The 225069-nt window shown below is 51.2% G+C and carries 219 protein-coding genes and 2 tRNA genes; 133 read left to right on the top strand and 88 right to left on the bottom strand.

The window, feature by feature from the left end; all coding sequences use genetic code 11:
* From LG201_RS09445 to LG201_RS09230, 44 genes are all read left to right on the top strand, one after another.
* A partial coding sequence (locus LG201_RS09445; protein WP_449811352.1) for an EF-Tu C-terminal domain-related protein occupies positions 1-233 on the top strand: 233 nt, incomplete at its 5' end.
* Between the two features lie 66 nt (positions 234-299).
* Positions 300-375, top strand: a tRNA-Trp gene (locus LG201_RS09440).
* A gap of 18 nt (positions 376-393) precedes the next feature.
* Positions 394-741, top strand: coding sequence for a preprotein translocase subunit SecE (gene secE, locus LG201_RS09435; protein WP_226771887.1), 348 nt, complete (start codon positions 394-396; stop codon positions 739-741).
* Complete coding sequence (gene nusG, locus LG201_RS09430) at positions 741-1280, top strand: transcription termination/antitermination protein NusG (RefSeq protein ID WP_226771886.1); 540 nt, start codon at positions 741-743, stop codon at positions 1278-1280. Before secE ends, nusG begins: the two co-directional genes overlap by 1 nt.
* Before the next feature lie 147 nt (positions 1281-1427).
* On the top strand, positions 1428-1859 hold the full coding sequence (gene rplK / locus LG201_RS09425; protein ID WP_226771885.1) for a 50S ribosomal protein L11: 432 nt from the start codon (positions 1428-1430) through the stop codon (positions 1857-1859).
* Entirely contained in the window at positions 1860-2552 is a 693-nt protein-coding gene (gene rplA / locus LG201_RS09420; RefSeq protein WP_226771884.1) for a 50S ribosomal protein L1, read from the top strand.
* A gap of 237 nt (positions 2553-2789) precedes the next feature.
* The gene (gene rplJ / locus LG201_RS09415; RefSeq protein WP_226771883.1) at positions 2790-3314 is read left to right on the top strand and encodes a 50S ribosomal protein L10; all 525 of its coding nucleotides are present in this window, start codon (positions 2790-2792) and stop codon (positions 3312-3314) included.
* 31 nt (positions 3315-3345) lie between these two features.
* A complete protein-coding gene (gene rplL, locus LG201_RS09410; RefSeq protein ID WP_226757345.1) occupies positions 3346-3729 on the top strand; it encodes a 50S ribosomal protein L7/L12 in 384 nt (127 codons plus the stop codon).
* 122 nt (positions 3730-3851) lie between these two features.
* A complete protein-coding gene (gene rpoB, locus LG201_RS09405; RefSeq protein ID WP_226771882.1) occupies positions 3852-8024 on the top strand; it encodes a DNA-directed RNA polymerase subunit beta in 4173 nt (1390 codons plus the stop codon).
* Between the two features lie 12 nt (positions 8025-8036).
* Positions 8037-12272 carry a DNA-directed RNA polymerase subunit beta' gene (gene rpoC, locus LG201_RS09400; protein ID WP_226771881.1) on the top strand — a complete coding sequence of 1412 codons (4236 nt, stop codon included), beginning with the start codon at positions 8037-8039 and terminating at the stop codon, positions 12270-12272.
* A gap of 95 nt (positions 12273-12367) precedes the next feature.
* Positions 12368-12745 carry a 30S ribosomal protein S12 gene (gene rpsL / locus LG201_RS09395; RefSeq protein WP_226771880.1) on the top strand — a complete coding sequence of 126 codons (378 nt, stop codon included), beginning with the start codon at positions 12368-12370 and terminating at the stop codon, positions 12743-12745.
* Positions 12746-12781: 36 nt separating this feature from the next.
* Positions 12782-13252 carry a 30S ribosomal protein S7 gene (gene rpsG, locus LG201_RS09390; protein WP_226757348.1) on the top strand — a complete coding sequence of 157 codons (471 nt, stop codon included), beginning with the start codon at positions 12782-12784 and terminating at the stop codon, positions 13250-13252.
* A 45-nt stretch (positions 13253-13297) separates the two neighbouring features.
* A complete protein-coding gene (gene fusA / locus LG201_RS09385) occupies positions 13298-15388 on the top strand; it encodes an elongation factor G (protein WP_226771879.1) in 2091 nt (696 codons plus the stop codon).
* 24 nt (positions 15389-15412) lie between these two features.
* A complete protein-coding gene (tuf, locus tag LG201_RS09380; protein WP_226771878.1) occupies positions 15413-16603 on the top strand; it encodes an elongation factor Tu in 1191 nt (396 codons plus the stop codon).
* Between the two features lie 78 nt (positions 16604-16681).
* Positions 16682-16990: a 30S ribosomal protein S10 gene (gene rpsJ, locus LG201_RS09375; RefSeq protein WP_011478646.1), complete on the top strand. Its 309-nt coding sequence runs from the start codon at positions 16682-16684 to the stop codon at positions 16988-16990.
* 97 nt (positions 16991-17087) lie between these two features.
* Positions 17088-17732, top strand: coding sequence for a 50S ribosomal protein L3 (gene rplC, locus LG201_RS09370; protein ID WP_226771877.1), 645 nt, complete (start codon positions 17088-17090; stop codon positions 17730-17732).
* A complete protein-coding gene (gene rplD, locus LG201_RS09365) occupies positions 17732-18358 on the top strand; it encodes a 50S ribosomal protein L4 (protein WP_226771876.1) in 627 nt (208 codons plus the stop codon). The genes rplC and rplD overlap by 1 nt, the downstream gene beginning before the upstream one ends.
* A complete protein-coding gene (rplW, locus tag LG201_RS09360; protein ID WP_226771875.1) occupies positions 18355-18663 on the top strand; it encodes a 50S ribosomal protein L23 in 309 nt (102 codons plus the stop codon). Before rplD ends, rplW begins: the two co-directional genes overlap by 4 nt.
* A gap of 8 nt (positions 18664-18671) precedes the next feature.
* Positions 18672-19505, top strand: a complete 834-nt coding sequence (gene rplB, locus LG201_RS09355; protein WP_226771874.1) for a 50S ribosomal protein L2 — start codon at positions 18672-18674, stop codon at positions 19503-19505.
* Between the two features lie 5 nt (positions 19506-19510).
* The gene (gene rpsS, locus LG201_RS09350) at positions 19511-19786 is read left to right on the top strand and encodes a 30S ribosomal protein S19 (protein WP_226771873.1); all 276 of its coding nucleotides are present in this window, start codon (positions 19511-19513) and stop codon (positions 19784-19786) included.
* 10 nt (positions 19787-19796) lie between these two features.
* A complete protein-coding gene (rplV, locus tag LG201_RS09345) occupies positions 19797-20126 on the top strand; it encodes a 50S ribosomal protein L22 (RefSeq protein WP_226771872.1) in 330 nt (109 codons plus the stop codon).
* A 10-nt stretch (positions 20127-20136) separates the two neighbouring features.
* Positions 20137-20847 (top strand): 30S ribosomal protein S3, encoded by a 711-nt coding sequence (gene rpsC / locus LG201_RS09340; RefSeq protein ID WP_226771871.1) that lies wholly within the window; start codon positions 20137-20139, stop codon positions 20845-20847.
* On the top strand, positions 20831-21247 hold the full coding sequence (rplP, locus tag LG201_RS09335; RefSeq protein ID WP_226771870.1) for a 50S ribosomal protein L16: 417 nt from the start codon (positions 20831-20833) through the stop codon (positions 21245-21247). Before rpsC ends, rplP begins: the two co-directional genes overlap by 17 nt.
* Positions 21248-21249: 2 nt before the next feature.
* Positions 21250-21459, top strand: coding sequence for a 50S ribosomal protein L29 (gene rpmC / locus LG201_RS09330; RefSeq protein WP_226755569.1), 210 nt, complete (start codon positions 21250-21252; stop codon positions 21457-21459).
* A gap of 11 nt (positions 21460-21470) precedes the next feature.
* On the top strand, positions 21471-21743 hold the full coding sequence (gene rpsQ, locus LG201_RS09325) for a 30S ribosomal protein S17 (RefSeq protein ID WP_226755570.1): 273 nt from the start codon (positions 21471-21473) through the stop codon (positions 21741-21743).
* A 162-nt stretch (positions 21744-21905) separates the two neighbouring features.
* Positions 21906-22274: a 50S ribosomal protein L14 gene (gene rplN / locus LG201_RS09320; protein ID WP_226755571.1), complete on the top strand. Its 369-nt coding sequence runs from the start codon at positions 21906-21908 to the stop codon at positions 22272-22274.
* Between the two features lie 11 nt (positions 22275-22285).
* Positions 22286-22603 carry a 50S ribosomal protein L24 gene (gene rplX, locus LG201_RS09315; RefSeq protein WP_226771869.1) on the top strand — a complete coding sequence of 106 codons (318 nt, stop codon included), beginning with the start codon at positions 22286-22288 and terminating at the stop codon, positions 22601-22603.
* Between the two features lie 9 nt (positions 22604-22612).
* Entirely contained in the window at positions 22613-23152 is a 540-nt protein-coding gene (rplE, locus tag LG201_RS09310; RefSeq protein WP_226771868.1) for a 50S ribosomal protein L5, read from the top strand.
* Between the two features lie 5 nt (positions 23153-23157).
* Complete coding sequence (rpsN, locus tag LG201_RS09305) at positions 23158-23463, top strand: 30S ribosomal protein S14 (RefSeq protein WP_226771867.1); 306 nt, start codon at positions 23158-23160, stop codon at positions 23461-23463.
* Between the two features lie 14 nt (positions 23464-23477).
* On the top strand, positions 23478-23873 hold the full coding sequence (gene rpsH, locus LG201_RS09300; protein ID WP_226755575.1) for a 30S ribosomal protein S8: 396 nt from the start codon (positions 23478-23480) through the stop codon (positions 23871-23873).
* A 10-nt stretch (positions 23874-23883) separates the two neighbouring features.
* On the top strand, positions 23884-24417 hold the full coding sequence (gene rplF, locus LG201_RS09295) for a 50S ribosomal protein L6 (protein ID WP_226771866.1): 534 nt from the start codon (positions 23884-23886) through the stop codon (positions 24415-24417).
* 9 nt (positions 24418-24426) lie between these two features.
* Positions 24427-24780 carry a 50S ribosomal protein L18 gene (gene rplR / locus LG201_RS09290; protein WP_226771865.1) on the top strand — a complete coding sequence of 118 codons (354 nt, stop codon included), beginning with the start codon at positions 24427-24429 and terminating at the stop codon, positions 24778-24780.
* 15 nt (positions 24781-24795) lie between these two features.
* Positions 24796-25305, top strand: a complete 510-nt coding sequence (rpsE, locus tag LG201_RS09285; protein ID WP_089375849.1) for a 30S ribosomal protein S5 — start codon at positions 24796-24798, stop codon at positions 25303-25305.
* Positions 25306-25307: 2 nt separating this feature from the next.
* Positions 25308-25505, top strand: a complete 198-nt coding sequence (gene rpmD, locus LG201_RS09280; protein ID WP_226771958.1) for a 50S ribosomal protein L30 — start codon at positions 25308-25310, stop codon at positions 25503-25505.
* Entirely contained in the window at positions 25505-25939 is a 435-nt protein-coding gene (gene rplO / locus LG201_RS09275) for a 50S ribosomal protein L15 (protein WP_226771864.1), read from the top strand. Before rpmD ends, rplO begins: the two co-directional genes overlap by 1 nt.
* A 43-nt stretch (positions 25940-25982) precedes the next feature.
* A complete protein-coding gene (secY, locus tag LG201_RS09270; protein ID WP_226771863.1) occupies positions 25983-27269 on the top strand; it encodes a preprotein translocase subunit SecY in 1287 nt (428 codons plus the stop codon).
* 8 nt (positions 27270-27277) lie between these two features.
* Positions 27278-27496, top strand: coding sequence for a translation initiation factor IF-1 (gene infA / locus LG201_RS09265; protein WP_011478668.1), 219 nt, complete (start codon positions 27278-27280; stop codon positions 27494-27496).
* A 22-nt stretch (positions 27497-27518) separates the two neighbouring features.
* A complete protein-coding gene (gene rpmJ / locus LG201_RS09260) occupies positions 27519-27632 on the top strand; it encodes a 50S ribosomal protein L36 (protein WP_011478669.1) in 114 nt (37 codons plus the stop codon).
* Positions 27633-27762: 130 nt separating this feature from the next.
* Positions 27763-28125 carry a 30S ribosomal protein S13 gene (gene rpsM / locus LG201_RS09255; RefSeq protein WP_226771862.1) on the top strand — a complete coding sequence of 121 codons (363 nt, stop codon included), beginning with the start codon at positions 27763-27765 and terminating at the stop codon, positions 28123-28125.
* Between the two features lie 13 nt (positions 28126-28138).
* Positions 28139-28528, top strand: coding sequence for a 30S ribosomal protein S11 (gene rpsK / locus LG201_RS09250; RefSeq protein ID WP_011478671.1), 390 nt, complete (start codon positions 28139-28141; stop codon positions 28526-28528).
* A gap of 82 nt (positions 28529-28610) precedes the next feature.
* Positions 28611-29597, top strand: a complete 987-nt coding sequence (locus LG201_RS09245; protein WP_226771861.1) for a DNA-directed RNA polymerase subunit alpha — start codon at positions 28611-28613, stop codon at positions 29595-29597.
* Between the two features lie 10 nt (positions 29598-29607).
* Entirely contained in the window at positions 29608-30003 is a 396-nt protein-coding gene (rplQ, locus tag LG201_RS09240) for a 50S ribosomal protein L17 (protein WP_226771860.1), read from the top strand.
* A 399-nt stretch (positions 30004-30402) separates the two neighbouring features.
* Positions 30403-31842 (top strand): magnesium transporter, encoded by a 1440-nt coding sequence (gene mgtE / locus LG201_RS09235; protein WP_226771859.1) that lies wholly within the window; start codon positions 30403-30405, stop codon positions 31840-31842.
* On the top strand, positions 31839-33158 hold the full coding sequence (locus tag LG201_RS09230) for a mechanosensitive ion channel family protein (protein ID WP_226771858.1): 1320 nt from the start codon (positions 31839-31841) through the stop codon (positions 33156-33158). Before mgtE ends, LG201_RS09230 begins: the two co-directional genes overlap by 4 nt.
* 133 nt (positions 33159-33291) lie before the next feature.
* Here LG201_RS09230 and rpmG read toward each other — a convergent pair whose 3' ends face one another.
* The 4 genes from rpmG to coaBC form a co-directional block, all read right to left on the bottom strand.
* A complete protein-coding gene (gene rpmG / locus LG201_RS09225; RefSeq protein ID WP_067267382.1) occupies positions 33292-33447 on the bottom strand; it encodes a 50S ribosomal protein L33 in 156 nt (51 codons plus the stop codon).
* Positions 33448-33457: 10 nt separating this feature from the next.
* Entirely contained in the window at positions 33458-33694 is a 237-nt protein-coding gene (gene rpmB / locus LG201_RS09220; protein WP_226771857.1) for a 50S ribosomal protein L28, read from the bottom strand.
* Between the two features lie 86 nt (positions 33695-33780).
* Entirely contained in the window at positions 33781-34233 is a 453-nt protein-coding gene (gene dut / locus LG201_RS09215) for a dUTP diphosphatase (RefSeq protein ID WP_226771856.1), read from the bottom strand.
* Positions 34230-35438, bottom strand: a complete 1209-nt coding sequence (gene coaBC / locus LG201_RS09210; protein ID WP_226771855.1) for a bifunctional phosphopantothenoylcysteine decarboxylase/phosphopantothenate--cysteine ligase CoaBC — start codon at positions 35436-35438, stop codon at positions 34230-34232. The genes dut and coaBC overlap by 4 nt, the downstream gene beginning before the upstream one ends.
* 71 nt (positions 35439-35509) lie before the next feature.
* Between coaBC and radC the strand changes: the two genes are divergently transcribed.
* Positions 35510-36184, top strand: a complete 675-nt coding sequence (gene radC / locus LG201_RS09205; protein WP_226771854.1) for a RadC family protein — start codon at positions 35510-35512, stop codon at positions 36182-36184.
* A gap of 45 nt (positions 36185-36229) precedes the next feature.
* Here radC and LG201_RS09200 read toward each other — a convergent pair whose 3' ends face one another.
* The 4 genes from LG201_RS09200 to nirB all read right to left on the bottom strand — a co-directional run bounded on the left by LG201_RS09200 (position 36230) and on the right by nirB (position 43782).
* On the bottom strand, positions 36230-36526 hold the full coding sequence (locus tag LG201_RS09200) for a hypothetical protein (RefSeq protein ID WP_226771853.1): 297 nt from the start codon (positions 36524-36526) through the stop codon (positions 36230-36232).
* 126 nt (positions 36527-36652) lie between these two features.
* Entirely contained in the window at positions 36653-40804 is a 4152-nt protein-coding gene (locus tag LG201_RS09195; RefSeq protein ID WP_226771852.1) for a bifunctional nitrate reductase/sulfite reductase flavoprotein subunit alpha, read from the bottom strand.
* Positions 40805-40841: 37 nt separating this feature from the next.
* Positions 40842-41201: a nitrite reductase small subunit NirD gene (nirD, locus tag LG201_RS09190; RefSeq protein WP_226771851.1), complete on the bottom strand. Its 360-nt coding sequence runs from the start codon at positions 41199-41201 to the stop codon at positions 40842-40844.
* Between the two features lie 16 nt (positions 41202-41217).
* Positions 41218-43782, bottom strand: a complete 2565-nt coding sequence (nirB, locus tag LG201_RS09185) for a nitrite reductase large subunit NirB (protein ID WP_226771850.1) — start codon at positions 43780-43782, stop codon at positions 41218-41220.
* Between nirB and LG201_RS09180 the strand changes: the two genes are divergently transcribed.
* Positions 43771-44082: a hypothetical protein gene (locus tag LG201_RS09180; protein WP_226771849.1), complete on the top strand. Its 312-nt coding sequence runs from the start codon at positions 43771-43773 to the stop codon at positions 44080-44082. The genes nirB and LG201_RS09180 overlap by 12 nt on opposite strands.
* A gap of 307 nt (positions 44083-44389) precedes the next feature.
* On the opposite strand, the gene LG201_RS09175 is transcribed toward LG201_RS09180, so the two are convergent.
* The 11 genes from LG201_RS09175 to LG201_RS09125 form a co-directional block, all read right to left on the bottom strand.
* Positions 44390-46084: a bifunctional protein-serine/threonine kinase/phosphatase gene (locus tag LG201_RS09175; protein WP_226771848.1), complete on the bottom strand. Its 1695-nt coding sequence runs from the start codon at positions 46082-46084 to the stop codon at positions 44390-44392.
* 9 nt (positions 46085-46093) lie between these two features.
* Positions 46094-47305, bottom strand: coding sequence for a nitrate/nitrite transporter (locus LG201_RS09170; RefSeq protein WP_226771847.1), 1212 nt, complete (start codon positions 47303-47305; stop codon positions 46094-46096).
* Between the two features lie 169 nt (positions 47306-47474).
* Positions 47475-48227: a uroporphyrinogen-III C-methyltransferase gene (cobA, locus tag LG201_RS09165; RefSeq protein WP_226771846.1), complete on the bottom strand. Its 753-nt coding sequence runs from the start codon at positions 48225-48227 to the stop codon at positions 47475-47477.
* 242 nt (positions 48228-48469) lie between these two features.
* Positions 48470-49138, bottom strand: a complete 669-nt coding sequence (locus tag LG201_RS09160; RefSeq protein ID WP_226771845.1) for a type IV pili methyl-accepting chemotaxis transducer N-terminal domain-containing protein — start codon at positions 49136-49138, stop codon at positions 48470-48472.
* Between the two features lie 82 nt (positions 49139-49220).
* Positions 49221-50639: an alginate export family protein gene (locus LG201_RS09155; protein ID WP_226771844.1), complete on the bottom strand. Its 1419-nt coding sequence runs from the start codon at positions 50637-50639 to the stop codon at positions 49221-49223.
* A gap of 115 nt (positions 50640-50754) precedes the next feature.
* Positions 50755-51561 carry an ABC transporter ATP-binding protein gene (locus LG201_RS09150; protein ID WP_226771843.1) on the bottom strand — a complete coding sequence of 269 codons (807 nt, stop codon included), beginning with the start codon at positions 51559-51561 and terminating at the stop codon, positions 50755-50757.
* Positions 51562-51573: 12 nt separating this feature from the next.
* Entirely contained in the window at positions 51574-52464 is an 891-nt protein-coding gene (gene ntrB, locus LG201_RS09145; protein ID WP_226771842.1) for a nitrate ABC transporter permease, read from the bottom strand.
* A 38-nt stretch (positions 52465-52502) separates the two neighbouring features.
* Positions 52503-53804 carry a CmpA/NrtA family ABC transporter substrate-binding protein gene (locus tag LG201_RS09140; protein WP_226771841.1) on the bottom strand — a complete coding sequence of 434 codons (1302 nt, stop codon included), beginning with the start codon at positions 53802-53804 and terminating at the stop codon, positions 52503-52505.
* Positions 53805-54163: 359 nt separating this feature from the next.
* Positions 54164-55435: a nitrate regulatory protein gene (locus tag LG201_RS09135; RefSeq protein ID WP_226771840.1), complete on the bottom strand. Its 1272-nt coding sequence runs from the start codon at positions 55433-55435 to the stop codon at positions 54164-54166.
* Between the two features lie 273 nt (positions 55436-55708).
* The gene (locus tag LG201_RS09130; protein ID WP_226771957.1) at positions 55709-57466 is read right to left on the bottom strand and encodes an ABC transporter transmembrane domain-containing protein; all 1758 of its coding nucleotides are present in this window, start codon (positions 57464-57466) and stop codon (positions 55709-55711) included.
* Positions 57467-57581: 115 nt separating this feature from the next.
* On the bottom strand, positions 57582-57890 hold the full coding sequence (locus tag LG201_RS09125; RefSeq protein WP_226771839.1) for a hypothetical protein: 309 nt from the start codon (positions 57888-57890) through the stop codon (positions 57582-57584).
* A gap of 162 nt (positions 57891-58052) precedes the next feature.
* Here LG201_RS09125 and LG201_RS09120 point away from each other — a divergent pair, with 162 nt between their 5' ends.
* Entirely contained in the window at positions 58053-60122 is a 2070-nt protein-coding gene (locus LG201_RS09120) for a carbon starvation CstA family protein (protein ID WP_226771838.1), read from the top strand.
* Positions 60122-60310 carry a CstA-like transporter-associated (seleno)protein gene (locus LG201_RS09115; RefSeq protein ID WP_226771837.1) on the top strand — a complete coding sequence of 63 codons (189 nt, stop codon included), beginning with the start codon at positions 60122-60124 and terminating at the stop codon, positions 60308-60310. The genes LG201_RS09120 and LG201_RS09115 overlap by 1 nt, the downstream gene beginning before the upstream one ends.
* Before the next feature lie 66 nt (positions 60311-60376).
* Here LG201_RS09115 and LG201_RS09110 read toward each other — a convergent pair whose 3' ends face one another.
* The 4 genes from LG201_RS09110 to lgt form a co-directional block, all read right to left on the bottom strand.
* Positions 60377-61810 carry an aminotransferase-like domain-containing protein gene (locus tag LG201_RS09110; protein ID WP_226771836.1) on the bottom strand — a complete coding sequence of 478 codons (1434 nt, stop codon included), beginning with the start codon at positions 61808-61810 and terminating at the stop codon, positions 60377-60379.
* Positions 61811-61894: 84 nt separating this feature from the next.
* Complete coding sequence (locus LG201_RS09105) at positions 61895-62203, bottom strand: methyltransferase family protein (protein ID WP_226771835.1); 309 nt, start codon at positions 62201-62203, stop codon at positions 61895-61897.
* The gene (locus LG201_RS09100) at positions 62193-64517 is read right to left on the bottom strand and encodes an FdhF/YdeP family oxidoreductase (protein ID WP_226771834.1); all 2325 of its coding nucleotides are present in this window, start codon (positions 64515-64517) and stop codon (positions 62193-62195) included. Before LG201_RS09100 ends, LG201_RS09105 begins: the two co-directional genes overlap by 11 nt.
* Positions 64518-64733: 216 nt before the next feature.
* Positions 64734-65528 (bottom strand): prolipoprotein diacylglyceryl transferase, encoded by a 795-nt coding sequence (gene lgt / locus LG201_RS09095; protein WP_226771833.1) that lies wholly within the window; start codon positions 65526-65528, stop codon positions 64734-64736.
* A 60-nt stretch (positions 65529-65588) separates the two neighbouring features.
* On the opposite strand from lgt, the gene ilvD reads away from it, so the two are divergent.
* From ilvD to LG201_RS09080, 3 genes are all read left to right on the top strand, one after another.
* Positions 65589-67439, top strand: coding sequence for a dihydroxy-acid dehydratase (ilvD, locus tag LG201_RS09090; RefSeq protein ID WP_226771832.1), 1851 nt, complete (start codon positions 65589-65591; stop codon positions 67437-67439).
* 35 nt (positions 67440-67474) lie between these two features.
* Entirely contained in the window at positions 67475-68386 is a 912-nt protein-coding gene (locus LG201_RS09085; RefSeq protein WP_226771831.1) for a D-hexose-6-phosphate mutarotase, read from the top strand.
* Between the two features lie 106 nt (positions 68387-68492).
* Complete coding sequence (locus tag LG201_RS09080) at positions 68493-68819, top strand: c-type cytochrome (RefSeq protein ID WP_226771830.1); 327 nt, start codon at positions 68493-68495, stop codon at positions 68817-68819.
* 182 nt (positions 68820-69001) lie between these two features.
* Here the strand turns inward: LG201_RS09080 and LG201_RS09075 are convergent, their stop codons facing one another.
* Positions 69002-70924, bottom strand: coding sequence for a sigma-54-dependent Fis family transcriptional regulator (locus LG201_RS09075; RefSeq protein WP_226771829.1), 1923 nt, complete (start codon positions 70922-70924; stop codon positions 69002-69004).
* A 273-nt stretch (positions 70925-71197) separates the two neighbouring features.
* Here LG201_RS09075 and LG201_RS09070 point away from each other — a divergent pair, with 273 nt between their 5' ends.
* On the top strand, positions 71198-73084 hold the full coding sequence (locus LG201_RS09070) for a methanol/ethanol family PQQ-dependent dehydrogenase (protein ID WP_319006052.1): 1887 nt from the start codon (positions 71198-71200) through the stop codon (positions 73082-73084).
* A 231-nt stretch (positions 73085-73315) separates the two neighbouring features.
* Here LG201_RS09070 and LG201_RS09065 read toward each other — a convergent pair whose 3' ends face one another.
* Positions 73316-73915, bottom strand: coding sequence for a short chain dehydrogenase (locus LG201_RS09065; RefSeq protein ID WP_226771828.1), 600 nt, complete (start codon positions 73913-73915; stop codon positions 73316-73318).
* 105 nt (positions 73916-74020) lie between these two features.
* Between LG201_RS09065 and LG201_RS09060 the strand changes: the two genes are divergently transcribed.
* The gene (locus LG201_RS09060) at positions 74021-74905 is read left to right on the top strand and encodes a LysR family transcriptional regulator (protein ID WP_226771827.1); all 885 of its coding nucleotides are present in this window, start codon (positions 74021-74023) and stop codon (positions 74903-74905) included.
* Positions 74906-75030: 125 nt separating this feature from the next.
* Here LG201_RS09060 and LG201_RS09055 read toward each other — a convergent pair whose 3' ends face one another.
* From LG201_RS09055 to LG201_RS09005, 10 genes are all read right to left on the bottom strand, one after another.
* Entirely contained in the window at positions 75031-76434 is a 1404-nt protein-coding gene (locus tag LG201_RS09055) for an APC family permease (protein ID WP_226771826.1), read from the bottom strand.
* 83 nt (positions 76435-76517) lie between these two features.
* Entirely contained in the window at positions 76518-77432 is a 915-nt protein-coding gene (gene hemF / locus LG201_RS09050) for an oxygen-dependent coproporphyrinogen oxidase (RefSeq protein ID WP_226771825.1), read from the bottom strand.
* Between the two features lie 31 nt (positions 77433-77463).
* Complete coding sequence (locus tag LG201_RS09045) at positions 77464-78006, bottom strand: L-threonylcarbamoyladenylate synthase (protein WP_226771824.1); 543 nt, start codon at positions 78004-78006, stop codon at positions 77464-77466.
* Between the two features lie 13 nt (positions 78007-78019).
* The gene (gene purD / locus LG201_RS09040) at positions 78020-79288 is read right to left on the bottom strand and encodes a phosphoribosylamine--glycine ligase (protein WP_226771823.1); all 1269 of its coding nucleotides are present in this window, start codon (positions 79286-79288) and stop codon (positions 78020-78022) included.
* 169 nt (positions 79289-79457) lie between these two features.
* A complete protein-coding gene (gene purH / locus LG201_RS09035; protein WP_226771822.1) occupies positions 79458-81044 on the bottom strand; it encodes a bifunctional phosphoribosylaminoimidazolecarboxamide formyltransferase/IMP cyclohydrolase in 1587 nt (528 codons plus the stop codon).
* A gap of 22 nt (positions 81045-81066) precedes the next feature.
* On the bottom strand, positions 81067-81300 hold the full coding sequence (locus LG201_RS09030; RefSeq protein WP_226771821.1) for a Fis family transcriptional regulator: 234 nt from the start codon (positions 81298-81300) through the stop codon (positions 81067-81069).
* Complete coding sequence (gene dusB / locus LG201_RS09025; protein WP_226771820.1) at positions 81300-82334, bottom strand: tRNA dihydrouridine synthase DusB; 1035 nt, start codon at positions 82332-82334, stop codon at positions 81300-81302. Before dusB ends, LG201_RS09030 begins: the two co-directional genes overlap by 1 nt.
* Positions 82335-82586: 252 nt before the next feature.
* A complete protein-coding gene (locus LG201_RS14440) occupies positions 82587-84542 on the bottom strand; it encodes a methyl-accepting chemotaxis protein (protein WP_319006047.1) in 1956 nt (651 codons plus the stop codon).
* A gap of 222 nt (positions 84543-84764) precedes the next feature.
* Positions 84765-85019: a YkgJ family cysteine cluster protein gene (locus tag LG201_RS09010; protein ID WP_226771819.1), complete on the bottom strand. Its 255-nt coding sequence runs from the start codon at positions 85017-85019 to the stop codon at positions 84765-84767.
* An 8-nt stretch (positions 85020-85027) separates the two neighbouring features.
* Positions 85028-85789: a competence/damage-inducible protein A gene (locus LG201_RS09005; protein WP_226771818.1), complete on the bottom strand. Its 762-nt coding sequence runs from the start codon at positions 85787-85789 to the stop codon at positions 85028-85030.
* A gap of 118 nt (positions 85790-85907) precedes the next feature.
* Between LG201_RS09005 and LG201_RS09000 the strand changes: the two genes are divergently transcribed.
* The gene (locus tag LG201_RS09000) at positions 85908-86123 is read left to right on the top strand and encodes a (2Fe-2S)-binding protein (protein WP_226771817.1); all 216 of its coding nucleotides are present in this window, start codon (positions 85908-85910) and stop codon (positions 86121-86123) included.
* Between the two features lie 20 nt (positions 86124-86143).
* Here the strand turns inward: LG201_RS09000 and polA are convergent, their stop codons facing one another.
* Positions 86144-88894 (bottom strand): DNA polymerase I, encoded by a 2751-nt coding sequence (gene polA, locus LG201_RS08995; protein WP_226771816.1) that lies wholly within the window; start codon positions 88892-88894, stop codon positions 86144-86146.
* An 18-nt stretch (positions 88895-88912) separates the two neighbouring features.
* On the opposite strand from polA, the gene LG201_RS08990 reads away from it, so the two are divergent.
* The 4 genes from LG201_RS08990 to LG201_RS08975 all read left to right on the top strand — a co-directional run bounded on the left by LG201_RS08990 (position 88913) and on the right by LG201_RS08975 (position 91969).
* Complete coding sequence (locus LG201_RS08990; RefSeq protein WP_226771815.1) at positions 88913-89644, top strand: LOG family protein; 732 nt, start codon at positions 88913-88915, stop codon at positions 89642-89644.
* A gap of 131 nt (positions 89645-89775) precedes the next feature.
* On the top strand, positions 89776-90114 hold the full coding sequence (locus LG201_RS08985) for a DUF2782 domain-containing protein (RefSeq protein WP_226771814.1): 339 nt from the start codon (positions 89776-89778) through the stop codon (positions 90112-90114).
* A 76-nt stretch (positions 90115-90190) separates the two neighbouring features.
* Positions 90191-91141 (top strand): homoserine kinase, encoded by a 951-nt coding sequence (gene thrB / locus LG201_RS08980; protein WP_226771813.1) that lies wholly within the window; start codon positions 90191-90193, stop codon positions 91139-91141.
* Positions 91142-91180: 39 nt separating this feature from the next.
* Entirely contained in the window at positions 91181-91969 is a 789-nt protein-coding gene (locus LG201_RS08975) for a BPSS1780 family membrane protein (RefSeq protein ID WP_226771812.1), read from the top strand.
* On the opposite strand, the gene LG201_RS08970 is transcribed toward LG201_RS08975, so the two are convergent.
* From LG201_RS08970 to LG201_RS08950, 5 genes are all read right to left on the bottom strand, one after another.
* Positions 91964-94153 (bottom strand): UvrD-helicase domain-containing protein, encoded by a 2190-nt coding sequence (locus LG201_RS08970; RefSeq protein WP_404809718.1) that lies wholly within the window; start codon positions 94151-94153, stop codon positions 91964-91966. The genes LG201_RS08975 and LG201_RS08970 overlap by 6 nt on opposite strands.
* 557 nt (positions 94154-94710) lie before the next feature.
* Complete coding sequence (groL, locus tag LG201_RS08965) at positions 94711-96348, bottom strand: chaperonin GroEL (protein ID WP_226771810.1); 1638 nt, start codon at positions 96346-96348, stop codon at positions 94711-94713.
* 44 nt (positions 96349-96392) lie between these two features.
* On the bottom strand, positions 96393-96683 hold the full coding sequence (gene groES, locus LG201_RS08960) for a co-chaperone GroES (protein ID WP_226771809.1): 291 nt from the start codon (positions 96681-96683) through the stop codon (positions 96393-96395).
* Between the two features lie 386 nt (positions 96684-97069).
* Entirely contained in the window at positions 97070-98317 is a 1248-nt protein-coding gene (locus tag LG201_RS08955) for a leucine-rich repeat-containing protein kinase family protein (RefSeq protein WP_226771808.1), read from the bottom strand.
* A gap of 273 nt (positions 98318-98590) precedes the next feature.
* Positions 98591-99544 carry a LysR family transcriptional regulator gene (locus tag LG201_RS08950; protein ID WP_226771807.1) on the bottom strand — a complete coding sequence of 318 codons (954 nt, stop codon included), beginning with the start codon at positions 99542-99544 and terminating at the stop codon, positions 98591-98593.
* A gap of 24 nt (positions 99545-99568) precedes the next feature.
* On the opposite strand from LG201_RS08950, the gene LG201_RS08945 reads away from it, so the two are divergent.
* The 4 genes from LG201_RS08945 (at position 99569) to LG201_RS08930 (ending at position 102527) form a co-directional block, all read left to right on the top strand.
* Positions 99569-100291, top strand: a complete 723-nt coding sequence (locus LG201_RS08945) for an NADP-dependent oxidoreductase (RefSeq protein ID WP_226771806.1) — start codon at positions 99569-99571, stop codon at positions 100289-100291.
* Complete coding sequence (locus tag LG201_RS08940; RefSeq protein WP_226771805.1) at positions 100179-100505, top strand: zinc-binding dehydrogenase; 327 nt, start codon at positions 100179-100181, stop codon at positions 100503-100505. The genes LG201_RS08945 and LG201_RS08940 overlap by 113 nt, the downstream gene beginning before the upstream one ends.
* A gap of 29 nt (positions 100506-100534) precedes the next feature.
* Positions 100535-101404, top strand: coding sequence for an NmrA/HSCARG family protein (locus LG201_RS08935; RefSeq protein ID WP_226771804.1), 870 nt, complete (start codon positions 100535-100537; stop codon positions 101402-101404).
* 220 nt (positions 101405-101624) lie between these two features.
* The gene (locus LG201_RS08930; RefSeq protein WP_226771803.1) at positions 101625-102527 is read left to right on the top strand and encodes a pirin family protein; all 903 of its coding nucleotides are present in this window, start codon (positions 101625-101627) and stop codon (positions 102525-102527) included.
* 241 nt (positions 102528-102768) lie between these two features.
* Here the strand turns inward: LG201_RS08930 and LG201_RS08925 are convergent, their stop codons facing one another.
* The 6 genes from LG201_RS08925 to LG201_RS08900 all read right to left on the bottom strand — a co-directional run bounded on the left by LG201_RS08925 (position 102769) and on the right by LG201_RS08900 (position 109957).
* On the bottom strand, positions 102769-103302 hold the full coding sequence (locus LG201_RS08925) for an AAA family ATPase (protein ID WP_226771802.1): 534 nt from the start codon (positions 103300-103302) through the stop codon (positions 102769-102771).
* A 369-nt stretch (positions 103303-103671) separates the two neighbouring features.
* On the bottom strand, positions 103672-104172 hold the full coding sequence (locus LG201_RS08920; protein ID WP_226771801.1) for a GlcG/HbpS family heme-binding protein: 501 nt from the start codon (positions 104170-104172) through the stop codon (positions 103672-103674).
* Positions 104173-104247: 75 nt separating this feature from the next.
* Positions 104248-105054 carry an oxidoreductase gene (locus LG201_RS08915; protein WP_226771800.1) on the bottom strand — a complete coding sequence of 269 codons (807 nt, stop codon included), beginning with the start codon at positions 105052-105054 and terminating at the stop codon, positions 104248-104250.
* 41 nt (positions 105055-105095) lie between these two features.
* Positions 105096-108158, bottom strand: a complete 3063-nt coding sequence (locus LG201_RS08910) for an efflux RND transporter permease subunit (RefSeq protein WP_226771799.1) — start codon at positions 108156-108158, stop codon at positions 105096-105098.
* Entirely contained in the window at positions 108155-109276 is a 1122-nt protein-coding gene (locus LG201_RS08905; protein WP_226771798.1) for an efflux RND transporter periplasmic adaptor subunit, read from the bottom strand. The genes LG201_RS08910 and LG201_RS08905 overlap by 4 nt, the downstream gene beginning before the upstream one ends.
* Before the next feature lie 69 nt (positions 109277-109345).
* Positions 109346-109957, bottom strand: coding sequence for a TetR/AcrR family transcriptional regulator (locus tag LG201_RS08900; protein WP_226771797.1), 612 nt, complete (start codon positions 109955-109957; stop codon positions 109346-109348).
* 64 nt (positions 109958-110021) lie between these two features.
* Between LG201_RS08900 and LG201_RS08895 the strand changes: the two genes are divergently transcribed.
* Together LG201_RS08895 and LG201_RS08890 are read left to right on the top strand one after the other, a co-directional pair.
* Positions 110022-111533: an efflux transporter outer membrane subunit gene (locus tag LG201_RS08895; protein WP_226771796.1), complete on the top strand. Its 1512-nt coding sequence runs from the start codon at positions 110022-110024 to the stop codon at positions 111531-111533.
* 29 nt (positions 111534-111562) lie between these two features.
* Positions 111563-112951: a DHA2 family efflux MFS transporter permease subunit gene (locus LG201_RS08890; RefSeq protein ID WP_226771795.1), complete on the top strand. Its 1389-nt coding sequence runs from the start codon at positions 111563-111565 to the stop codon at positions 112949-112951.
* A 2-nt stretch (positions 112952-112953) separates the two neighbouring features.
* On the opposite strand, the gene LG201_RS08885 is transcribed toward LG201_RS08890, so the two are convergent.
* On the bottom strand, positions 112954-113559 hold the full coding sequence (locus tag LG201_RS08885) for a TetR/AcrR family transcriptional regulator (protein WP_226771794.1): 606 nt from the start codon (positions 113557-113559) through the stop codon (positions 112954-112956).
* Positions 113560-113720: 161 nt separating this feature from the next.
* Here LG201_RS08885 and LG201_RS08880 point away from each other — a divergent pair, with 161 nt between their 5' ends.
* On the top strand, positions 113721-114038 hold the full coding sequence (locus LG201_RS08880) for a hypothetical protein (protein WP_226771793.1): 318 nt from the start codon (positions 113721-113723) through the stop codon (positions 114036-114038).
* 255 nt (positions 114039-114293) lie between these two features.
* Here the strand turns inward: LG201_RS08880 and LG201_RS08875 are convergent, their stop codons facing one another.
* The 4 genes from LG201_RS08875 to LG201_RS08860 are packed head-to-tail and all read right to left on the bottom strand — an operon-like array spanning position 114294 to position 116034.
* Positions 114294-114773, bottom strand: coding sequence for a DoxX family protein (locus LG201_RS08875; RefSeq protein ID WP_226771955.1), 480 nt, complete (start codon positions 114771-114773; stop codon positions 114294-114296).
* A complete protein-coding gene (locus tag LG201_RS08870) occupies positions 114748-115032 on the bottom strand; it encodes an HvfC/BufC family peptide modification chaperone (RefSeq protein ID WP_226771792.1) in 285 nt (94 codons plus the stop codon). Before LG201_RS08870 ends, LG201_RS08875 begins: the two co-directional genes overlap by 26 nt.
* Positions 115005-115787 (bottom strand): multinuclear nonheme iron-dependent oxidase, encoded by a 783-nt coding sequence (locus LG201_RS08865; RefSeq protein ID WP_226771791.1) that lies wholly within the window; start codon positions 115785-115787, stop codon positions 115005-115007. Before LG201_RS08865 ends, LG201_RS08870 begins: the two co-directional genes overlap by 28 nt.
* A 10-nt stretch (positions 115788-115797) precedes the next feature.
* A complete protein-coding gene (locus tag LG201_RS08860; protein WP_226771790.1) occupies positions 115798-116034 on the bottom strand; it encodes a hypothetical protein in 237 nt (78 codons plus the stop codon).
* Between the two features lie 179 nt (positions 116035-116213).
* Between LG201_RS08860 and LG201_RS08855 the strand changes: the two genes are divergently transcribed.
* Together LG201_RS08855 and LG201_RS08850 are read left to right on the top strand one after the other, a co-directional pair.
* Positions 116214-116753, top strand: coding sequence for a sigma-70 family RNA polymerase sigma factor (locus LG201_RS08855; protein ID WP_226771789.1), 540 nt, complete (start codon positions 116214-116216; stop codon positions 116751-116753).
* The gene (locus LG201_RS08850; protein ID WP_226771788.1) at positions 116750-117391 is read left to right on the top strand and encodes a DUF1109 domain-containing protein; all 642 of its coding nucleotides are present in this window, start codon (positions 116750-116752) and stop codon (positions 117389-117391) included. Before LG201_RS08855 ends, LG201_RS08850 begins: the two co-directional genes overlap by 4 nt.
* A gap of 196 nt (positions 117392-117587) precedes the next feature.
* Here LG201_RS08850 and LG201_RS08845 read toward each other — a convergent pair whose 3' ends face one another.
* Positions 117588-118193 (bottom strand): TetR/AcrR family transcriptional regulator, encoded by a 606-nt coding sequence (locus LG201_RS08845; RefSeq protein WP_226771787.1) that lies wholly within the window; start codon positions 118191-118193, stop codon positions 117588-117590.
* 87 nt (positions 118194-118280) lie between these two features.
* On the opposite strand from LG201_RS08845, the gene LG201_RS08840 reads away from it, so the two are divergent.
* From LG201_RS08840 to LG201_RS08820, 5 genes are all read left to right on the top strand, one after another.
* A complete protein-coding gene (locus LG201_RS08840; protein ID WP_226771786.1) occupies positions 118281-119090 on the top strand; it encodes a quinoprotein dehydrogenase-associated SoxYZ-like carrier in 810 nt (269 codons plus the stop codon).
* Positions 119091-119169: 79 nt separating this feature from the next.
* Entirely contained in the window at positions 119170-119463 is a 294-nt protein-coding gene (locus LG201_RS08835) for a c-type cytochrome (protein WP_226771785.1), read from the top strand.
* Complete coding sequence (locus LG201_RS08830; protein WP_226771784.1) at positions 119460-120722, top strand: NAD(P)/FAD-dependent oxidoreductase; 1263 nt, start codon at positions 119460-119462, stop codon at positions 120720-120722. The genes LG201_RS08835 and LG201_RS08830 overlap by 4 nt, the downstream gene beginning before the upstream one ends.
* 35 nt (positions 120723-120757) lie before the next feature.
* Positions 120758-121099, top strand: a complete 342-nt coding sequence (locus LG201_RS08825) for a carboxymuconolactone decarboxylase family protein (protein ID WP_226771783.1) — start codon at positions 120758-120760, stop codon at positions 121097-121099.
* Positions 121100-121219: 120 nt separating this feature from the next.
* Positions 121220-121768: a cysteine hydrolase family protein gene (locus LG201_RS08820; protein ID WP_226771782.1), complete on the top strand. Its 549-nt coding sequence runs from the start codon at positions 121220-121222 to the stop codon at positions 121766-121768.
* 240 nt (positions 121769-122008) lie between these two features.
* Here the strand turns inward: LG201_RS08820 and LG201_RS08815 are convergent, their stop codons facing one another.
* The 5 genes from LG201_RS08815 to LG201_RS08795 form a co-directional block, all read right to left on the bottom strand.
* Positions 122009-122794, bottom strand: coding sequence for a MipA/OmpV family protein (locus LG201_RS08815; RefSeq protein WP_226771781.1), 786 nt, complete (start codon positions 122792-122794; stop codon positions 122009-122011).
* A 120-nt stretch (positions 122795-122914) separates the two neighbouring features.
* A complete protein-coding gene (locus LG201_RS08810; protein WP_226771780.1) occupies positions 122915-123352 on the bottom strand; it encodes an HIT family protein in 438 nt (145 codons plus the stop codon).
* Positions 123352-125904: a DNA topoisomerase IV subunit A gene (parC, locus tag LG201_RS08805; protein ID WP_226771779.1), complete on the bottom strand. Its 2553-nt coding sequence runs from the start codon at positions 125902-125904 to the stop codon at positions 123352-123354. The genes LG201_RS08810 and parC overlap by 1 nt, the downstream gene beginning before the upstream one ends.
* A gap of 14 nt (positions 125905-125918) precedes the next feature.
* Entirely contained in the window at positions 125919-127874 is a 1956-nt protein-coding gene (locus tag LG201_RS08800) for a DNA topoisomerase IV subunit B (RefSeq protein ID WP_226771778.1), read from the bottom strand.
* Between the two features lie 231 nt (positions 127875-128105).
* The gene (locus tag LG201_RS08795) at positions 128106-128933 is read right to left on the bottom strand and encodes a hypothetical protein (protein WP_226771777.1); all 828 of its coding nucleotides are present in this window, start codon (positions 128931-128933) and stop codon (positions 128106-128108) included.
* 79 nt (positions 128934-129012) lie between these two features.
* On the opposite strand from LG201_RS08795, the gene LG201_RS08790 reads away from it, so the two are divergent.
* Entirely contained in the window at positions 129013-129882 is an 870-nt protein-coding gene (locus tag LG201_RS08790) for an aldo/keto reductase (RefSeq protein WP_226771776.1), read from the top strand.
* Between the two features lie 16 nt (positions 129883-129898).
* Here LG201_RS08790 and LG201_RS08785 read toward each other — a convergent pair whose 3' ends face one another.
* Positions 129899-130258 carry a VOC family protein gene (locus LG201_RS08785; protein ID WP_226771775.1) on the bottom strand — a complete coding sequence of 120 codons (360 nt, stop codon included), beginning with the start codon at positions 130256-130258 and terminating at the stop codon, positions 129899-129901.
* Between the two features lie 213 nt (positions 130259-130471).
* On the opposite strand from LG201_RS08785, the gene LG201_RS08780 reads away from it, so the two are divergent.
* The 7 genes from LG201_RS08780 (at position 130472) to LG201_RS08750 (ending at position 136125) form a co-directional block, all read left to right on the top strand.
* Positions 130472-131260: an SDR family NAD(P)-dependent oxidoreductase gene (locus tag LG201_RS08780; protein ID WP_226771774.1), complete on the top strand. Its 789-nt coding sequence runs from the start codon at positions 130472-130474 to the stop codon at positions 131258-131260.
* A gap of 122 nt (positions 131261-131382) precedes the next feature.
* Complete coding sequence (locus LG201_RS08775) at positions 131383-131928, top strand: hypothetical protein (protein ID WP_226771773.1); 546 nt, start codon at positions 131383-131385, stop codon at positions 131926-131928.
* A 2-nt stretch (positions 131929-131930) separates the two neighbouring features.
* Positions 131931-133241 (top strand): adenosylmethionine--8-amino-7-oxononanoate transaminase, encoded by a 1311-nt coding sequence (gene bioA / locus LG201_RS08770; RefSeq protein ID WP_226771772.1) that lies wholly within the window; start codon positions 131931-131933, stop codon positions 133239-133241.
* A gap of 5 nt (positions 133242-133246) precedes the next feature.
* Positions 133247-134662: a D-alanyl-D-alanine carboxypeptidase/D-alanyl-D-alanine endopeptidase gene (dacB, locus tag LG201_RS08765; RefSeq protein ID WP_226771771.1), complete on the top strand. Its 1416-nt coding sequence runs from the start codon at positions 133247-133249 to the stop codon at positions 134660-134662.
* A gap of 102 nt (positions 134663-134764) precedes the next feature.
* Positions 134765-135223, top strand: a complete 459-nt coding sequence (locus tag LG201_RS08760) for an FKBP-type peptidyl-prolyl cis-trans isomerase (RefSeq protein ID WP_226771770.1) — start codon at positions 134765-134767, stop codon at positions 135221-135223.
* A gap of 87 nt (positions 135224-135310) precedes the next feature.
* On the top strand, positions 135311-135733 hold the full coding sequence (locus LG201_RS08755; protein ID WP_226771769.1) for an OsmC family protein: 423 nt from the start codon (positions 135311-135313) through the stop codon (positions 135731-135733).
* Positions 135730-136125 carry a VOC family protein gene (locus LG201_RS08750; RefSeq protein ID WP_319006046.1) on the top strand — a complete coding sequence of 132 codons (396 nt, stop codon included), beginning with the start codon at positions 135730-135732 and terminating at the stop codon, positions 136123-136125. The genes LG201_RS08755 and LG201_RS08750 overlap by 4 nt, the downstream gene beginning before the upstream one ends.
* Before the next feature lie 52 nt (positions 136126-136177).
* On the opposite strand, the gene LG201_RS08745 is transcribed toward LG201_RS08750, so the two are convergent.
* From LG201_RS08745 to LG201_RS08730, 4 genes are all read right to left on the bottom strand, one after another.
* On the bottom strand, positions 136178-138283 hold the full coding sequence (locus LG201_RS08745; RefSeq protein ID WP_226771768.1) for a TonB-dependent siderophore receptor: 2106 nt from the start codon (positions 138281-138283) through the stop codon (positions 136178-136180).
* Between the two features lie 205 nt (positions 138284-138488).
* The gene (locus LG201_RS08740) at positions 138489-138800 is read right to left on the bottom strand and encodes a DUF2322 family protein (RefSeq protein ID WP_226771767.1); all 312 of its coding nucleotides are present in this window, start codon (positions 138798-138800) and stop codon (positions 138489-138491) included.
* The gene (gene coq7 / locus LG201_RS08735) at positions 138797-139417 is read right to left on the bottom strand and encodes a 2-polyprenyl-3-methyl-6-methoxy-1,4-benzoquinone monooxygenase (RefSeq protein WP_226771766.1); all 621 of its coding nucleotides are present in this window, start codon (positions 139415-139417) and stop codon (positions 138797-138799) included. The genes LG201_RS08740 and coq7 overlap by 4 nt, the downstream gene beginning before the upstream one ends.
* A 75-nt stretch (positions 139418-139492) precedes the next feature.
* On the bottom strand, positions 139493-140923 hold the full coding sequence (locus LG201_RS08730) for a S41 family peptidase (RefSeq protein ID WP_226771765.1): 1431 nt from the start codon (positions 140921-140923) through the stop codon (positions 139493-139495).
* A 194-nt stretch (positions 140924-141117) separates the two neighbouring features.
* Here LG201_RS08730 and LG201_RS08725 point away from each other — a divergent pair, with 194 nt between their 5' ends.
* The 5 genes from LG201_RS08725 (at position 141118) to LG201_RS08705 (ending at position 144608) form a co-directional block, all read left to right on the top strand.
* On the top strand, positions 141118-141405 hold the full coding sequence (locus LG201_RS08725; protein ID WP_226771764.1) for a SelT/SelW/SelH family protein: 288 nt from the start codon (positions 141118-141120) through the stop codon (positions 141403-141405).
* A 103-nt stretch (positions 141406-141508) separates the two neighbouring features.
* On the top strand, positions 141509-142294 hold the full coding sequence (locus LG201_RS08720; RefSeq protein ID WP_226771763.1) for an EAL domain-containing protein: 786 nt from the start codon (positions 141509-141511) through the stop codon (positions 142292-142294).
* Between the two features lie 150 nt (positions 142295-142444).
* Positions 142445-142957 carry a hypothetical protein gene (locus LG201_RS08715; RefSeq protein WP_226771762.1) on the top strand — a complete coding sequence of 171 codons (513 nt, stop codon included), beginning with the start codon at positions 142445-142447 and terminating at the stop codon, positions 142955-142957.
* A gap of 109 nt (positions 142958-143066) precedes the next feature.
* Positions 143067-143678, top strand: coding sequence for a superoxide dismutase (locus tag LG201_RS08710; RefSeq protein ID WP_226771761.1), 612 nt, complete (start codon positions 143067-143069; stop codon positions 143676-143678).
* Positions 143679-143705: 27 nt separating this feature from the next.
* On the top strand, positions 143706-144608 hold the full coding sequence (locus tag LG201_RS08705) for a ZIP family metal transporter (protein WP_226771760.1): 903 nt from the start codon (positions 143706-143708) through the stop codon (positions 144606-144608).
* Positions 144609-144655: 47 nt separating this feature from the next.
* Here LG201_RS08705 and LG201_RS08700 read toward each other — a convergent pair whose 3' ends face one another.
* Positions 144656-145198 (bottom strand): C40 family peptidase, encoded by a 543-nt coding sequence (locus tag LG201_RS08700; RefSeq protein ID WP_226771953.1) that lies wholly within the window; start codon positions 145196-145198, stop codon positions 144656-144658.
* Between the two features lie 133 nt (positions 145199-145331).
* On the opposite strand from LG201_RS08700, the gene LG201_RS08695 reads away from it, so the two are divergent.
* The 6 genes from LG201_RS08695 (at position 145332) to LG201_RS08670 (ending at position 152155) form a co-directional block, all read left to right on the top strand.
* On the top strand, positions 145332-145670 hold the full coding sequence (locus LG201_RS08695) for a PgaD family protein (protein WP_226771759.1): 339 nt from the start codon (positions 145332-145334) through the stop codon (positions 145668-145670).
* Positions 145671-145696: 26 nt separating this feature from the next.
* Complete coding sequence (locus LG201_RS08690; RefSeq protein WP_226771758.1) at positions 145697-147376, top strand: ABC1 kinase family protein; 1680 nt, start codon at positions 145697-145699, stop codon at positions 147374-147376.
* 145 nt (positions 147377-147521) lie between these two features.
* Positions 147522-148943, top strand: a complete 1422-nt coding sequence (locus LG201_RS08685; protein ID WP_226771757.1) for a circularly permuted type 2 ATP-grasp protein — start codon at positions 147522-147524, stop codon at positions 148941-148943.
* Between the two features lie 4 nt (positions 148944-148947).
* Positions 148948-149898: an alpha-E domain-containing protein gene (locus tag LG201_RS08680; protein ID WP_226771756.1), complete on the top strand. Its 951-nt coding sequence runs from the start codon at positions 148948-148950 to the stop codon at positions 149896-149898.
* Between the two features lie 29 nt (positions 149899-149927).
* Positions 149928-150722, top strand: coding sequence for a transglutaminase family protein (locus LG201_RS08675; RefSeq protein ID WP_226771755.1), 795 nt, complete (start codon positions 149928-149930; stop codon positions 150720-150722).
* A 212-nt stretch (positions 150723-150934) separates the two neighbouring features.
* Positions 150935-152155 (top strand): hypothetical protein, encoded by a 1221-nt coding sequence (locus tag LG201_RS08670; RefSeq protein WP_226771754.1) that lies wholly within the window; start codon positions 150935-150937, stop codon positions 152153-152155.
* 10 nt (positions 152156-152165) lie between these two features.
* Here the strand turns inward: LG201_RS08670 and LG201_RS08665 are convergent, their stop codons facing one another.
* The gene (locus tag LG201_RS08665; protein WP_226771753.1) at positions 152166-152372 is read right to left on the bottom strand and encodes a hypothetical protein; all 207 of its coding nucleotides are present in this window, start codon (positions 152370-152372) and stop codon (positions 152166-152168) included.
* 158 nt (positions 152373-152530) lie between these two features.
* On the opposite strand from LG201_RS08665, the gene LG201_RS08660 reads away from it, so the two are divergent.
* Entirely contained in the window at positions 152531-154450 is a 1920-nt protein-coding gene (locus LG201_RS08660; protein ID WP_226771752.1) for a peptidase U32 family protein, read from the top strand.
* A 28-nt stretch (positions 154451-154478) separates the two neighbouring features.
* Here the strand turns inward: LG201_RS08660 and LG201_RS08655 are convergent, their stop codons facing one another.
* Positions 154479-155111: a TetR/AcrR family transcriptional regulator gene (locus tag LG201_RS08655; RefSeq protein WP_226771751.1), complete on the bottom strand. Its 633-nt coding sequence runs from the start codon at positions 155109-155111 to the stop codon at positions 154479-154481.
* 129 nt (positions 155112-155240) lie between these two features.
* On the opposite strand from LG201_RS08655, the gene LG201_RS08650 reads away from it, so the two are divergent.
* Positions 155241-155984: an SDR family oxidoreductase gene (locus LG201_RS08650; RefSeq protein WP_226771750.1), complete on the top strand. Its 744-nt coding sequence runs from the start codon at positions 155241-155243 to the stop codon at positions 155982-155984.
* 45 nt (positions 155985-156029) lie between these two features.
* The gene (locus LG201_RS08645; protein WP_226771749.1) at positions 156030-156266 is read left to right on the top strand and encodes a DUF2798 domain-containing protein; all 237 of its coding nucleotides are present in this window, start codon (positions 156030-156032) and stop codon (positions 156264-156266) included.
* Between the two features lie 6 nt (positions 156267-156272).
* Here LG201_RS08645 and LG201_RS08640 read toward each other — a convergent pair whose 3' ends face one another.
* Positions 156273-157253 carry a helix-turn-helix domain-containing protein gene (locus LG201_RS08640; RefSeq protein ID WP_226771748.1) on the bottom strand — a complete coding sequence of 327 codons (981 nt, stop codon included), beginning with the start codon at positions 157251-157253 and terminating at the stop codon, positions 156273-156275.
* 165 nt (positions 157254-157418) lie between these two features.
* Between LG201_RS08640 and LG201_RS08635 the strand changes: the two genes are divergently transcribed.
* Complete coding sequence (locus tag LG201_RS08635; RefSeq protein WP_226771747.1) at positions 157419-157868, top strand: hypothetical protein; 450 nt, start codon at positions 157419-157421, stop codon at positions 157866-157868.
* Here the strand turns inward: LG201_RS08635 and LG201_RS08630 are convergent.
* Together LG201_RS08630 and LG201_RS08625 are read right to left on the bottom strand one after the other, a co-directional pair.
* The gene (locus LG201_RS08630) at positions 157846-158172 is read right to left on the bottom strand and encodes a DUF1971 domain-containing protein (RefSeq protein ID WP_226771746.1); all 327 of its coding nucleotides are present in this window, start codon (positions 158170-158172) and stop codon (positions 157846-157848) included. The genes LG201_RS08635 and LG201_RS08630 overlap by 23 nt on opposite strands.
* Positions 158173-158197: 25 nt before the next feature.
* Complete coding sequence (locus LG201_RS08625; RefSeq protein WP_226771745.1) at positions 158198-159193, bottom strand: 2-hydroxyacid dehydrogenase; 996 nt, start codon at positions 159191-159193, stop codon at positions 158198-158200.
* Between the two features lie 543 nt (positions 159194-159736).
* Here LG201_RS08625 and LG201_RS14435 point away from each other — a divergent pair.
* Positions 159737-161323: a methyl-accepting chemotaxis protein gene (locus LG201_RS14435; protein ID WP_319006045.1), complete on the top strand. Its 1587-nt coding sequence runs from the start codon at positions 159737-159739 to the stop codon at positions 161321-161323.
* 50 nt (positions 161324-161373) lie between these two features.
* On the opposite strand, the gene LG201_RS08615 is transcribed toward LG201_RS14435, so the two are convergent.
* A complete protein-coding gene (locus LG201_RS08615; protein ID WP_226771744.1) occupies positions 161374-162411 on the bottom strand; it encodes an NADP(H)-dependent aldo-keto reductase in 1038 nt (345 codons plus the stop codon).
* A 138-nt stretch (positions 162412-162549) separates the two neighbouring features.
* Between LG201_RS08615 and LG201_RS08610 the strand changes: the two genes are divergently transcribed.
* The 8 genes from LG201_RS08610 (at position 162550) to LG201_RS08575 (ending at position 169588) form a co-directional block, all read left to right on the top strand.
* Positions 162550-163278, top strand: a complete 729-nt coding sequence (locus tag LG201_RS08610; protein WP_226771743.1) for a proteasome-type protease — start codon at positions 162550-162552, stop codon at positions 163276-163278.
* Between the two features lie 205 nt (positions 163279-163483).
* Positions 163484-165424: an ATP-dependent DNA helicase gene (locus LG201_RS08605; protein WP_226771742.1), complete on the top strand. Its 1941-nt coding sequence runs from the start codon at positions 163484-163486 to the stop codon at positions 165422-165424.
* Complete coding sequence (gene tsaB, locus LG201_RS08600) at positions 165421-166116, top strand: tRNA (adenosine(37)-N6)-threonylcarbamoyltransferase complex dimerization subunit type 1 TsaB (protein WP_226771741.1); 696 nt, start codon at positions 165421-165423, stop codon at positions 166114-166116. The genes LG201_RS08605 and tsaB overlap by 4 nt, the downstream gene beginning before the upstream one ends.
* Positions 166113-166574 carry a ribosomal protein S18-alanine N-acetyltransferase gene (gene rimI, locus LG201_RS08595; protein WP_226771740.1) on the top strand — a complete coding sequence of 154 codons (462 nt, stop codon included), beginning with the start codon at positions 166113-166115 and terminating at the stop codon, positions 166572-166574. The genes tsaB and rimI overlap by 4 nt, the downstream gene beginning before the upstream one ends.
* Positions 166571-167548 (top strand): uracil-DNA glycosylase, encoded by a 978-nt coding sequence (locus LG201_RS08590; RefSeq protein ID WP_319006044.1) that lies wholly within the window; start codon positions 166571-166573, stop codon positions 167546-167548. The genes rimI and LG201_RS08590 overlap by 4 nt, the downstream gene beginning before the upstream one ends.
* Before the next feature lie 63 nt (positions 167549-167611).
* A complete protein-coding gene (locus LG201_RS08585; protein WP_226771739.1) occupies positions 167612-168205 on the top strand; it encodes a LemA family protein in 594 nt (197 codons plus the stop codon).
* A gap of 18 nt (positions 168206-168223) precedes the next feature.
* Entirely contained in the window at positions 168224-169075 is an 852-nt protein-coding gene (locus tag LG201_RS08580; RefSeq protein WP_226771738.1) for a TPM domain-containing protein, read from the top strand.
* Between the two features lie 3 nt (positions 169076-169078).
* Entirely contained in the window at positions 169079-169588 is a 510-nt protein-coding gene (locus LG201_RS08575; protein WP_226771737.1) for a TPM domain-containing protein, read from the top strand.
* 145 nt (positions 169589-169733) lie between these two features.
* Here LG201_RS08575 and LG201_RS08570 read toward each other — a convergent pair whose 3' ends face one another.
* A complete protein-coding gene (locus LG201_RS08570) occupies positions 169734-170300 on the bottom strand; it encodes a hypothetical protein (protein ID WP_226771736.1) in 567 nt (188 codons plus the stop codon).
* A gap of 232 nt (positions 170301-170532) precedes the next feature.
* On the opposite strand from LG201_RS08570, the gene LG201_RS08565 reads away from it, so the two are divergent.
* From LG201_RS08565 to LG201_RS08550, 4 genes are all read left to right on the top strand, one after another.
* The gene (locus LG201_RS08565) at positions 170533-170940 is read left to right on the top strand and encodes a hypothetical protein (RefSeq protein ID WP_226771735.1); all 408 of its coding nucleotides are present in this window, start codon (positions 170533-170535) and stop codon (positions 170938-170940) included.
* A 76-nt stretch (positions 170941-171016) separates the two neighbouring features.
* Positions 171017-172750, top strand: a complete 1734-nt coding sequence (locus LG201_RS08560; RefSeq protein WP_226771734.1) for a proline--tRNA ligase — start codon at positions 171017-171019, stop codon at positions 172748-172750.
* Positions 172750-173379 (top strand): lytic transglycosylase domain-containing protein, encoded by a 630-nt coding sequence (locus LG201_RS08555; protein WP_226771733.1) that lies wholly within the window; start codon positions 172750-172752, stop codon positions 173377-173379. Before LG201_RS08560 ends, LG201_RS08555 begins: the two co-directional genes overlap by 1 nt.
* Positions 173380-173383: 4 nt before the next feature.
* Positions 173384-174502 carry a glycosyltransferase family protein gene (locus LG201_RS08550; RefSeq protein ID WP_226771732.1) on the top strand — a complete coding sequence of 373 codons (1119 nt, stop codon included), beginning with the start codon at positions 173384-173386 and terminating at the stop codon, positions 174500-174502.
* Here the strand turns inward: LG201_RS08550 and LG201_RS08545 are convergent, their stop codons facing one another.
* Together LG201_RS08545 and queA are read right to left on the bottom strand one after the other, a co-directional pair.
* The gene (locus LG201_RS08545; RefSeq protein ID WP_226771731.1) at positions 174503-176116 is read right to left on the bottom strand and encodes an inorganic phosphate transporter; all 1614 of its coding nucleotides are present in this window, start codon (positions 176114-176116) and stop codon (positions 174503-174505) included.
* A gap of 128 nt (positions 176117-176244) precedes the next feature.
* Entirely contained in the window at positions 176245-177273 is a 1029-nt protein-coding gene (queA, locus tag LG201_RS08540) for a tRNA preQ1(34) S-adenosylmethionine ribosyltransferase-isomerase QueA (protein WP_226771951.1), read from the bottom strand.
* Positions 177274-177311: 38 nt separating this feature from the next.
* On the opposite strand from queA, the gene LG201_RS08535 reads away from it, so the two are divergent.
* The 6 genes from LG201_RS08535 (at position 177312) to LG201_RS08510 (ending at position 182294) form a co-directional block, all read left to right on the top strand.
* Positions 177312-177396, top strand: a tRNA-Leu gene (locus LG201_RS08535).
* A 312-nt stretch (positions 177397-177708) separates the two neighbouring features.
* Positions 177709-178356 carry a PepSY-associated TM helix domain-containing protein gene (locus LG201_RS08530; protein ID WP_319006051.1) on the top strand — a complete coding sequence of 216 codons (648 nt, stop codon included), beginning with the start codon at positions 177709-177711 and terminating at the stop codon, positions 178354-178356.
* Positions 178357-178365: 9 nt separating this feature from the next.
* Positions 178366-178881, top strand: coding sequence for a DUF2271 domain-containing protein (locus LG201_RS08525; RefSeq protein ID WP_226771730.1), 516 nt, complete (start codon positions 178366-178368; stop codon positions 178879-178881).
* A 22-nt stretch (positions 178882-178903) separates the two neighbouring features.
* Positions 178904-179701, top strand: coding sequence for a DUF4198 domain-containing protein (locus tag LG201_RS08520; protein WP_226771729.1), 798 nt, complete (start codon positions 178904-178906; stop codon positions 179699-179701).
* Between the two features lie 2 nt (positions 179702-179703).
* Entirely contained in the window at positions 179704-180717 is a 1014-nt protein-coding gene (locus tag LG201_RS08515; protein WP_226771728.1) for an FAD:protein FMN transferase, read from the top strand.
* 2 nt (positions 180718-180719) lie between these two features.
* Positions 180720-182294, top strand: a complete 1575-nt coding sequence (locus LG201_RS08510) for a sulfite reductase subunit alpha (protein WP_226771727.1) — start codon at positions 180720-180722, stop codon at positions 182292-182294.
* A gap of 68 nt (positions 182295-182362) precedes the next feature.
* Here LG201_RS08510 and LG201_RS08505 read toward each other — a convergent pair whose 3' ends face one another.
* From LG201_RS08505 to LG201_RS08490, 4 genes are all read right to left on the bottom strand, one after another.
* Positions 182363-183787 (bottom strand): sensor domain-containing diguanylate cyclase, encoded by a 1425-nt coding sequence (locus tag LG201_RS08505; protein WP_226771726.1) that lies wholly within the window; start codon positions 183785-183787, stop codon positions 182363-182365.
* A gap of 120 nt (positions 183788-183907) precedes the next feature.
* Complete coding sequence (locus LG201_RS08500; RefSeq protein ID WP_226771725.1) at positions 183908-186256, bottom strand: CHASE2 and HATPase_c domain-containing protein; 2349 nt, start codon at positions 186254-186256, stop codon at positions 183908-183910.
* A gap of 15 nt (positions 186257-186271) precedes the next feature.
* Positions 186272-187942, bottom strand: a complete 1671-nt coding sequence (locus tag LG201_RS08495) for a FecR family protein (protein ID WP_226771724.1) — start codon at positions 187940-187942, stop codon at positions 186272-186274.
* 20 nt (positions 187943-187962) lie between these two features.
* A complete protein-coding gene (locus LG201_RS08490; RefSeq protein WP_226771723.1) occupies positions 187963-188676 on the bottom strand; it encodes a response regulator transcription factor in 714 nt (237 codons plus the stop codon).
* 361 nt (positions 188677-189037) lie between these two features.
* Here LG201_RS08490 and LG201_RS08485 point away from each other — a divergent pair, with 361 nt between their 5' ends.
* Together LG201_RS08485 and LG201_RS08480 are read left to right on the top strand one after the other, a co-directional pair.
* Positions 189038-189376, top strand: a complete 339-nt coding sequence (locus tag LG201_RS08485; protein ID WP_226771722.1) for a P-II family nitrogen regulator — start codon at positions 189038-189040, stop codon at positions 189374-189376.
* 11 nt (positions 189377-189387) lie between these two features.
* Entirely contained in the window at positions 189388-190725 is a 1338-nt protein-coding gene (locus tag LG201_RS08480) for an ammonium transporter (RefSeq protein ID WP_226771721.1), read from the top strand.
* Between the two features lie 144 nt (positions 190726-190869).
* On the opposite strand, the gene LG201_RS08475 is transcribed toward LG201_RS08480, so the two are convergent.
* The 3 genes from LG201_RS08475 to LG201_RS08465 form a co-directional block, all read right to left on the bottom strand.
* Complete coding sequence (locus LG201_RS08475; protein ID WP_226771720.1) at positions 190870-192666, bottom strand: putative bifunctional diguanylate cyclase/phosphodiesterase; 1797 nt, start codon at positions 192664-192666, stop codon at positions 190870-190872.
* Positions 192667-192819: 153 nt separating this feature from the next.
* On the bottom strand, positions 192820-193287 hold the full coding sequence (locus tag LG201_RS08470) for a GNAT family N-acetyltransferase (RefSeq protein WP_226771719.1): 468 nt from the start codon (positions 193285-193287) through the stop codon (positions 192820-192822).
* A complete protein-coding gene (locus LG201_RS08465) occupies positions 193280-193918 on the bottom strand; it encodes a helix-turn-helix domain-containing protein (protein WP_226771718.1) in 639 nt (212 codons plus the stop codon). Before LG201_RS08465 ends, LG201_RS08470 begins: the two co-directional genes overlap by 8 nt.
* Positions 193919-194106: 188 nt before the next feature.
* On the opposite strand from LG201_RS08465, the gene LG201_RS08460 reads away from it, so the two are divergent.
* The 5 genes from LG201_RS08460 to LG201_RS08440 all read left to right on the top strand — a co-directional run bounded on the left by LG201_RS08460 (position 194107) and on the right by LG201_RS08440 (position 198744).
* Entirely contained in the window at positions 194107-194823 is a 717-nt protein-coding gene (locus LG201_RS08460; protein ID WP_226771717.1) for a type 1 glutamine amidotransferase, read from the top strand.
* A 201-nt stretch (positions 194824-195024) separates the two neighbouring features.
* Positions 195025-196143: an aminomethyltransferase family protein gene (locus LG201_RS08455; RefSeq protein WP_226771716.1), complete on the top strand. Its 1119-nt coding sequence runs from the start codon at positions 195025-195027 to the stop codon at positions 196141-196143.
* Positions 196144-196145: 2 nt separating this feature from the next.
* On the top strand, positions 196146-196742 hold the full coding sequence (locus LG201_RS08450) for a dimethylamine monooxygenase subunit DmmA family protein (RefSeq protein ID WP_226771715.1): 597 nt from the start codon (positions 196146-196148) through the stop codon (positions 196740-196742).
* A complete protein-coding gene (locus LG201_RS08445) occupies positions 196739-197692 on the top strand; it encodes a PDR/VanB family oxidoreductase (protein ID WP_226771714.1) in 954 nt (317 codons plus the stop codon). The genes LG201_RS08450 and LG201_RS08445 overlap by 4 nt, the downstream gene beginning before the upstream one ends.
* 8 nt (positions 197693-197700) lie before the next feature.
* Positions 197701-198744: a heme-dependent oxidative N-demethylase family protein gene (locus LG201_RS08440; RefSeq protein WP_226771713.1), complete on the top strand. Its 1044-nt coding sequence runs from the start codon at positions 197701-197703 to the stop codon at positions 198742-198744.
* A gap of 62 nt (positions 198745-198806) precedes the next feature.
* Here LG201_RS08440 and LG201_RS08435 read toward each other — a convergent pair whose 3' ends face one another.
* Entirely contained in the window at positions 198807-200189 is a 1383-nt protein-coding gene (locus tag LG201_RS08435) for a PAS domain-containing protein (protein WP_226771712.1), read from the bottom strand.
* A 70-nt stretch (positions 200190-200259) separates the two neighbouring features.
* Between LG201_RS08435 and LG201_RS08430 the strand changes: the two genes are divergently transcribed.
* The 3 genes from LG201_RS08430 to LG201_RS08420 all read left to right on the top strand — a co-directional run bounded on the left by LG201_RS08430 (position 200260) and on the right by LG201_RS08420 (position 204573).
* Positions 200260-202035 carry a histidine kinase gene (locus LG201_RS08430; protein ID WP_226771711.1) on the top strand — a complete coding sequence of 592 codons (1776 nt, stop codon included), beginning with the start codon at positions 200260-200262 and terminating at the stop codon, positions 202033-202035.
* A gap of 70 nt (positions 202036-202105) precedes the next feature.
* A complete protein-coding gene (gene narL, locus LG201_RS08425) occupies positions 202106-202753 on the top strand; it encodes a two-component system response regulator NarL (protein WP_226771710.1) in 648 nt (215 codons plus the stop codon).
* 164 nt (positions 202754-202917) lie between these two features.
* Positions 202918-204573, top strand: coding sequence for an APC family permease (locus LG201_RS08420; RefSeq protein ID WP_226771949.1), 1656 nt, complete (start codon positions 202918-202920; stop codon positions 204571-204573).
* A gap of 104 nt (positions 204574-204677) precedes the next feature.
* Here LG201_RS08420 and LG201_RS08415 read toward each other — a convergent pair whose 3' ends face one another.
* Both LG201_RS08415 and LG201_RS08410 read right to left on the bottom strand, forming a co-directional pair.
* Positions 204678-205337, bottom strand: a complete 660-nt coding sequence (locus tag LG201_RS08415; protein ID WP_226771709.1) for a MarC family NAAT transporter — start codon at positions 205335-205337, stop codon at positions 204678-204680.
* Between the two features lie 158 nt (positions 205338-205495).
* Positions 205496-205969: a hypothetical protein gene (locus LG201_RS08410; protein WP_226771708.1), complete on the bottom strand. Its 474-nt coding sequence runs from the start codon at positions 205967-205969 to the stop codon at positions 205496-205498.
* Between the two features lie 565 nt (positions 205970-206534).
* Here LG201_RS08410 and LG201_RS08405 point away from each other — a divergent pair.
* The 9 genes from LG201_RS08405 to LG201_RS08365 all read left to right on the top strand — a co-directional run bounded on the left by LG201_RS08405 (position 206535) and on the right by LG201_RS08365 (position 217204).
* Positions 206535-207776 (top strand): FAD-dependent oxidoreductase, encoded by a 1242-nt coding sequence (locus LG201_RS08405; RefSeq protein ID WP_226771707.1) that lies wholly within the window; start codon positions 206535-206537, stop codon positions 207774-207776.
* Positions 207777-207788: 12 nt separating this feature from the next.
* On the top strand, positions 207789-208049 hold the full coding sequence (locus tag LG201_RS08400; RefSeq protein WP_226771706.1) for a sarcosine oxidase subunit delta: 261 nt from the start codon (positions 207789-207791) through the stop codon (positions 208047-208049).
* A complete protein-coding gene (locus LG201_RS08395; RefSeq protein WP_226771705.1) occupies positions 208046-210937 on the top strand; it encodes a 2Fe-2S iron-sulfur cluster-binding protein in 2892 nt (963 codons plus the stop codon). Before LG201_RS08400 ends, LG201_RS08395 begins: the two co-directional genes overlap by 4 nt.
* An 8-nt stretch (positions 210938-210945) precedes the next feature.
* Positions 210946-211611: a sarcosine oxidase subunit gamma family protein gene (locus LG201_RS08390; protein WP_226771704.1), complete on the top strand. Its 666-nt coding sequence runs from the start codon at positions 210946-210948 to the stop codon at positions 211609-211611.
* Between the two features lie 29 nt (positions 211612-211640).
* Positions 211641-213020 carry a type III glutamate--ammonia ligase gene (gene glnT, locus LG201_RS08385; protein ID WP_226771703.1) on the top strand — a complete coding sequence of 460 codons (1380 nt, stop codon included), beginning with the start codon at positions 211641-211643 and terminating at the stop codon, positions 213018-213020.
* A 24-nt stretch (positions 213021-213044) separates the two neighbouring features.
* Positions 213045-213941, top strand: a complete 897-nt coding sequence (locus LG201_RS08380) for a class II glutamine amidotransferase (RefSeq protein ID WP_226771702.1) — start codon at positions 213045-213047, stop codon at positions 213939-213941.
* The gene (locus LG201_RS08375; RefSeq protein WP_226771701.1) at positions 213929-214621 is read left to right on the top strand and encodes a GltB/FmdC/FwdC-like GXGXG domain-containing protein; all 693 of its coding nucleotides are present in this window, start codon (positions 213929-213931) and stop codon (positions 214619-214621) included. Before LG201_RS08380 ends, LG201_RS08375 begins: the two co-directional genes overlap by 13 nt.
* A gap of 2 nt (positions 214622-214623) precedes the next feature.
* Positions 214624-215958: an FMN-binding glutamate synthase family protein gene (locus LG201_RS08370; RefSeq protein WP_226771700.1), complete on the top strand. Its 1335-nt coding sequence runs from the start codon at positions 214624-214626 to the stop codon at positions 215956-215958.
* Positions 215959-216370: 412 nt separating this feature from the next.
* On the top strand, positions 216371-217204 hold the full coding sequence (locus LG201_RS08365) for a TorF family putative porin (protein WP_226771699.1): 834 nt from the start codon (positions 216371-216373) through the stop codon (positions 217202-217204).
* 120 nt (positions 217205-217324) lie between these two features.
* Here LG201_RS08365 and LG201_RS08360 read toward each other — a convergent pair whose 3' ends face one another.
* The 5 genes from LG201_RS08360 to LG201_RS08340 all read right to left on the bottom strand — a co-directional run bounded on the left by LG201_RS08360 (position 217325) and on the right by LG201_RS08340 (position 224876).
* A complete protein-coding gene (locus LG201_RS08360) occupies positions 217325-219523 on the bottom strand; it encodes a TonB-dependent receptor (RefSeq protein ID WP_226771698.1) in 2199 nt (732 codons plus the stop codon).
* Positions 219524-219723: 200 nt separating this feature from the next.
* Positions 219724-220161 (bottom strand): ASCH domain-containing protein, encoded by a 438-nt coding sequence (locus LG201_RS08355; protein WP_226771697.1) that lies wholly within the window; start codon positions 220159-220161, stop codon positions 219724-219726.
* 10 nt (positions 220162-220171) lie between these two features.
* Entirely contained in the window at positions 220172-222376 is a 2205-nt protein-coding gene (locus LG201_RS08350; protein WP_226771696.1) for an OsmC domain/YcaO domain-containing protein, read from the bottom strand.
* A 151-nt stretch (positions 222377-222527) separates the two neighbouring features.
* Positions 222528-222659 carry an RlmF-related methyltransferase gene (locus tag LG201_RS08345; protein ID WP_319006043.1) on the bottom strand — a complete coding sequence of 44 codons (132 nt, stop codon included), beginning with the start codon at positions 222657-222659 and terminating at the stop codon, positions 222528-222530.
* A gap of 93 nt (positions 222660-222752) precedes the next feature.
* On the bottom strand, positions 222753-224876 hold the full coding sequence (locus LG201_RS08340) for a P-loop ATPase, Sll1717 family (protein WP_226771694.1): 2124 nt from the start codon (positions 224874-224876) through the stop codon (positions 222753-222755).
* Positions 224877-225069: the final 193 nt, after the last annotated feature.

Raw genomic sequence — 225069 nt, 5'->3', positions numbered from 1 at the left:
GTCGTCATACACCATTCTTCAATGGCTACCGTCCACAATTCTACTTCCGTACCACAGACGTGACTGGTGCAGTAGAACTGCCAGCGGGTACTGAAATGGTCATGCCTGGTGACAACGTATCTATCACGGTAGCGCTGATCGCGCCAATCGCGATGGAAGAAGGTCTGCGCTTCGCGATTCGTGAAGGTGGCCGTACCGTTGGTGCTGGTGTCGTCGCTAAAGTACTTGAGTAATTACTCGTAAATGCCAGGGGCTGTATCAGTTGTGCAGTCCTTGTGCATTATTAAAAAGAAGCTTTTAGGCCAGTAGCTCAATTGGCAGAGTATCGGTCTCCAAAACCGAGGGTTGGGGGTTCGAGGCCCTCCTGGCCTGCCATTATATTAAGTGCAAAATATGACCGAAAAAATTAAGCTGGTAATCGCCCTGCTGCTTGTTGCTGCTGGTGTTGCCGGCTTTTATTTGCTGGCTGATCAGGCGCTGGTGTTGCGTATTCTGGCCGTACTGGCAGGGATTGTTTTTGCATTGTTATTGCTGAAGACAACTGTGCTGGGTCAGGATGCATTCACGTTTGCGCGTGAGGCAGTTATTGAAACCCGGAAAGTTGTGTGGCCTAGCCGCAAAGAGACTATTCAAACCACTATGGCTGTGTTTGGTCTGGTGATTGTCATGGCTATTTTCCTCTGGATTATTGATATTGGCTTTATGTGGGCTGTAAAGCATCTGATGGGGCGAGGCGCTTGATGAGTGATATGCGGTGGTATGCAGTGCAGGCTTTCTCTGGTTTTGAGAAGTCTGTGAAAAAGGGATTGGAAGAGCGTATTTCTCGTTCTGATGTCGGTGATATGTTCGGGGAAATTCTCGTGCCGGTAGAAGAAGTGGTCGAGATGAAGAATGGTGTCAAAAGCATCACCGAGCGCAAACTGTATCCAGGGTATGTGTTAGTGCAAATGCAGATGAGTGATCAGAGCTGGCACCTAGTTAAGAGTACGCCACGTGTTACAGCTTTTATTGGTGGTACGGCGCTTAAGCCGACGCCGATCAAGGACAAAGAAGTTGAGATCATTCTGCAGCGCATGGATGACAGTAAGAGTAATCCTACTCAGAAGCTGACCTTTGAAAAGGGTGAGTCTGTGCGGGTAATTGATGGGCCGTTTAAGGATTTCTCCGGTAGTGTGGAAGATATCAACTACGAGAAGAGCAAGCTGCGTGTTTCTGTAGTGATCTTTGGTCGTGCAACACCGGTTGAGCTGGACTTCGGTCAGATCGAAAAAGAAGTGTAAGAATTTTAAGCTGTACTCTGCCGTTTGGCAGGGTGCGGCTTTCCGCATTCCGACATGGTTGGTTTGCGACAGGCGTAGTGTAAGGCACTACATATCTAAACTGGGGAGCTTGATATCAAGCGCGATTACCCAAATTAGGAGTTCCAGATGGCAAAGAAAGTTATAGGCTATATCAAGTTGCAGATTCCTGCAGGTAAAGCCAATCCAAGTCCCCCCGTTGGTCCAGCATTGGGTCAGCGCGGTCTGAATATTATGGAATTCTGTAAGGCTTTCAATGCAGCCACGCAGAGTTTGGAGCCAGGTCTGCCAATTCCAGTCGTCATTACGGCGTTTGCAGATAAGAGCTTCACATTCATCATGAAGACGCCTCCGGCGACTATCCTGATCAAGAAGGCAGCCAAGATTGATAAGGGTTCTCCTCGTCCTCATACCGATAAGGTTGGCAAGATTACTCGCGCTCAAGCCGAGGAAATTGCAAAGACTAAGGCACCTGATTTGACGGCTGCTGATCTGGATGCTGCGGTGCGTACTATTGCAGGTAGCGCACGCAGTATGGGTATTGAAGTGGAGGGTATATAAATGGCTAAGGTTTCTAAGCGTATTGATGCCTTGCGTGCCAAGGTTGACCGTAACAAGATCTATCCAGTGGCTGAAGCTTTGACTCTGGTCAAGGAAGCTGCAACTGCCAAGTTTGATGAGTCCGTTGATGCCGTGATCAATCTGGGTATTGATGCACGTAAGTCAGACCAGTTGGTGCGTGGCGCCCTGGTATTGCCGAATGGTACGGGTAAGACCAAGCGTATCGCTGTATTTGCCCAGGGTGCTGCAGCTGAAGCGGCTAAGGCAGCTGGTGCAGATATCGTTGGTTTTGAAGATCTGGCTGAGCAAGTTAAGGGTGGTTTCCTGGACTTTGACGTTGCGATTGCAACCCCGGACGCAATGCGTATTGTTGGTACTCTAGGTCAGGTTCTTGGTCCTCGTGGTCTGATGCCTAACCCTAAGGTTGGCACTGTGACACCTGATGTCACCACTGCTGTGAAGAATGCCAAGGCTGGTCAAGTGCAGTACCGTACTGACAAGGGCGGTATCGTGCATTGCACTATTGGTCGTGCTTCTTTCGGTGTTGATGCACTGAAGGAAAATCTGGCTGCATTGCTTGATGCGCTGAGCAAAGCCAAGCCAGCTTCATCCAAGGGTGTATACCTGAAGAAGGTATCCGTCTCTAGCACCATGGGTGTTGGTGTGCGTGTGGATCAGTTTAACCTCGGTTAAACAATTGAGTGCGCCGGTGATATGCCGGCGCCAAAAAAGAACTTTGGGCCCGCAATTTCGATTGTGGGGTTATCAAAGACCGTAGGAGCCCGCAAGGGTTTAATTGAGGCAATGTTCTAGCTGAATCCAACGCAGATGGCGTAGCCCGGAACAGGATATTAATATTCCTGATGAAAGGTCGCCGTGGAAGGTGTTTGCAGATTTCTGCAAATGCTTAATTAACGGAAGGAGAAGACCTTGAGTCTTAATCTTGAGCAGAAAAAGGCAGTAGTTGCTGAGGTTAGCGAGCAAATCGCGCAGGCTCAGGCAATTGTTCTTGCTGAGTATCGTGGCATCGAAGTGGGCAACATGACCAAGTTGCGTGCTGAAGCCAGAAAATCAGGTGTTTACCTGCGTGTTATGAAAAATACGCTGGTTCGTCGCGCTGTAGACGGCACCCATTTTTCTGATTTAGCGAACGACATGGTCGGTCCATTGGTATTCGGTATTTCTACCGATCCAGTTGCTGCGGCAAAAGTAATGAGCGGTTTTGCCAAGTCTAACGACAAGTTCGTCATCAAGGCTGGCGCATTGCCAGGCAAGGTTATTGATGCAAAGGGTGTTCAAGCCCTAGCCGCCTTGCCAAGCCGTGACGAGTTGCTGGCCAAGTTGCTCGGTACTATGCAGGCTCCAGTCGCAACATTTGTACGTACGCTTAACGAAGTACCTACAAAGTTTGCACGTGGTCTTGCTGCAGTACGCGATCAAAAGCAAGCAGCCTAATCAATATCATATTTATCAGGAGTATTAACAAATGGCATTATCTAAAGCAGAAATTCTTGACGCTATCGCTTCCCTGACGGTTCTTGAACTGTCCGAACTGATCAAAGATCTGGAAGAAAAGTTTGGCGTATCCGCAGCTGCAGCTGCTGTTGCAGTAGCTGCACCAGCAGCTGGTGGCGATGCTGGTGCAGCCGCCGCTGAGAAGACAGAGTTCGACGTAGTTCTGACTTCAGCTGGCGACAACAAAGTGAACGTTATTAAGGCTGTTCGCGAACTGACTTCCCTGGGTCTGAAGGAAGCTAAAGACCTGGTTGATGCTGCTCCTAAGGCTGTTAAGGAAGGCGTTTCCAAGGCTGATGCTGAAGCTGCTGCTAAGAAGTTGGAAGAAGCTGGCGCTAAGGTTGAAGTTAAGTAATACCGCAGTAAATCGTAGTGCATGGGCTGACAGGAAACTGTCAGCCTTCACCATTTTAAGAAGTTAGAAGACAGCAGTCCTCTTGGTCTGCTGTCTTCTGCCCTCTATCCTCAGGAGATGCTATGAGCTATTCCTTTACCGAAAAGAAACGTCTGCGTAAAAGTTTCGCCAAACGCGAAAGCGTGCAGGAAGTTCCTTACCTGCTCGCCATGCAATTGGAGTCCTACGCGGCATTTTTACAAGCCGATGTTCATGCTGACAAGCGCACAGATGCAGGTCTGCAAGCAGCGTTCAGTTCGGTTTTTCCTATCGTCAGCCATTCTGGCAATGCACGGTTGGATTTTGTCAGTTATAACCTTGGTCAAGAGCCGTTTGACGTCAAGGAATGTCAGCAGCGTGGCCTGACTTACGCAGCTCCTCTGCGAGTCAAAGTCCGTCTGACTATCATGGATAAAGAAGCTTCCAAGCCTACGGTCAAGGAAGTGAAAGAGCAGGAAGTCTACATGGGCGAATTGCCTCTGATGACCGAAAATGGTTCTTTCGTGATCAATGGTACAGAGCGTGTCATCGTTTCCCAGTTGCACCGTAGTCCTGGTGTGTTCTTTGAACACGATAGAGGTAAGACCCATAGCTCGGGCAAGCTCTTGTTCTCTGCACGTATTATTCCTTACCGTGGTTCATGGTTGGACTTTGAGTTTGACCCTAAGGATTACCTGTATTTCCGTGTGGATCGCCGCCGTAAAATGCCGGTCACCATCCTGCTGAAGGCGCTGGGTTATACACCAGAGCAGATTCTGCAAACATTCTACGATTTCGATACCTTCCATATTGCTAAGAAGGGTATCCAGTTTGAACTGGTGCCTGAGCGTCTGCGTGGCGAAATCGCTAAATTCGATATCCTGGACAAAGATGGTAATGCCATTGTTGCCAAGGATAAGCGTATTACTGTCAAGCATATCCGTGAAATGGAAAAAGCGGGTATCAGCAAGATTACCGTCCCAGAAGAGTTCATCTTGGGTCGTGCGTTGTCTGCAAGTGTAGTTGATAAATCCACTGGTGAAGTGGTGGCCAATGCCAACGACGAAATCACTGAATCTGTGATGGATAAATTGCGTGAAGCTGAAGTAGCTAAGATCAGCACTTTGTATGCAAATGATCTTGATCATGGTGACTATATTTCTCAAACATTGCGTATTGATGAAATCCCGGATCAGTACAGTGCACGCGTTGCCATTTATCGCATGATGCGTCCTGGCGAGCCGCCAACTGAAGATGCGGTGCAGGCGTTGTTTGAAGGTCTGTTCTTCAATGAAGATCGTTATGATCTGTCTGTTGTTGGTCGCATGAAATTCAACCGTCGCGCCTTCCCTGAGAAGATTGAAGAGCGTACAGCGGCCTGGTTGCGTCGTTTCTATGAGAAAATCGGTCCACAAGGTGCTGAAGGTGCTGGCATACTTGCCAATGACGATATTCTGGCGGTGATTGCTGTATTGATTGAACTGCGCAATGGTCGCGGTGAAATCGATGATATTGATCACTTGGGTAATCGTCGTATCCGTTCCGTGGGTGAGTTGGCTGAAAACCAGTTCCGTGCTGGTCTGGTACGTGTGGAGCGTGCGGTAAAAGAGCGTTTGAGCCAGGCGGAATCAGATAACCTGATGCCGCATGACCTGATCAACGCCAAGCCTGTATCTAGTGCGATTCGTGAGTTCTTTGGTTCTTCACAATTGTCGCAGTTTATGGATCAAACCAATCCATTGTCTGAAATCACGCACAAACGCCGTGTTTCAGCTCTGGGACCAGGCGGCTTGACACGTGAACGTGCTGGCTTTGAAGTGCGTGACGTACATACCACGCATTATGGTCGTGTCTGTCCGATTGAAACACCAGAAGGCCCGAACATCGGTCTGATCAACTCATTGGCATTGTATGCGCGTACTAATAAGTACGGCTTCCTGGAAACGCCTTATCGCCGTGTTGAAGACAACAAGGTTAGTGCTACGATTGACTTCCTTTCCGCGATTGAGGAAAGCCAGTACATGATCGCCCAGGCTAACTCTGAGCTGGATGCAAAGGGTGGCTTCAGGGAGGAGCTGATCTCTGCGCGTTACCATAACGAATTCACGATGGCTCAGCCTGACCGTGTTCAGTACATGGACGTCGCGCCAGGCCAGATCGTTTCGGTAGCGGCATCACTCATTCCATTCCTGGAACACGATGATGCGAACCGTGCCTTGATGGGTGCCAACATGCAGCGTCAAGCTGTGCCATGTCTGCGTGCTGAAAAAGCCGTCGTGGGTACCGGCATTGAACGTACTGTTGCGGTTGACTCTGGCACTGTCGTGACTGCACGTCGTGGTGGTATTGTGGATTATGTAGATTCCAGCCGTATCGTGGTGCGTGTGCATGATGATGAAGCTGCAGCCGGTGAAGTCGGTGTTGATATATACAATCTGATCAAGTACACCCGTTCCAACCAGAATACCAATATTAACCAGCGTCCATTGGTCAACATTGGTGATGTGCTGGCGCGTGGTGATGTGATTGCCGATGGCGCATCCACTGATATGGGTGAGCTGGCACTGGGGCAAAACATGCTCGTGGCATTTATGCCATGGAATGGCTACAACTTTGAGGACTCGATCCTGATCTCGGAGCGTGTGGTAGCGGATGACCGTTACACATCCATCCATATTGAAGAGTTGTCAGTGGTTGCCCGTGATACCAAGCTGGGTGCTGAAGAAATTACCCGTGATATCTCCAACCTGTCCGAGCGTATGCTGGGCCGTCTGGATGACTCCGGTATTATTTATATCGGCGCTGAAGTTGAAGCTGGTGATGTATTGGTGGGTAAGGTGACACCTAAGGGTGAAACCCAGCTGACACCAGAAGAAAAACTGTTGCGTGCCATTTTCGGAGAGAAGGCTTCTGACGTTAAGGATACTTCCCTGCGTGTGCCTTCCGGCATGTCCGGCACCGTGATTGATGTGCAGGTGTTTACACGCGAAGGTATTGATCGTGATGCACGTGCGCAGCAAATCATTGATGACCAGCTTGGTAACTACAAGCAGGATCTGGCTGACCAGATGCGTATTGTGGAAGACGATGCTTTTGGTCGTATCCGTCGCCTGATCGAAGGTAAGGTTGCGACTGGTGGTCCACAGAAACTGAAGAAGGGCGAAACACTTTCTGCAGAATATCTGGAAAGCCTGCCACGTTACGATTGGTTTGATATTCGCCTCAGCGAAGAAGAGACCGCACGTCAACTGGAACAGCTGCGTGACAGCTTGTCACAAGCGCGTATCGAGTTCGATAGCAAGTTTGAAGAGAAGAAGCGCAAGCTGACTCAGGGCGATGAGTTGCCACCTGGTGTACAGAAGATGGTCAAGGTTTACCTGGCAGTCAAGCGTCGCATCCAGCCTGGTGACAAGATGGCCGGTCGTCACGGTAACAAGGGTGTGGTGTCCAAAATTGTGCCGATTGAAGATATGCCGCACATGGCAGACGGTACCCCTATGGATATTGTGCTGAACCCGCTGGGCGTTCCTTCACGGATGAATATCGGTCAGATTCTGGAAGTGCACCTGGGTTGGGCCGCTAAAGGCTTGGGTATTCGTATCAACGCCATGCTGCAGGCTCAAGCCAAGGCGACGGAAGTGCGTAAGTTCCTTGAGCAGATTTATAACGACACCAGTGGCAAGAGTGAAGACATCAAGTCCTTGACGGATATTGAAGTGTTCGAGCTCGCGAAGAACCTGCAAGGTGGCGTGCCGTTTGCAACCCCTGTATTTGACGGTGCAGCGGAAACAGATATCCGTGCCATGCTGGATCTGGCTTTCCCTGATGATGATGCACGTACCAAGCAGCTTCAGTTTGCTGCAGGCAAAACTCAAGTCAAACTGTTTGATGGTCGCTCCGGTGAGGCTTTTGAGCGTCCGGTCACTGTTGGCTATATGCACGTACTGAAACTGCATCACTTGGTCGATGACAAGATGCATGCCCGTTCTACGGGTCCTTACTCGCTGGTGACTCAGCAGCCACTTGGCGGTAAAGCCCAGTTTGGTGGTCAGCGTTTTGGTGAAATGGAAGTCTGGGCGCTGGAAGCCTACGGTGCTGCCTATACCTTGCAAGAAATGCTCACGGTCAAATCAGATGACGTATCTGGCCGTACCAAGGTATATGAAAACATCGTTAAGGGTGAGCATAAGATTGACGCTGGCATGCCAGAGTCCTTCAATGTGTTGGTGAAGGAAATCCGCTCGCTCGCTATCGATATTGATCTTGACCGCAACTAAGGAGAAACGCGCGTGAAAGCTCTATTAGATTTATTCAAGCAGGTCACTCAGGAAGAAGAGTTTGATGCCATCAAGATTGCCTTGGCATCTCCTGAGAAGATTCGCTCCTGGTCTTACGGTGAGGTCAAGAAGCCTGAGACTATTAACTATCGTACGTTCAAGCCTGAGCGTGACGGTTTGTTCTGCGCCAAGATTTTTGGCCCGATCAAAGACTATGAATGTTTGTGTGGTAAGTACAAGCGCCTCAAGCATCGCGGTGTAATCTGCGAGAAGTGCGGCGTTGAAGTGACCCTGTCCAAGGTGCGTCGTGAGCGTATGGCGCACATTGAGCTTGCCAGCCCGGTCGCGCATATCTGGTTCTTGAAGTCCCTGCCAAGCCGTTTGGGCATGGTGCTGGATATTGCCTTGCGTGATATTGAGCGCGTGCTCTACTTTGAGGCATACATTGTTATCGATCCAGGCATGACACCGCTAACGCGTGCTCAGTTGCTGACTGAAGATGACTACCTGGCCAAGGTGGAAGAATACGGCGATGAATTCAGTGCTGTGATGGGTGCTGAAGCTGTGCGTGAGCTCCTGCGTACCATGGACGTACACACTGAAATCGAAAGATTACGCCGCGAACTGGGTGAAACTGGTTCTGAAGCCAAGATCAAGAAGCTGGCCAAGCGTCTGAAGGTGCTGGAAGCTTTCCAGAAGTCTGGCATCAAGCCAGAATGGATGATCCTGGAAGTGTTGCCAGTATTGCCGCCAGAATTGCGCCCATTGGTGCCGCTGGATGGTGGACGTTTTGCAACTTCCGATCTGAACGATCTGTATCGCCGTGTAATTAACCGTAACAACCGTTTGAAGCGTTTGCTGGAGCTGAAGGCGCCAGAAATCATCGTGCGTAACGAAAAGCGTATGTTGCAGGAAGCGGTTGACTCCTTGTTGGATAATGGCCGTCGCGGCAAGGTCATGACTGGTGCTAACAAGCGCCCATTGAAGTCACTGGCTGACATGATCAAGGGTAAGGGCGGTCGTTTCCGTCAGAACTTGCTCGGTAAGCGTGTGGATTACTCCGGTCGTTCCGTGATCGTGGTGGGCCCGCAATTGAAGCTGCATCAGTGCGGTTTGCCGAAGAAAATGGCGCTTGAGTTGTTCAAGCCGTTTATTTTCCACAAGCTGGAAGTGTTAGGTCTAGCAACCACCATCAAGGCGGCCAAGAAGAAGGTTGAAGAGGAAGGACCAGAAGTCTGGGATATCCTTGAAGACGTGATTCGCGAGCATCCTGTATTGTTGAACCGTGCACCTACATTGCACCGTCTGGGTATTCAGGCCTTTGAGCCGACCTTGATTGAAGGTAAGGCAATTCAGTTGCACCCATTGGTGTGTGCTGCCTTCAACGCCGACTTTGACGGTGACCAGATGGCGGTTCACGTACCATTGAGCCTGGAAGCGCAAATGGAAGCACGCACACTGATGCTGGCCTCCAACAATGTGCTGTCCCCAGCCAACGGCGAACCTATCATTGTGCCTTCACAGGATATCGTGTTGGGTCTGTACTACATGACGCGTGAGAAGAAGTCTGCGCGTGGTGAAGGCATGCGTTTTGCCAATGTGTCTGAAGTCCAGCGTGTTTATGATAACGGCCTGATTGATTTGCATGCACGGATCACAGTACGTATCCGTGAATACGATGTAGATCTGGACGGTCAGAAGCATGAAAAGATTACCCGCTATGAAACTACGGTGGGTCGTGCGCTGTTGTCAGAAATTCTGCCACCAGGCCTGTCATTCAGTGTGATTGACAAGGCGCTGAAGAAAAAAGAAATCTCTCGCTTGATCAATGCCAGCTTCCGTAAGGTGGGCATTCGCGAAACGGTGATTTTCGCTGACAAACTGATGTACACAGGCTACACCTATGCAACACGTGCCGGTATCTCTATCAGTATCAACGATATGCTGGTTCCGCCTGAGAAGGAGCAGTTGATTGCTTCTGCTGAAGCTGAAGTGAAGGAAATCGAAGATCAGTACGTCTCCGGTCTGGTGACCCAGGGCGAGCGTTACAACAAGGTCGTCGATATCTGGGGTCGTGCCGGTGATAAGGTGGCCGACGCCATGATGAAGCAGTTGCGTGAAGAAACGGTCTACGAGGCTGATGGTTCGATCGCCAAGGATGCTGACGGCAAGGACATCAAGCAAGAATCCTTCAATGCGATTTACATGATGGCCGACTCTGGTGCCCGTGGTTCCGCAGCTCAGGTACGTCAGCTGGCTGGTATGCGTGGCCTGATGGCGAAGCCGGATGGTTCCATCATTGAAACGCCGATTATTGCTAACTTCCGTGATGGTTTGAACGTATTGCAGTACTTTATTTCCACCCACGGTGCGCGTAAGGGTCTGGCAGATACTGCGTTGAAAACAGCTAACTCCGGTTACCTGACGCGTCGTCTGGTTGATGTGACGCAGGATCTGGTGGTGACCGAGCATGATTGCGGCACCGTAGAAGGTCTGTTTACTAAGGCCCTGGTCAAGGGTGGTGAAGTGGTTGAGCCATTGCATGATCGTATCCTGGGTCGCGTAGCGGCATTGGATGTGGTGAATCTTGAAACTCAGGAAGTGGTGTATCCAGCGGGTACCCTGTTTACTGAGGATGAAGTTGAACAGATTGATGCCTTGGGTATTGATGAAGTCAAGGTGCGTACTGCCCTGACTTGCGATACGCGCTACGGTATTTGTGCCAAATGTTATGGTCGTGACTTGGGACGTGGTCGCCTGATCAATATGGGTGAAGCTGTTGGTGTGATTGCTGCGCAATCCATTGGTGAGCCAGGCACTCAGTTGACCATGCGTACCTTCCACATTGGGGGTGCGGTATCGCGTGCGGCTTCTGTGAGCCAGGTTGAGAGCAAGTCTAATGGTATCGTGCGCTTCACTTCCACTATGCGTTATGTCACCAATGCCAGAAGCGAGCAGGTTGTGATTTCACGTAATGGTGAAGCTATTATCCAGGACGAAAACGGCCGTGAGCGTGAGCGTCACAAGGTGCCATATGGTGCGACCTTGCAAATTACCGATGGTAAGCAAGTCAAGGCGGGTCAGGCACTGGCGACATGGGATCCACATACTCGTCCGATCATTACCGAGTACGCTGGTCGCGTGAAGTTTGAGAACGTGGAAGAAGGCGTTACCGTCGCCAAGCAGGTAGATGAAGTGACGGGCTTGTCTTCCTTGGTGGTTATCGATCCCAAGCAGCGTGCGGGTCAGTCCAAGGGTCTGCGCCCTCAGGTTAAATTGCTGGATGCCAATGGCGTTGAAGTCAAGGTCGCTGGCGGTGATGTCTCAGTTAATGTGACATTCCAGCTGGGTTGCATTATTACCGTCAAGGATGGTCAGGAAGTAGGCGTGGGTGAAGTGCTGGCACGTATCCCGCAAGAGTCTTCCAAGACCCGTGATATTACCGGTGGTCTGCCACGTGTTGCTGAGTTGTTTGAGGCGCGTTCACCTAAGGATGCTGGCTTGCTGGCTGAAGTGACAGGCACGATTTCCTTCGGTAAGGATACCAAGGGCAAGCAACGTTTGGTCATCACTGACCTAGACGGTGTGTCCAACGAGTTCCTGATTCCTAAGGACAAGCACGTGACTGCGCATGATGGTCAAGTGGTAACCAAGGGTGAAAGTATTGTTGATGGCCCGGCAGATCCTCAAGATATCTTGAGGCTGCAAGGTCGTGAGGCATTGGCGCGTTACATCATTGATGAAGTGCAGGACGTTTACCGCCTGCAGGGCGTTAAGATCAACGACAAGCATATTGAAGTCATCGTACGTCAGATGCTGCGTCGTGTTCGTATCACCGATCCTGGTGATGCCAACTTCATTCTGGGTGAGCAAGTTGAACGTGCTGATGTGCTGACAGAGAACGAACGTGTGCTGGCGGAAGATAAAGATCAGCGTCCGGCAAGTTTCGAGTATGTGTTGCTGGGCATTACCAAGGCTTCGCTATCTACCGATTCATTCATCTCTGCAGCGTCCTTCCAGGAAACAACACGAGTTCTGACCGAAGCCGCAATTCTGGGCAAACGCGACGAGCTGCGTGGCCTGAAGGAAAATGTGATTGTGGGTCGTTTGATTCCTGCAGGTACTGGTCTGGCCTACCATGAAACACGTAGGCGTAATGCCGCAGGTGTAGATTCTGCCCCTGCATTCATCGAAGAAGCTGACGAAGTGAAGGTCGAAGAAATATCAGGTAATCCTGAGGTTGCTTGACAACACATTGAACGCTAAATAAAATGCTAAGTTTTCCGGGATGGCCTTTCGCCATCCCGTAATTTTTAGCGGTTAAAATATAAAGGCTAAAGGTTATGCCAACCACCAATCAATTAGTGCGCAAGCCGCGCCAAAAAGTAGTCACCAAGAGCAAAGTTCCAGCGCTTGAGAGCTGCCCACAAAAACGTGGGGTATGTACTCGCGTTTACACAACTACTCCTAAGAAGCCTAACTCAGCCTTGCGTAAGGTTGCTAAGGTTCGTCTGACGAATGGCTATGAAGTAATTAGCTATATCGGCGGTGAAGGCCACAACCTGCAGGAGCACTCTGTTGTGCTGCTGCGTGGTGGTCGTGTGAAGGATTTGCCGGGTGTGCGTTACCACATGGTACGCGGTAGCCTAGATACTGCCGGTGTTAAAGACCGTAAGCAATCCCGCTCCAAGTACGGTGCTAAGCGCCCTAAGGCTGCTTAATCCCAGCAGCCCAAAGTTTAAGGAATCGAGAAAGCCATGCCAAGACGTAGAGAAGTTCCCAAACGTAACATCCTGCCTGATCCTAAGTTCGGTAGTCAGGAAGTTTCAAAGTTCGTTAATGTGTTGATGACCGGTGGTAAGAAATCGGTTGCAGAACGTATTCTATACGGCGCATTTGATCAGATTACACAAAAGAGTGGCAAGGATGCGCTGGAAGTATTTACTCTGGCTATCGGTAATCTGCGCCCTGTAGTTGAAGTGAAGAGCCGTCGTGTTGGTGGTGCTAACTACCAGGTGCCTGTTGAGGTGCGCCCTGCGCGTCGTAATGCACTGGCAATGCGCTGGTTGCGTGATGCAGCTCGCAAGCGCGGCGAAAAGTCCATGGGCTTGCGTCTTGCGGCAGAGTTGGTGGAAGCATCTGAAGGTCGTGGTTCTGCCATGAAGAAGCGTGAAGAAGTGCACCGTATGGCAGAAGCCAACAAGGCCTTCTCACATTTCCGCTTCTAAGCCATTTAACAAAGCAATAGTAAACAAAAGTAAAAGGTAATCGCTGTGGCTCGTAAAACTCCTATTGATCGCTACCGTAATATCGGTATTAGTGCGCACATTGACGCTGGTAAAACCACGACAACTGAACGTATTCTTTTTTATACCGGTGTAAACCACAAAATTGGTGAAGTGCATGATGGCGCTGCCACCATGGACTGGATGGAGCAGGAGCAAGAGCGCGGCATTACTATTACTTCTGCTGCTACTACTGCTTTCTGGAAGGGTATGGCTGGTAATTACCCTGAGCACCGTATTAATATTATTGATACTCCTGGCCACGTTGACTTCACGATTGAAGTTGAGCGTTCCATGCGCGTGTTGGATGCTGCCTGTATGGTGTACTGTGCGGTGGGTGGTGTGCAGCCTCAATCTGAGACTGTATGGCGCCAAGCTAACAAGTACGGTGTGCCACGTCTGGCGTTCATTAACAAGATGGACCGTACCGGTGCTAATTTCTTCAAGGTTTATGATCAGCTCAAGACACGCCTGAAGGCGAATCCTGTGCCGGTTGTCGTGCCTATTGGTGCAGAAGATACCTTCACTGGTGTGGTTGACTTGATGAAGATGAGATCGATCATTTGGGATGAAGCTAGTCAAGGTACCAAGTTTGACTATTCCGAGATTCCTGCTGATCTGGTTGAGGTATGCAACAAGTGGCGTGAAAACATGGTGGAAGCTGCTGCTGAAGCCAATGAAGAATTGATGAATAAGTACCTTGAAGACGGCGATCTGTCTGAGGCTGATGTACTTAAGGGCTTGCGTGCGCGTACTCTGGCTGGTGAAATTCAGCCTATGTTGTGCGGTTCTGCGTTCAAGAACAAGGGTGTGCAGCGTATGCTGGATGCCGTGATCGACTTCCTGCCATCGCCAGTGGATATTCCGCCGGTCAAGGGTGAAGATGACGACGGTGTGATTGTTGAGCGTAAGGCTGACGATAGTGAAAAGTTTGCTGCGCTGGCATTCAAGATCATGACTGATCCATTTGTTGGGCAGTTGATTTTCTTCCGCGTGTATTCTGGTGTGGTGAATTCGGGTGATACTGTTTACAACCCGATCAAGGGCAAAAAAGAGCGCTTGGGTCGTATCTTGCAGATGCATGCTAATCAGCGTGAGGAAATCAAGGAAGTGCGTGCCGGCGACATCGCTGCGGCTGTGGGTCTGAAGGATGCGACTACTGGTGATACTTTGTGTCACCCAGATCACATCATCATCCTTGAGCGCATGATATTCCCTGAGCCTGTGATTCACGTGGCTGTTGAGCCAAAGACCAAGGTTGACCAGGAAAAAATGGGTATTGCCCTGAACCGCCTGGCGCAAGAAGATCCGTCTTTCCGTGTTCGCACTGATGAAGAAACCAATCAAACCATTATTTCTGGTATGGGTGAGTTGCACCTGGAAATTCTGGTAGACCGTATGCGTCGCGAATTCAACGTTGAGGCTAATGTAGGTGCGCCGCAAGTGGCTTACCGTGAAGCGATCAAGAAGAAAGTTGAAGTTGAGGGCAAGTTTGTTAAGCAGTCTGGTGGTAAGGGTCAATACGGTCACGTATGGTTGATCATGGAGCCAAACGAGCCTGGTAAGGGTTTTGAGTTTGTCGACCAGATCAAGGGTGGTACCGTACCTCGTGAGTTCATCCCTGCGGTTGAAAAGGGTCTGCGCGAAACTATCCCTAGCGGTGTGTTGGCAGGCTTCCCGGTTGTGGATGTGAAGGTTACTTTGTTTGACGGTTCTTACCATGATGTTGACTCGAACGAAAACGCCTTTAAGATGGCGGCTTCGATCGGCTTCAAGGATGGTATGCGCAAGGCAGATCCAATATTGCTGGAGCCTATGATGGCGGTTGAAGTTGAAACCCCGGAAGATTATATGGGTGATGTGATGGGTGACTTGTCTTCACGTCGCGGTATGATTCAAGGTATGGAAGATAACGCAAGCGGCAAGGTGATTCGTGCTGAAGTTCCTCTGGCTGAAATGTTCGGCTACTCCACTGTAGTGCGCTCATTGTCGCAAGGTCGTGCAAGCTACAGTATGGAATTCAAGCACTATGCTGAAGCGCCAAGAAACGTGGCAGAAGCCATCATTAACAAGAAATAAGCACTATTATTAAAGGAAACGGAAATGGCAAAAGGTAAATTTGAGCGGACGAAACCGCACGTAAACGTAGGGACGATTGGTCACGTTGACCATGGTAAGACCACGCTGACAGCTGCGATCACTACCGTGTTGACCAAGAAATTTGGTGGTGAAGCCAAGGACTACTCCCAGATCGATAACGCGCCGGAAGAAAAGGCCCGTGGTATTACTATTAATACCTCCCACGTTGAGTACGAAACTGCTGCACGTCACTACGCTCACGTTGACTGTCCAGGCCACGCCGACTACGTTAAGAACATGATTACCGGTGCTGCCCAGATGGACGGCGCGATCCTGGTATGTTCCGCTGCTGACGGCCCAATGCCCCAGACACGTGAACACATCCTGCTGGCACGTCAGGTGGGCGTACCTTACATCGTCGTCTTCTTGAACAAGGCAGACATGGTGGATGACGCAGAACTGCTGGAACTGGTTGAAATGGAAGTGCGCGAGTTGCTTTCCAAATACGAATTCCCAGGTGACGACACCCCAATCATCCACGGATCAGCCAAGCTGGCCCTGGAAGGTGACCAATCCGAAATTGGCGAACCAGCCATCTTCCGTTTGGCTGACGCCCTGGATAGCTACATCCCAACCCCAGAGCGCGCTGTTGACGGCGCATTCCTGATGCCAGTAGAAGACGTATTCTCCATCTCCGGTCGTGGTACCGTAGTGACAGGTCGTATCGAGCGCGGCATCGTCAAGGTTGGTGATGAAATCGAAATTGTTGGTCTGAAGCCAACCCTGAAGACCATCTGTACCGGCGTTGAAATGTTCCGCAAACTGCTGGATCAAGGTCAAGCTGGTGACAACGTAGGCGTACTGCTGCGCGGTACCAAGCGTGAAGAAGTTGAGCGTGGTCAAGTGTTGTCTAAAGTGGGCTCCATCAAGCCACACACCAAATTCACAGCAGAAATCTACGTGTTGGGTAAAGATGAAGGTGGTCGTCATACACCATTCTTCAATGGCTACCGTCCACAATTCTACTTCCGTACCACAGACGTGACTGGTGCAGTAGAACTGCCAGCGGGTACTGAAATGGTCATGCCTGGTGACAACGTATCTATCACGGTAGCGCTGATCGCGCCAATCGCGATGGAAGAAGGTCTGCGCTTCGCGATTCGTGAAGGTGGCCGTACCGTTGGTGCTGGTGTCGTCGCTAAAGTACTTGAGTAATTAATCCCGTCAGGCCGCAAGCGTTAATGCTTGCGGCCTTTTCGCTCTTTGGAAGTACCGCTCTTTAAGGAAAGTAATATGGCAGCTCAAAAAATTCGTATCCGCCTCAAGGCATTTGATTATCGTCTGATTGATCAGTCTGCGCTTGAAATTGTTGAAACGGCTAAGCGCACTGGTGCTGTGGTCAAGGGGCCTGTGCCATTGCCAACACGTATCGAGCGTTTTGATATTCTGCGTTCACCACACGTTAACAAGACATCCCGTGATCAGTTCGAAATTCGTACTCATCAACGCCTGATGGACATTGTTGACCCAACTGACAAGACTGTTGATGCATTGATGAAGCTGGATCTTCCAGCCGGTGTTGATGTTGAAATCAAGCTGTAAGTTGTAATTTTGAAGTGGGTCGGATATAATCCGACCCTTTCGCGTACCGGGTCGGTCAATTGTAATCGGCCTTTTTAATTATTATAAGGAAACGATCATGAGCTTAGGGCTTATTGGTCGCAAGGTGGGCATGACCCGCATTTTTACCGAAGAAGGCGAAAGCATTCCGGTAACAGTGCTGGAAGTCGTTCCTAACCGTGTGACACAGATCAAGACTGTCGCAAGCGATGGCTATACAGGCCTTCAGGTTGCTTACGGCGAACGTCGTGCTAGCCGTATTGGCAAAGCATTGACAGGTCACTATGCTAAGGCTGGTGTATCTGCTGGTGCTGGCATCAAAGAATTCCCAGTCGTTGCTGATGTGCTGGCGAACTACACTGTTGGTGGGCAAGTAACTGTTGAGCTGTTTCAGGCAGGTCAGCTGGTTGATGTGACCGGTATTTCCATCGGTAAGGGTTTTGCTGGTGCCATCAAGCGTCACAACTTCAGATCTAACCGTGCTTCACACGGTAACTCCAGATCACATAATGTGCCAGGCTCTATTGGTATGGCGCAGGATCCTGGTCGTGTTTTCCCTGGTAAGCGCATGCCTGGTCATCTGGGTGCAGCCAAGACTACTGTGCAAAATCTGCAAGTGGTGCGTGTGGATGCTGAACGCAATCTCTTGTTGATTAAGGGTGCAATTCCTGGCTCTAAAGGCGGCGATGTTGTCGTGCGCGCTAGCGTGAAGGTGAAAGCATAATGGAAATTAAATTAATTGATAAGAATGGCAAGCCTGCTAAAGCTGGTTTGGCTGTTTCTGAAGCAACTTTTGGTCGTGAATTCAACGAAGCTCTGGTGCATCAGGTGGTGGTTGCCTATCAGGCAAATGCCCGTACTGCAACTCGTGCGCAGCTGGGCCGTGGCAATGTAAGTCATACGACACACAAGCCATGGAATCAGAAGGGTACTGGTCGTGCTCGTGCTGGTATGAGCTCCAGCCCGATCTGGCGTGGAGGCGGTCGTGCGTTCCCTAATAGCCCGGATGAAAATTTCAGCCATAAGGTAAACCGTAAGGCTTATCGCGCTGGTGTGCGTGCCATCTTGTCTGAATTGGTTCGTCAAGAGCGCTTGCGTGCAGTTGAAGAGTTTGTCGTTGATAGTCCAAAGACTAAGCAGTTGCTAGAGAAGATCAAGAATTTCGGTTATACCGATGGTTTGTTGGTGTTGGTAGACAGTTTTGATGAGAATCTTTACCTGTCTGCGCGTAATCTTCCGCATGTGCTCGTCATTGAAGCGCAATACATTGATCCTGTCAGTTTGGTGCGTTTCCCTAACGTGCTGGCAACCACTGGTGCGGTCAAGAAACTTGAGGAGATGCTGGCATGAGCGCGTTGACTATCCAAGAACGTTTGTTGCAAGTGATTGTTGCACCACAAATTACAGAAAAAGCGACCCGCATTGCTGATAAGTATCAGCAGATTGCATTCAAAGTGCGTACTGATGCTACCAAGTCTGAAATCAAGGCTGCAGTGGAGTTGGTATTCAAGGTTGAAGTTGATGCTGTGACTGTCGTTAATGTTGGCGGCAAGGTTAAGCGTGCTGGCCGTACCGTTGGTCGCCGCAAGGACTGGAAGAAGGCTTATGTAAGCCTGAAGCCGGGTCAAGAAATCAACTTCGCAGCGGGCGAATAGGAGAAATTATGGCACTGATTAAAGTCAAGCCGACTTCCCCAGGCCGGCGCGCTGTAGTCAAGGTGGTGACACCTGAGCTACACAAGGGCAAGCCCTATGCGCCCCTGCTGGAGAAGCAAAATAAACATGCTGGTCGTAACAATAACGGCCATATCACGATTCGTCACCAAGGTGGTGGTCATAAACAGCACTATCGTCTGGTTGATTTCCGTCGCAACAAGGATGGTATCGTGGCAAAGGTAGAGCGTCTGGAATACGATCCTAACCGTAGCGCGCATCTTGCTTTGTTGTGCTATGCGGATGGTGAGCGTCGTTACATTATTGCCCCGCGTGGTATTTTCGCTGGTGCGCAATTAGTGAGCGGTTCTGATGCGCCTATTCGTCCAGGTAATGCATTGCCATTGCGCAACATCCCAGTCGGTAGCACGATCCATTGCATTGAATTGCAACCAGGTAAGGGTGCGCAAATTGCGCGTTCTGCCGGTACTTCAGTGCAGTTGCTAGCGCGCGAAGGTAGTTATGCTCAGTTGCGTCTACGCTCTGGTGAAGTCCGCCGCGTACACGTTGACTGCAAAGCGACTATTGGCGAAGTTGGTAACGAAGAGCACTCCCTGCGTTCTATCGGTAAAGCTGGTGCTATGCGCTGGCGCGGTGTTCGTCCTACCGTTCGCGGTGTGGTGATGAATCCGGTCGATCACCCGCACGGTGGTGGTGAAGGTAAGACCGCTGCTGGTATGAATCCTGTCAGTCCATGGGGTACACCTACCAAGGGTTATCGTACGCGTAGCAACAAGCGTACTGACAACATGCGCGTCAGCCGTCGTCCTGCGAATAAGAGGTAATCAATATGGCACGTTCAATTAAAAAAGGGCCATTCGTTGATGGTCATCTGGCAAAAAAAGTAGAAGTTGCAGCCGCTACTCGTGATAGAAAACCAATCAAGACTTGGTCGCGTCGCTCTACTATTCTGCCTGATTTCATTGGTTTGACCATTGCGGTTCACAACGGCAAGCAACATGTGCCGGTGCTGATTTCAGAAAACATGGTAGGTCACAAGCTCGGCGAATTTGCGCTGACCCGTACGTTCAAGGGTCACGCTGCCGATAAAAAGGCCAAGAAGTAGGAGAATGACGATGGAAGTATCCGCAGTATTAAGAGGTGTTCATCTGTCCCCGCAGAAGGCTCGCTTGGTGGCTGATTTAATTCGTGGCAAGAAAGTAGACAATGCCCTGAGTATCTTGGCTTTCACCCCTAAAAAAGGGGCTGAGATCATCAAGAAAGTGGTTGAGTCGGCGATTGCCAATGCAGAGCACAATGAAGGCGCTGATATCGATGAGTTGAAGGTAACTTCAATTTATGTCGACAAGGGGCTGGTGCTCAAGCGTATTCGCGCTCGTGCCAAGGGTCGTGCTGGACGGATTATCAAACCAACTTGTCACATCACTGTGACAGTCGGTAACTAAAGGAATCGTTATGGGTCAGAAAATTCATCCGTTTGGTTTCCGTCTGAGTGTCCAGAAAAACTGGTCTTCTCGTTGGTATGCCAATAGTCAAAATTTCCCAGCGATGCTGAACAGCGATATCAAGGTACGTGAGTTCCTTAAGAAGAAGCTGTCGCATGCGGCTGTGAGCAAGATCGTGATTGAGCGTCCTGCAAAGAATGCAAAGATCACTATCTATAGCGCACGTCCTGGTATCGTCATTGGTAAGAAGGGCGAAGACATTGAGTCATTGCGCTCCAGTCTTCAAGGTCTGATGGGCGTACCTGTTCATCTGAATATTGAAGAGGTGCGCAAGCCTGAAATCGATGCGACACTGATTGCAGAAAGTATTGCACAACAGCTTGAAAAGCGCGTGATGTTCCGTCGCGCTATGAAGCGTGCAATGCAAAACGCCATGCGTCTGGGTGCCCAAGGCATCAAGATCATGAGTGCAGGTCGTTTGAATGGTATCGAAATTGCACGTACCGAATGGTACCGTGAAGGCCGCGTGCCTTTGCATACATTGCGTGCCGATATCGATTATGGTGTGGCTGAGGCACAAACTACCTACGGTATTATTGGTATCAAGGTTTGGGTGTTCAAGGGCGAGATTTTCGGCAATAAGGCTGATCAATCTGCTGCACCTGCCGAGCCAGAAAAGAAAGTAAGAAAGTCGGGGGCGAAAAATGCTGCAACCAGCTAGACAAAAATTCCGTAAGATGCAGAAAGGCCGTAACAAGGGCATCGCAACTACCGGTAACAAGGTAAGTTTTGGCGAGTTCGGTCTTAAAGCAGTTGGTCGTGGTCGCCTGACCGCGCGTCAGATTGAAGCGGCTCGTCGTGTGATGACTCGCCATATCAAGCGTGGTGGCCGCGTTTGGATTCGCATTTTCCCAGATCAGCCGATTTCTAAGAAGCCAGCTGAAGTGCGGATGGGTAATGGTAAGGGTAGTACCGAGTACTACGTAGCCCAGATCCAGCCAGGTAAAATGCTGTATGAAATGGACGGCGTTAGCGAAGAGCTGGCGCGTGAAGCGTTCCGTCTGGCTGCTGCCAAGCTGCCAATCGAAACTACATTCACTACTCGTCATATTGGGAGCTGAGCATGAAAGCATCCGAATTGAGAAATAAAACTGTTGAAGAGCTGAACAACGAACTGATTGAGTTGCGCCGTGCACAATTCTCTCTGCGTATGCAGCTTGCTACTCAACAGCTGAACAAAGTTGACCAGGTAGGCAAAGTACGCCGTGATATTGCTCGCGTTCGTTCTGTGCTTGCTGAAAAAGCCAAATCGGCTAATGCAAGTCAAGCTTAAGCGGAGTTATTATGAGCGAAATTCAAACTGAAAAACTTGTCCGCACCCTGAGCGGTCGTGTTGTTAGCGACAAGATGGATAAGACGGTTACTGTACTGGTTGAGCGCAAGGTTAAACACCCCTTGATCGGTAAAGTGGTACGTCGTTCCAACAAGTTCCATGCACACGATGAAAACAACGAGTGCAAAGAAGGTGATCTGGTTGTGATTGAAGAAAGCCGTCCGCTTTCCAAGACTAAAACCTGGCGTGTGAGCAAGATTGTAGAAAAAGCACGTATTGTGTAATAAATATTGCTCCCCTACTTGCAAGAGTGGCGGGGAGCAATATATAATGTCGGACTTTTCGGCGCCCAACAAGCTGGCGCCCCAATACTGACCGTGGTGCTGTCGGCCGATTTTGACAAGCGGCTGGTGTTGGTTTAACGGATTAAGTTGGAGATTATTCTCATGATTCAAATGCAGTCTCGGCTGGAAGTTGCCGATAACACTGGTGCGCGTTCTGTAATGTGCATCAAGGTGTTGGGTGGTTCTAAGCGTCGTTATGCTGGTATTGGTGACATCATCAAGGTCAGTATCAAGGATGCGGCACCACGTGGTCGCGTCAAAAAAGGCGAGGTCTATAGCGCGGTTGTTGTTCGCACAGCCAAGGGTGTTCGTCGTCCAGACGGTTCCTTGGTTAAGTTCGACACCAATGCTGCGGTATTGTTGAACAACAAGCTGGAACCGATTGGTACCCGTATTTTCGGGCCGGTGACACGTGAGCTGCGTGGCGAGCGTTTCATGAAGATCGTTTCTCTGGCACCCGAAGTTCTATAAGGAGTTGCTGGATGAGTAAGATTCGTAAGGGCGATGAAGTCGTTCTGAATACAGGAAAAGACAAAGGTAAGCGCGGTACTGTTCTGCGTGTGCTGGAGTCCGGCCATGTTTTGGTCGAGGGTATCAACATTGTGAAAAAGCATGCTAAGCCAAACCCAATGCGTGGTGTAACTGGCGGCATCATCACTAAGGAGATGCCTGTAGACATCTCTAATGTTGCTTTGTTTAATGGTGCCACCCAGAAGGGTGACCGCGTTGGCTTCAAAACATTGGACGATGGTCGTAAGGTTCGTGTATTCAAGTCCAGCGGCGAAGTCGTAGACGCATAAGGGTAAATCATGGCTCGTTTAAAAGATTTTTACAAAGACACCGTGGTTGCACAGCTTACTGAGCAGTTTGGTTACAAGTCTGTGATGCAAGTACCGCGCATTCAAAAGATCAGCATCAATATGGGTGTTGGTGAGGCGGTTGCAGACAAGAAAATCATGGAAAATGCAGTTGGTGATCTCGAAAAGATTGCTGGTCAGAAACCTGTTGTGACCAAGGCTAAGAAGTCCATCGCTGGTTTTAAGATTCGTGATGGTTACCCAGTAGGTTGCAAAGTAACTTTGCGTCGTGAACACATGTATGAATTTCTGGATCGCCTGATTACTGTGGCTATTCCTCGAATTCGTGACTTCCGTGGTATTTCTGCCAAGTCCTTTGATGGTCGTGGTAACTATAACCTTGGTGTTCGTGAACAGATTATTTTCCCGGAAATTGAATACGACAAGATCGATGCGTTGCGCGGGATGAATATCACCATCACTACCACTGCAAAGACTGATGAAGAGGCGCGTGCGCTCCTCTCCGCATTCAGCTTCCCTTTTAGGAACTAATCATCATGGCTAAAACCTGTTTGATTGAACGCGAACAAAAGCGTCGCGATACAGTAAAGAAATATGCAGCAAAGCGTGCTGAGTTGACTGCGGTTGCCAATGATGTGAATGCATCAGTTGAAGACCGTCGTGCCGCTCGCAGTAAGCTGCAAAGTCTGCCACGTAATTCTAGTCCAGTTCGCTTGCGTAATCGTTGTGCGCTGACTGGTCGTCCACGTGGTGTGTTTAGTAAATTTGGCATTGCGCGCGGCAAGCTGCGCGAGTTGATGATGCGTGGCGAAGTGCCAGGTGTCACCAAGGCTAGCTGGTAACGGAGGAATTTAGTATGAGTATGAGTGATCCGATTGCCGATATGCTGACGCGCATCCGTAATGCGCAGCGCACTAACAAGCCTGTTGTTTCTATGCCTTCTTCCAAGTTAAAGGGTGCTATTGCTAGCGTTCTTAAGGATGAAGGTTATATCGATGACTTTGGTGTGCAAGAAGTAGACGGTAAGCCACAACTGAATATCAGCCTGAAATACTACGCTGGTCGTCCTGTTATTGAAAAGATTGAACGCGTGAGCCGTCCAGGTTTGCGTATCTATCGCGGTAACCAGGATATTCCTGTTGTGATGAATGGTTTGGGTGTGACGATTGTTTCCACATCCAAAGGTGTAATGACTGATCGTAAAGCACGTGACGCCGGTATCGGTGGCGAAGTGCTGTGCGTAGTGGCTTAAGGGGAAAACTATGTCTCGTGTAGCTAAAAACCCAGTCGCTATCCCTGCTAAGGTAGAAGTTGTTCTGAGTGCTGCCAATATTGCAGTAAGCGGTCCTTTGGGCAAGCTTTCACTGGCGTTGACTGGTGATGTTGATGTGCAACGCGACGGTGATAACATCACTTTTGCAGTAGCTAAAAACAGTCAGCATGCCCGTGCAATGTCAGGTACTTTGCGTGCTCTGGTCTTTAATATGGTTGCTGGTGTTTCTCAAGGTTTTACACGTAAGCTGAACCTGGTGGGTGTGGGCTATAAAGCTCAGGCTCAAGGGGCTACGTTGAATCTAGATCTGGGGTTTTCCCATCCGGTTAATCACAAGATGCCAGAAGGCGTGACTGTTCAGACTCCAACACCTACAGAAATCGTGCTTACAGGTCCAGATAAGCAAGTGGTTGGTCAGGTTGCCGCGCAGATTCGTGCGTATCGTTCTCCAGAGCCTTATAAGGGCAAGGGTGTTCGTTACTCCGATGAAGTGGTGATTATCAAAGAAACCAAGAAGAAGTAAGGTTTAGCCATGAATATTGAAAATTCACGCCTGCGTCGTGCACGTAAAACTCGTGCCAAGATCGCTGAGTTGAAAGTCACGCGTTTGAGCGTACATCGTAGCAACGGGCATATTTATGCTCAGATCATTGCGCCTACTGGTGATCAGGTTCTTGCCAGTGCTTCAACCCTTGAGGCAGAAGTACGTAAGGATATCAAGAACGGTGGCAACATCGCTGCTGCCGTAGTTATTGGTAAGCGTATTGCTGAAAAGGCAAAGGCTGCTGGTGTCACCACCGTTGCTTTTGATCGTTCCGGCTACAAATACCACGGTCGTATCAAGGCGTTGGCAGATGCTGCGCGTGAAAACGGCTTGTCCTTCTAATAGACGGGGTTGATGATGGCAAAAGTTGAAATTGAACAGCAGCAAACCGATGGTTTGCGCGAGAAGATGATCGGCGTCAATCGTGTCACCAAAGTGGTGAAGGGCGGTCGTATCATGAGTTTTGCCGCACTGTCAGTCGTTGGTGATGGTGATGGCGGTGTAGGTATGGGCAAGGGCAAGGCGCGTGAAGTGCCAGTGGCCGTGCAAAAAGCAATGGACGAAGCCCGTCGTGGCATGATCAAGGTGAGCCTGAACAACGGTACGTTGTATCATGCCGTGACGGGTGTTCACGGTGCTGCCAAAGTGTTTATCCAGCCAGCTTCTGAAGGTACCGGTATTATCGCCGGTGGTGCAATGCGCGCTATCTTTGAAGTAATGGGTGTGACTAACGTTCTGGCTAAATGTATTGGTTCTACCAACCCATACAACGTGGTTCGTGCAACTTTGAATGGCCTGCAATCCATGAATACTCCAGCTGAAGTTGCTGCCAAGCGCGGCAAGAGTGTTGAAGAAATCAGAGGTTAATGATGGTTAAGGCAAAAAAAGCAACAGACTTGATCAAGGTCACCTTGGTTAAAAGCACCATCGGTAGAATCCAGTCTCACCGTGCATGTGTAGCAGGCCTAGGTCTGCGCCGTCTGCACCAGACAGTTGAAGTGCAAGACACTCCAGCTAATCGCGGCATGATCAATGCGGTGAGCTATCTGTTAAAGGTAGAAGCATAATGAAACTGAACTCCATTAAGCCTGCTGAAGGCGCCAAGCAGGAAAAACGCCGCGTTGGTCGTGGTATTGGCTCAGGCTTCGGCAAAACTGCTGGTCGCGGTCACAAGGGTCAAAAGTCCCGTACTGGTGGCTTCCACAAGGTCGGTTTTGAAGGCGGTCAAATGCCTTTGCAACGTCGTCTGCCTAAGCGTGGTTTCAATTCACTGACCAAGGCTGATACAGCTCATGTTCGTACAAGCGAGCTGGACAAAGTTGAAGCTGAAGTGATTGATTTGCTGGCGTTGAAGCAAGCTAACGTAATCTCCGCAACTGCACGCTCAGTCAAAGTTTATCTGTCTGGTGATGTCAGTCGTGCTGTAACTCTGCAAGGCTTGTTGCTGAGCAAGGGTGCACGTGCTGCTGTTGAAGCGGCCGGCGGTAAAATCGTCGAGTAATTGATACGTGGCTAACGATAGTATTTTTGGTGCAGTAGGTAAGATGAGTGAGCTCAAAAGCCGTTTGCTTTTCGTGCTTGGTGCTCTGATCGTTTTCCGTTTGGGTGCGCACATCCCGGTTCCTGGTATTGATCCGGATGTGCTTGCCCGCCTGTTTGAGTCGCAGAGTGGCGGTATTCTAGGCATGTTCAACATGTTCTCGGGCGGTGCCCTTGAACGGTTTACCATTTTTGCCCTGGGTATCATGCCGTATATCTCAGCTTCTATCATCATGCAGCTTTTGACCGTGGTGTCCCCACAGATGGAGCAGCTGAAAAAGGAAGGTGAGAGCGGTCGTCGCACGATTACCAAGTACACCAGATATGGCACTGTGTTTTTAGCCACTTTCCAGGCGCTGGGTATTGCGATAGCACTGGAAGGTCAGGCTGGCCTTGTGCTCGATCCAGGTTTGATGTTCCGTTTTACCACAGTGATTACACTGGTAGGCGGCACCATGTTCCTGATGTGGTTGGGTGAGCAGATTACCGAGCGTGGTATTGGTAATGGTATTTCTATTATCATCTTTGCCGGTATTGTGGCTGGTTTGCCGCATGCTATTGGCGGTACGCTGGAGTTGGCGCGTACTGGTGCATTCTCAATACCATTAGTGCTGTTCTTGTTCGTGGCTGCAATTCTCGTGACAGCGTTTGTTGTGTTTGTGGAACGAGGTCAACGCAAGATTACTGTGAATTATGCGAAGCGCCAGGTTGGACGCAAGGTATTTGGTGGTCAGACTAGCCATTTACCTTTGAAGTTGAATATGGCGGGTGTGATTCCCCCGATTTTCGCTTCGAGCATTATTCTGTTCCCGGCGACAATGGCTGGTTGGTTTGGTAGTCATGAAAGTATGTCTTGGCTGAAGGATATTGGTTCTACCTTGTCCCCAGGTCAGCCCCTGTACATTATTTTCTTTGCTACAGCGATTATTTTCTTCTGTTTCTTCTATACGGCATTGGTATTCAATCCTAAAGAAACAGCGGATAACCTGAAGAAGAGTGGTGCATTTGTTCCTGGGATCCGTCCTGGTGAGCAGACCGCCAGATATATTGACCGCATTATGGGTCGTTTGACCCTGGCTGGTGCGCTCTATATCACTGCGGTTTGTTTGTTGCCAGAGTTCCTGATTCTGAAATTTAATGTGCCTTTCTATTTTGGTGGCACTTCTTTGCTGATTATCGTGGTTGTAACTATGGACTTTATGGCCCAGGTTCAATCCCACCTGATGTCTCATCAGTATGAAGGTTTGCTGAAAAAGGCTAACTTTAAAGGTGGTGCGGGTCTCCCGAGGTAATCAGTAGTATGGCAAAAGAAGATCGTATTGAAATGCAGGGTGAGGTTCTAGAGAATCTTCCAAATGCAACATTTAGGGTCAAACTGGAAAATGGTCATGTCGTACTAGGCTATATTTCAGGCAAGATGCGTATGCACTATATCCGTATCCTGCCAGGTGACAAGGTTACCGTTGAAATGACTCCTTATGATTTATCGCGTGCGCGGATTATTTTCCGCGCCAAGTAAGATTCTAGCGAAGAGGTGAGAGATGAGAGTTCGTGCATCAGTAAAGACGTTGTGCCGTAATTGCAAGGTGGTTCGCCGCCGTGGTGTTGTGCGTGTTATTTGCACTGATCCACGTCATAAGCAACGCCAGGGTTAATTCGGTACGCAAGTTTGTAATAAATGGGGCTGGTTTTTAATCTATTTGTTAAAAGCTAGCCAAGCTGTTAAAATTTTGGGCTTTTTTGGCGATTTGATTAAACGATGCGCCATTATTTTGGAGTAGCTACATGGCTCGTATAGCAGGGGTAAATATCCCAAATCATAAACATACCGATATCGCATTAACTTCGATTTACGGTGTGGGTCGTAATACGGCAAAACAAATCTGTCTGGCTGCAGGCGTTTTGGCAACAGCAAAGATCAAAGATCTGAATGATGCTGAAGTTGAAAAGCTGCGTGATGAAGTCGCCAAGTTGCAGGTAGAAGGTGATCTGCGTCGTGAAGTGACTATGAACATCAAGCGTTTGATGGATCTGGGTTGCTATCGCGGTGTCCGCCATCGTCGTGGACTGCCAGTTCGTGGTCAACGTACTAAGACCAATGCGCGCACTCGCAAGGGTCCAATTAAGCCTATCAAGGCATCCAAGTAAGGAATAGCAAATAATGGCTAAAGCTAACGTACGCGTACGCAAGAAAGTCAAAAAGAATATTGCCGAGGGCATCGCCCACGTGCACGCTTCTTTTAACAACACGATTATTACCATTACTGACCGTCAGGGTAATGCGCTGTCTTGGGCAACTTCTGGTGGTGCTGGTTTTAAGGGCTCTCGTAAGAGTACTCCTTTTGCTGCACAGGTGGCTGCCGAGGCAGCAGGCAAGGCAGCTCAGGAATGCGGCGTGAAAAATCTTGAAGTACGCATCAAGGGTCCAGGCCCAGGCCGTGAATCTGCAGTGCGTGCACTGAATGCTGTTGGTTTCAAAATCACCAGTATCTCTGACGTGACTCCGGTTCCACATAACGGTTGCCGCCCACCCAAGAAACGCCGTATCTAAATCAGATGCATGGTCGCGACCACGATGAACTTTTTGTCGTGGTTGATTTTATTTGAAGAAATCGAGGACCGTAAGGATAGCTATGCAAAACAGTCCGACTGAATATTTGAAGCCACGTGTTGTTGATGTTGAAGTGATTTCACCCGTGCGTGCACGTGTGACACTTGAACCTATGGAACGTGGTTTTGGTTACACGCTGGGTAATGCCTTGCGTCGTGTATTGCTTTCATCCATTCCTGGCTTCGCTATTACCGAAGTCAAGATTGATGGCGTGGTGCATGAATACTCTACGCTTGATGGCGTGCAGGAAGACGTAGTAGATATCCTGCTGAACCTCAAAGGTGTTGCACTGAAGCTGAATAGCAAGAGCGAAACTACCCTGACCCTGAATAAGTCAGTGGAAGGTATCGTAACTGCTGGTGACTTTGAAACAGGTCATGATGCGGAGATTGCTAACCCTGATCATGTAATTGCTCATCTGACAAAGGGTGGCAAGATCAATCTTGAAGTTAAGGTTGAAATGGGTCGTGGTTACCAGCCTGTGCCAGTGCGTCAACAGAGTGAAGATGAAGATCGTGTACTTGGTTTTATCCAGGTGGATGCATCTTTCAGTCCAATCAACAAGGTAAGTTACCATGTTGAAAGTGCACGTGTAGAGCAACGTACAGATCTGGATAAACTGATCATGGACGTTGAAACTAATGGCGTGGTTGAGCCTGAGCAAGCCATTCGTGATGCAGCGCGCATCCTGATGGGCCAGTTGTCTGTATTTGCAGATCTGGAAGGTGCTCCTTCAGAAGTTGAAGTGAAGCATGCTCCTCAAGTTGATCCTATCCTGTTGCGTCCGGTAGATGATCTTGAGTTGACCGTGCGCTCTGCAAACTGCTTGAAGGCAGAAAACATTTATTACATTGGTGATTTGATTCAGCGTACTGAAAACGAGCTGTTGAAAGCACCAAATCTGGGCCGTAAATCTTTGAATGAGATTAAGGATGTACTGGCCTCTAAAGGCCTGACATTAGGCATGAAACTGGAAAACTGGCCACCAGCGGGCCTGGAAAAGGTGTGAGGGAATCACTATGCGTCATCGCAACAGCAATCGTAAATTAAATCGCACCAGCAGCCATCGTCAGGCTATGTTGCGCAATATGACTAACTCTCTGCTTCGTCATGAGATTATCAAGACAACCTTGCCTAAGGCAAAGGAACTGCGTCGTGTAGCAGAGCCTTTGATCACTTTGGGTAAGGAAGCTACGCTGGCTAATCGCCGCTTAGCGTTCAACCGTCTGCGTGACCGTGACATCGTTGGTAAGCTTTTCAGTGACCTTGGTCCACGTTACCAAACCCGTAATGGTGGTTACCTGCGTATCCTGAAGTGTGGTTTCCGCGTTGGTGACAATGCGCCTATGGCACTGGTCGAGTTGGTTGATCGTCCTGAGCTGGCAGTGGATGCAGAAGTTGTGACTGCTGAATAAGCATTCATTTTCTGCATCTGACAAAAAAGCCGGTCAAGTACCGGCTTTTTTGCTTTTATTGCCTAGCTGATTCCTTTTTAGCCCCGCTCTGTCAGGATAGATCTCTGCCCTAGACTCCTTTTTAGCGCATGGTGAACAATGGCTTTCACATAAGACCTGTATAAAGGCATGAGTCTGTCATTGATGTGGGCTATATCCTTAATAATGCATTGTGTGATTTTCTATCAAACTACTATTGATTAAAAATCCTGACTTTAAATCATAATACTTAAAGAATTAACTTAATATTTGGTGAAGTTGTACGATGGCTGAATATATAATTTTCTTGCTGCTCTAAATACGGGGACTGGTGTGAACCGGTAATTCCTTAACAACATTGGCATAAGTCTGCGAGCGCATATGGCGGATATTCAGGAATCGAAGGAAAGTTTACAGGAAAGCCTGCAGCAGGTGATTACACTCCTCAATAAGCACAGGCTGATTGAGGAGCTAGTCCATAAGCAGGATATGCCCAAGCAAGAGCTGGTGCAGACGCTGGTGCACAGGCAGAACCTAGCTGAGTTGCAGAAGAAGCTGGATGTACTGCACCCTGCTGACGTTGCCTATATTCTGGAAGCGCTTCCATTAGAGCAGCGTCTCGATGTCTGGGACCTGGTCAAGGCAGAGCGCGACGGTGAAATTCTGCTGGAAGTGTCGGATGCGGTACGTCAGACCCTGATTGCAGACATGGATAGCGATGAGTTACTGGCCGCCGCCGAGCAACTCGACACCGACGAACTGGCCGATCTGGCGCCTGACCTGCCCAAGGATGTATTGCAGGAGTTGCTGGAAAGCCTGGACAGTCGTAATCGTGAACGATTGCAGTCTGCATTGGGCTATCAGGACGATGCGGTGGGGGCGTTGATGGACTTTGATATCGTCACTATTCGTGAAGATATCACCCTGGAAGTGGCTCTGCGCTATTTGCGTCGTATCGGCAGCCTGCCTGATCATACCGATAAGCTGTTTGTGGTCGATAGAAATGACATCCTGCAAGGCGTGTTGCCGCTCAAGCGTTTGGTCGTGAATGACCTGGACTCAGGCGTGGCAGAAATCATGGCCGATGATGCTGTGGTATTTCACCCTGAAGACAAGGCAGATGAAGCTGCCAAGGCTTTTGAACGGTATGACCTGGTGACAGCACCTGTCGTGGATGAGAATAATCGCTTGGTTGGCCGTTTGACCGTGGATACGGTCATGGATTACATCCGTGAGGAAGCAGAAAGCGATATGCTTTCCATGGCGGGCTTGCGTGAGGAGGAGGATATTTTCTCCTCAGTCTGGAAGTCGGTGCAGAACCGCTGGACTTGGCTGGCCATTAATCTGGTAACAGCATTTGTCGCTTCCCGTGTGATTGGCCTGTTCGAGGGTTCAATTGAGAAAATCGTCGCGCTGGCGGCCTTAATGCCTATCGTGGCTGGAATTGGTGGCAACTCGGGCAATCAGACGACGACCATGATAGTGCGTGGCCTTGCGTTAGGCCAGATTTCAACCTATAACACCAAATCCATGCTGATCAAAGAGACGGGTGTGGGTTTGCTCAATGGCTTGATCTGGGGCAGTGTACTGGGCGTCATTGCTTATTTGCTTTACGGGAATATAGCATTGGGCATGGTCATGACGGCTGCCATGACGTTGAACCTCTTGCTTGCTGCGGTAATGGGCGTAATGATTCCATTGATTATGGCAACCCGCTTTAATCGTGATCCCGCAGTGGGATCCAGTGTCTTGATCACGGCAGTGACGGACAGTGGTGGTTTCTTCATCTTCCTTGGGCTTGCAACGATATTCTTGTTATGAACAACGCTACGCTTTATGCCGTATGGCAAGATCTGGTCACTGATTTTTCATCGGCTGCTGTCTTATGGCAGGTCGGTATCATCATCACCAGTTTATTGATCGCATGGTCTATCAATGGTCTGCAGCGTGCCCGGCTGACCAATCGTTCAGGCAATGTGCATCAGGCAGCGATTGATGGCATCACCCGTATTCTTTTCCCCATATCATCTTTGTTGATGGTATGGCTGGGTCAGCTGCTTATCAGTCACTGGTACAACACAAGCTTGCTTAAGCTGGCCTCTTATCTGCTGGTCGCTATGGCGGTCATACGGCTGGCGGTCTATGTGCTGCGCTATGTATTTTCTCCCAGTGGCTGGCTGCGCACAACAGAGAGTATTTTCTCTACCACGGTATGGCTAATCCTGGTGCTCCATGTCACTGGCTTATTGCCCGAGATTCTGGAGGCGCTGGATAGTGTCCATTTCACTGTGGGCAAGAGTCCTATCAGCTTGTTGCTGGTCATCCAGGGTTTGCTGACGGTGCTGGTCACGGTGTTTGTTGCCTTGTGGCTCAGCAGATTACTCGAGAACAAGTTGATGCAGGCGACCAACATCAATATCAACATGCGGGTAGTGATCACCAAAGTCATTCGTATCGCCTTCATCTTCTTTGCCGTATTGATGGCACTCTCTGCTGTTGGCCTGGATATCACCCTTCTATCAGTGTTTGGTGGGGCTTTGGGGGTTGGGCTTGGTTTTGGCCTGCAAAAGATCGCCAGTAACTATGTCAGTGGTTTTATTATCCTGTTGGATGAATCCATGAGCCTAGGTGATATTGTCGCCATCGATTCTTATTACGGCATCGTGCAGGAGCTGCGTTCCCGGTATATGGTGTTACGCCAGCTAGATGGCACGGATGTGATTATTCCGAATGAAACTCTGATTACCAGCGCCGTGATCAACCATACTGCTATTCGGCGCCGGGTGCCGATCAAAGTGCCAATACAGGTGGGTTATGATACTGACCTTAAGGAAGTCCTCGCCCTCATGGTGGAGATCGGGAGGAGGCAGAAACGTGTCATGGTGGATCCTGCGCCAGATGCCAAGCTGGTAGGGTTTGGTGAAAGTGGTATCAACCTTAATCTGACCATGTGGGTGCCTGATCCTGAGAATGGCGCAGGCAGCATTCCCTCAGACGTCTATATGGAGCTATGGGAAGAGTTCAAGCGGCGGGGGATATCCATCCCTTATCCACAGCGTGAAGTGCACGTATACGGGCATACCGTGATTCAGGAGCCGACAAACAGAGGATTGGATGCTCAGTCTTCTGGCGCTTGAGCTGGTAGCTGGCCAAATAATCTTTGATTAAGCTTGATCTCGGTTTGCTGGATAGGTGTCAAGTTTTATGGATGAGTAAAAACTCAGGCAATAAAAAAGCCCGCAATTGCGGGCTTTTTTATCAGGCTGAATATTATTTCAGCTTTGTTTCCTTGTACAGGACATGCTTGCGTACAACAGGATCAAACTTCTTGATCTCCATTTTTTCAGGCATGGTGCGCTTGTTTTTGGTCGTAGTGTAGAAGTGACCTGTACCAGCGCTGGATTCCAGTTTGATTTTTTCACGCATGATTTAGTCCTTAGATCTTTTCGCCGCTGGCACGTAGATCAGCCAGAACAGTGTCGATACCGTTCTTGTCGATAGTGCGCAGGGCAGCATTGGTAATACGTAGGCTAATCCAGCGGTTTTCGCTCTCAACCCAGAACCTGCGGTTTTGCAGGTTAGGAAGGAAACGACGCTTGGTCTTGTTATTTGCGTGGGAAACATTATTCCCAACCATCGGCTTTTTGCCGGTTACCTGACATACGCGTGCCATGGCGGACTCCGAAATTCGAAAGACCGCATTTATACCATGAAAAGCAAACGTCTTTCAAGTAAATTCAAAGATTTTTCTCTGTATTCTCAATGTTTTCCCGTACTGCCAAAACCGCCTTCGCCACGCTCGCTGGTGACGAAGTCATCCACAATATTAAAGCTGGCTTGTACTACCGGCACAATCACCAATTGGGCAATACGTTCCATCGGGTTCAATATGAAGCTCTCCTTACTCCGGTTCCAGCAGGAGACCAATAATTGGCCCTGATAGTCCGAGTCTATAAGGCCAACCAGATTGCCAAGCACGATGCCGTGTTTATGGCCCAAACCAGAACGTGGCAGGATCAACGCTGCATAATTGGGGTCTGCCAGGTGGATTGCCATGCCAGTCGGGATCATGATGGTTTCGCCCGGATGCAGGCTTTGGGTGTGCTCGATACAAGCACGCAGATCCAGGCCAGCAGAACCAGCGGTGGCATAGGCGGGCAGCATGTGCTGCAGGCGGCTGTCGAGGATTTTGATGTCTATATGAATGCTCATGAAGATTCTTTCTTGGGATGGTGATCCAGCATAGCGGCAATATGTTGCAGCAATCCGCGCGCTAGTGCCAGCTTGGGAGCTTGAGGCAAGGGGTGTGAGCCTTCATCGTCCAGCAGTATCAGGCTGCTGGCATCCTTGCCCATAGCCTCGGTGGCGATATTGGCTGCGATGAGCGGCAGTTTTTTATTTTGCCGTTTTTGCTCGGCATGTTGCAGCAGATGTTCACTTTCCGCAGCAAAGCCAACACAGAAAGGCGCATCTGGCCTGGCAGCAATGGTAGCGAGTATGTCCTGATTCAGTTTTAGCTCAATGGTCAGGGCAGCAGCGCTTTTCTTGACCTTGTGCATGCTGGCTTGCTGAGGGCTATAGTCAGCCACTGCCGCTACAGCAATAAAGATATCCTGCCCCTCGATATTTGATTCCACCGCTTCCAGCATATCTGCCGCACTAATGACTGGAATCAAGTTGGTTCCGCTAGGTGCTGTCAAGGCAACCGGGCCGCTGACCAAGGTTACCTTGGCCCCCATCTCGATGGCGGCACGCGCAATGCTGTAACCCATTTTTCCTGAGCTATGGTTGGTGATCGCGCGTACCGGGTCTATCGCTTCAATGGTTGGGCCGGCAGTAATTAGAATGCGCTTGCCTGCAAGTAGCTTGGGCTGGGTGTGGGCCAGTAGTTGCGCCACAATCTCCTCCGGTTCCAGCATACGACCCATGCCGGTTTCACCGCAGGCCTGATCACCACTGGCGGGGCCAAATATGGCAATACTATCGTGATGCAGTTGTTTGATATTGCGTTGGGTAGCCGGATTGTTCCACATTTGCTGGTTCATGGCGGGTGCCACAATGAGCTTGCAGTCACGTGCCAGGCACAGCGTGGATAAGAGATCATCCGCTGCACCATGAACCAACTTGGCAATAAAATCAGCACTGGCAGGCGCAATCAGGATGGCATCTGCCTCGCGGGACAAGTCAATATGTGCCATGCCTTTACTCGAATCGGAAACCCAGAGGTCGGTGTAGACCGGTTTGCCCGAGAGTGCCTGGAATGTCAGTGGCGTGACAAACTGGGTAGCGGCCTCAGTCATGACTACCTGCACCTCAATACCCTGTTTGACCAGCAGTCTGACCAGCTCGGCTGCTTTATAGGCAGCAATGCCACCCGTAATACCAAGCAATAACTTTTTTATGGAATAATCGTTCATCAGGGGATGTGTGAATACACTAAGTAAAACAGCTATATGAATTCATTCGATTTTATATGAAAGGCTGAACTGTGGCGATTACTGATTGGCCGGAAGGGGAACGGCCGCGGGAGAAACTGCTGGCGAATGGGGTTGCGGCACTATCGGATGCCGAGCTGCTGGCAATCTTCTTGCGCACCGGGGTGGTGGGGAAGAGTGCGGTGGATCTGGCGCGTGACCTGCTTTTGCGTTTTTCCAGTTTGAATGGCATTTTTGCGGCCAGTGTGCAGGATATTTGTCAGGTACATGGCATGGGTGCCAGTAAGTTTGTTCAGTTGCAGGCGATTTTTGAGATGAGTCGTCGTGCGCTGGCAGAGGAAATGCACAGGAGGGATGTGCTGAGCTCACCGCAACAGGTCAGGCATTATCTCAGTCTCAAGATCGGCTCCTTGCCGCGGGAAGTGTTTATCGTGTTGTTTCTGGATGCTCAAAACCGGGTGCTGGCTTATGAAGAGTTGTTCTCTGGCACGCTCACACAAACGTCAGTCTATCCGCGTGAGGTCGTCAAGCGCAGCTTGCATCACAACGCGGCGGCTGTGATTTTTGCGCATAATCATCCGTCGGGCGTGGCAGAGCCGAGCCAGGCAGATGAAATGCTGACAAACGCGCTCAAGCAGGCATTAGCGTTGGTGGATGTACGGGTGTTGGATCATTTGGTGGTTGCAGGCAATACCACGGTATCGTTTGCTGAAAGAAGGCTACTTTAAGTAGAGGGTTCAAGTAGCCTGCCAGTCCTGTATTCGCCCTTGCTTTTATCTGCCCTTGCCGCTGAGCGAGCCGCGATTGAAGTCCTTATCGCCAGGGAGAATGCAGCGAGTGCCGAAAAAACCGCCTTGTGATTTCTGTGGGCATTCACCAGACACAGCGGCCCGATTTTTTTCTTCCTCCTTGGCTTGGGCAGGATTTGCATAATTCCAGCTGCCATCAGGTTGCAGCACAATGCTTTCTCCCTTGGATGTAGTGGCGCGGATTTCCTTTTCTGCCTCTTCAGCCATGACTGGAAAAGCCAACCAGCTACATAAGGCGGCGGCAAACAACATCTGTTTCATTACATGTCTCCTCAATCTTTATTATCGCCACATGGTGATGCTGGCATTATTTTATCGTATATAGCTAGAATGACAGGTATTGCACTCGCTTAGTTCCGCTGTGACAGCCAGTGTGTCACAGGCGATTCAATACACATCCCGCACATAACGCTTGTCTTGTGCCATTCGGGACACATAGGCTACGGCATCCTCTGCGCTCATCCTGCCATGGGTCTGCACCACAGTTTTTAATGCAGCATCTACATCCTTTGCCATACGACTGGCGTCACCACATACGCAGAAGTGCGCACCCTCTTCCAGCCATGCCCATAGCGTTGCCCCATGTTCAATCATGCGGTGCTGGACATAGATTTTTTCCGCTTGATCCCGGGAGAATGCCGTATCGAATTTATGTAGATAGCCAGCTTTCTGCAGGGCCAGCAGTTCTTCCCGGTAATAAAAGTCAGTGTCCGCGTGTTGTTCGCCAAAGAATAGCCAGTTCTTGCCTGTGGCGGCGGTAGCCTGGCGTTCCTGCAGGAATGCACGAAATGGCGCAATGCCAGTGCCGGGGCCGACCATGATCAGGGGAGCATCTGGATTGTTTGGGATGCGGAAGTGTGCAGATTTTTGCAGAAAGATCGGGATCTCTGCATCTGCGGCGCGATCCGCCAGGAATGTAGAGCAGACACCGCCACGAGCATTGCCTTGATCACCATAGCGTACGGTAGACACTGTCAGGTGCACCTGGCCGGGATGTATCTTCGGGCTGGATGAGATGGAATATAAGCGTGGTTGCATGCGCTTCAATACCGCCAGCCACTCGGTGGCACTGGCTGCAATCGGGAATGCCTGCAACAGGTCGATGATTTGTTTGCCCCATAGCCATGACTTAAGCGCGGCTTGATTATCTGCTGTCATCAGTGCTGCCAGCTGTGGATCCTGGTTGCGTTCACCGACAAATTTCAGCACATCAGGGGTGATACGCGCAATGTCGTAGTGGTGGGATAAAGCCTCCACTAGCGGCAGTTCACCCAGTTCTTTGGCTGTGACCATGCTGGATGGAGACAGCTTGAGAACAGACAGTATATTGCCGACCAGTTCTGGGCAGTTGGTTGGCCAGACGCCGAGTGCGTCACCGGCCTCATAATGAAAGTCAGTATTGCTCAGGTCAAAACCGAACTGGCGTATTTCTTTCTCTGAGTCTGCTGCATTGAGGCGCTGGTTGATCACCAAGCGCGTGCGAAGCGGCTGTTGGCGGCTGTAGGTTGGTGCTGTGATAGGCGTCTCGCTTGGAATGTCGGAGGTATTGCCAGCCAGGGTCAGCGCTGATGCTGCAATGGCTTGGGAAGCATTCACGGTTGCACTGCTCATGCTCTGTACCACGGCTTCCAGCCAGGCTTGTGCTGGCTCTTCAAATTCTGGTTCGCAATCGATGCGGGCGGTCAGGCGCTGTGCACCCAAGACCTCAAGTCGCGCATCCAGCTTGCGGCCAAAACCGCAGAACTGGTCATAATTGGAATCACCAAATGCCAGTACGGCAAATTGTGTCTGTTCCAGCCTGGGAGCACTCTCGAGGGCCAATGCACTCCAGAATGCGCCGGCATTGTCAGGAGGATCACCATCTCCAAACGTGCTGGTGAGTAATAGGAGCTGGGAGGTGTTAGCTAGCTCACTGACCTGGATACTGTCCATGCTGGCCAGTGTGACGAGGTGGCCTTCAGCTTGCAGGCGTGCTGCACACTGTGTTGCAAAGGCCTCGGCATTGCCTGTCTGTGATGCCCAGAGTACCGTTACCGCGGATTGCGCGGCGATGCCAAGTGCCAGGTCATCACTCAACCAGGTGCGAGCAAACATGCCAGCCAGTATGCCGTCCACCAGCATCCGTTTGGCAGGGTTGAGAGGGGCCGTGCTGGGTAATACCGGCACGCCGCCCATTTTGCGTGATTCTTCGGTACGCAGGCCTGTGATGTAACCTTGCATATAGTGTTGCTCTTGCGGATCCAGTGTGATCTCAGGCACGGAGTCCAGGCCTAAGAGCTTGGCCAGGGCATTGATATCTTTCATGTCGAGTTCCTTTACATGGGGCTGGGCAACTGTATCGGTGCTCAGGGCGCCGTTGTCCCCGTCTTGTAGCTTCGTCTCATGGGCTGTGCTGGCGACGCGTGTCATGCTGACGGCACAGACCTTGAATTCTGGTTGCTGCGATATCGGGTCTATCGCATCGTTGGTCACGGCGTTGATGGTGAGATGTTCGCCATAGGTATCATTCCAGTGGAATGGGGCGAAAGAGTTGCCTGGGCGGACGCGGTCCGTCACTACGGCGGGTAGCACTGCATGTCCACGGCGTGAACGGATTGCCACTTGGTCCTTGTCGCGGATATCCAGTGCGGCTGCATCTTCAGGATGCAGTTCGATGAAGGGGCCAGGGTTGAGTTTATTCAGCGTGGCGATCTTGCCAGTCTTGGTCATGGTGTGCCATTGATGCTGCAAACGACCAGTGTTCAATACCAACGGGAAATCCTGGTCTGGCATTTCTGCTGCCGCGACGTGGGGACGCGCGAAGAAAACGCCTTTGCCACTCTCGGAGGCAAAGGCAATGCGTGGGATGGAGCCATCCTCATTCACCTTGAGTTTCTGATGAATGCCATCGTTGATATAGCGAATAGGCTGGCGTTCATCCTCGCTATCTGCGGTGCGAGGCCATTGCAAAGGCTGCGACCGCAGCTTGTCATGGCTGATGCCACGAATTTCATAACCGGTCTTGGGATTGGAAACCTGCTTGATTTCTTCAAATACCTCGGCTGCGGAGCTGTAGGTGAACGCTTCTGCAAACCCCATCTCACAGGCGACGCGGGCAATGATCTGCCAGTCGGCCATGGCCTCGCCCGGTGGCGTCACCGCCTGTTGCATCAAGGTCATATTGCGTTCTGAGTTGATCATGACGCCTTCTGCTTCAGCCCACAATGCACCCGGCAACAGGATATCGGCGTAATGATTGGTTTCCGTGTCGAGGAAGGCATCCTGGGTGATCACCAGTTCCGCAGCTTCAAGGCCCTCAATCACATTCTTGCGGTTGGCCACGGAGGCCACTGGATTGGTACAGATGATCCAGCATGCCTTGATCTTGCCTGCCTTCATTTGCTCAAACATGGCAATGGTGCCGCCGCCCAGCCTGGTATGCAGAGTATCTGCTGGAATCTTCCACAGATTCTCGATAAAAGCCCGGTCCTGCTCGACCAGCACAGAGCGTTGTCCTGGAAGCCCGGGACCCATATAGCCCATTTCACGGCCACCCATTGCATTGGGTTGTCCTGTGAGTGAAAACGGGCCACTACCGGGCCGACAGATGGCGCCTGTTGCCAAGTGCAGGTTGCAGATAGCATTGGTGTTCCAGGTGCCATGTGTACTCTGGTTGAGACCCATGGTCCAGCAGCTCATCCATTCCCTGGCTGTGCCTATCCATTCTGCCGCCTGGCGGATATCAGCTTCAGGCAAGCCGGTGATTTCAGCCACTTTTTCTGGGGAGTAATCCTCCAGGAATGCTGGCATCACTTCCCAGCCTTCAGTGAATTCCGCGATAAATTCGGGGTCGGTGTGCCCGTGCTTGACCAGCAAATGCAGCAGACCATTGAGCAGGGCGAGATCGGTGCCTGGCTTGATCTGCATGAAGAGGTTTGCCTTATCGGCGGTGGTGTTGCGGCGTGGGTCTACCACAATCAGCCTGGCCCCTGCCTTGACCCTGTCCATCATTCTCAGGAACAGAATAGGGTGGCAGTCTGCCATATTGGCACCAATGACGAAAAACACATCGGCCTTGTCGAAATCCTCATACGAGCCGGGTGGCCCGTCAGATCCCAGGGAAAGCTTATAACCGCTGCCAGCACTCGCCATGCACAAGCGTGAATTGGATTCGATATTATTGCTGCCCAGGTAGCCTTTAACCAGTTTATTGGCGAGATATTGCGACTCAATCGACATCTGGCCCGAGACATAAAGTGCAATTGCATCCGGACCATGGGTATCAAGAATATCGCGCAACCGCCGCGCGGCTTCCTTGATCGCGCTATTGATCTCGACACGTCCTGGTTCCTGGGTGCGATCCTGGCGCACATAGGCATGCTCCAGCCGTCCGGATTCAACCAGTGCTTGAGCACACGTATTGCCCTTGGTGCACAAACGGCCGAAATTGGATGGGTGTTGCTTGTCGCCAGTGACCTTGATCACGCGATTGTCGGCGACTTCCATGACGATGCCGCAGCCAACACCGCAATAAGGACAGACTGATTTGACTGTTGTCATGACTGTTTTTCGACCTGAGCCTTGAACTGGACCAGAACTAGGCCTGCACCCAGACGGTGCTCTCGCGCAGCTCTACCGCATAACGGTTGAGTGCTGTATCTGCATCTTCCACACACACGCCAGTACGCAACTGGTAGTGATGTTTGTAGATGGGTGATGCGACCACGGGTTCACCTGCCAGATCGCCGATCAGGCCACGTGAGAGCACGTTGGCGCCGCTGTGCGGATCGTGATTGTCTATGGCATACAGGTCATCGTTCTTCATGCGGAAAATAGCGATCTGTCGCCCATTCACCAGCGCGCATACGCCGGTGTTAGGCCAGATCTCATCCAGTGCGCAAACTGACTGCCAGGTGCCTGTCGTCGAGGGGATGGTGGTGTGTTGTAATTGGTTCATGGTGTTACTCCATTCTTTAATCGACTAGCGCCAGGATAGGGATGGTTTTTTCCAGGCGTTTTTCTTCTGGCGTGGCAGGGCGCATTTGTTCGCGTTCGCTCACGAACACGATATTGTTATCGCCGACCGTGCTGTTGACGAAACTGCGGAAGCGCTTGCGTACTTCAGGGTCAGTCACTGCGGTCTTCCATTCATCCTGGTAGTTGTCCACCACATGCTGCATTTGCGCTTCCAGTTCTGCGCCCAGGTCCAATGAGTCGTGGATGACGACATCCTTGAGGTAGTCCAGTCCGCCTTCGAGGTTGTCGCGCCAGGTGCTGGTGCGTTGCAGGCGATCAGCAGTGCGGATATAGAACATCAGGAAGCGGTCTATCATCTTGATCAAGTCTTCCTTGTTCAGATCACTGGCCAGCAGTTCTGCGTGACGTGGCTTCATGCCGCCATTGCCGCAGACGTAGAGATTCCAGCCATTCTCGGTGGCGATGATGCCCACGTCCTTGCCCTGGGCCTCGGCGCATTCACGGGTACAACCGGAGACGCCAAACTTGATCTTGTGTGGTGCGCGCAGGCCCTTGTAACGGTTCTCTAGCTGCACAGCCAGGCCCACACTGTCGTCCACGCCATAGCGGCACCAGGTCGAGCCGACGCAGCTTTTTACGGTGCGCAATGACTTGCCATAGGCGTGACCGGATTCAAAGCCCGCTGCAATCAGTTCTTCCCAGATATTGGGCAATTGCTCCACCCGTGCACCAAACATGTCCACGCGTGCACCACCGGTGACCTTGGTATACAGACTGTATTTCTTGGCAATCTGGCCGATGGCGATCAGGCCGTCGGGGGTGACTTCACCACCCGGCATACGTGGTACCACGGAGTAGCTGCCATCCTTCTGGATATTGCCGAGGAAGTAGTCATTGGAATCTTGCAGGGAAGCCAGATCCTTTTTGAGGATGAAGTCGTTCCAGCAGGAAGCCAGTACACTGGCCGCGGTTGGTTTGCAGATGTCGCAACCCAGACCTTTGCCGTGCTTGGCCAGCAGCTCATCAAATGTCCTGATCTGCTCTACGCGCACGATGTGGTAAAGCTCCTGGCGCGAGTACGGGAAGTGTTCGCACAGGTGGTTGTTCACGGCCATACCATGCTTGCGCATTTCGGCCTTCATCACTTGCGTGACCAGTGGCACGCAACCGCCGCAGGCGGTGCCTGCCTTGGTGCAGGCCTTGATCTCGCCTATGCTGCATGCACCAGCCGCCACGGCTTCGCCTATGGCACCCTTGCTGACGTTGTTGCATGAACACAGCACGGCGCTGTCGGGCAGGGCATCAACGCCGAGGCCTGGTTTTTCCTTGCCATCACTGGCAGGCAGGATGAGGAATTCTGGATTATCCGGCAGCGGCATGGCATTGAGTGCCATTTGTTGCAGGGTGCCGAATTCATCCGCATTGCCGATCAGCACGGCCCCGAGCAACGTCTTGTTATCTTCGCTGACAACGATCTTCTTGTAGATCTGGCGCAGTTCGTCCAGATAATGGAAGCTGCGGCAGCCTGGTGTCTTGCCATGGGCATCGCCGACGCTGGCGACATCAACGCCCATCAGCTTCAGCTTGGTGCTCATGTCAGCGCCCTGGAATGTAGAGGCGGTTTCGCCAAACAGGTGCGCGCATGCCGTGCGGGCCATGTCATAGCCGGGTGCCACCAGGCCGAACATTTCGCCATTCCAGCTCGCACATTCACCAATCGCATAAATATCGTGGTCGCTAGAGCGGGAGAAGTCATCAATGGCGATGCCGCCACGTGCGCCAATCGCCAGGCCGGAATCGCGTGCCAGTTCGTCGCGTGGACGTATGCCTGCTGAGAAGACGATCATGTCCGTCTCCAGCCAGGTTTCATCAAAGAACACCATGCGATGACGTGCCGTAGCGCCGTCAACGATGGCCGTTGTGTTGCGATTGGTATGCACGTGTACGCCCAGGCTTTCGATCTTGCTGCGCAGCACTTGTCCACCTGCTTCGTCTACTTGCACTGCCATCAGGCGTGGAGCAAATTCCACCACGTGGGTTTCCAGACCCATATCACACAGGGCCTTGGCACATTCCAGGCCAAGCAGGCCGCCACCAACCACCACGCCGCTCTTGGCCTTGGTGCCTGCTGCCGTCATTGCTTCCAGATCTTCAATGGTGCGGTAGACAAAGCAGTTCTCACGGTCACGCCCGGCCACACCGGGGACGAAAGGCACGGAGCCAGTGGCGAGCACCAGCTTGTCATAAGCCAGAGTGCTGCCGTCGGTGAGAGTCACTGTGTGCTGGATGCGGTCTATGCTGCTGGCTCTGGCGTTCAGGCGCAGCTCCAGGCCAGGGCGGTCATAGAAGCCTGGTTCCACCAGTGACAGGTCTTCAGCCGTACTGCCAGAGAAAAAACTGGAGAGGTGCACGCGGTCATAAGCTGGGCGTGGTTCTTCACCCAGCACCGTCACTTCTAGTTTTGCGGCGCTCAGATCAGGATGGCGCTTGACCAGCTCCTGAACAAAGTAGTGACCAACCATGCCGTTGCCAACTACAAGTATGCGGATATGTTCATTCATCGTCGTGTTTCCCATGAAATTGAAAGGCAGCCTCAACGCATTGCTAATGCGTCAAATGATGCGTTTCTGTTCTATTCGTCGCTAAAATGCAAAACGGCACCCATCACTTGCCCTGCAGCTGCCTGGGCAGTGCAAAAAAACAAGGAATGGACGCCGTTGTCCTCAAGAGGATTTCCACTTCGAGAAAACCCCTTGTTAAAAATACTCATCGCTACTGCACGAGCTTTAATTCTTAAAAAAGCAATATCCGTACCAATTTTATGGATTTATGTTTCATGCGCCTTGGCGAGGTATTTATAGGCCCAAGCAGGGAATCCTGCCATTGTTGCAAACTGGTGCATGGCACGGCAGGTATTGCCTTAATGCACCAAAAAGGTTCGTGTGCGCAAAACCGGTGCAACAGTAAGTGGGTGCCGCTACGCCAAGGTTACCCAGCAGAGCAATGTGCCCAATGTTGTGCGGAGCTCATGGCAAAAGCCTTTAATGATTTGTACTGATTATCATTCGCTTGAAAATGCTGAAAGGTAGCAGAATTAGCCTGATTAAGGCTTGCGAGCAGGGGCATCTTGATTTCGGCTACACACCATCTAAAAGTGACGGAAAGTTTTCAGGAAATAAACAATAAGTAAATCAATACCAGATTGACCAGCATTGAGCACACTGCCAGCCATTGCCACTGCTGCAAGCCAGCGCGGGAAATCAGCGGGGTACGCTGCATGGGCAGGATGGGACGCGTTTCACCCAATTCAAGAGCCAGCAGCATTTCTTCTGCGGTTTCAAAGCGTAATGCCGGGTTGCGTGCTACCGCTTTCAGGATGATGTTTTCCAGCCAGCCAGGAATGTCGGGGCGATAACGCGTGGGCGCTGCCGGTTCACCAAAGCGTGGATGCTGGAAAGGCTCAATCTCGCCGTAGGGATATTTGCGCGTCAGCAGGTAGTACAGCGTCACGCCCGCCGCGTAAATATCACTGCGTGTTGATGCCTGGCCGGTTTCAAACAACTCAGGCGCCATGAAGCTGGGCGTGCCAGGGTTGGGCATGGCTTCTTCCTGCAGATTGTTGCCGCTGGAGGCCACACCAAGATCCAGGATGCGCAGGCGGTTGTCCTTGCCCATATGCAGGTTGGCGGGTTTGATATCTCGGTGCAGGATATGCAGCCTGTGCAGGGCACCCAGGCCTCGCAATATATCAATACCAATGCGGGTGATGCCTGCTGTGGTGAAGTGATGACCATGCTCCAGTCTATGCTGCAGCGTAGCGCCTTCATGCCAGCTCATAACGTAATACAGTTTGCTGCGCTGCTCTGCATCCAGTGGCAATACTTGCGGCAAATATTGCGACATGATGCGCTTGGCCAGCCACTCTTCATTGAGTAGTGCCTGGCAGCTCAGGCGGTCTTCTTCGAGTATGGGTTGCAGGGTCTTGAGTACCCACAATTGCGCGCTCTGGCGATGCTTTACCTTGTAAACCAGGCTGGCGCGGGATTGATGCAGAATCTCCAACACCTCAAAATTGTCCAGGTGGTCACCCACCTTGAGTTTGGGTGGCAGTGTGAGCTGACGGCCTTCTGCCAGGAAATCGGTCAGGGTTTCATCGCCGGTTTCCATGACGCGAACGGTGATGACGGTGGCGTTGTCACTCCCACCGGCAGCCAGCGCCAGCCGCGTCAGTTCGTCACAGATTTTTTGCGGGTTGTCGTATAAACCCATGGTGTGATGGATCAGGCTTTGCTCCAGCGTGCCCCAGACACCATCGGTCATCAGTGCGTAGATATCGCCAGCCTGGGTGCTGCCTTCGGCATAGTCCACACTGAGCTGTTGATCCAGGCCGACCGCACGCTTGAGCACATGGCGCATATCCGGCCTGTCCCATACATGGTCGGTGGTCAGCAGCTCTAGCTGTCCTGCGCGCAGGCGATACAAGCGGCTATCGCCCACATGGCCTGAGTAATAACGTTGTCCGCGCAGCACCAGCAAGGATAACGTCGTCGCCATGCCCGCCATTTCACGGTGCTGCAAGGCTTGCGCCAATAGCCAACGATTGGCGGCAATGATCACCTTATCCAGGGCGACCGGGATTTCCCAGGTATCAGGCGTGGCATAGAAGTCGGTCAGCAGGCTGCGCACCGTCATTTCTGCCGCCTCGCGTCCCCCCGCGTTGCCACTTACGCCATCCGCGACCGCAAAAATAGCGCCTTTAAGATTGAGCGTGGCACCCGTGGGCGTCACCATTCCGGCAAAATCCTCATTGCGTTCACGTTGCCCGGTGACCGAGCTTGATCCTGTTTTAAAGCTGAGCGCCATGGTCCTGGTTTAGATCCGTGCGCTGGTGACTGCGGCAGAGCCCCAAGTGGTACGCCAGCGTTTCTTTACCAGGCTCAACCCAATCAGCGCAATCACTGCCAGGCTGGCAAATGCGGCCAAGCCGATCTGGTAATTACCCGTGAGTTGTTTGGAATAGCCCAGGCTGGATGCCAGGTAAAAACCACCTATACCGCCTGCCATGCCGATCAAGCCAGTCATGACGCCGATTTCCTTGCGGAAACGTTGTGGCACCAATTGGAACACGGCGCCATTACCCATGCCGAGTGACATCATGGCTAATACCACCACCGCAAGGCCAGCCAGCTGTTGCTTGAGTCCAAAGCTGAGGATGAAGAGGAATACGGCCGCCAGGATATACATATAGCTCAGGGTGCGGATGCCGCCGATACGATCTGCCAGATTGCCGCCGATAGGACGTACAAAAGATCCAGCAAAGACGCAGGCAGCGGTGAAGTAGCCTGCATGCACCGGGTCCAGTCCATATTGGTCATTAAAGTAGATGGTGAGCGAGGACGCCATGCCGACAAAGCCGCCAAAAGTCACGCTGTAGAAAAACATGAACCACCAGGCATCCTTGTCTTTCAGCACGGCCAGATACTGGCTCAATGACTTGCCTGCTGGTGGGTTGGGCGCATCCTTGGCAAACAGCACATAGACGACCAAGGCAATGCTCAGTGGGATGAGTGCCAGACCAAAGACATTGCTCCAGCCAAAGGCCAGTGCCAGTCCAGGTGCAAACAGGGCGGCCAGTGCCGTGCCGGAATTACCTGCACCGGCAATGCCAAGCGCCGTACCTTGATGCTCAGGGGGATACCAGCGTGAAGCCAACGGCAACGCCACCGCGAATGAAGCGCCGGCAAAACCAAGGAATACGCCTAGCAGCAAGGCTTGTTGATAGGAGTGGATGCCATTGAGCCAGGCAATCGCCAATGCTGCGAGCACGATCAGCTGGCCGATCAGCCCGGCTTTTTTGGGTTGAATCTGGTCTACCAGCACGCCCATGACCAGACGCAGTAAGGCGCCAGTTAGCACTGGCGTGGCCACCATCATGCCTTTTTGGGCTGAAGTGAGTTGCAGGTCACCTGCGATCTGCACCGCCAGCGGGCCGAGCAAGACCCAGACCATGAAGCTGAGATCGAAATAAAGAAAGGCAGAGAACAGCGTGGGTTTGTGGCCTGCCTGCCAGAAGCTTTTTTGCATGATGTGTCCTTGGATAATGGGTCTTGATAATGGCGGGTTAGTGTCCCGCGCTCATTATTGAATGGTGATGCTCTCGAATTTCTGCTGTTGCTGACTATGCCTGGCCCATAGGGATCTGGCCAGGATGCTGAAGTTATCTAATGTTGTCATGATTTGCTCCATTTGTTGCTTATGCTGCGATCGATACTGACTGCAGCAAGTCCTTGCTATGGGCCAGACGCACCACGTCGCCGATGACAATAATGGCGGGACTGCCCATGCCTGCTTGTTGCACTGCAGTTGTCAGCAGTGCCAATGTACTGGTGACGTGTTGCTGCTGAGGAAGGGAGCCGTTCTGGATGGCTGCGGCCGGGGTGTCAGGCGACATGCCGGTTTCCAGCAGTTCTCGCGTGATGGTGGCTAGATGTTTCATGCCCATGTAGATCACCAGGGTGGTGCCGCTTTCAGCCAGGGCTTTCCAGTTCTGTCCACTTTCACCATCCTGTAAATGACCGGTGACAAAGCTCACGCCATGCGTGTATGCCCGATGGGTGACCGGGATGCCCAGCGTAGCGGGGACGGCGATACCGCTGGTGATGCCGGGAATCACTTCCACCGCGATGCCTGCACTGCGCAGTTCCAGCATTTCCTCACCACCACGGCCAAACAGGAAAGGATCTCCTCCCTTGAGTCGGATAACGGTTTGTCCTTGTTCGGCCAGGGCAATCATCATGCGGTTGATGAAGTGTTGGGGGGGGGATTTGCAACCCCCGCGCTTGCCTACCTCAATCACGCGTGCTTGAGGTGCATGTTGCAAGATATCGCGGTTGACCAGGTCATCCAGCAATATCACGTCTGCGGCCTGCATGGCCTTGACTGCCTTGAGGGTGATTAGGTCAGGGTCGCCTGGGCCTGCGCCGATTAAATATACTATTCCTGCCATGTTATGGTGCCAACGCTATCAATATGATCCTGAATAAGCAAATTGTGTTCCATTGGTCTAAAGTCCTTTTATATCAATCTGGTAACGATTAATCCCCGATAACTCTCTACTTTTTATGCCTCTGATTCATGCATTGGCACCAAAACCTCATGCTGTCATGGTCGGTATTGGTGCATGCTAGTTGCGTCTGTTTCCTCATGGTGCACGGTGCTAGACCAGAGAATTCTTCATGGTGCACGGTGCTAGACCAGAGAATTCTTCATGGCAATGACAATCAATTCATCCAGCTCGCTGGTAATGTTGGTCAGCACGCTGGCGACCACGGAAAATTCCTTGCCGGCATCGCCCGCTCTCGCGGCAATGATCTTGGCGTTGATGGAAATAATCTTGGCCTGTTTGGTAATTTGCTGGATGTTATCCATCAGCTCGCGCTGCTGTTTCTGATGGCGCTGGGTGTATTGCTTGGCTTCAGCTTCATAGACCTGTGTGATGCTGTTCAGCAGATTGACCAGTGGGGTGGCACACTGCCCCAGCATATCAATCTGGGCGGTGGAACCTGGACTGCCAAGGGATGACAGTGCCAGCCTGGCATGCTGGATGAAACCGCGGATTTGTGACTCTGCCTGCAACTCACCGAAATAAATTGCTTCCAGCTCTTTGGAAAAAATGCCGGGTAATTCCCGGTTGCCTTCCACCAGGCTGATATGGGTATTTTCGAATAGGTTCAGTGCTTCCTGGGCGACGCCCTGGGCTTCTTCGTGTCCCAGCGTATAAAGAATGGTATTGAGGATGATGCGTTGTGACAGCATGCGTTGCCTGCCGGCAAGGTTGATCAGCGTGCTCAAGGTATCTGCACCAATCATCTTGTCGGTGTCAGGGCTTGTGTTGAATGTGCGTAGTGCTGATGTCATGTGTCTATCTCAGTAGGGCTGTTCACTGTCCAGGGGCCTTGGATTGATCCCAGCCCCTGGCGCTATGCATTGATACTGCTTATCAGAAGGTATACATCAAGGTGAGCCAGAGTTTTTCCGTGTCACGGACACGTCCAGCCGCGTTGTTTCCAGGTAGCAGGGTGTATTGATCGCTTTCAGTAAACTTGCCGTACTCGACCTTGGTCATCAGGTGAGGATTGACGTTGTAAGTGACGGCTGCATTCCACTCCTTGCCATACTTGTCGCCAAACCCCCCACCTACTGCATTGAAACTCTCATCAGACTTGAGCACGTGGTAGTCGGCAAAAAACAGGAAGTCACCCCATTTATAGGTCGCAGTGACAAAGGTGTCCTTGATGCCTTCAACAGGTGTGGTGAGGAACTTGTCTACCCAGCCCTGGAACAGGTGGTTAGTGCCAAACGGTGTCTGGAAAGCGTATTGACCATTGTTGCTGGAGAGCAATTCCTGGTCTGCCCGTAGTGCAAAGTTGCCATAAGCTGCGCCGCCACCTACCTTGTAGTAGTGGGCATCAATACGTGAGTCACCACCTTTGTAATCAGTCTGTTTTGCATATTCGGCGGTATAGAGCCCTTTCCAGTCTGGCGTGAAGGGATGAACACCATCCAGGCGTAGGCCAATGATCTTGTTGCCCTGATCTGCATTCTGGTTGATGTTGCCATTCTTGCCGGCTGCGATGCCGCCAGCGGCCGCGGCGTTACCAAACCATGCCCGGCCAAACCCAAGATCGTCAAAGCTGGAGAAATAGCCATATCCCACCAGCGATTCCGTTGGGGAAATGCGGTATTTCAGGTTGACGATTTCCAGGGCACCATCGTCACGCAGTTTTGTGGTGATTTGCTTGACCCGTTCAAGATGGCCCAGGTAAATCTCGGTATCTGGCAATGACTTGTTGAGCAGGGTGGCGCCGTCGAAGACCTGCATGACCTGACGGAAAGCGATGTCACCAATAAAGCGGACGTTGTCCAGGTTGATCTGCTGACGGCCAACACGCAGGCGGTTGTTCTTGATCCCTGTCCAGTCAACGAATAACTGGTTGATGCCGGTGTAGTCAGGGTCGACGATCTTGGCATAATCCAGTTTGTCCGGCTGGTTGGAAACGCTGTTGATCAAGCTGCCATTGGTGCTGTCGTTGAAGTTATCCTGAAATTTGCTGACATCAATGATCTGTCCAGCAAAACTGAAGTTCTGATAAGGCGCAGTTTGCCAGCCGACCAAGCTGCGTAGCGTGAGGCCATTGGCATCCTTGAGGGGGCTGCCCGTCGGTGCATTGCCATCCTGCTCCACGTTTTCATAACGCAGGCGGAAGCTGGTGAGGTTTTTGCCAGTTTTGATGGCGTCCATAAAGGTATATTCAGGCAATACTTCTTCTGCATGAGCTAGGGGCATGGCAGCGATGGCTAGTCCCAGCAGACTGCTAGAACAGACTTGACGCAGGGTAAATCTCGAATTACTTTGCATGTGTTGCTCCTTTTTCTCAGATGAAGGGTAACGGTAGTAGTGGCCCGTCCTGACCGACGGGCCTTTTCTTTTTGTCAGCGCATTGGCGAGTGAAGTAGTGCCGCTGCGCCTGGATCTAGGCGGCCTTGCGGGCATGCCTTTCATAAAGAAACTTCAGCACTTCACTACGCAAATGGTTGTAGTGACGATCTTCTGCCAGTTCCAAGCGTTTGCGCGGTCGTGCCAGATCAACATCCAGGATGTCACCGATGGTGGCGGCCGGGCCGTTGGTCATCATGACAATACGGTCCGAGAGCAGCACGGCTTCATCTACATCGTGCGTGACCATGACAGCAGTACAGCCGGATTTGGCCATGATGCCCATCAGCTCGTCCTGCAAGTGCGCACGGGTCAATGCATCCAGTGCGCCGAATGGCTCATCCAGCAGCAGCACCTTGGGTTCCATCGCTAATGCGCGGGCAATGCCGACACGTTGCTTCATGCCACCGGAAATTTCATTGGGTCGCTTGTCTGCAGCATGGGCCAGGCCCACCAGATCGATGGCAGCCTTGGTGCGCTGCTGTAGGTTTGCCTTACCTTCATCGGCGCCAAATACCCGTTCCACTGCCAGGTAGACGTTCTCTGAACAGGTTAGCCAGGGCAGTAATGAATGATTCTGGAACACCACGGCCCGTTCTGGGCCTGGGCCAGAAATTTCGCGCCCGGCGCAGAACAGGTTGCCTTCTGTAGGGTGTAGCAGCCCGGCAATCAGGTTCAGCACGGTTGATTTGCCACAACCCGAGTGGCCGATGATGGAGATGAATTCGCCTTCACGGATGCTGAAGTTGATGTTTTTCAGCGCTTCAAATGTACCTTTCTTGGTATAGAAGGTCATGTTGACGTTTTCTAGCTGTACGTATTTTTCTTGCGCAATCTTTTCCATGATCCGTTTTCCTTATTCGTAGCTGAAGCGCTTGGCCAGTGAAGTCAGTGCCAGTTCCAGCAGCAGACCGACAATCCCGACCACGAAGATGGCGATGATGATGTGTTCTACATTCAGGTTGTTCCACTCATCCCACACCCAGAAACCGATACCGACACCGCCAGTCAGCATTTCTGCCGCCACGATCACCAGCCAGGCTACGCCGATGGAAAGGCGTACGCCCGTCATCATGTAGGGCAGTACGAAGGGAAACAGGATTTTGGTGACTATCTTCCACTCCGACAGGTTGAGCACCTTGGCCACGTTCATATAATCCTGAGGCACTTTGCTGACACCCACTGCGGTATTGATGATCATGGGCCAGATGGCGGAGATAAAGATCACCCAGATCGCCGCTGGATTGGCCGCCTTGAATACGAGCAGGCCTATCGGTAGCCAAGCCAGCGGTGAGACTGGGCGCAGCAGGCCGATGATCGGTGCCGCCATGCGTGACATGAACTGGAAGCGGCCGATGATAAAGCCCATGGGGATGCCAACCAGTGCTGCCAGACCAAACCCCAGCGCCACCCGCTCAAGCGAGGCAACGATGTTCCAGCCTATGCCTTGATCATTGAGGCTATTGCGGTAGAAAGGATCCTTGAACAACTCCACCGCTGAATGCCAGGTCGGCATCGGCCCCGGCAGATTGGGTGACTGATGCGCGATCAACGTCCAGATCGCTCCCAGCAGGAGCAAGCCAAATAACGGTGGCAGCAGCCACTGGAAAAAGGCGCGCGACTTTAACGCCAGTGCGCTGGGGCGGGGCGCCGCAACGGGTTTGGGCGCTGCGACCGCTGTGACGATGGTTTGCTCACTTTTCATGATGGTCTTGATGTCTTCCTTGGTGATACTGACTGAGCTCATAATGGATCGCCTTGCATCAATGGTTGATAGAGGTGGCTTTAGGCCTTGATCTTGAAGCCGTTGGCATAGGCTTTCGGATCCTTGCCATCCCACACCACGCCGTCAATCAGCTTGCTCGAGCGCATGGGATCTGTCGGGACGGAAACCCCCAGCGCCTTGGCTGCTTCGGTGTAAATGTCGATACGGTTGACCTTCTTGGCAATGGCCAGGTAGTCAGGATCGGTTTTCAACAGGCCCCAACGTTTGTGCTGGGTCAGGAACCACATGCCATCTGACAGGTAAGGGAAGGTCACCTTGCCATCATTGAAGAACTTCATGTAGTTCGGGTCTTCCCACTTCTTGCCGATACCGTTGTCGTAATGGCCGAGGAAGCGGCCTTCAATGACTTCTTCCGGCGCATTGACATAGGCCTTGCCAGCAATCAGCTTGGCGACAGCCGGACGGTTGGCGGTGGCATCGATATAGCGACAGGCTTCCAGGATCGCCTTGGTCAGGGCGAGGGCGGTATTGGGGTTCTTGGCGATAAAGTCTGCAGTCGTGCCCAATACTTTTTCGGGATGATCGGTCCAGATATCTTGCGTAGTGGCTGCGGTAAAGCCGATCTTGTCGTAAATGGCACGCGCATTCCATGGTTCACCTACACAATAGCCATCCATATTGCCGATACGCATATTGGCGACCATTTGTGGTGGTGGCACGACGATGGTTTTCACGTCCTTGAGTGGGTTGATGCCATACGTTGCCAACCAGTAGTTGAGCCACATGGCATGGGTGCCGGTAGGGAAGGTCTGCGCAAAGGTGAAGTCGCGGTTTTCATTGTCCAGCAAGCGTTTCAGGGTAGGGCCACTGGTCGCGCCCTTATCCTTGAGCTGGTTGGCTAGCGTGATGCCCTGTCCATTGTGGTTCAGGGTTAACAAGACGGACATGTCTTTTTGTTGCCCACCAATGCCCATCTGCACGCCATACACCATGCCATACAGCATATGGGCTGCATGTAATTCACCATTGACCACCTTGTCTCTAATCGCAGCCCAGGAAGCCTCTTTGGATGGTGTAATCTTGATACCGTATTTCTTGTCGAAGCCCATCTGGGCGGCTACCACCACTGGCGCACAGTCCGTCAGTGGAATGAAGCCAATCTTGACTTCGGTAAGTTCTGGGGTATCCGAACCAGCTGCCCATGCCTGATTGTGGATGGCGGAAGGAACCATATTCATCATCGCTGCAGCTCCCAGTGTGCCTGCCACAGCTTGGTGGAAGAAATGACGCCTGCTCTGGTCCATGCTGTCGTGAGCTACTGTGGACTCTGGCAATGATGGTGTTTTTTTGGAATTACTCATCGTGGCTCCCTTGAATCAATTAAAAGTGAACGCTTAAAAACAAAAAAAGCGCCCTGATTGCAGACTATTTTTGTCTGTAATCAGGACGCCTTTGTCCTATGTCTTCAGGTCCTGCGCGAACCTGGTATTGAATACATTGTGCTACTTGGATATCACGGTGGATGTTGCCATCCACAACAACAACCGCCATTGGTTGCTACTGCTTAATCAAGTAGTAGCAAATGCTGTGCCAGGGTTGGATTGTTTTGTAAGTGCTATGTTTTGAAAGGGAATTTTTTTGATGGTGAACTGGGTTGTGCATTCGGTGCAAGCTGGAGATTGCACCAGCCAAGTGCGGTATGCACCATGTTAAATGGCTGTCAGGAGAGGGGTGGTTGTCTGCTCAGGATATTGTCTGCCACATCGATGATTTTGCGGTTTTGCTCCATCGCAGTGCGGCGCATGATTTTATAGGCGTCAACCTCACTGATATTCATTGTGCTCATGAGTAGACCCTTGGCTCGCTCAATCTGTTTTCTTTCCGCCAGGGCTTTCTTGGTTTCCGACAGTTCGTTTTCAATCTCGGCAATCTGCTGCGATTGCTGCTGCAGTAGCGAGATGATGGACTCCATGGGGTAAGGGTGCAGATTGTCGTGTGCCTGGAAGGTATAGGCATTTTCCACTGGAATCGACAGGTTGAAGAAGGCGCTATCCAGTGTAGCTGTCTGGTTGGCTTGATGGCGCATCTTGCCCAGGTAGTGGCGCGTGTTTGCCAGGTCGGCTCTGGCATGGCTGACCAGTGTTTCCAGTGTGTCGTGCATGTCCTTGATGAGCTCGCACTGGATATGCCAGATTTCGGTGAGGCGCTGGCTGCACAGCTCGAACCATTGATCGCCATCCTTGGCCTGCATACTTTGGCCATCTTTGGCTTGAGTAAGTTTGCGACGGTATTGTTGATGCTCAAGAGAGAGGCTGCTATTCATGGATGTGGCCCATGCCTCACGCCAGGCATCGCTGCCGAACTGGCAGAACAGCTCAAAATGCCTGTCTTGCAGGGCGATCAGCTCTAGCAGCTTGTGTTGGTGCTCCTGCTGCACAGTTCCTGAGCCGAATAGGTAGGAGCCCACTGCACGTTCCTGACCGGCAAACTCCTTCGCTTGTACCAGATTGTAAAGTGCCAGCAGGTAGGTGGAAATCTTGCTGTTGACGGCATTGTCTGTAATGTCAAAGATCAGCGAAATCAGGCTGCCGATAAAGCGGCTGAATGACTGGATGCAATCCGCAAATGAAATCTGGTGCAAGGTTACCTGGTGACGTAACGCTGTTAACTGGTCAAAACCAAGCAATGTCCATGAAAGCAGTGTGAGTTGCTTGGCATCAATCAGCGGGTTATTGCCCAGATGGCGTTGTAGCGCCTCGCGGAATTTCAGTTCCAGGCTCTGGTTTTCTGCAATGATGTCACCACGCTCCTTGCCGAAGCGCTTGCCTGCAGAGGCCAGGTACAAGCAGCTTGCTCCTCGTTCTGCTTGAAGCTGGTGAATGATCAGGCCGATATTCTCCACAAACTCAGTGCTGATGGATAAACGTTCCAGTTCATCAATATGCCTGATCTTGGCCAGGATGATGGTTTGGTCGGGGGAAATTTCTCTCATGATGTCTATTGGCTAGCAAAAATCATGCGCAATTAATATGCGCTACAACGGGTTAGGCGATGGTTGGCGAGTCCTGTATGGGCAGGGGTGGGGACACCCCGGCTATGCAGCAAGCCTAGTAAGAGATGATACACAACTATGCCCTATCTTTGCGTTGTCTATCTTCATGCTTTCCTGGCTGTCAGCGTGGTTGAAGGATCGCTGACATACGATGAGAAAGAATTGCACGCTTGTAGTGCATGCTTTCAAGGAGTGCTTGATTTGGGAGCAGCGTTACGGCTGGATATCCATCTGCAGTTTGGCCAGGCGGCTATACAGTCCGGATTGCTGCCGTAATTCGCTTGGTGGGCCGGTTTCGATGATACGGCCATTCTCAAGCACGACTACGCGGTTTGCATTCTGGATGGTGGCAAGGCGATGCGCAATTACCAGGGTAGTGCGGCCATGCATGGCGCTGTTCAGGCCTTGTTGCACCAGGATTTCAGATTCTGCATCCAGCGCGCTGGTGGCTTCATCCAGCAAGAGAATGGGCGCATTTTTGAGGATGGCGCGCGCGATGGCAATACGTTGGCGCTGGCCGCCTGACAGCCGGGTGCCACGTTCTCCCAGAAAGGTGTCATAGCCTTGCGGTAGCTTCTCGATAAACTCATCTGCCAGTGCTGCCTTGGCTGCCATCTTGACTTCTGCATCAGTGGCATAGGGTCTGCCGTAGCGTATGTTCTCTATTGCATTCGCAGAGAATATTACAGGGTCCTGCGGCACGATGGCTATCATGCTGCGCAACTGTTGCAGGCTCAGTTCGCGGATGTCCTGGCCGTTAATGCGGATATGGCCGAGGCTGATGTCGTAAAAACGCAGCAATAGCTGGAACAGGGTGGTTTTACCTGCGCCTGAGGGGCCGACCAGTGCCACAGTTTCTCCTGCTGAAATCAACAGGGAGATATGATCAAGCGAGGGCTGGCTTGGTCTGGATGGGTAGTAAAAGCTTACTTCTTCAAAAGCGATAGTCGCAGGTTCTTCCGCAGCAGGAGTCAGCGGATGCGCGGGTTCGTTAATGGCAGATTCTGTATGCAAGAGCTCCAGCAATCGTTCAGTGGCCCCCGCAGCACGCATGATGTCACCCCAGACCTCTGCCATGGTGCTGACGCTGCCTGCCACCATGACCGCATACAGAATGAACGAAGCCAGTTGTCCACCGGACATTTCACCACTACCTACCTGACGCGCGCCTATCCACAATACAAAGATGATGGCCCCGGAAATGGCGGCAATGATCACTGCAGTCATGGCGGCACGCACCCGCACGCGGCGAATTGCGGTGTTGAAGCTGACATCAATGCTCTGGCGGAAGCGGGCAATCTCGCGATGTTCCTGGGTATAGGACTGCACTGTGGGCATGGCGTTGAGGATTTCTCCTGCCATGGCCGAGCTGTCGGCAATCCGGTCCTGCGACTCACGTGACAGCCGCTTGACCGACCGGCCTATCAGCATGATGGGCAATATCAATAACAGCATTAATCCAAGGTTGAGCGAGAACAGGTAAAAGCTGGTGACGGCCAGCATCACCATGCCGCCTGTAAACTGGAACAGGCTGCGCAAGCCCATGGAGGCCGAGCTACCGACTACCGTCTGGATCAAGGTGGTATCGCCAGTCAGGCGTGAAAGTACCTCGCCTGTCTGCAGGGTTTCAAAGAACTGCGGGGATTGAGTAAGTACTCGCTGATACACGGCGCTGCGTAAATCGGCAGTAACACGTTCACCTACCCAGGAAACGGTGTAGTAGCGGCTGGCGACCATCAATGCCCAGAACCCTGCCAGGCCAAACAGGATCAGAAAGTGGCTGTTTAGATTGGTGCTGCCAGTCAGTGCGCCGGTTTTTTCTGCAGATGGCTGGCCAAAGCCAAAGTCTATGAGGTCACGAAATGCCAGCGGAACTAACAACAAGGTGGCGGATGCCAGGCTGAGCAGTATGAAAGCCAGGAGAATTTGCCAGCGATAAGGGCGCAGCAATGGCCATAGTTCACTCAGCAGTAACAAGCGTTTGGGTGGAGCGGGGGTTTGCAGGGCAACCTCAGGTTTCTGGACTTTGTTTTGATCCAGCTTGGGCAAGTGGATCAAAACAAAGTTTAATGGCAAACAGGATTAATTAACGGCCTTTGCCGCTGATAGAGCCGCGGTTGAAGTCCTTGTCGCCAGGCGGAATGCAGCGACCGATCCCAAGCACACCACCTTGGGTACCATTGGGGCAGCCCTGATTTTCAGGATATTGCTTGGCGACCTTATCTGCCTCGGCTTTTTTGGCAGTATCAATATATTCCCACTTGCCATTCGGGTGCAGCAGGATTTTGTCACCATTGGCGGTGGTGGTTTCTATGCTTTTGCCTTCTGCTGGCTCAGCCCAGACGGGGGATGCGATGGCCAGGCAAGCCAACAAACTTAAACAGGTTAATTTCATGCTTATCTCTCACTATTATTGATTTGGTCTGAATGCAAATACAGATATTGCACCGGAGTAACTAGCAATAATTGTTCCGCTGCCGAAGTGGGGCAATTAAAGCATACCATTCACTTTAGTTTTATACTTGCGAACATTCTTGATTTGCCATCATAAACCCAAATGAATAAAACCTTGAGTTCTCTAGTCTGGCTGTCGATTGCGGTGATTGGTGCTGGTGCCGTTGGTGGTATTGCGCTGCATCGTGGTGAAAGCATCAATGCCTTGTGGTTCATTGCTGCCGCAGTCTGTGTCTTTGCCATTGCCTATCGTTTCTATGCAGCCTGGATTGCGGCGAAAGTGCTGGTCGTAGACCCCAGCAGGGCGACTCCGGCTGAACGTCTGGATAATGGCCGTGATTATGTCCCCACCAATAAGTGGGTTGTATTCGGCCATCATTTTGCTGCGATCGCAGGCCCGGGTCCGTTGGTGGGGCCTACGCTGGCTGCGCAGTTCGGCTATCTGCCTGGCACCTTGTGGATATTGGTCGGTGCAGTACTTGGAGGTGCCGTGCAGGATATGGTGACCCTGTTCCTCTCAACCCGTCGCAACGGACGCAGCCTGGGCCAAATGGCACGTGACGAGCTGGGGCCTATTGGAGGTGCAGCGGCACTGATCGGTACCTTCATTATCATGGTGATTTTAATTGCCGTATTGGGCCTGGTGGTGGTCAACGCCATGAAGCACAGCCCATGGGCCACCTCCACGGTGGCGGCGACCATCCCGATTGCCATGATTGTCGGCCTCTATATGCGTCATTTCCGGCCTGGTCGTGTGTTGGAAGCCTCGGTGCTGGGCGTGGCACTGTTATTGTTTTCGGTATTTGCTGGTGGCTGGATAGACCATCATGCCAGCCTGCGTGTGATATTTGACCAGGAAGGCCTGACGCTGGCCTGGTGGGTGATGGCCTATGGGTTTGCTGCGGCCATCATGCCAGTCTGGCTATTGCTCGCACCGCGCGATTATCTTTCTACCTTCATGAAAGTGGGGACGATTTCCCTGCTGGCGATTGCCATTATTTTGCTCCAGCCTGAAGTCAAAATGCCTGCGCTGACGCAGTTTATTGATGGCTCTGGCCCGATATTTGGTGGCACGCTATTTCCCTTTGTATTTATTACGATTGCCTGTGGAGCTATTTCTGGATTCCATGCACTGATTGCTTCCGGCACCTCCCCCAAATTGCTGGCCAATGAAGGCGATATTCGCATGATTGGTTATGGCGCCATGTTGCTGGAATCATTTGTGGCGATTATGGCGATGATCGCCGCAACCGTGCTGGATCCTGGCGTGTTCTTTGCCATTAACAGCTCGGCTGGGGTGGTCGGTAAGGAGGCCGCAGATGCTGTGGCCACTATTTCAGCCTGGGGTTTCCCGGTGACCGTGGAGCAGATGGAAAGCCTGGCAAGGGATATGGGCGAATCCACCCTGTTTGCCCGGACAGGTGGAGCGCCGTCACTGGCAGTGGGGATGGCCAGTATTTTTGGCAGCGCGTTTGGTCAGAGCATGTTGGCGCTGTGGTACCACTTTGCCATCATGTTCGAGGCCATCTTTATCCTGACCACTTTGGATGCAGGCACCCGCGTGGGTCGTTTTATGTTGCAGGATATGCTGGGGAATATCTGGCCAAAAATGGGGCAGACTTCCTGGTATCCATCCGTGTTGCTGACCAGTGCGATTGTGGTGTCAGGCTGGGGGTACTTTCTTTATATCGGCGTGATAGACCCGAACGGGGGCGTCAATATTCTGTGGCCGCTATTCGGTATTTCTAACCAGATGCTGGCGGCGATTGCGTTATCGGTGGGCACTGGCATCCTCATCAAGTCTGGTCGTCTCAAGTATGCATGGGTGACCGGCCTGCCACTGGCCTGGCTGGTGTTGATCACCAGCGCTGCGGCCTGGGAAAAGATTACCAGTCCAGATATACGTGTAGGTTTTTTGGCCGCGGCCAATGATATGGCAGACAAACTCGCTGCTGGTGTCCTGCCACCGGAGAAGGTAGCCGTTGCCCCGCAGCTCATCCTGAATCAGCAACTGGACGCTGCGTTGACCTTGTTCTTTGTGGCCGTGCTGTGGATCGTGATACTTGACATGCTACGCGTGAGTTATCGTTATCTGGCAGGCAAACCTGTGCGCCCATTGAGCGAAACGCCTCACACCATGACGCAATTGGACCAGGCCTGGGTGCGCCACTGATGGCCGGGATCAGAACGCGCCTGCAACAAGCCTGGCAGCTGCTACGCCGATTGTCAGGCGATGATGCCTACGAACGTTATTTAAGGTTGTATGCGCGTCATGGGCATACCGCAGCTCCATTGTCGCGCGAGGCATTTTTTCGTGCCTGGCAGGAAGAGCAGTGGGATGGCGTCAAGCGTTGCTGCTGATAGATTAGCGGGTTAAAGGGATCTATTAAGCCTGCAGGGTATTCTCTGATGGGCAGATGCCGTCTTTCATGCTGGTTCTTCGCGCGACTCATCCCATAAGGTCACTACCATCGCGCCCACATCCCTGACTGCCTGCTCAATGGCAACAGTCCACAAATGGCTGAAGTTAAGACGGATATAGTTGGTAAGGTCTTTTTTACGCGAGAAGATGGTGCCAGGTGCCACGGTGATGCCGTTGTCAATGGCTCGCCGATAGAGCTTTAATGCGTCTATGCCCTTGGGTAATTGTATCCAGATGACATAGCCACCCCTGGGAACGGAAAGCAGGGTACCTGGCGGAAAGCTTTCTTCTATCACGGTGCGAATCAGTACGTATTGCGAGCGTAAGGTATGGCGTAACTGCTTGAGGTGCTGCTCGTAGCTGTCACGCTGCATGAATTTGGCAATTGCAATCTGTGGGGCTGAAGGCAAAGACAGGCTGTTGAGGAACATCAATCTTTCCACTTCTTGGCGATAACGCCCAGCCACGGTCCAGCCAACGCGGTAACCTGGTGCCAGTGATTTGGAAAAAGAAGAGCAATGCAGTACCAGGCCGGATTGATCAAAAGCCTTGGCTGGCTTGGGTGCCTGTTCGCAGAAATACAGCTCGTGATAGACGTCATCCTCAATCAGTGGAATCTGTTCTTCTGCCAGCAACTCCACCAATGCCTGCTTTTTCTCATCCGGCATGACAAATCCGAGTGGATTCTGAAAGTTGGTGGTGAGAATGACCGCGGCAATGCGCACATTGTTGATGGTGGCACGCAATGCATCCAGATCAATACCTGAATGTGGATCTGTACGTAGTTCAGCGACCTTCATCCCCATGCGTTCCACTGTGTGCGCCAGCGCATAATAGCCGGGAGCTTCCAGGGCAATGATGTCACCGGCTTTTGCGACTGCCTGCAGGCAGAGGGTGATGGCCTCGGTGGCACCGTGGGTGATCACGATATCATCGGGTGAGATATCCATGCCATTTTCCAGGTAGCGCCTGGCAATCTGCTGGCGCAGCATTTCATTGCCTGGGGGCAGGTCGCTTAAAATGCCCCATTCGCCTTCGTCGTCGGTCAGGGCTTTTTCGTATTGGTGGATTTTCTTGAGCGGGAACAGCTGAGGATCAGGAAAGGGCGAACCCAAGGGTACAGTACCGAATTCACGGATTGATTTCAGCGTGGTGAGTACCAGGTTGCTGGCATCGACCTCGGATAAGTTGACGTCCTTGCCTAGGGGGGATCCGCGCTTCTGCAGGCGTTTGCGCGGTGTCACATAGTAGCCGGATTGCGGATGACTGCTGATGACGCCTTCCTGCTCAAGCAGCAGGTAAGCGCGTAAGACCGTACTGATGCTGAGCGAGTATTTCTGGCTGGCCTGGCGTACGGAAAAGATTTTATCGCCAGGACGCAATACGCCTTCATCTATCATCGCACGGATGCGTGCAGCAAATGAGACGTAAAGCTTCATGGTGGCCGGACAATCGCAATCATTAATGAAGAATGAATGCCATTGTACTCCAGCCACCATGCGGCGCGGGAGGCTGCCCTTTACTTACTGCGCTTGCAATGCGCTGGAAATTTCTTCTCCGCCAGGCGTCAATGCTGCTACCAGGCGTTCTTTCTCGGTGCTGATGGTGATCAGCTCCTGCTCGGTGAGGGCTGTCATCAAGCGTTGCAAGGTGCTCATGCGTAAGCCAAGGCGTTTGCAGATGGCGGCCAGTGGCATCACAGCGCGTCCACGATCATGTTCGGCATGCAGTAACTCCAATATGCCGAGCATGAGCACCGCACTGCTGTCCAGCCCGCTGGTTTCAGGCTGGAAGTCAGTGGCTTCCTGATAATGGCTATCCTCAAGCAGCACGGGACACCTGCTTTTCTGCCGCTTTCTCGATAATCACCGGGATCGATTTCGATGTTGGTGTATGGGAGTCATCAGCCACACTTTCCAGCGGTACCAGGTTATTGGTTTCAGGGTAGTAAGCACTGAGGCAGCCCTGGGGAATGTCATAAGACACTATCAGGAAGTTATCGGCCCGACGGGTAATGTCATCCTGCCAGACGCTGACCAGGTTGACCCAGTCACCTGCCTTGAGTCCCATACGCTTGATATCTTCCGGGTTCATGAACACTACGCGACGCTGGCCGAACACACCGCGATAACGGTCATCCATGCCATAGATCGTGGTGTTGTACTGATCGTGTGAGCGTGTAGTCATGAGTACAAACAGCTTGTCGCCAAACTTCTCGCGTGCCTGGTGGATAGGGGAATTGCGTGGAATCGCCTGCACAGTGAATTCAGCTTTGCCAGAAGGTGTGATCCAGATGCGATGGCTGGACGGCACCGGCATGCGGAAGCCGCCTGGATGCTTGATGCGTTCGTTGTAATCCTTGAATGCTTCCGGCATGGTCTGCTCAATCACCTCACGGATCTTGCTGTAATCCTTGATGTATTCCAGCCAAGGTGTCTTGCTGTGCTTGAGTGTGGCATGTGCCAGGCGGGCGACGATGGCAGGCTCTGACAGCAGGTGCATGGAAGCAGGCTTGTTCATGCCATACGAGATATGCACCATGCTCATGGAATCTTCCACGGTCACGCCTTGGGGGCCGGTTTCCTGGGTGTCGATCTCGGTACGTCCCAAGCAAGGCAGGATCAGTGCTTCAGTGCCGTGTACTAGGTGGCTGCGGTTGAGCTTGGTGGTGACATGGGCAGTGAGCGTGCAGCTGCGTAGGCCATCCCAGGTACGGTCAGTGTCGGGCGTGGCAATGGAGAAGTTGCCTCCCAGGCCAAAAAACACCTTTACCTTGCCGTCTATCATGGCCTGAATGGCGGCGACTGCATCATAGCCATGGGCTTTTGGTACTTTGATGTCGAATACCTGCTCCAGGCTGGAGAGGAACTTCTCGGGCATTTTTTCATAAATGCCTACGGTACGATTACCTTGCACATTGCTGTGACCACGTACCGGGCAGAGGCCTGCGCCTTCCTTGCCTATATTGCCGCGTAACAGCATCAGGTTAACCAGGGTCTTGATGGTGGCAACCCCATGCTTGTGCTGGGTGATGCCCATGCCCCAGGTGGATATGACGCGGTTGCCAGCGACATAAATGCGCGAGATTTGCTCAATCTGTTCCAGTGAAACACCGGATTCTTCAGTGATGGCATCCCAGCTTTCCTGGCGTGCATCTTCGGCAATCTGTTCAAAACCATTGGTGTGTTGCTGGATAAACTCTAGATCGACCACACGAGCAGTGCCATTCTTGATCGCTTCATCATCCCATTGAATCACAAACTTGATCATGCCCTTGATTAGGGCCAAATCACCACCCAGCTTGGGCTGGATGAACATATCGCTGATCTTGGAGCCCTTGAATGACAACATGTCGAACGGGCTTTGTGGATCGGCAAAGCGTTCCAGGCCGCGTTCCTTCAGTGGGTTGATTGCCACAATGCGTGCGCCGCGCTTGGCGGCTTCACGCAGTTCACCCAGCATGCGGGGGTGGTTGGTGGCGGGATTCTGACCAAAGATCAGCAGTGTATCGGCGTGTTCGAAATCATGCAGGGTGACCGAGCCTTTGCCTATGCCGACAGTCGGTGGCAATGCCATGCTGGTGGATTCATGACAAAGGTTGGAGCAATCCGGGAAATTGTTGGTGCCGAATTCGCGACCAAACAACTGGTAAAGAAACGCTGCCTCGTTGCTGGCGCGGCCTGAGGTATAGAACGCAGCCTGGTCTGGATGATCCAGAGCATTCAGATGCTTGGCGACCAAATCAAATGCCTGATCCCAGGTCACTTCTTCATATTTATCGGTCACAGGGTTGTAACGCATGGGGTGGGTCAGGCGGCCTTCACCTTCCAGCGCAAAATCGCTCCACTCCATGAGTTCAGTGACGGTGTGCTTGGCAAAGAAGGAGGGAGGTACGCGCTTGGCCGTCGCTTCTGCTGCAACCGCCTTGACACCGTTCTCGCAAAACTCAAATGTCGATGTGTGTTCCTTGTCTGGCCAGGCACAGCCTGGGCAGTCAAAACCATCTGGCTGATTCTGCGATAGCAGGGTGAGGATGCCCTTGACCGGAATCTTCTGCAGCGCAAGTTGGGCTGCCACCTGCTTGATGGCGCCCCAGCCTGCAGCGGGATGGTGATAGGGTTTGATCGAGCCTTGTTGTTCCGACATTGTGCTTGTGAATCCTGAGTAATCGGCGCTGTGTGAGTAGACGAGCAGCCGGTAAAAGACAAATAGCGATTAAAGCAAATGGTAAGGGCTGGGGCGGGGGTAAACCAGATACAGAAGTGAAGGTATTTTTAGAGTACAGTTTGGAAGTTAACCATCGTGTACACCCAAATTTAATGGGGATGTACCGTGATTTTAATGGTGAGGTATCAGGCTGATTTACGCGCGGCTGGGGGAATGTTTGCGCTGGCTACTGATAAACAGCCAGATTCCGGCAATCATCATAGGTAAACTCAGCCATTGGCCCATGCTCAGACCTAGCGAGAGCAGGCCCAGGAAGTCGTCAGGCTGGCGTGTAAACTCGACAAGGAAACGGAAACTGCCATAGCCGATCAGGAACAGTGCAGAAACTGTACCCCTTGCACGTGGTTTGCTGGAATACCACCAGAGTAATATGAACAATACGATGCCTTCGAGCAGGAATTCGTAGAGCTGGGAAGGGTGACGCGCGATATTGTCTATCTGCGGGAACACCATGGCCCAAGGCAGCTCGCTGGGGCGGCCCCATAATTCACCGTTGATGAAGTTGCCCATGCGGCCTGCTCCCAGGCCGACCGGGACTAGTGGTGCTACAAAATCCATGATGCCAAAAAAAGTGAGCTGGCGTTGTCTGGCAAAGATCAACATGGCGACTAATACGCCGATGAAGCCGCCGTGGAAGGACATGCCTCCCTGCCAGAGGAACAGGATTTCAAGCGGGTGCTCCAAGTAGTATTCATGCTGGTAGAACAAGGCATAGCCCACCCTGCCACCCAGGATCACGCCCAATGCACCGTAGAATAATGCGTCATCCAGCATCTTGGGAGACCAGCCCCACCAGTTCTGGTGAGCAATGCGCCAGCGGCCCAGCCAGAGGAATGCCAGGAAGCCGGTGAGGTACATCAGGCCGTACCAGTGAATGCCGAAAGGCCCCAGGTGAATAGCGACCGGATCAAATTGCGGATGAACAAGCATTGGGATTGGCTCTTGGATTGGAGTAAAATCCAGTAATTATACGTTTAGTTTAGGGTTTTTATGCCGCAATATCGTTCCAGAACCTCCACCCACGGCCGCAATATGGCAGGCGCACGTGCGCTCTGGCGCGCTACCGGGATGAAGGACGATGATTTCAGCAAGCCAATCATCGCCATCTCCAACTCCTTCACCCAGTTTGTGCCTGGACACGTGCATTTAAAGGATTTAGGGCAGATGGTGGCCCGTGAAATTGAACGTGCCGGTGGTGTCGCCAAGGAATTCAACACGATTGCCGTCGATGACGGGATTGCCATGGGCCATAGCGGCATGCTCTATAGCTTGCCTAGCCGTGACCTGATTGCCGACAGTGTGGAATACATGGTGAATGCGCACTGTGCGGATGCGCTTGTATGTATCTCCAACTGTGACAAGATTACCCCTGGCATGTTGATGGCGGCTTTACGACTCAATATTCCTGTGGTCTTTGTTTCAGGCGGCCCGATGGAGGCTGGCAAGGTGAACTGGCAAGGTACTATGCACAAGCTGGATTTGGTCGATGCCATGGTGGCTGCTGCGGATAGCAATGTCTCCGATGAAGAGTCCGACGCGATTGAACGCTCTGCCTGCCCGACTTGCGGCTCATGTTCCGGTATGTTTACCGCCAACTCCATGAACTGCCTGACGGAAGCCTTGGGGCTGAGTCTCCCAGGGAATGGCTCCACACTGGCTACTCATGCGGCGCGCAAAGAGCTGTTCCTCAAGGCTGGCCGCTTGATCGTTGAAATCACCAAGCGTTATTACGAGCAGGATGATGAAAGCGTGCTGCCACGCAATATTGCCAACCTGCATGCATTCGAGAATGCCATGAGCCTGGATGTGGCCATGGGAGGCTCTACCAATACGGTATTGCACCTGCTGGCTGCTGCGCATGAAGCCGAGGTGGATTTCACCATGGCGGATATAGACCGTATTTCCCGCGGTGTGCCTTGTGTATGTAAAGTGGCACCCGCTACCGCCAAGTACCATATGGAAGACGTGCACCGTGCCGGCGGCGTGATGGGCATATTGAGTGAGCTAAGTCGTGCGGGCCTGATTCATCGAGACAGCCCGACAGTGCATAGCCCGTCGCTGGGTGCAGCGTTGGATAAATGGGACATTACGACGACGGAAGATGAAGATGTGAAGAAGTTTTTCCGCGCGGCGCCTGGCGGTATTTCAACGACGATTGCATTCAGCCAGTCCATGCTGTGGCCTGATCTTGATACAGACCGCGCAGAAGGCTGCATCCGTGACAAGGCGCATGCGTACTCCCAGGATGGTGGCCTGGCGGTACTCTATGGCAACATTGCGCAGGACGGCTGCATCGTCAAAACTGCGGGAGTGGATGACAGCATCCTCAAGTTCACCGGGCGTGCACGGATTTTTGAAAGCCAGGATGACGCGGTTGAAGCCATTCTTGCTGACAAGATTGTCGCAGGGGATATTGTGATTATTCGCTATGAAGGTCCACGCGGTGGTCCAGGCATGCAGGAAATGCTTTACCCTACGAGTTATCTCAAGTCCAAGGGATTGGGCAAGGACTGCGCGTTGCTGACTGATGGTCGCTTTTCCGGCGGTACTTCCGGCCTCAGTATTGGTCATGCCTCGCCAGAAGCTGCCGAAGGCGGTGCTATTGGCCTGGTTGAAGAAAATGACACCATAGAGATCGATATTCCGAACCGGAAGATACATCTGGCTGTCACTGATGAAGTGATGGCGCATCGTCGTGCTGCCATGGAAGCGCGCGGCAAGAATGCCTGGAAGCCAGTGAGCCGTCAGCGTGTGGTATCGCCAGCGTTGCGTGCCTATGCCGCCATGAGTACATCTGCCGCCAAGGGAGCGGTGCGTGACGTTAGCCAAATAGAAAAATAATAATAAGAATTCATTAATTTAATTAATAAGAGCTTATGCAATCAATACACGAATTGAATGCCCGGTACGGGGTCGGGCATAAAATACAATTCTCATCCGATCTGAATGGCCTGGTGACACTAGATATTGAAAATCCGCATGCTACTGCCAAAGTTGCTTTGCAGGGTGGACATGTCATGCAGTGGAATCCGCGCCATGCAGAAGCCCCGGTGCTGTGGTTGTCCGATCAGGCGAGATTTGTTTCCGGGCGTTCAATTCGTGGTGGTGTTCCTGTATGTTGGCCCTGGTTCGGCCCACATCCGACAGATGAAACGCTATGTCCCCATGGGTTTGCCCGCGTGGTGCCATGGGAAGTGGTTGATGCAAAGCCGGAAGACAACAATACCACCAGCGTGGTCATGCGCTTGGCCGAAAGTCGGCAGGTGGAGAAACAGTGGCCCTATTTATGTGACCTGACACTGACGATCAATATCGGCCCGGTACTGAAGATGGCACTGTCCACCACCAATAATGGCGATGTGCCGTTTGTGATTGGCGAGGCGCTGCATACCTACTTCCAGGTTAGTGATATCGAAGTCGTGAAAATCACAGGCCTGGATCATGCCGAGTATGAAGACAAGGTTGAGGATTACGCGCTCAAGCGCCAGTTTGGTGATATCAGTTTTAGTGATGAAGTGGATCGCGTTTATCTGCATACCGAGTCTACCTGCGTGCTGGAAGACCCGGGCCTGAGGCGCAAGATCATTATCGAGAAATCCGGCAGCAGTTCCACCGTGGTGTGGACGCCATGGGAGCGCAAGGCAGCGGAGATCGGGGATCTGGGCAGTCATTATGGCTGGCGGCAGATGGTCTGTGTCGAGTCTTCCAATGTCAGGGACAATGCAGTGACGGTAGCGCCGGGCGAAACCCATGTGTTGACGGTGCAGTACAGCACGGAAGGCCTGTAGTCCTGATTCATGCGCAATCGTGCATTTGTTTGATGAGTACAGGTCAACGTTGATTTACCTGAAGCGTTAGGCAATATCAACGGCAGTGATAAGCCAAGGAGGATATATGAAATCGATCATGCGCATCCTGATCGCGGTATGTGGATTGGCGCTTGCTGGCCAGGCCGCAGCGGTGGATGCCAAGGCAGCTGAGGCGCTGGCACAGAAAAGCGGATGCCTCGCTTGCCATACCGTGGCGAATAAAGTGATAGGCCCGGCTTATCGTGATGTGGCTGCCAAGTATCGGGGCGAGAAAACGGCAGAGGCCAAGTTGATTGCCAAGGTCAAGTCTGGAGGCAAGGGCGTATGGGGCCCGATTCCTATGCCGCCTAACAGCCCTCAGATCGCGGATGATGATATTAAAACCATCGTGCAGTGGATACTGACCCTGTAATCACCATGAGTGTTTTGTCCCAATAAAAAACCAGTCTACATGGCTGGTTTTTTATTGCTTGCTCTCCTGCAATTAAAATAACAAGGCAGCAAGGGGATCAGGGGGTGGGAGCCATCGTCTGATCAGGGGCGGGATTCTATGGCGAGTGTATGTTACTCATGCGCAGCATGAGTGGATGGAGTTTAGCTCATCCCTAGTGCTTTGAGCTTACGGTACAAGCGGTTGCGACTCATCCCCAGTGAGCGTGCTGCGGCAGAAATGTTGCCCTCGTGATTCTCTAACGCCCGCTTGACTGCTTCTTGGGTCATTTCATCAAGAGACCCATTTGCCTGAAATTCAGATTGCATTGGGCTGTCTGCGTTTTTAATTTGTTGCCCGGATGAAGCTAGTTCCTGCATGAAGCTGTTTGGTAGATGGCTGCGTTGTATGGGTTTGCCATCGGCGAGGGCGATCGCTGTTTTCACCACATTACGCAGTTGGCGGATATTGCCAGGCCAGGCGTGCTGTCTGAATATCTGCATGATGTCTGCGCTGATCTCACGTTGATATTGCTCGCTCTGCACGATGGTTGCCAGCAGGGCGTTGAGGTCGCTACGCTCCCGTAAGGGCGGCAGGGTAAGGCTGAGGCCGTTCAGGCGGTAATAGAGATCCTTGCGAAATTCTCCGCTGGCGACTTTGGCTTGCAGGGTCTGATTGGTGGCGCTGATCACGGCAAAATCCAGGCGCCGTGATTTGCTGCCGCCTAGCGGGGTCACGCTACGTTCCTGTAATACGCGTAAAAGCCTTGCCTGAAGCAATAGCGGCATATCGCCGATTTCATCCAGGAACAGGGTGCCACCGTTGGCCTGTTCAATTTTGCCCTGGCTGCCTTTTTGTCTGGCTCCGGTGAATGCGCCTTCTTCATAACCAAATAGTTCGGCCTCAATCAGGCCTTCAGGCAGGGCGGCGCAGTTGACCGCGATAAGGGGGCCATGGCTGCGATTGCTGCTGTAGTGAATGGCACTGGCAAATAGCTCTTTACCTACCCCGGTTTCTCCTTCGATCAGGATGGGAATATCCTGATTCATCACTAGCCTGGCTTGTGCAACGACTTGCTGGATATGCGTGTCGCTGCTGTTGAGGTGATCCAGGGTCTGCCTGCCATGCGGCTGCTTGATGCGGCTAATCGGGGAGGCTGGGTGTTCTTCCGGAGTCGCAGCATCTAGCTGCGCATGAATGATGCTGCCGTTGATCCCAGCTAGCTGCATGGGCGATTGTAATGTGGCCTGTCCAAGTGCCATGTTGAATGGCTGATGGAAGATGCCTTCAAATGTGCCGGGAAGGTTGTGGGCCTGGCACGCAAGCTGGGTCATGCCATTGCGATTGATCGCCTGCAGTGCGCCCGTGTGGGAAAAGACCGCCGTGCCTTCCCAGAGGGTGCCGATGAATTCAGGGCGGTTGTGAAAACGCAGAACCACAGGGCCTTGATGGCTGGCGCGGAATATCCGGTTCTCGATCATTTGTGCTGCCATTTTGACCAGCGCCAGCGTGTGTTGCTGATGGGCGGAAAAAGCATTGGAAACATTGAGCGTGCCAATCAGCTGATGATTGGCGCCAAAAATGGGAACGGCGTAACAGCTGAAGAGATGCAGTTGCGCTACAAAATGTTCTGCGCCCTGGACGGCTACTGGCTGTTCCTCAATGATCGCCGTACCAATCGCATTAGTGCCTCTTTCCTCTTCGCTCCATGAGTAGCCTGGGCTGAGCATAACCGCTGGTGCCATACCGACCAGGTGGTCGTGCCCCTCGCTATGCAGGATGACGCCTTTGGCATCGGTCAGCGCAATAGCGCTGTAAGAGTGGGCAATCTGTTCGTAAAGCGTGGCAATTTCGGGCCTGGCTTGTGTCAGTAGCAGGTGGTTCTGGCTATATTTTTTCTCCAGCTCCACCTTGCTCAAGGTTTCCGTCGTCAGGGGCAACGCTGCATTGATGCCTTGAGCCAGGCTGCGCTGCCAGGATTGGGCAATGGTCTTGCTCACCACGCCTTCCTGCATATTGCCGTCAGCAAGAAACTGCAGCCTTGCATGTTCGGTGGGATGCAAGGACTTGGTAGCGGGGTGATTCATGAGCAATTGACTGCGGTATCCGGGAATTGTTCCCAAATGTAGCACTTGTGCGGTTTCGGTACAACCTTGCATCGGGCAGGTGGGGCTTGGATTGTCAGAGGATGTGTAGTGTAAGGCATTATTTCATTGTTGTTTTTGGGAAATATTCCTGAGTTTGATGGGGATTGGCATAAGGATTGCTGAAATGGCCTGCAAGCCTATGGCTGAGTTGTGCAAGTTATCAGCATCGCCGTTGCGGTGGAGAACGATAGCGGCGGCAATCATTTTCATACTATGGAGAATACTTTCTTGAAATATCAACAACTCAAACTCGCAGTCGGAGCGGGCCTGATTGGCCTGCTATCGGTTCCTGCTTTTGCGGCAAATGATCTTGAAAAGCTGATGCAGGATGACAACCAATGGGTTGCACAGCGTAAAGATTATGCAAATACCGGATATAGCAGCTTGTCCCAGATCAACAAGGCCAATATCAAGAACCTGAAAATGGCCTGGACCTTTGCTACTGGCGTGAATCGTGGTCATGAAGGCGCGCCGCTGGTGGTTGGCGATATCATGTATGTAGCCACTGCATTCCCGAACAATGTGTATGCCCTTGATCTCAATAATGGTGAAAAGATCAAATGGTCTTATTTCCCCAAGCAGGATCCCTCCATTCAGTCGCTGCTGTGCTGCGATAACGTGACGCGTGGCCTGGGCTACGGTGACGGCAAGATTTTCCTGCAACAGAACGACGGTGTGCTGGTAGCCTTGGATGCCAAGACCGGTGCCAAGGTGTGGGATGTCAAAGTGGTTGATCCCAAGGAAGGGGCAACGACAACCAATGCACCTCACATCTTCAAGGATAAGGTCATTACCGGCTGTTCAGGTGGTGAGTATGGCGTACGTTGCTATCTGACTGCCTACAATATCAAGGATGGTTCGCAAGCTTGGCGTGCCTATAGCACTGGCCCGGATAGCGAAGTCTTGATCGGCAAGGACTTTAACAAGGACACCCCACAGTACAGCGCTTTGTCAGTGTATGAAGACGTGAACGGTGGTAACAAGGAAGACGGTTCTTTCAAGCCACTGGCTGCGGATAAGCTGAAGTTTCCAGAAACTGATCTGGGCGTGAAAACCTGGCACAAGCCACAAGCGACCAAGAATGGCTGGGAGCGTGGAGGTGGTGCAACCTGGGGTTGGTATTCTTATGATTCCAAGTTGAATCTGCTGTATTACTCCACTGGTAATCCTTCCGTCTGGAATCCAGACGTACGTCCTGGAGATAACAAATGGTCCATGACCATTTTCGCCCGTGATCTGGATACAGGCCTAGCGAAGTGGGGTTATCAACTGACACCACATGATGAGTGGGATTACGATGCAGTGAACGAAACCATCCTGTGGGATGCTGAAGGCAAGAAACTGGCGACGCATTTTGACCGTAACGGCTTTGGCTATACGCTGAACCGTGAAACCGGCAAGCTGGTGGCTGCTGAGAAAATTCACCCATTCGTCAACTGGGCTACTGGGATTGATCTCAAGACCGGTGTGCCGATCAAGGATCCTAAGTTCTCTACGCACCAGGATGTGAATTCCAAAGGTGTTTGCCCTGCATCCCTGGGCGTGAAGGATCAGCAACCTGCGGCCTATTCACCCAAGAGCAAGCTGTTCTACGTACCGCTTAACCACGTCTGCATGGATTACGAGCCGGTAGAAGTGAAGTATGTCGCTGGTCAGCCATGGGTGGGTGCCACATTGAGCATGTTCCCAGGCCCTGATGGCATCATGGGTGGTTTCATGGCTTGGGATGGTCTCAAGGGCAAGCAGGTCTGGTACAACAAAGAGAAGTTCTCTGTCTGGAGCGGTGCCCTGGCAACGGGGTCTGACGTAGTGTTCTACGGTACCCTCGATCGTTGGCTCAAGGCCGTGGATGGCAAAACGGGCAAAGAACTCTGGAAGTTCCGTGTCGGTTCTGGTGTGGTGGGTAATCCGATTACCTATGGCCACAAAGGCAAGCAGTACATAGGCATTCTGTCCGGCATCGGTGGCTGGGCTGGTGTTGCCATGAATCTGGGTCTGACCAACGAAAATGACGGTCTGGGCGCAGCGGGTGGATACAAGGAACTGAAGGACTGGAATGCAGCACCTGGTGGTGGTGCACTGAACGTCTTTAGCCTCTAATCCATCCTCAGTATTACCCCTGCTTTCGGGCAGGGCTCATCTCCATTTTGTAGTCCCTTAGTTGCCAGTCCTGTAAGGACTGGCTTTTTTTTGCCTGATATTGATGGAGGCTATCTGCGCAGGTGTTGGTGCAGCAGTGCATGTATCAATCGGTAAGTGAAGATGGAGTGGTGCATGCAAGCGGGCATTTATGCGGTCATCGTCAACATGCCCGATTGATCGTGCTAAAGCCTACCAAACACGATAGGTTTGACCGGTTTGGTGGCCTTCCACGCTTTTTCTATAGGCAAGGGCTACTTTTTCACCCGGTACAGGTTCTGTGCCAGGAACCCCGCCACCATAGACATCCCACGATTCTTGCAGCACATTGGGACTGACGGAATTGATACGGCGGTCATGATCCAGTTCAACGGCGGCTCCCCTAATGAATCCATCAATGGAGGCATTGACGGTGGTAAAGCTGGCGCCCCCGACGTGTGGATCATCACTCAAGCTGCCGCTAGTGAGGGTGATAGATCCACCATCATTGAGGAAGTGTTGACCAATCAGGGTCAGGTTGACTTGCCCCATCAGTTTCTCATTCAAGCCTATCTTGAATTGATCAGCGCTCATCTCCTGTAACGAGCCCCAGTGTACATTGCCTGCCACGGCAATAATGGCATCGACTTTACCCACCTGCGTAAAGAGCTGGCGAACACTGTCTTCGTTCGTAATATCGACCTGATACTGTCCCTTGTGCTTGCCTGCTTCAATAATCGCATGGCGAGGGGAAAGTTCTTTCACGATCAATTTTCCTATGGTGCCTGATGCACCGACGATCAAGACCTTCATGATGGCTCCAATAGATAAAAATAAATAACGAAGCCATTCTGTGCGTTTTATTTGTTCTGATAAATAGCATAATATTCACAACATATTTTACTGCTGGTATCAAATATGGACAGGTTGCTGAGTATGGAGGTGTTTGTTGCCGCCGTGGATATGGGCAGTTTTACGGCTGCAGCGAACGCATTCAGGATATCTCCTGCCATGGTGAGTAAACATATTGCCGCGTTGGAGAGGCGTTTAGGAGCCGCCTTGCTGGCCAGGACCACGCGAAGACAAAAACTTACCGAGATTGGTCAAAAGTATTACGAGAATTGCAAGCTGATCATCGGGCACATTGCCAATGCAGAGGCGGGCGCTGAAGCCATGGGGAGCGCGCCCAGAGGCCAGCTCAGGGTCAGTGCGTCGATGTGGTTTGGCGCATTAACCCTGGCACCGGTTATCTGTGACTACCTGCAGCAATACCCCGAGGTGAATATTGAACTGTCCTTGACGGATCGATATGTCGATATCGTAGATGAAGGCATTGATGTGGCGATTCGGGTGGGTGAGCTCAAAGACTCTTCACTGCTGGCGAGAAAGATATCAATGTTTGAAGTAGCTGTTTGCGCTTCTCCTGACTATATTGCGCTGGCAGGAAAGCCAGAAACGCCGGAAGACCTTGCCCATCATGAATGCCTGGGATTTACCAACTGGCATAGTCAGGGTGGCTGGCGGCTGATGCAGCAACAGTCCGGATCTAAAACAGGACAGATGCCAAGGTTTGAATCAGATAACGGACAGGCACTGCGAGTTGCTGCCATCAAAGGTATTGGGCTCATCATGATGCCCAAAGAATTGCTCCGGCAGGATATTGAGGCTGGGCGGCTGGTGGAGTTGATGCATGATCATCTGCCTCCTGCGCGGCCGATTCATGCTGTCTATCCAAGAGAGCGACAATTAACGCCCAAACTGACTTCCTTTGTAGACTTTCTGGTACAGGCACTTCGTCATTAAACCAGTCTGGCGATCGGCCTTGAAAGAAATGGCTGCAGGTGGGCAGGATCAGGGCACTGGCGCGTATTCTGTGCGCCTGATGGACTAGACCTTGCTGCGCGCCAGTGTCTGATGTGGGTTGTGGTTTATCGCTGTTGCTTGAGTTTGCTGTGATGCATGGAATAGAGAAAATATACCGCGATCCCGATCAAGACCCAGATGATAAAACGGTGCCAGGTCTCGGCAGGCAGGAATGCCATCAGGGCACTACAGGAAAAGATGCCTAGTACCGGGATCAATGGGTTCCAGCGGTTTTTGAACGGCCGGGGCAAGTCAGGCTGCCTGATGCGCAGGATGATGACGCCGCAGCACACCATGACAAAGCTGGCCAGGGTACCGATATTGACGGTTTCCGCCAGGGTACCTAGCGGGAAGAAACCCGCCACAATGGAGATGATGGCACCACAAAATAAGATGAGGCGCGTGGGCGTTTGACGGTCTGGATTGATTTTGGAGAATGCCGCGGGAATCAGTCCATCGCGGCTCATGGCGTACAGGATACGCGTGAGGCCATACAACAGCACCAACAACACGGTAATCAGTCCAGCCAGCACCCCCGTGGCGACTAGGGTGGATGACCATGAGTAGCCCAGTTTGCTCAGGGCATAGGCGACGGGAGAGGACACGTTGAGGTCAGAGTAATGCACCACGCCTGTCAGCACGCCTGAGACCAGTATATACACGAAGGTGCAGAACAGCAGTGACGCAATCAGGCCAATCGGCAGATCACGCTGCGGGTTCTTGGCTTCGTCAGCGGCAGTGGAAACAGCATCGAACCCAAAGTAGGCAAAGAATACCAGCGATGCGCCAGCGAGTATGCCGATATTGTTGCTGCCTTCCAGGGTCTGGAACCAGCCAAACGGCATGAAGGGATGCCAGTTATCCGTGTTGATATGGCCAATCGCAATTGCCAGGAAAATGGCAATTGTACTGAGCTTGATCACCACCATGATATTGTTGACTTGTGAGCTCTGCTTGACCCCGGTGACCAAGATCAGGGTAAGTAGCCAGATAATACCGAAAGCCGGGAGGTTGATAATGCCGCCCATGCTGGGCGCCTTGGTCCAGACATCGGGGATATGGAGGTTGAAATTGGCCAGGGTGTTGATGAAATAACCTGACCAGCCATTGGCAACTGCTGCTGCGCCCACTCCATATTCCAGCAGGAGTATCCAGCCAATGACCCAGGCAAAGAACTCGCCAAATGCCACATAGGTATAGCCGTAAGCACTGCCAGATCCGCCGATGGAGGCCGCCAGTTCTGCGTAAGCAAACCCGGCAAAGCCTGCGGCCAGGCCGGCTAGAATGAACGAGAGCACGACAGCCGGGCCAGCGTAATTGGCAGCTGCGATGCCGGTCAGCACAAAGATACCGGTGCCAATCGCGCATCCTATCCCCAATAAGGCCAGGTCAAATGCACTCAGACATTTTTTGAGACCGCTCTGGCGGTCTATCTCTACCGGTTTGGTGCGAAACAGTTGTGCAAACATGCGTTCTCCCTTTTGGTTTTTTTAGTATGCACGAATTATGCCCAAAGCTTTAGTGCTATGTATTGACCACTGTTTCTATCCCGTTACAGGGTTGAGTTGTCTGTCAGCCAGTCACGACCGGTGATGAAGTCGCTATACAGTTTTGCTTCAGCCGAACCCGCTTCCGGTGCCCAGTCATAGCGCCATTTGACGAGAGGTGGCATGGAGAGCAGGATGGACTCGGTACGCCCATTGGATTGCAGGCCAAACAGGGTGCCGCGGTCATAGACCAGGTTGAACTCAACATAACGGCCGCGACGATAGGCCTGGAAGTCTCGCTCACGCTCACCATACGGGGTATCTTTGCGGCGTTGCACAATCGGCAGGTAGGCATTGAGAAAAGCATCCCCTACGCTGCGTTGCAAGGCAAAGCTCTGCTCCAGCCCCAACTCACTGAAGTCATCAAAGAAAATACCTCCTATGCCGCGCGCTTCCTTGCGGTGCTTGAGGTAGAAGTATTCGTCGCATTCTTTCTTGAATTCTGGGTAGTACTGCTGACCAAATGGATTCAGCGCATCACGGCAAGTGCGATGGAAATGGACGGCGTCTTCCTCAAAGCCATAATAGGGCGTTAGATCCATGCCGCCGCCAAACCACCAGATCGGCTCTTCGCCAGCTTTTTCCGCCACAAAGAACCGTACATTCATATGGACGGTCGGGACAAAAGGGTTGCAGGGATGGAACACCAGTGACACCCCCATGGCCTGCCAGCTACGGCCAGCCGCTTCGGGGTGTGCCACGCTGGCAGAAGGAGGTAGCTTGTTACCCAGCACATGGGAGAAACCTATACCGGCGCGTTCGAATACATTGCCATCTTCCAGCATGCACGAGGTGCCGCCTCCACCTTCTGCTCGCTGCCAGCTATCGTGCAGAAAGCGCTTGCCGTCAACCAGCTCGATCGATTCCACGATGCGGGATTGCAGGCCTTGAAGGTAGTCGAAGATTGCATTTGAATTCATGAAGCTCTCCTGGTGAAACTGGGTGAATGGCTTAAGGGCGCAAAATCTTGCCCGTCAGCAGGTCCTGGATGGTGGAAGGTTTGCTCGCGCCACCAGTTCTGCCGGGTAGTACCTTGACGCTATGTCCAAACAGGCGGTAGCAGTCGCGAGTCGTTTTGGCTGGCACGCGGCCATTGTGGTTGGCGCTGGTGGATACCAGGGCCATGCGTGTGCTGCGGCAAAGCTGGGCGGCATATTTGTGGGCAGTCACGCGCACTGCCAATGAGGTATGGCGTCCCTTGAGCCAGGCTGGGCAATTGTCTGCCGTAGGTACCAGCCAGGTATGCGGGCCTGGCCAGCGTGAAAATAATTGCTGCTGTTGCGCTGCTGAAGGGGGGGCAATATAGGGTTTGAGCTGGGGAAAGCGGCTGGCAATCACAATCAAGCCCTTGCGCTGCGGCCTGCCCTTGATGCGCAACAGGCGTTGTACCGCCAGGCGATTGCTGGGATCGCAACCGAGTCCAAAGCAGGACTCGGTTGGATAGGCAATGACACCACCACTACGCAGGAAATGCTGTAGAGCGCGTGTCTTCATTCCTTGGGCCGGCCTAGGACTTGATGGCGCGGTAGCCAATATCGCGGCGCAGCTGCGCGCCGTCGAAGCTGATGCCATCGGCAATCTTGTAAGCCTGTGACTGCGCATACTTCACTGTCTCACCCAGTGCGGCTACACACAGGACGCGACCGCCACTAGTCACTACCTTGCCATCCTTCATGCTGGTGCCAGCATGGAATACATGGGCATCTTCCAGATGCTTGGGCAGGCCAGTGATTTCATCGCCCAGTCTTGGGGTGTCAGGATAGTTGGCAGACGCCAGCACTACGCCCAATGCACTGCGGCGATCCCATTCTGCCTGGGCTTCATGCAGTGTGCCATTGACGGCATGTTCAGCCAGTGTGACCAGGTCGCTCTTGAGGCGCAGCATGATGGGCTGGGTTTCAGGGTCACCCATGCGGCAGTTGAATTCTAGGGTCTTGACGTTACCGTCTGGCGAGATCATGAGACCCGCGTACAGAAAGCCGGTATAGGGAATGCCATCTTTTGCCATGCCTGCCACCGTAGGGGCGATGATTTCACGCATGGCCTTGGCGTGTATTTCTGGCGTGACTACCGGTGCCGGGGAGTAAGCGCCCATACCTCCAGTGTTCGGCCCGTTGTCACCATCCAGCAGGCGTTTGTGATCCTGGCTGGTGGCTAACGGCAAAATGTTTTTGCCGTCGACCATGACGATAAAACTGGCTTCTTCGCCAGTGAGAAACTCTTCAATAACAACACGCGCACCTGCGACACCCAGCTTGTTGTCAGCCAGCATGGCATTAATCGCGCTGTGGGCTTCGGCTTCATCCATGGCGACCACGACGCCCTTGCCTGCTGCCAGGCCATCTGCCTTGATCACGATAGGCGCACCCTGCTGCTTGACGTAATCATGCGCCGCGACGGCATCGGTGAAAGTCGCATAGGCTGCGGTGGGAATGTTATGCCGCACCATGAACGCCTTGGCAAAATCCTTGGAGCTTTCCAGTTGTGCAGCCGCCTGTGTCGGGCCAAAGATTTTCAGGTCAGCGGCACGAAAAGCATCGACAACCCCTTGGGATAAGGGGGCTTCAGGACCTACTATCGTGAGGCCAATCTGCTCTTGTTCAGCGAAATCGACCAGTTCTTGTACCTGGGTAATAGGGACATTCACCATGTCAGGATCCAGTGCAGTGCCAGCGTTGCCTGGTGCCACAAATACGCGGCTGATACGCTCACTCTGAGCGAGTTTCCATGCAAGTGCGTGCTCACGCCCGCCGCCGCCGATGACTAGAACTTTCATAATGATCCTTTAATTGTGTAACTTGCCAGGCCAGCGGATATTTTAACTATGCCCGGAGTTTGCTTCGAGTTATTGGTCAATCGTTGCTGGCAAGGCGCACCGCCGCAGACTGTACATATTGAGTACGGCAAATGGTGCAATGCAGCCATCGGTGATTGACCAATGACGATCAGTGACGGAAGTGGCGGATGCCGGTCAATACCATCACCAAGCCGTGTTCATCTGCTGCTGCAATCACTTCGTCATCACGGATGCTGCCGCCTGGTTGAATGACACAGGTGGCACCCGCTTCTGCCAATACATCCACGCCATCGCGGAACGGGAAGAAGGCATCGGAAGCGACCGCAGAGCCCTGCAATGACAGGCCCGCATTTTGTGCCTTGATGGCGGCAATCTTGGTGCTGTCCACACGGCTCATCTGGCCTGCGCCTACACCTAATGTCATGCCATTGCCACAGAATACAATGGCATTGGATTTCACATACTTGGCGACGCGCCAGGCAAACAACAGGTCTTCCAGCTGTTCTGGCGTGGGCTGTTTCTTGGACACGACCTTGATATCATCCAGGCTGATTTCCAGATTGTCTGCCGTCTGGATCAGCAAGCCTGACCCCACCCGCTTGGTGTCATGGGAGTTGCGGCCACGGCTCCAGGCACTGTCGCCGCCGCTAGGGAGTGCGATTTTCAGGACGCGGACATTGGCTTTGGCCTTGAACACTGCAAGTGCTTCTTCGGTATAGTCAGGGGCAATCAGCACTTCCACGAACTGCTTGGATACGGCTTCAGCAGTTGCCTGATCCAAGGTGTGATTGAAGGCGATAATGCCGCCGAATGCGGAGGTGGTATCGGTCTTGAATGCCTTGTCATAGGCCTCGAGGGCAGTGGCACCAATAGCCACGCCACAAGGGTTGGCGTGCTTGACGATGACACATGCGGTAGTGTCAAAGCTCTTGACGCACTCCCAGGCAGCATCGGCATCCGCGATGTTGTTATAGGACAATTCCTTGCCTTGTAATTGCTGAGCAGTGACCAGTGAGCCAGGCGCTGGATAGAGGTCGCGATAGAACGCGGCTTTCTGGTGGGGATTCTCGCCATAGCGTAGATCCTGCACCTTCACCAGGCGGCCATTCACCTGCCCAGGGAATTCATTACGCGTGCCATCGGCATTGAATGCGGAGAGGTAATCGCTGATCGCGCCATCATAGTTGCTGATGCGGTTGAATGCGGCAACAGACAATGCAAAGCGTGTTGCCTGGCTGGTAGCACCGCCTGTGCTCTTCATTTCAGCAATCACGCCATCGTATTGGGCCGCATCAGTCAGTACCGCCACGTCCTGCCAGTTCTTGGCAGCAGAGCGCACCATGGCTGGGCCGCCGATATCGATATTCTCGATTGCGTCTTCCAGTGTGCAGTCCGCCTTGGCAACCGTCGCTTCAAACGGATATAGGTTGACGACCAGCATATCAATATTCTGAATATCAGCTGCCTGCATCGCGGCGACATGTTCAGGCAACTCGCGTCGGCCCAACAGGCCACCGTGGATTTTGGGATGCAGGGTCTTGACCCGGCCATCCAGCATTTCCGGGAAGCCAGTGTAATCACTGACCTCAATGACCGGCACGCCATGGTCGCGGAATAGTTTCGCGGTACCGCCGGTGGAAAGAATCTCCACACCGAACGCTGCCAGCGATTGTGCAAATTCAAGAATACCGTTTTTATCAGAAACGCTGATAAGTGCTCGTTTGATGACTGCCATATTGAAAACTTCGAAGAGGAGGTTATTGAAGATTGTGTTGCTGCAGCTTTTTGCGCAGCGTATTGCGATTCAGGCCGAGAATGTCTGCAGCTTTACTTTGATTACCACCGGCACGGTTGAGTACATATTCCAGCAGGGGTTTTTCCATGCATTGCAGTACCATGTCGTACACGGCGTGTGGTGGCTGTCCGTCCAGGTCCTTGAAGTATTCTTCCAGGGCTGCACGTACACAGCTGGCGAGATCCTGACTACTCATTATGCGGCCAGTGCCTCGTCATCGGATGTTGGGGATGTCTCGGTTTCGTATTGCAAACGCGCATCGCGCTGTTTCAGCTCACCAAAAAAGTCATGGATGGATTGCAGTTGTTCTTCTATTGTCTGCAACTGATTCATGTGATGCCTGAAATTGGCAGAACCCACCAGACCCTTGGTGTACCAGGAAATATGCTTGCGTGCGACGCGCATGCCAGTCAGTTCACCATAAAACTCGTAGAGGTCATGGATGTGCTCCAGCATGACCTGGTGAATTTCTTCCACTTCAGGCGCGGGCAGATGCTCGCCAGTGGCAAGAAAATGCTCGGTTTCACGGAAAATCCAGGGGCGTCCCTGTGCTGCACGGCCTATCATGACGGCATCTGCCTGGGTGTAATCCAGGACAAACTTGGCTTTTTCGGGGGTGGTGATATCGCCGTTAGCAATCAGTGGAATCTTGATGGCTTGCTTGACGGCTGCCATGGTGTCGTATTCTGCATTGCCCGTATAAAGACAGGCGCGAGTACGGCCATGCATGGCTAGCGCCTGAATGCCGATGTCTTCTGCCATTTTGGCTACGACCACGGCGTTACGATTATTTTTATCCCAGCCGGTCCGTATTTTCAGCGTCACAGGGACATCTACGGCATTGACCACGGCCCTGAGGATTTGGGAAACCAGCGGTTCGTCCTTGAGCAGGGCTGAGCCAGCCATCACGTTACAGATCTTCTTGGCCGGGCAACCCATGTTGATATCGATGATCTGGGCACCGTTATCCACATTGTGCTTGGCGGCTTCTGCCATCATCTTGGGATCTGAGCCCGCAATCTGGACTGAGATAGGGTCAACTTCGCCTTCGTGGTTGGCGCGCCGCAGTGTTTTAGCGCTGCCATAGAGCAGGGAGTTGGAGGTCACCATTTCACTGACTGCCAGGCCTGCACCCATTTTTTTGCACAGAACGCGGAAAGGCCGGTCCGTCACACCCGCCATGGGGGCGACAACCAGATTGTTTTTCAGGGTGTAGGAACCGATCTGCACGTTAATATAACCGTATCCATGGCATGGAAAAGCTGCCCATTTTATATGCAAACCGAGGCAGAACAAAGCACATATTGAGGGCATGTCTGTGTGAAATTGTCTAATAATTCAGTCATAAGCAACGTTTTACTTTAACTAGCCAGGCTAAGTATATTGATTGATGGCAGCTTGTTTGCTGCCGCGCATGCCGTCATGGTTGGGAATTTGGCCGATATGGAATGGGATTTTTTCATCATCATTGGATGCCGCTTCTCAACTCTGGTCCAGGCGGAACACCGATACCGCCTTGTTGAGCTGTTGAGCCTGGTCATCCAGTGACTGCGCAGCTGCCATGGCTTCTTCCACCAAGGCTGCATTTTGCTGGGTGACTTCATCCATGGATGTGATGGCAATATTGATTTGCTGTATGCCGGTGCTCTGTTCTTCAGAGGCATGGACAATCTCGGACATGATGCTGGAGACACGTTGCACGGCGGCGACGACCTCCTGCATCGTATTGCCTGCATCAATGACTTGAGAAGAGCCTTGTCCTATCTTGGTCACGGATTCATCAATCAACTGCTTGATCTCCTTGGCGGCGCTGGCACTGCGTTGTGCCAGGTTGCGCACTTCCTGTGCCACCACGGCAAAGCCACGACCCTGCTCACCCGCACGCGCTGCTTCAACCGCGGCATTGAGCGCCAGAATATTGGTCTGGAAGGCAATGCCCTCAATGACCGCAGTAATTTCCGACATTTTTTGTGATTGATTACTGATCTGGGTCATAGTGCTGACAGCGCCAGAGACCGTGCTACTGGCTTTTTCCGCCGTGGTGGAAGCGGTGAATGCCAGCGAGTTGGCGGTACGTGCATTTTCCGTATTCTGGCCCACCGTTGAGGTCAGTTCCTCGATGCTGGCTGCAGTTTGTTCCAGGGACGCTGCCTGGTTTTCCGTTCTTTGCGATAAGTCGCTGTTACCAAGCGCAATCTCAGAAGAAGCATTGGAAACATATTCACTACTGGCTCGAATCTCACTGACGATGCTGCGTAATTGGTCCTGCATGACCTTCATGGCGTGCAACATGCTGGATTGATCTCCAGACTTGAGGTCGACACGGGTGCTGAGATTGCCCTCTGCGATATGGTGCGCCAGGTCCGCTGCCTCGGCAGGTTCGCCACCGATCGGGCGTATCACCATGCGATCTATCAAATACCCTAATGCCAGTGATACCAGGATTATGCTCAATAGCCCGATCATGATGGCGGTGTTGCGTAGCTTGTGCACGCCACTCAAAATCTTGTCTTCAGGTACGGCAATGGCAAAAGACCAAGGGGTTTTGCTGTGAGCAATCTGTATCGGTTGGTAAATGCGTAATATATCAGTCTGCAGGATAGGGTCTTTGATACTGTCGTGGTAGGCCTGTCCTTGTTGAATGGCTTGCCTGATCTTGTCGCCAGTGCCGCCCGTTGCCATAGGCTTGCCCACATTACTGGCATCACGGTCACCCACATAGATGCTCTGGTTGGAAAGCAGGCTGGCAAAACCGGTGTCAAAGGGTTTGATCTTACTGATTTTTTGCTGGAACTCCGATAGCAGGATGTCAACACCGGCTACACCCACCACCGTTCCATTCTTGTAAATCGGCACCGCCATGCTAGTGATGAGCACTTTTTTGCCACCAATTTCATAAGCATAGGGCTCAAGCAAGGTTTCATTGCCGCTGTTGCGCGCCAGCAGGTAGTAATCGCCGGGCCCCGGGGTGGTGTAGTCGGTTAAAGCCGTGACCTCTGTCACGCCATTCGGTCGATTCCAGTAGGGTAGGTAGCGCCCGGTGGCATCGCTGCCTGTCTGGTTGATGTATGCATTGTCTTTGCCGTCAAAGGCATTCGGTTCCCAAATCGTCCAGACGCCAATAAAGGCAGGGTTTCCTTCCAGTACGCTTTTGAGCATGCTGTCAGCCAGCTTGCGATTGGATAGCCCGGCAGCATGCAGTCCTTCCAGTGATTGTGCCAGAGTGCGCGCGGCATCAAACGCACTGTCTATCTCTGCTTTGACCTCGTTGGCATGCTGCCTGGAGAGGGCGCGAGTGTATTCAAGTGCAGATGCCTGTTGCAGGTTGGCTGCTTTATAAGTGAGCACGCCAATAGTGATGCTGAAGCCAACCAGAATCAAGGTAGTGACGATGAGCAGGACTTTGCTGCGCAGGGTTAGCGTGCTGAAAGACGACATGGGTGATGCTTTATGAAAAGGCAGTAATCGTCTTAAGCAAATAATATTCCTCACAGAAAACCAGTAGCTACTGCAACTTAATACCTATCTTAGGCACTGGTTTGGTGCGGCTAACAATGCGGTTTACCTGCTCAGAGTCTTGCAGCCTTGCGGTGATTGCTTCCTGGCTTGGGTGCATATAAGGGGGTGATGCACAGGGAATGGGCGGTGAACTCTCTCTTATCAGGGTGCTGTCAGCTGTTCCAGCTGGGTGAGCCAGGCAAAAGCCTGTGCGTTGCTGGTGCCGCACATTTCAGGCTCTGGTTGCAAGGAACTGCACACGAGCGGCCGGTCTGCCTGGCCAAAAATCATGCAGCGGTTATCGCTATCCAGTTGTATGCAACGCTCGCCCGCCCGCTTGCCATAGGGCATGCCGGGAATCGGGGAGGAAATGGATGGGGCGGTACAGCATGCTCCGCATTGTGGTCGGCATTGCATGGATGGCCCTATGCCTTGTTCAATGGTTGCCAGGGATACCCTGCAGCGGTAATCGATGCCTGGATTTCATGCATGGCGAGTTGCACAGCGTCAGGCTTGCCTTTGACCCCGAGTTCTATGCTGCGGCGTTGGTCCAGTCGGGGCAGGCTGAACAGCTTGAGGTCGGGGTAGCCAAGTGTGATGTGGTTCATGAGATCGATTAATTGGCTTTCCCCTGCATCCATCACCATGATGGATGACTCGACTAGCGACTGCTGGTGAAATAGGTGACGATAGTGCGTATCCAATATCCATTCCGTCATGGGCCAGGCCATTTCGGGGAAGCCGGGCATAAAATAGTGCTGGTTCAGCGAAAATCCTGCCACGCGATTGACCGGGTTGGGAATCAGCGCTGCCCCTTGTGGGAAGTCTGCCATCAACACACGCTTTGGATACGCAGCCGCACCGAATCTTGCCTCGATTTCTTTGACAGCGTCTGGATGTCGCACGATGGGGAGTGCTGCAGCTTCAGCAGCGGCCTGGCGTGTCTGGTCATCGGGTGTGGCACCAATGCCGCCAAAACTGAATACGATGTCCATGCTTTGCATGGAGCGCTTTAATGTTGCGGCAATCTGGCTACGCTCGTCACCCAGGTATTCGGCCCAGGATAAGCTCAGTCCGCGCGCAGCAAGCAAAGCAATAAGCTTGGCAAGATGGGCATCCTGGCGTTTGCCGGACAGAATTTCATCGCCGATGATGATGGCGCCAAAGCGCACTGTAGTCTCTGTCATGGTTCAATATTTACTTTTTATCTTTGAGTTTACTGGGCCGGTGGCAATTGCCGTCGATTGTTCATGCTTTGCAAGTTGGACGTTACAATAACAACCGTTTCTATTGAAATATATATTCATGAGCAGCAAAAACGACAATCCGGATGATGAAGTCTTGTGTTTCTGCAGCGGAACGCGACGGGGCAAGATTCGCGACCTTTACATGCAAGGCATGGATATCAAGGAGATTGCTGCCATAACCGGCGCGATGACCGGCTGTGGCGGCTGTGAGTGGGAGATTGAGTATTACCTCAAGGAGCTCCAGCAGCATGGAATCAAGCCCAATCGCGCCTGATACCCATATCTTTGGCTAACCTAGTGCGCTGCTTCCCAATTTGTTCCCACTCCCACTTCTGACAGTAACGGCACATCCAGTTTTGCCACACCTTGCATGAGCTGGGGCAATTTTTCCTTGACGAGCGGCAGCTCTGTATCCGGCACTTCCAGCACCAATTCATCGTGCACTTGCATAATGAGCTTGGTGGCGAGTTTCTCGGTTTCCAGCCAGCCTTGTACAGCAATCATCGCTAGCTTGATGAGATCGGCTGCGGTACCTTGCATGGGTGCATTGATTGCCGCGCGCTCTGCACCTGCACGGCGCATGCCGTTAGGGCTGTTGATCTCCGGTACCCATAACCTGCGCCCAAACAGTGTTTCTACATATCCCTTTTCCTTTGCCACTTCACGTGTGTTCTGCATATATTCACGTACGCCAGGGTAGCGGGCAAAATAGCGGTCAATATAGCTTTGTGCGGCGCTGCGTTCAATATTCAGGTTTTGCGCCAGGCCAAAGGCGCTCATGCCATAAATCAGGCCAAAGTTGATGACCTTGGCGTAGCGTCGTTGCTCATGGGTCACCGCATCGCGTTCTGTGCCAAAAATCTCGGCAGCGGTTGCGCGGTGAATGTCCTCACCCTTGGCAAAAGCATTCAGCAAGCCGTCATCCTGAGAGAGATGCGCCATAATACGCAGCTCGATCTGAGAGTAGTCGGCTGAGATGATGCTGCTGCCAGCTGGCGCGATAAAGGCTTCACGGATGCGGCGACCTTCTGCAGTGCGTACCGGGATGTTTTGCAGATTGGGTTCCGAGCTTGCCAGGCGGCCAGTAATGGCGACTGCCTGGCTGTAGCTGGTGTGAACGCGGCCAGTATGAGGGTTGATCATGCGTGGCAGCTTGTCCGTATAGGTGGATTTCAGCTTGGCCAACCCCCGGTATTCCAACAGCACCTTGGGCAGTGGATAGTCCAGAGCCAGTTCCTGTAGTACATCTTCGTCGGTGGATGGTGCGCCACTAGGGGTTTTCTTCAGCGGTTTGATGCCCAGTTTACCAAACAGGATTTCCTGTAATTGCTTGGGGGAACCGAGATTGAAAGGCTGGCCTGCCAGTTCATACGCCTGTTGTTCGAGTGCCACTAGTTTCTGGCCGATCTCATGGCTTTGCGTCTGTAACATGGCCTGATCTATCAGTACCCCATTACGTTCTATCGTGTAGAGAATATCCAGCACGGGCATTTCAATCTGGCGGTAGATGTATTGCAACTTATCGTCAGCTTCTACCTGGGGATAGAGTGACTCGTGCAATTGCAGCGTGATATCAGCATCTTCTGCTGCATAATCGGACGCTTGCTCAAGTGCAACCTGGCTGAACGGCACTTGTTTGGCCCCTTTGCCCGCAATTTCTTCGTACGTGATTGTCTTGACGCCCAGATGGCGCATGGCCAAATCATCCATGCCATGGGTGCGATGGCTTTCCAATACATAAGATTGCAATAGGGTGTCGTGCGCAATGCCATTGAGCTGGATGTCGTGATTGGCCAATACGTGCTTGTCATACTTGAGGTTTTGCCCGACTTTCCTGATAGCAGGGTTTTCCAGCAAGGGCTTGATGCGTGCCAGCGTGGCAGCGAAGGGTAATTGGTCTGGGGCACCGGGGTAGTCGTGAGTCAGGGGTAGATAAGCTGCTTCACCCGCGGTGACCGAAAATGACATGCCGACCAGTTTTGCATTCAGCGGGTCCAGTGAGGTGGTTTCGGTGTCGAAGCACACCAAGGGTGCCTGGCTGACTTTATCCAGCCAGGTTTGCAGGGCAGTCTCGGTCAATATCGTCTCGAAATGGCGGGTACTAACAGCAGATGCTGCAAATAGGTCAGTCGGTGGACCACCGGGTGTGATCGGGGTGGCATTAGGCGTGCTGGCAGGGATTGCCGTATCCAGCTCGCGGCGCAGGGTCTTGAATTCAAACCGGTCAAACAACTCAATCAGTTTGTCTTTATCTTGCGGGCGTGGTGCCAGGTCGCCCAGGTTCTCCTGTATGCCAACATCGCAGCGAATGGTGATTAACTCGCGTGCTGTAGGCAGCCACGGCAGGGCATTGCGCAGGTTCTGGCCAACGACGCCAGTGATATGGTCGGCATTGGCGACGATATTTTCCAAGGAGCCATATTGCTTCAGCCATTTGACAGCGGTTTTCGGCCCGACCTTCTCTACGCCGGGTACATTATCCGAGCTGTCGCCAATGAGAATCAGGTAATCAACCATCAGGCTGGGCGGTACACCAAACTTGGCTTCCACGCCGGCTTCATCCAGTATCTCATCGGTTTTCCTGAAGGCATCGCGCATAGTGTTGACCACAGTGATGTTGGCATTCACCAGCTGAGAAATATCCTTGTCGCCGGTGGAAATGATCACACGCATGCCTTCGCTTGCGGCCTGTTTTGCCAGGGCACCGATCACATCATCTGCTTCCACCCCATCCTCTACAATGAGCGGCCAGCCCATTGCTTGAATCGCACTGTGTAATGGTTCGATTTGCAGCCGCAGATCATCCGGCATGGAAGCGCGGTTGGCCTTGTATTCTGGGTAGATATCGTCACGGAAGGTTTTGCCTTTGGCATCAAAGACACAAGCGCTATAATCGGCTGGATAGTCTTTATGCAGGCGACGCAGCATATTGAGTACGCCCTGAATGGCGCCAGTGGGCTCACCAGCCTTGTTACGCAAATCTGGCATGGCATGGAAGGCGCGATAGAGGTAGGACGAACCGTCCACTAATAACAATGTTTTCATTTTTGAGTGTGGAACCTTATGTCAGCTGCAAAAAAACTTCCCAAGATTCTTGATCCCGAATTGCCCAATAAAAAGTACTCGGCGCGCGAATCATGGCGAGCTTTCGAGATTATGGCAGAATTCGTCGAGGCGACCGAGCGCATGAAGGAAATTACGCCTGCGGTGTCTATCTTCGGCAGCGCGCGTACCAAACCTGATCATCCTTATTACAAACTGACCGAGGAAATTGCGCGCCAGCTATCTGATGCGGGTTTTAGCGTAATCTCCGGCGGCGGTCCCGGGATTATGGAAGCGGCCAACAAGGGCGCTTTTCATGGCAAGTCACCCAGCATAGGCCTCAATATCGAGTTGCCGCATGAGCAGAAGGGCAACGACTTCCAGGACATCAGCCAGAACTTCCAGCATTTTTTCATGCGCAAAGTCATGTTCGTGAAATATGCCTCGGCTTATGTCGTAATGCCTGGTGGTTTTGGTACGCTAGATGAGTTGATGGAAGCGCTTACTCTCATTCAAACTGCCAAGACAAGAAGGATCCCCATTATTCTGGTGCATGAGCCTTTCTGGCGTGGCATGCTGGCGTGGTTTCGCGACACCATCATTGCCCAGGGCATGGCTTCCCCTGAAGACATGGACTTGATGCAGGTGATAGACGACCCCAAGGAAGTGGTGGAGGCAATATTCAAGCATTACGAAACCCGTGGATTTGAGCCTTCGCCTGCAGAGCAGCAGATCATGCAGTTTTATCTCTGAGGAGGTTTACGACCAATACAGAAAGAATTTGCAGGATATCTACATATATGTTGCGTATCGGCAACATGATGTCTTTGTGAGGCCTGCGCTATTTGATAGAATTGCAACAATACTAAAACCCTGAGGTTGTCATGCGTATCTATCGTAATTTACTGGTGTTGGCATTCTTGCTGCCGCTGATGGCCTCTGCAGCAGATATCCCGAAGAATCTGGAGCCGCTACCAGAAGCGCCACCTCCGCCTGCGGGCATGGAAGGGGAGAATCCAGAGCCGGAAGTCACCATTACCAAAAAGGGTGAGGATACGGTGGAAGAGTACCGCATCAATGGTGAGCTTTATATGATGAAAGTCACCCCCGCTCATGGCGTACCGTATTACCTGACCAAAGATGACCAAAACGCTGGTTGGGCACGTAATGATGGTGTGGCAGAACCCATGAGTATTCCAAAGTGGGTTTTATTCCGTTTCTAGACAATTCAATGTGTCACTAAAGAGGGCTTGATTGCCCTCTTTGATTATTCATCCAGCAGGTTTCTGAAAAAGTTTTATGTCCGTATTCACTACCGTTACTTTCGAACAGATGCAGCAATGGCTAAAGGCTTATTCCCTGGGCGAGCTGTTAGATCTGCAAGGTATTGCATCCGGCATTACCAATACCAATTATTTTGTGACAACGGCTACAGGGCGGTATGTATTGACGCTGTTTGAGGAACATACGGCAGAAGAGCTGCCTTATTTTATTGACCTCATGACGCATTTGGCAGAGCGCGATATCCCTTGTCCGCATCCAGTGAAAAATAATCTCGGGCAGGCCTTGGGCGAGCTTAATGGCAAACCTGCGGTTCTGATCAGCTGTCTGGCTGGCAAGTCTGTGGACAATCCCAGCCCTGTACATTGTGCTGAAATTGGCAAGGTGCTTGCGCAGATGCATTTGGCAGCAGCGTCATTCAAGGCCGACATGCAGAATTTACGTTGCGCAGGCTGGCGCATTGCAACTGCGGAAAAAATAGCCCCGTTTCTAGAGACAGAGAACCGAAAAATGCTGGAAGCGCAGTTAGCTTTCGAGCGCAGCTTCAACACCACCCATTTGCCTCAAGGTGTGATTCATGCAGACTTGTTCCGTGACAATGTGCTGATGGATGGCGAGAAACTGGGTGGGCTGATTGATTTCTACTATGCCTGTAATGATGTTCTACTCTATGACATTGCGATTGCGGTGAATGACTGGTGCGTCACGGAAGAGGGCGTGCTGGATCCCATACGGCTTGCTGCGTTACTCCAGGCTTATCATGCCGTGAGGCCGCTGACAGAAGCTGAGCATGCCGCATGGCCCGGTATGTTGCGGGTTGCTGCCATGCGCTTCTGGCTATCACGCTTGCATGACCTGCATTTCCCGGTGGCGGGTGAGCTCACGCATGCCAAGGATCCGCAATACTTCGAACGTATTCTGCGTAATACCATCAATCAAGAAACCCAGATCAGTCAAGCCTGGGTGTGATTCGTACAGATATCTAGCTAAGGGTTATAAACGTTCAATATGCAAGTCAAACCATCCATCAGCCACCAGACGCTTGCCTGGTTACGCGATATTCTCGCCTTGTTTCGCAAGACACCGGGCAAATGGATGCTGCTAGGGTTGGCGCACGTTTTTTTCTTTGCCATCCTGCCTGGCTTGCTGGGCCTCAAATTCGTTTCTTTCCTGCTGCTGCCTGCTTTTCTGGCCTTGGCTGTTGGGTTTTACCGTGACGCAGATCAAGGCCGTGATTCAGATCTGGGTGACCTCTTGAACGAAATCAAGCCGCACTTTCTCAAGCTATTGAGCCTGGGCGCCATTTGTGTGGTGTATGTGCTGTTGATTAACCTGCTGACGGTGGATGACAGCGTCAGGCTTGCCGAGCTGACCAAGTCTGACGCCAGCCAGGAGGAAATAGTGGAACAGGTCATGCCACTGATGATCAAACTGATGTTATTGCTGGTGCCTTTGGTGCTGGTGATCTGGTTTGCACCGGCCCTGGTATCATTTCAGCAATATTCTGTCGTGCGGGCGATCAAGTCCAGCCTGGCGGCATTTATCCAGTATTTTCTACCGCTCTTGCTCACCTGGCTGGGAGTTACATTGACCATCATGATGAGCATGACCCTGGCGGGGATATTGGTAGGGACATTGTCTGCGGCGTCTACAGCGCTGGGTGGTTTCTTGATGCTGATATTGGTGTTTGGATGCATGCTGCTTGCCAGTGCCTTGATGCTGGCATTTCAATATGTCAGCAATCGCGATATCTTCAAGATGCCACCCCCTGTGGCTCCTGAAGTAGAGGTCTTATAGCGTTTCCAGTTTGGCGTATTCCAGCGCCAGCCATTTCAAGCCCTCACGACCAAAGTTCACCTGCACCCGCAGATCGTCAGCGTTGCCTTCATAATTCACCACTACGCCCTGACCGAATTTGCTATGGGCCACTGCCTGGCCTATCTTCCATGGCATGTGGGCTTGGGGGCGTTGCGTAGGCGCTGTCGGCGCGGCATATTGGCTTGTACTGCCATATGATTTATTAGAGACGGTATTCAGGCGTTTGATTAAATCATCGGGTATTTCATCCAGGAAACGTGATGGAATACCATAGCGTACCTGTCCGTGCAGCATGCGGCTCTGCGCAAAGCTGAGATAAAGCCGCTGGCGTGCACGCGTTACAGCGACATACATCAGTCGTCGTTCCTCTTCCAATCCATTGGCTTCAAAACTGCTCTGCTCATGAGGGAACAGGCCTTCTTCCACCCCGCTGATGAAGACGGTATGGAATTCCAAGCCCTTGGAGGCATGTACCGTCATTAATTGCAGCGCATCACGCCCGGCATCGGCCTGATGCTCTCCAGACTCAAGGCTGGCATGGGCAAGAAATTGTGCCAAGAGGGACATGGCAACTTCGCCATTTTCGTCTACCTGCATGCCAATATCTTGGTTCATGAAGGCGATAGCAGCATTCACCAGCTCATCCAGATTGGCGAGGCGATCTTCGCCTTCCTTATCCGTTGCATAGTGATCGCGCAGGCCTGAGAGGCGGGTGGCAAGCTCGACTTGTTCAGCCAGTGTCAGGCCGATGGATTCCTCCTGCATTTGTTTGATGAGGGCGACAAAGCCATCCATGCCACGGCCTGGCTTACCGTCGCCCACTTTTGCACAGGCTGCCTGCCACAGGCTGCCTTCCTGCTGGCGGGCAAGTTCCTGCAATTGTTCCAGGCTGCGTGCACCTATGCCGCGGGTGGGGAAGTTGATCACGCGCAACAAGGCGGTATCGTCGTCGCCACTGGCAATCAGGCGCAAGTAGGCTAGCGCATGCTTGACTTCGGCACGTTCGAAGAAGCGCAAGCCACCATAGACGCGATAGGGCAGACCGGCGGAAAACAGTTCATGTTCAAGGATGCGTGATTGTGCATTGGAGCGGTAAAGCATGGCAATCTGGCTGAGTTTGATGCCTTCTTTATGTAAGGCCTTGATCTCGTCGACGATGAATATTGCCTCATCCTTGTCGTTATAACCTTCATAGACGCGGATGGGCTCACCTTTACCCGCGGCAGTCCAGAGGTTCTTACCCAGACGGTTGCTGTTATGCATGATGATGGCATTGGCAGCATCGAGAATATTGCTGTGTGAGCGGTAGTTTTGTTCCAGCTTGACGATGTTCTGCACATTGAAATCATGTTCAAAGTCACGCATATTGCCCACGCGCGCGCCACGAAATGCATAAATCGATTGATCATCGTCACCGACGGCAAAAATGCAGTTGTTGTCACCTGCCAGTAGTTTCAGCCACAAGTATTGCAGGCGGTTGGTATCTTGAAATTCATCGACCAGGATATATCTAAACCTGTGCTGATAATGTTCTCGGATACTATTATTCTTGCTCAATAATTCATAGCAGCGAAGCAATAACTCGGCAAAATCCACCACACCTTCGCGCAAACATTGCTTATCGTATTCCTCGAAAATCTCGCGCATGCGTTGTGAGTGGCTGTCATAGGCTTCCACCGCGTAGGCGCGCAACCCCTCTTCCTTGCAACTGTTGATGTAACCCAGCACTTGCTTTGGAGGGAATTTCTCGTCATCAACATTCATCACCTTCATGACGCGCTTGATGGAGGAAAGCTGGTCTGCCGTATCCAGAATCTGGAACGTGGCAGGTAATTCCGCCTCACGGTGGTGCGCACGTAGCAGGCGATTACACAGTCCGTGAAAAGTGCCGGCCCACATGCCACGAATATTGATCGGTAGCATTGCTCCCAAACGCGTGAGCATTTCTTTAGCTGCCTTGTTGGTGAAGGTGACTGAGAGAATGCCATGCGGCGACACCTGTCCTGTCTGGATCAACCAGGCAATACGGGTAGTCAGTACGCGAGTCTTGCCGCTGCCTGCACCTGCAAGAATGAGCGCGGATTGATGGGGAAGCGTGACGGCCTCTAGCTGTTTGTCGTTAAGGCCTTCAAGAAGGGGTGTGGAGGGTGTTGAATTCGTCATAACCTGCATTATCGCAGGTGAGGCGACTGAGGAGAACCTTTGCAGTGCTGATCAACATATCTAAATATTGAAACTGTGAAATACGTGTTGATGTGCAATGTTGGTGCACTTTGTAAGCAGATGTAAAAAATGCACATCCTGTGAACTAAACACTAAAAGGCCCGGTCATATTTCCAGACGACGCAATCGTCTCCCGCTTTCCTCCCTGAGCGGGAAGCCTTATCTGATGAGGCTAGTTTGACCCCGATTTTACTCCCCTTTAATCGGGGTTTTTTTTGTCTATCGATTATGCATTGGTGCTTAGGGTTGCCCTATATTGTATTCAATGCTAATCATTCTCAAGTATATGCCTAAATTTTTATAGTGTGGTAAATATTGTATGTAAATAGTAGCTTCTCAAAATTCTGTGACAACTTTGAGTGTAACAGGATGATAAAGAGGCGATTTAATGGTGCCTGGTTGGTCGTAAGATACAAAATAAAAAAAGCCCCGCAATGCGGGGCTTTTTTATAAGGATGGGGTGCGGTTGTTTGACTGCACCCGACACCTGAGCTTTTTTAGAAGCCCATACCACCCATACCGCCACCATCATGGTGAGGAGCAGCTGGTGCTTCTTCCCTAGGCAGTTCAGCAACCAGTGCATCAGTCGTCAGGATCAGTGAGGCAACAGAAGCTGCGTTTTGCAGTGCAGAGCGTGTTACCTTGGCTGGATCTAGAACACCGAGTTCAACCAGGTCACCGTAAGTACCGTTGGATGCGTTATAACCATAGTTGCCAGTACCTTCCAGTACCTTGTTCACTACAACAGATGGCTCATCACCAGCGTTTGCAACGATCTGACGCAATGGTTCTTCAATTGCGCGCAATACGATCTTGATACCAGCATCTTGATCAGGATTATCACCCTTCAGTTCCTTGATGGCTGAACGAGCACGTATCAGAGCAACACCGCCGCCAGGAACAATACCTTCTTCAACCGCAGCACGAGTAGCATGCAGAGCATCTTCCACGCGTGCTTTCTTTTCCTTCATTTCGGTTTCAGTTGCAGCACCGACCTTGATCACAGCAACACCGCCAGCCAGCTTGGCTACGCGTTCTTGCAGTTTTTCACGGTCATAGTCGCTGGAAGCTTCGTCGATCTGCTTCTTGATCTGTTCGATACGAACCTTGATGTTGCTTTCAGTACCAGCGCCATCAATAATCGTGGTGTTTTCCTTGCCGATTTCAACGCGCTTGGCGTGACCCAGATTTTCCAGGGTAACCTTTTCCAGGCTCAGGCCAACTTCTTCAGCAATCACGGTACCGCCAGTCAAGATAGCGATATCTTCCAGCATCGCCTTACGACGATCACCAAAGCCAGGGGCCTTGACGGCAACAGTCTTCAGAATGCCGCGGATGTTGTTCACAACCAGGGTAGCCAATGCTTCGCCTTCTACATCTTCAGCGATAATCAACAGTGGGCGACCAGCCTTGGCCACTTGTTCTAGAGTTGGCAGCAGGTCACGGATGTTGGAAATCTTCTTGTCGTACAGCAGAACAAAAGGATTTTCCAGCAGCGCAATTTGGCGATCTGGATTGTTGATGAAGTATGGAGACAGGTAGCCACGGTCAAACTGCATACCTTCAACTACGTCCAATTCATTTTCCAGGCCAGAACCGTCTTCAACGGTAATCACGCCTTCTTTGCCTACCTTATCCATTGCATCAGCAATGATCTGACCGATATGCAGATCAGAGTTAGCGGAAATAGAACCTACCTGAGCAATTTCCTTGCTGGTGGTCGTTGGCTTGGAGATGCTCTTGATCTCTTCAACGATAGCGGAAACAGCCTTGTCGATACCGCGCTTCAAATCAGTTGGGTTAAAACCAGCTGCTACGTATTTGAAACCTTCACGCACAATCGCTTGAGCCAGAACGGTGGCAGTCGTTGTACCGTCACCTGCATTGTCATTGGTTCTTGAAGCAACTTCCTTCACCAGTTGAGCACCCATGTTTTCCAGCTTGTCGCTCAGTTCAATTTCCTTGGCAACCGAAACACCGTCCTTGGTAACAGTTGGGGAGCCGAAAGAACGCTCAAGCACCACGTTACGGCCTTTAGGGCCCAGGGTAACTTTTACCGCATTTGCCAGAATGTTAACGCCGTTAACGATCTTGGCACGCGCTTCATCACCAAAAATAACTTGTTTTGCAGCCATTTATATCTCCTGTAATATCTTTAATCGGATAGTTGAAATGCAGATTACGCTTCGACTACGCCCAGAATGTCATCTTCGCGCAGCACTAGCACTTCATCACCATTAATCTTGACGGCCTGACCTGCATATTTGCCGAACAGCACCTTGTCGCCTACCTTCACATCCAGAGTGATGGCCTTGCCGTTGTCATCTTTCTTGCCTGGACCAACAGCAAGCACTTCACCTTGGTCTGGTTTCTCAGTGGCAGAGTCAGGAATCACAATACCAGATGCGGTTTTACGTTCTTCTTCCAGGCGTTTAACAATAACGCGGTCTTGCAATGGGCGAATTGCCATGAGTGTGCTCTCCTAAAAAGCTTGAATTAACATTGATTTTGTTACGGATTCAATTGCTAGGGGGAATGAACCTTAGCACTCGTCCCTATTGAGTGCTAATGATAGGGGCGACACATGGCTTTTTCAAGGGCAAGGGGATAAATTTTTTTGTCGTTTGCAATTCAAATCTAGATTTTTTCAATCGAAAATTAGATTCCCGCCTTGATCGACGGCATGTGATGATTTTGAAGATCGGTGCTCAGAACGCATTGCCCAGCCATTTGATAGAGCATGACCGCCGCCGTAATCTCCTCCAGATAGTGAGGCAGGGTCACTTTTCGCCCCCGCGTCGCGTAATTGGGCGGCACCGGATTCTCCAAGCTGTTGTTTGAAGAGTTTTTACACCGCTATCCCTGCACTGCACGATCACTGCTGCTACTCACAACAGCTGCCAACTCTTCAGACAAAATCTCTAATGCCCTGGCTTCCAGTTTAAGTATTTTTTGCGTGAGTTCCGGGTTATCCAGCGGTAAAAAAGAGGCGCCGCCCAAATCGCTTAACACCACTTTTTCAGCTCCCCTCAAAATATTATGCGCGTATAAATCGCCGTGCATGAGCCCATTGGCATGCAAGTGTTCTGCGGCTTGCGTGATGCCTTTTAAAATAAATTGGGCTTGTTGTGGCGTGAGTCTGCAATCTTCTGCATACACATCTCGCGAGCAGCTTTCATAGCTGGGTGGCCTTGCCAGCACTTTTAAATGAGCATCCAGCAAAGGCATGACCAAGCCTGAAACGCCTTGCGGGTGATTGTGTATCACTCCTTTGACACCGACTAAATTGGGGTGCTCACCCGCCAGCACATTGGCGTGCATTTCGCAACGTGGCAGGCCGTCGCTGGTGAGGCCACTCTTAAAGAGCTTTACTGCCACAAGCTCCTGTGCATTTTTTTGTTGCATCAACGCCTGGTAGGTGACGCCAGAAGCGCCTTCCCCGAGTACTTGCTGAAGGGTGAGGGTTTGCCAATCGATTTGGTGCATATGATGCTGGCTGATTAGAGCTTGCTCGATGGCGTTACAAAATGGGTTGCCAGCGTAGGCCAGCCAGGTGAGTTTAGGTAAATCGAATAAAAAATCCGGCAAGGTCTCAAACTGGTTGGCAGAAATCCTCAATAACTCTAAGGCGTGGCAATTTGCCATGCTGGCTGGCAAGCTGCTGAGCTGGTTACCCGCCAGCATGAGTTTTTGCAGCTTGCTGCACTCGCCCAAGGCATGAGGCACTGCGCCAAGTGCGTTATCGGTGACGATAAACCAGCGTAAGGTGTGAGTGGGGATGGCGTCTTCCGGGATATGTTTGATCTTGTTGGCTTTAAAACCAATCATGCTTAAGTTTTCGCATTGCCCAAGCACTTCTGGCAGGTGCGTAAACTGGTTGTTTGAGCAAAAAAGAATGCGCAGTTTTTTGAGGCGATTTAAATCACTGGGCAAATCAGTCAGCGCATTACCGGACAAGTCTAGAATTTCCAGGCTATCGGCTAATTCGAAAATTTGAGGGGGAAACTGCGTTAACTGACTACTTAATTTGAGGTGTTGGGCCCCTTGAAGCTTACCCGCCTTGAGTTGGGCGAGCGTGTCATCTGGCGCTGGGGTGAGTATCATAACAATCAATGCGGTTTATGGATGCGCTATGTTACTTCAATCCGTTTGATACTCTGCAGATTCTCTCTCCGTCAGGGGATTTGGCTTGTGCAAAAATACCTTGCCAAGCCTGACATGACTAAAGAATCAAAGGGGGCAGACTCGATTGATTAGATTTTATCGTTGACGACGAAAAGCCTCTGACTTCCGAAACTGGAAAGATCCTTTGCTGATGTTGAGGTTCTGGCCTCTCTGCTAGCCGATATGCCGTTTTTACTATTGGATTCAATAAGTCTATCCCTGCAGTACTAGTGACATGTCCGGATATTTAGCACACATGAAATCGACGAATGCGCGAACCTTCGGAGCAGCAAGGCGCCTGGACGTGTGCAATACCCAGAGTTCAGCCTCTAAGCCGGATACCTTGCCCCACTGAACCAACTCACCACTAGCAAGCTGACTCCATGCGATGGACTGTGGGATGAGGGCTGCACCACCACCGGCGATAGCAGCATCGCGGATCATCAAGAATGAAGAGAAGCGCAGTTTTGGGATGGGCTCTAGGACCAAGTGCCCCCCATCCAGTTCCCAGGTGGTGGGCCGGAAACTGGATGCCACGATACTAGGAACAGGTCTGATCGCGCCGGGCATCGGCATAGGTATGTGAGGTGCCGCCACTACAACCAGCCGATCCTTTGCGAAGCACCGACCGACCAAACTACTGTCTGGGTTTGGATTAGTTCGAATGGCAACATCAAATTGTTCTTCGACGAGATCGACTAGGCGATCCTCCGCCACTACTTCGATGGCGACCTCGGGGTAGGTTGCACAGAATTCTGCTCCAATGCGGCCCATCGCAAGCTGCGAGAACAGGACTGGAGAAGCGATACGCAAGCGTCCCCGAGGTATTGATACCCCTTCTCGTGCTGCCGCCATTGCTTCGGCCACTTCGCTCAACGGACCTTCGGTTCGAGCCATCAGCATCTCGCCAGCCTCTGTGAGTTTTAACCCACGTGCGCTGCGTTCGACCAGCCGTACGCCCATTTCTTCCTCAAGTTCGGAAATACGGCGTGACAATGTTGCTTTGGATATGCCACTCGCACGGCTTGCCTTTCCCAACCCTTCGTTGGTTGCGATGAGCGTGAAGTCGATTAGAGCATTCAAGTTCATGGTGTTCCATTTTTGAAACAAAGTATCAAAATTTTGACACCTTCCTTTAACTTGTGCAACAGCATATCTTCTCAGCATTGAAATTCAATACGAGGAGCTGCAATGAGCACTATCCAAAGAGCTGTACTGGTTCGAGCATACGGAGGCGCTGCCGCTGTGGAGGTAGCTGATATTGAGAAGCCAGTACCAGAGCAGGGTGAGGTTCTGGTTCGAATTAGCGCCGCTGGCGTGAATGGCATCGACTGGAAGGTACGTGAAGGCAATGTGCGAAATGCTTTCCCACTTCCATTGCCAATAGTACTGGGTGCCGAACTAGCTGGGGTTGTCGATGCAATCGGCTCCGGTGTCTCTCGCTTCCGAGTCGGCGATAGGGTCATGGGTGCGATGGGAGGGCTTGGTGCGTACGCCGAATTCGTGGTTGTCAATGAAGCGACCCTTTCTCGTACACCTGAAGGTCTGGACGATATCCATGCTGCAGCTATACCCGTAGCAGCCGTGTCGGCCTGGAAAAGCCTCTACCATGCGGGATCGATTAATCCTGGCCAGAGAATCCTTATTCACGGCGCGGCAGGTGGACTGGGAGGCTACGCCGTGCAGTACGCTAAGCGGGCTGCCGCCGAAGTCTTCGCAACTGCGGCCACCAATGACCTCGACTACGTACGTAGTCTCGGCACTGATCATGTGATCGACTATCAGTCTCAACGATTTGAGGATGTTGTCAGAGATATTGACTTGGTGCTCGACTACGTCGGGGGGGGGGGTGCTGGATCGCTCATGGCAGGTTCTGGCGAAAAACGGCGTCATTGTTGGCACGTCATCCCCTGACATTCTGGCCCGAACCCCTGCTAATCGACGAGGACTTTGGTTCATGAACAAGCCGGACCCCGACCTTCTGGAGACACTGGCCGAGGAAGTGGCCAACGGTACGCTACAGTCAAGGATCAGTGAGGTAATCGGTTTCGCAGACATCCCGAAGGCGATTGAACTCAATCGCACCTCTTCACGCGCCGGCAAGGTCGTTGCGGATTTTTCTCGCTAATCACATTTTATCCATTAAAGGAGATTCAAATGAGCATTCTGGTTATCGGTGCCACTGGCACCATTGGTTCACTTATCACTCAGGGCCTTGCCAGCGCAGGTGCCGAAGTCAAAGCTCTAGTACGTCAACCTGGTAAGCGGTCATTCCCGGTCGGCGTCACTGAAGTCGTTGCAGACCTCACCGATGTATCGTCGATGCGTGGTGCGTTGTCGTCGGTGCGTACGCTGTTCCTGCTCAACGCCGTTACGCCAGATGAGGTAACGCAAGCCCTCATCACGTTAAACCTCGCTCGCGAGGCTGGCATCGAGCGCATCGTTTACCTGTCGGTGATTCATGCCGACAAGTTCACCAATGTTCCGCACTTCACTGGCAAGCATACCGTTGAGCGCATGATCGAAAGCTTCGACATTCCAGCGACTATCCTGCGGCCAGCTTACTTCATGCAAAATGAACTCATGGTTCAACAGACGATTCAGGACTATTCCGTGTACCCCATGCCAATTGGTTCCTCTGGAGTCTCGATGATAGATGCGCGAGATATTGCTGATGTCGCCGTGGCAGAGTTGCTGCGCCGCGACCAGGCATCTTCTGCCCTGAATCGCGTAACGCTGGAGTTGGTCGGCCCACAGGCGCTTACCGGTACTTCCGTGGCGAAGATATGGAGTTCTGTCTTGGGTCGCGATATCGCCTACGGCGGTGACGATGTGGCAGCCTTCGAAGGACAGCTAGCTTCATACGGTCCCACTTGGTTGGCTTATGACATGCGCCTGATGATGGCCGGTATCCAGAAGTTCGGCATGCAAGCGACTGAAGGAACAGTGGCGCGGCTGGAGACCATCATAGGGCATCCGCTACGTACTTATGAAAACTTCGTTCGCGAGGCTATCGCTGAGGTTTAAACAACTAGCGGAAGGGGACGGATTTATTTCTTGCTGGCAAGTCGGTATCGATAATAAATCTGTCCTCGTTGCTATTTTTATCCATCTGTTTGTTATTGGCAGTAGCCCCTTACCAGCATCGTGCTACTACTGATCACCGTGGGAATCACTTGGCTACATCGTGCCAGCATATCGAAACTCATCCATCCAACTCAAACCTGACTTTATGGGAATAGAAACCATGACTACATCCTCAACCAACCTTGATGAGAGTTTGTCTCGACGTATTGTGCACTCCACTCGAGGAGCAACGGGACACGGGCCCATTACCCGTCTTATGAGTCCTGCTGATCTAGGACAGATTCTCAAGCCCTTTGTATTCCTCGACATTTTTGAAGTTAGTGGAGATGCTATCCATGCAATGTCCAGCATGCCTTTACATCCCCATTCGGGCATAGCCACAGTGACAATCTTTACAGAAGGCCGAGTACGGTATAGCGATCCGGAGAATGGAGAGGGGACTATCGGTTACGGTGGTGTTGAATGGATGCGGGCGGGCGGAGGTGTCTGGCATGGCAAAGAGCTGACCGCAGAGGAAGTTCCTCGCATTCAGGGATTCCAACTGTGGATCGCCTTACCGCCTGAACTCGAAAATGGTGAGCCTGAAAGTCGATATCTCGAATCAGTAGGTGCCAATAAGGGCCAGCCTTATCATGTCATACTCGGTAACTACCAAGGCGTGCAAAGCCCTATTCCTGCGCCGAAGGATGTCAATTATTTGCTGGTTACTTTAAAACCAGGAGAGCGTTGGATATATCAGCCACCTGCTGGCCACAGTGTTGCATGGCTCGCGCTTGCCAAGGGGGAGCTGAATGCCGGCGGTGCTGTCCAATCTGGAGAAATGGTGAGTTTTGACTCCAGCGAGGCACCTATTACCTTGCAGGCATCCGGTCAAGAGGATGCAGTATTCGTCTTAGGCTCAGCTGTACCCCATCCACACCCGCTACACCTCGGATCCTACTCCGTGCATACAAGTGCGCCGGCGCTGGAGGCGGGCGAGCGCCGCATAGAAGAGTTGGGTAAAAGCTTAAAAGCTGCCGGTGATCGTCGTACAGAGTCGGGGACAATCCCGGTATACCGCTGACAGTTTGCCTCTACATTATTTACCTACAACGTCCTTTGATCTGACGAAGCGTAAAGAATCTTGATTAATTGCGTGTGATTTTTAGCCTTGGATTCTAGATTTTTGCAATCAAAAATCAGATTCCTCAATCTATTTTCAGATTAGAGTCTGTGTTCGTATGCATACTGCACACTATGGAAGACATTAATGCAACTCTAGTATTGAGTAGCTAAGTATTATAAGCAAAGGCAACAAGCGATATTCAGTTACGTGCTTGGAATGAATCTAAAATATGTTCAATTCGCTGATCAATAGCTTGATCAGTGTCAAATCGCGTCACTATGCATTGCCGTGTAGCCAGCCAAGTCTCGTGACGTTGCCTACTACGTCCTGGTAACTTGCCCTCATCATACTGCCCTGCCCAGCGCATGAACTCAGGCTTTGCCTTGCCAAAACGCTCCACTTCTCTTGCTTCAATGCGTTCCAATCTTAATGGGGTGGGGAGTGAAAGAAAAATGATGAGGTCAAAGGAGTTTTCTAGAGCATCTCCCCAGCCACAGACCGAACCTGAAATGACAGAGGCTTCCTGATTGGCTATAAAATCCAAGCTTGATTGAAGCCGAAAATCGACCTCATATTTATCAGTGTAAGGCGGTGTTGTGGGCTTCCAGTAGAAATCGTCCGCATCGGCAAAACCAAAGCCGAGGCGAGCTGCGAGTGCACGTCCAAGTGTCGTGGTTCCTGAGCCAGGAGCACCAACAACGTTGATACGACGAAAAGGAAAGTTTGTCATCATCAGTTATGCTGGATTGCATTGGAAATCTGACTTGTCATATCAAATTCATTGAATCTGGAATTAGATTGCCACGATTGTGTTGAATCTGAAGTTAAGTTGCAAATAGTCGAATAGTGGTATTGCAATATTTTTATAACAGATTGATTTGAATGACCAGAGAGTCTGGATCAAACCAAATCCAGCTGTATCCATACTTGCCGCCAATCTGCTTATCGGTAGTGAAGAGGGTGTGCGCCAACACATTCTTTTCGATACCGATAGACGTCTGCCAGTGTCAGGATAGCCACCCTGATGGTGAAGTTGCCCGTAGCCGCGTGCCCGTAAGGGTACCGGCGTAGCTGAAACGGGCGTTTCGGGGGTAGTCCGAAGTCATTTGAGTAGTGACTTAACTGCTTCTAAGCCCGCTTGTGCACAAGCTTCATCTTCGTGAGGCATTCCGCCGCTCACACCTACTGCTCCCAGGAATGCTTTACTGGTTTTTATTGGCAGGCCACCTGCTAAAGTAATGAAGCCTGGTATATGGGCAATACCAGGTGCAGGCCCACCTTTTTTATCCTTACCAAAAGCAAACTCATCCAACAGACTCGTGGGCATTTGCATCTTGGCGGAATTCTGAGCTTTCATATTGGCGATCTCTCCTGAGCCAATGTATGCACCATCTGCACGGTGGAAGTAAATTGGGTTTGCACCTCCATCAACTATTGACACACTCATTTTCCAGCCATGCTTGGAAGCCTCATCCTGGCAGCCAGCCGCTATTTTCTGAGCAGTATCAAGATTCATTACTGGCTGACTTTCAAATGCCATAGCTTGGATACTTAGAGTGGACCCAATTAACGCCAAACCAGCTGCAAACAATTTGATATTCATTTTTGGAAGCCTTTTATTAATTAAATGATGTAAAAAAGATGATTAAATTGTGGGTAGTCTAGGGAAATATCAGTTTTAACTGAGGCCAAAAGTTTTTCTCAAACTTGAATCCACAGGACCAGCAGGCATAAAACGACGCAATTTTCTTAGAAGGGAGGCTTCTCCTTTTGGCGTGTGACGCATTTTCCATGGACCTAAAGCGGCATCGACAATCGTTTCTGCCACACCATCGGGTTCAGGGGCGTTCTGCACACTCTTTTGCACAGCACTGGACACTTTGGCACGATCATCGTCATAGGCTGAAATTTTAGAGGCCGCGCTGGGTGCATTAAGATCCAGATTGGTCTTGGTGTAAGACGGTTCAACGAGTGAGATGCGGATTCCGAACTTGCGCACTTCATGATCTAAGCTCTCAGATAATCCTTCTATGGCATGCTTGGAAGCCGAGTAGAGCCCCATATATGGCGCTGGAAGAAAACCCAGCACCGAGCTGATGTTAATTATTCTTCCAGAGAGTTGGGTCCGCATGTAAGGAAGTACTGCTTGCGTTGTACGCAAGATACCAAAAACATTGGTATCGAATATTGATTGAGCCTCAACAATCGAAGTTTCCTCTGTCGAACCTAGTAGAGTGACACCTGCACTATTGACCAGCACATCGATCTGTTTGCTCAAAGAAAGTATAGCTTGAATTCCATTTTGAACGGACACTTCATCCCGGACATCCATTTCGATCAGAACAACACCAGGAATTGGCGAGACTGCCGCAGTATTGCGTACAGTGCCGAATACTTGGCAACCACGTTCGGCAAATTTCTGCGCAGTAATACGTCCGATGCCCGAGGACACACCAGTAACAACGACAACTTTGGAATTAGACATAACAGAGTCCTTTCATATGGTTGAATGTGGATGAATAGTCATCATCCGTGCGACCGAGCAGGTTTGATCTTGAACCAGATCGAGTACATGGCTGGCAGGAACACTAGAGTTAGAACAGTTCCGGCAAAAGTACCGCCGATCAGTGTGTAAGCGAGCGTGCCCCAGAACACCGAATGCGTCAGCGGAATAAAGGCCAGGATGGCTGCCAGAGCCGTAAGGATGACAGGTCTGGCTCGTTGAACCGTCGCCTCAACCACCGCATCAAATGAGCTTAATCCCTCTTTGAGGTTGTGATTAATTTGCTCAATCAGGATCAGTGTGTTCCGCATCAATATGCCAGATAGCGCAATCAATCCAACAAGCGCATTAATGCCAAATGGTTGTTGGAACAGAAGTAATGTAGGCACAACCCCAATTAATCCTAGAGGGCTAGTGGCAAACACCATCACCATTGCAGCGATCGAACGCACCTGCAGAATAAGAATGAGCAACGTCACTGCAATCATAATGGGGAACAATGGCAACAGTGCATTGGTAGCTTTTTCTGACTCTTCAATCGCCCCGGCTACATTGATCTTATAACCAGCCGGCAAGCTGCTAATAATGGGTTGTATCTCATTCAAGATAGCGGCAGATACATCTGGAGGTTGGAGATTTTCTGAGATATCGCCTCGCACGGTAATTGTGGGGGTACGATCCCGCCTTCTTAAAATGGGCTCTTCCATCCTTATTTCGACTTTACCCACTTGAGACAGCGGGATATGTTGTCCTGCGGAGCCTACCAAAGTGAACCCGGCGATTTTTTCCGGATCCAGGCGAATCTCGTTTGTAGCCCGACCCACAACCTGAACAGTCCGAATATCTTCACGAGTCTCAGTGATCGGGATGCCGGTTAACAAAAACTGGAGTTGCTGAGAAACACTGCTTGGTGTCAGGCCTACAGCGTGGAGGCGATCCTGATTCAGTGTGAAATGAAGGGATGGTACACGTGTACCCCAATCGGTATTGACGGTGCGCATCATCGGACTCGCTTGCATCACCTTGGCAACAGCGGCCGCTATTTCCCTCAGCTTTGCAGAATCCTCTCCAGCAACACGAAACGCTACTGGATATGGAGAGTATGGGCCAAACACTAATTGTGTAACCCGAACTTGGGCCTGCGGAGCCAATCCGTCCACAATGGCCTTCCGTAACCTTAATTTCAGCGTTTCTCGTTCATCCTGATTGTCGGTTCGAACGACAATCTTTGCAAAAGAGGGATCAGGCAGTTCAGGCGACATTGCTAAATAGAAACGAGGAGCGCCTTGACCGATATAAGAGGTCACAATCTTTGCTTCTGCTTGTTCGGCCAGCCATGCCTCTACTTGTGCCGTAGCAATACTTGTTTGCTCTATTGAGGTGCCATAAGGCATTTGAACCTCAATCAACACTTCAGGGCGGTCTGATGTTGGAAAAAATTGCTTCTTTACAACACTCATACCGAGGATGGCGACAATAAAACTACCAATCACAATAGCTGCTACTAGCCATTTGTATTGAATCACCCGGCCAAGTAATGAGCGAAATCTTCTGTAATTTGGAGTGTTATATATCGCAGTGTGGCTTCCTTCTGCTTTCTTGATTTCTGGAAGCATCTTTACACCTAAGTAAGGTGTAAACACAACAGCCACAAGCCATGACACAATCAGAGCAGTTCCAACTACCCAGAACATGTTGCTGGTATATTCGCCAGCCGTTGATTGGGCAAATCCATTGGGCATGAAGCCAATTGCAGTCACTAGCGTGCCTGATAACATTGGAGCAGCTGTATGACTCCAAGCGTAAGCCGAAGCAGCTATTCGGCTATAGCCTTCCTCCATTTTTACAACCATTGTTTCAATGGCGATGATGGCATCATCAACGAGAAGCCCCAGTGCCAAAATCAATGATCCTAATGTAATGCGATCAAAATTCTTACCTGTTGCTGCCATAACCAGAAAAACAGCTGCAAGCGTCAGAGGCACTGCAGCAGCCACAACGACGCCCACGCGCCAGCCCATGCTTAAGAAGCAAACCAACATGACGACCAGCAGGGCTACAAAGAACTTGACCATGAATTCATCAACGGCACCATGAATATTTATTGCTTGGTCAGTGACTTTACTTAACCCCATACCCAAGGGAGACTCTGCATTGATGGCGGCGACTTCATTATCCAGAGCCTTGCCAAGATCCAGTCCATTCCATCCCTCCCGCATAATGATGCCAAGTAGCAAAGCCTCTTTCCCATTGTTCCGAACAATGAAGGTAGAAGGGTCTTCATATCCTCTTTCAACTGTTGCTATATCGGATAATTTAAGCGTGCGTCCTTTAGCTACGATGGGCGTGTCACTGATTTTCTGAAGCTGGTCAAATGCTCCTTCAATTCTGATAAAGACTTTTGAGCCTTTAGTGTCGATTGAGCCCGCAGGTGTTAATACATTCTGGCTATTGAGTGTAGAGAAAATTTCTTGAGGAGTAATTCCAAGTGTTGCCAATCGATCATGAGAAAAGCTGACAAATATCCGTTCTGGTTGCTCCCCAATAATGTTCACTTTCTTGACGCCAGGGACATGTAACAGACGCTGACGCATTTTCTCAGCATCCCGGACGAGAAGCCGCTGAGGCTCGCCATCAGCCTCTAACGCAAATAATGCAAAAGTAACATCCGCGTATTCATCATTGACGAATGGGCCAATGACTCCCTGAGGAAGAGAGGGTGCTTCGTCATTAATTTTTTTACGTGCCTGGTAAAACTCTTCCTGGACTTCGGAAGGAGGAGTGCCATCAAGTAAGGTTACCGTGGTAAAGGCCAGCCCAGGGCGAGTATATGTTTCTGAGCGATCATACCAACGTAGCTCCTGCATCCGCTTTTCAAGCTTTTCTGCCACCTGATCCTGCATTTCCTGCGCTGTAGCACCTGGCCATGCAGTCACCACAGTCATGATCTTGACGGTAAAGGGAGGATCTTCAGCCCTTCCCATGTTGAAAAATGCAGCAATCCCTGCAATGGTGATCAGTAGGATCAGGAACAAGGTAATGGAGCGTTCTCTGACAGCAAGGGCGGAAAGATTAAAATTGCTCATTTCGTTGCTCCTGCACCCACCTCTGAAATAGCCTCACGTTGAGTCGTGATGTTTACTTCATCTCCGTCATGGAGTAAGTGGGCACCAAGCGTAACAATTTTCTCATTCTCCTGAAGGTTGCCTTCAACTAGCGCAGCTTCATCAGTTAACTTCTGTATCTTTACTTCGCGCCAAGCAACACGCGTAGGTTCTCCTTCAACTACCCATACACCAGATCCCTTTCCTGCATCGAGGATAGCTGATATCGGCACTTGGATTGGATGTGTATTGGAGGCTTTGTTATCGCTAATTTCAATAGTGATTGTCGATCCGAGAGGAGCATTCGCTAAATTACCTTCAAGTACGTATCTAGCTTCAAATGTTCTAGAAAGTCGATCAGCGGATGCAGACAATTGCCGTAGTTTTACTTGAGTCGGATTGTCCTCCTCGCTATATAACTTAGCCTGAGCCAAAGATCCGAGAGATGGACGGATGGTTTCAGGTAGATTGATGATTGCTTCACGCTTACCGGTATGAGCGATTTGAATCACCGTCTGACCTGCTGCAACCACTTGTCCAGGCTCAGCCAAGGTTTCAACAATAACCCCATCGGCATCTGCCAATAACACTGAGTATGTTGAAGAGTTTTTGGCAATATCTGCCTGCGCCTCCGCGGCTCTTAATTGTGCCTGTGCGGCATCGGCAGCAGCTTTGATCTGGTCATATGTGGAAGCTGAAATGGCACCAGTGGCAACAAGATCTCGATATCGAACCTCATCATCCGCAGTTTGCTGGGCACGTACTTTCGCCGCTACTACTGTTTCAACTTGGGCATGTGCGACCAGTTGGAGATCAATGGGGTCAAGTCGCATAAGCGGCTGACCTCGTTTAACAACCTGTCCTGCATCAACCAAGCGTTCGAGAATTTTACCTGACACCCGAAACCCCATATCGCTTTGAACGCGTGCTGCCACTACACCCGTAAATGCGCGAGTCTGGTTAGTAGCAGATTGAACATATCCTGTGCGAACAACAGGAATCTCAGTACGTGGGTCAGAGGGTGTCTTGTCAGCGCAGGCGATCAGCGCTAGCGGTAAAAGAGTCACAACAACGGCTGATGCATGTCTGCGGCGAAGCATAGGTTACCCCTTCAAAATGGTAGTAACGCATTTTGCATCTAGTGACCAATTCAGTCAATAGTCACATAATTATGGGGCCAAGCTTCTGAGTATCAGATTCAAAATCATCACACCTGCATCTTCTGCCCGATCCAGGTTGTGTTGGAGCAGGAGTGGGTTGAGATAGGGTTTCATGACAAAGTAGATGGCATTAACCGTTTCATCTATTGGAGTCTTACGCTCAAATTCACCAGACGCACGGCCTTCTTGAAGTAACTCAAAGATGGTTTGCTTCAACTGGGCATCATAATGGGCAACGGAGTTCCAATTCTCACCTGCAGCAGCTGCAGCTATATCGTAAAGCTTTCTATCTTGAAAAAACAGCTGAACGCTAGCTCCAATAGCAGACTTGAACATTCTCCTGAAACGCTCTGCAGACGTGGGGGAGCCTTCCATGCTTTCGGTAATGGTCGTTAAGATTTTACGAAGTGTGTTTGAGCATATCACCTCGCCAATTGCCTGCTTGGAATCAAAAAACTTATAAATATATGCCTTCGAAAATCCAATGGCCTTAGCCAAATCGGAGACAGTGGTTTTCTCGTATCCATAGCGGCTGAAATGTTCAGCCGCTGCTTCTACGATCTGATCCCGAACATCATGATCAACAGGACCTCGGGCTGGGGGTGGTAACTTTTCTTTCATAAGTCGAGCTTACCTTTCTTTGATTTGTTTGACAAATAGTGACCAATCAGTAATATAGTCACAAATGTTCACTTTTAGTTCAAGGATTGCTATGCCCTTACTCCGCCCTCTTGCTTTACTAATAAGCGCTAGTGTATTGGCTGGTTGTGCAATTGGCCCTGAGTATACAAAACCAGAGGTATCTCTCCCTGACCATTTCATGGGCCAGGCTCAAATTGAGCAGCGGAATGACAAAGCGATCAAAGACATCGTGTCCTGGTGGGATGGGTTTGATGATCCAATACTGAGTCGCTTTGTTGCTTTGGCGTTGGAGCAAAATCTTGATATTGCCCAGGCTTCCGCACGCATCGCCCAAGCAAGATCAGGGCTAACCATGGCCCAGGCAGCGTTATTGCCATCTGTTAATGGCACTGCACAAGGGACAAGAGTCCATCAGTCACTAGAAACTCCTCTGGGCCAATTACTTAATAATGTTCCAGGGTATGACAGGAATGCCTCAATGTATGAGGCAAACCTTGTTGCCGGATGGGAGCTAGACATCTTTGGAGGGTTGCGACGTGAGCGTGAAGCCGCAATTTCTGAATATTTGGCGGCAAAAGCAGGTGGAGATGCAACACGTTTGGCGATTGCAGCTCAAACAGCAGACATCTACATTACCATCCGAAGCCTACAAACCCGTCTAGATATCAATCGGAAACAACTCCAAACGCAGCAGGAGTTGCTATCCAAAGTGAGCATGCTGTATCAAAGAGGGCTTGTTCCCAAACTTCAGGTTCAGCAAACTGAGGGCGCGGTTGCGCATGTAAAAGCGTCGATTCCTGTCATTGAAACAGGATTAGACAGTGCCATGAATGCACTTGATGTATTGCTGGGAGCTGCTCCAGGGACGTATAGGTCTGATCTTGGTCAATCAACCACTATTCCCTTTGCTCCTCAAGTCAGCTCAATTGGCTCTCCTGCGGATCTATTGCTGCGCAGACCAGATCTGATGGTTGCCGAACAGCGATTAAAGGCTGCCAATGCAAGAACTGGTGCTGCTATCTCTGAGTATTATCCCAAGTTTGGCCTGAATGTTTTATTAGGGAGTGCAACTGCAATTTCCGCTGGCAACCTATTCAGCAGTAACGCCAATCAAGCCGCAGGTATTCTGGGGCTAAGGTGGAGATTATTTGATTTTGGTAGGATCAATGCTCAAATCGATTTGGCCAAAGGACAGGAGCTGGAAGCGCTGTCTGCATATCGTCAGGCAGCGCTCCGAGCAACTGAGGATGTTGAGAACTCCATTTCGGCCTTGCTTAAACGGGATGAACAGGTTGAGGCGCTGACTCAAGGGGAGCTAGCTCTACAGCAAGCTAGAGAATCTTCCTTCGCAGCGTACCAAAAGGGAGTTAGCAGTTTTATTGACGTATTACATGCTGACGAAACCCTTCTCAGAACTGCTGATGCTCGAGCACAAGCTCAGGCTGAAGCGGCACATGCTGCTGTCGCAATGTTTAAAGCATTTGGTGGAGGCTGGAAAAACGATGGTTTGTCATCTCAGGCATCCTCACATGTCAACACTGCGAAAGCACCTTGATTGACTCGGCTAAATAAAAAATCCTCACCATGGTAGGTCATTCCAACAGCCCCCCTTTGAATCTCTGGTCTGTATTTGGCATTGCTAGCCTGGCCACGTTTCTTGTATCCATTGATTCAACGATACTTTATGCCGCCTTTAGCAATATTGCGGCTAGTTTTTCTCAAGCTAGCCCCTCAAGCATATCTTGGGTAATGAATGCATACACGATTGTGTATGCCACAACACTGATACCAGCAGGAGGAATGGCAGATAGGTTTGGTAGAAAAAAAGTGTTTATGGTTGGCGTTGCTTTATTTACCTGGGCGTCATTTTTGTGTGGGTTAGCGCCTAATATATATCTTCTTATTACGGCCAGAATCATTCAAGCGGTTGGAGCCGCGATGATTGGTCCTGCCGCTTTATCCCTGATTCTTGAAGCATTCCCGCAAGCAAAAAGAGCCCAAGTAATCAGCGCATGGGGTGCCGTAGGTGCCCTTGCCGCCGCCCTGGGGCCTGCATCTGGGACACTCATTGTTGATAGCCTGGGTTGGGAATGGACATTCTTTATCAATGTGCCCATTGGTATTTATTGTGTTCTGCGAGGGAGAAAGACACTGAGCGAGTCCAGCAACTCCAAAACTCACGTTAGATTCGATGCAGTAGGAATGGCGTTAATTATTCTATCAATTGGTCTAATGACAACTAGCATCATTGGCGTAGGGAGCATCAGCCTTTCCTGGCTTCAGCGCCTGTTCATATTTTTGGCGAGTGGTGGAGTCATACTGATTTTTGCGGTTTGGTGCAAAACGGCAAATAACCCCCTCGTGGACTTGGCCTTATTCAAAAATAGAACTTATCTTTTCGTGAATCTTGCTTCTTTTCTTTTTTCAGTTGCCTTTGCCACCATGTTTTTCTCATTTTTCTTTTTCATGACGAACATATGGCACTTTAGTCTTCCCCTTGCTGGGCTAGCTATCACCCCAGGGCCCTTAATGGTTATCCCTGTCGCTATCCTGAGTGGAAAGATCGCATCCAAAATTGGACATAGAAAGCTCCTTATGTATGGGTGCTTGGTTTTTGCTGCAGGTGCTTGCTGGTATTTGAATGTGCCTGGTATCACACCCAATTACTGGGTTGACTGGCTACCTGGACAAATACTGACAGGGATTGCTATTGGCATGGTGATGCCATCATTGTCAGCTGCTGCTGTGCATGATCTTCCTAAGAAGGATTACGCGATAGGCAGTTCTATCAATCAAGCAATCAGACAAATTGGAACTGTCGTTGGTGTGGCAATCACGATTAGCGTTCTAGTACATCCTCATCTTGAAATAGCTTATTTCAATAAACTCTATCTCATCCAGATTGGACTGGCGTTTATGGCGGCGATTCTGGTTACTCAAGTAGACACAGCACCTAGAAAACTCCAGTCATGATCTCAGGAATTCTTCAGTGCTGCCCTCAATGCATGCAATGCAAACTCTGTGGAGGTAAATAGCTCAGTTTTAGATGAACCATCTCTTGCTCGTAATGCCATGCCGTGAATAAATCCAAAGTAAAACTCCGCCAGAGCATTTGTGTTGGTACCTTCAACTAGCTCACCCTCTGCTAATGCTCTGTCAAATCTTGCTTTAAGTATCTCTTTGTACAATGCCCTCAGGCCCATGAGGTAGTTCACATGCTCCTGATGCTCCGGCGCACAGTTAATAGCCCCTGCCATGATTAAGCAACTAGGGGCCTGGGGGCCGGAAAACATGTCTACATTTTCCCGCAGAGAGTTTTCTAATGCCTTGAATACCGTCGGGGTTTCGTTAAGCGTTCGCAAAGGACCTTGCTCAACTTTGTTTTTGTAAACATCTACAACTTCTCTGAAAAGGGCATCTTTATTGCCAAAGGCTGCATACACACTAGGCGCTTTCATCCCGATTGCGGCTACTAAATCCGCCATAGTGGTTCCTTCAAAGCCCTTTTCCCAGAAAACCATCATGGCTTTCTTTAAGGCTTCTTCCCGATCAAAGGTTCGTGGACGGCCAGCTGGAGACATAAATTTATCCGTATATGAATAATATATAATGCAGATTACATAAATATGTTGACAATAGCAATGGCAGCCTTAATAATGTAATCCAAGTTACATAAATCAAATTCCTCCATAGTTTGATTCTCGTAACTGGATAAACATTTTATTAAACGAAAGGGTTTAACATGAAGACCAAAGTTGCCATTCTTAGTAGCCTAATTATCGGTATTGCTTCTGTAGGTAGTGCGCTTGCAGACAGTGCTAACGTCGATCAATCCAAGAATGTTTTTATTGAAAGGACTGTGCTGGGACATTGGGAGCCTGAAGCCACCGCAAAATCTAACGATAAGCCAGATGTCGACAAATCTTTGGATCTATTTTATGACGCAGTGCTGGATAGAAATGCTCGTGTAACTCCAGCAACTAGAGATGATGTGACAAAAACTCCGCCTGCATCAGATATTTTAACAAGCCAGTTCGAAGCAAAATATCGGAAGAATTAGTTTTAAGCGTCATCTCTCCATTTATGCCAGCATATGCATTTGATAGTGCATATGCTTTTTTTGTTCATTAAAGCTGAGCTAATTAACTGTCAATTTCATGAGGCCTGAGAATAGATTGCAAATCTTCGGATAATGGTATTGCCATACCTGATATAAATGATTGATCTCAATCATTAGAAAGTCTAGATTTAATTTGCAAACGACATTTTTGTCCTTGGTAACTCAACTCCAGAGTTTTGCAAGTTAAGTCCAAATTTAGTTATTTGCTCTATCTAGCCCATTCAAAGATTTTTTAGTTGATAAAAATCTTTCGTCAATACTATAGCGCCCACTTCCCTGAGTTAAGATCGTAAATAACATTAAAGCCAGCATCAGCGGGACTTTGAACCCGAGGCCTGCCTCTGTATCAATCTGGTTCCACCCGGTCCAGCCTAAATCAAAATGGACGGTATATATCGCTACAAAGGTAATGTACAACAATCCTAGAGCTACTAATCGGCTGTATATGCCCAGCATTAGAGCCGCTCCCAATAAGACTTCTCCCAACCCTGCAGCCACCCAATTCAGATCTGGGCCAAGAAAATGTAGCGGAAAGGGAAACTGCAGGCCACTGAACCATTCTGGCGCATGAATCCCGCCACTCAGTTTTTTATATCCCGCCCCTAGAAACTCTTGAGCAACCCATAACCTGAGTCCGAGTAACCCAAGATCATGTATCTTCTCTATCGCTTTCACGTGCAAGGAATGCCAGGAATTCATCTTTAAGATCTCCATAATAATGTGATGTCCAGGCAGACTGGCGAACGAATGCCTGTATTAACTCTTTCCATGCAGGCTCCCCCAGTTGCTGGCGGATGGCCGGGAAGTGAGCTTCTATCATTTGACAGGCTCCAAGCATTACAAGGTGGCGGTAAGCCCGCATCCCGGATTCGCTGTATCCGGGCGGAATGACCTCAGTCGCCCCTCTTACGTAGAGATAAAAGTCTTCAGGCATGATAATTCTTGATTGATGGTGGTAAGAGCTGGAATGTCGTTGTCCCACTCAAGCAAAATGGGGATGTGATGTTGCTGGAATAATTCAAGTGCCACCTCTCGGGTTTCGGTCTCCACGGTTTGGCTATGGGTATCAATATACAAACCAAAACGCTCATCAAACTCATGGCCCGCTACGTGAATATAAGTGACGCGCTGCATATCCACATGGGATACAAAGTGATGCACATTCGTCAGATGATGATTCTTGTGATTCACGGCAATGTTGTTGATATCGAGCAATATGTTGCAATCGGCTCTTTCAACCACTTGCATCAAGAACTCCACCTCATTCATTTCTCCAACATTGGTGTAGTAGGTGGTATTTTCTACGGCGATCCTGAGGCCCAATATATTCTGGACTTCCTTGATGCGGTCACTGATGCGGATCACCTCACGATCAGTAAATGGGATAGGGAATAAATCATAGAGTTGATGGGCATCACCGCTTGCTGCCAGATGATCAGAATAATAGTCTGTACCAAGGTCTGTCATCAGTTCGCGTACGGCCATCAGAAACTCCTGCTGAATGGGAGCCTGTCCACCAAGACTTAGTGATACACCATGCAGCATAACTGGGCGACCTGAGTCCAATAACTTGTAGAGTGGTGATCTGTCTCGCTTGATCCAGTTTTCAGGCGCGACTTCAAAAAAATCAGCCTCCACTGCCGACATATCCCAGTCTGCCATTTCCCCTCGGTAACCCAGTCCAGCCATGGCAAAGTCCTTATTTCTTAGAGCAGGAAGTTTCTTTTTTGCTGCAAGAGGTTTCCTTCTTGGAGCAAGAGGCATCCTTTTGCTCAGCGGAAGCCTCTTTTTTCGAACATGAGGCATCTTTCTTCTCCGAAGAGACTTCCTTTTTACTGCATGTGCCAGCACTACATTTCTTTTCTGCAGGGCTACCAGCAAATGTAGACGTGGCAATAATGGCGGTGGCTAATGCAGCCAGGTGTTTGATGTTCATGGTAAGGCTCCTATTTAGGTTGAAATACATTGTGAGCACTGTAGTAAGGCAAACTCGCAATGTTCTCTTGCTAATACGCTGTTGGCCAACCCATGGTTACACTTGGGCATAAAAATAATTAAATATTTTTCTATGCGTATCTGTAACCTTTATCCCTTCTCCAGCGAATTATCTAGATCATGATGGAACAAGAACTGCGTAATTTGATGTTGAGAGCCCTTGATGGCAATGCTGAGTCATACCAGTGTTTTCTACAGCGAGTCAGTTCAGTGCTAAGAGCGTATTTAAGGCGGCGTCTTACTAGTGCTCCTGATGAAGTGGAAGATTTGCTACAGGAGACTTTGCTGGCCATTCATACCCAACTTCATACGTATCGCAGAAATGAACCATTGACCCCATGGCTGTATGCCGTGGCACGTTACAAAATGATCGACTACTTACGTCGCCGATCCAGGCATGAAGCTCGGCATGATCCTTTTGAGGATGATGCCGAATGGCTGGCGGTTTCCGGTGAGGCCACCAATGAGTCAAAGAGGGACCTGGAGACTATGCTTGATGCATTACCAGCACATCAACGCTTACCCATACAACATACAAAGTTGGAAGGTAGGTCAGTTGCAGAGGCGGCAGCCATGACGGGAATGTCAGTATCAGCGATTAAGGTTGGTGTACATCGTGGCATGAAAGCACTAGCAAAAATGTGGAAGGAACAAGCATGAAAACCGATGAATTGATCAATATACTCTCAACAGGTGCACAACCAGTCCCGCAACATGCGGCCGAGAAACGCATCAGTATGGCTTTGCTGGCAGGTGTGGTGATATCTTTCATATTGCTGTTAATGATCTATGGCATCAGACCTGATTTGAAAGAAATCAGTACCAGTGTTGCTTTCTGGATGAAACTGGGTGTGCCTCTGGCCAATGTCATTATTGGATTTATATTTGTGTTCGCTTTGGCACATCCCGGCAAATTACCCAAGCTTGGCTATTGGGTGCTGGCTATTCCAATCGTGGTGCTGTGGGGGTGGGCTCTCTGGGCTTGGAATGCTACAGACCCAACGGCACGTCTTGAATTGTTATGGGGTAAAACCTGGCGGGTTTGCATCTTGAATATCACGTTTCTAGCTTTGCCAGTGGGTGCTACGGCATTATTAGCTTTGCGTAATCTTGCACCAACCAAGCCGGTGTTGACTGGTGCCATTGCTGGATGGCTTGCCGGAAGTGCTGGAGCCAGTGTGTACGCCTTGCATTGCCCAGAAATGGCGCCGCCATTCCTGGCTGTGTGGTATGTGCTCGGGATGATCGTGCCCAGTGCCATGATGGCCTATATGGGACATCGCTATTTAAGATGGTAAAGCCGGACATGGCTGGGAGGTTTTATTCCCATAGGGCCTCAGCCATCAAATCCAGGATTTTGTTTTAAGTAACCTACAGGTAAAAATACGATTCTTCGCCCTATATGTGCTCTCATTCATATTGAGACAGCACTTTCCTGCTATGTGACGGGGTGTTTTAGTGGGAATCAGCCTTTCACCAACATGAATACTGATCCTATTTGCCTTTGAGGGTCTGCATCAGGAGAGATTTGTAAAGGTTCAGCGCTCTCTTCAACGCTAACGGGTCATTACTCGATTTGGAAAGCACTAAGCCTCCTTCCAAAGTCGAGATATAGAGTTCAGTCCATGCGTCTGTATCCAGCTGTTTACCAGAATGTTCGGCCGCCTCCCTGAATCTCTTTGATAGAGTATCTCGCCAGTTCGCAAAGTGCTGAGCTGCAGAGGCGAATAATGTCTCATGACTATCTGCAAGCTCGATTGTAAAGATGGCCAGCATGCATCCCCGCTGCAGCTCGGGCGATTGATATGCCTCAATAACGTAGTCTAAATATTCTTCAAGCCACGATACAGGATCAGGGGCTTTATTGAATGGCGCATGCACCTCTCTGTCTGCCGCGTCTTGCCAAAAACGATTTAAAGCTGCCTCACCCAAGGCATCCTTGCTGGGGAAGTGATGAAAGAATCCGCCTTTGGTGATCCCTGCAGATTGGCAAACCGCATCAACTGTCATCGCTGCAAAGCCTCTAGACAGAATGATGTCTTGAGCGCCAGTGAGGATTTTCTCACGGGATAAGACTGATCTAGATCTTACAGTTTCCATCTTTAAATACTTTCATCGCACAGCGGTTGACAAATCTTATCACAAGAATAATATACCGACTAGTTGGTATGTTTTTAGGAGGTAGATATGAAGCACCACAATAAAGTTTTAAGTCGAACTCTAGTCTTAACATTTCTTGCTTGTATTGGCATCGCTGGTTTTGCGCATGCCCAAGCTGAAGAGAAGTACTGGCAGGCGATGAAGAAAGACTACTTCCCCCAAGCTGTGCTGGAAGAAAGTGCCGCTATCAAAATCATAGCGCCCCAGCGCGCGGAGAGTGGAGCGCAAGTTCCGTTTTCCTTCAGTATCGACTACCCCATGACAGAAAGTCATTACATCAAGTCGGTATCCGTGATTGCAGATGCGAATCCAGTCCCATTGGTGGCTGTATACCATTTCAATCCTAATTCTGGCAGGGCAGAAATATCAACGCGTATCCGTCTGGAAGTAGATTCATTTGTACATGTCGTGGCTGAGACCAGCGATGGAAAGTATCTGGTCAATCAGGTGCCTATACGGGCATCTGGCGGATGTGGGGGAACCATCGGTGGTGATGAAAATATTGCACGGCAAACTGCTGGCAAGATGAAGCTGCAGGTGAAATCAGAAAGCAGTGAGCAGTTGAAGCAAGCACATTTGTTGATCAAACATCCCATGAATACTGGATTGCAACGTGATCTTGAATCACAAGGCTACCGCCCAGCCTTCTACATCAGCAAGGTCGTTGCCAAGTTCAATGACACGGTAGTGTTTGATGCAGATACGTATATCGGAGTCAGCGAAGATCCCAATATTCAATTCCCATTTAAAGCCGATCAGTCTGGCAAGCTTACTGTGGTGATTCAAGATAATGAGGATAAGGAGTTCACCGCGACTACTGATGTTGTTGTGAATTGATGCCATGAGGCACGTTCTAGCCGTGTTATCCCATTTCTTGATGATCTTTGTTGGCGTGTGTTCTCAGGATGCCGTGTCAATGGAGGCTAACACGCACACTAGAACTCTTGCTTCCTCTTGTTTGATATGTCATGGAAATGGCACGGTCCAACATGCTGCGATTCCAGGTCTGGCCGCTCTTGATGAAGCCTATTTCATCAAGAAAATGCAGATATTCCGTAATTCTGCAGACGAGCATGCAGTAATGGTTCAGCATGCCAAAGGTCTTTCTGAAGAAGAGATACAGCAATTGGCCAAGTATTTCTCAGAACAACGTCGAGCCTGTCCTGTGGCAAAAAAGAAGTCGTTTCGTGAAATGAACCAAGCAGAATGAATAGGAGACTTTTCCTTAAGTCAGGTATGGCTGGGCTTGGTATGTTGGTGTTGCCATCTCTTGCAGCTACGAATTCTAATGCTTCTCTTGGACATGTTGTGATTATCGGCGCAGGTTTTGGGGGAGCCACTGCTGCGCGATATCTGCGTATGTGGAGTGAAGGGCGGATAAAAGTTACCTTGATAGAGCTTCGGCCAGAATTCATTTCATGCCCGGTCAGTAATCGCATCCTGGCAGGAGCTGCGGATATCAACACGATCACGCACTCTTATAAGACATTACGGGACCTTTATGGTGTAAGTGTTATCAAAGGTCAGGCAAGCCGTATTGATCCTGAGCGGAAGGAGGTGCATGTCAATGAAGAGCGTATTGGCTATGACCGGCTTATTGTGGCAACCGGCATTGATTTCGACTACAGCAGGCTGCCAATGTTGAATGCTGAAATACAGGCAACACATATCCCTCATGCCTGGAAGGCAGGCCCGCAGACCCTGTTACTCAAGGGCCAACTCAGGACTTTGCCTGATGGCGGTATTGTTGGGATCACTATTCCACAGGTACCATATCGGTGTCCCCCAGGCCCTTATGAGCGGGCCTGCCAGATTGCTTTCTATCTCAAACAGCATAATCCCCGGGCGAAATTATTAGTATTTGATGGAAATCCGGCGATTACTTCAAAACGTCCTTTGTTCGAACGAGCCTGGCACGAGCTTTACCCAAATATTGTGGAATACCTGCCCAGTAGTGGCATTGAGAATCTGGACACCACGTCCTTGGGACTCGCGACTACTTTCGGCAATTACAAGCTGGATGTATTGAACCTGATTCCGCCGCAAACAGCCGGTAGATTGACGCTAGAAACTGGGCTCGCCAGTGATGCCAGACCATGGTGCGATGTGAATTTCCTCAATTACGCATCAGGGAAGATTCCTGGCATCCATTTGCTAGGAGACGCTGTGGATGCCATGACGCCGAAGTCAGCACACATAGCCACTTCACAGGCCAAGGTGTGTGCCAGTGCAATCATTGCCGAGCTTGCGGGGGAAGCTGTTGATCCAGCGCCAGTATTTGCCAATACCTGCTACAGCTTCGTGGATGACAAACAGGCAGTCCACGTTGCAAATGTCTATCGCTATGATGCCAAAGACCATGATATGCGCCCAGCCCCTGGTGGAGGTATTTCTGCTATATCTTCAATCGTAGAGGGCATTCATGCAGATATATGGGCCGCTAATATTTGGGCGGATGTACTCGGTTAAGCCATAAAGATTTTTTAACGAAGGAGGTAATTGCTATGTTGGATTGGAATCAATACCGTGACGAACTGATGGGCCGGGTAGGTGACTTGGCCAAGCTCACACCTGATACGGTCAAGGGATACCAGATTGCAAGCGGGGCCGGTGCCAAGACGCAACACCTTGATGCTAAGACTCGCCAATTAATCTCTTTGGCGGTAGCAGTCACAACGCGTTGTGATGGTTGCATCACAGTGCATGCCAAAGAAGCCATCAAAGAAGGGGCAACTGAAGCAGAAATTGCAGAAGCGCTCGGCGTTGCCGTGGCTATGAACGCAGGTGCTGCTTTAGTGTACTCAGCCCGGGCATTGGATGCAGTGAAAGCAGTAAACGAAGCATAAGTGATTTAGATATGGTCCTATCCGTATTGATGCCGAGAAACTATTCTATTTGCAGAAAAGTATTTTGCAGTGGGCGCTATGGATAAGAGAAACCAGGAAAATTCAAAGGAGTGAAAAGAGATGAGTAAACGTGCGTTGGTGATAGTAGATTTGCAGAATGAATATCTGCCAACTGGCAAACTGCCATTGGTGGCTATTGAGCAAGCGATTGAAAATGCTAGTCGTGTGCTTAAGAATGCACGGGATACAGACACGATGGTGATTCATGTACGGCACGAATTTACAGATACTGCATCATCATTCTTTGTACCTGGAACAGAAGGGGTGCAAATCATACAAGCAGTATCACCCCAGAAAAATGAAACTGTGATCCTTAAAAATTACCCAAATTCCTTCCTTAGAACGAATTTACAGGCTGTGCTTAATATGCATGGTATTGAGCAACTGGTAGTAGTGGGTGCAATGAGTCATATGTGTATTGATGCAACGGTACGTGCTGCTTCAGACTCAGGATTCAAGGTGACCGTGTTGCATGATGCTTGCGCAACACGGGATCTTGAATTCAATGGAAAGACAGTACCTGCAGATCAAGTACATACAGCAATGATGTCTGCCTTGGCATTTGCCTATGCGGAAGTCATATCAACCGAAGATTATTTGGCTGCGTGAGACTTTTAAAAGACCAAGATGCTCACAACCTGGGGTAGTAACAAGAGGTTGTTGAATGACATCATCTAGTCCTATGGATGTCTGTTTTCAGGTGATGAATTTGATTTAGTGCGATTCCCCAGGGTCTTTATAGCATCGAAGGTTAATCTGGTTGGGCATGTCCACAATCTTATTTCCGCAGCATCAATACAAAAAAGCCGGTGATATCCGGCCCATGTCTATTGCATTCTTCAGTAGGTGCTAAAACCCAATCGAATAGCCTAGGAAGCCCATAGGCTGGGTCTTGGTTTCGACGATGGGGCTATCAGACTGTTCATTGCCTAAACGGTTGGCAATCACGCCAAAAAAGATAGCATGATTTTCTTTCACGCTGTAAATGCCATTGATGCCGATCTGATATTGGACGCCAGCTCCAGCTTGATATGTCGGTCGACCAGGCCTAGTCTCATCTGCAGCTACCCCGAAGTAATAGTCATTGAATTTTTTGTCATTCCATTGAATTCCCACCAAACCATTGAGGCGGAATTTTTCTGAACGATACAGGCTGCGAATGAACTGTAACTGTACATTCTGGCCGTTGCTGGCATTGCCTACATCAAAGCCCCATTGGGCATTAACAGTGCCGTAATCAGTCTGCCAACGAAGTACAGGGCCGACATCTACTGAGAAGTCACGGTCATGCATGCCCTTGGTACGGCGGCTATCATCAGCATCCCAGCCAAATCTCGCGTCTGCGGACAATCCCAACCTGATTCTTTTATCACTCGACTCTACCAGCCAAACACCCGCTTGAAGGCCATTCACATAGAAGCGATCCCCATAATTTGCATTAATCACAGGGAGCACCACAGTCCGCATGTCCTTCGACCCTGATGTCTTAGGAATGAAACCTACACCAATCCCATACATATTTTTTTGTCTTGGCATGGCGGTTTCAGTTTGGCGGTCTATATTTGTCTCGGCCAATGCATGGGTATTCGTCAGGAGCATAGCGATGATCCCTGCAGCATAATGGGTTGGTTTCATTGGTGTTATCCCTGCTTTTTAGATAATAAAATTTACAACACTATAGTGATTCAAACATTTCTCATGCACTGTGTTCGTCATTGACCTGCTTTACCATTGATGCTCAGCTTGAGCGTATTGTTAGGCTTCAGACTGCAGGTGTTGGCGAATGGCTTGGACGATGTGACCATGTGCTTGCTCAGAGTAAGGAATGGCGTTTTTCCAGTCATAAAACCAAGCTGGCATGCGTCGTTTCTCGTCGGGCTCACTTATGTATCGCGGAAAGATATGGGCATGTAGTTCAGGTTCAGTGTTGCCCAGGATCTCATAATTGATGCGGGAGGCACCTGTGGCTTGGAGGATTGCATCGCCTATACGCGCCATGTCTTGAAGAAACTGACCGCGCGCCTCAATCGATAGATCATTGAGGCTGGGTACAATCTGGTCGGCAAGCAGGAGACAGTAGCCTGGGAGGAACTGAACATCCCCGATAACGGCCCAGCCAGATGGAAGTCTCGTGATCACCCAGGGGTTTTTGCCTTCACGGGCAAGTGCTACTCTGTCAGCGATAAGTGCCATTAGATGCTGATCCCTTTCTTTGCTCGTGAAGTAATCACCTTTGTCAGTGCCTGTGCATCCAAAGTCACTTTTTTGCCCTTCTCGGGTTTATAGGTGTAACTATCTGGCTGAATTTCCAGATGCGCATGCTTAACCTTATCTCCTTCTGAGAGGTTAATCAGTTGCACGCCCTTGCCGCCATTAGCCAGCACTTTTACCTCTTTGACTGCGAAACCAAGCAGTTTCTGGCTTGTTTGGATAAACAGGAGTTGTTCTGCATTGGCAGGGTCGGCACCAAGCAGTAATGGCTCCATGATTTTTTCGCCTTCATCCAGTTTCATGAATACCTTACCTGCTTTGTTTCTGGCCATGAGGCTGGACAACGGTGCGAGGAAACCATAACCACCAGAGCTTGAGAATAGATAGTGGTCAGTGTCATTGCCGCTCATTACAAACGCCATTCGCGAGCCGGACTGGAGATCGACCAGGGAAGTGATGGGTACTCCATCTCCTTTGCCCCCGGGCAGGTTGGATGCATGCACGGAATAGGATCTTCCCATGGTATCCAGCACGATAAGTTGGGATGTGGTCCTGGCCTCAATGATGGTCATCAGGTCATCGCCAGGTCGCCAGTTGATTGTAGCCAGATCAATGTTGTGACCATTGCGAGTGCGCACCCAGCCCAGCTTGGAAACGACAATGGTGATTGGCTCGTCAATAATGGTTTCCTCGATGGAGAGGGAAGCCTTGGATACAGGCTGAATAACGGTACGGCGTTCATCAGCATGCTCTTTTGCATCCTGCTTGATTTCCTTGATGATCAAATCGCGCATCGCTGATTCATTGGCTAACAAATGTTTCCAATCAGCCACCTTAGGCTCCAGGGTGTCAATTTCAGCTTGGATCTTGATGGCTTCAAGCTTGGCCAGCTGACGAAGTTTGATTTCCAGAATATCTTCAGCCTGGATGTCCGTGAGGCCAAAAGCCGCCATCAGATCCGCTTTAGGGTCTTCAGCCTCGCGAACAATGCGAATGACCTCATCAATGTTCAACAGAATCATCCTGCGACCATAGAGGATATGCAGCCTTGCTTCAGCCTTGTTCAGGTCAAACTGGGTACGTCTTGTCACCGTGTTAAAGCGGAATGTTGCCCATTCGTTTAACATCTCGACGACGGTCTTGGGACGAGGATTGCCATCCAGGCCAACTACTACATGGTTGTTGGAGAATGTGGTTTCCAGCGAGGTATGAACCAAAAGGAAGTTCATCAAGGCATCAGCATCAATCTTGCCGGTTCTTGGCTCCAGGATGATGCGGATGCCATCTTTGCTGGTACTTTCATCGCGGGAAGTTTCCAGCATGTCCAGCAGGCTGTTCTTCAGGAGCTGCTGCTCTTTGGACAAGATAAGCTTGCCGTTTTTGTCCTTTTCCTTGGGCTTGGGATTACAAAGCTCCTCAATGGCCGACATGATGTCTGAGGCAGACACGCCATGTGGCAAGGCCTCAATAATGATGCGGTATTGGCCCCTGGCTTGCTCCTCACGCCGCCAAATACCGCGTAGCCTGAAGCTGCCACGGCCAGTGCCATAAATCTCGCGTAACTCTGCAGGAGTGTTGGTCAATTGACACTTGTTGGCAAAGTCAGGCCCTGGGACATGCTCAAGGAATTTGTCCAAAGTGAGCTTGCCCTGTACCGCCAAGATGGAGGCTTTTGCCAGCTCGACTAGATTGTGCGATGGGATATTAGTCGCCAAGGCAACAGCGGTACCCGTTGCGCCATTCAGCAGGATGAAAGGCAGCCTGGCTGGGAGAACGACAGGCTCATTGAATGAACCATCATATGTGGGCTTGAAATCTACCGTTCCGCGGTTGATTTCTGATAGCAGAAGTCTTGAGATCGGTGACAGGCGCATTTCTGTGTATCGCATGGCCGCTGCATTATCACCATCGCGCGAGCCAAAATTCCCTTGCCCATCGACCAAGGGGTATCTGAGGGAGAACTTTTGGGCGACACGCACGCTGGCGTCATACACCGAGCTGTCACCATGAGGGTGATATTTACCCAGCACGTCACCCACCACGCGAGCAGACTTGAACAGCCGCACCCCATCATCCAGGCCAATTTCCTTCATGGAAAACAGCACACGGCGCTGCACAGGCTTTTGCCCATCACTCACGGAAGGGATTGAACGGCCCTTGGTCACCGATACTGAATAGCTGAGATAGGCTAGCTCAGCAAACTTATCGATATCATTATCTTCAACCGGAGGGAAGCCGCCACCAAAAAATGAGCCGCCATCATCATCGTTTCCGCCGCCTTCACCGGGTAGCATATCCAGGGTATCCGCCAAGTTTTCTTGTTCGCGCTCGGCAATGGATTCAGTCTCTTTAGAGGCGTCGGCCTGCGGGGGTTCTATGATCTCGGCTTGGTCTGGTGAGGCATAGATGAGGTCAATAGAAGCAGGTCTTGCATCGGCTTCTGCGGGTATCTCTGGCGCCACATCTGTATCGGTCACGGAGAGATCCAGCTCAAGGTTCACTTCTTTCGGTATGGCTCTTGATCGGTTAGACATCGAAATATGGGGTCCTAATCATCGTACTCAACGGAAAATGACTTTTCTTCCAGCCATCTCTTGCGCCAGTCAGTGGTCGATTTGTCCATTAAATTGGTAAACATTTGGGTGCTACGATCGTGCATGTCATCGGTTAAGCGAATTTGAACAATGGTGCGCAGGTCTGGATTCAGGGTGGTTTCCGCCAACTGCTCAGGATTCATTTCACCCAGGCCCTTGAAACGCTGCACCTTGATCTTGTCCATATTGACGCCTTCCCGCGTCAGTCTTGCCAGCACGGATTCTTTTTCCTCATCATTGGCAATATGAATTTTTTGCTCTGCACGTTTGCCTGTAGGCGGAATGTGAATGCTATAAAGTGGGGGCCGGGCGACATATACATGCCCACGTTTAATAAGCTCAGGGGCGTAGCGCATGAACAGTGTCAGCAATAGTGTTTGAATGTGGGCGCCATCAATATCGGCATCTGCCAGGATAATGATTTTCCCGTATCGCAAGCCACTGAAGTCAACATCATCCCCTATCTTGTGGGGCTGGATGCCAATTGCAACAAACAAATCATGCGTTTCATTGTTCTTGAACAAGTCACCCAGTTTGACTTCCCACGCATTCTTAATCTTCCCTCGGATCGGTAGAATGGCTTGCCTCTCGCGATCACGCCCATCTTTCGCACTGCCGCCCGCACTGTCTCCCTCAACAATAAAAAGTTCAGCCTCAAGAGAGCCTGCCAGTTCACAATCGGCCAGCTTGCCAGGGAGCGTCACCACGCCGGATGACTTTTTCTTCTCTGCTTTTTCCTCTGTCCTTAGGCGGCGGTTGGCAGCGCGAATGGCAAAAGAAACAATACGCTTGGCTTCGTCGGTATGGGTGTTGAGCCAGGTTTCCATTTGCGGTTGCACGGAATTCAACAGAATCTTGTGCGCATCCCGGCTGCTCAGCGAGTCCTTGGTTTGACCCTGGAATTCAACATTACGTATCTTGGTGGACAATACAAACCTGGTGTTGCCCCAGATATCATCACTGGATATTTTGACCCCGCGAGCCAGTAAACCATGGTGTTCTGCAAATGATCTGACTGCTTCGAAAATGCCCGTCTTCATGCCAGTCACATGCGTACCACCCCCCATGGTCGGGATCAGGTTGACGTAGGACTCCCCTCGACCTCCTGCCCCTTCATTGAATAACAAGCCCCAGGACGCCCCCTGGCCATCAGGCTGGAAAAACTCAGAAGCCATGCGCACAGCAGGTTCGTCAGGATTTTCGTCAATGTCTGCGGTGATTTCATGCAAGTATTCGCTGATACCGCCTGGGTAGGACCAGGTTTTTTCAGCGAAGCCATCGTCTGTTTCCTGCGCCAGGGTCATCAATACGCCCGGTAACAATAACGCTTTTGAGCGAACCAGGTGCTCCATTTCTGCAACAGGGATGGCACCTGACCGGAAATATTGAGGGTCGGGCCAGCAACGTACAATGGTGCCGCGTTCACCCGCGGGGCATTCACCAGCTTCTGTTAATTTTTTGGTGACCTTGCCATTGGTGAAGCCAATTTCGTAGACCTTGCCTTCGCGTCTGACCTGGACGTGCAGATGCCTGGATAAAGCATTGGTTACCGACACACCGACACCATGCAGGCCGCCAGAGAATTCATAAGCGCCAGAATCAAACTTGCCACCTGCATGCAGCACCGTAAAAGCCAATTCGACGGCAGGCTTTCTTTTGCCAGGCACAATATCAATCGGAATGCCACGCCCGTTATCTTTCACTTCCGCACTACCATCCTTGAAAATGGTCAGCCTGATATCGGTGGCGTGACCACCCAATGCCTCGTCAGCAGCGTTATCCAACACCTCCTGAATAATATGGGCCGGACTATCAGTGCGCGTGTACATCCCAGGGCGCTTTCTGACGGGATCAAGTCCCTCCAGCACCTTAAACTGAGAGGCATCATAGGTTGATGGATTTGTTGCCATGGTAGTGAGCTCTAATTAGGTTGTGGCAGATGACGGGGTCAATTTTAAACGTTTACGCTATTCCCATGGGAGTTAGGGTGGAAAGATCGTGCCCAAGCCCAGTTTTGCCAGCCTCCCCATTGCATTAGGTGCTGCGTGCAACGTCTGTTGCGATGTGAGTGACAGCACCACAGTTGGCACTTAAGCCAAGCGTGAGCGGCAACTTAAAGTTGCAGATTCTAGCAAGTGAATTTAGTCCGGTGCTGTGGCTGGGTAAGTCAGTAATAATGTGTTGTTGCGTTTATCAAATATCTTCATTTGTACAATCGTGGCTACTGCGGCTTCGCCCATGCGCACCATTTCATAACGATTGATGTCGGTAGGGGGCTGGGTGGCGATGAATTGGGTAAAGTAGGGGTATGACAATTTCATGACGACTTCACACGCCATATTGGGTGCTAAATCTCGCAGTACTGCAGCATCCAGTGGCAAGGACCTCTCCATTTCATTGGCATTGATATAGTCAGTCACTATGCCTTCCCCGGTGACACGGTAAGAGGTGTATGGCATTCGTCCGGTTGGGGTTTGCAATGCCTGTGGGCTTTGCGTTGCACTCAGGGACTTTAACAGGGTGACCTGTTTATATTCATTGAGCGCTGGAATCGGCGCAGCCAAGAGGCCTCCAATCGCAAACACGGTGTATCCACTTAATTTATTCTGGATGAAGTGGCATAAAGGGTCTGCTTTTGATGAAACCAATATGTCACGCGCATCATAGACGCTGGATCTCATGGCAAAGTAGGCTGGATCCGGAGTGATCCCACCTCCTGCACGCATCCGGTTAATTTCTTCATAGGTGGTGTAGCGATCTTGAGTCGGTACTTGGGATGCAACCTCCCTGGCCCAGGGAAGCAGATCTTCTGTAGAGGCGTACTTGTACGCTTTGGGCTGTTTTTCCAGTTGGAGATTGAAACTCTGTGGTTTGATGGTCTCCGTAGCAGCTAATCCAGATAGTGGTATCAGCAGGCTGAGCATCAACAATATCTTCAGGGAAAATTCAATAGAATGATCTGTTTTCATCAAATTCTCCTCTATGTAAGCTAAACAATGAGTGTCAGTATATCGACTGAGGGGTCATTCTAATCAATAAAGGTATGGTATGAATCATCAAGACTTAGCCAATCCATATTTCAGTTTAGGCGATTTAAAGCTGAACCGTCTTGGTTTTGGCGCAATGCGCATCACCGGCCCTGGCACCTGGGGTGAGCCTCAAGACCGGGAGGAATGCCTGCGGGTGTTGCGTCGCTTGCCTGAATTGGGTGTGAACTTTATTGATACTGCGGACAGTTATGGTCCCAATGTCAGTGAGGAGTTGATACGGGAAGCGTTGTATCCCTATCCAGGCATGGTGATCGCGACCAAGGCCGGGCAGTTGAGACATGGCCATAATATTTGGGTGCTTCATGGGGATCCTGCTTATTTAAGGCAATCCCTGTTGATGAGCATGCGTAGGCTGAATGTTGAGCAAATCGATCTCTGGCAACTGCACCGTATAGACCCTAAAGTGCCAAGGGACGAACAGTTTCAGGCGGTTGCCGATTTTCAGCGAGAGGGCTTGATCAAGCATATCGGGCTCAGCGAAGTGAAGGTTGAGGAAATTCAGGCCGCACAGCAGTACTTTACTGTGGCTACTATTCAGAACCAGTACAACATGGCCAATCGCCAGCATGAAGCTGAGCTGGAGTACTGTACAGAGCATGGCATTGGCTTTATTCCCTGGTATCCACTGGCAAAAAGCACGCTGTCTAATCAGGTGCAGGTGCTAGATACCATCGCCGCCAAATACCAAGCTACGCCGAACCAAATTGCACTGGCGTGGTTATTGAAACGCAGCCCTATCATATTGCCTATCCCAGGTACCAGTAAGGTGCGGCATTTGGAAGAAAACGTGAAAGCCTTAACGATTGAGCTAAGCGATGAAGATTTTGCGGCGCTGAGTCTTAACAAGTCAATTAATCATCAGCCGTGATGCGTAGGGCAACAGGCTAGGCTTCCGGCTCGGACCACACGGCGAACTCGTTACCGCTTGGCTCGGTGAAGTGGAATCTGCGGCCACCAGAAAATGAGAATATCGGCTTGATAATGTTTCCCCCTGCCGCCTGGACTTTGGCCAGGGTACTCTCCAGTTGCTCACTGTAAAAGACAATCAGTGCGCTACCCTGGCTTGTGCTTGCCGCCATTCCAGACCTGAAAAAACCACCATCCAGCCCCTGGCCAGAGAAGGCCGAGTAGTCAGGGCCATAGTCGACAAATGACCAGTCGAATGCAGCTTGAAAGAATAGCTTTGTCGCTTCTATATCCTTGGCGGGATATTCGACGTAATTGATTTTTTCATGCAATGGCATGCATCGCTCCTTTTCTCATGACTGATGATGGTACGAAACAGCCTGTTTAGCGTATCCCTAGAGTATATCCATAGCTGTTTGCCATATCCAGGCATGGAAATTCAGTGGATGTGACATTGCAGGCACAACTGATGTGCCGGTCAATGGCTGGTATGGCAGATATTATCGCTGCATACTGGCAGTGGAAATTAATCTAAATATGGAGCGCATGCGATGAAACTGGATCTGGAAAACAAGCTGGCATTAGTCACTGCGTCATCAGGGGGTATCGGGTTGGAAATTGCCCGGGTATTGGCTGCAGAGAAAGCCAGGGTGGTGATTAACGGTCGCACTCAGGCCAATGTGGATAAGGCGATTGCCGATATTGTAGCGTCGCAGCCGGATGCACAGTTGATTCCGCTGGTGAGTGATAACGGTACACAAGAGGGATGTGAAGCCACGATCCAGGCATTGCCGGAAGTGGATATCCTGGTGAATAACCTGGGGATTTATGAGGCGGTGGGCTTCTTTGAAGAGACGGATGCAGACTGGCAGCGCCTGTTCGAGGTCAATATCATGAGTGGCGTGCGCCTGGCCAGGCAGTATCTGGCCCCCATGCTGGCCAAGAGCGAAGGACGGGTGGTGTTTATTTCCAGCGAATCTGGCGTCATGGCAGCGCCGGAAATGGCGCATTACAGTGCGACCAAAACCATGCAACTCAGTATTTCGCGTTCACTGGCAGAGTTGACCAAGAACACCCGTGTCACTGTGAACTCGGTATTGCCTGGACCTACCAGGACCGAGAATGTGCAGAAGTTCATGCAGGATGTGTATCCGGGTTTGAGCATAGAAGACGCAGAGCGCAAGTTCCTGGCCGAAAACCGGCCAACTTCATTGATTGGTCGATTGATAGATCCGGTGGAAATCGGCAATGTGGTGGCGTTTATCTGTAGTGAGCGTGCTTCGGTGATTAATGGGGCTGCGATTCGTGCAGAGGGTGGTTTGTTGCGCAGTGTGATCTAAAGCAGAGCCCTGGAAACCTCTTATTGCCGTATGGGTATGGCGGATTCTGACAATTGACAAGGTAAGTTCCTGGTTAAAGCTTTATAATCGCGTGCTTATGTTTGTGGTGCGGGAGTAGTTTGATGTCAGATGAGTTTGCGGATATGGCGATTCAGCAGCTTCACCTTAGTTACAGCGGTCCACAGGACCGCATGTTGCTGAAAGTCAGTCTGGCTGATGAGACGGAGTTGAGTGCTTGGCTGACCCGGCGCATTGTCCGGGTGTTGTGGGGGTTGTTGCAGGATAGCGAGCTTTCGCCCATGCCCATGCATGATGTGATGGCAGTGACGGCTGAAGAGTTGCTGGAACGTTTCAATCAGGAGGCGGATAACCTGTCCCTGATACAGGGCATCAATCTTTCCGGCGCCTATCAAGACCGAAAAATTGCCGAAGCGGACCCTCCTGTGCTGGTGACGGATTGCAAGCTGGTGCATATCGATCATTTGGAGTCCATGCTGGAGTTTCATAGCCAGACTGGTGAGGTGTATAGCATTGCACTCACCGAGGAGCTCAATCATGCCATCAGCGGTATGTTGCAGTTGGCAACACAGGAAGCTGCGTGGGATCTGGGGTTTTCAACCGATATGATCGTGCTGGCGGATGAGGCGACACAGCACGTGTTGCATTAATCATGGTGAGTAACCAGTCACTGCTGGATCGAAGCCACCACAGTGTGTGGCATCCCTGCACGCAGATGAAGCAACATGAAACACTGCCGTTGGTGCCAATTCGCAGTGGTCATGGTGTCTGGCTGGAAGATTTTGAGGGCAAGCGATATCTGGATGGTGTCAGCTCATGGTGGGTCAACCTGTTTGGACATAACAATTCCAGAATCAAGGATGCAATCCGGCAACAACTCGATCAGCTAGAGCATGTCATTCTGGCTGGCTTTACTCACCAGCCCGTGGTTGAGCTATCAGAGAAACTCTCGTCATTGACCGGGCTGGGTCACAGTTTTTATGCCTCTGATGGCGCTTCTGCCACGGAGATTGCGCTCAAGATGAGTTTCCATTACTGGCGCAATATTGGCAAGCCTGAAAAAACCCAATTTATTAGCCTGCAGAACGGCTATCACGGTGAGACCCTGGGCTCACTGTCAGTCACTGATGTCGCTTTGTTCAAGGATACCTACGCCAATCTGCTCCGCGGCAGCATTGCCTTGCCATCCCCAGATTGGCGACTGGCGGAGACGGGTGAAACACCAGAGCAATATGCACTGCGATGTGCCTCTGCCGCCGAAGCCCATATTGCCGCACACCACACTGAAATTGCCGCTTTTATCCTGGAACCGTTAATACAGTGTGCCACTGGCATGGCCATGTATCACCCTGCCTATCTGGTACGCATACGTGACATCTGCAATCGCTATGAGATTCACCTGATTACAGATGAAATTGCTGTCGGATTTGGCCGCACGGGTACGATGTTTGCAGTGGAGCAGGCTGCTATCAAGCCTGATTTTATCTGCCTGTCCAAAGGGATTACTGGTGGTTACCTGCCACTTTCCGTGGTGCAAACAACGGATGAGATCTATGCGGCTTTTTATGATGACAACGTAGCACGTGGATTTCTGCACTCCCATAGTTATACCGGCAATGCGCTGGCTTGCAGCGCCGCGCTCGCAACCCTGGCAATTTTTGAGCAGGATGATGTGCTGAATATCAATCGCAGCAAGGCTGCTTATCTTAACCAGCGTTTGCAGGTGCTGGATGAGCTGCCGATTAGTCATTTGCGTAACACCGGCATGATCTGGGCATTTGAAGTGCAGACGGACAACCCCGGTTTTCAGAAAAGTTTTTATCAAGCCGCTCTGCAACGGGGCTTGTTGCTGAGGCCGGTAGCTAACACGGTGTATTTCATGCCACCTTATGTGATTAGCGAGGATGAGATGGACTGGATGGTGATGCAAACCGTGGAAATCCTGCATAAGGAAACTACATGAAGTGGATGGCAAGAATATGTTGGTGGGTGTTCACTATGATGGCAGGCCCTGCGTATGCTGAATTGCCATCAGCCGTCAGTGATATCCTGAAGAAAAATGGCATTGCGCAGGAGAATGTAGCCGTCTTTGTGCAAGCCGTGGATCAACCCCGGCCCCTGATCAGTCATCAGGCTGAGCGGCCAATGAAAACGGCTTCAACCATGAAGCTGGTCACTACCTATGCAGGCCTCGAATTACTGGGGCCTGCCTATCGCTGGCGTACCGAACTCTATCACGATGGGATGCTGAGTAATGGGGTGCTACACGGCAACCTGATTATTAAAGGCAAGGGTGATCCTTACCTGATGGCGGCCGATATGCGCAGTATGCTGGAAGAGCTGCGTATCGCTGGCGTGGATGAAATACGTGGCGATTTACTCATCGATACTGAATACTTTGCGAGCAAACATCATGATGTCGCTGCGTTCGATGAAAAGCCTCATTCCCCGTATAACGCAGCCCCTAACGGTTTTCCGGTCAATATCAAGTCTACTTCATTCCATTTTTTTCTGGATAACCGGCAACTGGCTATCCAGGCTGACCCTGACTTACCTGACATCAAGATCATCAACCAGGTCAAGCTGACTAAAGGGGAGTGTGGTGATTGGAAAAATCAGCTCAGCTTTGAGGTCAAGCCACAGGGTAACCTGGTCGAGGTCAAGTTCAGTGGTGAGTATCCTGCAGCGTGTCGCGAGAAAACAGTTGAGTTGAGTGTGCTGGAAGATGGCCCATATGCGTATAACCTGTTTCGTCAGAGCTGGCAGGAAGTGGGCGGGAAATTCAGTGGGCAATGGCGTTATGCCAGCCTGCCAGAAATGGCCAATTACCTGATGTCACATGACTCGCTGACATTGGCTGAGATCATTCGTACCATCAATAAATATAGCAATAACCTGATGGTGAGGCAGCTGTTCCTGACCATAGGTGCGGAACGCGTGGCTACGCCTGCCATGGAGGCAGACAGCGTCCACGCTATTCAGGCCTGGCTTGCCAGCAAGGGCTTGCGTTTTCCTGAGTTAGTGCTTGAAAACGGCTCTGGCTTGTCACGCAATGAACAGATCAGTGCGCAACACATGGGCGAAATGCTGTTGGCGGCCTATGCCAGCCCGGTGATGCCGGAGTATCTGTCGGCCCTGCCGATTCCTTCGGTAGACGGCACCATGGCTAACCGTTTGCGCAATAGTCCTGCGCGCGGCAGTGCCCACCTGAAGACGGGCACCATCACGGGCGTCAGTGCGCTTGCGGGCTATGTGCATGATAGAAGCGGCAGACGCTGGGTGGCGGTCATCATGGTGAACGATCCCAAAGCGAGCGCTTCACGAGCTGCGCAGGATGCATTGATAGACTGGGTGTACCAGCAGCCAGCAGCGGTGAATAACTGAGCCGGCTGGCAAGCACATCGTGATAGATAATCTAGTATCATAGATAGCTCACGTAGTGTGATTAGACACTGCTGTTTTTAACCAGCTATCGGAGTTTTTTTGATGAAACCAATCTCCATGCTGGCCAGTGCTTTTGTGCTTGCCATGCTTGCTGTAAGCGGCTGTTCAGCCGATAACACCAATGACAAGGAAAAAACCGTAATGAGTGCCAACGTAACAGAATTGCAGAAAATCGATACCCAGGTAGGTGAAGGCCGCGAGGCTGAAGCTGGCCTCAATGTAACCGTACATTACACAGGCTGGTTATATGATCCCAGCAAGCCGGATGGCAAGGGTACCAAGTTTGATAGCTCGCTGGATCGCCGTGAGCCATTTGTATTCTACCTTGGCGGTGGCCAGGTCATTCGTGGTTGGGATGAAGGCTTTGCCGGCATGAAGGTTGGCGGCAAGCGCACCCTCATCATTCCATCTGAATATGGCTATGGTGCGCGTGGTGCTGGTGGGGTGATTCCGCCAAATGCGACACTGATTTTTGATGTAGAGCTGCTAGGTATCAAGTAATTGGGATACGCAACATACTTCGATTCACTGCTTGTATTGAAGTATGTTGCCACGATATTAATGTTTCACCATGGATAAGAGTTAAAGATGAAAGCACGTGTTAAATGGATTGAGAATGTCTGCTTCATGGGCGAGTCAGAAACCGGACATGCCGTGGTGCTGGATGGTGCACCAGATGCAGGTGGTCGCAATCTGGGGATGCGCCCTATGGAAATGCTGCTGATCGGGATGGGTGCCTGCACCTCGTTCGATGTGGTCACCATACTCAAGAAGTCACGCCAGCCTATCAGTGATTGCGTGGCTGAAATCCAGGCAGAACGTGCGGATGAAATTCCCAAGGTATTCACCAAGATACACGTGCATTTTGTCGTAACTGGCAGAGGGCTCAATCCGGGACAAGTCGAGCGTGCGGTCAAACTATCTGCCGAAAAATATTGCTCCGCCTCCATCATGCTGGGGAAAGCCGCGGAGATTACCCATGGCTTTGAAATCAGGGAAACTGCGCTTTGAGTCGTCCAGCAGGGATGCAAGGGCTACGTCATGTCGCCCTGTTTGTACAAGATGTTGAAGCCTGCCTGCATTTCTATGTTGATCTCATTGGTATGCAGGTTGAGTGGCAGCCAGATGCAGACAACTACTTTCTGACCTCCGGCAATGACAATCTTGCCTTGCACCGCAGTAGCGAAGAGATTGCAGGCAAGCAGCGCCTGGATCACATAGGATTTATCATCAGCCATATCGAGCTGGTGGATGAGTGGCACAGTCATTTTGTTGAAAATGACGTAAAAATATTGGTGCCCCCAAAAACCCACCGGGATGGGGCGAGAAGTTTCTACTGTGCTGACCCGGCAGGAACGGCGGTTCAGATCATTTACCATCCGCCGATTTCTGGCAGACTTTAAGATATAAAAAAAGCCCCGCATGCGGGGCTTTTTGTTGCCACTCAATTAGGGATCAGTAATTCCAGGTCAAGGTGGCGCTGGCGTTTGTAGGCGCCGAATAATAGCTTTGTCCAAACATCAGGCTGTTCAGGTATTTCTCGTTGGTCAGGTTATAAACGTTCACTGCTGCAGTCCAATGCTGATTCAGCTCGTAGTTGGCCATGAGGTTGATCAGGGCATAGCTATCCTGCTTGAAACGACTGCCATTGGTGTAGACATAGTGAGTGGAATCCTGCCAGTTAAGCGAGGCGCCAACTTTTAATTTCTCAATATTAGGTACCTGATAGGTTACACTCAGCTTGACGAGATGCCGTGGAGTATAAGGTTTGACGTTTAGATCATCATTACCTTTGACACTCATGAGACGCGTATAGCCCGCATTGAGTTTTAGGCGTTCACTAAGCTCGCCAGACAGGTCAAACTCATAGCCCTTGGTTGTGGCATCAATCGCCCTGGAGACGAACACATTGTTAACTTGCTGTCCGGTTGATTCAGCCAGGTTCTCTTGCTCACTCCTGAATAGTGCAAACGAGGCGTTGAGATTGGTGAGCAGTTCGCTCTTGATACCTGCCTCATAGTTCTTGCCTTTCAATGGGGCTAGCGGTTGAAGTGTTGCACCAAGAGCTGTCTGAGGATTGTAAATACCGGTATAGCTGGCATACAGAGTATGTTGTTCTGTCAGGTTATATACTGCCCCGATATAGGGGGTGACCTTGTCATGGCCCTTGGCATCATTATTCGCGCCATAGTAATCACCTTCATACTTATAGCTAAGCATGCTGGCACCTGTAGTCAATTTCCACTTATCGGAGATGTTGAACTTGGCTGCCACATAGTGGTTCAGACGTTTCTGCGATCTAGAACCTTGATCAGCCAAGCCACCCCAGTTAGGTTCTGCAATGGTACCGATACTGTTGAGGTTACTGAGGGCGATGTAGCCGGTACCACTGCCTCTAGCTCGACCATAGGAGCGAGACCAGCTTGATCCAACGACTAACTCATGTTCTCGCCCCCCTAATGTGAATGGGCCAGAAGCGTAGAGATCCCCAATATACTCCTTAAAAGTGTCATGGTATTGACCCGCAAAATAGGATAGGCCAGTGCCCGTGGCACGGATTTCATTGCCGGTAAGAAAGAATAGATTGGTTTGACCAGTCTCGGTCTTGCGTGAAAACTGGGTCTTGATCTTCCAGCCGTTATCAAAGAAGTGTGTCAGTTCTGCAAAGCTGGTGTTATTGAGTGTGTTCCAGTTTGTCCAGTCTGGTGACGAAGATGTGGAACGGCTGTAGTGACGGGTCGAGCCATCTGCATAAAGCAATGGCAGTGCCCCCCAAGTTGGGCTGTTGGTGTCATTCTGCTGGTAGGTATGACCAAATGCCACTTTGGTGTTATCGGTGATATCGGCCTCGATGATGCCGTAAGCCACATTGCGTTCTTGGCTATAGTTGTCTAGGTAGGAATTACGGTTCTGGGTTGATAGTACCAGGCGACCACGAACAGTGCCTGCTTCGTTGAGTGGTCCGGAAATGTCAGCATCGACGCGACGTTTATCCCAGGAACCTACAGTAAGATTGACCTGCGCCTTGAACTCCGTAGTTGGGCGCTTGCGGACAAAATTGATGGTTGCAGATGGATTGCCAGTCGCCGTCAGCAGGCCATTGGCGCCACGCAGTACCTCGATACGGTCATAGACAATGGTATCCATGTCCCCGATCAGTAAACCTGTCTGGAAAGGTACGCCAATCCCATCAATCTGGAAGTTAGTGATGTCGGCACCACGCGCCGTGTAATAAGTGCGATCAGTTTCGGCCCGTTCCACCCTGATACCGGTGGCCATATCAAGCGCATCGTTGACGGATGTAAGCTTGAAGTCGTCGATAAGACTGCGGGTCAGAACAGAGATCGATTGCGGGGTTTCTTTTAGTGGTGTGTTGAGTTTAGTAGCTGTGGTACTTGATTTGACGGTATATGACTTGGTGGTTTCAGATGATTTAGGGTCTGAACTTCCCTCAACCTTAACCTGGATTTCAGGCAAGGTATCTGCGGCTAAAACAAGATTGCTGCCTGATAGGCAAAGCAATGCTACCGCACTTGCCATACGTTCAATGGATTTACTCATTATCATTTCCCTGATAAATTAAAAAGCTGGTAAATGATAATGATTATTGTTAGTTAAATAATGCAAATGGTAATTATTTACATAATTTAACTAATGATTATTTTTAAGTAATTGATATATATTGATTTTGTTAGATTGGGAATGTTGTATGTTTACAACGTTGACGTTGGGATCAGCAAAAAGCCCCTGATGGGGCCTTCGTGACTTAATTAATGCGCAGGGTTAATGGACTATTGTGCTTGATGATGGAAAATAGTCGATCAATATTGGGATGTTTGCCCGGGTTTTCCTCTGCATCCGTTGTATGTTCTGCATAAATACTGAGGCCATCTTGAGCGGCTTCCACATTGATGCTGCCGTATTTTTTGAATAGGTGGTAATAGACACGAACAGAGCCTTGACTGCCTTGCTTGTTCTCAATCAGGCCAACCAGGTTTGCGTTGGCATCAAGCAGTTCAATGGTCTGGATGTTGTCCGCTACTTCAAGAGCGGCGAGGTTTTCGCTGAATGTGGTCATAGATGATAGGTCGTCGTTGTCATGATGTTGGAAAACAGGCGCATGGTGGCCCTGATTGGTAATGGCAGTTCAGCCGCTCCGTGCGCAATGGCACTATCGGCATGTGCGGCTTCATCTGCACGCATTTGCTGGATAATCGCCTGGCTCTTGATATCTTGCACGGGGAATTTATTCAAGTGTTCCGTGAGGTGCTGACCGACTTGTCTCTCGGTTTCTGCAAGAAAGCCCAGGTTCCATTTGTCTCCAAGGCATCCAGCCAGCAGCCCGAGACCGAAAGATCCGCCGTAAAAGATAGGGTTCAATACGCTGGTATGGCTGCCTAGTTCCTTGATGCGTTTTTCACACCACGCCAGGTGCTCGGTTTCTTCCTCGGCTGCCTGCTGCAACGCGCGCGCCGTATCAGGATTGCGGGCACTGAGCGACTGGCCACTATAAAGCGCTTGTGCACACACTTCGCCACTATGATTGATGCGCATGAGTGCTGCAGCGTGACGCTTCTCTTGCTGATCACTCAGTTGCTCATCCAGTGCATGGTCAGGATAAGGACGCCTGCTATGTGCTGGCGCCAATAAGGTTCTCAAGCCTTTATCGAACTCAATAATGAAGCGGTCTAGCATGGGATGGTGTGTTCTGAAATTAAGCTACCGGCCAAAAGAAAGCCGCCCATCGTGAGATGGGCGGCTGGATGTTGCTTACTTGCGTTGCAGGATCTGCAGGCCTTTGAGCAGGTTCAGTGCTTGATTGAACTGGTAATCGGTTTTGGAACCAGGTTCAATCGGGCCAGTAGGCGCTGCGCTCTTGTCTTTTTGCTCACCTTCAGGAGTAGCAGCAGGCGTTTCCTGCTTGTTCTCTTTTTCTTCAGGAGCAGGTGGGACAACAGGCTTCTCTTCGCCATCCTTTGGATTGCTCAGGTGGCGCGTGAGATCAGCCTCGCGCAACATTGCAGCATGCTCTGGCGAGTTGACAATTGCTTCCTCTACCAGGATATCCGGCACAATGCCCTTGGCTTGAATCGAGCGACCTTTTGGCGTGAAGTAACGCGCTGTGGTCAGCTTGATTGCCGTGCCATTGTTCATCGGCAGAATGGTTTGCACTGAGCCCTTGCCGAAGCTCTGGGTACCCATGATGATGGCGCGTTTGTGATCCTGCAGGGCGCCCGCCACGATTTCAGAGGCTGATGCTGATCCGCCATTGACCAGGACGATCATAGGCAGGGTCTTCAGGTCTGCAGGCAAATCACGCAGGTAATCGGCACGTGCACCACCGCGAACATAATTCTCCGGGTTGGCTGTCAGGCGCATTTTGGCCTCTTCACCGCGACCCTCGGTATATACCACTAGTTCACCCTTGGGCAGGAACGCAGCAGAAACACCAACACCAGCATTCAGCAAGCCACCTGGGTTGTTGCGTAGATCCAGAATCAGACCTCTGAACGGTTCTTTATTTTGATCACGCAGGGTTTTCAAGGCCTTAGCCAGATCTTCGCCGGTATGTTCCTGGAACTGGGTCACGCGGATATAAGGATAACCAGGCTCTGAAAGCTTGAATTTTACGCTTTGGGTTTTGATCACTGCACGTGTCAATACAAACGTGAGTGGTTTGGCTTCACCCTTGCGTAACACCAGCAAGGTAATCTTGGTGTCAGGCTTGCCGCGCATGCGCTTGACTGCATCATTTAGGGTCATGCCTTTGACTGGCGTATCATCCAGCTTCATGATCAAGTCACCACTTTTGAGCCCGGCTTTGTAAGCAGGGGTGTCTTCAATCGGGGAAACCACCTTGACGAAGCCATCTTCCATACCGACTTCAATGCCCAGGCCGCCGAATTCACCCTGTGTGCCTGCTTGCAAGTCCTTGAATGCATCCGCATCCAGGTAAGCTGAGTGAGGATCCAGGCCAGACAACATACCGTTGATGGCTTCTGTCAGCAGTTTTTTATCTTCAACAGGTTCTACATAGTCGCTCTTGATTTTGCCAAAGACTTCGGCAAAGGTACGCAGGTCATCAAGTGGCAGCTGCGGTTTGGTTTCTTTATCGGCAATCGCGGAGTAGCTCAGGCTCAGCATCACACCGAGTAGCGGGCCTGCGACGATCAAGCCGATCTTTTTTAATTTTGGGCGCATGTAAAACAATTCCTTAATGGAAAGTCAGGTGATTAAACACTAAATACAGTGCAGGGAATATGGAATAACAATATTATTCATTTTCCGCTATTTGTATTGTCATTGCAAAGTGTTGCAGAGTATCGCACAGTCATTTTTTACTTTTCAATGTCTCTTGCGCTTATTTTTCAAATTTTACACATGGAGTGCCATTCATGAGCCTGGCTGGTTTACCTGAGCTTGAAATCGAATACTGTACGCAATGCCGGTGGTTGTTGCGTGCTGCCTGGATGGCGCAGGAGTTGTTGACAACTTTTGAATCAGACATTGGTCGCGTGAGTCTGGTTCCTGGGACTGGCGGTATTTTTGAGGTCAGGCTGAACAAGGGCCTGCTATTTTCGCGTAAAGAGCAGGGGCGTTTTCCTGAGTCTAAAGAGCTGAAGCAGCTGGTGAGGGATCAAATTGATCCGGAGCGGGATCTAGGTCACAGCGATCGGAAATAAGCGGCAAAATAATATCCGACTAAAATAGTCAGAAATAATTCTTTAAATGTAAATCGTTATCATTTATTATGAATCCTAGAGGAAATGACTGGAGGATTTTTTAATGAATGCGTTTAACCGTTCTGAAATCGGCGCCTTGATGTTGGGACATGAGGTTGAGCCCGCAGATTTGCAGCCGAGTGAGTTATTGGATGTTATTCTGGGGCGCCGTTTCGGCGCGCACTACCAGCCTATAGTCGAAGTTCAGTCTGGAGAGCTGCTGGGTTACCAGGCCTCATCCAGATTCTGGACCCATGACTATCACGCCATCGATGCGGGCAAGATGTTTGCAAGCCTGCACAAGAATCCTTTGCTGCTGTTTCACATCGAGATGGAAATGAAGAAGCTACAGATCTCCCAGTTTCCTGGTACCGGCTGGCTGATGCTGGACCTGGATATTGATAGCTTCTTTATGGGCGGCGGTGATATGCAGAATCCTTTTCTAGCCTTGTTCAAGGAGCACGCCTGGTCTGAGCGTGAGTTAATCGTCAATATTGTCGACCATAAGAGCGTGGCAGATGCTTACCGCTCACAACGCATGATTTCCATGTTGCAGCAATGTGGCACATCCGTTGCACTGGAAGATGTCGGCGTGAGCTGGGGTATGTTTTCACTGAGTGCATTTATGGATGCCAGCATTATCAAATTCAGCAGCATGGCATTGCGGGCTCTGGATATCAAAGCTGCTCAGGCAACAGTGGATTGGCTGGTCAGTGCCGCTCGTAAAATCGGGGTACAGACAGTCATGAGTGAAGTCGATACTTGCGCTTCGTTTGACTGGGCCAGGCGCATGGGCGTGGACTGCGTGCAGGGCAATCTGTTTGCCAGGCAGGATTTGCAAGTACGGTAATGACTTCACACAAGCGCGCATAAAGTCTCAGGCAATAGATCACTTTCATGCATATTAATGGCGGGCTATAACAATTTCTATTGCGGGTGTTGTATTGTGTTTGGAAATAAACAATAATTATTCTCATTGTTATTCTTGGTGTCAAAGAGAATGAGTCCTGTCAGAAATTCCGATTCCTCCCTAGACGATGCCGTCACGTCTGAGCGCAGTAGCGTGTCAGCGTGGGAACAGTCAATCAAGCAGGGAAATCAGGCATTTTCACAGAATGAAGACCAGGCTGCATTGCAGCAGTACCACAGTGCACTAAAGCAGGCGGAGCAGTTGCTTAAGCAATGCGTACAGGCAGATACACTGCCGTTGCCTGTGGATACCGTGATGGCGGCCTATGTGGTTTCTCATCACAACCTGGCCAATGTGCATGCGCGTCAAGGTGATATCAATGCGGCAGCCTGTCGCTTGTGCGAGGCGCACCAGTGCCTGTCCAGGATTTGTGCTGATGCCAGTATGGGGTGTGAATTGCGGCAGGCAGCCCAGCGTCATGGTAGACGTACCTACACAGAATTACTGAACTTTAGCAATCTATACAGTCAACATCCCTTAGTGACTAAAACTTTGCGAGTATGCGGTCAGTTTTGCACGCAACAGGAACGGTCACTGCACTAAAATCTCTCCCCAGAGTGTGATTTTCTGCATAAAAAAGCATAAGATTGTGCAGGTTAATTCATTTATCTGATATATCTAAACTTTCAATACAATCTTAAGGAGTTTTACCATGGCTTATACGCTACCCCCCCTGGATTATGCATACAACGCACTGGAGCCACATATTGATGCCCAGACCATGGAAATCCACCATACCAAACATCATCAAACCTATATCAATAATGTCAATGCCGCGCTTGAAGGCAGCAGCTTTGCCGACGAACCAGTTGAGGCTCTGCTAGCCAAGCTAGATACATTGCCAGAGAATTTGCGTGGTGTTGTGCGTAACAATGGTGGTGGTCATGCTAACCACAGCCTATTCTGGAAAGTGTTATCCCCGAATGGTGGTGGAGAGCCTGCCGGTGCACTGGCCGATGCCATCAAGTCGGATATTGGTGGCTTTGATGTGTTCAAGGAAGCCTTCACTAAGGCTGCATTGACACGTTTTGGTAGCGGTTGGGCTTGGTTGTCTGTGACTCCTGAAAAGAAGCTGATTGTGGAAAGTTCTGGCAACCAGGATAGTCCGTTGTCTACTGGCAATACTCCGATCCTGGGTCTGGATGTGTGGGAGCATGCTTATTACCTGCGTTACCAGAATCGTCGCCCTGAATACATAGGCGCGTTTTTCAACGTGGTTGACTGGAATGAAGTGGCCCGCCGTTATCAAGCTGCCCTTGCATAATTTGCATGAACCATTGAGTAAGCCGGTATGAACTTTCCCTTTCTGATTGCAAGCGGCCGCCATCGCGCCTGGCTGTGGAGCATTGCCATGGGCAGTGTGATTGTCTTGATCGCGGCTGTGCAATTGTTAGGGGATTGGGCCCAGGCGGCCTGGGCTACACCTCAAGTGCGGGATGCTTTCTGGGGTGGTTCTGCCGCTGCATTTGCAACCGCGGCCGGGGTGTTGCCCATATTGTTCTGGAAGCAGTTACCCGAGCGTGTCATGGATACGCTATTTGGTTTTGGGGCCGGTGTCATGCTGGCCGCCAGTGCTTTCTCGCTCATTGTGCCTGGCATCGAGGCTGCACAGATGCAGGGGGCTTCAGCCTGGGGCGCAGCTTCTATTGTAGGGGCCAGTATTATTCTGGGGGCCGCTTTATTGCTGGCGCTGGAGCGTTGGGTGCCACATGAGCATTTCATCAAAGGCGTTGAAGGGCAAAGCTCTTTAGCGCTTAAGCGTACCTGGCTGTTTGTGTTTGCGATTGCCTTGCACAATGTGCCTGAAGGTTTGGCGATTGGCGTCGGATTTGCTGGTGGTGATGTAGTGCGAGGCAGTGCGCTAGCAACAGGCATCGCTATTCAGGATATTCCCGAGGGATTTGTGGTGGCGATGGCCTTGGCTGTGGTCGGGTACTCGCGCAAGACTGCCATTATCATCGGCATGGCGAGCGGCCTGGTGGAGCCAATAGGTGCTGTATTGGGCGCAGCCATTGTCAGCTCATCTGTGGCATTACTGCCTTGGGGGTTGGGCTTTGCGGCGGGTGCCATGTTGTTTGTGGTCAGCCACGAAATCATCCCTGAATCTCACCGCAAGGGGCATGAGGTCTTTGCGACCAGTGGCTTGATTGTCGGGTTTGTCTTGATGATGATGCTGGATACTGCGCTGGCTTAAACGCGTGTTGAGCGGTATAGAAGGCTGGTGGCGACTGTCATCAGCCTTTATTTATTGTTGAGACTGCTGACTGCATTTTTATCGTCGCTATCAATACGGCGCGCACCGTTGAAGCGCTTGGACCAATAGCTGTCCTTCATATTCACCACTTGAATGCCACCGCCTGAACTGGGGGCGTGAATGAATTTATTGTCACCCAGATATATCCCCACATGGGAAAACGCAGATTTCAATGTATTAAAAAATACCAGGTCACCGGGTTGTAGCTGGTCGGCTGAAACGGTCTGTCCCATCTGGCTGATTGCCTTGGCGCCATGGGGCAAGGTCATGCTGGCAGATTGCTGGAATACATAGCGCACAAACCCACTGCAATCAAAACCTGTTTCTGGAGATTTCCCACCGTAGGTGTATTTGATGCCGGTCAGGCTGAGTGCACTGATCAGGACTTCCTGTGCAATATCTGACCAGCCTGATTTTTCCGACTCTTCACTGTTTTGCTGCTGAGGCTGCCAGGAGTAAGCGGAATCCGCAGCCATAGCATGCTGGGTGCCTAGCAAAAACAGGGTAGCGATCAGGGCTCGGATTGTCATCATCGGCCCCATTCTAAAAGGGAAAAAATACTCTTGTAAACCTTTTATCGTGTTTTGTTGTCTCCAGTACTGCTTCTGGAGGCATGAACACGATGGTGTAGAATGGCTTATCAACGCTGGAATAAGGTAGGACATGATGAGTGAAAGCACATTTCCACTGATTCATAGGGTCAGGGCATCCGTTGAGGATGCCAAGCGGCGTGAGCAGCTGCATCACCTGTCTCCTGCAGAGCTGGAGCAGACACTGGCAGAATACGCCAAGCATTTTAAATTGAGTTCTCGCGAGCGAGCGCGTTTGATGGCAGAGTCTTTGGCAATCAGGGTGCATGATACGAGCAGCCGGATCAAGAATGCTGGTAAACGTGCGGTCAAGCATGTCGGGGCAAAGGTGGCACATGCCGCCAGCCATAAGCTGATGGACATGGCGCAGCGGATTGAACATCGCGCCCATCGTCTTGATCAGGATGAGTAATCTAACCCCTTTTTTCGGAATTCTTTATGCTGCGTGAAACTCTTTCTGTGATGCGTGATTTCAGGCGCTTGCGTGCTATTGCCCGTATTCTCATGTATTACGGTTGGGGGGACATCGCAGAACGTTTGGGTAAACGCAGCTGGATCAGGCGTGCCGGGAATGCCCTGAATTCAGAAGCCTCACGTGAAATCATGGCGCTTCCATCAGAAGTGCGCGCACGGTTGGCATTACAGGAACTGGGCCCGACGTTTGTGAAAATGGGACAGGTACTGGCGACACGGCCAGATATTTTTCCACCTAACTGGATTACAGAGCTTGCCAAGCTACAGGATCAGGTACCTCCAGTCCCGTTTGAGGAAATGCTGCCAGATCTAGAAGCAGCATTGGGTAAGTCGCCGTTTGAAGTGTTCCGGGATTTTCAGTCTACACCTGTGGCAGGCGCTTCTATTGCCCAGGTCTACCAAGCCAAGTTGCAGGATGGTACGCCGGTCATTCTCAAATTACGCAGGCCAGGGATACGCGAGAATATTGATGCCGATCTCAGGTTGCTGGCGCATATTGCCAAGCTGATTGAGGCTGAGGTTGAAGAGGTTCGGCGCTTTAACCCATCGGAGATCGTGGAGCAGTTTTCCAAGTCACTCAAGCGTGAGTTGGATCTGGCCTTGGAAGGCCGCAACACTGAACGGTTTGCGCGTAATTTCCTGAATGACCAGACCACCAGTTTTGCCAAGATTTACTGGGATTACACCAGTGACGGTGTCCTGGTGATGGAGCAGATCAATGGTATCCCCGGCAATGACCTGGTACAGGCCCGTCAGGCAGGGATGGATTTACCGTTGCTGGCCGCGCGTGGGGCGGATGCTCTTATGAAGATGGTGCTGATTGATGGGTTTTTCCATGCTGATCCGCACCCGGGTAATATTTTCTTCCTGCCTGAAAACAAGATTGCCGTAATTGATTGCGGCATGGTAGGCCGTATCAGCATAGACCGCCGGAATGAGATTGCAGACTTGCTGGCGGCATTGGTGTCGCGGGATATCGATACCTTGCGCGATATTCTGATTACCTGGGCTGGTAATGTCGTGGTGGATGAGGCCAAGCTGGGCGCAGATGTGGATGAGTTTATCTGCACTTACGATAATGCGCCGCTAAAGCACATCAGTTTTGGCGTGTTGCTGAATGACCTGACCACCATCATGCGAGAAAACCAGCTGTCCGTACCGCCTGACCTGACCATGCTATTCAAGGCGCTGATTACATTGGAAGGCCTGGGAAGGCAGCTTGATCCTGATTTCCAGATTGTCAGTCACCTGACCCCGTTCGTGAAGAAAATCATTATTGACCGCTATATGCCACGGACATTGTGGCGTAAAGGCAGCCGCGGCTTTGGCAAGACGGTGAGTGCGGTCAGTGAGTTGCCTGGTGATATTTCGCAAGTGCTGAAAGAGGCGGGGCGTGGCAGGCTGAAACTTAACCTGGATCTGAAGCGGCTTGATCATTTCGGTCACCAGCTGGATCACAGTACCAACCGGCTCACCATGGCATTGATTACGGCTTCGCTGATTATTGGGTCATCTATCGTGATGACGGTGCGCGGTGGTCCGGAGCTGTTCGGCTTGCCTGCGTTTGGTTTTCTTGGATTTTTCCTCGCTTTTGTGATCGGCATCATGCTGATGGTCTCCATCTGGCGATCGGGTAAAGACTAGGCCGGAACCAGCCCTATATCAGGGCTGCACGTTTTTGACATTGCCCCATTTCGGTGCGTTTTAGGCCATTTGTCATTGATGTGTTTTTTAACATCCTGAATCTTAATGTATTTTTGTCTGGCATGCCCCTTGCGATAGAAATCACATGGATACCGCTGCTAAAAAACCTTTTGATGAGATGTACCTACAAGATGAAGCGGTCAGGTCGATTTATGCCGAATATGCTGCCTGGTTAAAAAATGTGCCGCTCCATCAGCTGGAAAGTAAACGACAAGAAGCTGAGCTGCTGTTCCGTCGCGTGGGTATTACCTTTAATGTGTATGGTGAGGATGCTGGCTCTGAACGGCTGATTCCTTTCGATGTACTGCCTCGCCTGCTTTCAGCCAAAGAGTGGGATCGCCTGTCAGAGGGCGCTATCCAGCGCGTCAAGGCGCTCAATATGTTCCTGCATGATATCTATCATGAGCAGGCTATCATCAAGGCGGGCATTGTCCCGGCCACGATACTGGCCAATTCGCAATACCGTCCGGAAATGTTTGGGGTGGATGTGCCTAAAGGCATTTATGCCCATGTTGCCGGCATCGACCTGGTGCGTACCGGCGAAAATGATTTCTACGTACTAGAAGATAATCTGCGCACCCCTTCCGGCGTTTCCTACATGCTGGAAAACCGCAAGATGATGATGCGTTTGTTTCCTGAGCTGTTCCGCAGTTACCCGATTGCACCGGTAGAGCATTATCCACAGGTATTGCTGAATAACTTGCGGGCGGTCGCACAGGCCGGGGTGCCAGAACCGACCGTAGTCTTGCTGACACCCGGTGCCTATAACAGTGCTTATTTTGAACATGCCTTCATTGCCCAGCAGATGGGCATTGAGCTGGTCGAGGGGCAGGATCTGTTTGTACGCAATAACGCTGTGTATATGCGCACGACAGAAGGTCCCAAGCGGGTGGATGTGATCTACCGCCGTATCGATGATGATTTTATTGACCCGCTCAGTTTCCGCCCTGACAGCATGCTGGGCGTGCCTGGATTGCTTTCGGTATATCGCAATGGCGGTGTGACACTGGCCAATGCGGTGGGCACTGGAGTTGCGGATGATAAAGACACTTATATCTACGTGCCCGAGATGATCCGGTTTTACCTGGGTGAAGAGCCTATTTTATCCAACGTGCCCACTTATCAGTTGAGCAAGGAAGATGACTTCAAGTATGTGCTTGGTCATCTCGCAGAGCTGGTGGTGAAGGAGGTACAGGGGTCTGGTGGGTATGGCATGCTGGTGGGGCCAGCTGCAAGCAAGCAGGAGCTGGAAGATTTCCGCCGGCGCATTATCGCGCATCCCGCCAACTACATTGCCCAGCCAACCCTGGCACTTTCCACCTGCCCTACCCTGGTGGAAAAAGGCGTGGCTCCCCGGCATGTGGACTTGCGACCTTTTGTCCTGTCAGGAAAGAGCGTCACGCTGGTGCCTGGTGCCTTATGCCGTGTGGCGTTGAGGGAGGGCTCCCTGGTGGTGAATTCCTCGCAGGGTGGCGGTACCAAGGACACCTGGATTTTGAAAGACTGATGCCATGCTGAGTAGAACCGCAGATCATTTGTACTGGATGGCCCGTTATATCGAGCGTGCCGAGAATATGGCTCGCGTGCTTGATGTTACTTACAACATGTCCCTGGTGCCCAATGCCGCCCAAAGCGAGGCTGAGTTATGGGAGCCTGCGCTACAGATTGCTGGCGGGTTGGAAGCGTATCGCGATGAGTATGGCGAGGTGACTGCTGTGGGCGTAGTCCGTTACCTGTCGATGGATACGCAAAATCCATCCAGCATTTTCAATGCCTTGCGTGGCGCGCGCGAAAATGCGCGTGCAGTGCGCGTGACCTTGTCTGCTGAAACCTGGGAGAGCATCAATAGCTTATGGCTGGAATTCAGCCAGTTCATCGGTGTTGATCTCATGAAGCAAGGTCTGGGAGAGTTTTGCGACTGGGTAAAGGCGCGTTCTCACCTGTTCCGTGGCGTTAGCTTCGGCACCATGTTAAGGGATGATGCTTTCCGCTTTCTGCGCCTGGGGACTTTTATGGAGCGTGCTGACAATACGGCTCGTTTACTGGATGTGAAGTATCACCTGTTGTTGCCAGGAGATGAAGAGGTGGGCGGGGCGGTAGACTACTATGAGTGGAGCGCTGTCTTGCGTGCAGTGTCTGCTTTCCAGGCGTATCAAAAAGTGTTTAATGATGCGATAGAGCCCTGGCGCGTTGCCGAGTTGCTGGTATTGCGCGAGGACATGCCGCGTTCATTGCATGCCTGTTTTTCCGAGATTACCCCCATTCTTGAGCAACTCAGCGGGCGCCATAGTACCGAATGCCGACGGCTGGCAGGTGAATTGCATGCACGTCTGCGCTACGGGCGCATGAATGATATTTTTCAAGATGGACTACACGAATTTCTGTCGGACTTCATCGAGTCCAACAATAATCTGGGCGCTGAGATCCAGCGTACTTTCCTTAATGCGCCTATCGGTGCATAGCCTTACGGAACAAGAAACGGAGCCTTATCATGCAGCTCAATATTAATCACAGAACTCACTATCTCTACACGGATATCGTTAACTACACCATCCAGCAGTTGCGTCTGACACCTCAGGATGGCTTTGGTCAGCGGGTGCGGCGCTGGGAGATTCGAGTCAATGGTCATTTGCAGCGACATGATGATACCTATGGGAATGCAGCGCATATCCTGGTGCTGGATACGCCGCATGAGGAAATCAACATCTTGGCAACCGGTGAAGTGGAAACCGGCCTGGATACGCCACCTGCCTATGATGCACTGCCGCGTGAAATTTATTTGAGAACCACAGGTCTGACAGAAATCGATGCCAGCTTGCGCCAGTTTGCACAACAGTTTGGCAGGATCAAGCCGGATGAGCGCATGCTCGATGAAATGATGCATGCGATTGTAGATAGAGTGCCTTATAACAAGGGGGCGACGGCGGTGGATACCACTGCGATTGATGCCTTCAAGACTGGCAGTGGCGTGTGCCAGGATCATGCACATATCTTTATCGCATGTTGCCGATATCTGGGCATGCCGGCGCGCTATGTCAGTGGATACCTGTTTACCAATGATGGGAGCCTGATGGAAAGCCATGCCTGGGCTGATGTCTGGATCAAGGACACAGGCTGGGCCAGTTTTGATGTATCCAATCGTTGCCGTACCAATGGCGTCCATGTGCGCTTGGCGACCGGGCTTGATTATCGGGATGCGTGTCCTGTGAGCGGGATGCGGGTGGGCGGTGGATTGGAGACGATGACGGTGGGCGTGCACGTTAACCAAATGCAAGCCCAGCAGTGAGCGAGCGCGTCTGGTGGCGTTGCCTCTGCCCTGCTAAGGGATACTGACGTTCTGCGTCGATGTGCCTTGCCAGTCACGCTTGCTTGACCGCTCCAGTTGATTGGGAGCATCAGCCCATTAACTCTTGATGCTGTCTTCGGCACTTTCTATAACCAAGACAGTGGAGCGCGCGTTTCATTGCAGCGCAAAGCAGAGAAAATACAGGAGAACGCATGAACTCATTGCAGTTTCCCCGCCACGGGGACAAGGAAAATTCCCCATTCTTTGAGGAGTATCTGGTCAAGTTGCTGGAAGAGCGGGATGCGCTGGGACTTACCAGCATGGTGCATGAAATTGATGCATTGATGATCACGGTAGACCCCGGCCATTCGGTGAAATACATTGCCGAGCTCTGCCTGATGACGGCTTACCATTATCTGGTGACGCTGGAGAGCGAGTCACACTGGACGCATGTCCTAAGGATAGACCTGTCCTCGCCAGATATTATTGTGCGGGAGGTCAAAGATCCTAACCTCCGAGGTATCTTTCGCAGCCTGAATGAAATTTATCCGGTCGGTGCCAAGAAACCCAATAGCCGCTATATGGGTGAAATTATCCGCGTGGATAATCTGCATGACGTGGTCAAGCTTCAGCAGGAGCGGGAATTCCGCTTTTTCTCCCAGGATGAAATTCGCAAGCTGGAGCTGCCCGGTAACCTGGCCGTGAGCAAACCATCGCCTTATACCCACAATATTGTGGCCTATCTTGAGCGGCAACCGGATGAAATGCGTGTCTATGCCTTGGGTGTCAGCCGTGTGGATGAAGAGGTGCAGCAAGCCTATGAAGTAGCCAAGAGTATGCAGGACAAGCTGCGGATCAGTGACTTGCTGCTACCTATAGATCACCTGGCAACGCGGGTATACAGCCAGAACCGGGAAGTGGCGATCCTTGAGTACCTGTCCTGGTCCAGTTATTACTTCTGGGGCGCTTACAATATCTTCAACCAGAACTCTTCCACCAATGTCACCAAGAGTGCGCATGGCCTGGCGGAATCAAAGAGCCCTGCCAAGGTATTTACTGCCAACAACACACCTTATTTCGTCAATCATCTGGAACAATTGCCATCCCCGACGGAGACCTTTGTGCGTAACTATGGCCCACGCTTGCATCACTTGGCGATAGCCGTGCGAGATGGGGAAAGGGAAGGGTTGGAGAACATCGAGTTTGTGGTGAACGCCATTGCAGCACAAGGGCAGGGTTTCCTGCTGGATGTGATCGGCTCGCGTGAGGAAGGGCTCAAGCAGATATTTTCCAATGCCTCGGAACATTCTTCACTGATTATTGAGTATGTGCAGCGTTTTGGTGATTTCCAGGGATTCTTCACCAAGGATAATGTTGCCATGCTCACGGAGGCTGCAGGACGTGAAGAAGGCGTCAGGCTGGCCGCCTCGTAAGACGGGTAGTTTACTCGTCCTTGACGCCTAGCTTCTTTGCCACTGAGAGTGTCAGCAGCGAGGCCACGAACAATGCGCCTAATGTCATAAAGCTTTTGTGGATGAAGTCAGAGTCCTTGACCCAATCCCAGATCATGGCAATTCCAAGCAGCAGGCTGCCAAGGATGCACAGGATACAGATGGCGAAGCAGATATTGCGGATGGCATGGACGCTCATGGTCGATATTCCTCAAAGGTAATGCTGGCATGATACCGCAAGCAACATGCGCTTGTTGAGACACCGCTGCATCTAACCCTTGCATGATTGTGGTATATTGCGCATCCTTTTGTTTTTGAATGGAATGACGGCTTTTGATGCCGCCGTCATGTTGGGATATGACTCAAAGCCGTCGCCATCTTGAATTGCTTGCTCCAGCCAGGAATGCTGATTACGGCATTGCCGCAATCAACCACGGCGCCGATGCCGTTTATATCGGCGGCCCTGCATTTGGGGCCCGAGCCAAGGCAGAAAATTCCCTGGAAGATATCGCCAGGTTAGTCCAGCATGCACATCGCTTCCATTCAGAAGTCTTTGTCGCGTTCAACACCATTTTTCATGACAATGAACTCGAAGGTGCCCGCGCCATGGTGTGGCAACTCTATGAGGCGGGCGTGGATGCCTTGATTGTGCAGGACATGGGCTTGTTGCAAATGGACATACCTCCCATCCAGCTGCATGCCAGTACCCAGACCGATATCCGGACTGTGGAAAAAGCCGTGTTCCTTGATCAGGTTGGTTTTACCCAGATTGTGCTTGCCCGCGAGATGGATCTCAATACCATCAGGAAGGTGGCGGATGCGACCAATTGCAACCTGGAGTTCTTTATCCATGGTGCCTTATGTGTGGCTTTTAGTGGACAGTGCTATATCAGCCATGCACACACCGGGCGTAGTGCCAACCGGGGTGAGTGTTCGCAGGAGTGCCGCCTGCCCTATACGCTGGAAGATACCCAGGGCCGTATCCTGGCCAAGGATAAGCATCTACTCTCGATGAAGGATAATGACCAGAGTGCCAATCTGCGGGCGCTGGTGGATGCGGGCGTCAGTGCATTCAAGATAGAGGGTCGCTACAAGGATCTGGCTTACGTGAAAAACGCAACAGCGCACTATCGCCAGCTCCTGGATGAAATTCTTGAAGATACGCCAGGTTACCAACGTGCTTCTTCAGGTCGCCCTATTTTCAGCTTTACCCCACAACCTGAAAAAACCTTTAATCGCAGTACCACTGAATACTTTGTGCATGGCCGGGGCGAAGATGTGGGGGCATTTGATACCCCAAAATTTTCCGGTGAAGAAATTGGTCGCGTGACCAAGGTCGGCAAGGATTATTTTGAGGTGGAAACATCGCTCGAGCTGCACAATGGGGATGGTGTGTGTTTCTTTGATGTGCACAAGGAGCTGGTGGGTATGCGCATCAATACCGTGCAGGCTAACTGTTTGTATCCGAACGAAATGCCGCCGGATATGCGCCGCAATATGAAGGTATACCGCAATCGGGATCAATCGTTCATGCGCTTGCTGGAGAAGGATTCTGCTGTGCGCAAGATTGGAGTGGAACTGGTGCTGCAGGAAACCCATGACGGCTTTGCCCTCACGGTATCTGATGAGAATGGGTTTATGGCGCATGCACAATGCCAGGCGGAAAAGCAGGCGGCGCAGCATCTGGACAAAGCAGAAGCCAGCCTGCGTGAAAATCTCGGCAAACTGGGTAATACAGACTTTTCTGCTACAGACATCAGCTTGCAGTTGAGCCAGCCATGGTTCATTCCGGCATCCATCGTCAATCAGTTGCGCCGTGATGCAATGGAGCAACTGGAAGCGACGCGGAGGCTGGGATATCAGCGGCCTCAACCGGGTAACCCCGTTAATCCACCCGCACAGTACCCGCAGGATACCTTGAGTTATTTATCCAATGTCTATAACAAACAGGCACGAGCTTTTTATGAAAAACATGGGGTACAGGCGATTGCTGCTGCGTATGAAGCCAATGAGGAGCTAGGCGAAGTCCCGGTGATGATCACCAAGCATTGCCTGCGCTACAGCTTTGCCATGTGCCCGAAAGAAGCCAAGGGCGTGATCGGTGTACAAGGCACCATTACTGCAGAACCCATGACATTGGTCAGTGGCAAGGACAGGATCAGCCTCAAATTTGATTGCAAGCGTTGTGAAATGCATGTCATGGGCAAAGTACGTAAACCCGTACTGCAGATGGCGCCTCCACAACCGGTGCAGGTTTTCGCCAGACGTCCGCAATAAATTAACCTCGGCGTGGCGCGCGTCTACCTTATGATGCAGTCTGATTCGCAGACTGTTGATTAACAGGCCAATGCTGCAATACCAGATTTGCCAATGACTCCAGCTCTGCGCGACTCGCCCCATTTACTGCCTGCACAGACATGCCCTGGTGCATGGTGACAACATACTTGGCGAGAGTATCTACTGCTGCATCCTGCGACAGGTCACCCTGTTCCTGTGCCAGGATAAAGCGTTGCTTTAATGCCTGTTCATAGTCCTGCCTACGCACAATCATTTCCTGCTTGATGGCTTCCGCTTCCTTGCCGCAATTGAGCGATCCCATGAGTACCATACAGCCTTTGGGGTTATCTGGATGTACGAGGCATGCCGCGCTATCCAGCAGCAGTTTCTCTACCACTTCATAAGCTGTTTTTTCCTGCAGTGCTGCGTCGATAAAGGCAACCGGCCCTGCTAGATAGTGCTCGACCGCTTTATGGAATAAATTTTCCTTGCTGCCAAAAGCCGCATACAGGCTGGGTTTGTTGATACTCATGGCTTCGGTGAGCTCTGTCATTGAGGTGCCTTCATAGCCATGAGACCAAAACAAGTGCATGGCGACTTGCAACGATGTTTCCGCATCAAACTTGCTGGGACGGCCTCGTCCTCTCTTGATTTCACTCATGATATCCCTACCTTGTTTCTCGTATTTTTATTATTATACCAGTTGGTAAAAAATTTGTTGACAGGAAAATCGGCGGGGATTAACATTAATTTACCGTTTGGTACATTAATTAAATACAAGGATATCATCATGGCAATTAGTAATGGAAAAATCGCATTGGTCACTGGTGCAAATCGTGGCATCGGATATGAAACAGCCAAAGATCTTGGCTTACAGGGAATCACAGTGATTCTGGGAGTGCGGGATGTTGCAAGTGGTCAGGCAGCAGCCAGCAAGTTGCAAGCGTTAGGCGTCAATGCGGCAGTTGTTCATTACGATGCAGCACAGCCTGAAACGGCAGGGCAGGTGGCAGATTATATCCAGCAACATTTCGGCAAGCTTGATATCTTGGTCAACAATGCTGGCGTGTTGAAAGAAAACCTGGTGGGAAGCAACAATAGCAGCACCGTCAGCCGCGCGGTGTTGCACGACACCTTTGAAACCAATTTCTTTGCTGTGATTGAGCTGACGCAGACATTGCTGCCGCTCATTCAGTTGGCGCCAGCTGGTCGTATAGTCAATCTTTCAAGCATTCTTGGATCACTAACGCTCCACAGCTTGGCGGATTCTCCTATAGAACAAGCCAAAAGTGTTGCCTACAACACTTCAAAAACTGCACTTAATGCCTATACCGTACATTTGGCGCATGAATTAAAGCATACCAATATCAAGGTCAATGCAGCGCACCCTGGCTGGGTCAAAACTGAACTTGGCGGAGAGCATGCGCCCATGGAAGTTGAAGACAGCAGCAAAACCAGTGTGCGTCTGGCAACGTTGGGTACAGATGGGGAAAGCGGTGGGTTCTTTCATGAGAATGATGTTTTGCCCTGGTAAGTCTATTCATTCATCACTTTTTAATATCTGACAACAGGCACTGACATGGCGCGAAAACTTCCACGAAAATACAGGAAAATCCTGTTTGCTCTGGTGATGTCTGCCAGCACTTCATGGATTGTTTCCGCCATCATTTTATTCAGCCGGCATGTACCACCTGATGTTTTCCTTGATCAGTGGGGCAGGGCTTTCACCACGGCATGGCCGGTTGTGTTTGTGGCTATTGTATTGATTGCCCCGGTGGTGGATACATTACTCAATGTTGTCGTAGAGAGGGATTGATAGGGTTCAATGGGCGCATTGTCGATATGCGCGTGGGGCAAGGCCGAATTGTTTTTTGAAGGCCCGGCTGAAATGTGCCAGATCATTGAACCCCCAGCGTAGCGCAATTTCGGAAATACTGTGCCCATAGTGGGCTGGGTTCAGCATATCCTGCCTGCATTTTTCCAGGCGACGTTGCCAGACATGGCGCATGAGCGATATGTTCTCATCCTCAAACAAGCTATTGAGATAGCGAGGACTCAAGCCACTCGCATTGGCGATGGCATGGGTGTCCAGCGTGTGGTCCGTTAATAAGCGGTCTATCAATTCCTTGACCCTATACAGCGAAAGAGAACGACTGCGTGACAAGCTGTAATGTTGCGGACGTATATCTGCCAGCGACAATGTCAGCAAGTCCAGGGCATGTGTAGCCAGGCCGGAAAATGTATCCATACTCAATTCGCTGACATGCCGGGCGGCTGATTGAATGAAGCTGGAAGTAATGGCACTGGGCCCGTGCTGAGAGCTGATTTTCCGTGCAGTACAATGTTCTACGCCAGCCAGGCGCTGACGCAGTTGAGCGCGTGGTATCGAAACGATGAGCTTGGAGAATGGCTCGGGACAATAAATACGATGGGGACGCGTGGCGTCATATAAGGTTATTTCACCCGGCTGTAAAAATACTTCACGCCCGTTTTGTTCCAGCAAATATTTGCCCGAGAGCAGGATGACAGCAAAGTAGGCATCCTGGCTTACCCCATACCCTTCACCAGGCTTGCGGTTGATGTTAATGCTGTTGGACCTGATGCAAGAAAGCTTCATATCTTCCCATGGATAGATATGCATTTCATTGAACAGAGCGGCGGGCCCTGGCACGCTAATGCTGACATGGGCGTATTCCTTGCCAATCATATCCTGCAGCCACTCATGGCGCTGGCTAGCGGCGTAATGCTCGGTAGAAAGATGCAGGCCGTGATGAATGGCAGGGGCTGGAAGCGCTGTTTCCATATGCATTTCCCAGAGGATGTAGGGTATGGACTGAATGGTATTCAAAGTATCGGGTGAGGTAAATCAGTAAACCACCGTTTGGATCAAGTTGTTGCGCTCGTGTCATCAAGTCCGTTCATCTGTTTATCCAGATAATGGAGTGCTTGATGACGATGGAGTGTGAATATGCTGCAACAAGATGATAAAGCCCTCAATGTAGTCATGATCCGTGGTGCCTGTCTTTGGATCCTCATGGCCTTGATACTGGCTTGGTGCATGGTCGGGCTGAATTTTGGCGTACCGGGATTAGCGGATATTTTCCCCGGGAAACAAACCAGGGTGTTGCAGGCGCATATCGACTTCCTGTTGATGTCGGCCTTGATCCTGGGGTTTTATGCAGCCAGGGTGCCCTTGCCCTGGCATGTACGCTGGGCAATGGTGGTAGGCGCTTTTACTAATTCCAGCCTGTTTCTGCTGATGGGAATGTTTCCGCTGCTAGATACAGCGGAACCTCCGCAGAGCCTGGTTCAGCATGTGTTCCAGGTGTATCTTTTTGTCAGCCTGATCACCACCAGTTATGGGTTTGGCAAGGGAGCGGTGCTGATACTGAAAGCTACATTGATGAGGAAAAGTTGAATCCGGCATCGGGAATAGGCCGATAAAATTCCACATAAAACCTGCCGGGAATACTGAACTCCACCCAGTGCTCAATTTCCGGCAGTATCACAATCGAGTCACCCGCATTCGCTTGGGCTGATGCTGTATGCGGCGGTGCCAGATGGTAGGTAACCTGCCCCTCTAGTACCTGTAACAAGCCCCACACGCCAGGCTTGGTGGAATGTGAAGATCGCAAGGCGGATGGTAAATTATCCGGCGTAAATTCTGGCGTGCGTTTGTAGCTTTCCAGTCCGGCGGGTATTTGGCGTGGGATATGGTTCATAGGATTTGACTGAAAGCCGTTTTCATCAAGCTTCTGCCTTTACCAGATTGCATGGGGATCCTGCGGCCCAGGCGCTGATATTGGCCAGGGTGGTACTTGCAATCGCATGTAGTGCTTCACGTGTGAGGAAAGCCTGATGTGCGGTGATGATGACGTTGGGAAAAGTCAGCAGACGTGCCAGGACATCATCTTGCAAGGGAAAATCGGAAAGATCCTCAAAAAACAGGTCTGCCTCCTCCTCATATACATCCAGGCCAAGATAGCCCAGGTGACCGCTTTTCAATGCCTCGATCACGGCTGGCGTATCGACCAATGCACCACGGCTGGTATTGATCAGCATACTGCCGCGTTGCATGCGGTTGAGTGTCTCAGCATTGATCAGATGAAAGGTGTTGGGGCTTAAAGGACAGTGCAGGCTGACAATCTGGGCCCGGCTGAATAACGCATCCAGCGGCAGGTATTCCGCACCGAGTGCGGTCACTTCAGGGTTGGGGTAAGGGTCATACGCCAGTAGTTTGCAGCCAAATCCGGCCATGATCCGTGCGAAGGCTGCACCTATCTGCCCGGTACCTATAATCCCCACCGTCTTGTTGGCCAGATCAAAGCCTGTGAGGCCTCTGAGGTTGAAATCTCCTTCTCGCGTCCGGTTATAGGCACGCGTCAGGTGCCGATTGAGTGCCAGTATCAGGGCGATGGTATGTTCTGCAATGGCATTGGGCGAATAAGACGGTACGCGTGTCACTACCAGGCCCAGGCGCTGTGCCGCTTCCAGGTCGATATGGTTGTACCCGGCCGAGCGCAATGCAATCAAGCGTGTGCCTGTGGCTGCCAGCTGATCCAGTACTGGGGCGGACAGATCATCATTGATGAACGCACACACTACCTCTGCGCCGGCGGCAAGAACCGCAGTATCGACGGTCAGTTTCGGTTGCTGAAATACAAATTCTGCGCCTGTCGGCTTATCAAGCCCGAGAAAACTTTCACGGTCATAAGTCTGGGTGCTGAAAAAAACGATACGCATCGAGTTTCCTTGTGTGGTGTTGGCTGGGGAAAGTGCAATGGTACCCATGTCCTTTGTGGGGAGACGGGATGTAGAGCTCATCATAAAGCATGGTGTGGCGGAGAGAGAACCTGAAACACTCGCTATCTGGACTGAAAAGGAAACCTTCCCCTTACGAGGAAGGCCGGATCACTCCAAAAGTCAGGGAAATGTGCGTGGCGAATCGATTCGCTTCGAATAGTTATTCTGTAAAGACCTTAAAAAAATCAGGTCTTCTACTAGTAATGACACGCGAGAACGAAAAAAGGACACCCTCATAGCACATTTTTTTCATAACACAATGTTTATGTTGGTTTTTTGTTTTCACTAAAAATGTGCTCATCACTCGGTTTACCTGACTAGGCCTGTTGCAGCAAAAATGACATCAAATTGTCACAAATTCCCAATACTATGCAAGAAATGTTCACTACCTGCTTGTTCAGCTTGGCGGATGCAACTCGTCCACAGTGCAATACGACTTGCTGTCAGTCTTCTTCCTCACCCTGATTTACACAGAGTACTTTCATGCAACTTAGCAACCTCAATATATCCACGCGTCTCATTGGGCTGAGCGCACTTTTATTACTCGGCTCGGTGATCCTGGGCATGGTGGGTTGGTTAACCTTGTCCAAAACAAATGCTCTGCTTCAACTCACCATAGCGCAGGCGTCTGTTGCAGAGCATGCGGTGAATACGGCGCGCAAAACTCAGGTGACGTTCAAGATCCAGATACAGGAGTGGAAGAATATTCTGCTGCGCGGTCATGACCCCAAGGCTTTCGATAAATATCGCGATGCATTTATCCAGAGCGGAAAGGGGACACAGGAAGAACTGGGCAGGCTGCAGGTGATTTTTGATCAAATGAATTTGGATACCACGATGGTGAGGGATGCCAGACAGGCATTGTCGCAACTGGAGGTCAATTATCTGGAAGCACTCAAGCAATTTGATCACCATAAACTGGAAAGCACACAGGCTGTGGATGCGCTGGTGAAAGGCATGGATCGTGCACCTACCCAACAGATCGACCAGATTGTGGCATTTGTAGGGGAGCGATCTACCGTAATACGTGAGCAAAACCAGGCCGCAGCGCAACAGCATCATGACCTTGCCGTGGCTACAATATTGCTGGCATTGGCAGTGTTGACGGCATGTGGTGTAAGCCTGACTTACTGGATTATCACGGGTGTCACTCGTCCTCTCAATCGTGCAATTGAGATTGCACAAACGGTGGCGGCAGGGGATCTGACCACGCATATTCAGGCATCATCCCGTGATGAAACGGGACAGTTGCTGCAGGCATTGAAGGAAATGAACGATCGCCTGACCAGCATTGTATCCAAAGTAAGACATGGTACGGATGCGATGGCGACGGGTTCGAGTGAGATTGCCGCGGGTAACCTCGATCTGTCATCGCGCACCGAACAGCAAGCGAGTGCTCTGGAAGAAACTGCCTCATCCATGGAAGAAATTACATCAGCAGTGAGGCAGAATGCGGACAACGCACAGCAGGCAAACCAATTTGTATCCTCGGCTGCAAAGATTGCGCTGCGCGGTGGCGCGGTGGTATCACAAGTGATTTCCACCATGGGTTCTATCAATGAAGCATCCAGGCGGGTGGTGGATATTATTGCCGTGATTGACGGAATTGCTTTCCAGACAAATATCCTGGCCTTGAATGCGGCGGTAGAGGCAGCGCGTGCCGGCGAGCATGGACGTGGCTTTGCGGTGGTTGCATCAGAGGTGCGTGGTCTTGCGCAACGATCGGCAGTGGCTGCGAAGGAGATCAAGGAACTGATCGGGGATTCAGTCGAGCGTGTGAATACTGGCGAGAAGCTGGTGATGGAGGCGGGCACGACGATGCAGGAAATTGTAGATAGCGTTAAACGCGTGACGGACATCATGTCTGAAATTACCACTGCAAGCCATGAGCAAAGCAGTGGCATTGAACAGGTCAATCATGCCATCACGCAAATGGATCAAGTGACACAGCAAAACGCTGCCCTGGTCGAGCAGGCTGCAGCCGCAGCTGCGTCCTTGCAAGAGCAAGCCGATCAACTGGCTCAAACTGTCGCCTGGTTCAAGATAGGAACTTTTCAGAACAATTCATAGTTAAACACACGACTTGACCTGCTTGTCGTGGTCGTATGTAGGTCAGCGCTTTAAGGCGCTGGATTCATGTAACGCAGGTGAATGTGCTCGATTTCTTGCATGATTTCTGAGCTCAGCGGTGTTTGCCATGCCCCGATATTTTCTGTCAGCTGGGGCAGGCTGGTGGCACCAATGATGGTACTGGTGACAAACCAGCGGTGATAGACAAAACCCAGTGCGAGTTCAGTGGGAGTGAGGCCATGCTTGCGGGCGAGTTCTGCGTAGGCGGCACTTGCTGGCGTCACATTGGGTTTGGTATAACGTTGTGCATAGCCTGGGAACAGATTAACCCGACCCTGTGCTTTCGGGTTATCAATGTATTTACCTGTGAGGTGGCCAAAAGCTAATGGAGAGTAGGCGGTCAGGCTGAGCTGTTCACGATAGGCAATCTCGGTCATGCCAAACTCAAATCCACGGTTGAGCAGGCTGTAGCTATTCTGGATCGAGGCAATCCGAGGCAGGTTGTACTGGTTGGACAAGCGGATAAACTCCATCACGCCCCAGGGCTGCTCGTTGGACACGCCGATATAACGTACCTTGCCTTCCTTCACCAGTTCCGCCAGCGTTTCCAGCTGGTTGTGGATAGATACCCATTCCTTTTCCTTGCTGGGATCAAACTGGTATTGACCAAAAATGGGCACATTCCGTTCCGGCCAGTGAATCTGGTAAAGGTCTAGGTAATCGGTTTGCAGACGCTTGAGCGAACCTTCAATCGCTGCCCGTACGTTGGCACGATCAACGGCTTGTGGGCCACCGCGTATCCATTCCATCTTGCGATTGCCGCCAGCGACCTTGCTGGCCAGAATGATCTTGTCACGTGCTTGCTTCTTGAGCCAGCTGCCGATGATGGTCTCAGTGCGCGTGACGGTGTCAGCTTTGGGCGGCACCGGATACATCTCTGCGGTATCGATGAAATTGATGCCCTGTGCGAGCGCATAGTCTAGCTGCTCATGGCCTTCAGCTTCGGTATTCTGGTCACCATAAGTCATGGTGCCGAGGCAGATAGCTGAAACGTTGAGATCAGATTGACCTAGCTTGCGATATTCCATGTGACTTGCCTGAAAATGGGGATAAAAATCAAGTTTACGCGATTTTTAAATGAAAAGTGACACTACTCCAAGCGTGGTATTGTCGCGGCAGGCTCGCATGCGTATGATGAATCCACCTTTACTCAGCGTGTTTTCAGCATGACCTATTGCGTTGCATTACTGCTTGACCAGGGCCTGGTGCTGGCCTCTGATACCAGAACCAATGCTGGCGTGGACCAGGTCGCCATTTTCCCCAAGATGAATGTATTTGAAGTGCCGGGGGAGCGTGTCATTACCTTGATGACAGCAGGTAATCTGGCGATTACGCAGGCCGTCATTAACCGCTTGCGTGAGGCACTTAAACTCAGCGAAGGTATCAACCTGCACAACGTCACCAATATGTTTGATGCTGCCCAATTGGTAGGCGATCAATTGCGTGCAGTATATGAGCAGGACAATGAGCACCTGAAAAACCACAACACGGAATTCAGTGCCAGCATCCTGGTCGGTGGGCAAATCCAGGGTGAGCAGCCGCGTTTATTCTCGGTATATGCAGCGGGTAACTTTATCGAGACTAGCCAGGAAACCCCGTATTTCCAGATTGGCGAAACCAAGTATGGCAAGCCCATCATAGACCGTGTCGTTACCCATGACAGCGATATCATGGAGGCGGTCAAGTGTGTGCTGATTTCATTTGACTCCACCATACGCAGCAATATTTCGGTGGCGGCACCGATAGATTTACTTATTTATCGCACTAACAGTTTCAATGCGGATTGCAAGCAGCGTCTCACTGAGAGTGATCCTTATTACACCACGGTCAGGCAGGGCTGGTCAGACGGTTTGCGGCAAGTATTTGCCGGGCTGCCTAATCCAGACTGGTGTTGATGGCCTCAATTTAAACAGCGTTCAGTTAAATAACGTGGCTTGTAACAACATGCTTGTCATTTCGCTGCATTTGCTTGAAAGTGTTCCAGCCGCTTATCTCTAGTCTTAAACGCTTAGTCTCGTTGCCCATGCATTTTGCCGGGCGTCATCCTGCTTAACTTAAGTATAATGGCAAGGTATTTCCTGCCTGATTTGAAAGCCATTCTTGAGTGATCTAGACCACGTTTTTTCGCCGGAAGGCCCGCTTGCGGAGACCATCCCTGGCTATCGCTCGCGTATCCAGCAGCAGGAAATGGCGCAGGCGATTGCAGATGCCATCAAGCATAATCACCAGCTGGTGGCCGAGGCCGGCACCGGCACCGGCAAGACCTTTGCCTATCTCGTCCCGGCCTTGCTTTCTGGCGGCAAGGTGATTATTTCCACAGGCACCAAGACCTTGCAGGATCAGCTGTTTAACCGCGATTTGCCGGCTGTGCGCGACGCACTCAAGGTACCGGTGACCGTGGCCATGCTCAAGGGCCGTGCCAATTACGTCTGCCATTTTCATTTGCAGCGCGCCATGAATGAAGGCAAGTTTTACTCGCGTGAAGATGCCACCTATGTCCATCAAATCCAGGCCTTTGCCGAAAACAGTGGTACTGGCGACAAGAGTGAGCTGACCTCAGTCCCGGAAAGTGCCACGATCTGGCCAGCCGTTACCTCCACCCGGGATAACTGCATGGGACAGGAGTGCGCTTTCTATAAAGACTGTTTTGTCATGGAAGCCCGCAAACGCGCCCTGGCTGCCGATGTGGTGGTGGTGAATCATCATCTGTTTTTTGCGGATGTCATGCTGCGCGATGAAGGCGTGGCTGAGCTGTTGCCTTCTGCCAATACCGTGATTTTCGATGAGGCGCACCAATTGCCGGAAGTGGCAGGCATGTTCTTTGGGGAGGGGTTTTCTACCAGCCAGTTGATGGAGTTGGCACGCGATGCCCATGCGGAATACATTACCACCATCAAGGATTGCACCGCCTTACCTGAGATGACTGCCGCGCTTGAAAAGGCCGTGCGGGATTTTCGCCTGATCTTTGCTTATGAGAGCGCGCGTTTACCCGTGCAGAAGGTATTGGCATTACGAAATTTTGAGAGTGCCTATGCTCTGATGGAGCAAACCCTGGCAGCGCTTGCTGCTGTACTGGAAACCCAGGCGGCACGTGAGCCTTCGGTGGAAAACTGCTGGCAGCGCGCATTGGCGTTACAGGTGATGCTGCAACGCTGGCAACGCGCTGAAAATGCCAACCTGGTGCGCTGGGTGGAGGTGTTTACCCAGTCCGTACAGCTACACGCCACGCCATTGTCGGTCGCTGAAGGTTTCAGCAAGCAGTTGAATGCCCAGCCACGCTCATGGATATTTACCTCTGCCACACTGGCAGTCAAAAGTGACTTTAGCCATTATCTGGGGCAGATGGGGCTGGAAGCAGCCAAGACCGGGTACTGGAACAGCCCATTTGACTACGCCAGCCAGGGCTTGTTTTATGTGCCGCAAGGCATGCCGGAACCGAACAGCCCGGGTTATGCCTCAGCAGTGGCTGCGATGGCATTGCCTGTGATCAAGGCGAGTCGTGGCCGTGCTTTTGTCTTGTGTACCAGCCTGCGTGCAATGCGAGAGGTGCATGCTTTGCTCAAGGATGCATTTGAAACCGAAGGCCTGGATTATCCGCTGTTGATGCAGGGCGATACGGCACGTAGCGAGCTGTTGGAGCGATTCCGTAAACTGGGCAATGCCGTACTGGTGGGTTCACAAAGTTTCTGGGAAGGTGTGGATGTCCGGGGGGAGGCGCTTTCCGCGGTGATCATCGACAAGCTGCCATTTGCGCCCCCTGACGACCCCGTGCTCTCTGCCCGTATCGACAAGATGAATGCAGAAGGCAAGAATGCGTTTATGGAATATCAGTTGCCGTATGCCGTCATCACCCTCAAGCAGGGAGCGGGCCGCCTGATCAGGGATGAGGCCGATCGCGGTGTACTCATGATTTGTGATCCACGCCTGATCAGCAAGCCTTATGGCCGCCGTATCTGGCAAAGCTTGCCACCCATGCGCCGGACGCGCGAGGTGGCAGATGTAGTAGAATTCTTTGATTCACTCCCCGTTGATCCTGCATGAACATTCTCGCCCTCGATACCTCGACTGAATATCTCTCCCTGGCCTTGCTGCTCGATGGCAAGCTGCACCAACGCGAGATATTGGCCGGGCAAAGCCATTCCCAGCGCATATTGCCTTTGCTGCGTGAGTTGCTGGATGAAGCCGGGATGGAGTTGCGGGATATGGACGGCATTGCCTTTGGTGCCGGACCAGGCTCTTTCACCGGCTTGCGGATAGGCTGTGGCGTAGCGCAGGGGCTGGCGCTTGGCGCGGAATTGCCCGTGATAGGGATCAGTACATTGCTAGCGCTGGCTGAAGATGCCATAGAGGCTGATAAAGTGATCGCATGCCTGGATGCGCGTATGGGCGAGGTGTATCAAGCTGTTTATATCAAACAGGCACATGGATGGCAGGAGGTGATTGCCCCCGGGCTTTACAAGCCAGAAGCCGTACCGGCAGTCGAAGGCAATGGCTGGACTGGGGTAGGGAGTGGCTGGCAGAGCTACGCAAGTGCTTTGCAGCATGGATATGGTGAACAGGTGGCGCATACCGTGCCGGGTGCCTATCCACGCGCAGCCGCGATTGCGGCTCTGGCCTTGCCAGCATTCATGGAGGGTCAGGGGCGGCCTGCAGATGAAGCAGCCCCTGTATATATTCGCAACAAGGTCGCCTTGAAAACCAGTGAGCGCTTAGCCAAGGCAAGCGCAGCATGAACGCTGTGCTCAATGCCCAAGCCAGTTTACGCCCCATGCAGCATCATGATCTGGACGTCATCGCGCGTATAGAACCCACTATCTTTCCTTATCCTTGGACGCGCGGGAATTTCACTGACTCGCTTAACTCGGGTTATAGCTGCTGGGTCTATGAACAAAGTGGCGAGGTTTTTGGTTACGCCGTCCTCATGATGGTGCTGGATGAAGCGCACCTGCTCAATATCAGCATTGCGACTCCCTGGCAGGGCAAAGGGTTTGGCCGTAGCCTCTTGCAGCATATGATGGAGATAGGCCGGCGACATGGCGCACTCAATATGTTTCTTGAAGTCCGCCCTTCCAATCTGTCTGCGATTGCGCTCTATGAAAGCATGGGATTTAATGAAATGGCCATACGCCGCGGTTACTATCCTGCCAAGCAGGGACGCGAAGATGCGGTGCTGATGGGAGCTGCCTTATGACCTTGACCCGTGAAGATATGTTGCGTGAACTGGAACTGCTGCCAGTCTGGCGCTTGCGTGACCAGCCAGCATCATTGGAAGCTAAACTAGGTGGGCCTGATGTTGCTGGAGTACGCCCGCAAGCATTGCAGGGTGCGGCTGCAGAGGAGCAGAGTCATGAGGTCGTGCAGGCAGTGATCGAGGCGAGTACCGAGCCCGAGCCTATATTCAGCGAAGTGGCACACATTGATGAGCCAGCGCTGGCATTGGCTCAAGAGATCGATGCCGCGCTGACAGAGCAATCTGACTATCCTGAAGAAAGCCAGCTCGATTGGTCGGACGCTACGGCGTCTGTCGCAGCGCATATTGAAACGGCAGCGCCAGTGCAGGATAGGCGTGCTGGCATCATGGAGATGAACTGGCAGGCATTGCAGGCGGATGTTGAGGCTTGCAATGCCTGCAGTCTGGAAGCCACTCGCACTCAGACCGTGTTTGGTGTGGGTGATCCTCATGCAGAGTGGCTGTTTATCGGGGAAGCACCTGGGGCAGAAGAAGACAGGCGTGGTGAGCCTTTTGTCGGGCAGGCAGGCAAGCTGCTGGACAATATGTTGGCGGCCATCAAACTCAAGCGTGGCGATAATGTCTATATCGCCAATGTGCTGAAATGCCGTCCGCCCGCCAATCGGGATCCCCAGGGGGAAGAGGTCGTCAAATGTGATCCTTATCTCAAACGCCAGGTGGAGCTGATCAAGCCTAAACTGATTGTGGCCCTCGGTAAGTTCGCTGCTCAGTCATTACTCGTCAGTGAAAGCAGTATTGCGAGCCTGCGCGGCAAGTTGCATGATTTCCATGGGGTACCTGTGATCGTGACCTATCACCCGGCCTACCTCTTGCGCAATCTGCCCGATAAGGCACGGGCCTGGGATGATTTATGTTTTGCGCGTGACACTATGCAGGGCTTGCAATCCGCGGTGTCAGCCTCATCTGTGGAATAGATTTTAGTGTGCTGGATAAACCAGCAGACCTCTTTATTAAAATTACTCGCTAGGAGATAAAACATGCAAAAAATCTGGTTGAAGTTGGCGGCCTTGCTGATGGTCCTGACATTGAGCGGCTGTGGCTATAACACTTTCCAGACGCTGGATGAACAGGTCAATGCGGACTGGTCTGAGGTGTTGAACCAGTATCAACGTCGTGCGGATCTGGTGCCTAACCTGGTCAGTACAGTCAAGGGATATGCTGCGCATGAGAAGGAAGTGCTGACTCAGGTGGCTGATGCCCGCTCTAAAGTGGGCAGCATCCAGGCAACGCCTGAGTTGTTGAATGATGAGCAGGCGTTTGCACGTTTCCAGGCTGCGCAAGGCCAAATGACCTCTGCCTTGTCACGTCTGATGGCGGTGGCAGAAAACTATCCACAACTGAAGGCAGATACCAACTTCCGTGATTTGCAGGCGCAACTTGAAGGCACTGAAAACCGTGTGACCGTGGCGCGTAACCGCTACATCAAGGCAGTGCAAGCCTATAACACGGCAATTCGCCAGTTTCCCAATAACTTGACCGCCAAGATGTTTGACTACAAAACCAAGCCAAACTTCTCAGTGGAAAATGAACGCGAAATTTCCAAGGCACCTGCGGTCAGCTTTGATAAGTAAGCGGAAAGACACACAGGTTTGATTAATACACTTTCCGCGAAAATCATCGCTGGCTTACTGTTGCTGGGTCTGGCGCTTGCCAGCCCGGTGCAGGCAGCAGACGAGGTGGCGATACCCACTCTTCAGCAGCGGGTAACTGACCTCACTCATACGCTTAGTCCTGATCAGCAGGCTGCACTTGAATCCCGACTGGCACAGTTTGAGCAGGAAAAAGGCAGCCAGATTGCGGTGCTGATCGTGCCCACGACACAACCAGAGGTCATTGAGCAATATGCGCTACGGGTGGTGGAAGCCTGGAAGCTGGGGCGTGGCAAGGTGGATGATGGGGTGCTGGTGCTGGTGGCCAAGGATGACAGGAAGATGCGCATCGAGGTGGGGTATGGCCTGGAAGGTGCTGTCCCCGATGTGATTGCCAAACGTATTGTGTCTGACGTCATGGCCCCGGCGTTTCGCCAGGGAGATTTTTATGCGGGCATCAACAATGCAGTCGATTACCTGACGCGTCTGATTTCAGGTGAGGGCTTGCCTGCACCGCCGCCTCGCCAAGGCAGGCAGGGGGCAGGTGGTTTTGGTGAAATGCTGCCTTTGCTGCTGTTTGGTGGACTCGTCCTCGGTGGCGTGTTGCGTGCCATGTTTGGCAATTTCCTCGGTGGTTCCATTAATGCAGGCCTGGTGGGTGCTGCGGTCATGCTGTTTGGTGGCGGCATCCTGTTTGCCATTGTGCTGGCGATAGTCGCGTTCTTTATTACCATGATGGGGGGGCTTGGCATTCCCGGTGGTGGTTTTGGTGGTGGAAGTGGCTGGGGTGGCGGCGGATTTTCTGGCGGCGGCGGTGGCTTTGGAGGAGGAGGCGCCTCGGGCGACTGGTAGATCATGAAGCAGCGACATTTTATCCTGAGATTCTTCAGTCACTTATTCAGCATGCCTTGGCATGTGCGCAGGCATTTTTCCAAATCCGCCTTGCAGCATATCGAACAGGCGATTACGGCCAGCGAACTGACGCACAATGGGGAAATACGCTTTGTGGTCGAAGGTGACCTTCATCCCCTGGCTATCTTGCGTGGAGTGACGCCGCGTCAACGCGCAATCGCGCTATTCTCGCAACTGGGGATTTGGGATACCGAGCAAAATAATGGTGTGCTGATCTATCTGCTCCTGGCGGATCATGATGTCGAGATTCTGGCTGACCGGGGTATCAACCAGCATTTAGGCCCACAAGGCTGGGAATTGATTTGCAAGGCGATGGAAGCCCATTTCAGGCAAGGCAGGTTTGAAGAGGGTGTGATCTACGGCATTACTGAAATTGGCAAGTCATTGCAGCAGCATTTTCCTGCCACTGCAGATGACAGAAACGAATTACCGAATAAACCGATCGTACTTTGATCTGGTGATTGGGGGGAACCATCATAGCCTTGCTAAGGCTCATAGTAATTCGCACTGCCTCGTGGGCAATGTGAATTGAAGATGGACAAGCTAGCCAAGAATCCTGGCTGAGCAGATTTGTGTCAGATCTGCTTATTCAAGATGTTTAGGTGTAATTCAAGACTTCGCCACGCAAGGTATAGCTTGCTACTCGGCATGCTTCCACGATAGGGCGCCACGAGCGACCATATATCTCGCTACAGGGCACATGATCAATATGATGCGTCATATCGGCTGGTTCTGGGGCCATCAATGTATTGGCGGCTTCCAGCTGGGAGAAGATGATCATGACCTGCTCTACAGCAGTAATCGTGCCCAGGTTGTGGATAGGGATGGCGTGCAATGCCATTTCCAGTCGACCTAATTTACTCCGATTAAAATCACGCATGATGCGCGTTTCATTTTTTAGTGGATTACTACGCAACTGTTCGATGTTATGCAGGGTCAGAAAAATATCGTAGGCAATTTTATGCGTCACCGACATCAGGCGTTTGGAGTAACCGCGCTGCTCTGTGCTCCTGCGATTGCTATCGACGTGGTTTTGCCAGGTGGAAATGCCGATGGCGGCGAGGATGGCAATAATTGAGCCGATGGCCTGTACCCAGGCTGCCCATTCAGTATTGGTGAGTTCAGTCATATTTTTACGGATAAAGCATTCTAAAAAGTGATTCATGAAACAAGGGCATGCCCTGCTTTTGCCAATAGGGCTTATTCAATTTCAATCATGCTTGCGCTAGCAAGGTTATAACAGTTTTGCATTATTGTGCAGTGCAGCCGTACAAACAGCGGGAATGGATTTTGCTCCACTTCGCTACAATTTAGTAAAAACCATGACGATATCCTCAGCTTTAACGGCAGCATGACGATATAGTTAATAGGGATTTATTCCAGAGAAAGGCATCAAAATGAAAGCCTTATTCAGAGGTAATGTGATCAGTGGGATGCGGCTGGTAGGCATCTATGAAGATGAGGAAGTGGCCGCCATTGAAACCTATATGGCCGAGCAGTTTGCAGCGGCTGTACCCAATAATGAAAAACAGTTCTATCAGTTCATAGACCTGACCCCTTCCTCGCAGGCAGCCCAGTATGGCAGTATTCCGCCAACATCCCGGACCATCCTGGTTTCCGGTAGCCTGACGCGCGGTATCGTGGCGCGTGGCCCGTTCCCGGCACGTTCTATCGCATTGGGCTACGCAGTCAACCTCAGTTTTGGACATACGGCCAATTATTATGTGGTGGATTTAGAGCCTGAGTTTGCGGAGCTGCGCGACACACTTTACTCGCTGGCAAAGCCGACCTCGGCGGTGGCCTGATTGCTGCTCAGGCTGACGTGAAGCACGTTTCACTATAAAATCCGCAGCATCCCCGATTTTAAAGAACGAACCAGACATGCGTGCATCACAGTTTTTCATAGCAACACAAAAAGAAGCGCCCCAGGAAGCCGAGCTTGCCAGCCACAGACTGATGCTGCGCGCTGGCCTGATCAAGCGCTTGGGCTCTGGCCTCTACACCTGGATGCCACTGGGTCTGCGTGTGCTGCGCAAGGTAGAGGCCATTGTGCGGGAAGAGATGAATCGTGCCGGTGCCCTGGAGCTGCTGATGCCTGCAGTGCAGCCTAAGGAATTGTGGGAAGAAACCGGTCGCTGGGCGGTATTTGGTCCACAGATGCTCAAGATTCGTGATCGCCACGAACGTGATTTCTGTTTCGGCCCTACTCATGAAGAAGTCATCACCGATATTGCACGCCGTGAAATCCGTTCTTACAAACAATTACCACTTAATTTCTATCAGGTCCAGACCAAGTTCCGTGATGAGATCCGCCCGCGTTTCGGCGTGATGCGTGCACGTGAATTCATGATGAAGGATGCTTATTCCTTCCATACCAGCCTGGACTCCCTGGAACAGACTTACCAGACCATGTATCAGGCATACAGCAATGTATTCAACCGTCTGGGCTTGAAATTCCGTGCGGTGCGTGCTGATACTGGCGCCATTGGTGGTGACGGTTCGCATGAGTTCCATGTATTGGCTGACTCTGGCGAAGATGCGCTGGCCTATAGTGAAGATTCTGACTTTGCGGCCAATGTGGAGCTGGCGGAGGCGCTTGCACCTTCACAGGTCCGTGCTGCTGCCGCAGAGACGCTGCGTGAGGTCGATACGCCCAAGCAGACTAGCTGCGAAGATGTCGCAGCCTTGCTGGGCATTACGTTACAGCAAACGGTGAAGTCTATCGCCCTGCTGGCGACCGATGCTGAAGGTGCTACTCAGTTTTACCTGCTGCTGCTGCGTGGTGATCATACGTTGAACGAAATCAAGGCAGGCAAAGTGGCTGGTCTTGAGAACTTCCGCTTTGCCTCCGAGCAGGAAATCCGTGACCATCTGAACTGCCCGCCTGGCTTTATTGGGCCAGTGGCTGTTTCGGGCAAAGTGAAAATCGTCGCTGATCGTGCTGTTGCAGTGATGAGTGATTTTGTCTGTGGTGCCAATAAACCCAAGTTCCATTTGGCTGGGGTCAATTTTGGCCGTGATTTACCTGAACCTGAGGTCGTTGCCGATATCCGCAATGTGGTAGCTGGTGATCCCAGCCCAGACGGCCATGGCGCAATCAGTCTTTGTCGCGGCATTGAAGTCGGGCATATTTTCCAATTGCGCACCAAATATGCCGCCGCTATGGATGCTACCTATCTGGACGAAAACGGTCAGAAGCAAGTGATGGAAATGGGCTGCTACGGTATTGGTGTGTCGCGGATTGTGGGGGCTGCGATTGAGCAAGGCAATGACGAGCGTGGCATCATTTTCCCCAAGGCCATGGCACCTTTTGAAGTGGTGATTGCGCCTATCGGTTTTGACAAGAGTGAAGTCGTGCAGGCTGCTGCACAGTCGCTATATGCTGCGCTGCAAGCAGCGGGTGTGGATGTATTGCTGGATGATAGAGGTGAGCGCCCTGGCGTGATGTTTGCCGATATGGAGCTCATCGGCATTCCACATCGCATCGTGATTGGCGACCGCGGCCTCAAGGATGGGCAGGTGGAATATCAGGCACGTACCGATGCCGCCGCGCAGAATGTAGCACTGGCAGATATTGGCAGTGTGATTCAGCAGGCCTTGCTGTCAGGTCGTTGATGCGTAAAGCGGCCTATTTCCTGGTTGCTGGCTGGCTGCTGTTGAATGCTGGCAGTGTAATCGCTGGTGCACAAAGGGAAGAACCGCTTGCTAACAGTGTCAGGGCGCTCATGCAGCGCTCTATCAGTGATAGTGCCGCACCACGGATGGTGTTTGCCAGTGAGGTCGAGGGCCAGGATTGGCTTAATGCCATGTCGGCCAGACTGGCAAAGCGCATCCCGGATGACAGGTTCCGTGAGGATTTCCTCCGCACGGTCAATTATGAGGCCACGCGTGCAGGCTTGGATACGCAATTGGTATTGGCCCTGATTCAAGTCGAGAGCGCGTTTAATAAATACGCGGTGTCCTCAGTTGGTGCGCGTGGCTATATGCAGGTGATGCCATTCTGGGTCAAAAGCATAGGTGCCACTGAACACAATCTGTTCCATTTGCGCCTTAATCTCCGCTATGGCTGCACCATATTGCGACATTATCTTGATATAGAAAAAGGCGATCTTTATCGCGCGCTGGGCCGCTATAACGGTAGCCTGGGGCAGCCTCAATATCCCAACCTGGTCTTGGGCGCCTGGCGCAAATCCTGGAGTTATCAGCCTCCATTGAGGCCCGTGAGTGAAGCTGCATTGAAATAGCCGGATGACGGAAAGCACAGTACGTAGAGGTCGGCATCTGCTGGTCTATATTTCAGGGCACGGCTATGGGCATGTTGCACAAATAGCGCCTGTGCTTAATCAACTGCGTTTATTATCCCCGACAATCAGGCTGACGATTTGTAGTGCAGTGCCGGAAGCGTTTCTGCGCTCACGCATTGCGGTCAGTTTCAGTTATATCCGGCATGTTGCCGATTTTGGCATGCTGATGCAGTCTGCGCTTGAGGTGGACACCCATGCCAGTGTGCAGGCCTATCTTGATTTTCATGCAGACTGGGAAGCTAAGATAGTCCAGGAGGTGGCGTGGATCAAGGCGCTTGAGCCGGATGCCATTCTCAGCAATGTAGCCTATCTGCCATTGGCCGCCGCCAGCCAATTAGGCCTGCCAGCATTTGCCATGTGTTCGCTGAATTGGGCCGATGTGTTGCAGCATTATGCAGGCGACCGACCCGATATACAGGGCGTGTTGCAGCAAATACGGGCAGCCTATGCCGGTTCGCAATACTTTCTGCGTACCACGCCCTCTATGCCCATGCCATGGCTTACGCAATCCCATGAGTGCGGCCCGGTGGCGGATCTGGCCAGCAATCAACGTTCCCGATTGCTAGCTCAACTCGGTAAGCCTTCCCAAAGCCAGCAGCGACTGGTGCTGGTCAGCATGGGAGGCATCAGTACCGATATCCATCCAGAGCATTTTCCTGTGCTGGAACATGTGCAGTGGCTGTTGCCGCAACATTGGCTCAATGGCATACAGCGCGCTGATTTTCACGCGACGGAGAGTCTGGGGGAAAGCTTTTCCGATATCCTGGCCAGTTGTGATCTGGTGCTCACGAAACCTGGGTATGGCACCTTTGTTGAAGCGGCCTGCCATGGCATACCGGTACTTTACGTGGAACGAGATGGCTGGCCGGAGCAGGATTGCCTGATTACATGGTTGCAAGAATATGGGGTATGCCGGCGGTTGGTGCCACAAGCCTGGATAAGTGGGGAATTTTCTGCAGAGGTGCTGGCGCTATTGGCATTGCCCAAACCGTCTCCGGTTCAGGCAAGCGGCAATCGTGAAGCGGCGCGCTTCTTGATTGCCAGTATTGGCCTGGATCACTAATTAAACGAAATGTGCAAACAGCCAGTAAAGCGAGCCGGAAAGTAGCATTGCCATTGGCAATGTCAGTACCCAGGCCATCAGCAGATTACGGATGGTAGACATCTGCAAACCCGATTTGTTGGCTGCCATGGTGCCTGCAACCCCGGATGACAGGACTTGCGTAGTGGAAACTGGCAGACCATACATATCGGCTGCGCCAATGGTCAGCATGGCGACAGTTTCAGCTGAAGCCCCTTGGGCATAGGTCAGATGGGTTTTGCCTATGCGCTCACCCACGGTCACCACAATACGCTTCCAGCCCACCATAGTCCCCAGTCCCAATGCGATGGCGACCGCAATTTTCACCCACAAAGGAATGAACTTGGTGGCCTTGTCCATTTCCTTTTTGAATGCCATGAGGTTGGTCTTGGCATCCTCATCCAGGATGATGCTCTGATTTTTGTCTATCAGCCTGATCGCCTCTGATGCCAGGTACATATCATTACGGACGTTGGCGACCGCATCTGCGGGTACCAGCGACAGGCTGCCATAGCCCCTGACCTGGTTGCCGATGCTGCCTGTGACTGCAGCCAGTGCTGGCAGCAATGCGGGAGTAACTTCTTTGGTGCGGATGTAAGTAGAGAGCGTATCCAGTGGTTTTGCCGGAGCGGCATCGGGAGCGGCTTTGACCAGAGCATCCTGGGTGACCTGAGCCACGGCAGAAAACTGCACGGCCTGGTCGGCGGGCATGGTGCGGTTAAGTGCATAGGCCATCGGCACCGTACCTACCAGGATAAGCATGATCAAGCCCATGCCTTTTTGGCCATCATTGGAACCATGGGCAAAGGAAACACCCGTACAGGTCAGGATGAGCAGGCCACGGATCCATGGTGGCGGTGGCTTGTTGCCTTTAGGCTCGCGGAACAGTTCGCGGTTCTTGATAACAGCACGCAGGGTAAGCAATACCAATCCCGCAGCAATAAAGCCCACTAACGGGGAAAGCAGCAGGGAGTAACCGACTTTGCTGGCCTGTGCCCAATCCACGCCGCTGGTACCATCGCGGCCATGCATGAGGGCATTCGCTACGCCCACACCGATAATGGAGCCGATGAGGGTGTGAGACGATGACGCGGGCAGGCCTAGCAGCCATGTACCCAGGTTCCACAGGATCGCTGCGATCAGCAAGGCGAAGACCATGGCAAACCCTGCGCCTGAGCCAACCTGCAGGATCAGTTCAACTGGCAACAAGGAAATAATACCGAATGCCACCGCACCGCTGGATGCCATGACGCCGAGGAAGTTGAAGAATCCGGACCAGACCACGGCCACATTAGCTGGTAATGCATGGGTGTAGATCACAGTTGCCACGGCATTGGCCGTGTCATGGAATCCATTGACAAACTCAAAGCCCAGCGCAATCAGTAGGGCCAAACCTAGCAAGAGGAAAGGTAACCAGGTTTTGCTGGTGCTACCAGCTTCTGTCATGTCATTGCTTAGACTGAACACTGTAAACATTAAACCAGCCAATAACACGCTGAAAAACAGGATTTTGGTGAAGATGCCCGACTTTTTGTTGAGTTCCGGGCGCCCTTGAGCGGGCTGCTGATGGTGTAAAGTTTGGCTGTTTGTGTTCATTATGACTTTGGTTTGCGCTGGTCGTGCCAGTATTGTGCACGCGCATTGTGACACATTAGTGACAATGCGCGTGCAAGCCCACGTTGTTTTAGTGGTTTCTTTTCAGGATGAGCGACCCAGGCAGTGAATCAATTCTGCCGTTCAATCAGCATGGCGTCGCCGTAACTGAAAAAGCGGTAACGATGGTCCACTGCGTGTTCATAGGCCTGGTGCATATGATCAAAGCCTGCAAACGCGGATACCAGCATCAATAATGTACTTTTAGGCAGGTGGAAGTTGGTGAAGAGACGTTCGACCACTTGAAAGCGATAACCCGGCGTAATGAATATATCGGTTTCGCCCTGGCCCGCTAACAGCTCGCCTGAGCGTGCGGCACTTTCCAGTGCGCGTAACGCCGTAGTACCAACCGCGGTTGTCTTGCCTCCCGCAGCCCGGGTCTGGTGAATCATGTCCACGGTTTCAATCGGAACGGAATAAAGTTCACTGTGCATCTTGTGCTCGGCAATCTCATCTACACGCACAGGCTGGAAGGTACCTGCCCCCACATGTAGCGTGACATAAGCGATGTTGATGCCTTTACTTTTTAATGTGGCCAGCATGGCATCATCAAAGTGCAGGCCAGCGGTGGGCGCTGCGACTGCGCCGGGTTCACGCGCATATACTGTCTGATAGCGGTCTTCGTCTGTTTCGTCGGCGTTGTGCGTAATGTAAGGCGGCAAGGGCAGGGCGCCGTATTGATCCAACAGTTCCAGGATTGGCCGCTCATGCTCAAAGCGCAGGTGGAACAAGTCATCCTGCCGCGCGATGACTTCAATTTCTAACTCACCCGCAATACGCAGGCAGCTACCCGGTTTGGGCGCACGCGAGGCTTTAATGTGGGCAAGGGCGTGATGGGCATCCAGTACACGCTCGACCAGCATCTCCACTTTGCCTCCACTGAGCTTCTCGCCGTGCAGCCTGGCCTTGATCACGCGCGTGTCATTGAAAATCAGCAAGTCGCCAGTATTCAGTAAATCAGGCAAGTCGAGGAAGGCTTTATCCTGCAAGTTGCCTGTATTGCCATCCAGCTGGAGCAGACGGCTGCCGTGACGTTCTTTAGCGGGAAACTGGGCAATTAATTCGTCAGGTAATAAAAAGTTGAAATCAGTAGTGCGCATATTCATCAGTATTGCTATATAATGCCCGACTTGTTGCTGCCGGGGTGGCGGAATTGGTAGACGCAGCGGACTCAAAATCCGCCGCCGCAAGGTGTGGGGGTTCGAGTCCCCCCCCCGGCACCAGCATCAAGCAGTATATCTTCAAAAATTCCCTGTTTATCTCTTGTAAGTTCCAGCGTTACCCACTTGGGGTATGCAATGGATGCCGGATTATACCGGAGCTTTTCTTCGTTTCGCCTTTCGGTTTTCCTTAAATTCTTTTGCAGTTTCCCTTTCTTTCAGCATTGCTTTGGCTTTCCGTGCTTTTGTTGATTGCTTGCAGCCTTGTTTACATCTGGGGTGTCCCCTGGCGCATAGTCTTGGTTTTTTAAGCAGCCAAATGCCGTGCACGCCTGTTTCTTGCTACAATGAGACCAATTCTCATTTGGTGGGTTTCTGCTGCCACACCGCCGCGATTTCATGCAAAACACTCAGGTTCACAAACAGCGTTCATTCTGGCTCAAGCATCTTTATCGTTGGCACTGGATCAGTTCCGCGATCTGCCTAATAGGCATGCTGTTATTTGCCGCCACTGGCCTGACTCTGAATAATGCTGCGCGGATAGAAGGCAATGCACTGATTACCAAGAAGCAGGCAGAGGTGCCAGCATTGCTATTACCGCAATTACGCATATCACCTTCTGATAACGCCCCATTACCCCGGACATTGGCGGACTGGGTGGCAGGTGCCCTCGGTATTGAAGTGGGGCTTGCCCCGGCTGAATGGTCGGAAGATGAGGTATATGTTTCGTTACCACGTCCTGGGGGTGATGCCTGGCTGGTGATTGATCGTGAAACTGGCGATCTGAATTATGAGTTGACGGAGCGCGGTTGGGTATCCTATTTCAATGACCTGCACAAAGGGCGCAATACAGGTCTTGCCTGGAGCTGGTTTCTGGATGTGTTTTCCGTCATGGCGCTGATTTTTTCCATTACCGGGCTGTGCCTGTTGCATATGCATGCAGGGAATCGGCCTTTTACCTGGCCATTGGTGGCACTGGGCATGGTGTTGCCACTGGTGCTGGTGATATTGTTTATTCATTAAGGAGAAGTGATGCGACTTGCAGTGATTCCGGCCCTGGTTGCGGCCTTGTTTGCCAGTACGAGCCATGCGGCAGGACTGGATGTCAAAGTGACGGTGCCGCGTATCAATGCTGCTGAATATCACCGTCCCTATCTTGCCGTATGGGTGGAGACGCCCAACCAGGATATTGCGACCACGCTTTCCGTCTGGTACGGCAAGGATAAGTCGGAAAGCAAGGGCACCAAGTGGCTCAAGGACTTGCGTCAATGGTGGCGCAAAGGTGGGCGTGACCTGGATATGCCGCTGGATGGGGTTTCTGGCGCGACCAAGCCTGTGGGTGAACACACGCTTTCCTACACCGAAGGCAAAGGGCCCTTGAACAAACTGGCTCCGGGGGAGTATCGCCTGGTGGTGGAAGCTGCGCGTGAAAAGGGAGACCGTGAGTTGGTGCGTATTCCATTTACCTGGCCTGTGACCAAGGCAAGCTCACTCAGTGCAAGCGGTGAGCATGAGCTTGGCGCGATTAGTCTTGATCTCAAACCCTGATTTTCACCGAAGGACACTGAATATGAAACGAATGATGACTGTGCTGGCAATGGCTGCTGCCATGACGACAACCGCGGCTTATGGGCATGGATACTGGCTGCTGCCGTCCAGTACGGTACTTTCAGCCCCGCAGTTTGTCACTTTTGATGCCGCGGTTTCTAACGATCCTTTTCATTTCAACCACCGCCCTTTGCAGATTGATGAGCTGCAGATTGTGGCCCCGGATGGCAGTAAAGTGGAGCCGATCAATATCGGTAAAGGTGAATTACGGACCACATTTGATGCCAAGTTCGAGCAAAAAGGCACGTATCGACTTTCCATGTATCGTGAGGGCGTACGTGCCTCATGGAAGGAGGCTGACCAAGCCAAGCGCTTTATGGGCAAGGCCGAGGAGTTGAGCAAGCGTATTCCTGCAGATGCCAAAGAGGTGAAGGTGTCCGAGATTGCCAATCGACTTGAGGCCTATGTCAGTGTTGGATCGCCTAGCAAGCTGAAAACCAGTGGGCGTGGCCTGGAAATGGTGGCTTCCACACACCCTAATGACCTGGTCGCAGGTGAGCCACTGACTTTACAGTTCCTGGTGGATGGAGCGCCAGCTAAAGGTGTGGAAATTGAAATAGTCAGAGGGCAAACGCGTTATCGTGACCAGAAGAGCGGGCAGAAATTCACCTCGGGTCAGGATGGAAAAGTCACAGTGACCTTGCCTGAAGCCGGTATGTACTGGCTGGATGCGGATTTCAGCGATGACAAGGTCAGTGTAAAGCAGGCCAAGGAGCGTAGCCTGGCTTATGTATTGACCCTGGAAGTATTGCCGCAATAAGCATGCGCCGTGTATTGATTGCGCCACAGCTGGGGGATTTACCACGGCAGCTGCCTGGCGGGTTTGTCCATAGCCTAAGCGGGCAAACCATGGGCACCACCTGGACGGTGCGTTATGTTGCCGTGGATGATGTGTCGGGCGATCAGGTGGCAGAGGCTATACAGGCAGCGCTGGATCAGGTGAATGAGGAAATGAGTACCTGGCTTGAGCGCTCTGCGATCAGCCAGTTCAATCAGGCCGCTGCGGGGAGTTGGCATCACTTGACCCACGGGTTTGCCACTGTGCTGAAAAAAGCCATCGAGATTGCGGCCTTAACTGATGGTACGTTTGATCCCACCATCGGACCTCTGGTCAATATATGGGGGTTTGGTCCTGATTCATATCATGCCGCCTCTCAGCGCGCGCAGCCGCCTCCCATTGCAGACATTCTTTTAAATCTGGCGCGATGTGGATGGCAAAAGCTGCAATTCAATCAGTCCAATCAAACCTTATTACAAACCGGGAGTGTATACCTGGATTTCTCCGGCATTGCCAAGGGCTATGGCGTGGATCAGGTCGTGGTTGCGCTACGCACACTTGGCTTGGCGCATTTCCTGGTGGAGGTTGGTGGTGAGCTGTATGGCAGCGGAATCAAGCCTGATGGGCATCCCTGGTGGGTAGCATTGGAACGCCCCCAGCAGGAGTCTGGACTGGATGAGAACGTAGTGGCGCTCCATGGGATGGCAATCGCCACCTCAGGGGATTATCGTCGGTATTTCGAGCACCATGGCAAACGCTATGCCCACACCATTGACCCCCATACCGGTTTCCCGGTGGAACATGCGCCCGTCTCGGTTACGGTATTGCACACAAGTTGTATGGAAGCGGATGCGCTGGCCACCGCATTGACTGTGATGGGTTTGCGCCGTGGTCTGGCGTATGCCAATACCCATGGCATTGCTGCCTTGTTTATCGTCAATGAGTCAGGCAGTTTGTCAGCCCATGATTCACCTGCCCTAGCCGAGATGCTGGAGTGAGTGTGCTCATTCAGCTGATGGCGGGCTTGGTACTGGCCACTCAGGCCCACGCTGCCGTCAACAATCTTGCATTCAATCGCTGGATGACGGCACTTGCGGTGATGTTAGCTTATCTGCTGTTTTGTGCCTGGATCCACAAACGCCACAAGGCGCGTTCCCTCAGCTCTGAACAAACTATCGTAGCGTCGCCGCAGGCCATATTAGTGGCTTATGCCAGCCAGGGTGGCTTGGCCAGGCAACTGGCACAGCAGACGGTTGAATCATTGCAGGGTGCTGGTGTGACGGCATACAGTTTGCCATTGAACGAGATGGATACCAAGGTGCTGCAACAATGCCATCGTGCCTTATTCGTGGTCAGCACCACGGGTGAAGGCGATGCACCGGATAATGCCGTGGTTTTCCTGCAGCAGGTGATGGGCGAGGCGCTTTCGTTGCAAGGTCTGGAATATGGGGTACTGGCCCTGGGCGATAGTAGCTATGCCAATTATTGTGGATTTGGCCATCGTTTGGATGGTTGGTTGCAATATGCGCATGCTTTACCCTTGTTTGATCTGGTCGAGGTGGACAATGCCGATGCAGGCGCATTGCGTCACTGGCAATACCAGCTGGGCGTGCTGGCGGATAATTATGAAATGAGTGACTGGCAGGCCCCGCATTATCGCGAGTGGCAGCTGGTGCAGCGTCAGCATCTCAATCCCGGTAGTGCTGGTGCGCCTGTGTATCACCTGGCATTGAAAAGCGTTGAGCCTGATGTGCATTGGCAGGCGGGAGATATTGCCGAGATTGGTCCGCGTAATCCAGCGCATGAAGTAGACAAGGTATTACGAGAGCTGAACCTTGCACCCGATACGTTGGTGCAAGGAAGAGCATTGAGTCTGATATTAAGTGAGTGTTTGCTACCGCATGATACACATGCGCTGCAAGCTTTGAAGTCACTGGATGCAGCGGCCGTGGTCGGCAAGCTCAAGCCATTGCCGCATCGTGAATACTCGATTGCCTCCTTGCCCGAGGATGGGCAGCTGGAGCTGCTGGTGCGACAGACCATGTATGCGGATGGACGATTGGGCCTGGGGTCAGGATGGCTGACCACCTATGCAGCGCCTGGAGACTCTATTGCCTTACGCATCCGGGACAATCCAGGTTTTCATCCACCCGCACCTGATGTACCGCTGATCCTGATTGGCAATGGCACCGGTATTGCGGGTTTGCGCGCCCACCTCAAGGCGCGTGCAGCACAAGATCAGCATCACAACTGGTTGTTTTTTGGGGAACGCAATGCCTTGCATGACCTGCATTTTGGAGAAGAAATACACCAGTGGCAGGCACAAGGGGTATTGAAGAAATTCAATGCAGTATTTTCCCGGGATCAATCCGATAAGCGGTATGTGCAGGATATGGTGGCAGAGCATGCGATAGATATCAGGCATTGGGTGTGCGAGCTGCACGCCGTAATTTATATATGTGGCAGCGCTACCGGCATGGCGCCTGCCGTGCACCATGCCCTGATTGATATCGTGGGTGAGTCGGTACTCACTGCCATGACGGCAGTGGGTAGATATAGGCGTGATATCTATTAACGCGTAGAGAAATAAAAAGGCATGCCTGACCCTGAACGGGGGCTGAACGGATATCAGGCATGCAAAACTTAAATGTTAATGGCGATTTGAGGATGGTATTTGCTACGACCAATGTAGCGGCTGCATCTTAGTTCTTCATACCCCACTACGCGGTTTCTTCCCTGGCTTTTTGCGGCGTACAGTGCCAGGTCGGCTTGGGCCAGCAGTTCATTGATGCTGCGGTTTTCATAGGACTCAGTCCAGGTGGCATAGCCTGCACTGATGGAAACCGGCCTGCCGTATATCGCCTGAATCTTCAGCTGGTAAATGGCGGTGCGTAACTTCTCTGCAACCAGCCTCACGCCTTCAGGTGTACTGTTGGGCAACAGTACAACAAACTCTTCCCCCCCAAACCTGGCGACGAAATCACCGGGGCGTAGCAGGTTTTCCTGCAAGGTCTTGGCTATCCTGCACAGGCATTGGTCTCCCTTGAGATGGCCAAATTTATCGTTGAAATCCTTGAAATGGTCTATATCCAGCATGATCACCGACATGGTGCCGCCTACTCGTTGGGCGCGGCGCCATTCAGTGCCGGAGGTTTCATCGAAGTAACCTCGATTGAAAATACCGGTGAGCCCATCCTTGCAGGCTTTTTCTATCAGTTGGGAATGAGCGTCTGCCAGATCACTATTGAGGCGGCTGATTTGTAGAATCAGTACGGCAAGCAAGCCGGAGGAGGAGATCATGCTCAACATTTTTGCCATATACCAGCCGCTGCTGAATTGGGTATTGTCCACCATCATCAAGGAGGTCTGGCATAGGTAGGCGAGGGCAGTGACGGAGAGGAATGTGGTGATGACATTGTCATCGCCACCGCAGTATCGCACGATAAAAAAGGTCAATGCTGCGATGGTCCATGTGCCCCAGCCGACGATTTCACTGACAGGCTGTGCGATGGAGTTTGCAGTCAAGAGAGAAGTCAGTAGATGGCCAGAGTTGACTGCCACCATATACATGACGATACCCAATAGCGGGGCCAGCATAAACAGTATCATGCCCTTGGTCAGGCTGAGGCGGTTAAGTTGCACCGCTTGTTCCCCATATTTGCGGAACAGAATGGCAATGATAATGAACAGGGGGTAGCCAATATGCCAGCAGTGCCAGATCCAGCTGGTAGCCTGGCTGGGAGCTTCCATCATGGGAATGGGGCCAAAAGTTTCACGCTGTATCAGGAGCTCTACCAGTGCCGCCATGCCATAAAAAGCATATGCCCCCGCTAGTGGGATCAGGAAGAACTTCTTGTGAATGTTGAATTGCACCAATAGTACATAGGAGGTTACGACAGCACTGATGGCGACCATCAGGGCAATGGCGGGGAAAAAGGCGTCCATGGCTGGCCACTGCTCTGCTGCGTGCGGCATGACAAAGAGGGCGGCCGCGACTAGCAGCAGCATGAGTATGCGAGCAATCCAGAGCTGTCTGGACGATGTTGCCTGGTGCAATATGGAGTTCATTATGTCTACACCTTGATGACGGGAACGTTATATATCAGTCCCTATCATGCAGGACAGCCATGCCCAGGCATATGGTTTTGACAATTGTTGACAGTTGCCTTGCGGAAGGTGCTTGCCAGCTTAGGACGTTGATCCGTCTTGTATGCTCGGTATGGTGATGGAGAAGGTGCTGCCTTGCCCCGGAGCGCTTTCCACAGAGGCGCTGCCCTGGTGGCGTATGGCGACTGTGTGCACAAAGGCCAGGCCCAGGCCGGTGCCCTCTATCTCTGGGTGGCTTTGGTGATGAAGGCGGCTGAAAGATTGGAACAGCTGTGGTTGTAATGCTGGGTCTATGCCAATGCCTGCATCCTTGACCGAGATATGCCAGTCATTATGGGCGCACGTGATCATGCAGCTAATGGTGGATTGATCCGGGCTGAATTTGATGGCATTGCTCAGCAGGTTGGCAATGGCGCGCTTGAACAGTGTCCGGTCTATCATCGCACGCGCCTCAGTGGGCGCCTGTTCCAGCTTGATGGTGATATGACGGGAATACGCCTTGATCCAGAACTCATCAATCACCTCATGCAGCATGTCGGTCAGATTGAGGTCATGCAACTGATAATGGCCTGACTTCGCCCGTGTCAGCTGCACGAAGTTGTCTGCCAGCTCCAGTGCATTGTCCGCGTGTTTTTCTATCATGTTGAGGAGACGTTCCTCATTCTCCCCCGGATTGAATTTCTGTAGCTCGACCAGGGAAATAATGGAGGACAAGGGTGAGCGGATGTCGTGCGTGATAAAGCGGAAAGCTTCATCGCGATCTCGCTCAGCCTGCCAGAGCTGGGAAACATCGATAATGCTGAGAATCCAGCCGATATGTTGGTTGGCTGCATTCATGCAGGGAACAAACTTGATCAGCAGGTCGCGCTGCTTGGCATCACGCGCCTCAGCTGCAAGCTCTGCAGGTATCGGTTGCTGCAAGGTGTGAGCGGTGATGAGTGCTTGTTGGCTCTGTGGGTGACGGATATTGGCAATCAGATTGGTCAATTGCTGCTGATGCAGGTTTTCTGCATCGTTCGTTTCAAAATACCTCGCTGCTGCCTGGTTGCTAATACGAATGATGCCAGTGGTATCACAGATTAGCGTGGGGTCAGGCAGGCCATTAATGCTATCCGTCATAAAGCGATGCATGCTTTGCAGCTCATTGGCGGCGCCTTCGAGCGCACTGATGCGCCGGTCAAGAAAATCCTTGAAGAGTGGATTTTTTTGCGCACCAAACAACAAGTGGGAATGGGTCTTGAATGACTCAAATTCTGCTGTGAGAAAGCGGGTAGCGGTATCCAGGCGATGCCAGCTCCAGAGCGGATAAATCACGATCAGCCCCATGACACCTGCTGCTGGTGCCATCAGCAGGCCGCTTACATTGGCAATCAAGTAAGTGGAGAACAATAGCAGGGTGAGCAGGGTGACCGTGAGTAGCAGTGCCAGCAATGGGCTGAGGACATTGAATCCAATCAGTGCCAGGGCGACAAACGCCAAATTGAACAGTACATTCTGCCAGTCTGACGCCTGGTTGACGGTATGTCCGCTGAGCAGGCCTTCTACCATGTTGGCCAGAATTTCCACGCCTGGCATCAAATGGTCTTCGCCTGATACCGGTGTGGCATATTGATCACCGATACCCGTGGCGGTGGCACCCACCAGTACAATCTTGCCTCTGAAAGTATCAGCTGGCAGTTTATCTTCAATGACATCCTTATAGGAAATACGTGGGAAATAGCCAGTATGCCCTGCATAGGGAATCAGCATTTCGTGGCGGTCACGCAACTTCTCGGAGCTGCTTGGCATAAAGAGAGGGCTGCGCTCTTGATCTGTTATGGAGCTGATATTGATGGGATGCTGCGCGGTTTGCAGTATGGCCAGGCTAAAGTGGTTTACCAGCGTGCCATTGATCTCATCCTGCATATAGGTCGAGCGCACGGTACCATCGTGATCTATCTTGATATGCACATGCCCCAGGCTGGCAGCACTCTCTGCCAGCATAGTTTGAGGCGGCAGCAGGCTGGCGGTTGGGCCGGTTTGCTGGATCAGTAAGGGCAACGTGACTACACCACTATCCTGAATCGCGGCAGAGAGGATCTCGTCATCCTTGGGGTAGCGACTATCAGCTTCAGTAAACAGGATATCCAGTCCGATGGCAGCAGGCTGGTCTGCACTGATCCGCCTGACCAGTTCTGCGTGCAGGCTACGGCGCCAGGGCCAGCGCCCCAGCGATTGCACGCTGTCATCATCAATCGCAATGATGATGACTTTTTCACTCAACTCATGTTGCTGTTTTGCCGTGACAAAGTCCTGGACCAGATGATTCGCCTGCAGTAACTGGTGCTGAGGTGCCAGCAGCCCAACCAGTATCAGGATCGCCAGTGATATCAGCAGCCATAATGCCTGGCTACGCAGGTGGGAAGCCGGAAACAAGCGGAAGCGTTTCATGCTGTCTGTGGATACTTATTGTTTGGGCTTGTCGAACCAGGTGCGATCAAAGTCATTGTCCACATGCTCGACCTCAAGAATACGTGCGTCGGCATATGGTCCGGTGTGGGTTTCAAGCTGGGTAGCCAGTTTGACGTAATAACGACCGCTGGGCAGGGAGGAAATATCCAGTTGCGGTGTTACCAGCGTTTTCTCTGTGACCAGGCTGGAAAATGCTGGATCCAGGCTGATCTGGGCGTTATATTGAATGTCAGGACGTTGACTGACCCAATAGGCCTGGCTGGCGGAGGATGGGCTGCTGTGTGCTTCATCATCAACGGTCAGGGCACTGGGCTGGCTAAATGGGCCATGACGAGTCTTGCCTGTTTCATCAGGGGCGATGGTGGCAACGCGCCAGAAATAATCGCCAGTGGCCAAGGTTTCGGCTTGGTAGCTGCATGTGCTGAGGTTGCTGGCATCTACGATCACTTGCTTGAATTGAGCATCACGGGCGATCTGCAGATGGTAAGCGGTGGCATTAAGGACCGCTGTGCAGGAAAACTGGCTGGTAGAGCCGATTGACTGATTTTGCAGGGGATGCAGCAAGAGTGGGCTTGATGGGTGTGCGTGAATATGGAAGGCATGCACACTTTCAAATCCGGGAATACTTTGAGCATCATGCCCCCGAATACCGAGGAAATACTCACCGTCAGGCAATGAGGGCAGGGCTAATGCAGGGGTGTGGGATAGCCCATTGTGGAACACCTGTTCCATGTCTTCATCCCGGGCAATGCGGTAGCTGTAACTCGCGCCGTTTTCAAGCGCGGGCCAGGCAAAAGCCAGTAGCTCCGGTTGCTCGAGGGTGTCCGGTAAATTTTTCAGGGTAGGAGCAGACAGCAACTGCTGGGCATGCCCCAGACCTTGATCACTGGCGGCCAAGCCTTGACCTGCTGCCAGAAGTACCCCCGTGTTTTTCTTGTGTTTAGAGACTGCGGCGGCGGACTGCGGACTCATTTCAACCCGGCCATGGGTCACACTGCTGGTCATGGCCTGCTCTTGGGTATTGATCGCAAAACGTGTCCCTCTCACCGCTGCGACGGCCATCGGGGTAATGACCTTGAAGTGCGGTTGTTGGCGTTTAGCTGCGGGAGTGACCGAGACATCCACATTACCCTGCTTGAGGTAAATGACACGTTGCGGGGCGGACGACAGCTGCTCTCCTTCCTTGATGCTGTCCAGGCGGATGGTGGAGTTGGCGAGTACACGCGCAATTGACTGGTCGGCAAACTCAAGTGAGAGATAACTGTTGTTGCCGGTGCTGATGATGGAGCCTTCAGTGAGCTTGTCACCGTGCTCGATAGGACGAGAGGGCTTTTCTTGATCGTCCAGCAGCATGACGTCGCCGTAGACAAAGCTGGCTTTGACGGTGGTTCCTATGCGCGGGATATTGAGTGTACTGCCGGGTTGCAATTTGTAGGGGTCACGTATCGCGTTGATTTTCTGGATCTGACGCCACGCATTGGCATTGCCCAGGTAGTGATGGGCAAGGTTATACAGGTTATCGCCATTGATCACGGTATGGCTGATGGTCTCTGCTTGCACATGAAAAGTCATCATGACGGCGAGCGTGAATGCAAAGCGAGAAGCTTGTAAGCGTGGTGATGGTCTTCTGTGCTGTGAAGACAAATGCGTGCTGATGGCTTTCATGTGATCCCTGATAACTTTTTCTATGAATCTTCTTTGTTCAATACTTCTGGTGCATCCGCTTCCAGTCGGTACCCAATTCCATATACGGCTGTCAGTCGATAGCCATTGGTGGGATGCAGCTTTAATTTGGTCCGTACTGAGGATATATGGGTATCCAGTGTCCGTGTTTGCAGTTCTACCGACTGCATTCCCCATACCTGTTCCTGAATATGTTGCCTTGAGAGTAAACGTCCCAGGTTCTGGAATAAAAACAGCGCCAGCTCAAACTCTTTATTTTTCAAATTCAAGGCCACGCCATTATGCCAAAAGCTCTGGGTCGCCACATTGCAATGATAGTTGCCCCAGGTGAATTCCTGCTGTGTTGCCTTGGGATACAGTCTGCGCAATAAGGCATTAATACGTGCCATGAGCTCACGTACGCGCACGGGCTTGCTCATGAAGTCATCAGCCCCCGCAGTAAGCCCATGCACCACATCGCGCTCATCGCTGCGGTTAGTGATCATGAGGATGGGGACGGCTTCTTGGATGTTTTCCCGCACCCATTTCACCACTTCGGGGCCGGAAGTATCTGGCAACTCCCAATCCAGCACCAGAAAATCAAAGGTTTCATGCTGCAAGGCGCGTAATAAAGATTTGCCGTTGCTGAACGTGTGACAGTCATGGCCAAGTGCCGTGACCGTTTTCTGAATCAACTCCAGCTCTGAATTGTCGTCATCCAAAGCAGCAAAACGCATGTAAAACCTTTCTGTTTTTTTATTATTCGACGGCATTGCAACTGGCAAGAGCAGGGAAATATCCCTATGCCATGCACCACTATAGCTAATGTATGCGTTTTATCCACAATGGATTGTCAACAATTGTGAACCCATTTTTCTGCACAGGCTTGGTGCATGAGATTATTTTGGTGCATGAAAAAAGGGAGTTATCTCTCGGTCACACACTTTTTATTGATAGTGTGTGATTTTATCCAATTGAAAAATAAAGGTAAATTCTAGTGGCATAAGAGTTGCTGATGTTTGCGTGTTCCAACGTAATAGACATTATGTGCCAGGACAATCTGGTGATGATCAACACACTTTGATGTAAGGAGCATGTATGAAATTCATATCCGCTATCATCAAGCCCTTCAAGCTTGACGAGGTGCGGGAAGCTCTTTCCGCTATTGGCGTACAGGGTATTACCGTGACTGAAGTAAAAGGGTTCGGTCGTCAAAAAGGACACACTGAACTGTATCGCGGTGCCGAATATGTAGTGGATTTTCTTCCCAAGGTAAAGTTGGAAGTCGCAATCGAGGCAAGTTTGCTGGACCAGGTCATCGACGCGATTGAGCAATCTGCCAGCACCGGAAAAATCGGGGATGGCAAGATTTTCGTGTTTGATCTTGAACAGGCCTATCGCATACGCACCGGTGAAACCGGCACGGATGCGCTTTAACGGAGGATGTCATGAAGCGATTTTTATCAATTTCCACCTTGCTGGGGCTTTTGGGCGCCGGTATGTTTGCCATGACAGGTTCCTGTATGGCCGAAGAGGCTGCTGCAGTGGCAGAGGTGGCAGCCGAAGCGCCCGCAGTATTAAATAGTGGAGATACTGCCTGGATGATTGTAGCGACAGTGCTCGTCATTATCATGGCAGTCCCGGGATTGGCTATTTTCTACGGTGGCCTGGCCCGTGCCAAGAATATGCTATCCGTCTTGATGCAGGTGATGGTGACGTTTTCACTGCTGTCCATCTTGTGGGCTGTCTATGGATACAGTCTGGTATTTACTGAAGGCAATGCCGTGATTGGAGGGCTGAGCAAGGCATTCTTAGCTGGAATTACACCAGACAGTCTGCAAGGGACCATTCCAGAGTTGCTGTTCGTGACTTTCCAGATGACGTTTGCCGCGATTACTCCCGCCCTGATCGTGGGTGGTTTTGCTGAGCGGATCAAGTTCTCTGCGGTGTTGCTGTTCATGGCACTCTGGATGACATTTGCTTACGTCCCGATGGCGCACATGGTGTGGGGTGGTGGCTGGATAGGTGAATTGGGCGCAGCCGATTTTGCTGGTGGTACTGTAGTCCATATTAATGCGGGTATTGCGGCCTTGGTCGGCGCTCTGGTGCTGGGCAAGCGCTTAGGATACGGCAAGGAAGCGATGCCACCACATAGCCTGGTCATGACCATGGTGGGTGGTTCACTGCTGTGGGCTGGCTGGTTTGGTTTCAACGTAGGTAGCGAGCTGGCTGCGGATGGCCGTGCAGGTTTGGCTGTGGTGAATACCCAGCTAGCGACGGCGGCTGCCGTGATTGGCTGGGTGTTTGCCGAGTGGCTATTCAAGGGTAAGCCATCCATGCTGGGTGCCGTATCTGGTGCCATTGCAGGCTTGGTCGCCATTACCCCGGCGTGCGGTTTCATTGGACCGATGGGCTCCATCATCCTCGGCTTTGTGGCTAGCTTTGTCAGCCTCTGGGCAGTCACCAAGCTCAAGAATGGCCTGGGTTACGATGACACCATGGATGTGTTCGGTATCCACGGTATTGCCGGCATCATTGGCGCGATTGGTACTGGTATTTTCATGGCACCATCACTTGGCGGTATCGGGTACGCAGAAGGTGTGACCATGGCTGGCCAGGTCGAAGTGCAGGCGATTGCCGTTGGCTTCACCGTCGTTTATGTTGGTATCGTCAGTTTCATTCTGTATAAGGTCGTGGATCTGGTGATCGGTCTGCGGGTGACGGAAGACGACGAACGTGAAGGCCTGGACACCGCATCCCATGGTGAGCGTGCCTATCACAGCTAAATAGTGGAGCGCGCAACGCGCTTGAATAGCAAGCATGATGAGCCCACCCTCTTGTGATGAGAGGGTGGGTTTTTATTTTAAACACGGTGGCGGATATTGATGCGTGTTCTGAAGAGGGAGCGCTGAGGCAGGTAAATCAGGGATTTAGTAGGTGCAGGGCACGGCAGCTTGAGCTTGCATCCATGGCTTGATCTGTGACGGAGGCAAAGGTTTGGAAAACCAGTATCCCTGGCCTTGGTTGCAGCCAATATTGCGCAACAATTCAAAGATTTCCTGCGTTTCAATGCCCTCGGCCAGAATGGTAAATCCCAGGTCATGGCCTAGATGGATCAATGACGGCACAATCTTCATATCCTTGGCGCTTGAGGGCAGTTGCTTGATGAAGGATTGGTCTATCTTGAGTGTAGAGGCTGGAATATCCTTCAGATAATTGAGGTTGCTGTAACCAGCGCCAAAGTCATCAATCGATATTTTGAGGCCAAGCTGGGATATTTTCTCCAGTTGCTGCTGGATGCTATGGGTGGAGCGCGAGATGGCGGTTTCTGTAAATTCCAGTTCTACCCAGGCAGGATTAATGGAGTATTCACTTAACATGCTGCTGAGCCTGTCGACGAATTCTTCATCTTCAATATCTTTGGCCGAAATGTTGATGGAAACCACCATGCGTGTTCCATCTTCAACCCAGTCACGCAATTGGCTGAAAGCTGAGCGCAATACCCAGTGGGTGATGCGTCGAATCAGCGCGGTTTCTTCTGCCAGTGGAATAAATTCAGACGGCGAGATATTGCCCAATGAGGCATGGTTCCATCGTAGCAAAGCTTCGACCCCAAAGCATTGCCTGGAGTGTAAATCGACCTTGGGCTGATAGAGCAGGGACAGCTGGTTGTGTTGTGATAGTGCGTGCGGCAGGGTCGCAAGAATCTCAAAGCTGCGTTGTTGAAGATAGCCTTGCATGGAGTCAAAGCATTTAGAGACCTGCCCGGCTTTTCTGGCATTATCTGCTGCGGTTGACAGGGCGCCGATCAATTGTTTTGCACTGCTGTGTGCCGCCAGGTAGGTATATCCAATTGACAGGATAGCCAGGTGAGGGATGCCGTTATAGTGAATTGACTGGCTGAATACATGCCCTAGTGCCTGAGAAATCCGCGCTATGTCTTGCTCAGTCAAGGAGGTGTCTATGATGGCAAAAGAGGTCGTATCAATACGGTATAGCGGCAATGGCGCAAATTGCTCTTTCAGCGTGTTGGCGACATGGGTGAGAAATCCATTGGCATATTCCAGACCTAGTGACTGCACCATGCCATAAAAATAATCTCGGCCACAAATATCCACACTGAATGCAATATGCTTGGTGTCAGCCGCCGCGCTGGCTTGTCGCCAGTGTTCTATATCTTCAATAAATCTGCTGCGGTTCGGCAGGCCTGTGGGCTGGTCGGTGTAGCCGATAGACTGCAGGGTCTCAATACGCTGCACCACCATGGTCGCTAGATGGGCCAATGTATTGAGCTCATCGGAGGAGAAATGCGCTTTAGGTTCTGTGCCTATGATGCATAGGGTACCAATGCCGATTTCTTCATCCATGATCAGGGGGATGCCTGCATAAAATCTGATGTGGGGATATCCAAGCACGAGCGGATGTTCTGAGAACCGTGGGTCATCATGAGTATCCAGCACCACCACAGGACGCAGGCTGTGAATGGCGTAGGCACAAAATGCCTGGTTACGGTGTGTTTCTGCAACGCTTAAGCCTGTTTTGGATTTAAACCATTGGCGACCATGATCAATCAGCGATATCAGCGAGATAGGGACATTGAACAGCTTGGCGGCTAATTCTGTAATCAAGTCCAGACTGGCATCGGGAGGTGTATCGAGTAGGCATAAGCTTTGCAGGGTGGCTAATCGCTGCTCTTCGTTGAAGGGGATAGGCGGGGTGATTTGCATAAGCTATTTACGACCAAGACATAGGGAATCTTTAAAAATTCAGGCGGGCAACATCTAAAAAGTCAGGAAAGAAAGCAGGCTTCATGGCATTGCATGATGAGCAGGGGATGCATCATGAAATGCTTAAACAGGGACGAACTGAATCAGCAGAAGCTAGAGAAACAGGCTACGCATCTGTAAGCGTGAGGTGTGCCAACCCAGGTGGTCGTAATAGGCAATCGCGGGTGTATTGTCCATGTCCACCAACAGTTGCGCACGTGTCGCGCCTTGTTGGCTGGCCCAGTTCAGGATGGCCTGTAGCAGGGATTTTCCCAGGCCTCTGTTACGCCATGCGCTGTCTATTACCATATCCTCTATCCAGGCCGAGGGTGCACCCTCGGCGGTAGAGATGACTAACTGGGCGCTGATCATGCCAATGGCGTGGCCTTCTGCATTACGCGCTACCATGATGGTGCCACGATCCGGCTGCTGGATGAGCAATGTTAATCCAGCACGCTGTTTTTCCAGATCAGGAGTGAAATCCTGCTCTATGCTGAACAGCTGTTGTAGCAAGTGGCACAGCGCAGGCACATCGGTCAGGCGTGCGCTTTCGATATTCACTGGATCACTAAGCTCATTCATCTCCTGAGGACTCTTCTTGATCATAATGAATGATGGCGAGAAACTTGATAGGCAACTTGGCGTGCACTTCAGGGCGGTGCGGAATGATGCCGCGGAAGGTGAGCGAGTCGCCCGGTTGCAACATATAGACCTCTTCCCCAACACGGTAGCCGAGTTCCCCTTCCAGCATATAGAGGAATTCTGTGCCTGCATGCTCAAACGAGGGGAACTCTTCACCCGGATCTTCCAGCGTGATCAAGAAAGGTTCAAACAGCTTTTTGGGGCCTTGGTCGTAAGCCAATAGATGGTAAGTGTGGCCATTGCGCGTGCCGCGCCTTACCACCTCCATGCCTTGACCATTTTTGACTAATTGCGCGCCACCGGTAGGCTGGTTATAGCCCTGAAACAGGCGGGAAATGGTCACTCCTAAACTATTGGCGAGTTGCTCCAGGGTATCCAGACTGGTGGAAACCAGGCCATTTTCTATTTTACTCAGCATGCCACGGCTGATACTTGCCCGCTCTGACACTTCGGCAATGGTGAGCCCATGCTGCTGGCGAATTTGCTTGATGATATTGCCCAGGTGTTTGCCCAAAGGCTTGGCATCACTGTCTGGCAGAGGAGTGCCTGGAGTTTTTTTATTATCAGCCATGCTGGATGTTATTGCCTCGCTTGATGAGATTGCCAGTGTAATTCAAGATTTTTAAAGTCACTATTAAAAGATTCCTGAGAGTAAATTTTACAAACGATTGACTTCACCTTGAGGGCCGAGTTAAATCATTCAAGTGACACTTCAATTACCAAGCTCATTCTTGATTTATGCCCCATAAGCCAGTCATCGTGTTTCAGTTTACCGAGTCGGAAGGTGCGGGCTATCTGGCAGGCTTCCTGGCACGCCAGCATATTCCCATGCAGATTGTGCATCTTTATCAAGATGATCCCTTGCCTGCCTCTCTGGAGATGGTGAGTGGTGTTGCCATGATGGGTGGCCCCATGAGTGTCAATGACCAATTGCCATGGATTGCACCATTACTGGAATTGGTGCGTGAGGCGGTGCGTCAGCAGGTTCCAGTCATTGGCCACTGCCTGGGCGGGCAAATGCTGGCCAACGCCTTGGGGGCGCCCATCACAGATAATCCCGTGGCAGAAATTGGCTGGATTCCTGCCCGCAGAATCAATACACCAGAAGCTCGGGAATGGTTGGGGCCCTGGCAGGAAACTACCTTATTTCAATGGCACTACCAGACCTTTGCGATCCCGGAAGGGGCAGTACGGATATTGCAAAGTGAATATTGTGATAACCAGGCTTATGTGGTGAATGATCTGCATATCGGTTTTCAGTGTCATATAGAAATGCAGGCCGATATGGTGAAAGCGTGGTGCCATATTTCGCCCAATGAGTTGAGGTCGGAAACGGATCATCAGGTAAATACCGACCAGCCAGCAATCCAGACTGTTACAGAGATTCTCACTGACCTTGATGAGAAAGTATCGCAGCTCAATCGCCTGGCTGAGCATGTCTATAGCCGCTGGATCAAAAGCTTGAGGCTGGAGTGATCTCACTATCCACGCGAAGACAAGCCTCCCGGCAATTTTGTCTTTGCTGTAACTTTTATCGATATGAAGCAGGGCAAGGATGCATGCATGAGAGCTTCAGTCGCTGCTACTCCCTTTGAAGTACACCTTCGAGAGAATTTTCCCATCGCGTTATTTTGACTATCGTTAGCCTTGAAATCACACCATTTTAAGGATATACGCATGTCAAGAAACTCTATTCTGAACGAACGCCATCGTGCCCTGGGCTCAAAGCTGGATGGAGAAACCTGGAATGATATGCCGATTCCATGGAGCTATGATTCTGATGTGCATGACGAGGTGGTGGCAGTCCGTTCTAGCGCTGGACTGTATGATGTTTCGGCATTGAATGTCGTCAATGTGACAGGGCCGGATGCGGAGAAGCTGGTGGATCAGTTGGTCGCAAGGGACATTACACGGCTCAAACCTGGGACTTCATTGCTGGCAGCGGAACTGAGTGAGGTGGGTGCCATTTGTGATGACATCATGGTGATACGCGATTCCGCCACAGCATTCCGCCTTTCCCACGGCAGCGGACAGACGCCCGTAAATCTTGCCAAGTTGTCTGCGGGGCTTAATGTAGAAGTGAAGGCCGACCTTGGTTCGCACATTCTTTCACTGCAAGGCCCCAAGTCGCTGGAGGTGCTCAATCCCCTGCTGGATTTTGACCTTGAATCACTTGCGTATTTCCAGCACAAGGCCACCACTATCTTTGGCAAGGAAGTCTATATTGCGCGTGGCGGTTACTCAGGAGAACTGGGTTATGAGGTCTATTGCCGTGCTGAGGATGCCATCCTGATCTGGGATGAAATATTGAAAGCGGGCGCATCAGTGGGTGTCATCCCTGCTTCGTGGAATTCACTGGAGCTGACACGGATAGAGGCTGCATTGCTGTTTTTTCCCTTCGAAATGCCAGAAAGTGACACCACCCCGTGGGAAGTGAATATGGGATGGGGTGTTGATCTGGACAAAAAGGGGGACTACCTTGGCAAGGAGGCTGTGCTGGCCCTTAAGGGCAGGGAGCGCATTCGCCAGGTGGGACTGATTTGCCGCTCCAATGTAGCGGTAGAGGCCGGAGCTGAGATTCTGCATGATGGCAAAAAAGTAGGGGTAGTCACTAGCGCTTCCTATAGTCGATATCTGATGCAGTCATTGGCCCTGGCCCATATCTCGCCAGAATTGGCAGTCAACGGGACTGACGTGAAAATCCAGGGAAAACACATCAGTTGCGATGCCTATGTCGCACCTACTCCTTTTTATGACCCGTTGCGTTTACGTACCCATCCTCGCTCCGGGGTCTAGATATGCAGCATGGATACTGGATCAGGAGCAAGCCGGTCTATCACAGCCTTAGCTGGCAACATAGAGCACAGGCTCACGTACTGGTGGCCAACGGAGAAGCTGGGCGTTCGATTGTGCGGCTATTGCATCAACGTTTGCCGGATCAGCCTATCACCGTGCTCTATCACCCCACCCAAGAAGCTGATTACAGCAAATCACTAGTGTCGCTTGCCGGAGAAAATCTACACGTATTCAAGCGGGAATCTGAGTTGTGGCATCGATTTGAACAGATTCTCCAACAATCGGTGATGGGGACACGGCTATATGCGGCTGGAAACGAGTATTTTCTCTGGCAGGCAACCACACTGGCAGCCAGCCATGGCGTACTGAGTGGGGATGTCATGCGTGAGCAAGCGTCCTCGCTGGCGCGCTCGGTCTATTGTGTGCATTGCAAGACAATCTCTCATCGAGTGACCACCAACATTGCGATCTGTACCGGGTGTCAGCGCCACCTGTTGGTGCGTGATCACTTCTCGCGAAGGCTTGGGGCTTATATGGGGTTGATGATAGATGCCGAAGAGCCTGGCAATGTGCCGGAAGCAGAAGAGGTTTATCCATGAGTGCGCTCAAAGTCATCGTCTCTGCGATTGAGCAGGTCGCAGATGGAATATGCCATTTCACTTTTGCCGCGGCTGATGGTGGGGAATTGCCTGGATTTTCCGGCGGTAGCCATGTGGTGGTGTCCATGCCTGCGCACAATCGCACCTATCGCAATGCCTACTCCCTGTTGAGCTCACCTGCTGACCGTCGCAACTATCAGATTGCCGTACGCTTGCAGGAACAATCACGGGGCGGTTCAAGGTTTATGCATGAGCAGGTCAAAGTGGGAAGCAGGCTGGATATATCCTGGCCGGTGAACCTATTTCCCATTTCTCGGGTTGGGCACAAGCATATCCTGGTGGCTGGGGGCATAGGGATTACGCCCTTTATGTCCCAGGTGCATGAATTGCTGCGCACTGGTGCGGACTTTGAGCTGCATTACGCTTTTCGCTCACCACAATATGCTGGTTTCATCGACCAGCTCCAGCAATTGCTGGGCAAAAACCTGATCTGCCATGACCAAAGCCAGAGGCAGGTTTTAGACCTGCAGGCACTGCTGAGCCAACAACCCCTGGGCACGCATGTCTATGTCTGTGGCCCTGCTGGCATGGTGGATGCCTTGCTTTCAACGGCATATGAACTGGGCTGGCCAGATGCCCATGTCCATCATGAGGAGTTTCTGGCGCCGCCAATTGGAGAGCCTTTCACATTACGTTTGAAGCAGTCCGGTAAATCTGTTGAGGTGGGTGCAGAGGTCAGCATGCTGGAGGCCATGGAAGCGGCAGGAGTGGATGCTCCTTACCTATGCCGTGGTGGTGCATGTGGGCGTTGTGAACTGGAAGTGTTGGCGACAGATGGTGTTATAGAACACCACGATCATTATCTTTCTGATGCAGAAAAAGGCTCGGGCAAGAAAATCATGCCTTGTGTATCAAGGGCCAAGTGCTCTTTTATTGAACTCAATCTTTGAGGTGAATCATGAATAATTTGGCTTATAAACGTGAAACCTTTCGCGACGATTACACCTATCGTAATTCTCCTGCTGCAATCAGGCGTTTTCCATTTCCGTTTGCCGAAGATCACTATATGTACTCGGTCAATATCGAGCAGCATCAGCCCGGTGCGCCTGGCTCCATTGTTGAACATGCGTTTGATATAGACGAGCATTATGTCTCTGAATGTAAGGATAAATTGCTGACCTTGGCACAGGACAAGGGACGCTATGCCGCTTTGCCACATATGATGGATGCGCAGTGGGATTTCCTCGAGCTCACTATGGAAAGCCTCGCCCGTGATTATCCGCAGCTATTTACCCTTACCAAGGATGTCGACCATTGGACCTGGCGTAATCGACCTCTGGAGATAGAAGATAGTTTTATCTTTGGAGATGCCTCTACCTTGCCGCTAGAACCTTTTGATTACATGGGCAGGCAGGTTCAGGGCGATTTTGTGTTGCTTGACCAGCGCGAGGGCACCCTGTTTGCCGATGCCGGCTTTATCACCAGCCAGGCTGACTGGTCACTGGCATTTGATATAGGCATGTCATGGCATGAGTGGCATGGGCCAGTGCCGCAGGTGGAAAAAATGGGCATCATGGACCGGGCACTGAAGTTTCTCATGAGCCTGCAACAAGGCAGCCCGGTACGCAGGCTAAACTGGACCATGACCATCAACCCGCGCCTGGATACTTCACCAGAGCATTTCCCAGAGTGGGGGCCGGACAAGCTCACGGTCACGCCACAGAATGCGGGTGAAAAAGCCCATTTGCGCGTGGAGCTGCAAAGCATGTTCCGTTTGCCGCGTAGCAATGCCATTCTGTTCAGCATACGCTGCTACCTGATTAGCCTGGAGGAGCTGGCGACTTATCCGCGCTGGGCAAAACGGTTTCACCGCGTGTTAAAGGATTTGCATCCTGATCTGCTGGAATACAAAGGGATCAAGGTGTATCACGAAGCTGTGCTGGCATGGCTGTCACAACATGATGATGGCGCTGAAATTGCAGCAGGCACCCATCCTGGTTAAGGCATGGATTAAGACGTAGTTGCCGGGTAGTCTGGATGCGCCAGTTGTTGGTGAGATCACCGTTAATGAGCGACTTGCATCTGGAGTCTCTGCAGGATATCCCCGCTAATGATGTGACCGTTTTCTCTATCCAGGGTGGCGATAAAACCCTCTACTGCAAGCAGTTCGCCAGTGCTGGCATAGATGCCAGTGCCATGCTCCCATACCCATTGGTAAGTGCCATTGCGTGAATGAAGGCGGTATACCACCTGGAGCTGTTGCTGCTGCATGAGCTTGTCATGTGCAGCTTCCCAGGTGTGCCTGTCTTGGGGATGCAGGAGTTTCTTGAACACAAGGGAAGGGTTGCCAATTAATTCATGCGCATCATAGCCGGTGAGATCGACGCAGCCATCGCTGACAAACTCGAAGTTGAGTCCGGCATCAGCCTTGCGTCGGTAAAGCATGCAGGGCACATTGTTGAGCAGGCTGCTGAGTGAGTGCCGGTTACTCTTGATGCTGGCTTCAACCTGGCGTGCCTCGTTGATGTCGGTCATGGTGCCGATGACGCTGGTTCCTTCGTTGGGCATGGCGGATGAGCTTTTGGCGCGCAGCTCCACCCAGCATGATTCGCCATTACGCCGGATCAGGCGTATTTGTTCATTGCAGCGCAAGCGCTTGCCTTTGGAAATGGAGTCCAGCCTGGCGATGGTGAGTGGTTTGTCTTCGGGATGTACAAAGTCGATGAAGGATTTTCCCAGGGATTCTTCTGCCGTATATTCAAGTAACGCTTCCCAGCTGGGGTTGAGAAAAGTGATCTTGTTGCCGCGTTGTAGCTGGAATACGACCTCCTCAATGCGGTTGATCAGCAAGTGGTAATTGAATTGCTCATTGAAGCTGATGCCGGTCGTCGGGCTATTGGAAATCAGTGAAAACTGCAGCAGGAGCCTGTCACTCATGGCAGCATCCCCAATCGGGGATAGCGAGAGTTTTGCCGAGAGGATTGTGCCATCAACGCAGAGCAGGCGCAGGGTGGTATCCTCTTTGGCAGGGGCGTCAAGATTGGCCAGCAAGGCTGCCAGCCGTGCGTGGTCGCCCGGGTAGACGACATTGGTCAGTGGCATGCCGACAATCTGGTCTGACATGCCAGCCATGCCGAGATCATTGAGGAACGCCTTGTTGGCAAAAGTGACGGTATGGCCTTCTATCACGGCCGCAGGAGAGGATAAGCGGGATGACACTTCCATTTCCCAGTTCGGGCTATGCAAATGCGACTGTATCTTGCCGAGCCGTTGGCGTGTCAAAACCGGAATAAGGGCGATCATGAGCAACAGCGATAGCAGCGTGCTGCCCGCAATCAGCATGCCGGTCAGGTGGGTGGCAAAAGGCGCACTGGCAGTCCACCAACTGTTGAACACCAGCAGGAAGATCAGGCTGAGTATCATGGTGCTGAACAGGTATAGGCTCATGGCGGGCTCAGGATAAAGGTTAAATGTGCTTGCGATAAAAAATATATATGCTGGGTTGCATCAGCGCATCGTGTTGCTTACAGAAAGGGTATTGAGGCATACCCTATATCTGCGTCTGACCATGTTGCTGTCATGTGTTGCCATCCTGAGTGTGATGATGCAGGTTGGCTCGTTCTTCCTGTTAGATTACATACCTGCCAGTCAATCTGCAATCCAGGAGGTCAGCCAGAGAAAGCTTGAATGGAGCCTGGTATTCAGCAATGCAAGTCTGGGCAAGCAACCCTCCAGATGGAATGCCTCTGACCTGGCGGGTGGGCAGGCGCTGTACGGATGGTATGCAGATCATCAGGCGAGCAAGCTGGCAACACTGGTCGCTACACTTAATAATGATGAGCAGGCATTCCGGGCATTGCAAGGGCAGGTTTCCACAGAGGTGCACCGTCTCTCGCAGAAAATACTGGATGACCATGACGAGGTCATTCATGCCTTGCGCCGGGACGTGGAAGAAAAGCAGACGGTGCTGGCGATGCTGCAGTTAATGGGCCTGGTCTTGTTATTGTTTTGCCTCGTATCTGCCGCTTACATGGCTAAACAGGTATTGATAGACCGGGTGGCTAACCTGGTTGCATTACTGCCTGCCAGTGAAGGAAGTCGACAGCAGGATAGGCGGAACATGGATGAATTCTCGCTGCTGGAAAACATGGTGCATGAGCTGGCTGCGCAAACCCAGGGTTTCAGGGCGGAGAGTGAGTGGTTCAACCGTACCAAGAGCGAATTATTGCGTCGCTTGCTGCGTGCAAGAACCTTTGTCCATGGGTTGGTACTTTCCTTGCAGGATAGTCAGCTCAACGAATCAACCATCCGCACCATCATTTACTCCATGGAAAGCAGCCTGGACTTGCGCAATGTGGCGATCCGTTTTGTGCTTGGTGGACTGGATTCGCAAGGGGAGAAGATGCTGTTCTCACAACACGCTCCCGAGCCTTTTTCCGATGCCATATTGCGTGACCTAGCCACCCAGAGGTCTGCCAAGTTTCATCTTTCCAATGGTGCGGAGTGCATAGTTGCTAGTTTTACCTGCCCCGGGGATAGCTTCGGCCTGTTGATCCTTGAGGCCAAACTGGACCAGGAGTTTTATGAGTCGGATGTGACATTGGCTGAAATTACGGCCCAGTTGCTGTCCATGGTGATGGGGGCACAAAGCCGCGAGGAACAGGCACGCCGTTTGGCCTTGTTTGAAGAACGTGCTGCTATTGCAAGGGAGCTGCATGACTCGCTGGCTCAGTCACTTTCCTTCATGAAGATCCAGATTGCCCGTTTGCAAACACACAAGGAATTGCAGCAAGGCGAGACCAATTCAATCACCAGCGAATTGCGCGAGGGGTTGGATAACGCTTATCGTGAATTGCGGGAGTTATTGTCAACTTTCCGTATGCATATGGATGTACGCGGGCTTGGGTTTGCCATTCAGTCTGCCATTGATGAATTTTCCCATCGCTCAGCAGTTGCCATCACTCTGGATAACCGCTTGGTGAATTGTCGGCTGACTGTGAATGAAGAGTTCCATATGCTGCATGTGATCCGCGAGGCACTTTCCAATATCATCCGGCACGCAGGTGCACAGAATGTCGTGGTGGCGCTGGCATACACGCAAGGTAGCACCGTGGTGGTAACGATTGATGATGATGGCATAGGGATGGCCGGGGCGACTGATGAACATGGTCATTATGGGCAAAGCATTATGCGGGATCGTGCCTATAGCCTGGGAGGTGAGATTGCGGTGACTTCAAGAAGAAAAGGTGGCACACGCGTGAGGTTGGTATTTACCCCTAAACTGATGCAGTAGCAGGCCAATACCAATCTCAAAATGCAGCTTGTTACATGATGTAATTGATTGATATAGATAAGGTGGGCGAGTGGACAATAAATTCAAGGTATTCCTGATCGATGATCATGCATTGTTTCGCAAGGGTGTGAGCCAGATGATCAGCGCTGACCCTGCCTTCGAGGTGGTAGGAGAGGCATCCTCCGGGCTGGAAGGGCTTGAGCTTGCTCCCCCGCTGGCGCCAGATATCGTGCTGATTGATCTCAACATGAAAGGGGTGGATGGCCTTGAAACCTTACGCCGGTTTAAAAGTGGCGATCTGCCCGCGCGCTTTGTTGTGTTGACGGTATCAGATGCAGAGGATGACTTGCTGGAAGCGCTGCGTGCTGGCGCTGATGGCTATTTGCTCAAAGATATGGATCCGGAGCAGCTCTGTGCCAGTTTGAAGAAGATTCTGGGTGGGATGACCGTGATCCAGGACAGGCTGACGGAAGTCCTGAAGCAGGCTTTGCAAGAGCTAGCCACAAAACCTGCGCCGCTTTCGCCAGATCATGTGTCGTTGACAGAGCGCGAACATGAAATCCTGCAGTGCCTCGCGGATGGATTGAGTAATAAGGCGATTGCGCGCAAGCTGGGGATATCCGATACCACAGTGAAAGTGCATGTAAAACATTTGCTGAGCAAGTTGAGGCTTACCAGTCGGCTTGAAGCCGCCGTATGGGCACACAGGCAGAAGTAAGTGCTTATACCCATAAAGAAGTAATCCGTAGTGGGAATTGTGGCGTTGAGCTCATCCGTTATCCAATGGAGTCCTGAACGTGGATGCTGCCCGCATCCAATTCATTATTTTCGGGAGACTTCAAATTGAGCGCGACACCATCGTTAGATGCCACGGCTATCAATGTGCCGGTCACTGATCAATCCGCACGGGGTAGCCTGCATCGCAAGATAGGATGGCAGGGCGCGTTTTGGGTTGCCAGTGGGGTACCGGCCTTGGTCCTTTTTTCCATCGGGGCCATTGCCTCCACGGTAGGCAAGCCCGCGTGGCTGGCCTGGATGCTGTCTATCAGCTTCGGTTTTATCCAGGCATTTACCTATGCCGAAATTGCCGGGATGTTTCCGCATAAGTCTGGCGGGGCCTCTGTTTACGGGGCCATTGCCTGGGTGCGATACAGCAAGTTCATTGCCCCCATCTCGGTCTGGTGTAACTGGCTGGCGTGGACACCCGTGCTGGCAATAGGATCGGGCCTTGCAGCAGGCTATATCCTGATTGCCTCATTTCCGGCTGATGCGGTGATCAACACCTGGCAAATTACCTTGTTTGACCTTGGGTTCATCAAGACCGGCCTTACCTTGCGTATCAATGCCACCTTTATTCTCGGCGCAGCCGTCCTGCTTGGCGTCTTTGGTATTCAGCACGGTGGCATATTGCGCTCCTCCAAGGTCACCATGATCCTGGGCCTGGCCGCCTTGATACCACTCATGTTGATTGGCATCGTCCCGATCCTCACCGGCGATATTACTGCGGCTAACTTTTTCCCGATCACACCACTGGCGTATGACGAGGTGGGCAATGTGGTGAATGGTATCTGGGATATAGAAGGGTGGAAGCTGATGGCTGGTGGTATGTTCATCGCGGCCTGGTCCACCTATGCCTTTGAGACCTCGGTCTGTTATACGCGCGAGTTCCGCAATCCCAAGACGGATACCTTCAAGGCTATTTTTTACTCTGGCCTGTTGTGTATTGCCGTGTTTACTCTGGTGCCTATTGCTTTCCAGGCGGATCTTGGCCTCGGTCACCTGGTAACGCCAGCGGTGATGGATGCTGCCGGAAACGTGGTTACACCAGCCGTTTATGACGGGATGCTGGCACCAGATATCTATAGTGGTATGGGCGTGGCCAGTGCGTTGGCGGCCATGCTGGGTGGAGGGCAGCAGATCGGTAATATGATTGTGATCATGCTGGTGCTGGCATTATTGCTGTCTATCATGACCTCCATGGCGGGATCATCACGTACCCTGTATCAAGGTGCAGTGGATGGCTGGCTGCCCAAGTATCTTTCCCATGCCAATGAGCATGGTGCACCTACGCGTGCCATGTGGACTGATCTCTGTTTCAACCTGGGGTTGTTGCTGATGTCGGACTATGTCTTTGTACTGGCCGTGTCCAATGTCTGCTACATCATCTTCAACTTCCTCAATCTTAACTCTGGTTGGATACACCGTCTGGATCGCCCTAATTGGGTACGTCCCTACAAGGCGCCGTTAATCCTGATTGTGCTGGGCACTATACTTAGCTTTGTGAATGTTGCGCTGATGGGGCTGGGGGCGAATATCTGGGGTGAGGGGACGCTGTGGTCGGGCGTGATTTGTGCCTCACTGATCTTGCCTGTATTCGTGTTCCGCCATTATGTGCAAGACAAAGGAAAATTCCCCAAGGCCATGGTGGAAGATATGCATGTTGGAGATGAAGATGGTGTGAAGAAACGCGCTGGCATACTCCCATTTATCGCGATTGCGGTGGCGATTCTTATCGTGATTGGCATGCAGCAGTTATAGTCAGGACAGCGTTATAAAAGCATCAAGCCCCATTTAAGTGGGGCTTGATGCTGTTTGATATATCCAGGATGCACTGTTGTTATAAAAAATATTGATCCTCATTTTTACATCGTAGAAAACTCGATATAAAAATCCCTGATTCCCGAAGCCAGGAACTGCACTGCCACACAGGTCAGCAGGAAACCCATGATTTTGGTGACGGCTTGTACGCCATGCTCGCCGAGAAACTTCTCGATGATGTGCGCTGAAGCCAGTGCAAGATAGGCCACACTGATGGTGATGAGGATGCCAATGATCACAATGCTGTAGCCGAGCATATAAGAGCCATCAGGGATTTGCGATCCAAAGCCCATCACTACGGCAATTGAACCTGGCCCGGCTAAACTAGGCATGGCCAATGGGGAAAATGAATAGTCCAGATCGGCATGCTTGATTTCCGTCGTTTCGGTATCAACGCTGGATGATGAATCCTCTCCAGAGAAAATCATGCGCAGCGCCAGAATCAGAATGATGATGCCGCCAGCAACGCGAATCCCCGGTATTGAAATGCCAAACAAGGCAATGATGCCGTTGCCTAACAACAAAAATGTACTCAAGATACAAAACGCATAAAAACAGGCTTTTTTGGCTTGAAGTTTTTTATTGGCGGGCGTCATCCGGCTGGTCAGCGCCATGTATAGAGGAATGGTAGTCAGTGGGTTCATGATAGGCAGCAGGCCAACCACCACGATTGAAATGTATTTGAGTATGTCCAGTATGCTCATGCAGACCTTTCTGGTGTTCTTCTATATCCAAATCCAATGAGAAACGTTGCGCTGTTTCATGGCGCTTGATTTTTCACAAGTTGACTTGGGTTATCAGTTTTCGCGATAAAGCGTGATGTTTCCAGGCAAGCAGCCAGCCTAGCATGCTTGCCGCATGTCTACTTACTCAATAGTGAAGCGACGGTGGCCATTTGTTCTTTGCTCAGCCCTTGATCAGACATCGTTTTATGCAAGGTTTTCATGGCGGCTGACAGGCCAGTGTGTAATGTGCTGATGGCGGCCTGTACCTCTAGTAGTTGTGTTTTTCTCTCATCAGCGGAGAGATGCTGGTTGGCCATGATGGCTTGCAAGCGTTGTTGTTGCTCACGTAATTGTTCCTGCAATTTCCTGATCTGCTTGAGTATGGTCTTGATCAGGTCGGGCAGGTCGCTGTCATCAATATCTTGATTGGGGTTAGACTTGTTGGTCTGTTGCGGGGCAAAGGACGAGAGAAGTTGCCCTAGCTGGGATATCTTAACTTCGGAACGGTTGGATGACAGACTGGCACTAGCCCCTGCAGGTTTGGCGGTGGGGTTGAGTTGGGATACAAGCTCAGAAACATAGGAAGGGCTGGTAGGAGAGAGTTTGTTCATACCGATATTTTTTTAGCGTCAACATAGTTTTTACGACACTCTGTTGTAAAGCTTTACCTCTATCAGGATACGTCTCGTATTGGTCAAAGCATGATGGGCTTCATCATCCATGTTTTCTTTGAGTGATCTATCACAGTGCAATCTACGCATGCTTTGCCTGTGTGCCTCTTTTTGGTGCAAAACCTGAGTGCTATCTCTCCTTATTTGTAGCGTCCTCTGCTCATTGGCAGTCCTTCTATTCTTTATTCCTTAGCCGTTCCGGCGAATCAAACCACGTTTGACTCAATGATTGGTACAGGCCCTGCTTGTTAGCAAGATAAAGCGATTCATGTCGCGGGCTTGCACTTCATTATTTATTTAAACGTGTGCAAAAACAGGCAACTACTCCCTTGGAGGTATTGACCTGTGATTGATGTTTCTTATTATGAATAAAAGTTTCATAAATTGATTGACACTGTTTTTTTGCATCGGTATAAATACGTTTTATAAGTTTCATAACAAGAAAAAAAGTTTATCAATAATTTAATCGTTGGATTGGGTTACCCAGTTCATTGGAGTCAAATCAATGCCGTTAAGACTGCTTAAATACGCGTTAAGTAAAGACTATCCCGGAACGCGGTTTTTTAAGGCGCATGAAACCCCCAAGAAGTCGTATGACGTAGTCATTATCGGCGGCGGAGGTCATGGCCTGGCAGCAGCGTATTACCTGGCCAAGGAACATGGCATCACCAATGTGGCGGTGCTGGAAAAAGGCTATATCGGTGGCGGTAACACGGGCCGCAATACCACCATCGTTCGCTCCAATTACCTCACTCCTGAAGGCGTGAAGTTTTACGATGCCAGCGTCAAGATTTATGAGGGTTTGTCCGAGGAACTGGATCTCAACCTGTTCTATTCCACCCGCGGACACTTCACGCTGGCCCATACCGAATCTGCCATGCGTACCATGCGCTGGCGTGCCGAGGTCAACAAGCACGTAGGAGTTGAAAGCTATGTGGTTGGTCCAGACGAGATTTCCAAGGCCTGTCCTCAGCTTGATATGAGCTGTAGTGGCCAGGCCCCCATCCTTGGCGCTTTGTATCATGCGCCAGGCTCGGTGGCCCGTCATGATGGTGTGGCCTGGGGCTATGCCCGTGGTGCTGACCAGTTGGGGGTGGAGATTTTCCAGAACACAGAAGTACTGGGTATAGACGTCAAGGCTGGCAAGGTGGTGGGGGTCAACACCAACAAAGGCTATATCGCTACCAGCAAGGTGCTGTCAGCCGTAGCGGGTTTCACGCCACGCATCTGCGAGATGGTGGACCTGGATACGCCTATCGTCATTCATCCATTGCAGGCCTGCGTGACCGAGCCGATGAAGCCCTGGCTGGACACCATCCTGGTGTCCGGCAGTCTGCATGTGTATGTCAGCCAGTCTTCACGTGGCGAGCTGGTAATGGGGTCTTCGCTGGATCCCTATGAAGTGCATTCCACCCGATCCACGTTGGATTTTGTTGAGGGCCTAACCTCGCACATGCTGGACATGTTCCCTTTCCTTTCCAACATCAAGGTGGTGCGCCAATGGGCGGGCATGGCGGATATGACGCCAGATTTTGCGCCCATCATGGGCAAGACGCCAATCGAGGGGTTTTACCTGGATGCTGGTTGGGGCACCTGGGGCTTCAAGGCCACCCCAATCAGCGGCAAGACCATGGCAGAAACCATTGCCCGTGATCACGCACCAGATCTTATCCATTCTTTCCGCCTGTCACGCTTTGAGGATTACGAGCTGACCGGGGAAAAAGGCGCGGCCTCGGTCGGTCATTAGAGGATAGAAATAATGAAATTACTGACATGTCCAGTGAACGGCACCCGTCCCTTGAGCGAATTTGTCTTTGGTGGTGAATATCGCGTTGCCCCGCCAGCAGACTGTACCGATGCAGAGTGGGCAGCCTATGTGCACAACCGCAGTGGCGCACCTGGGATCAAGAATGAATGGTGGTATCACGCGCCCAGCGGCACCTGGTTTATCGCTGAGCGCAATACATTGACTGACAAGGTGATGCGTACATATCTGAAAGGGCAGGAGGGCAGCAAATGAGCGCGCGTTTAGCCAAACAAAAAGGTGAATGGATTAACCGCTCCACTGCCGTCAAGTTCAGTTTTGAAGGCAAGGAATTCAGCGGTTTTGAAGGCGATTCCATCACCAGCGCCCTCTGGGCCAGTGGTGAGCAGGTCATAGGCCGCAGCTTCAAGTATCACCGCCCACGCGGCATCCTGAGCTTTGCCAATCATGACGTGAATATCATGCTGACCGATGGCATGGATACCAATATCCGCGGGGATGTGGTGCCGGTTCGCAATGGTATGGCGCTGGAAGCTGTCAATACCGATGGGGGAGTGAAGAAGGATAAAAATCGCTTTATCGATTCCATCTCACCGTTGTTGCCTGTCGGTTTCTATTACAAGGCATTTCATACCCCCAGGAAGCTGTTCCCATTCTGGGAAAACATCATCCGCAAGGCGGCAGGCCTGGGTGTGGTCAATTTCAATTATCCCCGTATCCTCAAGCGCAAGAAGCACAGGCACTGTGACGTACTGGTGATAGGCGCCGGTGCTAGCGGTCTTTCTGCCGCTTATGAAGCAGGCAAGAGCGGGCTGCGCGTGATGCTGGTGGATGAAAACCTGCAAATAGGCGGCAGCCTGGGCTTTGACTGGGGTGGCACACAAGAGGCTGCCAACCTGCTGAAAGACTTGTTGGCCAAGGTGGAAAGCCTGCCCAATGTAGAGGTGATTGCCGCGGCTTATGCTGCTGGTTATTACCCCGATCACCTGATTCCTGTGGTGACTGCTGATGGCATGATCAAGGTCAGGGCCAATGCCGTCATCATGGCCAGCGGGGCTTTTGAGCAGCCCCCTGTGTTCAGGAACAACGATATTCCCGGTGTCATGCTGGGTTCCGCCGCCCAGCGCCTGTTGCATCGTTATAGCGTCAAGCCTTTCAGCAATGGCGTGGTGTTTACCGCTAATGATTATGGCTACCGCGTGGCGCAAGACTTGCTGGAAGCTGGTATCAAGGTAGCGGCCGTGGTGGATTTGCGCAGTGATGCCAAGGATGGGCCATTGGCAGCTCAGCTTGCACGCCGTGGCGTCAAGACAATCAGCGGCAGCTGTATTTATGAAGTACAGCCCAATGCAGGAAAGACTGGCGTCAAGTCCGTGACCGTGGCGGAATATGATGAAAAACTTAATGAAGCGCTGACCCGCAGCAAGGTCACGATAGACTGCGACGGCGTGGCGATGTGTGCTGGCTGGGCCCCTGCGGCCAACCTCTTGTACCAGGCTGGCACCGCCATGCGCTACGACTATGGTGTGCACCAGTTTGTGCCCAACAAGCTGCCTGCTGGCATCTTTGCCGCTGGTCGCGTCAATGGGGTCTATGCGCTGGAACAGAAAGTCCAGGATGGTGCGCGGGCGGCTTCGCTGGCTCTGCGCCACATTGGCCTGGGTACACCTGAACTGTCATCTGTATCCCCTTCAAACACCGCACAAAGCCATGAATACCCTGTGGTACCGCATCCCAAGGGCAAGAACTTTGTCGATTTTGATGAGGATATCCAGGTCAAGGATTTCATCAATGCGGCCAAGGAAGGCTTTGACAACATTGAGCTAATGAAGCGCTTTACCACGGTGGGCATGGGCCCCAGCCAGGGCAAGCATTCCAACATGAATGCCATCCGTATCCTGGCCCGCGTGCGTGGCGTGCCAGTGGAGCAGATCGGTACCACCACTTCACGCCCGTTCTTCCACCCCACACCCATAGGTCACCTCGGTGGTCGTGGTTTCCATCCACATCGCCTGACACCATTGCACGATATGAACCACAAGCTTGGTGCAGTGTTTACGGATGTGGGTGCCTGGAAGCGTGCGGCCTATTACCAGGTGCCTGGCCTCAGTCTGGCGGATACCGTGCTGGCAGAAGTCGAGGCAGTGAGGACCAAGGCCGGCATTATCGATAGCAGTTCCTTTGGCAAGATCGAAGTACACGGCCCGGATGCTGCACTGTTCCTGGAACGGTTCTTCACTGGCAGTTACAGCGTCCAGCCTGTTGGCTCTTCGCGCTACACCATGTTGCTGGATGAATCCGGCGTGGTGATAGACGATGGGCTGGCCCATCGCTTGGCAGACGATTTGTTCTATCTCTCTTCCGGTACTTCCAATGCTGCAGCTGTTTACCGTGAAATGCAGCGCTGGCAGCAGATGTGGCAACTGGATATTGGTCTGGTCAATGTTACCGGTTCTTATGCCGCTATCAATATCGCTGGCCCACTGGCTCGGCAAGTGTTGTCCGGCCTCGTCAATGTCAGCCTGGATGAAAGCGCAATGCCGGCCCAGAGCATATGCGAGGCTGAAATTGCTGGCGTGCCAGTACGCTTGATCCGCGTGGTCTTTGTCTCGGATACCACTTATGAGTTGCATATCCCCACTCCACAGGCCGCGTTTGTCTGGGAGCGGGTGATGGGGGCAGGTCATGCCTTGGGGCTTAAGCCTTTTGGCACTGATGCCCAACGCTTGCTGCGGCTGGAAATGGGTCATGCCATGCCGGGTATTGATACCGACGGCCTCACCAACCCCTACGAGATTGGTGCTGACCATGCCCTCAGCCTGGACAAGCCCGACTTCATTGGCAAGCGCAGTCTGCAGATTATTGCCAAGCGGCCATTGAAGAAAATCCTGGTGGCGTTTGCGCTGGATGCAGGCTATGCCGGGGAGATGCCGTTTGAGTGCAACCTGGTGATACGCGATGGTGAGATTGAAGGCCGTGTGACCAGTATCGCTTATTCCAGGACGGTAGGTCGCGTGATTGGATTTGCCTACGTGGCACCTGACCATAGTGCGCTGGAATCACGATTTCAGATTCGTGCTGACAGTGGGGCGTTAGTCAGCGCCACCGTGGTTTCTTCCCATTTTATTGCAATGCAAAAGTGAGCATCGCCATGCAGACAGACAAATTCATCACCCCGATCGCCCATGCATTTTCAGCCGGACTAGGTTCCTGGGGTGTCATCAACGGCATGCAGGTGGTCACGCAGTTTGTGGACAAGGATGTAGAAGAAATCAGAAAAGAATTATTGGGAATTGCTGACGCCAGTTTTCTCGGCAAGTTTGGAGTCAAGGGGCGTCATGCCGCGCAATGGTTGCAAGACCAGGGTGTGGACATTCCGACGCAGTCCAACAGCTGGGTGGCTGACGCAGATGGCAACCTGGTGTTGAGGCTGGGTGGCAGTGAATTCCTGATTGAGGATGCGCCGGACGGCAATCTTTGCGAAAAGCTACTTAAAGCAGATGCAAAGCGGGCAGGTGTATACCTGGTACCTCATGTTGAAGCGTCGTTGGTATTGAGCGGCAGTGCGGTACAGGAGTTGTTGGTAGAAGTATGTTCAATTGATTTAACTCGCGCTGCCCTGGGCACACAAGAAGTCATCATGACTCAATTTGCCGGGGTAAGTGTAGTCCTGATACACCAGGACCTGGAGGGGGAGGCCCGCTACAGGGTGTGGTGTGATAGTTCGTATGGTCCATATTTGTGGGAATTCATGGCAGGCATCGCTAGCGAACACAGTGGCGGACCCATTGGAGTAGGCAACTACTTCAGTCTCTAAAAATGAATTGATCGGACTCGGAGAGTTATATGAAAACAGTAGATGGAAAGTTCACATATCAACCAAGCACTCCTGTCCAGGAACTGGCTCAAGCTGAGCAGTTCCTGGCGCAAAATAATGTCAAATACGTGCTGGCGCAGTTTGTGGACATTCATGGTGTGGCCAAGGTGAAGTCAGTACCTGCCGCTCATTTGGGATCCATCCTGAAAGGTGGCGCTGGTTTTGCTGGTGGTGCGATCTGGGGGATGGGTATTCTGCCCAATGGCCCTGACTACATGGCCGTGGGGGATTTATCCACGCTCAGCCTGATTCCCTGGCAAGCCGGTTATGCACGCATCATTTGTGATGGGCATGTGGAAGACAAGCCGTATGAATATGACTCACGCGTGGTGCTGAAAAAGCAGATAGATCGCCTGAGTGCCAATGGATGGACGCTGTTTACCGGCTTGGAGCCAGAGTTCTCCTTGCTGAAGAAAGACGAGAAGGGTGGCATTCATCCCTGTGATGACAGTGATATCCTGCAAAAGCCTTGTTATGACTATAAGGGCATGACGCGACAGTCTGAATTCCTCGAGCGCCTGACCGAGTCCCTGATTGCGGCTGGCCTTGATGTTTACCAGATAGACCATGAGGATGCCAACGGCCAGTTCGAGATCAACTACACCTATGCAGACTGCCTGCGTAGCGCGGATGACTACATCCTGTTCAAGATGGCGGCCAGCCATATTGCCAATGAACTTGGAATGATCTGCTCATTCATGCCCAAGCCCTTTGGCAATCGCCCTGGCAACGGCATGCATATGCACATGTCCATAGGCGATGGCAAAAAAAGCCTGTTCCATGATGACTCAGACAAGACCGGCCATGGACTGTCCCAACTGGCGTATCACTTCCTGGGCGGCATCCTGCACCATGCGCCAGCACTGACTGCGCTGGCGGCCCCAACGGTCAACTCTTACAAGCGCCTGGTAGTCAGCCAGTCCCTGACAGGCTCTACCTGGGCTCCGGCCTATATCTCATATGGGAACAACAATCGCTCCACCATGGTGCGCATTCCTTATGGTCGCCTGGAGTTGCGTTTGCCTGATGGTAGCTGTAACCCTTATTTGACGACGGCTGCCGTGATTGCCGCTGGCCTGGATGGCGTAAAGCGAGAGCTCAATCCTGGCGCTGGTCACTCCATTAACCTGTTTGACCTGTCCTTTGCCGAAATGAAGCAGCAAGGCATAGGCATTCTTCCACAAAACCTCAATGAGTCCCTGGATCAGCTTGAAGCTAACCAGGTGTTACGCGATGCCTTGGGTAACTCCCTTACCGAGGAGTTCATCAAGCTCAAGCGCTCTGAGTGGATCGACTATCAACGACATGTATCGGATTGGGAAATCAATCGATACATAGAGTTTTTCTAAATTTGGATTCTGAAGGAGAACATCATGTGTGGAATCGTTGGATTACTGGTCAAGAACCAGAAAATGCGTGCCAATATTGGCGAGTTGATGCTGCCTATGCTGATAGGCATGACCGAGCGCGGGCCTGATTCGGCTGGCCTTGCCATTTTTGGGGCGCCGGTGGATGACGAGGCTCGCAAATTCAGCCTGTATTCAGCTGACCTCAGCTTTGACTGGAAAAAATTCGGGGCAGACCTCAACAGCACACTCAAGACCAAGGCCGAGATTGAAGTGAAGGTGAATCACGCGGTGATCACCACCTCTGTCAGCCCGGAACAGGTCAAGGCATGGCTGCTGTCAGCATATCCACAGGTGCATCTGTTATCTGTCGGTCAATTGATGGACATCTACAAGGACACTGGCACGCCAGCGCAGGTAGCGAGTCGATATGATTTCTCCAAGCTCTCCGGTAGCCACCTGGTAGGCCATACCCGCATGGCAACTGAATCTGCCATCACACCATCCCATGCCCACCCGTTTACTGCAGGTGAAGACTGGTGCCTGGTACATAACGGTTCCCTGTCCAACGCGCATAGCATCCGTCGCAAGCTTGAGTATGAGGGTATTACGTTTGAGACCGACAATGATACCGAGGCTGCCTGCCGCTTTCTGCAATGGCGCATGCGTGAGGGCGATGACCTGAAGACAGCCCTGGAACATGGCTTTGACGAGCTGGATGGGTTTTATACCCTGCTGATGGGTACCAAGGATCAGCTTGCGCTGGTGCGGGATCCATTTGCCTGCAAGCCAGCCATTGTGGCCGAGCATGATGATTACGTGGCGATTGCTTCCGAGTTCCGTTCCCTGGCACACCTGCCTGATATCAAGAACGCAAAGGTATTTGAGCCTGCACCAAAGGAGATGTACGTATGGAAACTATAACGTTTGATCTGGACCAGCACACCCTGCGCGAGGTCAATCAATACCTGCACAGCGATGCTGCTGAACTCAATGGCAAGACGGTCACAGTGGCCAATCCGAATGGATCGCACAATATTGCCGTGGGACTCAAGTCTGACGTCAATGTCACGATCCAGGGCCATGCCGGTTATTACGCTGCGGGCATGAATCAACTCGCCAATGTCGTGATTGAAGGCAGTGCTGGCACCGGCGTGGCTGAGAACATGATGTCCGGCCGTGTCCATGTGAAAGGCTTTGCCTCCAATGCGGCAGGTGCCACTGCCAATGGTGGTTTGCTCGTCATCGATGGCGATGCTGGCTTGCGTTGCGGGATTTCCATGAAGGGCGTCAACATTGTGGTGGGTGGTTCTGTCGGCAGCTTCTCCGCTTTTATGGCACAAGCTGGCAACCTGGTCATCCTGGGCGATGCTGGGGAAGCACTGGGCGACTCCTTGTATGAAGCCCGTATCTTTGTGCGCGGCAGCATCCAGAGCCTGGGGGCTGATTGTGAGGAAAAACCCATGGATGCCGAGTCTCGCCAGATTTTGGTGAACCTGCTGGCTGAGTCTGGCCACCAGGATGCAGACCCTGACAGCTTCACTCTGCTGGGTTCTGCTCGCAAGCTATACAACTTCCACGTCGATAACGCAGGAGATTATTAATCATGAGCGACGCCCCAAAAATCCCGCAAACCGAGCCACGTTACTCGGCCACTTTCGACAAGAACACCGCGGCGGAAATCCGCCGTGCGGCTGCTACCGGTATTTATGATATTCGTGGCGCAGGTGCCAAGCGCAAGTTGCCGCACTTTGACGACCTCCTGTTTCTCGGTGCATCCATCAGTCGCTACCCACTGGAAGGCTATCGTGAGAAATGCGGCACGGATGTGATCCTGGGCAACCGGTTTGCCAAGAAGCCCATTCACCTGAAAACCCCGGTGACCATTGCCGGCATGAGCTTCGGTGCGCTGTCAGGACCGGCCAAGGAAGCCTTGGGCCGTGGTGCAAGTGCCGTTGGCACCAGTACCACCACGGGGGATGGCGGTATGACCCCGGAAGAGCGTGGGCAATCCTCCATCCTTGTTTACCAGTATTTGCCATCACGCTATGGCATGAACCCAGATGATCTGCGCAAGGCCGATGCGATTGAAGTGGTGATCGGCCAGGGTGCCAAGCCAGGCGGTGGTGGTATGTTGCTGGGGCAGAAGATCAGTGATCGCGTGGCCAAGATGCGTTGTTTGCCCAAGGGCGTAGACCAGCGTTCTGCCTGCCGTCACCCAGACTGGACCGGCCCTGATGATCTTGAAATCAAGATTGCCGAAATCCGTGAAATCACCGATTGGGAGAAGCCTATCTACGTCAAGGTGGGTGCTACCCGTCCTTACTTCGACGTGGCGCTGGCGGTCAAAGCCGGTGCGGACGTGGTGGTGCTGGATGGCATGCAGGGCGGTACCGCTGCCACGCAGGAAGTGTTCATTGAGCATGTGGGCATCCCGATCCTGGCTGCTATTCGTCCAGCCGTGCAAGCCTTGCAGGATCTGGGCATGCATCGCAAGGTGCAATTGATCGTGTCCGGTGGTATCAGGAACGGTGCAGATGTCGCCAAGGCGCTAGCCCTGGGTGCAGATGCGGTCGCCATTGGTACCGCTGCGCTGATTGCACTGGGTGACAATGACCCGCACCTTGAAGCCGAGTACAACAAGCTGGGCACCACTGCCGGTGCATATGATGATTGGCATGAAGGAAAAGACCCTGCAGGGATTACTACCCAGGATCCTGAGCTGATGAAACGGGTTGACCCGGTCAAGGCTGGTCGTCGCCTGGCGAATTATCTGTCGGTCCTGACCATGGAGGCGCAAGTGATAGCCCGTGCTTGTGGCAAATCTCACCTACACAACCTGGAGCCAGAAGACCTGGTGGCCTTGACGCTGGAAGCATCTGCCATGGCCAAGGTGCCATTGGCGGGCACTAACTGGATTCCAGGAGTCACCCAGTTCTAGATTGATTCATCTGGTGCCTGAGAAGGCCGGAGCTATGCTTACAAGCAGCAGAACTCCGGCCTTTTTACGTTCAGTGGCTCAAGCACTACTTACAAAGAAGTAGTGCTTAATGGGAATGGAGAAAAACGGACTCCACCGGCAAAATGGAGAGGCTGTTATTTAGCGATGCCTGCTCCATTGGCCCTCATGGAGCATAGTAAAGGAGTGCCCTCCAGTCCTATATGGACTGGAGGGCACTCCTTCTTTTTTATGGCTATTACCAAAATTATCATGATTAAATCCAGTATTAATAAATGATTACACCATAGTGAGTACTTCCTTCGAGATACTCCTTCAAGATAATTTAAAGTGACAGCGTGATTCTTTATTGTCGTAGCTACTGTTTTTTTTATTGCTACCAAGGGGAGTCACAATGCAATCCAAACGTTTGAACATGCTGGCCTGTGGTTTGGCTGGTTTTCTTTCCATTTCGGCATCGGCAGCAGAGGGTGATACTGATTTAAAGGCAACATTGGAACCAGAGTCACCCCACCATATCAGTACCAATTTCGGGTTTTATAGTGATTACCTGTTCCGCGGTATTTCTTATGCCCGCGGGCGGGGCGCTATCCAGGCTTTTGTGGATTACTCACATGACAGTGGCTTGTTTCTGGGGATTGGTGGCACCAATGTGCACAAGGACGCCATCTACGGCAACACACTTGAGGTGGATATCTACGGTGGTTTCAGTTTCCCTGTTACCGAGGACCTGACCATTACCCCTGGTTTCCTGCAGTTTTATTATCCTGATAACGAAAAGATCGCCAATCAGTCAGCCAATGTGACAGAAGTGAATGTTGCACTGAACTATAAGGATTTTGCGATCAAGTATTCCTATGCCCTGACAGATTGGTTTGGCGTCAATACCCAATCTTACGGGAACACTCAGATTGGTAATCATACGACAGGCACAGGGGACTCCAGGGGCAGCAACTACATCGAGCTAAACTATGATGCACCATTGCCATTCTATGGACTCAATGTGCTGCTGCATGTGGGACATCAATCGGTGAGGAATTACTCGGTAGCGGATTACACCGATATTTCTGTGGGTGTGAACAAGGACTTTGCCATTGCCAACTCAGAAGGCTGGAATGCAGGCATGAGTTATATTGCTACAGATGCCAATGATGACTGGTATGTGACCAGCGCCGGATATAAAACTGGCGATAACAAATTCTTTGCCTACATCAGGCGTACGTTTTAGAAAGTAGATACAGATATCCCTGTGAAAGCGCGTGTTCCACAGGGATATCTTTTGGGCAATGCAGCCAGCAGGACTTTTTATCTCAGGCTGATAAAGCTGCGACCATGTGGCTGATGTAGATCAGAAGCGGATATGCAAGGCCACTTCCAGGCTGCGCGGTTCGCCGACATAGTAGAGCGAATTGCTGGATTGAATGTAGCGTGCGTAGGTTTCATCCGTGAGGTTGCGGATACGCGCAGTCAGGTCGGCATTCTTGGTCACCCGATACTTGGTATGCACATCAAATAAGGCATATGCAGGCACCCACTGCGTATTGGCAGTGTTGGCATACACTGAATCCACATAGCGCGCGCCAATGCCAGCTTGCCAGTCAGGGGTGATGTCGTAGTTAAATCTCAGGTTGACCACTTGGTCTGGCGTATTGGTCGGCGACTTGCCTTTTCTTGATACAGAGACTGTTCCAACCCTTTCAGTAAAGTCATCATATTCTGCATTTACCCATGCAATATTGCCTTCAGCTCTCAGCCTGGGAGTGATTTGCAGCGAGCTGGAAAGCTCAATTCCCCTGGAAGTCTGCTGACCAGCCAAAATGGTGCTGTTTGGGTTTTGTGGGTCAGTCACGGGGAAGTCTCTACGGACTATCTTGTATGTCGCAATGGTGGCAGTGCCTCGCCCATCCAGGTAATTCAGCTTGCTGCCCACCTCTACTTGATAGCCAGTGGACAGCTTGAAGTTGTTGTTGATTTGAGCCACGTTGGCACTGGTCAGCGTGCCACCAGGTGGCTCCGCCGAGGTGCTGTATTGTGCGTAAATATTGGCATCATCCGTCACATCAAATACAACGCCTGCACGTCCGGTGAGGGTATTCCAGCTACGATTGATATCGGTAGGGGCGACCCCTGGGGTATTGTCAAAATGAAAGTCGATATGGTCATAGCGCATCCCGGTCACCAATGACAGGCGTTGGCTCAGAAACTGACGGTTTTCAAGGAAGGCAGATAGCGTCTTGGTCTTGGTGCTGCGGCCTTTTTGCAGGCCATTGCTCATGCCTGGAATATCCGTGAAATGGTCTGGCTCGAAATTGCCGGGAGAAACAACATCAAATACACTGTTAACCGAGGTGGGGAATACGGTTTGCTGGTTCACGTTATAGTCAGTGCCAAAAGACCAGTCGCTTTTCAAGCCAAACAATTCTCCCTTGTGCAGGATTTCGATACGATTCCCGTTTAGCTCCTGATTATGCCGTTGCAGATAGCCAGCTGAACGCGAGATAGCGGTATTGCTGGCGTTATAGTTGTATACCTCCAGGTTGCGATAGTCGCGTTGACCAGTGTAGTGGTAGAAGGTATTACGTATTGAGGTCTGATCATTGAACTTGTATTCGGTGATAGATCGGAGCCAGGTTAAGCGTTGTTCATAGCGACCATCTCTGACGTTGTAATTCTCAAAACGGTTGGATGTGTCGATTTTCAGCTTGCCGTTTTTTGGGTTCAAGGTTGGCGTACCCCAGTAAGGGCTGTCTTCCTGTTCCTCGTGATGTTCCAACGCCAAGGTATGGGACAAGTTGGGCGTAATGTCCGCAAGCCATGACAGTGCAAGGCTGTTCGCCTCGCGCTCCTGGCGATCAATATAGCCATTGCTGCTATTGTGGCTGAAATCGAGACGAACCCAGTTATTGTCATTCAATGCATGGTTGATGCCAAAAGCCGCTTCCATCGTGTCATAGCGACCATAACTGAGGCGTGCCTCCCTGATTTCCGCATCACGTGTGGCGAGCTTGGTCACATAGTTCAGGCTGCCGCCAACAGAACCACTGCCATAGAGGAACGAAGATGGCCCACCAACCAGCTCAACGCGGTCAAACACCCAGGCGTCAACGGGGCGGTTAGCACTGGTATATTGCAGGCTGATGCCATTGAACAGCTGATTAACCTGTGCGCCGCTAAAGCCGCGATATGCAACAAACCCACCCGAGCCAGGAGGTGCGGATGCATTGACACCAGGCAGGCTATTGGCGGCGTCCTGGAAAGTACGTGCGCCAATCTCCTCCATTTTCTGCCGATCAGCAACGGCCACAGACGCGGGGTTTTCCCGAATCGTCAGCCCCAGCCGTGAGCCAGCTTCTGAGGGCTTATCAATATTCAGGCCTTTCTGGTCTTTGATAGAGGAAGTCTTGACAGTAATGGTGTCCAGTTTCTTGATATCGTCTGTTGTCTGTGAGGCCTGATTTAGCGCTTCTTCTGCATACGCAATTTGAACAGAAGATGAAAAAAGCCCCGCGATAATAGTGCTGATGAGAATAGATTGTTGTTTTGTCATGAGGATGTTGAATCGGTACGGATTGATCAAAGTTCCGAACCATATCAATATCTGCCATGAAAGATAATGTGACAAATTGCCGCAGTCACATTCGTGCCAAGCAATTTAAGTAAAGAAGGGCGATGAAGCGTCAGTGTTGATTGGGGGCTATTGGAGGAGCAATGTCACTTATTGATACATCAAATTTGTGCATTGATTCATTAGTCAAACAAGCTTCCCTGATGATCAACGACTTTTGGCGGAGTGTAGTTTCTCGGGTCGAAATCGAGGTCAAATAGTCCTGGCTTGCCTCTGCAGGGGATGAATTCAACAGGAGTGACATTTGCAAAGACCAGCCCATAATGACCGGGGCCGCTGTAAGCACGTTTCTCAATCGGGATTCCGCCTGACTCACCAGGTTGCAGAACATCGACCAGCTCGCCAATCCCAACAATTCCCCCTCGTTCGAGACCAGCCATGTCAGGTACATCAATGCCAGCGACATCCCTGCAATAAAGAATGTACTGCTCAAGCCCGGTCTTGCTGGCATGGATCGCGATTGGCCCTCTGTAATAGGGAATCCAGGTTCTATCATCGACGACAAAATGACCATTGGCCAACATCCAGGCGATAGGCTGGTAAAAGGATAATGCTTTCATTGTCTTTATCCTAACTGGCCGTAGCTGCCATCTTGGCTCGCGCCGTATGCAACTTCCTGTAACTGTCGATCAGGCGCTGGTGCCTGTCTAACCCTTCCAGTTTCATGCTGGTGGGCGTCAAGCCAAAGAAACGTACGCTGCCATCCACTGAACCTATCACGGCGTCCATCCTGGTATTGCCAAACATCTTGCGGAAGTTGACTTCGAAGTCATCCAGTTCCAGCTCATCATCCAGTATCACTTCCAGTACCACATTCAAGGCTTGGTAAAACAAGCCGCGCTCTAAGGTGTTGTCGTTATATTGCAGGAAGGCACCTACCAGCTCATGCGCCTCCTCAAGTTGTTGCAAGGCCAGATGAATCAGCAGCTTTAACTCCAGCACTGTGAGCTGTCCCCAGTCGGTATTGTCGTCAAACTGGATGCCGATCAATGTGCCGATGTCGCCGTAGTCATCCAGCTCATTATTCTCTAAACGCTCAAGCAGTGCTCCCAGGCTGGCATCGTCCAGTTGATGCAGATTCAGGATATCTGCACGGAACAATAGGGATTTGTTGGTGTTATCCCACACCAGGTCTTCTACCGGATACACTTCCGAATAGCCCGGCACCAATATACGACAAGCCGTTGCGCCTAGCTGGTCATACACCGCCACGTAAGCTTCTTTGCCCATGTTGGCCAACATCCCAAACATGGTTGCTACTTCTTCAGCGTTCGCGTTGTCGTCTTTACCCGAGAAATCCCACTCAACAAATTCGTAATCCGATTTGGCGCTGAAAAAGCGCCACGAGACAATGCCGCTGGAATCAATAAAGTGTTCCACAAAGTTATTCGGTTCAGTCACCGCTTCGCTGGCGAAGGTCGGTTGCGGCAAATCATTCAGGCCTTCAAAACTGCGGCCTTGCAGCAATTCGGTCAGGCTGCGCTCCAGCGCGACTTCCATACAAGGGTGCGCGCCGAATGAGGCGAACACACCGCCAGTACGCGGATTCATTAAAGTCACGCACATGACCGGATACTCGCCGCCAAGTGATGCATCCTTGACCAACACAGGAAAGCCCTGCTCTTCCAGCCCCTGAATACCTGCCACAATGCCGGGATATTTCGCCAGCACTGCCTGCGGCACATCCGGCAAAGCGATTTCACCTTCAATGATTTCGCGTTTGACTGCCCGTTCAAAAATCTCCGACAGGCATTGCACTTGCGCTTCAACCAGCGTGTTACCGGCACTCATGCCATTGCTGGCATACAGGTTTTCAACCAGGTTAGATGGAAAATAAACCACCTCGCCATCTGACTGACGCACATACGGCAGCGAACAGATACCGCGCTTGGCATTGCCGGAATTAGTATCTATCAGGTGCGAACCGCGTAGCTCGCCATCAGGGTTGTAAATCTCCAGGCAGTAGTCATCCAGAATCTCTTTTGGCAGCGCATCTTTACGGCCTGGCTTGAACCAGCGCTCGTTCGGGTAATGCACAAATTCCGCATTGGCAATCTCTTCGCCCCAGTACGACCCGGCATAAAAATGGTTGTTACTCAGCCGCTCGATATATTCGCCCAAAGCCGACGCCAGCGCGCTTTCCTTGGTCGATCCTTTGCCGTTAGTGAAACACATCGGCGAATGCGCATCGCGGATATGCAGCGACCACACGTTAGGTACAATATTGCGCCACGAGGCGATTTCAATCTTGATGCCCAAGCTCGCCAGCAGGCCAGACATATTGGCGATGGTTTGTTCCAGCGGTAAATCTTTGCCGGTAATGTAAGTGCGCGACTCGGCAGATGGATTCACCATCAGCAACGCCTGCGCATCTTCGTCCAGGTTAGCGACTTCTTCAATGATGAAATCCGGCCCGGCCTGCACCACCTTCTTCACCGTACACCGGTCAATAGAACGCAAAATCCCCTGGCGATCTTTGTCGGAAATATCTGAAGGTAACTCGACCTGAATCTTGAAAATTTGTTTGTAGCGGTTTTCAGGGTCCACCACATTGTTGTGCGACAGGCGGATGTTCTCGGTAGGGATATTGCGCGTGCTGCAATACAACTTCACAAAATAAGCTGCGCACAGGGCAGATGAAGCCAGAAAGTAATCGAATGGTCCAGGCGCCGAGCCATCGCCCTTATAGCGAATAGGCTGATCGGCAATCACCGTGAAGTCATCGAACTTGGCTTCAAGACGTAGCTTATCGAGAAAATTGACTTTGATTTCCATGGGGAGAATTCCAAGAGTGCTGCAAAAAATGCTGAGGGCGCTATTATCCCTCAACACGACTATGCCACCTAAGAGTAAATTACAAGCTTATGATTACATGAGGTTTTAGAAGGCTAAGGATGAGTGCTTCCACGCTCGTACAATGCCAGTCTTAAGCATGCACAGCAATCAGCAGATAAACTAGATTCGCATCCGAGCCAATATCCAGAATGGTCATTTGTTCAGGGTTTATGGTTGGATTACTCTTTGCCAATAAATACGCGAGAAAGTGCACATAATCCACCCGTCTGGAAGAGCATTTGAAAAAAACAAGGGTCTCAGGCCCTTAGGTTTACTTGGAGTTCTGTTAATAACTGTACGAACAATCAAATAAATTTCAACTATGCCTCTTCTTTGATTTAGAGCGAGTAGTTTGCAAACTTAAATAATTACGCTCATACAAATCAAGCATATTGCTTAATATTTGTTCAACTGCATCATGCTTTTCTGGATTACGTAATTTACTTAATAGCCGAGTTAGCGTCTTATACGTAATTCTAATAATTAGCTTGTTTTGCGTATAGTAGATTTCTCTTACCCAATCTAGCTCAGCTCCTACTTTTATTGTCTCCTCCTCATTCCGACTAACAATGAACCCTAAACGCCCATATGGCCCTGTTAAATACGTTGACAATTGCCTATATGCATCAATACTAAGCTCACTAAAGTTTTTAGCATCAAATACTACCTGATGAACTTCATATGTATTATGGATATGCTGCCAAGTTGGTGTCTTAATTAAGTTGGTACCAACAATATCCCGTCGCTGTACTGCTGAACCATTAGGATGTGGGACAATATTAGAAAGATGACCAGCAAATATTGTTTGCAAAGCCCTAGTCACCCATTGCTCGAAACTGGATGCATCTTCTCTACCTGTTTTAATACTCCCAATTTCTGAAATTAATGTTCCAATTTTCTGAACTCTAATTTCTGGTGTCACAGAAGTAACATTGATCTCATACTCATCATTAATCTGCTCAGCATCTTCGGGAGAAAGAGCATTCTTAGAAAGATTAAGTCCTATCCAGTAACAAGGATGAAGAAGAATTTTATCTTCACTTGAAAACTCGCGATCTGGATTTCTTCCATCATGACAGAAATTGAAAGACCCCGATGACTCATCATGAGTCCCCAAAAATCCCACACTATAGAGTGCTCTGAGTACTCCATCACTTCCCAATATCCGATAGTCTTGCTGGGCTTCTGCAGAGCTATCATTTTGTATTGTGATCGACAATGCATCAATTTTTTCAATTGCCTCTAAATATGTCATTTCAGGGCTACCATTTGAAAAAACAGACACAGCACAGCTAATTACTGGGATGATCGACTGATACTCTTTCTTTAAATCATCTAACCTATTTTCTGAAATATATTTAGCAGTTTTCTCCACATCCGAAAGGACAATTTTATTTCTATCCTGTTTACCTGCTTCAAAAAATGACTGGTTCAATAACGAAAGTAAATCACGGGGACGATATAGCGTGAACTGCAAACATTTTTTAAAGCCTAATTGCCCCTGCAACTCTCTATCGGCCCCCTCATCGGCCGTGCATCTATCCCAAATTTTCTGACTATTTTCAATCTGAAGATTAAATGCAGCATCCAACCGCTTTGTTACTAACTTTAACAACTGATGAGTATCCCAATGTATGCGAATGACTTCTCCCTCAATGTTTCTTGTATAGTCAGGATCATATTTCGCAACCGATCTTATAATATTATCCCGTTGAAAAAGCACAGGTCTAATATTGGAATATCTCTTATTTATTTCAGAAACAACTGCTATTAACCCCGCTATTATCGCAGCCCCTGTTTCATCATTTTCATAACCCTCATCTAAGCGATCTATCAAAATATAGAAATTAACATTAGATTTGGAAAGTAAGTTTTCTAAGTCTCTCTCCAGATCTGCAATTTTCAAATCAAAGCTTAATGTACTGATGGCCTCATCTGGATCATCCACACTTTTAAGAATCACTCTCAAAATGTTTGATAGGGTTGATAAAAAATCGGCAGATGAAGAAGACCATTTTTTTACATGCTCAACTGCTGCAGGACAACAAGAGAATGATTCTTTAAGTTTATAGTTTCTAGAAATATGGCTAAGAATTTCTAGTAAAAACCCATATTTCCATATAATTCTTGCTGCCGCCCTCACATGAGAGTACTTAGCATCAAAGATTTTAAACAAACTCCTAAAACCAATTGTTTGATAATCTTCTGGCGCTACTTGAATAACGTAATTATTTTTTTCTTCTTTCCAGAATTTTGCGAGCCGTAGATACATTGCACTTTTCCCCGTACCTCGCCGTCCAACAACGACCGTACTATCTTTTGTTTCCAAAATTGAGCGAAACTCTGGAGTTTCAATGTAATTGGAGAGCAACAAATTTTTATCGTTTTCCGCAGTTTGCTCCCCTAACAAGGTCGCTCTCACTCCAACTACTTTTTGCACTTTGTATGCCCTCATTAATTTTTCGTATAAGTTTGAATATAGTTTAACGTTAATGAAATTTAATTTCTAGGAATGATAATTTATCTTTTTACACAGCCTACTATAAGGCTACTAAAAATAATCAATGGGTTACGAATTAACGTTACCCATTGATTATTTGGCAGGCCTCCCCGGAGCCCGAACCGGGCACCAA

The sequence above is a fragment of the Methylobacillus gramineus genome (genome assembly GCF_020532675.1).
Classification (GTDB): Bacteria; Pseudomonadota; Gammaproteobacteria; order Burkholderiales; family Methylophilaceae; genus Methylobacillus; species Methylobacillus gramineus.
Note: the sequence above shows the minus strand (reverse complement) of the source record. Positions and strands in the feature narration are given on the sequence as shown.

What these genes read in the sequence shown, in the direction of transcription:
- secE (WP_226771887.1), top strand. Translation starts at nt 394, where the DNA reads ATGACCGAAAAAATTAAGCTGGTAATCGCCCTGCTGCTTGTTGCTGCT.
- nusG (WP_226771886.1), top strand. Translation starts at nt 741, where the DNA reads ATGAGTGATATGCGGTGGTATGCAGTGCAGGCTTTCTCTGGTTTTGAG.
- rplK (WP_226771885.1), top strand. Translation starts at nt 1,428, where the DNA reads ATGGCAAAGAAAGTTATAGGCTATATCAAGTTGCAGATTCCTGCAGGT.
- rplA (WP_226771884.1), top strand. Translation starts at nt 1,860, where the DNA reads ATGGCTAAGGTTTCTAAGCGTATTGATGCCTTGCGTGCCAAGGTTGAC.
- rplL (WP_226757345.1), top strand. Translation starts at nt 3,346, where the DNA reads ATGGCATTATCTAAAGCAGAAATTCTTGACGCTATCGCTTCCCTGACG.
- rpoB (WP_226771882.1), top strand. Translation starts at nt 3,852, where the DNA reads ATGAGCTATTCCTTTACCGAAAAGAAACGTCTGCGTAAAAGTTTCGCC.
- rpsL (WP_226771880.1), top strand. Translation starts at nt 12,368, where the DNA reads ATGCCAACCACCAATCAATTAGTGCGCAAGCCGCGCCAAAAAGTAGTC.
- rpsG (WP_226757348.1), top strand. Translation starts at nt 12,782, where the DNA reads ATGCCAAGACGTAGAGAAGTTCCCAAACGTAACATCCTGCCTGATCCT.
- tuf (WP_226771878.1), top strand. Translation starts at nt 15,413, where the DNA reads ATGGCAAAAGGTAAATTTGAGCGGACGAAACCGCACGTAAACGTAGGG.
- rpsJ (WP_011478646.1), top strand. Translation starts at nt 16,682, where the DNA reads ATGGCAGCTCAAAAAATTCGTATCCGCCTCAAGGCATTTGATTATCGT.
- rplC (WP_226771877.1), top strand. Translation starts at nt 17,088, where the DNA reads ATGAGCTTAGGGCTTATTGGTCGCAAGGTGGGCATGACCCGCATTTTT.
- rplD (WP_226771876.1), top strand. Translation starts at nt 17,732, where the DNA reads ATGGAAATTAAATTAATTGATAAGAATGGCAAGCCTGCTAAAGCTGGT.
- rplW (WP_226771875.1), top strand. Translation starts at nt 18,355, where the DNA reads ATGAGCGCGTTGACTATCCAAGAACGTTTGTTGCAAGTGATTGTTGCA.
- rplB (WP_226771874.1), top strand. Translation starts at nt 18,672, where the DNA reads ATGGCACTGATTAAAGTCAAGCCGACTTCCCCAGGCCGGCGCGCTGTA.
- rpsS (WP_226771873.1), top strand. Translation starts at nt 19,511, where the DNA reads ATGGCACGTTCAATTAAAAAAGGGCCATTCGTTGATGGTCATCTGGCA.
- rplV (WP_226771872.1), top strand. Translation starts at nt 19,797, where the DNA reads ATGGAAGTATCCGCAGTATTAAGAGGTGTTCATCTGTCCCCGCAGAAG.
- rpsC (WP_226771871.1), top strand. Translation starts at nt 20,137, where the DNA reads ATGGGTCAGAAAATTCATCCGTTTGGTTTCCGTCTGAGTGTCCAGAAA.
- rplP (WP_226771870.1), top strand. Translation starts at nt 20,831, where the DNA reads ATGCTGCAACCAGCTAGACAAAAATTCCGTAAGATGCAGAAAGGCCGT.
- rpmC (WP_226755569.1), top strand. Translation starts at nt 21,250, where the DNA reads ATGAAAGCATCCGAATTGAGAAATAAAACTGTTGAAGAGCTGAACAAC.
- rpsQ (WP_226755570.1), top strand. Translation starts at nt 21,471, where the DNA reads ATGAGCGAAATTCAAACTGAAAAACTTGTCCGCACCCTGAGCGGTCGT.
- rplN (WP_226755571.1), top strand. Translation starts at nt 21,906, where the DNA reads ATGATTCAAATGCAGTCTCGGCTGGAAGTTGCCGATAACACTGGTGCG.
- rplX (WP_226771869.1), top strand. Translation starts at nt 22,286, where the DNA reads ATGAGTAAGATTCGTAAGGGCGATGAAGTCGTTCTGAATACAGGAAAA.
- rplE (WP_226771868.1), top strand. Translation starts at nt 22,613, where the DNA reads ATGGCTCGTTTAAAAGATTTTTACAAAGACACCGTGGTTGCACAGCTT.
- rpsN (WP_226771867.1), top strand. Translation starts at nt 23,158, where the DNA reads ATGGCTAAAACCTGTTTGATTGAACGCGAACAAAAGCGTCGCGATACA.
- rpsH (WP_226755575.1), top strand. Translation starts at nt 23,478, where the DNA reads ATGAGTATGAGTGATCCGATTGCCGATATGCTGACGCGCATCCGTAAT.
- rplF (WP_226771866.1), top strand. Translation starts at nt 23,884, where the DNA reads ATGTCTCGTGTAGCTAAAAACCCAGTCGCTATCCCTGCTAAGGTAGAA.
- rplR (WP_226771865.1), top strand. Translation starts at nt 24,427, where the DNA reads ATGAATATTGAAAATTCACGCCTGCGTCGTGCACGTAAAACTCGTGCC.
- rpsE (WP_089375849.1), top strand. Translation starts at nt 24,796, where the DNA reads ATGGCAAAAGTTGAAATTGAACAGCAGCAAACCGATGGTTTGCGCGAG.
- rpmD (WP_226771958.1), top strand. Translation starts at nt 25,308, where the DNA reads ATGGTTAAGGCAAAAAAAGCAACAGACTTGATCAAGGTCACCTTGGTT.
- rplO (WP_226771864.1), top strand. Translation starts at nt 25,505, where the DNA reads ATGAAACTGAACTCCATTAAGCCTGCTGAAGGCGCCAAGCAGGAAAAA.
- secY (WP_226771863.1), top strand. Translation starts at nt 25,983, where the DNA reads ATGAGTGAGCTCAAAAGCCGTTTGCTTTTCGTGCTTGGTGCTCTGATC.
- infA (WP_011478668.1), top strand. Translation starts at nt 27,278, where the DNA reads ATGGCAAAAGAAGATCGTATTGAAATGCAGGGTGAGGTTCTAGAGAAT.
- rpmJ (WP_011478669.1), top strand. Translation starts at nt 27,519, where the DNA reads ATGAGAGTTCGTGCATCAGTAAAGACGTTGTGCCGTAATTGCAAGGTG.
- rpsM (WP_226771862.1), top strand. Translation starts at nt 27,763, where the DNA reads ATGGCTCGTATAGCAGGGGTAAATATCCCAAATCATAAACATACCGAT.
- rpsK (WP_011478671.1), top strand. Translation starts at nt 28,139, where the DNA reads ATGGCTAAAGCTAACGTACGCGTACGCAAGAAAGTCAAAAAGAATATT.
- LG201_RS09245 (WP_226771861.1), top strand. Translation starts at nt 28,611, where the DNA reads ATGCAAAACAGTCCGACTGAATATTTGAAGCCACGTGTTGTTGATGTT.
- rplQ (WP_226771860.1), top strand. Translation starts at nt 29,608, where the DNA reads ATGCGTCATCGCAACAGCAATCGTAAATTAAATCGCACCAGCAGCCAT.
- mgtE (WP_226771859.1), top strand. Translation starts at nt 30,403, where the DNA reads ATGGCGGATATTCAGGAATCGAAGGAAAGTTTACAGGAAAGCCTGCAG.
- LG201_RS09230 (WP_226771858.1), top strand. Translation starts at nt 31,839, where the DNA reads ATGAACAACGCTACGCTTTATGCCGTATGGCAAGATCTGGTCACTGAT.
- rpmG (WP_067267382.1), bottom strand. Translation starts at nt 33,447, where the DNA reads ATGCGTGAAAAAATCAAACTGGAATCCAGCGCTGGTACAGGTCACTTC.
- rpmB (WP_226771857.1), bottom strand. Translation starts at nt 33,694, where the DNA reads ATGGCACGCGTATGTCAGGTAACCGGCAAAAAGCCGATGGTTGGGAAT.
- dut (WP_226771856.1), bottom strand. Translation starts at nt 34,233, where the DNA reads ATGAGCATTCATATAGACATCAAAATCCTCGACAGCCGCCTGCAGCAC.
- coaBC (WP_226771855.1), bottom strand. Translation starts at nt 35,438, where the DNA reads ATGAACGATTATTCCATAAAAAAGTTATTGCTTGGTATTACGGGTGGC.
- LG201_RS09200 (WP_226771853.1), bottom strand. Translation starts at nt 36,526, where the DNA reads ATGAAACAGATGTTGTTTGCCGCCGCCTTATGTAGCTGGTTGGCTTTT.
- LG201_RS09195 (WP_226771852.1), bottom strand. Translation starts at nt 40,804, where the DNA reads ATGACAACAGTCAAATCAGTCTGTCCTTATTGCGGTGTTGGCTGCGGC.
- nirD (WP_226771851.1), bottom strand. Translation starts at nt 41,201, where the DNA reads ATGAACCAATTACAACACACCACCATCCCCTCGACGACAGGCACCTGG.
- LG201_RS09180 (WP_226771849.1), top strand. Translation starts at nt 43,771, where the DNA reads ATGTTCATTCATCGTCGTGTTTCCCATGAAATTGAAAGGCAGCCTCAA.
- nirB (WP_226771850.1), bottom strand. Translation starts at nt 43,782, where the DNA reads ATGAATGAACATATCCGCATACTTGTAGTTGGCAACGGCATGGTTGGT.
- LG201_RS09175 (WP_226771848.1), bottom strand. Translation starts at nt 46,084, where the DNA reads ATGGCGCTCAGCTTTAAAACAGGATCAAGCTCGGTCACCGGGCAACGT.
- LG201_RS09170 (WP_226771847.1), bottom strand. Translation starts at nt 47,305, where the DNA reads ATGCAAAAAAGCTTCTGGCAGGCAGGCCACAAACCCACGCTGTTCTCT.
- cobA (WP_226771846.1), bottom strand. Translation starts at nt 48,227, where the DNA reads ATGGCAGGAATAGTATATTTAATCGGCGCAGGCCCAGGCGACCCTGAC.
- LG201_RS09160 (WP_226771845.1), bottom strand. Translation starts at nt 49,138, where the DNA reads ATGACATCAGCACTACGCACATTCAACACAAGCCCTGACACCGACAAG.
- LG201_RS09155 (WP_226771844.1), bottom strand. Translation starts at nt 50,639, where the DNA reads ATGCAAAGTAATTCGAGATTTACCCTGCGTCAAGTCTGTTCTAGCAGT.
- LG201_RS09150 (WP_226771843.1), bottom strand. Translation starts at nt 51,561, where the DNA reads ATGGAAAAGATTGCGCAAGAAAAATACGTACAGCTAGAAAACGTCAAC.
- ntrB (WP_226771842.1), bottom strand. Translation starts at nt 52,464, where the DNA reads ATGAGCTCAGTCAGTATCACCAAGGAAGACATCAAGACCATCATGAAA.
- LG201_RS09140 (WP_226771841.1), bottom strand. Translation starts at nt 53,804, where the DNA reads ATGAGTAATTCCAAAAAAACACCATCATTGCCAGAGTCCACAGTAGCT.
- LG201_RS09135 (WP_226771840.1), bottom strand. Translation starts at nt 55,435, where the DNA reads ATGAGAGAAATTTCCCCCGACCAAACCATCATCCTGGCCAAGATCAGG.
- LG201_RS09125 (WP_226771839.1), bottom strand. Translation starts at nt 57,890, where the DNA reads ATGAAATTAACCTGTTTAAGTTTGTTGGCTTGCCTGGCCATCGCATCC.
- LG201_RS09120 (WP_226771838.1), top strand. Translation starts at nt 58,053, where the DNA reads ATGAATAAAACCTTGAGTTCTCTAGTCTGGCTGTCGATTGCGGTGATT.
- LG201_RS09115 (WP_226771837.1), top strand. Translation starts at nt 60,122, where the DNA reads ATGGCCGGGATCAGAACGCGCCTGCAACAAGCCTGGCAGCTGCTACGC.
- LG201_RS09110 (WP_226771836.1), bottom strand. Translation starts at nt 61,810, where the DNA reads ATGAAGCTTTACGTCTCATTTGCTGCACGCATCCGTGCGATGATAGAT.
- LG201_RS09100 (WP_226771834.1), bottom strand. Translation starts at nt 64,517, where the DNA reads ATGTCGGAACAACAAGGCTCGATCAAACCCTATCACCATCCCGCTGCA.
- lgt (WP_226771833.1), bottom strand. Translation starts at nt 65,528, where the DNA reads ATGCTTGTTCATCCGCAATTTGATCCGGTCGCTATTCACCTGGGGCCT.
- ilvD (WP_226771832.1), top strand. Translation starts at nt 65,589, where the DNA reads ATGCCGCAATATCGTTCCAGAACCTCCACCCACGGCCGCAATATGGCA.
- LG201_RS09085 (WP_226771831.1), top strand. Translation starts at nt 67,475, where the DNA reads ATGCAATCAATACACGAATTGAATGCCCGGTACGGGGTCGGGCATAAA.
- LG201_RS09080 (WP_226771830.1), top strand. Translation starts at nt 68,493, where the DNA reads ATGAAATCGATCATGCGCATCCTGATCGCGGTATGTGGATTGGCGCTT.
- LG201_RS09075 (WP_226771829.1), bottom strand. Translation starts at nt 70,924, where the DNA reads ATGAATCACCCCGCTACCAAGTCCTTGCATCCCACCGAACATGCAAGG.
- LG201_RS09070 (WP_319006052.1), top strand. Translation starts at nt 71,198, where the DNA reads ATGGAGAATACTTTCTTGAAATATCAACAACTCAAACTCGCAGTCGGA.
- LG201_RS09065 (WP_226771828.1), bottom strand. Translation starts at nt 73,915, where the DNA reads ATGAAGGTCTTGATCGTCGGTGCATCAGGCACCATAGGAAAATTGATC.
- LG201_RS09060 (WP_226771827.1), top strand. Translation starts at nt 74,021, where the DNA reads ATGGACAGGTTGCTGAGTATGGAGGTGTTTGTTGCCGCCGTGGATATG.
- LG201_RS09055 (WP_226771826.1), bottom strand. Translation starts at nt 76,434, where the DNA reads ATGTTTGCACAACTGTTTCGCACCAAACCGGTAGAGATAGACCGCCAG.
- hemF (WP_226771825.1), bottom strand. Translation starts at nt 77,432, where the DNA reads ATGAATTCAAATGCAATCTTCGACTACCTTCAAGGCCTGCAATCCCGC.
- LG201_RS09045 (WP_226771824.1), bottom strand. Translation starts at nt 78,006, where the DNA reads ATGAAGACACGCGCTCTACAGCATTTCCTGCGTAGTGGTGGTGTCATT.
- purD (WP_226771823.1), bottom strand. Translation starts at nt 79,288, where the DNA reads ATGAAAGTTCTAGTCATCGGCGGCGGCGGGCGTGAGCACGCACTTGCA.
- purH (WP_226771822.1), bottom strand. Translation starts at nt 81,044, where the DNA reads ATGGCAGTCATCAAACGAGCACTTATCAGCGTTTCTGATAAAAACGGT.
- LG201_RS09030 (WP_226771821.1), bottom strand. Translation starts at nt 81,300, where the DNA reads ATGAGTAGTCAGGATCTCGCCAGCTGTGTACGTGCAGCCCTGGAAGAA.
- LG201_RS14440 (WP_319006047.1), bottom strand. Translation starts at nt 84,542, where the DNA reads ATGTCGTCTTTCAGCACGCTAACCCTGCGCAGCAAAGTCCTGCTCATC.
- LG201_RS09010 (WP_226771819.1), bottom strand. Translation starts at nt 85,019, where the DNA reads ATGCAATGCCGACCACAATGCGGAGCATGCTGTACCGCCCCATCCATT.
- LG201_RS09005 (WP_226771818.1), bottom strand. Translation starts at nt 85,789, where the DNA reads ATGACAGAGACTACAGTGCGCTTTGGCGCCATCATCATCGGCGATGAA.
- LG201_RS09000 (WP_226771817.1), top strand. Translation starts at nt 85,908, where the DNA reads ATGAGCAGCAAAAACGACAATCCGGATGATGAAGTCTTGTGTTTCTGC.
- polA (WP_226771816.1), bottom strand. Translation starts at nt 88,894, where the DNA reads ATGAAAACATTGTTATTAGTGGACGGTTCGTCCTACCTCTATCGCGCC.
- LG201_RS08990 (WP_226771815.1), top strand. Translation starts at nt 88,913, where the DNA reads ATGTCAGCTGCAAAAAAACTTCCCAAGATTCTTGATCCCGAATTGCCC.
- LG201_RS08985 (WP_226771814.1), top strand. Translation starts at nt 89,776, where the DNA reads ATGCGTATCTATCGTAATTTACTGGTGTTGGCATTCTTGCTGCCGCTG.
- thrB (WP_226771813.1), top strand. Translation starts at nt 90,191, where the DNA reads ATGTCCGTATTCACTACCGTTACTTTCGAACAGATGCAGCAATGGCTA.
- LG201_RS08975 (WP_226771812.1), top strand. Translation starts at nt 91,181, where the DNA reads ATGCAAGTCAAACCATCCATCAGCCACCAGACGCTTGCCTGGTTACGC.
- LG201_RS08970 (WP_404809718.1), bottom strand. Translation starts at nt 94,153, where the DNA reads ATGACGAATTCAACACCCTCCACACCCCTTCTTGAAGGCCTTAACGAC.
- groL (WP_226771810.1), bottom strand. Translation starts at nt 96,348, where the DNA reads ATGGCTGCAAAACAAGTTATTTTTGGTGATGAAGCGCGTGCCAAGATC.
- groES (WP_226771809.1), bottom strand. Translation starts at nt 96,683, where the DNA reads ATGGCAATTCGCCCATTGCAAGACCGCGTTATTGTTAAACGCCTGGAA.
- LG201_RS08955 (WP_226771808.1), bottom strand. Translation starts at nt 98,317, where the DNA reads ATGATACTCACCCCAGCGCCAGATGACACGCTCGCCCAACTCAAGGCG.
- LG201_RS08950 (WP_226771807.1), bottom strand. Translation starts at nt 99,544, where the DNA reads ATGCTGAGAAGATATGCTGTTGCACAAGTTAAAGGAAGGTGTCAAAAT.
- LG201_RS08945 (WP_226771806.1), top strand. Translation starts at nt 99,569, where the DNA reads ATGAGCACTATCCAAAGAGCTGTACTGGTTCGAGCATACGGAGGCGCT.
- LG201_RS08940 (WP_226771805.1), top strand. Translation starts at nt 100,179, where the DNA reads ATGTTGTCAGAGATATTGACTTGGTGCTCGACTACGTCGGGGGGGGGG.
- LG201_RS08935 (WP_226771804.1), top strand. Translation starts at nt 100,535, where the DNA reads ATGAGCATTCTGGTTATCGGTGCCACTGGCACCATTGGTTCACTTATC.
- LG201_RS08930 (WP_226771803.1), top strand. Translation starts at nt 101,625, where the DNA reads ATGACTACATCCTCAACCAACCTTGATGAGAGTTTGTCTCGACGTATT.
- LG201_RS08925 (WP_226771802.1), bottom strand. Translation starts at nt 103,302, where the DNA reads ATGATGACAAACTTTCCTTTTCGTCGTATCAACGTTGTTGGTGCTCCT.
- LG201_RS08920 (WP_226771801.1), bottom strand. Translation starts at nt 104,172, where the DNA reads ATGAATATCAAATTGTTTGCAGCTGGTTTGGCGTTAATTGGGTCCACT.
- LG201_RS08915 (WP_226771800.1), bottom strand. Translation starts at nt 105,054, where the DNA reads ATGTCTAATTCCAAAGTTGTCGTTGTTACTGGTGTGTCCTCGGGCATC.
- LG201_RS08910 (WP_226771799.1), bottom strand. Translation starts at nt 108,158, where the DNA reads ATGAGCAATTTTAATCTTTCCGCCCTTGCTGTCAGAGAACGCTCCATT.
- LG201_RS08905 (WP_226771798.1), bottom strand. Translation starts at nt 109,276, where the DNA reads ATGCTTCGCCGCAGACATGCATCAGCCGTTGTTGTGACTCTTTTACCG.
- LG201_RS08900 (WP_226771797.1), bottom strand. Translation starts at nt 109,957, where the DNA reads ATGAAAGAAAAGTTACCACCCCCAGCCCGAGGTCCTGTTGATCATGAT.
- LG201_RS08895 (WP_226771796.1), top strand. Translation starts at nt 110,022, where the DNA reads ATGTTCACTTTTAGTTCAAGGATTGCTATGCCCTTACTCCGCCCTCTT.
- LG201_RS08890 (WP_226771795.1), top strand. Translation starts at nt 111,563, where the DNA reads ATGGTAGGTCATTCCAACAGCCCCCCTTTGAATCTCTGGTCTGTATTT.
- LG201_RS08885 (WP_226771794.1), bottom strand. Translation starts at nt 113,559, where the DNA reads ATGTCTCCAGCTGGCCGTCCACGAACCTTTGATCGGGAAGAAGCCTTA.
- LG201_RS08880 (WP_226771793.1), top strand. Translation starts at nt 113,721, where the DNA reads ATGAAGACCAAAGTTGCCATTCTTAGTAGCCTAATTATCGGTATTGCT.
- LG201_RS08870 (WP_226771792.1), bottom strand. Translation starts at nt 115,032, where the DNA reads ATGCCTGAAGACTTTTATCTCTACGTAAGAGGGGCGACTGAGGTCATT.
- LG201_RS08865 (WP_226771791.1), bottom strand. Translation starts at nt 115,787, where the DNA reads ATGGCTGGACTGGGTTACCGAGGGGAAATGGCAGACTGGGATATGTCG.
- LG201_RS08860 (WP_226771790.1), bottom strand. Translation starts at nt 116,034, where the DNA reads ATGAACATCAAACACCTGGCTGCATTAGCCACCGCCATTATTGCCACG.
- LG201_RS08855 (WP_226771789.1), top strand. Translation starts at nt 116,214, where the DNA reads ATGATGGAACAAGAACTGCGTAATTTGATGTTGAGAGCCCTTGATGGC.
- LG201_RS08850 (WP_226771788.1), top strand. Translation starts at nt 116,750, where the DNA reads ATGAAAACCGATGAATTGATCAATATACTCTCAACAGGTGCACAACCA.
- LG201_RS08845 (WP_226771787.1), bottom strand. Translation starts at nt 118,193, where the DNA reads ATGGAAACTGTAAGATCTAGATCAGTCTTATCCCGTGAGAAAATCCTC.
- LG201_RS08840 (WP_226771786.1), top strand. Translation starts at nt 118,281, where the DNA reads ATGAAGCACCACAATAAAGTTTTAAGTCGAACTCTAGTCTTAACATTT.
- LG201_RS08835 (WP_226771785.1), top strand. Translation starts at nt 119,170, where the DNA reads ATGGAGGCTAACACGCACACTAGAACTCTTGCTTCCTCTTGTTTGATA.
- LG201_RS08830 (WP_226771784.1), top strand. Translation starts at nt 119,460, where the DNA reads ATGAATAGGAGACTTTTCCTTAAGTCAGGTATGGCTGGGCTTGGTATG.
- LG201_RS08825 (WP_226771783.1), top strand. Translation starts at nt 120,758, where the DNA reads ATGTTGGATTGGAATCAATACCGTGACGAACTGATGGGCCGGGTAGGT.
- LG201_RS08820 (WP_226771782.1), top strand. Translation starts at nt 121,220, where the DNA reads ATGAGTAAACGTGCGTTGGTGATAGTAGATTTGCAGAATGAATATCTG.
- LG201_RS08815 (WP_226771781.1), bottom strand. Translation starts at nt 122,794, where the DNA reads ATGAAACCAACCCATTATGCTGCAGGGATCATCGCTATGCTCCTGACG.
- LG201_RS08810 (WP_226771780.1), bottom strand. Translation starts at nt 123,352, where the DNA reads ATGGCACTTATCGCTGACAGAGTAGCACTTGCCCGTGAAGGCAAAAAC.
- parC (WP_226771779.1), bottom strand. Translation starts at nt 125,904, where the DNA reads ATGTCTAACCGATCAAGAGCCATACCGAAAGAAGTGAACCTTGAGCTG.
- LG201_RS08800 (WP_226771778.1), bottom strand. Translation starts at nt 127,874, where the DNA reads ATGGCAACAAATCCATCAACCTATGATGCCTCTCAGTTTAAGGTGCTG.
- LG201_RS08795 (WP_226771777.1), bottom strand. Translation starts at nt 128,933, where the DNA reads ATGAAAACAGATCATTCTATTGAATTTTCCCTGAAGATATTGTTGATG.
- LG201_RS08790 (WP_226771776.1), top strand. Translation starts at nt 129,013, where the DNA reads ATGAATCATCAAGACTTAGCCAATCCATATTTCAGTTTAGGCGATTTA.
- LG201_RS08785 (WP_226771775.1), bottom strand. Translation starts at nt 130,258, where the DNA reads ATGCCATTGCATGAAAAAATCAATTACGTCGAATATCCCGCCAAGGAT.
- LG201_RS08780 (WP_226771774.1), top strand. Translation starts at nt 130,472, where the DNA reads ATGAAACTGGATCTGGAAAACAAGCTGGCATTAGTCACTGCGTCATCA.
- LG201_RS08775 (WP_226771773.1), top strand. Translation starts at nt 131,383, where the DNA reads ATGTCAGATGAGTTTGCGGATATGGCGATTCAGCAGCTTCACCTTAGT.
- bioA (WP_226771772.1), top strand. Translation starts at nt 131,931, where the DNA reads ATGGTGAGTAACCAGTCACTGCTGGATCGAAGCCACCACAGTGTGTGG.
- dacB (WP_226771771.1), top strand. Translation starts at nt 133,247, where the DNA reads ATGGCAAGAATATGTTGGTGGGTGTTCACTATGATGGCAGGCCCTGCG.
- LG201_RS08760 (WP_226771770.1), top strand. Translation starts at nt 134,765, where the DNA reads ATGAAACCAATCTCCATGCTGGCCAGTGCTTTTGTGCTTGCCATGCTT.
- LG201_RS08755 (WP_226771769.1), top strand. Translation starts at nt 135,311, where the DNA reads ATGAAAGCACGTGTTAAATGGATTGAGAATGTCTGCTTCATGGGCGAG.
- LG201_RS08745 (WP_226771768.1), bottom strand. Translation starts at nt 138,283, where the DNA reads ATGAGTAAATCCATTGAACGTATGGCAAGTGCGGTAGCATTGCTTTGC.
- LG201_RS08740 (WP_226771767.1), bottom strand. Translation starts at nt 138,800, where the DNA reads ATGACCACATTCAGCGAAAACCTCGCCGCTCTTGAAGTAGCGGACAAC.
- coq7 (WP_226771766.1), bottom strand. Translation starts at nt 139,417, where the DNA reads ATGCTAGACCGCTTCATTATTGAGTTCGATAAAGGCTTGAGAACCTTA.
- LG201_RS08730 (WP_226771765.1), bottom strand. Translation starts at nt 140,923, where the DNA reads ATGCGCCCAAAATTAAAAAAGATCGGCTTGATCGTCGCAGGCCCGCTA.
- LG201_RS08725 (WP_226771764.1), top strand. Translation starts at nt 141,118, where the DNA reads ATGAGCCTGGCTGGTTTACCTGAGCTTGAAATCGAATACTGTACGCAA.
- LG201_RS08720 (WP_226771763.1), top strand. Translation starts at nt 141,509, where the DNA reads ATGAATGCGTTTAACCGTTCTGAAATCGGCGCCTTGATGTTGGGACAT.
- LG201_RS08715 (WP_226771762.1), top strand. Translation starts at nt 142,445, where the DNA reads ATGAGTCCTGTCAGAAATTCCGATTCCTCCCTAGACGATGCCGTCACG.
- LG201_RS08710 (WP_226771761.1), top strand. Translation starts at nt 143,067, where the DNA reads ATGGCTTATACGCTACCCCCCCTGGATTATGCATACAACGCACTGGAG.
- LG201_RS08705 (WP_226771760.1), top strand. Translation starts at nt 143,706, where the DNA reads ATGAACTTTCCCTTTCTGATTGCAAGCGGCCGCCATCGCGCCTGGCTG.
- LG201_RS08700 (WP_226771953.1), bottom strand. Translation starts at nt 145,198, where the DNA reads ATGACAATCCGAGCCCTGATCGCTACCCTGTTTTTGCTAGGCACCCAG.
- LG201_RS08695 (WP_226771759.1), top strand. Translation starts at nt 145,332, where the DNA reads ATGATGAGTGAAAGCACATTTCCACTGATTCATAGGGTCAGGGCATCC.
- LG201_RS08690 (WP_226771758.1), top strand. Translation starts at nt 145,697, where the DNA reads ATGCTGCGTGAAACTCTTTCTGTGATGCGTGATTTCAGGCGCTTGCGT.
- LG201_RS08685 (WP_226771757.1), top strand. Translation starts at nt 147,522, where the DNA reads ATGGATACCGCTGCTAAAAAACCTTTTGATGAGATGTACCTACAAGAT.
- LG201_RS08680 (WP_226771756.1), top strand. Translation starts at nt 148,948, where the DNA reads ATGCTGAGTAGAACCGCAGATCATTTGTACTGGATGGCCCGTTATATC.
- LG201_RS08675 (WP_226771755.1), top strand. Translation starts at nt 149,928, where the DNA reads ATGCAGCTCAATATTAATCACAGAACTCACTATCTCTACACGGATATC.
- LG201_RS08670 (WP_226771754.1), top strand. Translation starts at nt 150,935, where the DNA reads ATGAACTCATTGCAGTTTCCCCGCCACGGGGACAAGGAAAATTCCCCA.
- LG201_RS08665 (WP_226771753.1), bottom strand. Translation starts at nt 152,372, where the DNA reads ATGAGCGTCCATGCCATCCGCAATATCTGCTTCGCCATCTGTATCCTG.
- LG201_RS08660 (WP_226771752.1), top strand. Translation starts at nt 152,531, where the DNA reads ATGACTCAAAGCCGTCGCCATCTTGAATTGCTTGCTCCAGCCAGGAAT.
- LG201_RS08655 (WP_226771751.1), bottom strand. Translation starts at nt 155,111, where the DNA reads ATGAGTGAAATCAAGAGAGGACGAGGCCGTCCCAGCAAGTTTGATGCG.
- LG201_RS08650 (WP_226771750.1), top strand. Translation starts at nt 155,241, where the DNA reads ATGGCAATTAGTAATGGAAAAATCGCATTGGTCACTGGTGCAAATCGT.
- LG201_RS08645 (WP_226771749.1), top strand. Translation starts at nt 156,030, where the DNA reads ATGGCGCGAAAACTTCCACGAAAATACAGGAAAATCCTGTTTGCTCTG.
- LG201_RS08640 (WP_226771748.1), bottom strand. Translation starts at nt 157,253, where the DNA reads ATGGAAACAGCGCTTCCAGCCCCTGCCATTCATCACGGCCTGCATCTT.
- LG201_RS08635 (WP_226771747.1), top strand. Translation starts at nt 157,419, where the DNA reads ATGCTGCAACAAGATGATAAAGCCCTCAATGTAGTCATGATCCGTGGT.
- LG201_RS08630 (WP_226771746.1), bottom strand. Translation starts at nt 158,172, where the DNA reads ATGAACCATATCCCACGCCAAATACCCGCCGGACTGGAAAGCTACAAA.
- LG201_RS08625 (WP_226771745.1), bottom strand. Translation starts at nt 159,193, where the DNA reads ATGCGTATCGTTTTTTTCAGCACCCAGACTTATGACCGTGAAAGTTTT.
- LG201_RS14435 (WP_319006045.1), top strand. Translation starts at nt 159,737, where the DNA reads ATGCAACTTAGCAACCTCAATATATCCACGCGTCTCATTGGGCTGAGC.
- LG201_RS08615 (WP_226771744.1), bottom strand. Translation starts at nt 162,411, where the DNA reads ATGGAATATCGCAAGCTAGGTCAATCTGATCTCAACGTTTCAGCTATC.
- LG201_RS08610 (WP_226771743.1), top strand. Translation starts at nt 162,550, where the DNA reads ATGACCTATTGCGTTGCATTACTGCTTGACCAGGGCCTGGTGCTGGCC.
- tsaB (WP_226771741.1), top strand. Translation starts at nt 165,421, where the DNA reads ATGAACATTCTCGCCCTCGATACCTCGACTGAATATCTCTCCCTGGCC.
- rimI (WP_226771740.1), top strand. Translation starts at nt 166,113, where the DNA reads ATGAACGCTGTGCTCAATGCCCAAGCCAGTTTACGCCCCATGCAGCAT.
- LG201_RS08590 (WP_319006044.1), top strand. Translation starts at nt 166,571, where the DNA reads ATGACCTTGACCCGTGAAGATATGTTGCGTGAACTGGAACTGCTGCCA.
- LG201_RS08585 (WP_226771739.1), top strand. Translation starts at nt 167,612, where the DNA reads ATGCAAAAAATCTGGTTGAAGTTGGCGGCCTTGCTGATGGTCCTGACA.
- LG201_RS08575 (WP_226771737.1), top strand. Translation starts at nt 169,079, where the DNA reads ATGAAGCAGCGACATTTTATCCTGAGATTCTTCAGTCACTTATTCAGC.
- LG201_RS08570 (WP_226771736.1), bottom strand. Translation starts at nt 170,300, where the DNA reads ATGAATCACTTTTTAGAATGCTTTATCCGTAAAAATATGACTGAACTC.
- LG201_RS08565 (WP_226771735.1), top strand. Translation starts at nt 170,533, where the DNA reads ATGAAAGCCTTATTCAGAGGTAATGTGATCAGTGGGATGCGGCTGGTA.
- LG201_RS08560 (WP_226771734.1), top strand. Translation starts at nt 171,017, where the DNA reads ATGCGTGCATCACAGTTTTTCATAGCAACACAAAAAGAAGCGCCCCAG.
- LG201_RS08555 (WP_226771733.1), top strand. Translation starts at nt 172,750, where the DNA reads ATGCGTAAAGCGGCCTATTTCCTGGTTGCTGGCTGGCTGCTGTTGAAT.
- LG201_RS08550 (WP_226771732.1), top strand. Translation starts at nt 173,384, where the DNA reads ATGACGGAAAGCACAGTACGTAGAGGTCGGCATCTGCTGGTCTATATT.
- LG201_RS08545 (WP_226771731.1), bottom strand. Translation starts at nt 176,116, where the DNA reads ATGAACACAAACAGCCAAACTTTACACCATCAGCAGCCCGCTCAAGGG.
- queA (WP_226771951.1), bottom strand. Translation starts at nt 177,273, where the DNA reads ATGCGCACTACTGATTTCAACTTTTTATTACCTGACGAATTAATTGCC.
- LG201_RS08525 (WP_226771730.1), top strand. Translation starts at nt 178,366, where the DNA reads ATGCGACTTGCAGTGATTCCGGCCCTGGTTGCGGCCTTGTTTGCCAGT.
- LG201_RS08520 (WP_226771729.1), top strand. Translation starts at nt 178,904, where the DNA reads ATGAAACGAATGATGACTGTGCTGGCAATGGCTGCTGCCATGACGACA.
- LG201_RS08515 (WP_226771728.1), top strand. Translation starts at nt 179,704, where the DNA reads ATGCGCCGTGTATTGATTGCGCCACAGCTGGGGGATTTACCACGGCAG.
- LG201_RS08505 (WP_226771726.1), bottom strand. Translation starts at nt 183,787, where the DNA reads ATGAACTCCATATTGCACCAGGCAACATCGTCCAGACAGCTCTGGATT.
- LG201_RS08500 (WP_226771725.1), bottom strand. Translation starts at nt 186,256, where the DNA reads ATGAAACGCTTCCGCTTGTTTCCGGCTTCCCACCTGCGTAGCCAGGCA.
- LG201_RS08495 (WP_226771724.1), bottom strand. Translation starts at nt 187,942, where the DNA reads ATGAAAGCCATCAGCACGCATTTGTCTTCACAGCACAGAAGACCATCA.
- LG201_RS08490 (WP_226771723.1), bottom strand. Translation starts at nt 188,676, where the DNA reads ATGCGTTTTGCTGCTTTGGATGACGACAATTCAGAGCTGGAGTTGATT.
- LG201_RS08485 (WP_226771722.1), top strand. Translation starts at nt 189,038, where the DNA reads ATGAAATTCATATCCGCTATCATCAAGCCCTTCAAGCTTGACGAGGTG.
- LG201_RS08480 (WP_226771721.1), top strand. Translation starts at nt 189,388, where the DNA reads ATGAAGCGATTTTTATCAATTTCCACCTTGCTGGGGCTTTTGGGCGCC.
- LG201_RS08475 (WP_226771720.1), bottom strand. Translation starts at nt 192,666, where the DNA reads ATGCAAATCACCCCGCCTATCCCCTTCAACGAAGAGCAGCGATTAGCC.
- LG201_RS08470 (WP_226771719.1), bottom strand. Translation starts at nt 193,287, where the DNA reads ATGAATGAGCTTAGTGATCCAGTGAATATCGAAAGCGCACGCCTGACC.
- LG201_RS08465 (WP_226771718.1), bottom strand. Translation starts at nt 193,918, where the DNA reads ATGGCTGATAATAAAAAAACTCCAGGCACTCCTCTGCCAGACAGTGAT.
- LG201_RS08455 (WP_226771716.1), top strand. Translation starts at nt 195,025, where the DNA reads ATGTCAAGAAACTCTATTCTGAACGAACGCCATCGTGCCCTGGGCTCA.
- LG201_RS08450 (WP_226771715.1), top strand. Translation starts at nt 196,146, where the DNA reads ATGCAGCATGGATACTGGATCAGGAGCAAGCCGGTCTATCACAGCCTT.
- LG201_RS08445 (WP_226771714.1), top strand. Translation starts at nt 196,739, where the DNA reads ATGAGTGCGCTCAAAGTCATCGTCTCTGCGATTGAGCAGGTCGCAGAT.
- LG201_RS08440 (WP_226771713.1), top strand. Translation starts at nt 197,701, where the DNA reads ATGAATAATTTGGCTTATAAACGTGAAACCTTTCGCGACGATTACACC.
- LG201_RS08435 (WP_226771712.1), bottom strand. Translation starts at nt 200,189, where the DNA reads ATGAGCCTATACCTGTTCAGCACCATGATACTCAGCCTGATCTTCCTG.
- LG201_RS08415 (WP_226771709.1), bottom strand. Translation starts at nt 205,337, where the DNA reads ATGAGCATACTGGACATACTCAAATACATTTCAATCGTGGTGGTTGGC.
- LG201_RS08410 (WP_226771708.1), bottom strand. Translation starts at nt 205,969, where the DNA reads ATGAACAAACTCTCTCCTACCAGCCCTTCCTATGTTTCTGAGCTTGTA.
- LG201_RS08405 (WP_226771707.1), top strand. Translation starts at nt 206,535, where the DNA reads ATGCCGTTAAGACTGCTTAAATACGCGTTAAGTAAAGACTATCCCGGA.
- LG201_RS08400 (WP_226771706.1), top strand. Translation starts at nt 207,789, where the DNA reads ATGAAATTACTGACATGTCCAGTGAACGGCACCCGTCCCTTGAGCGAA.
- LG201_RS08395 (WP_226771705.1), top strand. Translation starts at nt 208,046, where the DNA reads ATGAGCGCGCGTTTAGCCAAACAAAAAGGTGAATGGATTAACCGCTCC.
- LG201_RS08390 (WP_226771704.1), top strand. Translation starts at nt 210,946, where the DNA reads ATGCAGACAGACAAATTCATCACCCCGATCGCCCATGCATTTTCAGCC.
- glnT (WP_226771703.1), top strand. Translation starts at nt 211,641, where the DNA reads ATGAAAACAGTAGATGGAAAGTTCACATATCAACCAAGCACTCCTGTC.
- LG201_RS08380 (WP_226771702.1), top strand. Translation starts at nt 213,045, where the DNA reads ATGTGTGGAATCGTTGGATTACTGGTCAAGAACCAGAAAATGCGTGCC.
- LG201_RS08375 (WP_226771701.1), top strand. Translation starts at nt 213,929, where the DNA reads ATGGAAACTATAACGTTTGATCTGGACCAGCACACCCTGCGCGAGGTC.
- LG201_RS08370 (WP_226771700.1), top strand. Translation starts at nt 214,624, where the DNA reads ATGAGCGACGCCCCAAAAATCCCGCAAACCGAGCCACGTTACTCGGCC.
- LG201_RS08365 (WP_226771699.1), top strand. Translation starts at nt 216,371, where the DNA reads ATGCAATCCAAACGTTTGAACATGCTGGCCTGTGGTTTGGCTGGTTTT.
- LG201_RS08360 (WP_226771698.1), bottom strand. Translation starts at nt 219,523, where the DNA reads ATGACAAAACAACAATCTATTCTCATCAGCACTATTATCGCGGGGCTT.
- LG201_RS08355 (WP_226771697.1), bottom strand. Translation starts at nt 220,161, where the DNA reads ATGAAAGCATTATCCTTTTACCAGCCTATCGCCTGGATGTTGGCCAAT.
- LG201_RS08350 (WP_226771696.1), bottom strand. Translation starts at nt 222,376, where the DNA reads ATGGAAATCAAAGTCAATTTTCTCGATAAGCTACGTCTTGAAGCCAAG.